This is a genomic window from Rhodococcus wratislaviensis (assembly GCF_900455735.1).
GTDB classification, from domain to species: domain Bacteria; phylum Actinomycetota; class Actinomycetes; order Mycobacteriales; family Mycobacteriaceae; genus Rhodococcus_F; species Rhodococcus_F wratislaviensis.
The window spans coordinates 803,323-1,034,008 of the sequence record NZ_UAUI01000001.1 but is presented as its reverse complement, the minus strand read 5'-3'; the positions used below and the strand labels follow the sequence as shown (position 1 = coordinate 1,034,008).

At 66.5% G+C, this 230,686-nt stretch carries 209 protein-coding genes, 1 tRNA gene and 10 pseudogenes (2 of these 220 running past the window's edge); 120 read left to right on the top strand and 100 right to left on the bottom strand.

Annotated elements, in window-relative coordinates:
- From DTA22_RS04735 to DTA22_RS04715, 5 genes are all read right to left on the bottom strand, one after another.
- A protein-coding gene (locus DTA22_RS04735; protein WP_112298625.1) for a saccharopine dehydrogenase family protein crosses the window boundary here: on the bottom strand, positions 1–810 show its 5' portion. The gene continues 435 nt to the left of window position 1, outside the view; 810 of the gene's 1,245 nt are visible here — the first part of the coding sequence; it begins with the start codon at positions 808–810; the stop codon falls past the left edge of the window.
- A 35-nt stretch (positions 811–845) separates the two neighbouring features.
- A complete protein-coding gene (locus DTA22_RS04730) occupies positions 846–1,253 on the bottom strand; it encodes a DUF2784 domain-containing protein (RefSeq protein WP_112298624.1) in 408 nt (135 codons plus the stop codon).
- 77 nt (positions 1,254–1,330) lie between these two features.
- Entirely contained in the window at positions 1,331–1,747 is a 417-nt protein-coding gene (locus tag DTA22_RS04725) for a universal stress protein (protein ID WP_005243098.1), read from the bottom strand.
- Positions 1,748–1,852: 105 nt separating this feature from the next.
- The gene (locus tag DTA22_RS04720; protein WP_112298623.1) at positions 1,853–3,307 is read right to left on the bottom strand and encodes an SDR family oxidoreductase; all 1,455 of its coding nucleotides are present in this window, start codon (positions 3,305–3,307) and stop codon (positions 1,853–1,855) included.
- Positions 3,308–3,379: 72 nt separating this feature from the next.
- A tRNA-Leu gene (locus tag DTA22_RS04715) sits at positions 3,380–3,465 on the bottom strand.
- 111 nt (positions 3,466–3,576) lie between these two features.
- Here DTA22_RS04715 and DTA22_RS04710 point away from each other — a divergent pair.
- A complete protein-coding gene (locus tag DTA22_RS04710) occupies positions 3,577–4,929 on the top strand; it encodes a M20/M25/M40 family metallo-hydrolase (protein WP_112298622.1) in 1,353 nt (450 codons plus the stop codon).
- Between the two features lie 34 nt (positions 4,930–4,963).
- A complete protein-coding gene (locus DTA22_RS04705; RefSeq protein WP_005243092.1) occupies positions 4,964–5,494 on the top strand; it encodes a YbhB/YbcL family Raf kinase inhibitor-like protein in 531 nt (176 codons plus the stop codon).
- A gap of 76 nt (positions 5,495–5,570) precedes the next feature.
- On the opposite strand, the gene DTA22_RS04700 is transcribed toward DTA22_RS04705, so the two are convergent.
- Genes DTA22_RS04700 through DTA22_RS04690 form a run of 3 tightly spaced genes read right to left on the bottom strand, consistent with a single transcriptional unit; the run spans position 5,571 to position 7,902 of the window.
- Positions 5,571–6,641 carry a quinone-dependent dihydroorotate dehydrogenase gene (locus DTA22_RS04700; RefSeq protein WP_112298621.1) on the bottom strand — a complete coding sequence of 357 codons (1,071 nt, stop codon included), beginning with the start codon at positions 6,639–6,641 and terminating at the stop codon, positions 5,571–5,573.
- Positions 6,642–6,651: 10 nt separating this feature from the next.
- The gene (locus DTA22_RS04695) at positions 6,652–6,891 is read right to left on the bottom strand and encodes a DUF5703 family protein (RefSeq protein ID WP_005243088.1); all 240 of its coding nucleotides are present in this window, start codon (positions 6,889–6,891) and stop codon (positions 6,652–6,654) included.
- Positions 6,892–7,902 (bottom strand): NHL repeat-containing protein, encoded by a 1,011-nt coding sequence (locus DTA22_RS04690; RefSeq protein WP_037229439.1) that lies wholly within the window; start codon positions 7,900–7,902, stop codon positions 6,892–6,894.
- Positions 7,903–8,085: 183 nt separating this feature from the next.
- Here DTA22_RS04690 and DTA22_RS04685 point away from each other — a divergent pair, with 183 nt between their 5' ends.
- Positions 8,086–8,442 (top strand): hypothetical protein, encoded by a 357-nt coding sequence (locus tag DTA22_RS04685; protein ID WP_037229441.1) that lies wholly within the window; start codon positions 8,086–8,088, stop codon positions 8,440–8,442.
- Between the two features lie 10 nt (positions 8,443–8,452).
- On the opposite strand, the gene DTA22_RS04680 is transcribed toward DTA22_RS04685, so the two are convergent.
- The 5 genes from DTA22_RS04680 to DTA22_RS04660 form a co-directional block, all read right to left on the bottom strand.
- Positions 8,453–9,331: a heme ABC transporter ATP-binding protein gene (locus tag DTA22_RS04680; RefSeq protein ID WP_112298883.1), complete on the bottom strand. Its 879-nt coding sequence runs from the start codon at positions 9,329–9,331 to the stop codon at positions 8,453–8,455.
- A complete protein-coding gene (locus DTA22_RS04675; protein WP_112298620.1) occupies positions 9,328–10,401 on the bottom strand; it encodes a FecCD family ABC transporter permease in 1,074 nt (357 codons plus the stop codon). The genes DTA22_RS04680 and DTA22_RS04675 overlap by 4 nt, the downstream gene beginning before the upstream one ends.
- Positions 10,398–11,438 (bottom strand): heme/hemin ABC transporter substrate-binding protein, encoded by a 1,041-nt coding sequence (locus tag DTA22_RS04670; RefSeq protein WP_112298619.1) that lies wholly within the window; start codon positions 11,436–11,438, stop codon positions 10,398–10,400. Before DTA22_RS04670 ends, DTA22_RS04675 begins: the two co-directional genes overlap by 4 nt.
- Complete coding sequence (locus DTA22_RS04665; protein ID WP_037229444.1) at positions 11,435–12,121, bottom strand: biliverdin-producing heme oxygenase; 687 nt, start codon at positions 12,119–12,121, stop codon at positions 11,435–11,437. Before DTA22_RS04665 ends, DTA22_RS04670 begins: the two co-directional genes overlap by 4 nt.
- Before the next feature lie 98 nt (positions 12,122–12,219).
- Positions 12,220–13,149: an aldo/keto reductase gene (locus tag DTA22_RS04660; RefSeq protein ID WP_037229445.1), complete on the bottom strand. Its 930-nt coding sequence runs from the start codon at positions 13,147–13,149 to the stop codon at positions 12,220–12,222.
- Between the two features lie 236 nt (positions 13,150–13,385).
- Between DTA22_RS04660 and DTA22_RS04655 the strand changes: the two genes are divergently transcribed.
- The 5 genes from DTA22_RS04655 (at position 13,386) to mshC (ending at position 17,795) form a co-directional block, all read left to right on the top strand.
- Positions 13,386–14,231 carry an undecaprenyl-diphosphate phosphatase gene (locus DTA22_RS04655; RefSeq protein ID WP_112298618.1) on the top strand — a complete coding sequence of 282 codons (846 nt, stop codon included), beginning with the start codon at positions 13,386–13,388 and terminating at the stop codon, positions 14,229–14,231.
- A 40-nt stretch (positions 14,232–14,271) separates the two neighbouring features.
- Positions 14,272–14,970, top strand: a complete 699-nt coding sequence (locus tag DTA22_RS04650) for a histidine phosphatase family protein (protein ID WP_011594100.1) — start codon at positions 14,272–14,274, stop codon at positions 14,968–14,970.
- Positions 14,971–15,074: 104 nt separating this feature from the next.
- Positions 15,075–15,668, top strand: coding sequence for a DUF3090 domain-containing protein (locus DTA22_RS04645; RefSeq protein WP_005243068.1), 594 nt, complete (start codon positions 15,075–15,077; stop codon positions 15,666–15,668).
- Between the two features lie 3 nt (positions 15,669–15,671).
- The gene (locus DTA22_RS04640; RefSeq protein WP_037229449.1) at positions 15,672–16,475 is read left to right on the top strand and encodes an SCO1664 family protein; all 804 of its coding nucleotides are present in this window, start codon (positions 15,672–15,674) and stop codon (positions 16,473–16,475) included.
- 72 nt (positions 16,476–16,547) lie between these two features.
- A complete protein-coding gene (gene mshC / locus DTA22_RS04635; RefSeq protein ID WP_112298617.1) occupies positions 16,548–17,795 on the top strand; it encodes a cysteine--1-D-myo-inosityl 2-amino-2-deoxy-alpha-D-glucopyranoside ligase in 1,248 nt (415 codons plus the stop codon).
- Positions 17,796–17,834: 39 nt separating this feature from the next.
- Here mshC and DTA22_RS04630 read toward each other — a convergent pair whose 3' ends face one another.
- From DTA22_RS04630 to DTA22_RS04605, 6 genes are all read right to left on the bottom strand, one after another.
- Positions 17,835–21,992, bottom strand: a complete 4,158-nt coding sequence (locus DTA22_RS04630) for a TIGR02680 family protein (protein ID WP_112298616.1) — start codon at positions 21,990–21,992, stop codon at positions 17,835–17,837.
- Complete coding sequence (locus DTA22_RS04625; RefSeq protein WP_037229456.1) at positions 21,989–23,383, bottom strand: TIGR02678 family protein; 1,395 nt, start codon at positions 23,381–23,383, stop codon at positions 21,989–21,991. Before DTA22_RS04625 ends, DTA22_RS04630 begins: the two co-directional genes overlap by 4 nt.
- Positions 23,380–24,831 carry a TIGR02677 family protein gene (locus DTA22_RS04620; RefSeq protein ID WP_112298615.1) on the bottom strand — a complete coding sequence of 484 codons (1,452 nt, stop codon included), beginning with the start codon at positions 24,829–24,831 and terminating at the stop codon, positions 23,380–23,382. The genes DTA22_RS04625 and DTA22_RS04620 overlap by 4 nt, the downstream gene beginning before the upstream one ends.
- A gap of 301 nt (positions 24,832–25,132) precedes the next feature.
- Positions 25,133–26,296, bottom strand: a complete 1,164-nt coding sequence (locus tag DTA22_RS04615; RefSeq protein WP_112298614.1) for a hypothetical protein — start codon at positions 26,294–26,296, stop codon at positions 25,133–25,135.
- A gap of 181 nt (positions 26,297–26,477) precedes the next feature.
- Positions 26,478–27,599, bottom strand: a complete 1,122-nt coding sequence (locus tag DTA22_RS04610) for a helix-turn-helix domain-containing protein (RefSeq protein WP_112298613.1) — start codon at positions 27,597–27,599, stop codon at positions 26,478–26,480.
- A gap of 172 nt (positions 27,600–27,771) precedes the next feature.
- Positions 27,772–28,623, bottom strand: coding sequence for a class I SAM-dependent methyltransferase (locus DTA22_RS04605; RefSeq protein ID WP_112298612.1), 852 nt, complete (start codon positions 28,621–28,623; stop codon positions 27,772–27,774).
- A 47-nt stretch (positions 28,624–28,670) separates the two neighbouring features.
- Here DTA22_RS04605 and DTA22_RS04600 point away from each other — a divergent pair, with 47 nt between their 5' ends.
- Positions 28,671–29,252: a helix-turn-helix domain-containing protein gene (locus DTA22_RS04600; protein WP_112298611.1), complete on the top strand. Its 582-nt coding sequence runs from the start codon at positions 28,671–28,673 to the stop codon at positions 29,250–29,252.
- An 11-nt stretch (positions 29,253–29,263) separates the two neighbouring features.
- The gene (locus DTA22_RS04595) at positions 29,264–29,476 is read left to right on the top strand and encodes a helix-hairpin-helix domain-containing protein (RefSeq protein ID WP_112298610.1); all 213 of its coding nucleotides are present in this window, start codon (positions 29,264–29,266) and stop codon (positions 29,474–29,476) included.
- Positions 29,477–29,492: 16 nt separating this feature from the next.
- Here DTA22_RS04595 and DTA22_RS04590 read toward each other — a convergent pair whose 3' ends face one another.
- Positions 29,493–30,293, bottom strand: coding sequence for a helix-turn-helix domain-containing protein (locus DTA22_RS04590; protein ID WP_037229474.1), 801 nt, complete (start codon positions 30,291–30,293; stop codon positions 29,493–29,495).
- 65 nt (positions 30,294–30,358) lie between these two features.
- Here DTA22_RS04590 and DTA22_RS04585 point away from each other — a divergent pair, with 65 nt between their 5' ends.
- Entirely contained in the window at positions 30,359–30,799 is a 441-nt protein-coding gene (locus tag DTA22_RS04585; protein ID WP_112298609.1) for a DUF3224 domain-containing protein, read from the top strand.
- A 14-nt stretch (positions 30,800–30,813) separates the two neighbouring features.
- On the opposite strand, the gene DTA22_RS04580 is transcribed toward DTA22_RS04585, so the two are convergent.
- The 6 genes from DTA22_RS04580 to DTA22_RS04555 all read right to left on the bottom strand — a co-directional run bounded on the left by DTA22_RS04580 (position 30,814) and on the right by DTA22_RS04555 (position 38,782).
- A complete protein-coding gene (locus DTA22_RS04580; RefSeq protein WP_112298608.1) occupies positions 30,814–31,392 on the bottom strand; it encodes a carboxymuconolactone decarboxylase family protein in 579 nt (192 codons plus the stop codon).
- Between the two features lie 80 nt (positions 31,393–31,472).
- Positions 31,473–33,659, bottom strand: a complete 2,187-nt coding sequence (locus tag DTA22_RS04575) for an acyltransferase family protein (protein WP_112298607.1) — start codon at positions 33,657–33,659, stop codon at positions 31,473–31,475.
- Between the two features lie 124 nt (positions 33,660–33,783).
- Complete coding sequence (locus DTA22_RS04570) at positions 33,784–34,110, bottom strand: Rieske (2Fe-2S) protein (RefSeq protein ID WP_112298606.1); 327 nt, start codon at positions 34,108–34,110, stop codon at positions 33,784–33,786.
- On the bottom strand, positions 34,107–36,602 hold the full coding sequence (gene nirB, locus DTA22_RS04565; protein WP_112298605.1) for a nitrite reductase large subunit NirB: 2,496 nt from the start codon (positions 36,600–36,602) through the stop codon (positions 34,107–34,109). Before nirB ends, DTA22_RS04570 begins: the two co-directional genes overlap by 4 nt.
- Positions 36,603–36,692: 90 nt before the next feature.
- On the bottom strand, positions 36,693–37,844 hold the full coding sequence (locus tag DTA22_RS04560) for an MFS transporter (protein WP_037229491.1): 1,152 nt from the start codon (positions 37,842–37,844) through the stop codon (positions 36,693–36,695).
- Positions 37,841–38,782 (bottom strand): PAC2 family protein, encoded by a 942-nt coding sequence (locus tag DTA22_RS04555; protein ID WP_112298604.1) that lies wholly within the window; start codon positions 38,780–38,782, stop codon positions 37,841–37,843. The genes DTA22_RS04560 and DTA22_RS04555 overlap by 4 nt, the downstream gene beginning before the upstream one ends.
- Positions 38,783–38,833: 51 nt before the next feature.
- On the opposite strand from DTA22_RS04555, the gene metH reads away from it, so the two are divergent.
- Genes metH through hisG form a run of 6 tightly spaced genes read left to right on the top strand, consistent with a single transcriptional unit; the run spans position 38,834 to position 46,062 of the window.
- Positions 38,834–42,403: a methionine synthase gene (gene metH / locus DTA22_RS04550; protein WP_037229494.1), complete on the top strand. Its 3,570-nt coding sequence runs from the start codon at positions 38,834–38,836 to the stop codon at positions 42,401–42,403.
- A complete protein-coding gene (locus DTA22_RS04545; RefSeq protein ID WP_112298603.1) occupies positions 42,396–43,088 on the top strand; it encodes an HAD family hydrolase in 693 nt (230 codons plus the stop codon). The genes metH and DTA22_RS04545 overlap by 8 nt, the downstream gene beginning before the upstream one ends.
- Before the next feature lie 15 nt (positions 43,089–43,103).
- Positions 43,104–43,961, top strand: coding sequence for an oxygen-dependent tRNA uridine(34) hydroxylase TrhO (gene trhO / locus DTA22_RS04540; RefSeq protein WP_037229497.1), 858 nt, complete (start codon positions 43,104–43,106; stop codon positions 43,959–43,961).
- Position 43,962: 1 nt separating this feature from the next.
- Positions 43,963–44,856 (top strand): pseudouridine synthase, encoded by an 894-nt coding sequence (locus DTA22_RS04535; RefSeq protein ID WP_112298602.1) that lies wholly within the window; start codon positions 43,963–43,965, stop codon positions 44,854–44,856.
- Between the two features lie 25 nt (positions 44,857–44,881).
- Positions 44,882–45,163, top strand: a complete 282-nt coding sequence (locus DTA22_RS04530; RefSeq protein ID WP_009473527.1) for a phosphoribosyl-ATP diphosphatase — start codon at positions 44,882–44,884, stop codon at positions 45,161–45,163.
- Between the two features lie 47 nt (positions 45,164–45,210).
- A complete protein-coding gene (gene hisG, locus DTA22_RS04525; protein ID WP_037229511.1) occupies positions 45,211–46,062 on the top strand; it encodes an ATP phosphoribosyltransferase in 852 nt (283 codons plus the stop codon).
- A gap of 37 nt (positions 46,063–46,099) precedes the next feature.
- Here the strand turns inward: hisG and DTA22_RS04520 are convergent, their stop codons facing one another.
- Both DTA22_RS04520 and DTA22_RS04515 read right to left on the bottom strand, forming a co-directional pair.
- A complete protein-coding gene (locus DTA22_RS04520; RefSeq protein WP_112298601.1) occupies positions 46,100–46,936 on the bottom strand; it encodes a thioesterase family protein in 837 nt (278 codons plus the stop codon).
- Entirely contained in the window at positions 46,933–47,838 is a 906-nt protein-coding gene (locus tag DTA22_RS04515) for a RecB family exonuclease (RefSeq protein WP_112298600.1), read from the bottom strand. The genes DTA22_RS04520 and DTA22_RS04515 overlap by 4 nt, the downstream gene beginning before the upstream one ends.
- A 94-nt stretch (positions 47,839–47,932) precedes the next feature.
- Between DTA22_RS04515 and DTA22_RS04510 the strand changes: the two genes are divergently transcribed.
- Positions 47,933–48,787, top strand: a complete 855-nt coding sequence (locus DTA22_RS04510; RefSeq protein ID WP_009473523.1) for a tRNA (adenine-N1)-methyltransferase — start codon at positions 47,933–47,935, stop codon at positions 48,785–48,787.
- 48 nt (positions 48,788–48,835) lie between these two features.
- On the opposite strand, the gene DTA22_RS04505 is transcribed toward DTA22_RS04510, so the two are convergent.
- Positions 48,836–49,339 carry a hypothetical protein gene (locus tag DTA22_RS04505; RefSeq protein WP_037229516.1) on the bottom strand — a complete coding sequence of 168 codons (504 nt, stop codon included), beginning with the start codon at positions 49,337–49,339 and terminating at the stop codon, positions 48,836–48,838.
- 183 nt (positions 49,340–49,522) lie between these two features.
- Here DTA22_RS04505 and arc point away from each other — a divergent pair, with 183 nt between their 5' ends.
- Positions 49,523–51,298: a proteasome ATPase gene (gene arc, locus DTA22_RS04500; RefSeq protein ID WP_037229518.1), complete on the top strand. Its 1,776-nt coding sequence runs from the start codon at positions 49,523–49,525 to the stop codon at positions 51,296–51,298.
- Positions 51,299–51,364: 66 nt separating this feature from the next.
- Here arc and DTA22_RS04495 read toward each other — a convergent pair whose 3' ends face one another.
- Complete coding sequence (locus DTA22_RS04495) at positions 51,365–51,913, bottom strand: NUDIX domain-containing protein (protein WP_037229520.1); 549 nt, start codon at positions 51,911–51,913, stop codon at positions 51,365–51,367.
- Between the two features lie 82 nt (positions 51,914–51,995).
- On the opposite strand from DTA22_RS04495, the gene DTA22_RS04490 reads away from it, so the two are divergent.
- The 5 genes from DTA22_RS04490 (at position 51,996) to prcA (ending at position 55,969) form a co-directional block, all read left to right on the top strand.
- Entirely contained in the window at positions 51,996–52,373 is a 378-nt protein-coding gene (locus DTA22_RS04490; RefSeq protein ID WP_112298599.1) for a nitroreductase family deazaflavin-dependent oxidoreductase, read from the top strand.
- Positions 52,374–52,447: 74 nt separating this feature from the next.
- Positions 52,448–53,947: a depupylase/deamidase Dop gene (dop, locus tag DTA22_RS04485; protein ID WP_007299057.1), complete on the top strand. Its 1,500-nt coding sequence runs from the start codon at positions 52,448–52,450 to the stop codon at positions 53,945–53,947.
- Positions 53,948–54,117: 170 nt separating this feature from the next.
- Entirely contained in the window at positions 54,118–54,312 is a 195-nt protein-coding gene (locus DTA22_RS04480) for a ubiquitin-like protein Pup (RefSeq protein WP_007299058.1), read from the top strand.
- Positions 54,309–55,193, top strand: coding sequence for a proteasome subunit beta (prcB, locus tag DTA22_RS04475; protein ID WP_037229527.1), 885 nt, complete (start codon positions 54,309–54,311; stop codon positions 55,191–55,193). Before DTA22_RS04480 ends, prcB begins: the two co-directional genes overlap by 4 nt.
- The gene (gene prcA, locus DTA22_RS04470) at positions 55,190–55,969 is read left to right on the top strand and encodes a proteasome subunit alpha (RefSeq protein WP_037229529.1); all 780 of its coding nucleotides are present in this window, start codon (positions 55,190–55,192) and stop codon (positions 55,967–55,969) included. The genes prcB and prcA overlap by 4 nt, the downstream gene beginning before the upstream one ends.
- On the opposite strand, the gene DTA22_RS04465 is transcribed toward prcA, so the two are convergent.
- On the bottom strand, positions 55,960–57,426 hold the full coding sequence (locus DTA22_RS04465) for a phosphatase PAP2 family protein (protein WP_112298598.1): 1,467 nt from the start codon (positions 57,424–57,426) through the stop codon (positions 55,960–55,962). The genes prcA and DTA22_RS04465 overlap by 10 nt on opposite strands.
- 73 nt (positions 57,427–57,499) lie before the next feature.
- Between DTA22_RS04465 and pafA the strand changes: the two genes are divergently transcribed.
- The 8 genes from pafA to DTA22_RS04425 all read left to right on the top strand — a co-directional run bounded on the left by pafA (position 57,500) and on the right by DTA22_RS04425 (position 66,942).
- Positions 57,500–58,858 (top strand): Pup--protein ligase, encoded by a 1,359-nt coding sequence (gene pafA / locus DTA22_RS04460; protein WP_012687833.1) that lies wholly within the window; start codon positions 57,500–57,502, stop codon positions 58,856–58,858.
- A 47-nt stretch (positions 58,859–58,905) separates the two neighbouring features.
- Positions 58,906–59,898, top strand: a complete 993-nt coding sequence (locus DTA22_RS04455) for a helix-turn-helix transcriptional regulator (protein WP_112298597.1) — start codon at positions 58,906–58,908, stop codon at positions 59,896–59,898.
- Entirely contained in the window at positions 59,895–60,875 is a 981-nt protein-coding gene (locus DTA22_RS04450; protein ID WP_037229535.1) for a helix-turn-helix transcriptional regulator, read from the top strand. Before DTA22_RS04455 ends, DTA22_RS04450 begins: the two co-directional genes overlap by 4 nt.
- A complete protein-coding gene (locus tag DTA22_RS04445) occupies positions 60,872–61,897 on the top strand; it encodes a 2-dehydropantoate 2-reductase (protein WP_112298596.1) in 1,026 nt (341 codons plus the stop codon). Before DTA22_RS04450 ends, DTA22_RS04445 begins: the two co-directional genes overlap by 4 nt.
- 111 nt (positions 61,898–62,008) lie before the next feature.
- On the top strand, positions 62,009–62,284 hold the full coding sequence (gene tatA, locus DTA22_RS04440; protein ID WP_005242971.1) for a Sec-independent protein translocase subunit TatA: 276 nt from the start codon (positions 62,009–62,011) through the stop codon (positions 62,282–62,284).
- Between the two features lie 71 nt (positions 62,285–62,355).
- Positions 62,356–63,396: a twin-arginine translocase subunit TatC gene (gene tatC / locus DTA22_RS04435; RefSeq protein WP_037229539.1), complete on the top strand. Its 1,041-nt coding sequence runs from the start codon at positions 62,356–62,358 to the stop codon at positions 63,394–63,396.
- 18 nt (positions 63,397–63,414) lie between these two features.
- Positions 63,415–66,150 carry a DEAD/DEAH box helicase gene (locus DTA22_RS04430; protein WP_037229718.1) on the top strand — a complete coding sequence of 912 codons (2,736 nt, stop codon included), beginning with the start codon at positions 63,415–63,417 and terminating at the stop codon, positions 66,148–66,150.
- A 102-nt stretch (positions 66,151–66,252) separates the two neighbouring features.
- On the top strand, positions 66,253–66,942 hold the full coding sequence (locus DTA22_RS04425) for a DUF4333 domain-containing protein (RefSeq protein WP_112298595.1): 690 nt from the start codon (positions 66,253–66,255) through the stop codon (positions 66,940–66,942).
- Positions 66,943–66,958: 16 nt separating this feature from the next.
- Here the strand turns inward: DTA22_RS04425 and DTA22_RS04420 are convergent, their stop codons facing one another.
- Positions 66,959–67,915, bottom strand: a complete 957-nt coding sequence (locus tag DTA22_RS04420) for a 5'-3' exonuclease (RefSeq protein WP_037229541.1) — start codon at positions 67,913–67,915, stop codon at positions 66,959–66,961.
- 36 nt (positions 67,916–67,951) lie between these two features.
- On the opposite strand from DTA22_RS04420, the gene DTA22_RS04415 reads away from it, so the two are divergent.
- Complete coding sequence (locus DTA22_RS04415) at positions 67,952–69,091, top strand: M24 family metallopeptidase (RefSeq protein ID WP_016880747.1); 1,140 nt, start codon at positions 67,952–67,954, stop codon at positions 69,089–69,091.
- Between the two features lie 118 nt (positions 69,092–69,209).
- Positions 69,210–69,968, top strand: a complete 759-nt coding sequence (locus DTA22_RS04410; protein ID WP_037229544.1) for a polyprenol monophosphomannose synthase — start codon at positions 69,210–69,212, stop codon at positions 69,966–69,968.
- Here the strand turns inward: DTA22_RS04410 and DTA22_RS04405 are convergent.
- Entirely contained in the window at positions 69,928–70,341 is a 414-nt protein-coding gene (locus DTA22_RS04405; protein ID WP_037229546.1) for a TIGR03618 family F420-dependent PPOX class oxidoreductase, read from the bottom strand. The two genes, DTA22_RS04410 and DTA22_RS04405, sit on opposite strands and share 41 nt — an antisense overlap.
- 30 nt (positions 70,342–70,371) lie before the next feature.
- Between DTA22_RS04405 and DTA22_RS04400 the strand changes: the two genes are divergently transcribed.
- The 4 genes from DTA22_RS04400 to DTA22_RS04385 are packed head-to-tail and all read left to right on the top strand — an operon-like array spanning position 70,372 to position 73,872.
- Positions 70,372–71,148 carry an SDR family NAD(P)-dependent oxidoreductase gene (locus DTA22_RS04400; protein ID WP_112298594.1) on the top strand — a complete coding sequence of 259 codons (777 nt, stop codon included), beginning with the start codon at positions 70,372–70,374 and terminating at the stop codon, positions 71,146–71,148.
- Complete coding sequence (gene cbiE, locus DTA22_RS04395) at positions 71,145–72,380, top strand: precorrin-6y C5,15-methyltransferase (decarboxylating) subunit CbiE (protein ID WP_112298593.1); 1,236 nt, start codon at positions 71,145–71,147, stop codon at positions 72,378–72,380. The genes DTA22_RS04400 and cbiE overlap by 4 nt, the downstream gene beginning before the upstream one ends.
- On the top strand, positions 72,377–73,126 hold the full coding sequence (gene cobM / locus DTA22_RS04390) for a precorrin-4 C(11)-methyltransferase (RefSeq protein ID WP_037229548.1): 750 nt from the start codon (positions 72,377–72,379) through the stop codon (positions 73,124–73,126). The genes cbiE and cobM overlap by 4 nt, the downstream gene beginning before the upstream one ends.
- Before the next feature lie 2 nt (positions 73,127–73,128).
- Positions 73,129–73,872, top strand: a complete 744-nt coding sequence (locus DTA22_RS04385) for a cobalt-precorrin-6A reductase (RefSeq protein ID WP_112298592.1) — start codon at positions 73,129–73,131, stop codon at positions 73,870–73,872.
- 21 nt (positions 73,873–73,893) lie between these two features.
- Here the strand turns inward: DTA22_RS04385 and DTA22_RS04380 are convergent, their stop codons facing one another.
- From DTA22_RS04380 to DTA22_RS04340, 9 genes are all read right to left on the bottom strand, one after another.
- Entirely contained in the window at positions 73,894–74,331 is a 438-nt protein-coding gene (locus tag DTA22_RS04380) for a cupin domain-containing protein (protein ID WP_112298591.1), read from the bottom strand.
- A 138-nt stretch (positions 74,332–74,469) separates the two neighbouring features.
- Positions 74,470–76,212, bottom strand: coding sequence for a flavin-containing monooxygenase (locus tag DTA22_RS04375; protein ID WP_112298590.1), 1,743 nt, complete (start codon positions 76,210–76,212; stop codon positions 74,470–74,472).
- 29 nt (positions 76,213–76,241) lie between these two features.
- On the bottom strand, positions 76,242–77,303 hold the full coding sequence (locus DTA22_RS04370; RefSeq protein ID WP_037229553.1) for an SDR family oxidoreductase: 1,062 nt from the start codon (positions 77,301–77,303) through the stop codon (positions 76,242–76,244).
- The gene (locus tag DTA22_RS04365; RefSeq protein WP_112298589.1) at positions 77,300–78,802 is read right to left on the bottom strand and encodes an NAD-dependent succinate-semialdehyde dehydrogenase; all 1,503 of its coding nucleotides are present in this window, start codon (positions 78,800–78,802) and stop codon (positions 77,300–77,302) included. The genes DTA22_RS04370 and DTA22_RS04365 overlap by 4 nt, the downstream gene beginning before the upstream one ends.
- A 19-nt stretch (positions 78,803–78,821) precedes the next feature.
- Positions 78,822–79,841, bottom strand: coding sequence for an ABC transporter permease (locus DTA22_RS04360; protein WP_112298588.1), 1,020 nt, complete (start codon positions 79,839–79,841; stop codon positions 78,822–78,824).
- Positions 79,838–81,373 carry a sugar ABC transporter ATP-binding protein gene (locus tag DTA22_RS04355; protein WP_112298587.1) on the bottom strand — a complete coding sequence of 512 codons (1,536 nt, stop codon included), beginning with the start codon at positions 81,371–81,373 and terminating at the stop codon, positions 79,838–79,840. The genes DTA22_RS04360 and DTA22_RS04355 overlap by 4 nt, the downstream gene beginning before the upstream one ends.
- Before the next feature lie 3 nt (positions 81,374–81,376).
- Positions 81,377–82,285 (bottom strand): substrate-binding domain-containing protein, encoded by a 909-nt coding sequence (locus DTA22_RS04350; RefSeq protein WP_245973474.1) that lies wholly within the window; start codon positions 82,283–82,285, stop codon positions 81,377–81,379.
- 91 nt (positions 82,286–82,376) lie between these two features.
- Positions 82,377–83,213 (bottom strand): SDR family NAD(P)-dependent oxidoreductase, encoded by an 837-nt coding sequence (locus DTA22_RS04345; protein WP_235214714.1) that lies wholly within the window; start codon positions 83,211–83,213, stop codon positions 82,377–82,379.
- 75 nt (positions 83,214–83,288) lie between these two features.
- Positions 83,289–84,080, bottom strand: coding sequence for an IclR family transcriptional regulator (locus tag DTA22_RS04340; protein WP_037229560.1), 792 nt, complete (start codon positions 84,078–84,080; stop codon positions 83,289–83,291).
- Between the two features lie 91 nt (positions 84,081–84,171).
- Between DTA22_RS04340 and DTA22_RS04335 the strand changes: the two genes are divergently transcribed.
- From DTA22_RS04335 to DTA22_RS04325, 3 genes are all read left to right on the top strand, one after another.
- The gene (locus tag DTA22_RS04335; protein ID WP_052032992.1) at positions 84,172–85,035 is read left to right on the top strand and encodes a transketolase; all 864 of its coding nucleotides are present in this window, start codon (positions 84,172–84,174) and stop codon (positions 85,033–85,035) included.
- A complete protein-coding gene (locus DTA22_RS04330; protein WP_112298585.1) occupies positions 85,032–86,021 on the top strand; it encodes a transketolase family protein in 990 nt (329 codons plus the stop codon). The genes DTA22_RS04335 and DTA22_RS04330 overlap by 4 nt, the downstream gene beginning before the upstream one ends.
- Before the next feature lie 213 nt (positions 86,022–86,234).
- Entirely contained in the window at positions 86,235–86,975 is a 741-nt protein-coding gene (locus DTA22_RS04325) for a lipoate--protein ligase family protein (protein WP_112298584.1), read from the top strand.
- Positions 86,976–87,035: 60 nt separating this feature from the next.
- On the opposite strand, the gene pyk is transcribed toward DTA22_RS04325, so the two are convergent.
- The 5 genes and pseudogenes from pyk to DTA22_RS04305 form a co-directional block, all read right to left on the bottom strand.
- On the bottom strand, positions 87,036–88,505 hold the full coding sequence (pyk, locus tag DTA22_RS04320) for a pyruvate kinase (RefSeq protein WP_174233755.1): 1,470 nt from the start codon (positions 88,503–88,505) through the stop codon (positions 87,036–87,038).
- A 141-nt stretch (positions 88,506–88,646) separates the two neighbouring features.
- A pseudogene (locus DTA22_RS37115) lies at positions 88,647–88,715 on the bottom strand (WhiB family transcriptional regulator); the annotation flags it as partial.
- 57 nt (positions 88,716–88,772) lie between these two features.
- Positions 88,773–89,906, bottom strand: coding sequence for a glycerate kinase (locus DTA22_RS04315; protein ID WP_112298582.1), 1,134 nt, complete (start codon positions 89,904–89,906; stop codon positions 88,773–88,775).
- Positions 89,907–89,950: 44 nt separating this feature from the next.
- Positions 89,951–91,264, bottom strand: coding sequence for a 2-hydroxycarboxylate transporter family protein (locus tag DTA22_RS04310; protein WP_112298581.1), 1,314 nt, complete (start codon positions 91,262–91,264; stop codon positions 89,951–89,953).
- A gap of 217 nt (positions 91,265–91,481) precedes the next feature.
- Positions 91,482–92,585, bottom strand: coding sequence for a tartrate dehydrogenase (locus tag DTA22_RS04305; protein ID WP_112298580.1), 1,104 nt, complete (start codon positions 92,583–92,585; stop codon positions 91,482–91,484).
- Between the two features lie 181 nt (positions 92,586–92,766).
- Between DTA22_RS04305 and DTA22_RS04300 the strand changes: the two genes are divergently transcribed.
- The 4 genes from DTA22_RS04300 to DTA22_RS04285 all read left to right on the top strand — a co-directional run bounded on the left by DTA22_RS04300 (position 92,767) and on the right by DTA22_RS04285 (position 97,144).
- Positions 92,767–93,675 (top strand): LysR family transcriptional regulator, encoded by a 909-nt coding sequence (locus tag DTA22_RS04300; RefSeq protein WP_037229570.1) that lies wholly within the window; start codon positions 92,767–92,769, stop codon positions 93,673–93,675.
- A 358-nt stretch (positions 93,676–94,033) separates the two neighbouring features.
- On the top strand, positions 94,034–95,023 hold the full coding sequence (locus DTA22_RS04295) for an NAD(P)H-dependent flavin oxidoreductase (RefSeq protein ID WP_037229729.1): 990 nt from the start codon (positions 94,034–94,036) through the stop codon (positions 95,021–95,023).
- 58 nt (positions 95,024–95,081) lie between these two features.
- Positions 95,082–96,455, top strand: a complete 1,374-nt coding sequence (locus tag DTA22_RS04290; RefSeq protein WP_112298579.1) for an MFS transporter — start codon at positions 95,082–95,084, stop codon at positions 96,453–96,455.
- A complete protein-coding gene (locus tag DTA22_RS04285; protein WP_112298882.1) occupies positions 96,452–97,144 on the top strand; it encodes a pyridoxamine 5'-phosphate oxidase family protein in 693 nt (230 codons plus the stop codon). Before DTA22_RS04290 ends, DTA22_RS04285 begins: the two co-directional genes overlap by 4 nt.
- Here DTA22_RS04285 and DTA22_RS04280 read toward each other — a convergent pair.
- Entirely contained in the window at positions 97,132–98,001 is an 870-nt protein-coding gene (locus tag DTA22_RS04280) for a LysR family transcriptional regulator (RefSeq protein WP_037229576.1), read from the bottom strand. The two genes, DTA22_RS04285 and DTA22_RS04280, sit on opposite strands and share 13 nt — an antisense overlap.
- A 105-nt stretch (positions 98,002–98,106) precedes the next feature.
- On the opposite strand from DTA22_RS04280, the gene DTA22_RS04275 reads away from it, so the two are divergent.
- Complete coding sequence (locus tag DTA22_RS04275) at positions 98,107–99,135, top strand: nitronate monooxygenase (RefSeq protein ID WP_112298881.1); 1,029 nt, start codon at positions 98,107–98,109, stop codon at positions 99,133–99,135.
- A 5-nt stretch (positions 99,136–99,140) separates the two neighbouring features.
- A complete protein-coding gene (locus DTA22_RS04270) occupies positions 99,141–100,040 on the top strand; it encodes a LysR family transcriptional regulator (RefSeq protein ID WP_112298578.1) in 900 nt (299 codons plus the stop codon).
- A 352-nt stretch (positions 100,041–100,392) separates the two neighbouring features.
- Here the strand turns inward: DTA22_RS04270 and DTA22_RS04265 are convergent, their stop codons facing one another.
- Positions 100,393–101,007 (bottom strand): TetR/AcrR family transcriptional regulator, encoded by a 615-nt coding sequence (locus DTA22_RS04265; protein ID WP_112298577.1) that lies wholly within the window; start codon positions 101,005–101,007, stop codon positions 100,393–100,395.
- A 150-nt stretch (positions 101,008–101,157) separates the two neighbouring features.
- Between DTA22_RS04265 and DTA22_RS04260 the strand changes: the two genes are divergently transcribed.
- From DTA22_RS04260 to DTA22_RS04240, 5 genes are read left to right on the top strand one after another with little or no spacing between them, the layout of a single operon-like run.
- A complete protein-coding gene (locus tag DTA22_RS04260) occupies positions 101,158–102,375 on the top strand; it encodes an acetyl-CoA C-acetyltransferase (RefSeq protein WP_112298576.1) in 1,218 nt (405 codons plus the stop codon).
- 21 nt (positions 102,376–102,396) lie between these two features.
- The gene (locus DTA22_RS04255) at positions 102,397–103,128 is read left to right on the top strand and encodes an SDR family oxidoreductase (protein WP_037229584.1); all 732 of its coding nucleotides are present in this window, start codon (positions 102,397–102,399) and stop codon (positions 103,126–103,128) included.
- Between the two features lie 25 nt (positions 103,129–103,153).
- A complete protein-coding gene (locus tag DTA22_RS04250; protein ID WP_112298575.1) occupies positions 103,154–104,950 on the top strand; it encodes an acyl-CoA dehydrogenase in 1,797 nt (598 codons plus the stop codon).
- Between the two features lie 19 nt (positions 104,951–104,969).
- Positions 104,970–105,731 (top strand): SDR family NAD(P)-dependent oxidoreductase, encoded by a 762-nt coding sequence (locus DTA22_RS04245; protein ID WP_112298574.1) that lies wholly within the window; start codon positions 104,970–104,972, stop codon positions 105,729–105,731.
- Positions 105,732–105,790: 59 nt separating this feature from the next.
- The gene (locus tag DTA22_RS04240; protein WP_037229592.1) at positions 105,791–106,249 is read left to right on the top strand and encodes a MaoC family dehydratase; all 459 of its coding nucleotides are present in this window, start codon (positions 105,791–105,793) and stop codon (positions 106,247–106,249) included.
- A gap of 636 nt (positions 106,250–106,885) precedes the next feature.
- Here the strand turns inward: DTA22_RS04240 and DTA22_RS04230 are convergent.
- Positions 106,886–108,538 carry a PucR family transcriptional regulator gene (locus DTA22_RS04230; RefSeq protein ID WP_112298573.1) on the bottom strand — a complete coding sequence of 551 codons (1,653 nt, stop codon included), beginning with the start codon at positions 108,536–108,538 and terminating at the stop codon, positions 106,886–106,888.
- Between the two features lie 226 nt (positions 108,539–108,764).
- Here DTA22_RS04230 and DTA22_RS04225 point away from each other — a divergent pair, with 226 nt between their 5' ends.
- The 6 genes from DTA22_RS04225 (at position 108,765) to DTA22_RS04200 (ending at position 114,496) form a co-directional block, all read left to right on the top strand.
- Positions 108,765–109,955: an alpha-hydroxy acid oxidase gene (locus tag DTA22_RS04225; RefSeq protein ID WP_112298572.1), complete on the top strand. Its 1,191-nt coding sequence runs from the start codon at positions 108,765–108,767 to the stop codon at positions 109,953–109,955.
- Positions 109,952–110,875, top strand: a complete 924-nt coding sequence (locus DTA22_RS04220; protein ID WP_112298571.1) for a transporter substrate-binding domain-containing protein — start codon at positions 109,952–109,954, stop codon at positions 110,873–110,875. Before DTA22_RS04225 ends, DTA22_RS04220 begins: the two co-directional genes overlap by 4 nt.
- An 11-nt stretch (positions 110,876–110,886) precedes the next feature.
- Positions 110,887–111,822 carry an amino acid ABC transporter permease gene (locus DTA22_RS04215; protein WP_037229602.1) on the top strand — a complete coding sequence of 312 codons (936 nt, stop codon included), beginning with the start codon at positions 110,887–110,889 and terminating at the stop codon, positions 111,820–111,822.
- Positions 111,819–112,583 (top strand): amino acid ABC transporter ATP-binding protein, encoded by a 765-nt coding sequence (locus DTA22_RS04210; RefSeq protein ID WP_112298570.1) that lies wholly within the window; start codon positions 111,819–111,821, stop codon positions 112,581–112,583. Before DTA22_RS04215 ends, DTA22_RS04210 begins: the two co-directional genes overlap by 4 nt.
- 58 nt (positions 112,584–112,641) lie before the next feature.
- Positions 112,642–113,040 carry a RidA family protein gene (locus tag DTA22_RS04205; RefSeq protein ID WP_112298569.1) on the top strand — a complete coding sequence of 133 codons (399 nt, stop codon included), beginning with the start codon at positions 112,642–112,644 and terminating at the stop codon, positions 113,038–113,040.
- Positions 113,041–113,254: 214 nt separating this feature from the next.
- Complete coding sequence (locus DTA22_RS04200) at positions 113,255–114,496, top strand: reverse transcriptase family protein (protein WP_112298568.1); 1,242 nt, start codon at positions 113,255–113,257, stop codon at positions 114,494–114,496.
- 48 nt (positions 114,497–114,544) lie between these two features.
- On the opposite strand, the gene pxpA is transcribed toward DTA22_RS04200, so the two are convergent.
- Both pxpA and DTA22_RS04190 read right to left on the bottom strand, forming a co-directional pair.
- Complete coding sequence (gene pxpA, locus DTA22_RS04195) at positions 114,545–115,276, bottom strand: 5-oxoprolinase subunit PxpA (protein ID WP_112298567.1); 732 nt, start codon at positions 115,274–115,276, stop codon at positions 114,545–114,547.
- Entirely contained in the window at positions 115,276–116,784 is a 1,509-nt protein-coding gene (locus DTA22_RS04190) for an amidase (RefSeq protein WP_112298566.1), read from the bottom strand. The genes pxpA and DTA22_RS04190 overlap by 1 nt, the downstream gene beginning before the upstream one ends.
- Positions 116,785–116,948: 164 nt before the next feature.
- Here DTA22_RS04190 and DTA22_RS04185 point away from each other — a divergent pair, with 164 nt between their 5' ends.
- From DTA22_RS04185 to DTA22_RS04150, 7 genes and pseudogenes are all read left to right on the top strand, one after another.
- On the top strand, positions 116,949–117,719 hold the full coding sequence (locus tag DTA22_RS04185) for a FadR/GntR family transcriptional regulator (protein ID WP_037229614.1): 771 nt from the start codon (positions 116,949–116,951) through the stop codon (positions 117,717–117,719).
- 328 nt (positions 117,720–118,047) lie between these two features.
- Positions 118,048–118,833 (top strand): helix-turn-helix domain-containing protein, encoded by a 786-nt coding sequence (locus tag DTA22_RS04175; protein ID WP_037229616.1) that lies wholly within the window; start codon positions 118,048–118,050, stop codon positions 118,831–118,833.
- Positions 118,824–119,165, top strand: a complete 342-nt coding sequence (locus DTA22_RS04170; RefSeq protein ID WP_037229618.1) for an MmcQ/YjbR family DNA-binding protein — start codon at positions 118,824–118,826, stop codon at positions 119,163–119,165. The genes DTA22_RS04175 and DTA22_RS04170 overlap by 10 nt, the downstream gene beginning before the upstream one ends.
- A gap of 175 nt (positions 119,166–119,340) precedes the next feature.
- Positions 119,341–119,472 (top strand): annotated as a pseudogene (locus DTA22_RS37110) (hypothetical protein); the annotation flags it as partial.
- Positions 119,473–119,929: 457 nt separating this feature from the next.
- The gene (locus DTA22_RS04155; protein ID WP_112298564.1) at positions 119,930–120,670 is read left to right on the top strand and encodes an alpha/beta hydrolase; all 741 of its coding nucleotides are present in this window, start codon (positions 119,930–119,932) and stop codon (positions 120,668–120,670) included.
- A 47-nt stretch (positions 120,671–120,717) separates the two neighbouring features.
- A complete protein-coding gene (locus tag DTA22_RS36020; protein WP_160118491.1) occupies positions 120,718–120,879 on the top strand; it encodes a hypothetical protein in 162 nt (53 codons plus the stop codon).
- Between the two features lie 208 nt (positions 120,880–121,087).
- Positions 121,088–121,528, top strand: a complete 441-nt coding sequence (locus tag DTA22_RS04150; protein WP_146777752.1) for a hypothetical protein — start codon at positions 121,088–121,090, stop codon at positions 121,526–121,528.
- A gap of 88 nt (positions 121,529–121,616) precedes the next feature.
- Here the strand turns inward: DTA22_RS04150 and DTA22_RS04145 are convergent, their stop codons facing one another.
- Complete coding sequence (locus DTA22_RS04145; protein ID WP_112298562.1) at positions 121,617–122,261, bottom strand: dihydrofolate reductase family protein; 645 nt, start codon at positions 122,259–122,261, stop codon at positions 121,617–121,619.
- 214 nt (positions 122,262–122,475) lie between these two features.
- Between DTA22_RS04145 and DTA22_RS04140 the strand changes: the two genes are divergently transcribed.
- Both DTA22_RS04140 and DTA22_RS04135 read left to right on the top strand, forming a co-directional pair.
- Positions 122,476–122,922, top strand: a complete 447-nt coding sequence (locus DTA22_RS04140) for a YciI family protein (protein ID WP_112298561.1) — start codon at positions 122,476–122,478, stop codon at positions 122,920–122,922.
- A 67-nt stretch (positions 122,923–122,989) separates the two neighbouring features.
- The gene (locus DTA22_RS04135; protein ID WP_147307747.1) at positions 122,990–123,370 is read left to right on the top strand and encodes a hypothetical protein; all 381 of its coding nucleotides are present in this window, start codon (positions 122,990–122,992) and stop codon (positions 123,368–123,370) included.
- 174 nt (positions 123,371–123,544) lie between these two features.
- Here DTA22_RS04135 and DTA22_RS04130 read toward each other — a convergent pair whose 3' ends face one another.
- Positions 123,545–124,507: a class I SAM-dependent methyltransferase gene (locus tag DTA22_RS04130; protein WP_112298560.1), complete on the bottom strand. Its 963-nt coding sequence runs from the start codon at positions 124,505–124,507 to the stop codon at positions 123,545–123,547.
- An 803-nt stretch (positions 124,508–125,310) separates the two neighbouring features.
- Here DTA22_RS04130 and DTA22_RS04125 point away from each other — a divergent pair.
- Positions 125,311–125,814: a DinB family protein gene (locus DTA22_RS04125; protein WP_112298559.1), complete on the top strand. Its 504-nt coding sequence runs from the start codon at positions 125,311–125,313 to the stop codon at positions 125,812–125,814.
- A 219-nt stretch (positions 125,815–126,033) separates the two neighbouring features.
- Here DTA22_RS04125 and DTA22_RS04120 read toward each other — a convergent pair whose 3' ends face one another.
- The 3 genes from DTA22_RS04120 to DTA22_RS04105 form a co-directional block, all read right to left on the bottom strand.
- Positions 126,034–126,306: a hypothetical protein gene (locus DTA22_RS04120; protein ID WP_037229638.1), complete on the bottom strand. Its 273-nt coding sequence runs from the start codon at positions 126,304–126,306 to the stop codon at positions 126,034–126,036.
- A gap of 260 nt (positions 126,307–126,566) precedes the next feature.
- A complete protein-coding gene (locus DTA22_RS04115; protein WP_112298558.1) occupies positions 126,567–127,691 on the bottom strand; it encodes an anti-sigma-D factor RsdA in 1,125 nt (374 codons plus the stop codon).
- Positions 127,692–128,263: 572 nt separating this feature from the next.
- A complete protein-coding gene (locus DTA22_RS04105) occupies positions 128,264–129,466 on the bottom strand; it encodes an NAD(P)/FAD-dependent oxidoreductase (protein WP_112298557.1) in 1,203 nt (400 codons plus the stop codon).
- An 82-nt stretch (positions 129,467–129,548) separates the two neighbouring features.
- Here DTA22_RS04105 and DTA22_RS04100 point away from each other — a divergent pair, with 82 nt between their 5' ends.
- A complete protein-coding gene (locus DTA22_RS04100) occupies positions 129,549–130,187 on the top strand; it encodes a TetR/AcrR family transcriptional regulator (RefSeq protein WP_037229647.1) in 639 nt (212 codons plus the stop codon).
- A complete protein-coding gene (locus DTA22_RS04095) occupies positions 130,184–131,218 on the top strand; it encodes an LLM class flavin-dependent oxidoreductase (protein WP_037229650.1) in 1,035 nt (344 codons plus the stop codon). Before DTA22_RS04100 ends, DTA22_RS04095 begins: the two co-directional genes overlap by 4 nt.
- An 89-nt stretch (positions 131,219–131,307) precedes the next feature.
- Here DTA22_RS04095 and DTA22_RS04090 read toward each other — a convergent pair whose 3' ends face one another.
- The 3 genes from DTA22_RS04090 to DTA22_RS04080 all read right to left on the bottom strand — a co-directional run bounded on the left by DTA22_RS04090 (position 131,308) and on the right by DTA22_RS04080 (position 134,649).
- Positions 131,308–131,943 (bottom strand): cysteine hydrolase family protein, encoded by a 636-nt coding sequence (locus DTA22_RS04090; RefSeq protein ID WP_037229652.1) that lies wholly within the window; start codon positions 131,941–131,943, stop codon positions 131,308–131,310.
- Positions 131,944–131,999: 56 nt separating this feature from the next.
- Positions 132,000–133,526: a permease gene (locus DTA22_RS04085; protein WP_112298556.1), complete on the bottom strand. Its 1,527-nt coding sequence runs from the start codon at positions 133,524–133,526 to the stop codon at positions 132,000–132,002.
- Between the two features lie 376 nt (positions 133,527–133,902).
- Positions 133,903–134,649 (bottom strand): SDR family oxidoreductase, encoded by a 747-nt coding sequence (locus DTA22_RS04080; protein WP_112298555.1) that lies wholly within the window; start codon positions 134,647–134,649, stop codon positions 133,903–133,905.
- 169 nt (positions 134,650–134,818) lie between these two features.
- Between DTA22_RS04080 and DTA22_RS04075 the strand changes: the two genes are divergently transcribed.
- Together DTA22_RS04075 and DTA22_RS04070 are read left to right on the top strand one after the other, a co-directional pair.
- Positions 134,819–135,667: an NADPH-dependent oxidoreductase gene (locus tag DTA22_RS04075; RefSeq protein WP_112298554.1), complete on the top strand. Its 849-nt coding sequence runs from the start codon at positions 134,819–134,821 to the stop codon at positions 135,665–135,667.
- A gap of 157 nt (positions 135,668–135,824) precedes the next feature.
- Complete coding sequence (locus DTA22_RS04070) at positions 135,825–136,643, top strand: alpha/beta fold hydrolase (protein WP_112298553.1); 819 nt, start codon at positions 135,825–135,827, stop codon at positions 136,641–136,643.
- A 261-nt stretch (positions 136,644–136,904) separates the two neighbouring features.
- Here the strand turns inward: DTA22_RS04070 and DTA22_RS04065 are convergent, their stop codons facing one another.
- Both DTA22_RS04065 and DTA22_RS04060 read right to left on the bottom strand, forming a co-directional pair.
- Positions 136,905–137,546, bottom strand: a complete 642-nt coding sequence (locus DTA22_RS04065; protein WP_037229659.1) for a TetR/AcrR family transcriptional regulator — start codon at positions 137,544–137,546, stop codon at positions 136,905–136,907.
- Positions 137,547–137,642: 96 nt separating this feature from the next.
- Positions 137,643–138,803: an MFS transporter gene (locus tag DTA22_RS04060; protein ID WP_112298552.1), complete on the bottom strand. Its 1,161-nt coding sequence runs from the start codon at positions 138,801–138,803 to the stop codon at positions 137,643–137,645.
- A 180-nt stretch (positions 138,804–138,983) separates the two neighbouring features.
- On the opposite strand from DTA22_RS04060, the gene DTA22_RS04055 reads away from it, so the two are divergent.
- Entirely contained in the window at positions 138,984–139,496 is a 513-nt protein-coding gene (locus DTA22_RS04055) for a DUF4863 family protein (RefSeq protein ID WP_112298551.1), read from the top strand.
- Positions 139,496–140,275 (top strand): nitroreductase, encoded by a 780-nt coding sequence (locus DTA22_RS04050; RefSeq protein WP_245973476.1) that lies wholly within the window; start codon positions 139,496–139,498, stop codon positions 140,273–140,275. Before DTA22_RS04055 ends, DTA22_RS04050 begins: the two co-directional genes overlap by 1 nt.
- Before the next feature lie 157 nt (positions 140,276–140,432).
- On the opposite strand, the gene DTA22_RS04045 is transcribed toward DTA22_RS04050, so the two are convergent.
- Complete coding sequence (locus DTA22_RS04045; RefSeq protein WP_112298878.1) at positions 140,433–140,942, bottom strand: DoxX family protein; 510 nt, start codon at positions 140,940–140,942, stop codon at positions 140,433–140,435.
- A 307-nt stretch (positions 140,943–141,249) separates the two neighbouring features.
- Between DTA22_RS04045 and DTA22_RS04040 the strand changes: the two genes are divergently transcribed.
- Positions 141,250–142,623 (top strand): MFS transporter, encoded by a 1,374-nt coding sequence (locus DTA22_RS04040; RefSeq protein WP_174233737.1) that lies wholly within the window; start codon positions 141,250–141,252, stop codon positions 142,621–142,623.
- Positions 142,624–142,638: 15 nt separating this feature from the next.
- Here the strand turns inward: DTA22_RS04040 and DTA22_RS04035 are convergent, their stop codons facing one another.
- The gene (locus DTA22_RS04035; protein ID WP_160118490.1) at positions 142,639–144,150 is read right to left on the bottom strand and encodes an FAD-dependent monooxygenase; all 1,512 of its coding nucleotides are present in this window, start codon (positions 144,148–144,150) and stop codon (positions 142,639–142,641) included.
- A 150-nt stretch (positions 144,151–144,300) separates the two neighbouring features.
- Here DTA22_RS04035 and DTA22_RS04030 point away from each other — a divergent pair, with 150 nt between their 5' ends.
- From DTA22_RS04030 to DTA22_RS03990, 8 genes are all read left to right on the top strand, one after another.
- Positions 144,301–144,918 carry a TetR/AcrR family transcriptional regulator gene (locus DTA22_RS04030; RefSeq protein WP_112298549.1) on the top strand — a complete coding sequence of 206 codons (618 nt, stop codon included), beginning with the start codon at positions 144,301–144,303 and terminating at the stop codon, positions 144,916–144,918.
- 729 nt (positions 144,919–145,647) lie between these two features.
- Positions 145,648–146,880, top strand: coding sequence for a DUF6745 domain-containing protein (locus DTA22_RS04020; protein WP_112298547.1), 1,233 nt, complete (start codon positions 145,648–145,650; stop codon positions 146,878–146,880).
- Between the two features lie 42 nt (positions 146,881–146,922).
- On the top strand, positions 146,923–147,378 hold the full coding sequence (locus DTA22_RS04015) for a hypothetical protein (protein WP_112298546.1): 456 nt from the start codon (positions 146,923–146,925) through the stop codon (positions 147,376–147,378).
- Between the two features lie 117 nt (positions 147,379–147,495).
- Entirely contained in the window at positions 147,496–147,804 is a 309-nt protein-coding gene (locus DTA22_RS36660; RefSeq protein ID WP_322789933.1) for an acyl-CoA dehydrogenase family protein, read from the top strand.
- Between the two features lie 76 nt (positions 147,805–147,880).
- Positions 147,881–148,675, top strand: coding sequence for a TauD/TfdA dioxygenase family protein (locus DTA22_RS04005; RefSeq protein WP_112298545.1), 795 nt, complete (start codon positions 147,881–147,883; stop codon positions 148,673–148,675).
- Between the two features lie 266 nt (positions 148,676–148,941).
- Entirely contained in the window at positions 148,942–149,739 is a 798-nt protein-coding gene (locus DTA22_RS04000; RefSeq protein WP_112298544.1) for a TauD/TfdA dioxygenase family protein, read from the top strand.
- Between the two features lie 29 nt (positions 149,740–149,768).
- Positions 149,769–150,557 (top strand): ABC transporter ATP-binding protein, encoded by a 789-nt coding sequence (locus tag DTA22_RS03995; RefSeq protein WP_112298876.1) that lies wholly within the window; start codon positions 149,769–149,771, stop codon positions 150,555–150,557.
- A 1-nt stretch (position 150,558) separates the two neighbouring features.
- Positions 150,559–151,422, top strand: coding sequence for an ABC transporter permease (locus tag DTA22_RS03990; RefSeq protein ID WP_052032986.1), 864 nt, complete (start codon positions 150,559–150,561; stop codon positions 151,420–151,422).
- A 181-nt stretch (positions 151,423–151,603) separates the two neighbouring features.
- Here the strand turns inward: DTA22_RS03990 and DTA22_RS03985 are convergent, their stop codons facing one another.
- From DTA22_RS03985 to DTA22_RS03970, 4 genes are read right to left on the bottom strand one after another with little or no spacing between them, the layout of a single operon-like run.
- Positions 151,604–153,229, bottom strand: coding sequence for a 3-(methylthio)propionyl-CoA ligase (locus DTA22_RS03985; protein WP_037229682.1), 1,626 nt, complete (start codon positions 153,227–153,229; stop codon positions 151,604–151,606).
- On the bottom strand, positions 153,214–153,621 hold the full coding sequence (locus DTA22_RS03980) for a hypothetical protein (RefSeq protein ID WP_052032987.1): 408 nt from the start codon (positions 153,619–153,621) through the stop codon (positions 153,214–153,216). The genes DTA22_RS03985 and DTA22_RS03980 overlap by 16 nt, the downstream gene beginning before the upstream one ends.
- The gene (locus DTA22_RS03975) at positions 153,618–154,073 is read right to left on the bottom strand and encodes a hypothetical protein (RefSeq protein WP_037229686.1); all 456 of its coding nucleotides are present in this window, start codon (positions 154,071–154,073) and stop codon (positions 153,618–153,620) included. The genes DTA22_RS03980 and DTA22_RS03975 overlap by 4 nt, the downstream gene beginning before the upstream one ends.
- Positions 154,070–155,071 carry a quinone oxidoreductase family protein gene (locus tag DTA22_RS03970; RefSeq protein WP_112298543.1) on the bottom strand — a complete coding sequence of 334 codons (1,002 nt, stop codon included), beginning with the start codon at positions 155,069–155,071 and terminating at the stop codon, positions 154,070–154,072. The genes DTA22_RS03975 and DTA22_RS03970 overlap by 4 nt, the downstream gene beginning before the upstream one ends.
- Positions 155,072–155,178: 107 nt before the next feature.
- On the opposite strand from DTA22_RS03970, the gene DTA22_RS03965 reads away from it, so the two are divergent.
- The 4 genes from DTA22_RS03965 to DTA22_RS36650 all read left to right on the top strand — a co-directional run bounded on the left by DTA22_RS03965 (position 155,179) and on the right by DTA22_RS36650 (position 158,376).
- Positions 155,179–156,108 carry an amidohydrolase family protein gene (locus tag DTA22_RS03965; RefSeq protein ID WP_128638244.1) on the top strand — a complete coding sequence of 310 codons (930 nt, stop codon included), beginning with the start codon at positions 155,179–155,181 and terminating at the stop codon, positions 156,106–156,108.
- Positions 156,105–157,115 (top strand): NADP-dependent oxidoreductase, encoded by a 1,011-nt coding sequence (locus tag DTA22_RS03960; protein WP_218027702.1) that lies wholly within the window; start codon positions 156,105–156,107, stop codon positions 157,113–157,115. The genes DTA22_RS03965 and DTA22_RS03960 overlap by 4 nt, the downstream gene beginning before the upstream one ends.
- 289 nt (positions 157,116–157,404) lie before the next feature.
- Complete coding sequence (locus DTA22_RS36655; protein ID WP_052032989.1) at positions 157,405–157,638, top strand: helix-turn-helix domain-containing protein; 234 nt, start codon at positions 157,405–157,407, stop codon at positions 157,636–157,638.
- Positions 157,639–157,728: 90 nt separating this feature from the next.
- Positions 157,729–158,376 (top strand): LysR substrate-binding domain-containing protein, encoded by a 648-nt coding sequence (locus DTA22_RS36650; RefSeq protein ID WP_322789932.1) that lies wholly within the window; start codon positions 157,729–157,731, stop codon positions 158,374–158,376.
- Here DTA22_RS36650 and DTA22_RS03950 read toward each other — a convergent pair.
- Positions 158,371–159,159 carry a GntR family transcriptional regulator gene (locus DTA22_RS03950; protein ID WP_112298541.1) on the bottom strand — a complete coding sequence of 263 codons (789 nt, stop codon included), beginning with the start codon at positions 159,157–159,159 and terminating at the stop codon, positions 158,371–158,373. The two genes, DTA22_RS36650 and DTA22_RS03950, sit on opposite strands and share 6 nt — an antisense overlap.
- A gap of 190 nt (positions 159,160–159,349) precedes the next feature.
- Positions 159,350–160,354 (bottom strand): ABC transporter substrate-binding protein, encoded by a 1,005-nt coding sequence (locus DTA22_RS03945; RefSeq protein WP_112298540.1) that lies wholly within the window; start codon positions 160,352–160,354, stop codon positions 159,350–159,352.
- A gap of 200 nt (positions 160,355–160,554) precedes the next feature.
- Between DTA22_RS03945 and DTA22_RS36645 the strand changes: the two genes are divergently transcribed.
- On the top strand, positions 160,555–160,905 hold the full coding sequence (locus tag DTA22_RS36645) for a recombinase family protein (protein WP_235214265.1): 351 nt from the start codon (positions 160,555–160,557) through the stop codon (positions 160,903–160,905).
- Positions 160,906–161,362: 457 nt separating this feature from the next.
- Here the strand turns inward: DTA22_RS36645 and DTA22_RS03935 are convergent, their stop codons facing one another.
- Complete coding sequence (locus DTA22_RS03935) at positions 161,363–162,067, bottom strand: GntR family transcriptional regulator (protein WP_052032991.1); 705 nt, start codon at positions 162,065–162,067, stop codon at positions 161,363–161,365.
- Between the two features lie 113 nt (positions 162,068–162,180).
- On the opposite strand from DTA22_RS03935, the gene DTA22_RS03930 reads away from it, so the two are divergent.
- The 4 genes and pseudogenes from DTA22_RS03930 to DTA22_RS36640 all read left to right on the top strand — a co-directional run.
- Positions 162,181–165,555, top strand: coding sequence for a molybdopterin-dependent oxidoreductase (locus DTA22_RS03930; protein ID WP_037229696.1), 3,375 nt, complete (start codon positions 162,181–162,183; stop codon positions 165,553–165,555).
- 21 nt (positions 165,556–165,576) lie between these two features.
- Positions 165,577–166,515, top strand: a complete 939-nt coding sequence (gene lhpI / locus DTA22_RS03925; protein ID WP_037229698.1) for a bifunctional Delta(1)-pyrroline-2-carboxylate/Delta(1)-piperideine-2-carboxylate reductase — start codon at positions 165,577–165,579, stop codon at positions 166,513–166,515.
- Between the two features lie 28 nt (positions 166,516–166,543).
- On the top strand, positions 166,544–168,010 hold the full coding sequence (locus DTA22_RS03920) for a short-chain fatty acid transporter (RefSeq protein WP_167344023.1): 1,467 nt from the start codon (positions 166,544–166,546) through the stop codon (positions 168,008–168,010).
- A gap of 128 nt (positions 168,011–168,138) precedes the next feature.
- A pseudogene (locus DTA22_RS36640) lies at positions 168,139–168,888 on the top strand (transposase); the annotation flags it as partial.
- Positions 168,889–169,052: 164 nt separating this feature from the next.
- Here DTA22_RS36640 and DTA22_RS03915 read toward each other — a convergent pair.
- Positions 169,053–170,450, bottom strand: coding sequence for an IS1380 family transposase (locus DTA22_RS03915; protein ID WP_037229702.1), 1,398 nt, complete (start codon positions 170,448–170,450; stop codon positions 169,053–169,055).
- A 140-nt stretch (positions 170,451–170,590) separates the two neighbouring features.
- On the opposite strand from DTA22_RS03915, the pseudogene DTA22_RS36635 reads away from it, so the two are divergent.
- Positions 170,591–171,285: pseudogene (locus tag DTA22_RS36635) on the top strand (transposase); the annotation flags it as partial.
- An 849-nt stretch (positions 171,286–172,134) separates the two neighbouring features.
- On the opposite strand, the gene DTA22_RS03905 reads toward DTA22_RS36635, so the two are convergent.
- Both DTA22_RS03905 and pruA read right to left on the bottom strand, forming a co-directional pair.
- Positions 172,135–173,118 (bottom strand): proline dehydrogenase family protein, encoded by a 984-nt coding sequence (locus DTA22_RS03905; RefSeq protein ID WP_112298539.1) that lies wholly within the window; start codon positions 173,116–173,118, stop codon positions 172,135–172,137.
- Complete coding sequence (gene pruA, locus DTA22_RS03900; RefSeq protein ID WP_112298538.1) at positions 173,118–174,755, bottom strand: L-glutamate gamma-semialdehyde dehydrogenase; 1,638 nt, start codon at positions 174,753–174,755, stop codon at positions 173,118–173,120. The genes DTA22_RS03905 and pruA overlap by 1 nt, the downstream gene beginning before the upstream one ends.
- Positions 174,756–174,918: 163 nt before the next feature.
- Here pruA and DTA22_RS03895 point away from each other — a divergent pair, with 163 nt between their 5' ends.
- From DTA22_RS03895 to DTA22_RS03840, 12 genes and pseudogenes are all read left to right on the top strand, one after another.
- Positions 174,919–176,622: a PucR family transcriptional regulator gene (locus tag DTA22_RS03895; RefSeq protein ID WP_176582584.1), complete on the top strand. Its 1,704-nt coding sequence runs from the start codon at positions 174,919–174,921 to the stop codon at positions 176,620–176,622.
- A 164-nt stretch (positions 176,623–176,786) separates the two neighbouring features.
- A complete protein-coding gene (locus tag DTA22_RS03890; RefSeq protein WP_112298537.1) occupies positions 176,787–181,592 on the top strand; it encodes an NAD-glutamate dehydrogenase in 4,806 nt (1,601 codons plus the stop codon).
- A gap of 195 nt (positions 181,593–181,787) precedes the next feature.
- Positions 181,788–182,033, top strand: a pseudogene (locus tag DTA22_RS03885) (acyl-CoA thioesterase); the annotation flags it as partial.
- Between the two features lie 196 nt (positions 182,034–182,229).
- On the top strand, positions 182,230–182,442 hold the full coding sequence (locus DTA22_RS03880; RefSeq protein ID WP_037241359.1) for a hypothetical protein: 213 nt from the start codon (positions 182,230–182,232) through the stop codon (positions 182,440–182,442).
- A 320-nt stretch (positions 182,443–182,762) separates the two neighbouring features.
- Positions 182,763–183,959, top strand: a complete 1,197-nt coding sequence (locus DTA22_RS03875) for an ATP-binding protein (RefSeq protein ID WP_052033658.1) — start codon at positions 182,763–182,765, stop codon at positions 183,957–183,959.
- Between the two features lie 63 nt (positions 183,960–184,022).
- Positions 184,023–184,715, top strand: a complete 693-nt coding sequence (locus DTA22_RS03870) for a GntR family transcriptional regulator (RefSeq protein WP_112298536.1) — start codon at positions 184,023–184,025, stop codon at positions 184,713–184,715.
- On the top strand, positions 184,715–185,509 hold the full coding sequence (locus DTA22_RS03865) for a LamB/YcsF family protein (protein ID WP_112298535.1): 795 nt from the start codon (positions 184,715–184,717) through the stop codon (positions 185,507–185,509). Before DTA22_RS03870 ends, DTA22_RS03865 begins: the two co-directional genes overlap by 1 nt.
- Positions 185,502–186,137, top strand: a complete 636-nt coding sequence (locus DTA22_RS03860; RefSeq protein ID WP_112298873.1) for a 5-oxoprolinase subunit B family protein — start codon at positions 185,502–185,504, stop codon at positions 186,135–186,137. The genes DTA22_RS03865 and DTA22_RS03860 overlap by 8 nt, the downstream gene beginning before the upstream one ends.
- Positions 186,138–187,064 (top strand): 5-oxoprolinase subunit C family protein, encoded by a 927-nt coding sequence (locus DTA22_RS03855; RefSeq protein ID WP_112298534.1) that lies wholly within the window; start codon positions 186,138–186,140, stop codon positions 187,062–187,064. It abuts the gene before it with no gap.
- Between the two features lie 61 nt (positions 187,065–187,125).
- On the top strand, positions 187,126–187,578 hold the full coding sequence (locus tag DTA22_RS03850; RefSeq protein WP_112298533.1) for a VOC family protein: 453 nt from the start codon (positions 187,126–187,128) through the stop codon (positions 187,576–187,578).
- A gap of 140 nt (positions 187,579–187,718) precedes the next feature.
- Positions 187,719–189,038 carry an MFS transporter gene (locus tag DTA22_RS03845; protein WP_112298532.1) on the top strand — a complete coding sequence of 440 codons (1,320 nt, stop codon included), beginning with the start codon at positions 187,719–187,721 and terminating at the stop codon, positions 189,036–189,038.
- The gene (locus tag DTA22_RS03840) at positions 189,035–189,526 is read left to right on the top strand and encodes a putative hydro-lyase (RefSeq protein WP_112298531.1); all 492 of its coding nucleotides are present in this window, start codon (positions 189,035–189,037) and stop codon (positions 189,524–189,526) included. Before DTA22_RS03845 ends, DTA22_RS03840 begins: the two co-directional genes overlap by 4 nt.
- Before the next feature lie 332 nt (positions 189,527–189,858).
- On the opposite strand, the gene DTA22_RS03835 is transcribed toward DTA22_RS03840, so the two are convergent.
- The 4 genes from DTA22_RS03835 to DTA22_RS03820 all read right to left on the bottom strand — a co-directional run bounded on the left by DTA22_RS03835 (position 189,859) and on the right by DTA22_RS03820 (position 194,703).
- Complete coding sequence (locus DTA22_RS03835) at positions 189,859–190,347, bottom strand: RidA family protein (RefSeq protein WP_037241344.1); 489 nt, start codon at positions 190,345–190,347, stop codon at positions 189,859–189,861.
- A gap of 70 nt (positions 190,348–190,417) precedes the next feature.
- Entirely contained in the window at positions 190,418–191,794 is a 1,377-nt protein-coding gene (locus tag DTA22_RS03830) for an FAD-binding oxidoreductase (RefSeq protein WP_037241342.1), read from the bottom strand.
- The gene (locus DTA22_RS03825; RefSeq protein WP_112298530.1) at positions 191,791–193,377 is read right to left on the bottom strand and encodes an N-acyl-D-amino-acid deacylase family protein; all 1,587 of its coding nucleotides are present in this window, start codon (positions 193,375–193,377) and stop codon (positions 191,791–191,793) included. Before DTA22_RS03825 ends, DTA22_RS03830 begins: the two co-directional genes overlap by 4 nt.
- Before the next feature lie 12 nt (positions 193,378–193,389).
- Positions 193,390–194,703 carry a Na+/H+ antiporter NhaC family protein gene (locus tag DTA22_RS03820; RefSeq protein ID WP_245973479.1) on the bottom strand — a complete coding sequence of 438 codons (1,314 nt, stop codon included), beginning with the start codon at positions 194,701–194,703 and terminating at the stop codon, positions 193,390–193,392.
- A 299-nt stretch (positions 194,704–195,002) separates the two neighbouring features.
- Between DTA22_RS03820 and DTA22_RS03815 the strand changes: the two genes are divergently transcribed.
- A complete protein-coding gene (locus tag DTA22_RS03815; RefSeq protein WP_037241336.1) occupies positions 195,003–195,893 on the top strand; it encodes a LysR family transcriptional regulator in 891 nt (296 codons plus the stop codon).
- A gap of 66 nt (positions 195,894–195,959) precedes the next feature.
- Here the strand turns inward: DTA22_RS03815 and DTA22_RS03810 are convergent, their stop codons facing one another.
- Positions 195,960–196,241 (bottom strand): LysR substrate-binding domain-containing protein, encoded by a 282-nt coding sequence (locus DTA22_RS03810; RefSeq protein WP_255221753.1) that lies wholly within the window; start codon positions 196,239–196,241, stop codon positions 195,960–195,962.
- Positions 196,242–196,394: 153 nt separating this feature from the next.
- On the opposite strand from DTA22_RS03810, the gene DTA22_RS03805 reads away from it, so the two are divergent.
- Both DTA22_RS03805 and DTA22_RS03800 read left to right on the top strand, forming a co-directional pair.
- Positions 196,395–196,901, top strand: coding sequence for a hypothetical protein (locus DTA22_RS03805; RefSeq protein WP_037241331.1), 507 nt, complete (start codon positions 196,395–196,397; stop codon positions 196,899–196,901).
- Between the two features lie 772 nt (positions 196,902–197,673).
- On the top strand, positions 197,674–198,213 hold the full coding sequence (locus DTA22_RS03800; protein ID WP_112298529.1) for a hypothetical protein: 540 nt from the start codon (positions 197,674–197,676) through the stop codon (positions 198,211–198,213).
- Positions 198,214–198,295: 82 nt separating this feature from the next.
- Here DTA22_RS03800 and DTA22_RS03795 read toward each other — a convergent pair whose 3' ends face one another.
- The 7 genes and pseudogenes from DTA22_RS03795 to DTA22_RS03760 form a co-directional block, all read right to left on the bottom strand.
- Entirely contained in the window at positions 198,296–199,585 is a 1,290-nt protein-coding gene (locus DTA22_RS03795) for an IS110 family RNA-guided transposase (RefSeq protein WP_037245972.1), read from the bottom strand.
- 335 nt (positions 199,586–199,920) lie between these two features.
- On the bottom strand, positions 199,921–200,949 hold the full coding sequence (locus DTA22_RS03790; protein ID WP_037241007.1) for a glutamate ABC transporter substrate-binding protein: 1,029 nt from the start codon (positions 200,947–200,949) through the stop codon (positions 199,921–199,923).
- Complete coding sequence (locus DTA22_RS03785; protein WP_037241010.1) at positions 200,949–202,295, bottom strand: hypothetical protein; 1,347 nt, start codon at positions 202,293–202,295, stop codon at positions 200,949–200,951. Before DTA22_RS03785 ends, DTA22_RS03790 begins: the two co-directional genes overlap by 1 nt.
- Positions 202,296–202,619: 324 nt before the next feature.
- Complete coding sequence (locus DTA22_RS03780) at positions 202,620–202,910, bottom strand: hypothetical protein (protein WP_052033632.1); 291 nt, start codon at positions 202,908–202,910, stop codon at positions 202,620–202,622.
- A 147-nt stretch (positions 202,911–203,057) separates the two neighbouring features.
- Positions 203,058–203,771, bottom strand: a complete 714-nt coding sequence (locus tag DTA22_RS03775) for a hypothetical protein (protein ID WP_112298528.1) — start codon at positions 203,769–203,771, stop codon at positions 203,058–203,060.
- A gap of 320 nt (positions 203,772–204,091) precedes the next feature.
- Positions 204,092–204,226, bottom strand: a pseudogene (locus DTA22_RS37245) (YciI family protein); the annotation flags it as partial.
- Positions 204,227–204,907: 681 nt separating this feature from the next.
- Complete coding sequence (locus DTA22_RS03760) at positions 204,908–205,918, bottom strand: NADP-dependent oxidoreductase (protein ID WP_112298526.1); 1,011 nt, start codon at positions 205,916–205,918, stop codon at positions 204,908–204,910.
- A gap of 235 nt (positions 205,919–206,153) precedes the next feature.
- On the opposite strand from DTA22_RS03760, the gene DTA22_RS03755 reads away from it, so the two are divergent.
- The 8 genes and pseudogenes from DTA22_RS03755 to DTA22_RS03725 all read left to right on the top strand — a co-directional run bounded on the left by DTA22_RS03755 (position 206,154) and on the right by DTA22_RS03725 (position 212,382).
- Positions 206,154–207,122: a polysaccharide deacetylase family protein gene (locus DTA22_RS03755; protein WP_037241020.1), complete on the top strand. Its 969-nt coding sequence runs from the start codon at positions 206,154–206,156 to the stop codon at positions 207,120–207,122.
- 44 nt (positions 207,123–207,166) lie between these two features.
- Positions 207,167–208,687, top strand: a complete 1,521-nt coding sequence (locus DTA22_RS03750; RefSeq protein ID WP_112298525.1) for a long-chain-fatty-acid--CoA ligase — start codon at positions 207,167–207,169, stop codon at positions 208,685–208,687.
- Between the two features lie 86 nt (positions 208,688–208,773).
- Positions 208,774–209,727: a helix-turn-helix transcriptional regulator gene (locus tag DTA22_RS03745; RefSeq protein WP_245973482.1), complete on the top strand. Its 954-nt coding sequence runs from the start codon at positions 208,774–208,776 to the stop codon at positions 209,725–209,727.
- Positions 209,728–209,863: 136 nt separating this feature from the next.
- On the top strand, positions 209,864–210,700 hold the full coding sequence (locus DTA22_RS03740; RefSeq protein ID WP_112298524.1) for an SDR family oxidoreductase: 837 nt from the start codon (positions 209,864–209,866) through the stop codon (positions 210,698–210,700).
- A 58-nt stretch (positions 210,701–210,758) separates the two neighbouring features.
- Positions 210,759–210,935: pseudogene (locus DTA22_RS03735) on the top strand (thiolase family protein); the annotation flags it as partial.
- Positions 210,921–211,093 (top strand): annotated as a pseudogene (locus DTA22_RS36200) (acetyl-CoA C-acyltransferase); the annotation flags it as partial. The pseudogenes DTA22_RS03735 and DTA22_RS36200, both read left to right, overlap by 15 nt.
- A 63-nt stretch (positions 211,094–211,156) precedes the next feature.
- Positions 211,157–211,930 (top strand): 3-oxoacyl-ACP reductase FabG, encoded by a 774-nt coding sequence (gene fabG, locus DTA22_RS03730; protein WP_112298523.1) that lies wholly within the window; start codon positions 211,157–211,159, stop codon positions 211,928–211,930.
- Positions 211,927–212,382: a MaoC family dehydratase gene (locus DTA22_RS03725; RefSeq protein WP_112298522.1), complete on the top strand. Its 456-nt coding sequence runs from the start codon at positions 211,927–211,929 to the stop codon at positions 212,380–212,382. The genes fabG and DTA22_RS03725 overlap by 4 nt, the downstream gene beginning before the upstream one ends.
- Positions 212,383–212,975: 593 nt before the next feature.
- Here DTA22_RS03725 and DTA22_RS37105 read toward each other — a convergent pair.
- Positions 212,976–213,117: pseudogene (locus tag DTA22_RS37105) on the bottom strand (helix-turn-helix domain-containing protein); the annotation flags it as partial.
- Between the two features lie 208 nt (positions 213,118–213,325).
- A complete protein-coding gene (locus DTA22_RS03715; RefSeq protein ID WP_037241038.1) occupies positions 213,326–214,213 on the bottom strand; it encodes a LysR family transcriptional regulator in 888 nt (295 codons plus the stop codon).
- 187 nt (positions 214,214–214,400) lie between these two features.
- On the opposite strand from DTA22_RS03715, the gene DTA22_RS03710 reads away from it, so the two are divergent.
- Positions 214,401–214,934 carry a 2,4'-dihydroxyacetophenone dioxygenase family protein gene (locus DTA22_RS03710; protein WP_037241042.1) on the top strand — a complete coding sequence of 178 codons (534 nt, stop codon included), beginning with the start codon at positions 214,401–214,403 and terminating at the stop codon, positions 214,932–214,934.
- On the top strand, positions 214,931–215,467 hold the full coding sequence (locus DTA22_RS03705; protein ID WP_037241044.1) for a VOC family protein: 537 nt from the start codon (positions 214,931–214,933) through the stop codon (positions 215,465–215,467). The genes DTA22_RS03710 and DTA22_RS03705 overlap by 4 nt, the downstream gene beginning before the upstream one ends.
- 437 nt (positions 215,468–215,904) lie before the next feature.
- On the opposite strand, the pseudogene DTA22_RS03700 reads toward DTA22_RS03705, so the two are convergent.
- Positions 215,905–216,294: pseudogene (locus tag DTA22_RS03700) on the bottom strand (ATP-binding cassette domain-containing protein); the annotation flags it as partial.
- On the opposite strand from DTA22_RS03700, the gene DTA22_RS03695 reads away from it, so the two are divergent.
- Positions 216,294–217,022 carry an ABC transporter permease gene (locus tag DTA22_RS03695; protein WP_245973485.1) on the top strand — a complete coding sequence of 243 codons (729 nt, stop codon included), beginning with the start codon at positions 216,294–216,296 and terminating at the stop codon, positions 217,020–217,022. The pseudogene DTA22_RS03700 and the gene DTA22_RS03695 sit on opposite strands and share 1 nt — an antisense overlap.
- A 321-nt stretch (positions 217,023–217,343) precedes the next feature.
- The gene (locus DTA22_RS03690; RefSeq protein WP_235214266.1) at positions 217,344–217,967 is read left to right on the top strand and encodes a GntR family transcriptional regulator; all 624 of its coding nucleotides are present in this window, start codon (positions 217,344–217,346) and stop codon (positions 217,965–217,967) included.
- Positions 217,968–218,334: 367 nt separating this feature from the next.
- Here the strand turns inward: DTA22_RS03690 and DTA22_RS03685 are convergent, their stop codons facing one another.
- From DTA22_RS03685 to DTA22_RS03640, 11 genes are all read right to left on the bottom strand, one after another.
- Positions 218,335–219,597 (bottom strand): ATP-binding protein, encoded by a 1,263-nt coding sequence (locus DTA22_RS03685; protein WP_037240328.1) that lies wholly within the window; start codon positions 219,595–219,597, stop codon positions 218,335–218,337.
- A gap of 1,008 nt (positions 219,598–220,605) precedes the next feature.
- Positions 220,606–221,733 carry a pyridoxal-phosphate dependent enzyme gene (locus DTA22_RS03680; protein WP_245973486.1) on the bottom strand — a complete coding sequence of 376 codons (1,128 nt, stop codon included), beginning with the start codon at positions 221,731–221,733 and terminating at the stop codon, positions 220,606–220,608.
- A 104-nt stretch (positions 221,734–221,837) separates the two neighbouring features.
- Positions 221,838–223,046 carry a M24 family metallopeptidase gene (locus DTA22_RS03675; protein ID WP_112298520.1) on the bottom strand — a complete coding sequence of 403 codons (1,209 nt, stop codon included), beginning with the start codon at positions 223,044–223,046 and terminating at the stop codon, positions 221,838–221,840.
- Between the two features lie 34 nt (positions 223,047–223,080).
- On the bottom strand, positions 223,081–223,818 hold the full coding sequence (locus DTA22_RS03670) for an MFS transporter (protein ID WP_112298519.1): 738 nt from the start codon (positions 223,816–223,818) through the stop codon (positions 223,081–223,083).
- Complete coding sequence (locus DTA22_RS03665) at positions 223,815–224,405, bottom strand: MFS transporter (RefSeq protein ID WP_160118489.1); 591 nt, start codon at positions 224,403–224,405, stop codon at positions 223,815–223,817. The genes DTA22_RS03670 and DTA22_RS03665 overlap by 4 nt, the downstream gene beginning before the upstream one ends.
- 807 nt (positions 224,406–225,212) lie before the next feature.
- Positions 225,213–225,383 carry a hypothetical protein gene (locus DTA22_RS36015; RefSeq protein ID WP_160118488.1) on the bottom strand — a complete coding sequence of 57 codons (171 nt, stop codon included), beginning with the start codon at positions 225,381–225,383 and terminating at the stop codon, positions 225,213–225,215.
- Positions 225,384–225,898: 515 nt separating this feature from the next.
- Positions 225,899–227,695, bottom strand: a complete 1,797-nt coding sequence (locus DTA22_RS03660) for an acetolactate synthase large subunit (RefSeq protein ID WP_245973534.1) — start codon at positions 227,693–227,695, stop codon at positions 225,899–225,901.
- A 443-nt stretch (positions 227,696–228,138) separates the two neighbouring features.
- Complete coding sequence (locus DTA22_RS03655) at positions 228,139–228,489, bottom strand: hypothetical protein (protein WP_245973487.1); 351 nt, start codon at positions 228,487–228,489, stop codon at positions 228,139–228,141.
- 93 nt (positions 228,490–228,582) lie between these two features.
- Positions 228,583–228,882, bottom strand: a complete 300-nt coding sequence (locus DTA22_RS03650) for a hypothetical protein (protein WP_112298516.1) — start codon at positions 228,880–228,882, stop codon at positions 228,583–228,585.
- Positions 228,879–230,042, bottom strand: coding sequence for a 2-oxo acid dehydrogenase subunit E2 (locus DTA22_RS03645; RefSeq protein ID WP_037240314.1), 1,164 nt, complete (start codon positions 230,040–230,042; stop codon positions 228,879–228,881). Before DTA22_RS03645 ends, DTA22_RS03650 begins: the two co-directional genes overlap by 4 nt.
- Before the next feature lie 18 nt (positions 230,043–230,060).
- Positions 230,061–230,686: the 3' portion of a transketolase-like TK C-terminal-containing protein gene (locus DTA22_RS03640; RefSeq protein ID WP_255309398.1), read on the bottom strand. 1,558 nt of this gene lie beyond the right edge of the window; the window shows 626 of its 2,184 coding nt (coding positions 1,559–2,184); its start codon lies beyond the right edge, outside the window — the gene reads right to left on this strand; its stop codon occupies positions 230,061–230,063.

Here is a 230,686-nt window from a genome sequence, read left to right as displayed (position 1 = left end):
CCGACCGTAGGCCCAGTCGCGGAGCGCGTTGCTGCGCCGCACGACCCGGGTGTTGTAGGGCCCCATGAAGAAGGGCGCCTTCCACCCCTTCAGACCGGGTGCGATGTCCTCGCCGTTGACCACGCTCATGTCGGACTGCTTGCCGAGGTCCGGTTCCTTCGAGCGGTCGGGGCTCAGCGAGTACGGCGAAGCCGCGAGATGCCGCGACGCCGGATTCTTCTTCGACACGTCCACCTGCGTGCGCAGCGAATCGATCGTGCCGCCGCTGACGCCGCCGCGCACGGACGTGACCACCAGGGTGGTGTCGGTGAGTTCGCCGGCGCCGTCCTCCCGGACCTTCTCGTGGAGGACGTGCACCCCGAGGTCGGACGGAATGGAGTCGAACCCGCAGGAGTGGACGATCCGGGCGCCGGTCTCGCGGGCCCGGTCGTGGTTGGCGTCGATGCTCTCGCGGGCGAACAGCACCTCACCGGTGAGGTCGACGTAGTCGGTGCCCTCCTCGGCGCAGGCCGCTGCGAGGGCGTGTCCGTACTTGGCATAGGGGCCGACCGTCGTCGCGACCACGCGGGTGCGTCCCGCGAGGGCTGCGAGCGACGCGGCGTCGTCGGAGTTCGCGACGATGAGGGGCCACTGCGCCGCCCGCGGTCCGAGTGCGGACCGCACCGCTTCGAGCTTGGCGGCTGTGCGCCCCGCGAGCGCGATCCGCACGCCGTCCGGGGCGTGCTGTGCGAGATAGTCGGCGAGAAGTTTGCCGACGAAGCCGGTGGCCCCGTAGACGACGAGATCCAATTCACGTGCGCTGTCTGTCATGACACGACCCTACTCGGCGGTAGGGAAGGACGAGCTCAGACTCCGGTACCGCCGGGGTGGGTCGGAGCGAGGGGTACCCGGGTGCGAACCCGCAGGACGACGTAGCCGACCCACGAGGTGACGATGCCGAGCGCGACGAGAGTTTGCATCGCTCCCGCGGCGGATTCCGGGTAGACGACACCGGTGAGGTAGTGGGAGATGAACCCGGACGAGGGGAGCGGGTCCTGCCCGGCGCGGACCCGGGCCCAGCTCTCCACGTGTGTCAGCGGGCAGTCGATGCCGACCAGCAGGCCAGTGAATCCCCAGGCCACCGCAGCGAGGTGGAGTGCGATCGTGCGAGGCCAGCGCCAGGCGAGGAACCCGCCACAGGCGACGTAGAGGATGAAGATCAAGTGCGCGACGGCGGTGGCGTCGGCGACGACCTCGTAGAAGACGCTCCCCATCGATGCACCCCTGACATCCGAAGTTCCCCCATACGCCATCGTAAGCGTCGCTCGGCCGGGTCCGCCGGGTAACGGGCTCAGGCGGTGCCGCGCACGTCTTCCTTGACCACCAGGATCGGAATGTCGACCTCGAGGAGGAGGCGCTGCAGCCATCGTTCCAGGAGGAACTTGCCGATCGGGGACATGCGCCGGGTCCCCACGACCAGCAGATCCGCACCGCTGCTGTCGACCAGCGCGCGCAGCGCGCTCACCTGATCGCCGTCGTGTTCGTTGGTGCGCAGTTCCCACGACGACTCGCCGACTCCGCCGCTCTCGAGCGTCGCCTGGATCTCGGCGCGGAGGGCGGAGCGGTCGGACTCGGCGTCCTGCCCGGGGTCGTCGTCGAGGACGTGGAGGACGAGCAGCTGTTCCCGTCGTTGCACAGCCTCGCGGGCGGCGTGGACGATGGCCGCCCGGCCTTCCGGGCTGTCTCGGTGGACAACGGCTATCGCCATGAAGCGCCTCCATTTTCAGGTATCGGTACGACCCCTATTATCCCCGCGCCGGAGAGTGCTCCGGCTGTGTCGATGCTCTCGTAGGTGGATCCGAGCGGTGCTCGATCACCAGGGTGAGGGCTCGTAGTCCTTCAGGAAGCAGCCGTGCAGATCGACGCCCTGCTCGCCCTGGACGATGGGGTCGTAGACGCGGGCGGCGCCGTCGACGAGGTCGAGGGGGGCGTGGAAACCCTCGTCGGCCAGGCGCATCTTGGTGTAATGCGGCCGCTCGTCGGTGATCCACCCGGTATCCACCGCGGTCATGAGGATGCCGTCGTCGAGCATCTCCTTGGCGCTGGTGCGGGTGAGCATGTTCAGTGCGGCCTTCGCCATGTTGGTGTGCGGATGCCCCGGACCCTTGTAGGCGCGGCTGAACTGGCCCTCCATCGCGGAGACGTTCACCACGTATTTGCGGCGGGCGCCTGCCGCCGCCATCGCGGGCCGCAGCCGGGACACGAGGATGAACGGGGCGACCGAGTTGCACAACTGCACCTCGAGCAGCTCGATCGGGTCGACTTCCTCGACCGTCTGGACCCAGCTGTTCGTGTGCGCGAGGTCGGGCAGGAGTCCGCCGGCGTCGATCGCCAGACCCTGGTCGATGCGATCGGGGGATGCCGACTTCGCGACCAGTGCGAGTGAGCTCACCGCGTCGGGGGACAGTGCGGCGCCCGCCATCGCGGACACGTCGGACAGCGAACCGGCGAGTGCTGCCGGGTGGGCGTCGCTCGTCTTGCCGAACGTCAGGACGTCGGGCAGGTCGCCGGAGGGAAGGGCGCCGGACTCGGCATCCGCGAGCGCGCTGTAGGCGCCGGGGGAGCGTCGCACCGTCTGCGCGGCGTTGTTGATCAGGATGTCCAGCGGGCCCTGTGCGGCAACGGAGTCGGCCAGCGCGACGACCTGCGCCGGGTCGCGCAGATCGATGCCGACGACGCGCAGCCGGTGAATCCACTCGCTGCTGTCCTCCATGGCCTTGAACCGGCGGATGGCGTCGTTGGGGAAACGCGTCGTGATCGTGGTGTGGGCTCCGTCGCGGAGCAACCGCAGGGCGATGTACATCCCGATCTTGGCGCGACCACCGGTCAGCAGCGCCCGGCGGCCGGTGAGGTCGGCGCGTGCGTCCCGCTTGGCGCGGCTCTTTGCCGCGCAGTCGGGGCACAGCTGGTGGTAGAACGCGTCGACCCGGGTGTAGCGCTGCTTGCAGATGTAGCACGGGCGGGGCCGGATCAGGGTGCCCGCGGACGCGCCGTCGGCGTTCGACGTGAGCGGGATGCCCGCGGTCTCGTCGTCGATCCGATCGGGGGAACCCGTCGCGGTCGCGGCGACGACCTGACGGTCGGCCTCGGAGACGGCGTCGCGGGCCGCGATCCGCCTGCGCTTCTTCAACTTCTTGAAGAGGTGACCGACAGCGCGCTGGACCGTGACGGAATCGGGATCCGCATCGTCGAGTTCCGCCGCCTGATCGAGAACCTTCAGGCAGATCTCGAGATCCGCCGGATCGATCGTCGTCGTTGTTTCACCCATCGAACTTCGCCCTCTCACGAAGAAGGCCCCGGTTCGATGAACCGGGGCCTTTTCGTCTGTCTCAACTCAGAGTGTCCGAGGGGGGACTTGAACCCCCACGTCCGTTAATAGGACACTAGCACCTCAAGCTAGCGCGTCTGCCATTCCGCCACTCGGACTTGCTTGCCCCCATTTCCTGGGTGCTGCAAAAGATTAACCGATGAACCGCCACGGCCCAAATCGCCCCTCTCACCTGAGCGTTTCCGCTGCTGCGGTGGTAGGAAAGTGGAGTGCCAACTACACAGGAAACCCCAGGCCAGGGTCGCGCCGAAGCCGAAGTCGTGGATCTCGTCAGTTCACTGATCCGCTTCGACACGTCCAACACCGGAGAGCTCGCCACGACGAAGGGCGAACGCGAGTGTGCGGAGTGGGTGGCGGCCCAGCTGCAGGAAGTGGGCTACGAGACCGAGTACGTGGAGTCGGGTGCACCGGGCCGCGGCAACGTGTTCGCGCGGCTGAAAGGCTCGAACCCCGACCGCGGCGCCCTCATGCTGCACGGCCACCTCGACGTCGTTCCCGCCGAGCCGGCCGACTGGCGCGTCCACCCGTTCTCCGGAGCCGTCGAGGACGGTTACGTGTGGGGACGCGGTGCCGTCGACATGAAGGACATGGTCGGGATGATCCTGGCGGTCGCCCGCCAGTTCAAGGCCGAGGGAATCGTTCCTCCCCGCGACCTCGTGTTCGCCTTCGTCGCCGACGAGGAGGCCGGTGGCAAGTACGGCTGCCAGTGGCTGGTCGAGAATCGTCCCGATCTGTTCGAGGGTGTGACGGAAGCTGTCGGCGAGGTCGGCGGCTTCTCCCTGACCGTTCCCCGACCGGACGGCACCGACCGCAGGCTCTATCTCGTCGAGACCGCGGAGAAGGGTCTCGGATGGATGCGGCTGACGGCCAAGGGCCGGGCCGGGCACGGTTCGTTCCTGCACACCGACAACGCCGTCACCATCCTGGCGCAGGCGGTCGCCCGGCTGGGTGCGCACACGTTCCCGTTGGTCATCCCCGATTCGGTGGCCGAATTCCTCGAAGCGGCGGGTGAGGAGACCGGACTCGACCTCGACCCGAAGTCGCCCGACCTCGACGGCACCCTCGCGAAACTCGGCACCATCGCCAACATCATCGGCGCCACCCTCCGGGACACCGCGAACCCGACCATGCTCTCGGCCGGTTACAAGGCCAACGTCATCCCGCAGACCGCGGAGGCCGTCGTCGACTGCCGGATCCTGCCCGGCAGGCAGGCCGAGTTCGAGGCGACTGTCGACGAGCTGATCGGACCGGACGTCCAGCGCGAATGGATCACGAAACTCGACTCCTACGAGACGACGTTCGACGGACATCTCGTAGACGCCATGAACGACGCGATCCTCGCGCACGATCCCGGTGCCCGGACGGTGCCCTACATGCTGTCGGGTGGAACCGACGCCAAGGCGTTCGCGAAGCTCGGCATCCGGTGCTTCGGGTTCGCTCCGCTGCAGCTGCCCCCCGACCTGGATTTCAGCGCGCTGTTCCACGGTGTCGACGAACGGGTACCGGTCGACGCACTACTGTTCGGTACACGCGTGCTGGAACATTTTCTGCTCCACAGCTGATCCGAGAACCGATACGCGACAAGAGAGGAACCGCATGTCACACGACCCGTACGAGGCCCTTCCCGACCTGCCGAGTTTCGAGCTGACCTCCACCGACGTCACCGACGGGCAGCCGCTGAACAAGGAACAGGTCAGCGGAATCTTCGGCGCCGGCGGCTACGACAACTCACCGCAGCTGTCGTGGTCGGGGTTCCCCGCCGAGACCAAGAGCTTCGCGGTGACGGTGTACGACCCCGACGCGCCGACGGCGTCCGGATTCTGGCACTGGGCGGTCGCCAACATTCCGGCCGACACGACCACGCTGGTGAGCGGGGCAGGCGACGACGACGGAACCGGGCTCCCGAGCGGTGCGATCACGCTGAAGAACGACGCCGGACTGCGTCGCTTCCTCGGCGCGGCCCCGCCGGAAGGACACGGGCCGCACCGCTACATCTTCGTGGTCCACGCGCTCGACGTGGAGACCCTCGACGGGGTCACCGCCGACTCGACGCCGGCGTTCCTGGGTTTCAACCTGTTCTCGCATGCGATCGCTCGCGCGAAGATCCAGGGAACGTACGAGCAGTAGCTCGATAGCTCCGGAAGACACGAGTGGCCGGCGAATCCTCGGGATTCGCCGGCCACCGGTCTGTGTGCGGTCCGTGTCAGCGCACGGCGCCTGCGCCGACCGCATCGGCGACGGAGGAGTAGCCGGCCGCGCGCACCTTCCGGGCCAGCCCCTTGTGGATGCGGCGCGCCCAGAACGGCCCGCCGTAGATGAAGCCGGTGTAACCCTGCACGAGGGACGCCCCGGCCAGGATCCGTTCCCACGCCTGGTCGACCGTCTCGATGCCGCCGACGGAGATCAGCACCAGGCGATCACCTACCCGCGCGTGCAGGCGGCGGAGGACCTCGAGGGATCGTTCGGCGACCGGAGGACCCGACAACCCGCCCGCGCCGATCGCCGCCACTTCGTCGTCCGGGGTGTTCAGCCCGTCCCGGCGGATGGTCGTGTTGGTCGCGACGATGCCGGCCAGACCGAGTTCGAGCGCGAGATCCGCGACCGCGTCGACGTCGTCATCGGACAGGTCGGGGGCGATCTTCACCAGAACCGGGACGGTCACGCAGTCGAGAACCGCACGCAGGAGAGGCCGGAGAGACTCGACGGCCTGCAGGTCCCGCAGTCCCGGGGTGTTCGGTGAGCTGACGTTGACCACCATGAAATCGGCCAGCGGGCCGAGCAGTTGCGCGCTCGCCGTGTAATCGGCCGGGGCGTCCGCGGCGTCGACGATCTTGGTCTTGCCGATGTTCGCGCCGATCGGGACACCGGCCCGGCGCTGACGGAGATGGTTGGCGGCATTGCCTGCGCCGTGATTGTTGAAACCCATCCGGTTGATCAGGGCGCGGTCCGCGGGCAGCCGGAACAGGCGGGGAGCCGGGTTTCCGGGCTGCGCCTGGGCAGTGACGGTGCCCACCTCGGCGAACCCGAAGCCGAGGGGACCCCACGCGTCGACGCCGGTCGCATCCTTGTCGAATCCGGCGGCCAGTCCGAGCGGCGCCGGGAAGTCGAGTCCGAACACGGTGTTCCGCAGTGCCGGATCGTCCACGACGAGAACCTTGCCGACGAGCTGACGCAGCGGCGAGAACCGCGTGACCAGGCGCATCGCAGCGAAGGCCAGGTGATGAATCCGCTCCGGAGGAACGCGGAACATCACCTGTAACAGCAGGTGGTACAAGGAGGTCTCCCTAGATTGCGGGGTCGGGGACATGGTGAGCGGTTTTCCTTCGTTTGAGCAGCACACGGCGGCTTCCGTCGGAGTACAGGCGGACTCGGGACAGCTCCCAGCCACCGAACTCCGCCTGGATGGCCAACCTCATCGAGGCGCTGATGCGGGTGACGTCGGGTGGCAGCCGAAGCGGCACGTACTCGAAGTCCTCGGATTCGATCTCCCACCCGGAGGGGAGTCGACGTGAATGCGATGCCATCTACGAACTCCTCGTCGGGATCTGCTGCAGGCCGTCTCCCGTCGCGGAACCGATCAGGAGGTCACCGTTCACGGTATCCACAGTGACAGAGTTCGGCTGCCGGACGGTGGGATACCGTGCCGTTTCCACGCCCACTCCACTCGACAGGTCGAATCCGACCACTTCGTTGGTCTCGGTCAGCGTGACCCACGCCCGGTCGGCGGTGTCGTCGTAGGCGACGGCGTACGGCGCGAGCCCGGCGGGGAACCGTTGGCGGAGCATCAGTGTGTCGGTGGTGTAGGCGAGCAGTTCGTCGCCGGTGGTGTCGGTGACGAGGATCCGCCCGTAGTGGTCGGTCGTGAGTTGTGTGGCGCCTTCACCGGCGCGCAGCGCGACACCGAGCGCGGAACCGGGGACGTCGATGGCGGTCACGGACGTCTGACCACGGTCGAGAGCGGTGAGCGAGTCGCCGACGACGGCAAGCCCGTCGACGGACGTGAGTCCGCCGATCACCTGTGACTCGTTCGTCTCGGTGTTCACGATGTGAATCTCGCCATTGCCCAGGCCCATCGCCAGCCGCCCGTCGGGCAGTGGGGCGACCGACCGGACGTCACCGCCGGCCGGTACGAACGTCACCTCGCCCGTGCGCAGGTCCAGGCGTCCTACCTGCGTGTTCATCGCGAGTAACGCCACACCGCCGGGGGCGAGGGCGACCTGGGCGACGGTGTCGTCCAGCGGAACCACCCGCGGAACCGCCGTGAAATCCCCGGCCGGGAACAGCAGGATCTGGTTGCCTCCGCCTCCCAGGACGACTGTCGTGCGGGTCTCGGGGTCGAATGTGGTGGACTCGATCGGCAGGCCGACAGGGTGAACGACACCGGCGGGCGTGATGTTCTGGGCCGGGGACTGCGCGGCACTCGCGGGGGCGATCGTGATCGCCTGATCCTCGTCGGAGTTCGACGAACAGCCGGTGACCAGTAGAAATGCCACTCCGATACACGAGGCGACGACGCGCGCTCCCGGTCTACCCATGTGCTGCTCCTCGGGTTCTCTCATCGACCTACACCTGCACAACTGCCTACAAGCATCCCTGATCCGCGAAACGCCCACGAATGCGGTCGGTGCCCAGCGGGTGCCGAGGCGATACCGTGAGAAACATCGACCCCGCGCCCGGCGGTCTTCCGACCGCCGGCCCAGGTCATCGAGGAGAAGACCGTGGAAACACCCGAAACACCGACGTTCACCGTCGAAGACATCTCGGTCGGACCGCACGCACACGGCTTCGGCCGGACCGCAGAAGGTAACTCCTACGCATTCCGGGTGCGCAAGAGCACCATGCACGTCGAGGTCTACCGCGCCGACGTGGAAACCGAGGTCCCTGCTCCGGACGACATCGTGGCGTCGGCGCGGCGCTCGGTCCGGGAGATCGACCTGACCGATGAACGCAGCATCGTCGCCGTCGTGCGAGATGCCGTGTCCGACCCCGATTCGCAGGGGGCAGGGCCGCCGGAGGACGGGATCACCGTGCGGGCGGTCCTCAGCCGTCTCGGGGCGGTCATCGACGGACTGTGACCGCGGCGGTCTAACGCCGATCGCGGCGGGGGAGGACGAGGGTCGCGCCGGTCACCGGGTGCTCGATGACCTCCACGGGGTGCCCGTACACCCGAGTCAGCAGGTCCTCGGACAGGACGTCTGCGGGAGGCCCGTCGGCGGCGACGCGGCCCTGCTCGAGGACCACGATCCGGTCCGCGTACGCGGCGGCGAGCGCGAGGTCGTGGAGGACGACCACCACCGCGGTGCCCTGCTCCGCGCGGGAGCGGGCGAGACGCATCACGGTCTCCTGGTGCCCGAGGTCGAGGGCGGCAGTGGGTTCGTCGAGCAGGATCGTCTCGGTGCGCTGCGCCAGCACCCGCGCCAGAGCCACCCGGGCACGTTCGCCGCCCGACAACGCGGTGAACGGCCGGTCGGCGAACGCCACGACGTCGCAGATCTGCATGGCCTCGGCGATGGCGGCGGCGTCGTCGTCGGAGCGGGGCGTGCGTGCCCACGGGGACCGGCCCATCGTGATGACCTGACGTGCGGTGAACGAGAACCCGACCGTGTTCTGCTGGGGGAGGACCGCCCGGCGCTGGGCCATCTCGAGCGCCGTCCACTCGCCGAGGTCCCGGTCGTCGAGGTGCACGCTGCCCGCGTGCACATCCTGATCGCCCGACAGCGCCGCGAGGAGCGTCGACTTGCCCGCCCCGTTCGGGCCGACGAGAACGAGGACCTCGCCGATCCGCACGTCCACGGACACGTCGTCGAGCACGGGCCTGCCACCCCGGGTGACCGCGATCCCGTGCGCCCGCAGCGTCACGGACCCGGACGGGCGCGGCGGGGGCACCGGGTCGGTCCGCCGGAACAGGCTCTGCTCGATCGCCTCGCCGACTCGGGTGCGGAGCGGGTGGAATGCCGGACTCATGCCCACCCACCCTGACTGGCCCGGGTGCGACGCAGCAACCAGAAGAAGAACGGCCCGCCGACGAGGGCCGTCAGCATGCCCAGCGGGAGGTCCGCGTTCGCCACGAGCGACCGGGCGCCCAGGTCGGCGAGGAGCAGCACGAGCGAGCCGCACAGCGCGCTCGCCGGGATCAGGGCCCGGTGACCCGGCCCGACGGCGATGCGCATCAGGTGCGGGACCACCAGTCCGACGAAGAGGATGATGCCGGTGAACGCCACGCTGGACGAGACGAGCAGGGCGACGATCAGCACCGCGATCTGACGCAGCCGCTCGACGTCGAGGCCGAGGTGCCGGGCCGCGCTCTCGCCGAGGGACAGCAGGTCGAGTTTCCCGGCGATCATCGTCGTGGCGGCGATCCCGGCGACGGTCATCGGTGCCACCACCGCGACCGCGTTCCAGGTGGCCCCGTTGAGGCTGCCCAGTTGCCAGAAGACGATCTGATCCCGCGCCGCGGGGGACGCGACGAACGTGAAGAAGGCGATGAGGCCGCCGGCGAACGCGTTGACCGCCACACCGGTGAGGACGAGGGTGACCACCTCGGTGCGGCCCTCGTGCCGGGCGAGGACGTAGACGGCGACGGTGGTGATCAGTCCGGCGACGAATGCGGCCGCGGCCACCGTCCACCCGGCCGCGAACGCGCCGCCGACCACGATCGCGGCGCTGGCGCCGACCGCGGCACCGGCCGACACCCCGATGACACCGGGTTCGGCGAGCGGGTTCGCGAACACACCCTGCAGCAGCGCACCCGCGCATCCGAGCGCCGCCCCGACCAGGATGGCGAGGACCACCCGAGGGAACCGGACCTCCCACAGCGTCACCTCGCCGCTGGGGTGCGCGGGCATCGGACCGAGATCCAGTCCGATGCGGTGCAGGATGCTGCCGAGAACCTCTCCGGGGCCGGTCGGCACCTGTCCGATGCAGGCCGAGAAGACGGCGGCGACGGCAAGGGCGATCAGCAGACCGCCGAGGACGGCACCGGTTCGAGTGCGTGAGGAAGGCTTACCCGGAGCGTGGAGGTCTTCGACGGTCATGGATTGTCGGTCGGGTAGACGGCGTCGGCCAACGCGCCGAGAACACGGCCCGTGTTGGGGCCGAAGCTGAGCAGCACCCCGTCCTGCATGTCGACGACGCGCTGGTTCCGGCCCGCCGGGGTCTGCGCCACCCCGGGGATCTTCTCGAGCCCCTCGATGCCGCCGATCGATTCCAGCCCGCCCGTCATCATCAGGAGGACGTCGGGAGCGGCGGCGATCAGGGCCTCGCTGGTGATCGGCGCGAACTGCTGCGTGATCCCCGATGCGGTGCCGGCGTCGACGGCGCCGAGAGCGTCGATCAGCGAGTCGGCGCCCGAGCCCGGGCCGCCCATCATGGTGATCGCGGTGCCCCGCAGATAGAGGAATGCGATCTTCAGGGGATCGTCGCCCCGGGGGGCGCGGCTCCGGGCGGCCGCGATCTCACTCTCGGTGCGGGCCGCGAGTTCGCGGCCCTGCTCGGGCACGCCGAGCGCATTCGCCACCGCCGTGATCTGATCGGGCACGCCCTCGAGGGTCCGCGTCGGATCGAAGAAGACGACCGGAATGCCGGCGGCCCGCAGCTGATCCTGCACGGCCTGCGGTCCGATGCTGGTGTCGGTGAGGATCACCGTCGGCGCCAGGTCGAGGATGGCCTCGGCGTTGAGGGACTGCCCGCCCGGTGTCACCACCGGCACGTCCTGTGCGGCCGGGAACTCGGAGGCGATGTCCCGGCCGACCACGTTGTCGCCGAGTCCGAGCGCGAAGACCGTCTCGGTGAGCGTTCCGTAGCGGTCCGCGGTCACGATCCGGCTCGCGTCCGTGATCGTCACGTCCGCCCCGTCGAAGCTGCGGACCGTGACGGGCAGCGCGGGTGTGGCGGGGGACGCGAGAGGTTCGGGATTCAGATCGTCGAGGACCGCCGTGCGCGCACCGCCGGTGCCGCCGGTGCTGTCACCGGTGCCGGCACTGCATGCCGACACCCCCACCGCAGACACGAGAAGCAGGACGAGAACGGCGAACAGCGACCTGTCCGTGCGGGTCCGGAACACCGATCTCATCGTGCGAGGTACCGGTCGATGTCCGCTTCGAGGGCGGCGAACAGGTCGCCGTTGAGACGGTAGGCGAGGTTGACCTCGTCGATCACCCGTTGCTGGTCCTCCGGAGACAGGGGCGCGGCGTCGAGTTTCGCGCGGTAGGTGTCCTTGAACACCTTCGGTTTCGGGATCTCGTCGAAGATGTAGAACTGCAGGCCGTCGGTGGTGTATCCGTAGGCACGCTCGAGCATGCGCCGGATGATCTGCCCACCGGACAGGTCTCCCATGTACCGGATGTAGTGGTGCGCAACGAAACCGGCGGGCCACTCGTACGCCACCTCGCGCAGCCGCTCCACGTAGCGGGTGGTGGCGGGCAGCGCGGACACCGTCTCGCGCCACGACGGCCCGCGCAGGAACTCGAGATCCGCTTCCAGCGACGGAACCCGCAGCAGTTCGTCGTGGAGAAACGGCGACGCGACGGGGCTGCCGGTGTGGGTGCGCCCCGCGTCCTCGAGTTCGCGGTAGACGAGGTACGTCTGCGCGAGCAGTTCGGCGTAGCCGTCCGAGGTGAGTTCACCGGCGAGGAGGGCCCCGACGAAGCGGGACTGCTCGGTCTCCCGGTGAGCGGCGTCCGTGCCTGTCTTGATGCGCTCGGCGAAGCCGACGGCTCGGCGATCGGCCGCGTCGGCCTCGTTCAGCGTGGTCATGGACTCTCCTGCAGATCTAACGGCGTCGGCCGGTGGGCACCAGGTTAGCCTGCCCTGCACGTGAACTGCAGGTGCACGTCTGCCGGCTCCTGCACACGCTAGGCGCTGACGTCGTCGAGCGCCGCTGCGATCGCGGCGGGTAACTCCAGTTCCTCGGCGACGAGCACACCGGTGAGCTGTGCGATGTCCCTGGCCCCGACGACCGCGCTCGCGACACCCGGACGGTCGCGCGCCCACGCGAGCGCGACGGCCAGCGGGGACGTGCCGAGCCCGTCGGCCGCGGTCACGACCGCGTCGACCACCCGGACGGAGGAGTCGGTGAGGTAACTCTGGACGTCCTGCGCGTGCGCGTCGTCGGCGCCGCGTGAATCGACGGGAATGCCGTTTCGGTATTTGCCGGTCAGGACCCCGCGGGCGAGCGGGACGGCAGCGAAAACACCGATGCCGTGATGCCCCGCCGCCGGAACGAGCTCTTCCTCGACGCCCCGGGCGAGCAGCGAGTACTCCACCTGGGTGGCGACGAGCGTGGTGCCCCGGGACGCGCCCGCCGCGGTGGCCAGCTGCCACCCGAGGTAACCCCGCGCCCCGACGTACCGGACCCGGCCGCTCGCCACCGCGAAATCGAGTGTGGCGGCGACCTCGTCGACGGGCGTGAACGGATCCCAGGTGGCGACCTGCCACATGTCCAGGTAGTCGGTGCCGAGCTCGCGCAGGGTGGCGTCGAGCTGGGCGACGAGACCCCGTCGCGAGCAGTCGATCCGCGACGGACCCGACGGATTGATCCCGGAACTCGAGCTCAGGACGAGTTCCGTTCGCGGCACCACGTCGTCGAGCAGTTCCGCCAGGATCCGCTGCGCCACACCGTCGCCGTACGCGGGCGAGGTGTCGACGAGCGTTCCGCCCGCATCGACGAACGCCGCGATCTGCGCCGCGGCCTCGTCGCCGTCGGTGTCCCGACCCCAGGTGAGCGTGCCCAGGCCGAGACGTGACACTCGTAACCCGCTTGCTCCGACCGATCTCTGTTCCATAACCGCCTGCGTCTCGTACCGTAGCTGCAACCCGGGCTTCGCCCCCGAAGATGCTGGTGCCCCCCGGGACCGGCCACCACAGGTGCAGAGTAGTGGGGTATTGCGTGGCAGTGGGTCCTGCCACGCCGGATTCTGCCGGAGGTCGCCCTCCCCGGTACCGTGGCGCCGGTGAATTACGAACGCGACATGGGAAATTGGCGTCAGAGCGGCACATTCGACCTCGGGACCGGTGAGTGATGGGCGAGGCGATGTCCTGGCTCCAGGCGATTGTCCTCGGTGCGGTCCAGGGATTGACCGAGTTCCTGCCGATCTCCTCGTCCGGCCATCTCCGGATCGTGTCGGAGATCTTCTTCGGTGACGACGCCGGTGCGTCCTTCACCGCCGTCACCCAGCTCGGCACCGAAGCCGCCGTGCTCATCTACTTCGCCCGCGACATCGGACGGATCATTTCCGCGTGGTTCCGGGGACTGTTTCACCCCGAGCATCGCGGTGACCTCGATTACCGGATGGGCTGGTATGTGATCATCGGCACGATTCCGGTGGGTGTGCTCGGCTTCCTGTTCAAGGACCAGATCCGCACCGGTGCCCGCAACCTGTGGCTGATCGCCACCATGCTGATCGTGTTCGCGTTGGTCATCGCGGCGGCCGAGTACTACGGGCGGAAGGTGCGTCCCGTCGAGGACCTGCGCGCCAAGGACGGCATCATCATGGGTTCGGCGCAGGCGCTCGCCCTGATCCCGGGCGTCTCGCGATCGGGCGGCACGATCAGCGCCGGTCTCTTCCTCGGACTCACCCGCGAAGCCGCGGCGCGCTACTCCTTCCTCCTCGCCATCCCCGCGGTCGTCGCGTCCGGGCTGTTCAGCCTGCCGGACGCGTTCGAACCGGCCGGGGAAGGTCTCAACGCGAGCGGCCCGCAGCTCCTCGTCGCAACCGTGATCGCGTTCGCCATCGGCTACGCGTCGATCGCGTGGCTGCTGCGGTTCGTCGTCGACCACTCGATGTACTGGTTCGTCGGCTACCGCATCATCCTCGGCGTCGTCGTCCTGTCGCTTCTCGCGACCGGCGTCGTGTCGGCCACCTGAGATCGGGCGGCCGGAGAGTGCACGACACTAGGCTGGGCCAATGACAGTTGTGCTGCTGCGCCACGGGCGGTCGACCTCGAACACTGCACACACGCTTGCCGGCCGGTCACCGGGAGTCGAACTCGACGACCGCGGCCGCGAGCAGGCGCAGGCCATCGTGTCCCGGCTCGCGGACGTGGCGATCGAGGAGATCGTGCATTCGCCGCTCGTGCGGTGCGAGCAGACCGTGGAGCCGCTCGCCCGGGCACGCGGCCTGACCCCCGTGGTGGAGCATCGGCTCGTCGAGGTCGACTACGGCGAATGGACGGGTCGCGAGCTGAAGGTCCTGCTCGAGGAACCGCTGTGGAAGATCGTGCAGCAGCACGCGTCCGCCGCCGTGTTCCCGGGAGGAGAGGGGCTCGCGCAAGTCCAGGCCCGGGCCGTCGCCGCGGTCCGCGAGCACGACGCGCGGCTCGCGGAACTGCACGGCCGGGACGTCGTATGGGTGGCGTGCTCGCACGGTGACGTCATCAAGTCGGTCCTCGCGGACGCCCTCGGCGCGCACCTCGACGGTTTCCAGCGGATCGTCGCCGAGCCGGCCTCGATCAGCGTCGTCCGGTACACCTCCACCCGTCCGTACGTGCTGAAGATGAACGACACCGGGGCCGATCTGTCCGGAGTGAACACGCCACCCGTCTCCGGAGACGGAGCGCGGGCCGAAGTATCCGGATCGGTGCCCGGCGGGGAGGTCCGCCTGTGACGATTGACGGATAATGAACGCAACATGCTGCGAGGAACAGTCCGAGACGGAACAACGAGTGGGCAGCGCCGCAGTAGGGCCCGGCTCCAGCTGAAGGAGGTGCAATGTCACGCGCAATTCACGTATTCCGCACTCCTGACCGATTCATTGCCGGGACGGTGGGTGAGCCCGGCGACAGGTCGTTCTATCTCCAGGCCGTACACGAGGCGCGAGTGATCAGCGTCCTGCTGGAGAAACAGCAGGTGCAGGTACTGGCCGACCGGATGGGGCTCCTCCTCGAGGAAGTGCACCGACGGTTCGGGACGGAGGTTCCGCCGGAGGGGGCCGAACTCGACGACGCGAGCCCCCTCGTCACCCCGATCGACGCCGAGTTCCGGGTGGGCACGATGGGCCTGGGCTGGGACGCGGACGCCGGAGCCGTCGTGGTGGAACTGCTCGCCGTCAGCGAGACGGAGTTCGACGAGTCCGTCGTTCTCGACGACTCCGAGGACGGACCGGACGCCGTGCGCGTCTTCCTCACCCCGTTGCAGGCGCGGGACTTCTCGTTGCGGTCCGAACGGGTCATCGCCGCCGGGCGCGCGCCGTGCCCGCTGTGCGGTGAGCCACTGGCCCCGGAGGGGCACATCTGCATCCGAACCAACGGGTACCGCCGCGGCCAGAGCTTCGGCCTCACCCCGGAGATGGACGAGGAGGACTGACGGTTGCCTGCCGAGGAGTCCGATCCTCTGGAGTCCGGCGAGCTGACCCTCATCGGCCAGATCACCCACGCCAGTAACGCCACCCTGGTGTGCGACGCGGTCGAGGGTGAGAACACCGTCCGCTGCGTGTACAAGCCGGTCCGCGGGGAGCGTCCGTTGTGGGACTTCCCGGACGGCACGCTCGCCGGACGTGAATACGCGTCGTATCTAGTGTCCGAGCAGCTCGGGTGGGGTGTGATTCCCCGCACTCTCCTGCGGGACGGCCCGTTCGGCCCGGGGATGGTGCAGCGGTGGGTCGACACCCCTGACCGGCACGCCGACGACACCGGTGGTCTCGACCTGGTCGACATCTGCGCTCCCGACGCCGTCCCCGAGGGGTGGTTCGAAATCCTGCGCGCCACCGACATGGACGGCGAACCGGTCGCGCTCATCCACGCCGACGATCCGCGGCTGCAGCGGATGGCGGTCCTCGACGTGCTGATCAACAACGCCGACCGCAAAGGCGGCCACGCGCTCGAGGGGCTCGACGGTTCCGTCTACGGCGTCGACCACGGCATCTGCCTGCACACGGAGAACAAACTACGGACCGTGTTGTGGGGGTGGGCCGGGACGGAGGTGCCGGGTGCCCTCGTCGTCGACATCGCCGAACTGATCTCCTCGCTCGAGGGCGAGTTCGGTGCGCGACTGGGCGAGCACATCACGTCCGGCGAGGTCGCCGCGCTGTACGAGCGTGCCGTGGACCTCCTCGCGGCGCCGGTGATGCCCCGGCCGAACGGTCACCGGCCGATTCCGTGGCCCGCGTTCTGACGGAACCGTTCGGCGCCCTGGGGGCGGCGGCTCCCTCCGAGGCGGAAATGCGGGTCCACTAGGCTCGCTGTCATGCAGTCTTGGTCCGAAACCGCTGTCCCGTCCGTTCCAGGCCAGGGGCCTCCGCTGCGGTTGTTCGACACCGCTGACCGGCAGGTACGTCCCGTCACTCCCGGGCGCACGGCCACGATGTACGTGTGCGGTATCACCCCCTACGACGCCACCCACCTCGGTCACGCGGCCACGTATCTGACGTTCGATCTGGTGAACCGGATCTGGCGTGACGCCGGCCACGACGTGCACTACGTCCAGAACGTCACCGACGTCGACGACCCGCTGTTCGAGCGCGCCAACCGCGACGGGGAGGACTGGGTGGTCCTCGGCATGCGCGAGACGGCGCTGTTCCGCGAAGACATGGAAGCCCTCCGGGTGCTGCCCCCGCGCGACTACATCGGCGCGGTGGAGTCGATCGGCGAAGTGATCGAGATGGTCGAGAAGTTCGTCGCGTCCGGCGCCGCCTACGTCGTCGACGACCCCGAATTCCCCGACGTGTACTTCCGCGCCAACGCGACGGAGCAGTTCGGGTACGAGTCCGGCTACGACCGCGAGACGATGGACAAGTTCTTCGCCGAACGCGGCGGCGACCCCGACCGCCCCGGCAAGGAGGATCCCCTCGACGCCCTGGTGTGGCGTGCGGTCCGCCCGGGCGAGCCGTCCTGGCCGTCGCCGTTCGGCCCCGGGCGTCCCGGCTGGCACATCGAGTGTTCGGCCATCGCCCTCAACCGCATCGGTTCGGGTTTCGACGTGCAGGGCGGCGGCAGCGACCTGATCTTCCCGCACCACGAGTACTCCGCGGCGCACGCCGAGTCGGCCACGGGCGACCGTCGCTTCGCCCGCCACTACGTGCACACCGGCATGATCGGTCTCGACGGCGAGAAGATGTCGAAGAGCCGCGGCAACCTCGTGTTCGTGTCGAAGCTGCGCGGCGAGGGTGTCGACCCGGCCGCCATCCGCCTCGGACTGCTGTCCGGGCACTACCGGCAGGACCGTCCGTGGACCGAGCAGGTTCTCGCCGACGCCCACACCCGGCTGACACTGTGGAAGGACGCCGCGGCACTCGAATCCGCGCAGTCGGCGACCGACACGATCTCCCGGCTGCGCCAGCATCTCGCGGACGATCTCGACACCCCGAAGGCGCTCGACGCCCTCGACGGCTGGGCCCGTCGCGCCCTCGACAACGGCGGCTCGGACACGAACGCGCCGAGCGAATTCGCTGCCGCCGTGGACGCCCTCCTCGGTGTGCGCCTTCGGCGCCCGTGAGTACTTGTTAACCGCCCGCGGTTAACAAGTACTCACGGGTCAGGCGAACTCGAGAGCACCCTCCGCGGGCCTCGGGACCCGCCTGCGGAGGGGCGAACCGAGCGCCTGCGCCAGGTCGGTGCCGTCGTGTTCGGCGAGTAGTTCGCCATCCGACCACACGAGCAGCGTGGCGCTGACGCTCTGCTCGGCCGTCGAGTGCGCCAGATCGTAGTGCGCGCACCCCGGCACGCCGCCGTACGTGATCCACAGGTCGAACCCGGTCATGAACAGGTCGAGGTCGAATTGCACGCTGAGGCCGAGCAGTTCGGCCCGGCCGTTGTCGTCGACGCCGGCGAACGCCTCGTCCAGCGCCAGCAGTCGCGGTGCATGGGGGTCGGCCGAATCGAGCATGACGTGCGCTGCGGCGAACAACGGCAGGTGCAGCGAGACGGACTGCTCGCCGCCGGAGAGGGCGCTGTGCCGGGCGACGGTCAGCCGGTCTTCGTTGCCGGTGCCGCTGATGAGGGTGAACGAGAACACCCGCCACCGCCGGTAGTCGAGGGCGGACGCCAGGATCTCCGGGTACGAACGCTCCGGATGGGCGGCGCGGGCAGTCCTGATCTGGTGAGCGAAGTGGGCGCGCATCGTGGCGAGCTCGTCCGGCCCCAGCGCCGAGGTGTCGCGCTCGAGCAGTTTGGAGATCGCCTTCGCGCTGTCGTCGAGGTTGTCGGCGAGCACCCAGTGGACGCCGATGGTGTTGCCGGACGACATCCGGCGCTCCCGCATCTCGGTGCCCATCCGGGCGATGAGTTCGCGGGCGTCGACGGTCCGTTCGTGGATCTGCTGTGCGAGACCCGTGAGCAGCGCGTCCTCCAGGATGCGACGCTCGGATTCGGTGAGCAGCAATTCCTGATCGGAGCGCGCGGACGCGATGCGGGCGGCGAACTCGCCGATCGACGAGTACCCCTCGTCGTCCTGCACCTGCACCACGGTCACGCCGTCCGGGGCGTCCCACTGCAACCGGTAGTCCTGGCCGGCGGCCGCCAACTGTGCGTCGAAGTCCTGCAGCGCGGTGGTGAGCGCGGTGCGCGTCGACTTGCGCGCCGAGTCGCTGACCCGCACCGATTCGGTGGCGCCGTCCAGTGCGCGGAACAGCGCGTCCACTTCGGGCGGCAGGATCGGGGTGTCGTCTTCGGTGTTCTGGATGCGATACACCAGCTGTTCGGCACTCATCCACGCCGCGGAGCTCGCCGGCCAGGTGTGGCCGCCGTCGACGCCGAGGAGTTCGAGTAGGTCGCGCCGGGCATACGGCGCGAGGCGGGCGGCGTCGGCGTGCGTTTCCGTGAGCGCCAGCCGGAGCGTCTGGACGGCCGTGTTGTACGCGCCCTCGGCTTTGCCGATGGCTTCACCCGCGTCCTTGTCCGCCTTGCGGGCGTCGCGCTGCTCCTTCTTGCACGCCTCGATCCGCGTGTGCGCCTCCTCGAGCTGCCGGTCCAACTGCTCGGCCCCCGCTCCCAGCGTGTCGCGCAGCGTCTCGAGGCGTTGGATCTGTTGCGCGAGAACCTCTTCGGCGATGGCAGCTTCTTCCGCGAACTCCTCCGCGCTGCCGCGCGCCTCGTGCAGTCGGTCCTCGGACTCGCGGGTGTGCTCCACCTCCTTGGCGTGTTCGCGCCTGCACCGCTGCACCATCTCGCCCTGCTTCTCGAAGTGCCGGACGGCCGCGGCGAGCGAGTCGATCTCGCGGGCGACGTGGGGAGTCCGGTGCGTGGACGCAGTGGCTCGGAGCTGCTTCTCCTTCGCGGACAGGTCGGCGATGGCCTGGTCGAGTTCGCGACCGACCGTTGTCGCCGTGTCGGAGCGGCTGCGGAGTGCGCCTGCGGATTCGGTGACCTTCTTCAGCGCCGTGAGGATCGATCCCGTGCGGGTCAGGGCCTGCGCCGCCGCGGTGGTCCGCGACAGCAGCGACGCCGCCGCATCCGCGGACGCCCGGGCTTCGTCGAGCGTCGCCCGGGTTTCCTCGAGGGTGCTGTCGAGTTCGGCGATACGGGCAGCGCGCCTGCGGGCCCGTGCGGTGGTCCCGATGTACTCGGCGTCCGATTTCGTGTGGCGTCCCCGCTGGATTCCCTGCCGGTACGCGCCGTCTTCGGCGACACCCACCGGTCCTTCGGACAGGTCGAGGGATTCGAGGGCGATGGATTCGAGGATCCCGCGTACGCGATTGTCGGGAACACCCGTGTCCTGCTCGACCTCGAGAACGTCCGCGAGGGTCGTGCCGCCGGGCCGATCCTCGGCCGGAAGGGCCACGAGGAATTGTTCGGATTCGACGTCGGGGAGCGCGTCGTCGACGGTCACCCAGCCGTCGAGGAGGTTCGCCGCCTGCAGTGCGGCCTCGATTCCCGCCGCCGCGGCGGCGTCGACACTGTCGGCGAATCGGACCAGCCGCCACAGCGGCGCACCGGTCAGCCGGGAGCGGGCGTCGTGCCGGGCGGCCGAGAGTGGTGGGGCGTCGTCGTGCTCGGATTCGATGGCGGCGCGTGCCGATTCGTGTTCGGCGATCGCCTCCTCGGCGGAGGTGGCGTCGCGGTCGTACTGCTGCCGGCGCAGCCGGAGCGCGTCGACGGCGTCCGTGGTCTGTTCGGTCAGCGTCTCCGTCAGGGTCGCGGCGTCGTCGTCGCCGATCCGGGCGAGGGCGGCGTCCAGGGCCTCGAACAGTGAAGCGGGCGCGTCGATCTCGGCGTAGAGGGACGACTGTTCCGTCCACCAGGATCGGAGTTCGGTGGCGCAGCGGCTGCGGGCCGATTCGACCGCGGTCTCGGCTTCGAGAACGGCCACCGTCGCGGTGTCGAGCTGCTCCTGGCCGCGGCGTGCCGCTTCGTCGGCTCTGGTCCGTTCGGTGGCCGCCCTCTCGACGGTGGCGAGCGCTGCCCGGACCGCGCGGATGTCGCCGTCGCGTTCCTCGGTGTGCCCGCGCAGCGCCGCGGTCAGTTGGTCGGTCCGCGCATTCTCGGGCAGTGCGGTCCAGGTGATTCCCGCGTCCTCGGCGGCGAGGTGAAGTTCGTCTTCGGCGTGGGTGAGCGCCTCGACGGTGCGGGCGACGGCGTCGCCGGCCTTGTCGTGCTCCTCGGCTCGCTGTTCGAGGGTCGCCTTGGCCTTGCGTGCCTTCTCGGCCTGCAGTTCGGTCGATTTCTCGAGCGTCGAGACGGCCTGCGCGAGGTCGTCGAGCTGCGTCCGTCCCTCGTAGGCCGTCGACCGCTTCAGTGCGTCGAGGGTTGCATTGGCCTGGTCGAGTGCGCGTTCGGCGGCGGTGAAGCGGTCCTCGGCGGCCGCCCGGCTCTCCTGGCTGCGGGCCCGGTCGGCGGCCGCCCTGTGGAGGGCGGCGATGCCGGACCGCACGGCCTCGAGACGGGTCGCGAGGTGGTCGACGTCCGTACGCGCCTGCTGGCGAAGGTATTTCGCGTACACGCCGACGAAGCTTTGCGCCGCCTGGTCCGCCGCGGCCAGCCCCTCGAGCGCCCGGCCGACCTCCTCCATGTCGCTGAACGAGCGGGCGGCCTCGAGGACCAGTTGCTCGTCGAGTGGTCGGAGACCGTCGGTGAGTGCCTGCGACAGTCCCTTGGGGTCGAGGTTCTTCGCGAGCTGGGGCCGCCGGAGTGTGAGGATGAGGTTGATCAGCTGGTCGTACCGCTGGACGCCGAGCCCGAACATTCGGGCGTCGATGGCGGTGCGGTAGTCGAGCGGCCGGTCGGTGATGGAGTCGGTGCCGATCTGCTCGCCCAGTTGCTTCTTCGTGAGCGGACGGTCGTCGGTGCCGAGCAGGGAGAAGTCGACGCCGACGCGACCGTCGGCGACGAAGTACCAGCGTGTGACCTTGTCGTTGGTGCGGGTGGCGCGCATGCCGATGCCCACGGTGACGGCCTCGGGGTCGTCCTTCGCGCCGCGGCAGAACTCCATCCAGACGTACGAGTACGCGCTCTCCTGCCCGCGGTACAGGAGGTTCGATTTCATGGTGCGTTCCTCGCCGGCGAACGGATTGAGCCGCCGGGGTTCGATCCGGCCGTCGAAGACGAACGGGAACAGCACTTCGAGGGCCTTCGTCTTGCCGGAGCCGTTGGGACCGCGGAGAACGAGGCGACCGTCGGCGAAGGAGAACTCCTGATCGCGGTAGTCCCAGAGGTTGATGATTCCGGCGCGGGTGGGCCGGAAACGCGCACTCGTCATGCTGTGACTTCCTCGCTGTCGTTCGCTGAGCTCTGGAACAGGTCGATCTCGGGTGTGCGGTCGCGGATCGTGACCACCACACCCCGGTAGCGGGCGAGTGCCGGGAGTGCGAGCACACCACCCGGCACGGCCGCGGTGAGGCGTAGCCGCTCGAGCAGCGCCAGCGCCGCCCGTCCCAGACCGTCCGGGTCCGCCTGCCACCCGGCGGCGAATGTGCGCCCGAACCGTTCGGTCAGTGTCCGGACGGTGCCGGTGATCCACTCGTCCTCGACGAGGGGGAACAGCCGGTCCGCGGGGGCGGGGTCTGCGGGTTCGAACCCGTCGTTGCCGGCGAGGCTGTCGAAGATCCCGGACTGCGGAATGGCGCTGTCGACCTGTTCGATCAGGTCGTCGATCCGGCCCTGCGGCAGCGGCATCCGGGCCGTCTCCGGGGCGTCCGGGTCCAGTACGCGATCGGCGATCTCTCCGGCGAGCAGGAGCGCGACCTGCGCGACCGTTCCCGTCCCGGGGAACCGGACGTCGGACAGACGTCCGGAGGAGTCGATCATCGCGACACCCTCTTCACGCCGCTCCGCGACCAGTCCGGTGAGCAACTCGACGTCGGCCGCGGTGCGGGGGAGCGCGAGTTGGACCAGCTCGTGATCGTCCAGGTCGGCGGCGTAGACCACGGGCCGTTCGACGAGAGCACGCCGGACCCGCCGCGCGGTCTCCTTCACGTCGACCGGCCGGGTTGTCCCGAAATCCGAGGTGTCGTCCTCGGTCACCGCGTCCGCGCCGGCGAGCAGTCCGCGGATGGACCGGAGGTGCTGCAGTGCGCGCGGCGGCCGGAACAGGGCGATGACGACGGACCTGTCGATGTCGTACAGCGCTTCTCCCGCATCTGGATTGGCGGCCCAGCCGCCCGCGTCACCGTCGGCGAGGGCGATCGCGCCGCGGGCGGCGAGCCAGCCGACGGCGTCGACGAACGCGTCCCGGTCGGACGCGCGTTCCGTGGACAGATCCACACCGTCGACCTGTGCGGCGTCGGCGGCCACGTGATCGGCGAGTTCGGACAGGGTGATCTGGTTTCCGGCGCGGCCGAGTGCGGCCAGCGCCAACGCGAGATAGGCGTAGCGGTACCGGTCGAACGTGCGGTCGGTGGCCGTCTTGGCCGGCGTCCCGGCGTCGAGCCGGTCGCTCACCGTGAACAGCCGGGCGGTCGTCTCGGTGACTTCGAGTCGGTACCCGAAGAGCGTCATCAGATCGTCGCGTAGTTCGGTGGCCCACCGGCGGAGCAGGGGGAGTGCGATGCGATCCGGATAGGTCTGTGTCACCAGGTGATTCGACAGAATGACGCGGGCGGCGCGCTGATACGAATCGAGGGCGAGCGGCGAGATCTCCCGTGCCTTCACCGAACGCTCACCTGCAGTCCGTCGAGGTGCAGGCGTCCGCGGGCGGTGCGCACCACCGTCGATTCGCTGTGTGGGCTGAGGGTGAGCTTCACGCCGTTCTCCGATCCTGTGCTGCTGTTCACGCGGCCGCTGACCGGAACCCGCGCCGTCAGCGCGGCGTTGAGCAGACTCAGCAGCACGTCGGTTTCGGCCTCGTCGAGCTCCCGCTCGTAGACCCCGCCCCGGGCCAGCGACTGGGCGGCGGCGGCGCGAAGTCGTTGTGCGGTCAGCTGTTCCTCCCGCAGGCGGCGCACGCTGCCCTCGTTGCGCTGTACCCGCGCGGGCAGGCCGGGCGACGGGGGACGTCCGGTCTCGGCCAGCGTGCGGGAGATCTCCACGGGCTGGGCCTCCCACCACGACCGTGTGTCGGGAATGATGTCGGCGTCCGGATGCACCATCGAGAGGTGGCGCGGACGGCCGAGATCGAACACGGCCTGGAACAGCGCATGCGCGGCGTCCTCGGTCGGAGTTGCGGCGAACCAGCCTGCGAGGTGGCGCAATTGGCTCTCTCTGCTGACACCACCTTTGCGGGTCTCGGTGACGCGGCGCAGCAGCGACAGGACGGCGGCGATGGCACTCATCGTGCCCTCGCGCAGGCGCTCCGACTCGCTGAGACCCGCCTCGCTCCCGACGAACCAATGCGTCAGCCCCGCCCACCGCGCGCGCCAATCGGCTTCGCGCTCTTCGATGCCGAGGAACACTCGCTCGTCGCTGGCGGCGGCCCGCGTCACCATCGTCTCGACGCCGGTGTCTTCCACGAGCGCGATCGCCGCCGCGAGTTTCGGTGCATAGCGCGAGAGGTCGGAGCTGAATTCGCGCATGTGTGTGAGGAGAGCGTCCTTGTGGGACATGAACGTCTCGGGGGTGATCTCCGTGGTGCGGACGAGATCGCCCAGGGTCAGGTAGAACTGGGCGGCGCGTCCGGCCATGTCCGACAGCGTCGCATCGAGACGGTTGAGTTTCCGGTACACGAGGTCGTTGTCGGCCGCGCGGTTGGCGGCGGCCAGGTCGTTCATGTCGGCGAGGAGGTCGGGCAGCGCCAGCCGGGACAGCGACGCGTCGTCGAGCCGGGCCGCCAGTGCGTCCTCGACGGCTCGGAACACCTGGTAGCCGGCCTGGCTGAACTGATAGACGAAGTGCCGGTTCCGGTATTCGGCCAGCGTCGCGGCGCGTGTTCCGTCGTAGCTGCGTTCGAGCACCTCCCAGACGTGGAGTTGCTCGAGTAGGGGAGTGATGTCTCCGGCGCCGAGTTGTCCGGCCGGATCGTCGCCGGCGAGGCCGTTCAGAATGCGGGCGACGTCGCCGGCGTGGAGCAGGACGACGTAGTTGGCGCGGGCATGGTCGAAGGCCCGCAGCACCCACAGGTACTCCGCGCGCTTCTCGGCAGTGGTGAACGCGAACAGTTTCAACCGGTCGTCCCGGAGTGGGGGTGGAACCGCCGGGCGCGCTGCACGCAGCCCCGAGGGGGACCGACCTGGATCGCTGCCTGATTCACTCACCGTGACAGGTTATGCGGTCGCGTAGCCGTCGAGCGAACGCCGTGCCGACCTGCGTCATCAACGCCGATATCTGAATCGGACCATGACGGAATGCGATAATTAACCGAATTTACGTGGTTGGCTCGGTTCGAACCACCCAGCGCCGCCGGGGTTCCATCGTCACCATTCGCCCCTTCCTCACACCGCTGCACCGATGAAGGAAGGCGGGCATTCAGAGGATGAACAGCACGAAGACGATCGCCACCAGCACGAGAGCCAGCCCGACCGCTGCGGCGACGAGCCAGGACGCCCGGGACGTCGAGTCGGCGGTGGATTCGTCCCCGGACTGCGCGACTGCGCGAGGTTCCGGCGGTGTCGCGACCGCCGTTCCGCCCGACACGCGAGCGGGGGACGCGCCCACCGCCGCGGCCGACGCGGGGTTGTGCGTGCGCGTCGCCGGCCGGCTCGCGACCGTGGAGGTCGAGGGCACCGGCTCGCCGACGACGGCATCGATCACCTCGGTGACGTCGTACGACGGCGGTAGGCCGATCGGGGTGACCCTGTGCGTGGTGGGGTTGAACCCGGCGGCGCGGATGGCGGCACCGAGCGCTGCGGTCTGCTCGGGGCCCGGGCCGACGACACACCGCACACCGAACTTCTCACCGACCGTGGTAGCGAACCCGTGAATGGCCGCGGAGTCCCTCGCGATCAGGCCGTCGCCCGTCACGACCACGGCATCGAGGTTGCCGGGGAGCCAGCCGAATGCACCGAGCGCGGTGGCGATCTGGGCCGTGGGGGAACCCCCCGACGAGAAGCGGAACGCCTTGCCTGCCTCGACGCCCGAGCGGATCAGCGCGACGGTCGCGCCGGTGTCGTCGACGTGATAGATGCCGACCAGCTGCCCGGGACGCTCCGCGATCTCGGATTCGAACCAGGCCGCGGCGGCTTCGGCGTCCGAGACGAGGGACAGGTAGGACATGTCGGCGTAGTCCAGGGCGTCGCGCAGCGCCGCGACGGCGGCCGAGTCCCAGCGGGTGGGGTAGGTGGCCATGATGTCGGGGGCGCCGCCCGTCCGGCCGCCGTGGTCGGGGAGAGGTTCGCACTCCCGGAGCAGGCACCGCATCGCGCCCGCGACCAGGTCCTCGGCGCGATACCGCGATCCGTCGCCTACCGCGACACCGGCCGGGTCGCCGACGCGGGGAAGGAACCCCGACACGGTGTGGGTGTCGCCGATCGTGTGCGGCGCCGATCCGCCGAGAATTGCGGTGCCGTCCGGGCACATGTGGAGGACGGTGTCCCGGACGATGACGACCGGATCCGGGGATCCTGGATCGTTCGACGCCACCACCGCGGTGGACACGACACTGCCGATCCTGAGCCCGACTCCCATGGACATGCACGTACCCCTATTCGTTTTGCGAACGGATTGCGACTTCCGTCAGGCCCGTTCCGACTCACTCGGTGAGGCCACAAGATGTACATCCTGCTACCCGAGCGCGCTTGTGCGCGCCATCACGCGCGGCGTGGCGTAGTCGTATTGCGCACACTCGGGCATTTTCGCCCCCGGCGAGTGATCGTCAGGTAACCGTCGGTGCGCCGAGGGCTGTTCTCCACTCGGGCGCGTTCTCGGTCATCCAGTCGAGGAGGTGCTCCGCCTCCTGCGGATGACGACCGGTGCCGGCGAGTAGATCCGCGAAGGCTTGCGCGGGGGCGACCAGGCGGACGTTGTCGCGGAAGAGGGTGCGCTCGAAGACCGCAGCCGATCGGGGAGTGGCGACGAGGACGTTGGCGCCCTGATCGACGGGGCGTAGCTCGAGCGCGCCTGCCAGCGCCTCGCCGTGGTCGGCGTAGATCTGGACCTGATGCGCCGGCGCGTATTCGACGAACGCCGCTGCTGCGAGTGACCCGGTCACCGCATAGAGGTGGCCGGAGACCTTCGCGAGTTTCGCGACGAACGACTGCACTCCCTCGGGTGCGAAGTAGCCGACGGTGGGGCAATCCTTGAAACTGGAGTCGCTGCTCCAGGCGCGCAGCATCTGCTGCCACCGGACGCTGGTGATGGGCCCGCGGGGGAGTCGCTCGAGCAGATCGCGTTCCTCCAGGGTTTCGACCACCCGATACGTCGCGCCGGTGGACGCTCCGGACAGCCGGACGAGTTCGGGGACCGTCAGCTGACCCGAGTGATCGGCGAGGGCACGCACGACCCGGGCGGCCGGATCGCCGGTCAGTTGGGCGGCCGGACGACCGGGGCCACGCCACGGGTCGGCGTCCGCGCCGCGGTCGCGCACCCAGATCGCGGGCCGGTCCGCGGCAAGTGAGGTGTTGCCGGTCGCGTCGGCGTAGGAGAGACCCCTGGCGTCGAGTTGACGGCGAACGGGTTCGGAAAGGTAACGGGCGCAGACGAATCCTCGATCGGACCCGGACAGTCCGTCGGCGAAGCGGGCGGCGTCGCCGGCGAGAACCCCTCGGGCGGGGATGACGGAGAAGGACGCCACCTCGCCGTTGGGCGCGCCGACCAGTAGTCGTTCCGGCGCGTCGGCGAGGGAGCGGGACTTTCCGGACGTCAAGGTCCAGCCGTGGGGGAGTGCGGCCTGGAGGGTGGCGATCGCCCGGCGGTAGAGATCGATGTCGCGTTCCGGCTTCGGAAACGGCACCTTCGGCTCGCTACCTGCGAATTCGGCGTTCTCCTGATTCGGCACGTCGCCAGTGTACTCAGTCGGTCCGAGACGGAACCGTAAAATAGACCGAATAATCGTGGTCGGCTCCCAGCGCCATCGAGTAGCCCGATCCCATCGCCACTCACCACCGCCACGTGAACCGGTCCCCGAACGCCGTGACGGCGTGGGGAAGTTCCACTCCGTCACGGCAGGTTCAGGGACGCCGGGCCGTCCAGACGGTCCGGCTGCCCCGCACCGTCAGGTCCCCGCGGTGCAGGACGCTGTCGGGGTTGTCCACCGCGAGAAGGCGATCGAGCGTGTCGCGGTCGTCGGTGGCCAGTTGCCCGTCGAGCGCGGAGCGAATGCGGCGCAGGAAAGTCTGTGCGTAGCGTCCGGTGCTCGGCGGGGCCGGGGTTGCCTCGCTGGAGACACTGCGCTCCTCGACGTCCACGAAACCGGCCCGTTCCACGTGCGTCCGCCAGTTCGGGTGGGAGTTCCAGTCCAACCGCGCCAAGGCCTCGTGGCAGCGCGACTCCAGGCCCGGGCGGCCCAGACCGAGGTCGTCCGGCAGGAGACGCGGCAGCGCGTCCATTTCGACGACCACCAGCACGCCGTCGGTGTTCAGCGCGCCGTACATGTCGCGGAGTACTCGGTCCGGGTCGGCGACCTCGTGCAACGAGGAGGCTGCCCACACGACGTCCGCCGCCTCGACTGCGGGCCAGCCGGCATCCAGATCGGCGTGCAGGACGCTCAACCGGTCGGCGACGCCTTGCACGTGTGCGGCCGTACGGATGCGTTCGAGCATCATTTCCGACCTGTCGATCGCGATCACCTCGGCCGAGGGAAACCGTCGAGTCAGGGCCAGGCTTCCGACTCCCGTGCCCGCGCCGACGTCGACGACCCGGCGCGGGGTCGTGCGGGTCCGCTGCCCGGCCCACTCGGCCACCGGGTCCAGGTAGGCGCCGAAGACCTCTGCGTCCAGGTCCAGTAGATCCGCCAGCGCTGCCTCGTGGTCCCGGGTGTGCCCGCCGTGGTGATGGGCGTGGTGATGGGAATGCTGTGTCATGGCTCCAGGCTAGCCATGACCTGCGCTATGCGCATACACTCTTGCGTATGAAGCAAGAAGTCGGGTTGGACAGTGTGATCCGTCAACGGATCCGCGGCCTTCGGCTGGCCCGCGGCTGGTCCCTGGACGTGCTCGCTGCGCGCTGCTTCCTCAGTCCGTCCACCCTGAGCCGCATCGAAACGGGTCACCGCCGGATTGCCCTCGACCAACTGGTCCCGATTGCACGCGCCCTCGGCACCACGATCGATCAACTCGTCGAGTCCGTCGAGGACGAGGATGTGGTGATCCGGCCGCAGCCCGAGCACACGCGAGGCCTGACGATCTGGCTCCTGTCTCGCGAACGCGCACTCCACGGCGCGACCGTGGCGAAGATGCGCATCACCCCCGATCGGCCCGCGGGCCCGGAGCACGTGAGTGTGCACCCCGGCCACGAGTGGTTCACGGTGCTCTCGGGGACGGCCCGCCTGCAGCTCGGTGAGCGAACCATCCTGATCGAAGCCGGTGCCGCAGCGGAGTTCTCGACCATGGTCCCGCACTCCATCGGCGCCCACGACGGTCCCGTGGAGATCCTCACGATCTTCGATCACGACGGGGAGCGTGCCCACCTGCACGCCGACCACAACGAGTAGAAAGGGCGGACATGTCCTCTTCCGACACCGCAGACCCGACGGAGTTTCCGGCGAGCATGGGGAAGGTCTCCCGGCGTGAGCTCGCATCCCACGGCTATACGCGCTTCGATCATCTGACGACGGTCACCGCCAAGGAACTGTTGAAGATCCACGGCGTCGGACCGAAGGCGATCCGAATCCTCGAAGAGGAACTCGCGGAGCGGGGGCTCGGTTTCGCCAAGTGAACCGAACCCGGCCGCGCTACAACAGGCCGTGCGTGCGCTGATAGGTGGCCGGTGGTGTCCCGACCACGTGAGTGAAGACACGGGTCAGGTGAGCCTGGTCGCTGAACCCCAGTTCGTAGGCGAGCGCCGACCAGTCGATCCTCTCGCCCGAGTGCGCGGCGCCGGCGGCGTCGAGGATACGAAATCGCTGGATCACCCACTTCGGGCCGATACCGACGTACTCGGTGAACAGCCGTTGCAGGGTGCGCAGACTGCAGCCGGCATGTGCGGCGAGCTGGTCTGCCCGGACGATGTCGCGGTTGCTCTGGGCGTCGCCCACCAGGTCTGTGATCTCCCGTCCCGTGGGATCCGGAACGGGATCGGTGCGGAGAAGGTATCGCTCGAAGGCGTCGATCATTTCCGCGCTGTCCGTGCCTGCGAGGATCCGCTCCGCGACCGGGCGATCGTCACCGGCGAGCAGGTGCCGTCCGGGCTGGATGGTTCCCGAGATCGCGCCGACGCTGCCCTTCAGCAGAGGCCGGAACCCTCCGGCGTGGAAGGCGGCTCCCAGCACGTGGCCGTTCCCGGTCAGCGTTCGGTAGAACGGCGACCGGGAGATCCCGTGCACGAGCAACTGTCCGTCCTCGGCAGCGACATGAACGCGGGGCTGGGGCACCACCTGCTGTCGATGGGGCTTCGGCACCGACCACCTCACCAGCCAGTGGTAGTCGACGAACTCGGCCAAAGCCTCTCGGGGAGCGACCCGTTCGACCTCGAACCCCGGTGCGGCGGCCGTCGGGCGGACGATCGCCTCGGGATGTCCTGGCACAGTCGACATTCGCTCATCCTAGTGTCGCGAATGTTCAAGAACGCCACGCTGCCTCGTACCTAGAGTCACGTGTCATGAGCTACTCACACATTGCACGAGGCAAGTTCTCCATCGCCTCGTGGTCGGAATCGGTGATCGTCGACATCGACGGCGAGGGTACGACCGCCGGCGACGCCTACTACCCCACTCGCGGTGCCAACCGAGCGACCGTCGCGTACTCGTACTCCGGGGACATCGAGGGAACGAGCACCGTGGTCTACCTGATCGCATACAAGGCCGATGCCGCGCCGGTGCTCGGTTTCGAGCGTTTCGAGGGCTCGATCGGCGGGCACGACGGGACGTGCGTATTCCAGCACATCGGCAGCCAGGACCAGGGTTCGGTGTCAGCCCGGATCGAGGTGGTACCGGGTATGGGCACCGGCGGTTTGATCGACCTACGTGGCGGCGCGGACCTGTCCATCGCGGGACCCGGCGACAGCGGTTACGAATTCGTCCTGTCGTACGACGTCGGCTGACAGTTCCACGTCGCTCATGTCGTCGAGGGTGCGGCGAGCGGCTTCAGGCCACACGCCGTCGCGAAGCCCTGTGATTCGATGCCGAACGCGGTGTTGGTGCGGGTCACGAGATTTGCCAGCGCGATGAACGCGGTCAGTTCCACCAGCGCGGCCGGGCCGAGCGGCTCGAGCAGCCGGGCCGACAGTTCGTCGGTGACCGTCGGCGGGGTCTGGGTCATCGCTTCGGCGTACTCGAGCACGTCCCGCTCCAACGGTGTGAACACGTCCGACTGGCGCCAGCGGGGTACCTCGCGTGCCTTGGTCAGATCGAGTCCCTCGTTGTGGGCCTGGAAATAGCCGAAGTCCAGGCAGAAACTACAGCCGACCAGGCTCGCGACCGCCATGTGCGCGAACGACTTCAGGTTCTGGTCACACTGATCCCACTTCTGAGCCCGGCGGCCGACGCTGAAGCTGAAGTTCAGCACCTTTCGGTTGTGCCACGCGACCTCGACGGGCTCGGCCACGTCGCCGAGCATCTTGCGGGACATCCGCTTGACGATCGCGCCGTAGATGCCGGTCAGCTCGGCCTTCGGGATCCGGGTATTGCCGGCCATGATTCCTCCTCCGGTGGTGTGCTCTCGGCATGAGACACCGGCCACGAGCGGAATGTGACACCCGCACCGAATTTAGCCGCTCAGCCCGGTGCGAGTGCGTGGTCGGCCAGCGCGGCGACGACAGGTGAGAGTGCCTGGGCGTGTTCGAGGGTCAGGTGGTTGTCGTCGCGGTACACGAGGTCGTTGCCGACGATGACGGGGCAGCGCTCGGTGGTGCAGAACAGGGAGGTGAGGTCGGCGTACCGCCCGCCGCCTGCCGCGGTGGCCGCCGCCTCGGCCGCGACGCCGGCGTCGTTCACCGCGACCGGTCGCGGCGGCGAGCAGGCAGTCGCGTCGTCCAGGTGGGCGGAGAGGCAGGTGGGCACGGTCGACTGCGGATCCGGGATCGGCCCGAGGACGAGGACGGCCGAGCCCGTGGCCCGGAGTTCCGTGACCAGCCTGGTCAGGCTGTCGAGCCAGGCCTGGCCGTACACGGTGAAACCGAAATCGGCGCCGTACCGCCGGGACATGCTCAGCACGACCAACCGGGGCCGCTCGGCCCGCAGTCTGTCGACGACCTCGCCGCGCCATTCCTCGCATTCGGTGTATTCCCGGCCGAGGTAGGGGCTGGTGAGGGGGAGGTCGAGAAGCGGACAGGTGACCTTGCCCATCGTCTCGAGCCGCCAATGATTCTGCTCGGCGGCCGATTCGAAAGCCGGGGCCCACATCGCGGCATGCGAATCGCCGACCAGCGCCACCGTCGTCGGAGACGCGACGTCCCCCGACGCGCACTCGTCCTGCCCCACCTCGAGCCACGACCGCACGCAGCCGTTGACGAACACCTCCGGCTTGTCGGCAGGCGCGTCGGCGAGCGGTGGAGACAGATTCGACGGGACCGCCTGCAGCCCTGCCGATTCCCCGACAGCCGCCTGTACCTGCGCGGTCATGTCGTGCACCGCCGCGTCACGCGGATCGACTGTGGGAGGCGCCGATTCGGCCGGTGCAGAGACGGTGAGGGCTGTGGCCGCGGCTCCGTGTCCGACCGGAACCGGCCGCGCGATCAGCAGCACCAGTGCCGCACACACTGCGATGGCGGTGACGGCGCCGCCGAGCACGAGGCTGCGCGAGGCCGAGCGGCGCAACGGAGCAGCGAAGCGGACGGGATTCTCGACCAGGACCAGTGTCAGTCCGGCCAGACCCGCGGACACCATGACCATCGCCAGACGATCGGTCAGGTCCAGCGAGCGGCCGAGCACGATCGGCGCGAGCAGCAGCACCGGCCAGTGCCACAGGTACCAGGAATAGGACACCCGCCCGACCGCCCGCATCGGCGGCAGCGACAGGCTCCGCCCGACCCCCAGCCGGGGTGCGGCACATCCCGCTCCGATCACCAGCACCGTGCCGACGACCGGAACCAGCGCGGCGGTGCCGGGGTAGGGCGTCGTCTCACCGAGTCGAAAGCAAGCGACGACGATCAGTCCGAAACCCGCCCATCCCGCCGCGGCGGCGACCACCGACGGCAGCCGCTGCCAATGCCGAACGGACAGGGCGACCAACCCACCCGCGGCCAGTTCCCAGGCGCGGGTGGGCAACGAGAAGAACGCCCACGGCGGCAGCGTCCGGGTCCAGTCGAGCGAGACCGCGAACGACACTGCCGCGACCACGGCGAGAACGATCAGGTACGGCGTCGTCGACGGTGGGTTGTCCGCGTCGAGGCGCCGTGCCCTGCGCCGGACGAGCCACGCGACCCCGATGATCAGCGCAGGCCACAGCAGGTAGAACTGCTCTTCCACACCGAGCGACCAGTAGTGCTGGAACGGTGACGGGGGCGTGTCGGCGGCCAGATAGTCGGTGCCGTGCAGGGCGAACCGGTAGTTGCCGACGTAGAGCGCACTGGCGATCCCGTCACCGAGGACCGCGCGGGCCTGCAGAGGGGGCAGGAGCAGGGCCGCGCCGATGGCAGTGGCCACCAGCACGATGCACCCGGCGGGCAGCAGCCGGCGGGCCCGCGCGCCGTAGAACTCGGCCAGCCGGACACGGCCGGTGGTCGCGACGCTCCGCCACAGCAGCCCGGTGATGAGAAACCCCGAGACGACGAAGAAGATGTCGACGCCGGCGAACCCACCGCCGATTCCGGGGACGCCCGCGTGGAAGAGGACCACGGCCAGCACCGCGACGGCCCGTAAACCCTCGATGTCGGCGCGGAATACGGTGTCGGCCGACCGGCCGCCGATCTGTGGACGGCTACCGGATCGGCGCCGTCGTTCCGGGCTCGCGACGGTATTCACTCGACCAGCGATCTGTCCATGCGACGCGCCCCTTCAGCTGCAGCATTGAGCTCATGATGACAGCGGTGCCTAGACTTTCCCGAAAGGCACGCCGTATCGGGTCAGAGCGCTGGTGAGTGGCCACTCAGACGCGCACGACGACCGACCCTTCGCGAACCGATGCGGTGTAGGTGCGGACCGAGCTCACACCCTCGGATGCGCAGGCGCCCGTGTCGAAGGCGAACGAGTACTGGTGGAGCGGGCACATCACGCCGGTGGCGTCGATCTGACCGTCGGCGAGCGGACCGCCCTTGTGCGGGCACACCGCGTCCATCGCCCGAACGGTGCCGTCCGACAACAGGAATACGGCCACCTGACGGTTCTGCACGACATATGTCCGGCCCTCGCCCGGTGTCAGGTCGCTGACCGGACCCACAGCGACCTCGGAGGGGCCCTCGATCAGGGCGGTCATCGGACCGGCACCTGAGGGAGCGGCAGCAGCGGGAGCGACGGAGCGAACTGTGCAGGCGATTTCGGTGCGCTGCGCTCCTTCCACGGATCCCGGTAACCGTCCACCGCCGTCTGGATCCGCTCGTCCAACCCCGTCACGATGTCCTCCTCGTCTCGGACCAGCAGCGCCCGAAGATGTTCGAGTCCCACCCGCGGGACGAAGTCGTACGTGCGTTCGAGCCATTTCGCGTTCTCGCGGTAGTACTGGATGAACCGTCCGCCGAGTTCCACCACGGCGTCCGGTGATTCGACCGTTGCCAGCAGATCACCCTTCCGGATGTGCGCTCCGGCGGCGCCGCCGACGTAGATTTCCCATCGGCCGTCGCCGACCGCGACCACACCGAAGTCCTTGCACAGGGCCTCCGAGCAGTTGCGTGGGCACCCGGCGACCGCGAGTTTCAGCTTCGCGGGCGTCTCCAGGCCCTGGAACCGTTCCTCGAGCGCGATGCCGAGGCTCGTCGAATCGCCGAGACCATAGCGGCAGAAATCGGTTCCGACGCACGTCTTCACCGTGCGCATGCTCTTGCCGTAGGCGAACCCGGACGGCATGTCGAGGTCCCCCCACACCTTGGGGAGGTCCTCCTTCTTGATGCCGAGCAGGTCGATGCGCTGCCCGCCGGTGACCTTCACGAGCGGCACGCCGTACTTGTCCGCCACGTCGGCGATCTTGCGGAGTTGCTCCGGCGTCGTGACGCCGCCCTTCATCTGCGGAACCACCGAGAACGTGCCGTCGCGCTGGATGTTGGCGTGTACGCGGTCGTTGATGAACAGCGCGCCGCGCTCGTCCACCCAGTCTGGACCCCAGATCGTGCGAAGCAGCGAGGCCAGGGGCATCTTCGCGGACGCGTCCTCCTTCGCGTCCGTCGCGAGTTCGGCGAACACCTGGGACACGGCCCGGAGGTCGCGTTCCCGGATGGTCGCGATGAGTTCGGGCTTCGCCATCGGGATGCAGGGCACATACCAGTCGGCGGAGGGGTCGGCCTCGAGTTCGCCACCTGCGGCGCAGGCCACGATGTCGGCGACGAGTCCCTTGCACGACCCGCAGCCCTTGCCTGCCCGGGTCTGGGCGCAGACGTCGGTGAGTGTCTTGGCGCCGGAATGGACGCACGCGACCAGATCGCCCTTGCTCACGCCGTTGCAGTTGCACACCTGCAAGTCGTCGGGGAGGTCGGCGACACTCGTTGCGGCGCTCGGGGCTCCGACGTCGAAGAGCATGCTGATCCGCTCCTCGGGCAGCGGCACCTTGCCGTCGAACGCCTGAGTGAGGAAACCCGCCTTGCTGATGTCGCCCATCAGGGTGGCGCCGATCAGCTTTCCGTCGCGGACGACGAGGCTCTTGTACGTGCCGCTGCGCGGTTCGTAGTACTGGACGAATTCGTCGTCCGCCGTCTCGGGTCCCTTGACGCCCATCGCGGCCACGTCGACACCGGCGACCTTCAGTTGGGTGGTGGTGCGTGAACCGACGTACGCCGCTTCGGGATTCGAGCCGGTAAGGACGTCGGCGAGGATGACCGACTGTTCCCACACCGGGGCGACGAGGCCGTAGGTCTCCCCGCGGTGCTGTGCGCACTCGCCGACGGCGTATACGGAACCCTCGTCCTCGCAGCGCATCTGGTCGTCCACCACGACGCCGCGTTCGACCACCAGCCCGGCGGCACGCGCGAGTTCGGTGTTGGGCCGGATTCCGGCGGTGACGACGACCATGTCGGCGTCCAGGGTCGAGCCGTCGACGAACGACACCCCGGTCACGAGGCCCGCCTCGTCGCGCAGCACGGCGGTGGTCCGCATCGAGGTGTGGACGCCGACGCCGAGCTTCTCGATCTCGGCGCGCAGGACGCTGCCGCCGCGTTCGTCGAGCTGCTGGTTCATCAGGTGCCCGGGGGAGTGCACGACGTTGACGGTGAGACCCTGTGTGCGCAGCCCGTACGCGGCCTCCAAGCCGAGCAGGCCGCCGCCGATCACCACCGCGGACACGTCGTCGCGGGCCTGCGCCATCTGCAGCATGCCGTTGGTGTCGGCGATGTTCCGGAATCCGAACACCCCGCGGGCCAGGCGCCCGTCGTGCTCCCGCAACCCGTCCATGTTGGGGAAGAACGTGTTGCTTCCCGTGGCGATGATGAGCACGTCGTAGTCGACGACGCGGCCGCTCTCACACGTGACCGTCTTCGCGAACCGGTCGAGTGCGACCGCGCGATCGCCGGCGTGGAGTTTGACGCCGTTCGCGGTGTACCAGCCCATGGGGTTGAGGATCAGGTCCTCGTCGTCGACGGCCGCCTCCCCGGACAGCACGTGCGAGAGCATGATCCGGTTGTAGTTGCCGTAGGGCTCGTCGCCGATCATGGTGATCTCGAAACGCTCGCCGCCGCCACGGTTCAGGATCTCCTCGACGGTGCGTGCGCCGGCCATACCGTTGCCGACGACCAGCAGCTTGCTCGAACTCGGAGTGTTGGCCATGCGTCGAGGCTCCGCCCCGGGAGTGTCGTAACGGCTGCGCGCACGTTACGTGGGAATCAGGAACACCTCACAGCCCTCCCGGAAGTCATGTCAGGCAGGTGCGCGGTCGCGGGGCATGAGCAGCGGGGCCAGCACGGCGAGGAGCAGTGCGGGCAGCAGGAAACCGGCCGCGGGCGACACCGAATACACCGGGGTGAGGGTGATCGGGGCGAGCGCGTTGCCCATGAATCGCAGCGCCTGCACGACGGACACCGCGCCACCCCGGTTCGGGCCCGGCGAACCGAGCACGGCGGCGTTGACACCGACCAGGATGAACTGACCGGCGATTCCGGCCGCGAACCACGCCACGGCCACGACCGCGAGGAGGGACACGGTCCCGGCGGCTGCAACGAGAATCGCCCCGCCGAGCGCACCGATCAGGACCGCAGACCGCGCCCCGATCTTGTCGATGACACCGCCGACGAGGCGTGCGGTGAGGATGCCGGCCACGCCGAACCCGGTGAGCAGCAGCCCGCGCTGGGTCGGGCTGAGCCCGAAGACGTCCTCGGCGCGGAACGCGACCAGGAAGCTCAGCCCACCGAGCGCGCCCCAGCCGAGGAGTGCGACCACCCCGATCCTCAGCACCGACGGGGTGAGGGCGTCGCGCAGTCGCGGGCGCGGCGCCCCCGGTTCGGCGGGAGGGCTGTCGGGAACGCCGACCAGCCCCAGCACCGCGGCCACGAGGGCGATGACGAGGAACGCGAGCCTCCAGTCGACCTCCGCCGCGAGACCGCCGACGAGCGGCGCGCTCGACTGTCCCGCGGCCTGGAAGGCACCGAAGATCCCCAGGGCCCGGCCGAGATGCTTCTTCGGCGTCGAGGCGGCGAGCGCCGCCAGCAGCAGCGGCGTCGTGAACGAGTTCGAACACCCCTGGAGCACGCGGGCGCCGAGGAAGAGCGGCAGCGTCGGCGCCGCGAAACAGGCGAGCGACGACAGCAGGTAGACGCCGTACGCGATCCGCACGGTCCGCATCTGCCCCCACCGGGCGCCCAGCGTGCCCGACACCAGCATCAGCAACGCGAACGGCAGCAGATACGCCGTCAGCGAACCGGCCGCCGCAGACGCACTCACGCCGAGGTCGTCACCGATCTCGGGAAGGATCGAGGCGACGACCCCGCCGCCGAACGGACCGAGGAAACCGCCGGCGTAGAGCGCCGTGCGCTGGAGCGAGGAACGAAGCGACTCGGATGAGTTCTTCGTCACAGCCCGAAGCTGCCGGGCCCACGCCTGCGGAGGTACCGCTCGAACTCGGCCGCGAGCGCGTCACCGTCGATCTTCGAGATGGCGTCGGAAATGTCGGTCTCGGCGTCGCCGCGCTCCTCGAGTGAGCGGACGTACTCGCCGATCTCCTCGTCGTCCGCGGTCATCTCGGTGACGGCTTCCTGCCAATCGTCGGCCTGGGACGGGAGTTCCCCGAGGGGCACCTCGATGTCCAGGACATCCTCGACGCGTTGCAGCAGCGCCACCGTGGCCTTGGGATTCGGCGGCTGGGACACGTAGTGGGGCACGGCCGCCCAGAACGACACGGCGGGAACACCTGCCCGGACACACGCGTCCTGCAGCACCCCGGTGATTCCGGTCGGCCCCTCGTAGCGGGTCTGTTCGAGCTTGAACCGCTCGGCGGCCTCGCTGCTGTATGCGCTGCCCGTCACCGGGACCGGCCGCGTGTGCGGGGTGTCCGCGAGCAGCGCGCCGAGGATCACCACGGTGTTGATCTGCAGCTGATCGACCAGTTCGAGGAGGTCCTCGCAGAAGCTCCGCCAGCGCATGTTCGGTTCGATCCCGCGCAGCAGAACCACGTCGCGGTCGCTGCCGGGAGGCGAGCACACCGACAGGCGGGTGGCGGGCCACACGATCTCCCGGGTGACACCGTCGACCTGCCGGACCGTGGGTCGATTGACCTGGTAGTCGTAGTATTCCTCGGAGTCCAGCTCGGCGAGCGGCTGGGCGTCCCAGGTCAACTCGAGGTGCTCGACGGCTCCGCTCGCGGCGTCGCCGGCGTCGTTCCAGCCCTCGAAGGCGGCGACGAGGACAGGGTCACGAAGTACGGGCACGCCACTGTCCGTCGCACCGGCATCCGCGGTGTCGGGGGTGTCGTCGGCGCGGCCCGCAGGCGTGACGGGGAACTCACTGGAACTCACCCACCCAGCCTACGGCCAGCATTGGTTCGCGCGCCCACTAGTCTGGACGGCATGTCTGCGCCATTTCACTCTGCCCTGCTCGATGCGTTGAACCAGCGCGTTGTCATCGGCGACGGAGCCATGGGCACCATGTTGCAGGCCGCGGACCTCACGCTCGACGACTTCCTCGGGCTCGAAGGCTGCAACGAAATCCTCAACGACACCCGCCCTGACGTGCTGAAAGACATCCACCGCGCGTACTTCGAGGCCGGGGCGGACGCCGTCGAGACCAACACGTTCGGGTGCAACCTACCCAACCTCGCCGATTACGACATTTCGGACCGTATCCGGGAACTGGCCGAGAAGGGCACCCGGCTGGCGCGTGACGTGGCCGACGAGATGGGGCCTGGACGCGACGGCATGGGCCGCTTCGTCCTCGGCTCGATGGGGCCCGGAACCAAGTTGCCGACGCTGGGCCACGCGCCGTTCGCGGTCCTCCGCGACGCCTACGCGGAGGCGGCGATGGGCATGATCGACGGGGGAGCGGACGCGATCCTCGTCGAGACCTGCCAGGACCTGCTGCAGGTGAAGGCGGCCATCCTCGGCAGTCAGCGGGCGATGGAGACGCTGGGGTCGCGGCTGCCGATCATCACTCACGTGACGGTCGAGACCACCGGCACGATGCTCCTCGGCAGCGAGATCGGCGCCGCGCTGACCGCGCTCGAGCCGCTCGGTATCGACATGATCGGACTCAACTGCGCGACCGGTCCCGCCGAGATGAGCGAACATCTCCGCCACCTGTCCAAGTACAGCTCCCTTCCGGTGTCGGTGATGCCCAACGCCGGATTGCCGCAGCTCGGCCCGAACGGCGCCGAGTACCCGCTCACCGCGGAGGAGCTCGCCGAGGCGCTCAGCGGTTTCGTCACCGAGTTCGGTCTCGGTCTGGTCGGCGGCTGCTGCGGCACCACGCCGGAGCACATCCGGCAGGTGGCCGAAGCGGTTCGCCTGGTCGAGAAGGCCGAGCGGAACCCGGTGCACGAGTCGGGGACGTCCTCGCTGTACACGGCGGTGCCGTTCCAGCAGGACGCCAGCATCCTGATGATCGGTGAACGCACGAACACCAACGGCTCCAAGGCATTTCGTGAGGCGATGATCGCCGAGGACTACCAGAAGTGCCTCGACATCGCGAAGGACCAGACCCGCGACGGCGCCCACATGCTCGACCTCAACGTCGACTACGTCGGACGCGACGGTGCCGTCGACATGGCCGCCCTCGCAAGCCGGTTCGCGACGTCGTCGACGCTGCCGATCATGCTCGACTCCACCGAGCCCGCGGTCCTGCAGGCCGGCCTCGAGCACCTCGGCGGCCGGTGCGCCGTGAACTCCGTCAACTACGAGGACGGCGACGGACCGGACTCCCGGTTCCAGAAGATCATGCGGCTCGTCACGGAGCACGGCGCCGCCGTCGTCGCGCTGACCATCGACGAGGAGGGCCAGGCGCGTACGGCGGAGCACAAGGTCCGCATCGCCGAGCGCCTGCTCGAAGACCTCACCGTGAACTGGGGTCTCGACGAGTCCGACATCATCATCGACGCGCTGACGTTCCCGATCTCCACCGGTCAGGAAGAGGTCCGCCGCGACGGCATCGAGACGATCGAGGCGATCCGCGAGCTGAAGAAGCTGCATCCGCGGGTGCACTTCACCCTCGGCGTGTCCAACATCTCGTTCGGTCTCAACCCGGCGGCCCGGCAGGTCCTGAACTCGGTGTTCCTGCACGAGTGCACCGAGGCCGGCCTGGACACGGCCATCGTGCACGCGTCGAAGATCTTGCCGATGGCGCGGATCCCCGACGAACAACGGGAAACGGCCCTCGACCTGGTGTATGACCGCCGCCGCGAGGGCTACGACCCGCTGCAGAAGCTGATGGAACTGTTCGAGGGCGTCTCCGCGGCGTCGGCGCGCGAATCCCGCGCCCAGGAACTGGCGGCGCTGCCGCTGTTCGAGCGGCTGGAACGCCGCATCGTCGACGGTGAACGCAACGGCCTCGACGACGACCTCACCGCGGCGATGGAGGAGAAGCCGCCGCTCGCGATCATCAACGAGACGCTGCTGTCCGGCATGAAGACCGTCGGCGAACTCTTCGGGTCCGGGCAGATGCAGTTGCCGTTCGTGCTGCAGTCCGCCGAGGTGATGAAGGCGGCCGTGGCATACCTCGAACCGCACATGGAGGCCACCGACGAGGACGGCAAGGGCCGTATTGTCATCGCCACCGTGAAGGGCGACGTCCACGACATCGGCAAGAACCTCGTCGACATCATCCTGAGCAACAACGGGTACGACGTGGTGAACCTGGGCATCAAGCAGCCGATCGCGACGATCCTCGACGCGGCGATCGAGCAGAAGGCCGACGTCATCGGCATGTCCGGGCTGCTGGTGAAGTCGACCGTGGTGATGAAGGACAACCTGCAGGAACTCAACGCCAAGGGTGTCGCGGAGAAGTTCCCCGTCCTCCTCGGCGGTGCCGCACTGACCCGGTCGTATGTGGAGAACGATCTGGCCGAGGTGTACGAGGGCGACGTCAGCTACGCGCGCGACGCGTTCGAGGGCCTGCACCGGATGGACGAGATCATGGCCGTCAAGCGTGGCGGCGGACCCGACCCGGACAGCCCGGAAGCGATCGCGGCCCGCGAGAAGGCGGCCGAACGGAAGGCACGGCACGAGCGGTCCAAGCGGATCGCGGAGAAGCGCAAGGCCGCCGAGACCCCGATCGAGGTGCCGGAGCGATCCGACGTGGCCACCGACATCGTGGTGCCGAGCCCGCCGTTCTGGGGCAACCGGATCGTCAAGGGTGTCTCGCTGTCGGACTACTCGGGACTGCTGGACGAGCGTGCCCTGTTCCTCGGGCAGTGGGGTCTGCGCGGGCAGCGTTCCGGCGACGGTCCCACGTACGAGGAACTGGTGGAGACGGAGGGTCGCCCCCGCCTGCGATACTGGCTCGACCGGCTGAGCACCGAGGGAATCCTCGCGCACGCCGCCGTCGTGTACGGCTACTTCCCCGCGGTGTCGGAGGGCGACGACGTGGTCGTGCTCACCGACCCGACACCCGACGCGGAGGAGCGCTTCCGGTTCACGTTCCCGCGCCAGCACCGCGACCGTTTCCTGTGTGTCGCCGACTTCGTCCGGTCCCGCACCGAGGCGAAGGAGACCGGTCAGGTCGACGTGTTCCCGATGCAGCTCGTCACGATGGGGCAGCCCATCGCGGACTTCGCGAACGAGTTGTTCGCCGCCAACGCGTACCGCGACTACCTCGAGGTGCACGGTATCGGCGTGCAGCTGACGGAATCGCTGGCCGAGTACTGGCATCAACGGGTCCGCGAGGAACTCGTGCTGCCCGGCGGTCACAACGTGGCCGAGCAGGACCCGTCCGAGGTGTCCGGGTTCTTCGACCTCGCCTACCGAGGTGCCCGGTACTCCTTCGGGTACGGCGCCTGCCCCAACCTGGAGGACCGCGCGAAGATGGTCGCCCTGCTCGAACCCGAACGGATCGGTGTGAAATTGTCGGAGGAACTGCAGTTGCATCCCGAGCAGTCCACGGATGCGTTCGTGCTGCACCACCCCGAAGCGAAGTACTTCAATGTCTGAGGCAGTCGACGGTCTCGCAGGTGTTCTGTGGGACATGGACGGAACGCTGCTCGATTCCGAGAAGATGTGGGACGTCGCTGTCCGCGAGCTGTCGCTGCACCTCGGCGGGCCGATGACCGAGGAGACGCGGCTGAAGACGATCGGCGCGTCCAGCACCAACGCCCTCGGCGTCATCTTCGACGCCCTCGGGCTCGACCGGGATCCGGCGGCGCTCGCCGAGGCCAAGGAATGGATGTTCACCCGCGTCGAGGAATTGTTCGGCGACGGGATCCCGTGGCGACCGGGCGCCCACGACGCACTGCGGACCGTCCGGACGCACGGCCTGAGGTCCGCGCTGGTGACCAACACCGAGCGCCGGCTCACCGAGCGGGCGCTCGAGACGCTCGGCAGGCACCACTTCGACCACTCGGTGTGCGGCGACGAGGTGCCGGCGGGCAAACCGCATCCGGACCCGTACCTGCGGGGCGCGGAACTGCTGGGTCTGGATCCGTCGCAGTGCCTCGCCATCGAGGACTCGCCCACCGGTGCGGCGTCCGCGCAGGCCGCGGGGTGCGTCGTCCTGATCGTCCCGTGCGAGATCGCGGTGGCCGACGGCCCGGGGCGGGTGTTCCGGGACAGTCTCGTGGGTCTCACCGGTTCCGACCTGGTCGAGGTGTGGGCGCAGCGGAGTGGCGTCCGTCTCTAGGTAGTCTGGTTTCCCGTGGCTGTCCCGAAAATCGTGCTGTTCTACGTGTTCACTCCGCTCGCCGACCCGGAGGCGATACGGCTGTGGCAGTACACACTCGCCGAGGCGAACAACCTGACCGGCCGGATCCTCGTCTCCGAGCACGGCATCAACGCGACGGTCGGTGGTGACATCCACGACGTCAAGCGGTACGTGAAGGGGACGCGCAGCTATGCCCCGTTCAAGGACGCCGACATCAAGTGGTCCGACGGGCTCGGTGACGACTTCCCGCGGCTGAGCGTCAAGGTGCGGTCGGAGATCGTGACGTTCGGTGCGCCGGGCGAGCTGAAGGTGGACGCGGACGGCGTCGTCGGCGGCGGCACCCACCTCGCGCCCGAAGAGCTGCACCGACTGGTCGAGGGTCGCGGTGACGATGTCGTCTTCTTCGACGGGCGCAACGGTTTCGAGGCGGAGATCGGCCGATTCCGGGACGCCGTCGTGCCCGACGTGGCGACCACGCGCGAGTTCGTGCACGAACTCGACAGCGGCAAGTACGACCATCTGAAGGACAAGGCCGTCGTCACCTACTGCACCGGGGGAGTGCGGTGCGAGGTCCTGTCGTCGCTGATGCGCTCGCGCGGTTTCGGCGAGGTCTACCAACTGGACGGCGGCATCGTCCGCTACGGCGAGGAGTTCGGCGACACGGGCCTGTGGGAGGGGTCGCTGTACGTCTTCGACAAGCGGATGAACATCGAGTTCAGCGACCAGGCCAAGACGCTGGGACGTTGCACCCGGTGTGGCGGCCCGACGTCCCGGTACGAGAATCTGCCGGACGACCGGGGCCGCGAACTCGCGCTCGTGTGCGCCGAGTGCACCGAGAATCGGGTGGGCTGACGTGGCCGGGGCGCCGCTGCCGGTCCGCGACGGTCTCGGTCCCGATCGCATCCGGATGCCGGCAGGCCACGGCGCGAAGACGGTCGCCGAGTTCCTGGTCGAGACGTACCCGGACGAGCGGGCGCACTGGCTGTCGCTGATCGACGGCGGGGAAGTCGTCGACGAACACGGCCGGGTGGTGGACCGCGGAACCCGTTATGCCCCGACCCGTTTCGTGTACTTCTATCGCGACCCCGCACCCGAGATCCCGGTTCCGTTCGAGATCGACGTCCTCCACCGCGACGACCACCTCGTGGTGATCGACAAGCCCCATTTCCTCGCGACCATTCCGCGGGGCGCGCACATCACCGAGACGGCGGTGGTGCGGCTGCGGAGGGCGCTCGACCTGCCCGACCTCACGCCGGCACACCGGCTCGACCGGATGACGGCCGGTGTCCTGGTGTTCCTGATCAGGCGGGAAGACCGCCGGGCGTATCAGGAACTGTTCGTCTCCCAGCAGGTCACCAAGGAATACGAGGCCGTCGCCGACCACGACCCCGCGCTTGCCTTTCCGCGGACCATCCGCAGCCGCATCGTCAAGGAACACGGAATCATGACGGCGACGGAGGAACCGGGGGAACCGAACAGCGAGACCGTCGTCGACCTGATCGAGACCCGGGAGGGCCGCGCGCGGTACCGGCTGCTACCGAAGACCGGCCGGACACATCAACTGCGGTTGCACATGTCGTCGCTGGGGCTGCCGATCGAGGGCGACAACTATTACCCGGACTTCCGCCGATCCGAGCCCGGCGACTTCTCGACCCCGCTGCGGTTGCTGGCGCGGGCCATCGAGTTCACCGATCCCCGTTCGGGCGAGGTCCGCCGGTTCGAGAGTCGCCGCACACTCGGGTGGTGACCGGTTCGGAGAGGTCCGCGGCGGCGTGAAACAATGGGTCCTCGTGAAGACCTTCGAATCCCTGTTCGCCGAGCTGACCGAGCGTGCCGCTACCCGCCCCGAGGGGTCCGGCACCGTTGCCGCCTTGGACGCCGGCGTCCATTCGCAGGGAAAGAAGATCCTCGAAGAGGCGGGTGAGGTGTGGATCGCCGCCGAGCACGAGAGCGACGAGGCGCTCGCCGAAGAGATCTCTCAGCTGCTGTACTGGACGCAGGTGCTGATGGTGGGTAAGGGCCTGAAGCTCGAGGACGTCTACCGACATCTGTGATCGGTGATCGAGACTCCTCCACCCGCTCCCGAAAGGAACCCTCAGCCATGCTGCGCGTCGCAGTCCCCAACAAGGGCTCGCTGTCCGAGTCCGCCGCCGAAATCCTCAGCGAGGCCGGCTACCGCCGTCGCACCGACTCCCGCGACCTGACCGTCCTCGACCCGTCCAACCAGGTCGAATTCTTCTTCCTTCGCCCCAAGGACATCGCGATCTACGTCGGATCCGGTGAACTCGATCTCGGCATCACCGGCCGCGACCTCGCCCGGGACTCGGGTGCTCCGGTCTCCGAGCGGCTGTCGCTCGGCTTCGGCCGCTCCACATTCCGGTACGCCGCCCCCGCGGGCAAGGACTGGTCGGTCGAGGACCTCGCCGGGCTCCGGATCGCCACGTCCTACCCCAACCTGGTGCGCGACGACCTGTCCGCACGTGGGATCGAGGCCTCGGTCATCCGCCTCGACGGCGCCGTGGAGATCTCGATCCAGCTCGGCGTCGCCGACGCCATCGCCGACGTCGTCGGCTCCGGCCGCACGCTGCGCCAGCACAACCTGATCGCGTTCGGCGACACCCTGTGCGACTCCGAGGGTGTCCTCATCGAGCGCGCCGGTTCGCCCGCCGACGATTCCGCGCGCAACCAGCTGGTCGAGCGGGTGCGCGGCATCGTGTTCGCGCAGCAGAACCTGATGCTCGACTACGACTGCCCCAAGACGATCCTCGACGACGCGTTGAAGATCACCCCGGGCCTGGAGTCGCCGACGCTGTCGCCGCTCGCCGACGAGAACTGGGTCGCGGTCCGGGCGATGGTGCCGATCAAGGGCCACAACGGAGTCATGGACGAACTCGCGGACCTCGGTGCCAAGGCCATCCTCGCGTCCAACATCCGGTCCTGCCGCGCACTCTGATCCCGTTCCACCGCAACACGGTCCGCGCTCGCTCCGATCAGGGGCGGGCGCGGACCTGTACGGTCTGGGCGATCCGGCCGACGGCGCCGGTCTCGTCGTAGAGCACGCCCGCACACATTCCCACTCCGTCGGGTCCGATGGAGGTTTCGGAGCTGACCCCCACCCAGTCGCCCTCGGGGACCCGGAAGATGTGCACGGTGAGGTCGGTGTTGAGGAACGTCCAGTCCGCCGGGTCGAGTTTCGATCCCACACCGTTGGCGATGTCCGCGATGGAGAACAGTCGCTCCAGCGGCGTCAGGGTCTCGCCGAGAACCAGTGTGGGCCGCGGCTTCGCCCACAGCTTGCCCGGGCCCTCGCATCCCATCTCGGCGATCCACCGCCAGTCGAGGGTCGTCAGGTAGCCCGAATTCCAGGCTTCGCTGAACTTGCCGTCCCGGCCGGTGGACCGCGGTTCGAGTGGCGGGTCGACGACGTGGACGGCGTCGCTGGTGTCGACGGTCTCCATCCGCCAGGCCGAGCCCCGCGCCACGGCACGGGGCCGGTCGCCGACGGTCCACAATTCGGCGACCACGAGCTCCACCCGGCGTCCCGGTCGCTGCACCCAGGACCGGACCTCGAGCTCGGCGATGGGGATGGGACCGAGGATCTCGACCACGACCCGGGTGAGACGCACGTCGTCGCGTGGGGCGCAGCGCTCGAGTGCTCGCACGAGCAGCGCGGACGGGGGAGCGCCGTGCTGCATCGTCTCGGCCCACACGCTGATCGTCAGATCCGTGCTGTCGAACCGCTCGACGGTGATCTTCCGGTCCGAGTCCACGTCCGGCGCACTCAGTGCTTCCGAACCGAGTGGTACGTAATAGGACTCGGAACTCATTCGACAATCTCCTCGAAACCCGGTGCGTCTTCGGCGGGCCCCTCCGGCCATCCCGGGTAGGGAGGCGGCGTTCCGCCGAACGAGGGGCACAGGGACTTATGATCACACCAGTCGCAGAGCCGGCTCGGCTTGGGTCGGAAATCGCCGGTGACCCCAGCCGCCAGGATGGCCTTCCAGATCGCCGACAGCGTGCGCTCGAACCGCAGCAGTTCGTCCTCGTCGGGTGCGTAGGTGAGGACCGTGCCCGACGCGAGGTACAGCAGCCGCAACTGCGCGGGGACGATGCCGCGGGTGCGGAGCAGGACCAGCGCGTAGAACTTCATCTGGAACAGCGCCTTGGACTCGGACATCTCGCGGGGCGCGCGGCCGGTCTTGTAGTCGACCACCCGCACCTCACCGGTGGGGGCGACGTCGATGCGGTCGACGAATCCGCGCAGCAGCACCCCGTCGGCGAGTTCGGTCTCGACGCGCTGTTCGCACGATTCGGCCTCGAACCGGGTGGGATCCTCCAGCTCGTAATAGGCGGTGACGAGGGAACGCGCCTCGTCGAGGAAGGTGTCGCGCTCCTCCTCGGGGACCAGGTCGATCAGGTCGGGGGCCTCGGCGAGAATGCGCTCCCAGGACGGGAGGATCAGATCGGCCGCCTTCTGCGGGACGCGTTCGGCCGCGGGCAGCCCGAACAGGGTCTCCAGTGCGGCGTGCACGACCGTGCCCTTCACCTGCGCGCGTGACGGCGCCTCGGGAAGCCGGTCGACGGCGCGGAAACGGTAGAGGAGCGGGCACTGCTTGAAGTCGCCGGCGCGGGACGGCGACAGGGCGGGGCGCCTGCGGGTGGTCGAAGTGTCGCCGGGCTGTGACGGGGAACCCTTTGTGACGGGGGCTGGCGACTCTGAGATGCTCACACCTGGCAGGGTAGGCCCCCGGTCCGACAGTCGAGTCGGGGCGCGGTGTGGGCGTCGGACGGCGCCGGACGAACAGGCTGAGGAGTCGGTGACGATGGTGGGACGCGAAACGCGACCGAGCGGACCGTTTCGGGTGGGCGATCGCGTCCAGTTGACGGACGCGAAAGGCCGGCACTACACGGTCAACCTGGAGGCCGGCAAGGAGTTCCACACCCACCGCGGCGGCATCCTGCACGACGATCTGATCGGCACCGACGAGGGCAGCGTGGTCAAGTCGACCAACGGCACCCCGTACCTCGCGCTGCGACCGCTGCTCGTCGACTACATCCTGTCGATGCCCCGCGGGGCGCAGGTCATCTACCCGAAGGACGCCGCGCAGATCGTGCACGAGGGCGACGTCTTCCCGGGCGCCCGCGTGCTCGAGGCCGGTGCCGGGTCGGGCGCGCTGACGTGCTCACTGCTGCGGGCGGTCGGTCCGGAAGGCCGGGTCATCTCGTACGAGGTGCGCGACGACCACGCCGAACACGCGGTCCGGAACGTCGAGACCTTCTTCGGGGAACGCCCCGAGAACTGGGATCTGACCATCGCCGACGTCGCCGAGTTCGACGCCGACGCGGCGGGCGGTCAGGTCGACCGGGTGGTCCTCGACATGCTGGCCCCCTGGGACGCGCTGCCCGCGGTGTCCAAGGCGCTGGTTCCCGGCGGTGTGCTCATCGTCTACGTCGCCACTGTGACGCAGCTCTCGAAGGTGGTCGAGGCGATGCGCGAGCAGGAGTGCTGGACCGAGCCGCGGTCCTGGGAATCGATCGTTCGCGGGTGGCACGTCGTCGGGCTCGCCGTGCGCCCGGAACACCGGATGCAGGGCCACACCGCGTTCCTGGTGAGCGCCCGGCGTCTCGCCGAGGGAACCGTCACCCCCAAGCCGCAGCGCCGCTCGGGCAAGGGCTGAGACACGCCTTCGGCGGCGCCCGGAGAGGGCGCCGCCGAAGGAGGAAAACTAGCTGCAGCCGGCGCGTGCCATGCCCAGCAGGGTGCACGTGCTCTCGTCCGACACCTTCCAGGTGCCGTCGACGTTCTCCCACGTCCACGCGGTCGGAGCGGCCGTGCCGTGCGGGCTGACGATCGCGACGTTCGCCGTCGCGGTATCGCCCTCTACCTGCACATCCGTGACCGTGAAGGACACCGGGTAGTTGGCCATCGCCGCCGTCATGGCCTCCAGATTCGGGCGGCGTTCGTCGCCGTCGACGACCACGGCGGTCTTCTCGTCGACCGGTCGGGCAGGATCCACGAGCAGCTGGAGTGTGCCGAGCAGTTCCTCCGACGTGGGGGCCGCAACCGCCTCGGCTGCCGCCGACGATGTGGCCGCGGACGTCGTCGCCGCGGCGTCGGAAGCGTCGTCGGACGAGCAGGCCGACATCCCCAGCGCGAGAACCACCGCGCCGACGGCAACCGCGGACCTACCGATGAAGGATGTGCCGTTCACGGGCTTGCGGATTATCACGACGAACCCTTTCGTTACACAGGACAGAGAGGCAACTGCTTGACAAGTAGGTAAGGCTAACATGAGAGGTTCGGTGGCCCAGGGTGTCGTGTATGCCGATTCGCAATCGGCAGAATCCGTGTCACGGCGCAGAATTCGGGCAGTGCCGGTAGCGTTGATAGATCTCATTGGGAGGAGACGCACATGAGCTCGACAGAGAACCCCGATTCGGTTGCGGCCGCACGAGAGCTCGAGGCGTTGCGCGCAGAGGCGTCGGCACTGCGCAGGCAGCTCGCGGAGTCGCCGGAACAGCTTCGTGAGATGGAATCGCGAGTGGACTCGCTGTCCATCCGGAACACCAAGTTGATGGACACCCTCAAGGAGGCCCGTCAGCAGCTCATCGCCCTTCGAGAAGAAGTCGATCGCCTCGGCCAGCCGCCGAGCGGGTACGGCGTGCTGCTCGGAGTGCACGACGATCAGACCGTGGACGTGTTCACCTCCGGGCGCAAGATGCGGTTGACCTGCTCCCCGAACGTCGACGCCGAGATCCTCAAGCTCGGCCAGACCGTGCGCCTCAACGAGGCACTCACGATCGTGGAGGCCGGCAACTTCGAGCGTGTGGGTGAGATCAGCACGCTGCGCGAGGTCCTCGACGACGGTCAGCGCGCCCTCGTGGTCGGGCACGCCGACGAGGAACGGATCGTCTGGCTGGCCGAACCCCTCGCCACCGTGTACGCGGACAGCGAGAGGGAGTCGATCGCGTACGACGCGGAATCGCCCACCCGCAAGCTTCGGCCGGGCGACTCCCTCCTCGTCGACACCAAGGCCGGGTACGCGTTCGAGCGGATCCCCAAGGCCGAGGTCGAGGATCTGGTCCTCGAAGAGGTTCCCGACGTGCACTACGACGACATCGGCGGCCTCGGACGGCAGATCGAGCAGATCCGCGACGCCGTCGAGTTGCCGTTCCTCCACAAGGACCTGTTCCACGAATACGAGCTGCGGCCACCGAAGGGTGTGCTCCTCTACGGTCCGCCCGGGTGCGGGAAGACGCTCATCGCCAAGGCGGTCGCCAACTCGCTCGCGAAGAAGATCGCGGAGGCCCGGGGGCAGGACAGCAAGGAAGCCAAGTCCTACTTCCTCAACATCAAGGGCCCCGAGCTGCTGAACAAGTTCGTCGGCGAGACCGAGCGGCACATCCGGCTGATCTTCCAGCGGGCCCGGGAGAAGGCGTCCGAGGGCACCCCGGTGATCGTGTTCTTCGACGAGATGGATTCGATCTTCCGTACCCGCGGATCGGGCGTCTCCTCCGACGTCGAGACGACCGTCGTGCCGCAGCTGCTCAGTGAGATCGACGGTGTCGAGGGACTCGAGAACGTCATCGTGATCGGCGCGTCCAACCGCGAGGACATGATCGACCCCGCGATCCTGCGTCCCGGCCGCCTCGACGTGAAGATCAAGATCGAACGCCCCGACGCGGAGTCGGCACAGGACATCTTCTCGAAGTACCTCGTCGAGACGCTGCCGGTGCACAGCGACGACATCGCGGAGTTCGGCGGCGACCGCACGGCCTGCATCCGGGTGATGATCGAACGGGTCGTCGACCGCATGTACGCCGAGAGCGAGGAGAACCGTTTCCTCGAGGTCACGTACGCCAACGGCGACAAGGAGGTCCTGTACTTCAAGGACTTCAACTCGGGCGCGATGATCCAGAACATCGTCGACCGCGCCAAGAAGTACGCGATCAAGTCGGTGCTCGACACCGGTGCCCCGGGCCTGCGGGTCCAGCACCTGTTCGACTCCATCGTCGACGAGTTCTCGGAGAACGAGGACCTGCCGAACACCACCAATCCCGACGACTGGGCCCGGATCTCGGGCAAGAAGGGTGAGCGGATCGTGTACATCCGCACACTGGTCACCGGCAAGAACGCGAGCGCGAGCCGCGCCATCGACACCGAATCCAACACGGGCCAGTACCTGTAAGCCGTCCGGCACCACCTGCGCGGCGGGAACCCGAACCCGGTTCCCGCCGCGCAGGTGTGCTGTGTGTCAGCGGTCCCGTGTGACGAGGTAGTCCTCGAGGAGTGCCCGGGTGTCCGGTACGAACGGCCACTGCGGGTCGTGCAGGTGCGTCACCAGTTCGTGGGGCGTCCACCACCAGCCCGACGCGATCTCGCTGGCCTGATGGACGATCGGCCCGTCCCAGTGCGTCTCGTAGGCGTACAGGTGGCAGCGCAGCCGCAGACCCTGCCAGTGCCCGTCCCACGCCACCGTCGCGATGGGGGTGAGGCCCACTCCGGTGATGCCCAGTTCCTCCGCCAGCTCCCGGCTCGCGGCCTCCTCCGGGGTTTCCCCGGGATCGACCACCCCGCCCGCCAGGCAGTCGTGATGTCCGGCGAACACCGTCTTCGTGTCCGCGCGTCGGTGCACGTAGAGGCGCTTCCCGTCGCCGGATCGGACGAGGACGCCGGCACTCGCATGCCACAACCCCTCGGCGTAGACGCGGGAACGCTCGGCGGACCCCACCGGTCGTCCCGCACTGTCGAACACCGCCACCACTTCGTCCGTGCCGGGTGGGGTGTTCGGTGCGGAATCCATGTGTCGATCCTGCCAGCACCCCGGCGGACGTCGGTACTGTCGAGGTCGGTTGCTCGTTCCGGTGCCGAAGGGGTGAGAGTGCATGGCGTTGCCGCGTTCGGTCGCCCGATTCAACCGGGTCGCCACCAATCAGGTGAGCCGTCACGTGGCGACGATCCTGCCCGGGTTCGCGATGGTCGAGCACCGGGGCCGCAGGTCGGGCAAGGCGTATCGCACACCCGTCAACGTGTTCGTCGTGGACGGCCGCTACCGGTTCGCGCTGACGTACGGTGCGCACAGCGACTGGGTGCGAAACGTGGTGGCGGCGGGCGGATGCACCATCGTGACGCGCCGCCGGACGGTGCACCTGACGGACCCGAGAGTCGTCACCGACAGCACCCACTCCTGGGCTCCCGCCGGGGTCCGGACGGTGCTCCGGGCGATCTCGGCGGACCAGTACCTGGAGTGCTCGCCGGACTAGTCGCCGGACGCGGACGGCTCGCGCGGCAGGAGTGTGCCGCCGGGTGATGTGGGTGATCGCATAGGCTCGGCAGCATGCAGCGGATCATCGGTGTCGAAGTCGAGTACGGAATCTCCTCACCCAGCGAGCCTTCGGCCAATCCGATCTTGACGTCCACCCAGGCGGTGCTGGCCTACGCGGCGGCAGCGGGAGTGCCGCGCGCCAAGCGCACCCGATGGGATTACGAGGTGGAATCCCCGCTGCGCGATGCCCGCGGATTCGACCTGGGCCGGCTGAGCGGCCCGGCGCCGGTGATCGACGCCGACGAGGTCGGCGCGGCCAACATGATCCTCACCAACGGCGCCCGGCTCTACGTCGATCACGCGCACCCCGAGTACTCGGCCCCGGAGGTCACCGACCCCCTGGACGCCGTGATCTGGGACAAGGCCGGCGAACGGGTGATGGAGGCGGCCGCCCGGCACGCCTCGAGCGTCCCCGGCGCCCCGCGACTGCAGCTGTACAAGAACAACGTGGACGGCAAGGGCGCGTCGTACGGCACCCACGAGAATTACCTGATGTCCCGGGCCACGCCGTTCTCCGCGGTGATCAACGGGCTGACCCCGTTCTTCGCGTCCCGTCAGGTGATCTGCGGGTCGGGCCGGGTGGGCATCGGCCAGTCCGGTGACGAGGCCGGCTTCCAGCTGTCCCAGCGGGCCGACTACATCGAGGTGGAGGTCGGGCTCGAGACGACACTCAAACGCGGCATCATCAACACTCGCGACGAACCGCACGCGGACGCGGACAAGTACCGGCGTCTGCACGTCATCATCGGCGACGCGAACCTCGCCGAGATGTCGACGTACCTGAAGGTCGGGACGACGGCGCTGGTCCTCGATCTCATCGAGGCCGGTGTCGACCTCACCGACCTGCAACTGGCCCGCCCGGTGACCGCCGTGCACCACATCAGCCACGATCCGACGCTGCGCGCCACGGTCGCGCTGGCCGACGGCCGGGAACTGACCGGGCTTGCGTTGCAGCGGATCTACCTGGACCGAGTCGACAAGTTCATGTCCGCCGAGGGCAACGACGACCCCCGCGTCGCCGATCTGCTGGAGAAGTGGGCGATGGTGCTCGACCTCCTCGAGCGGGACCCGATGGAGTGCGCTCACCTGCTGGACTGGCCGGCCAAGCTGCGGCTGCTCGAGGGTTTCCGGAACCGCGAGGGCCTCAACTGGTCCGCGCCGCGACTGCATCTGGTCGACCTGCAGTACTCGGATGTCCGCCTGGACAAGGGGCTCTACAACCGGCTGGTCGCGCGCGGGTCGATGGAACGGCTCGTCTCGGAGCAGGCGGTGCTCGACGCCGTCGACACCCCGCCCACCGACACCCGCGCCTACTTCCGGGGTGAGTGCCTGCGCAAGTTCGGGGCCGACATCGCGGCCGCGAGCTGGGATTCGGTGATCTTCGACCTCGGTGGCGACTCCCTGGTCCGTATCCCCACGCTCGAGCCGCTGCGGGGCAGCAAGGCGCACGTGGGGGAGTTGCTGGAGTCGGTGGAGACCGCGAAAGAGCTCGTCGACGAACTCACGAACTGACCCGTCGACCGGTCCCGGACGGATCTGCGCCGGAACTCGCCGTCGCGTCGGCACACGTGGGGCGGCGACGCTCGGTAGGGTGAAGGTCCGAGCGGATGATGTAGTCAGACTGCTTGGCAGGACAGGACGCTCGGAAGAAGAGCTCCCTTCACACAAGGAGGTCGGCTGCGATGGCGCAAGAGCAGACCAAACGAACTGGTGGCGGCGACGAGGACGACACCCCGGGTGCTGACGGTGCCGCGGGTCAGGAACGTCGCGAAAAGCTGGCCGAGGACACCGACGACCTGCTCGACGAGATCGACGACGTGCTCGAGGAGAACGCCGAGGACTTCGTCCGGGCCTATGTCCAGAAGGGCGGCCAGTGACGGCGGATCGACCGGCATTGCGGACAGGCGACGGTGAGACGAGGCTCAGTTTCGGTTCGAATCTGAGCTCGTTCACCGAGTATCTGCGTGGTCACGCACCAGAATTGCTGCCGGAGAATCGGATCGGCCATCGATCGCACTCGACACGGGGTGGTGATGGGATGGAGAGCGGTGATCTCGCACCGCACGGAACGACGATCGTGGCGCTCACCTACAAGGGGGGCGTCCTGCTCGCCGGCGACCGGCGCGCGACCCAGGGCAACCTGATCGCCAGCCGGGACGTCGAGAAGGTGTACGTCACCGACGAATATTCGGCGGCCGGCATCGCCGGCACCGCGGGTATCGCCATCGAACTGGTCCGCCTGTTCGCCGTCGAACTCGAGCACTACGAGAAGATCGAGGGCGTTCAGCTGACCTTCGACGGCAAGGCCAACCGCCTGGCGTCGATGGTGCGGGGCAACCTCGGGGCGGCCATGCAGGGTCTCGCGGTCGTCCCGCTGCTCGTCGGCTACGACCTCGACGCGGACGACGAGGCCCACGCGGGCCGGATCGTCTCGTACGACGTCGTCGGCGGCCGGTACGAGGAACGAGCCGGATACCACGCGGTCGGTTCGGGATCGTTGTTCGCGAAGTCGGCACTGAAGAAGATCTACTCGCCGGACAGCGACGAGGAGACCGCCCTGCGGGCGGCCATCGAATCGCTGTACGACGCGGCCGACGACGACTCGGCCACCGGTGGGCCCGACCTGACCCGCGGCATCTACCCGACCGCGGTCACGATCACCCAGGCCGGTGCCGTACACGTGTCCGAGGAGACGACGTCCGAGTTGGCTCGGCGCATCGTCGCCGAGCGCACCGAAGAAGGGGGGTCTGCGCGATGACCATGCCGTATTACGCCTCCGCCGAGCAGATCATGCGGGACCGCTCGGAACTGGCGCGCAAGGGAATTGCCCGGGGACGCAGCGTCGTGGTGCTCACGTTCCGCGACGGCGTGCTGTTCGTCGCCGAGAATCCCTCCACCGCGCTGCACAAGGTCAGCGAGCTGTACGACCGGCTCGGCTTCGCGGCCGTCGGCAAGTACAACGAGTTCGAGAACCTGCGGCGCGCCGGGATCGTCCACGCCGACATGCGCGGCTACTCCTACGACCGCCGTGACGTGACGGGCCGATCGCTGGCCAACGCGTACGCCCAGACCCTGGGCACGATCTTCACCGAACAGCCCAAGCCGTACGAGGTGGAGATCTGCGTCGCGGAGGTCGGGCGCGTGGGCAGCCCGAAGGCTCCCCAGCTGTACCGCATCACCTACGACGGATCCATCGTCGACGAACAGCATTTCGTCGTGATGGGTGGCACGACCGAGCCGATCGCGACCGCCATGCGCGAGTCGTACCGTGCCGACCTCGATCTCGAGGCGGCGGTCGGTATCGCGGTGAACGCGTTGCGTCAGGGCGGTGCCGGGGAAGGCGAGAAGCGGAACGTCGATGTGGCCAGCCTCGAGGTGGCCGTGCTCGACCAGTCCCGTCCTCGCCGCGCGTTCCGGCGGATCACCGGACCCGCGCTCGAACAGCTGATCCCCGCAGCGCCTGCGGCCGCCTCGGAGCCCGCTCCGGAGTCGAAGCCGGACACCGAGACGAAGCCGGCCGACCCTCAGGTCTGAGGCCGGTACACCGCGATACCTTCGGGCACCGTCCGGAAGTCGAACCTCAGGGCGTCGGCGACCACTTCACCGTCGGTGGCCAGCGCGACCGGCGAGCCGTCCACGCGGACGGTGAGCCGGGGCACGAGGGATCGCACGTACACCCGGCTGCTTCCGAGCGTCCCGGTGGCGGCGGCGAACAGCAGCCGCGGCCGGGACGCTGTCCGGTCGGCCCGCACGTACCGGACGTCGAGCAGTCCGCCGGTGATGGCGGGACGCGACATCGGGACCTGATCGGCCGGGGAATACCGACCGTTCCCCACGAACAACATCCAGACCTTCACGGGCCTGCCGTCGATGGTGACGGCGAGCGGTGTTGCCGCGGAGAGAATCCGGATCATCGCCACACACGCCGCGGGCCACTTGCCGTACCGCGGCTGCCACTTCTCCCGCAGTCGCACCGCGTCGGGATAGCCACCGAGACTGGCGGTGTTGAGGAACGGCGCCGGCTCCGCGACGTCGGTGTGGACGACGGCCTGATCGACGAGAACCGCATGTCCGGTCTCGACGGCGTTCGCCGTGTCCGAGATGTCGGCGACGCCGGCGTCCCGCGCGAAGTGATTGAGCGTTCCGCCCGGGAACACCGCCAGCGGCAATGCGTGACGCGCTGCCGCGGACGCGACGGCGACCACGGTCCCGTCGCCACCGCACACTCCGAGGGCGCGGGGCTTCCGGTCGGTCACCCAGGTGTCGAGTTGTTCGGCGAAATCGCGGTCGGTGTCGAGTGCGCGCACGTCGGCCTTGGGGAGAGCGGTCGTGATCTCCTCGCTGGGATCGACACTGTCGGGCCCGGAATCCGGGTTGACCACCACGAGCAGGTCCTCACCGCCCCGAAGTGCCGGTGCGTCGACGGTGGGGCCCAGCTCTGCCGGTTCCTCAGTGCGCACCGCCCACCAGCGGCGGGTGCCCGATGCGACGGCCCCGCCGAGTATCAGCCCGGCGGCGACGTCCGTCGGCCAGTGCACGCCGTTGTGCACACGGGAGTAGGCGACCGCGGCGGCAAGGGGGGCCACGACGGCAGCGGTCGCGGGCGATTCCAGGGCGACACCCGTGGTGAATGCCGCCGCCGACGCCGCATGTCCGGACGGGAACGACGAGGACCGGGGGATCGCCACCCCACGCCGCACGTTCGTCCATACGCGGGCCGGTGGGCGGCGCCGCGGGAACAGCGGCTTGAGGATGCCGTTGGCCAGACCGCTCGCCATCGCGAGGGACAGCAGGCCCCGCACACCACCGCGCCGGGCGCGCCCGCCGACCAGTCCCAGCACCGCCGCCACGAACCACCACAGCAGCCCCTTGTCGGCCGCGCGGCTGAGGAAGCGCATGGCCCGGTCGAGCCCGGACGGGCTCAGATCGGCGCTGCGGTCGAAGACGATCTCGTCGGCCCGGTGGATTCGGTGTAGGTGTCGGTTCACCATCTCAGGGTATGCGCGGTGTGTCGCCGGACGGTTTTAACGCTCCGCCGGGTGATCCGCGTTGTACTGTCGAGGTGTGCAGCGACGAATCATGGGAATTGAGACAGAGTTCGGTGTGACCTGCACCTTCCATGGTCACAGGCGACTGAGCCCGGACGAGGTTGCGCGCTACCTGTTCCGGCGGGTGGTGTCGTGGGGCCGGAGCTCCAACGTGTTTCTCCGGAACGGTGCCCGCCTGTATCTGGACGTCGGCTCGCACCCCGAATACGCGACAGCCGAGTGCGACAACCTCATCCAGTTGGTCAACCACGACCGGGCGGGGGAGCGCGTACTCGAGGAGTTGTTGATCGACGCCGAACAGCGGCTCGCCGAGGAAGGCATCGGCGGCGACATCTACCTGTTCAAGAACAACACGGACTCGGCGGGCAATTCGTACGGCTGCCACGAGAACTTCCTCGTGGCCCGGGCCGGCGAATTCTCCCGGATCTCGGACGTGCTGCTCCCGTTCCTGGTGACGCGGCAGCTGATCTGTGGCGCCGGCAAGGTCCTGCAGACGCCGAAGGCAGCGACGTTCTGCCTGTCGCAGCGCGCGGAGCACATCTGGGAGGGTGTGTCCTCGGCGACCACGCGGTCGCGGCCCATCATCAACACCCGTGACGAGCCGCACGCCGACGCGGAGAAGTACCGCCGCCTGCACGTGATCGTCGGCGACTCGAACATGTCCGAGTCCACCACCATGCTCAAGGTGGGCACCGCCGCGCTCGTCCTCGAGATGATCGAGGCCGGGGTGTCGTTCCGCGACTTCGCGCTCGACAACCCGATCCGCGCCATCCGCGAGGTCAGTCACGACGTCACCGGACGCCGTCCGGTGCGGCTCGCCGGCGGCCGGCAGGCCAGTGCCCTCGACATTCAGCGGGAGTACCACGCGCGCGCGGTGGAACACCTGCAGAACCGGGATCCCGATCCGCAGGTCACGCAGGTGGTCGATCTGTGGGGTCGCATGCTCGACGCGGTCGAGACGCAGGACTTCGCGAAGGTCGACACGGAGATCGACTGGGTGATCAAGCGCAAGCTGTTCCAGCGCTACCAGGACCGGCACGGCTTCGAGCTGGCCGATCCGAAGATCGCGCAGCTGGATCTGGCGTACCACGACATCAAACGCGGTCGCGGCGTGTTCGACGTGCTGCAGCGGAAGGGTCTGGTCAAGCGGATCACCGAGGACGAGACGATCGAGGCGGCCGTGGACACTCCGCCGCAGACCACCCGGGCGAAGCTGCGCGGCGAGTTCATCACCGCCGCGCAGGAGGCCGGACGGGACTTCACGGTCGACTGGGTGCATCTCAAGCTCAACGACCAGGCTCAGCGGACCGTGCTGTGCAAGGACCCGTTCCGGTCGGTCGACGAGCGGGTGGAGCGCCTGATTGCCTCGATGTAGCGGCGCTGTGGGAGTCCGTAACGGGCTCACCCACTAGGCTTCCGGGCGTGCCGACTTCCAAGATCGAGCGGTTGATGAACCTGGTGATCTGTTTGTTGTCCACCAGACAGTTCCTCACCGCCGAGAAGATTCGCGAGAGCGTTGCCGGGTACGCCGACTCCGCGAGCGACGAGGCGTTCAGCCGCATGTTCGAACGCGACAAGAACGAGCTCCGGGATCTCGGTGTTCCGCTCGAGACCGGGCAGGCATCGCGGTTCTCGACGGTCGAGGGCTATCGCATCAACCGCAACGCGTACGAGCTTCCCGACATCGACCTCAGCCAGGAGGAGTCGGCGGCGGTCGCGGTGGCCGTCCAGTTGTGGGAGTCCCCGGAGTTGACGTCCGCGGCCCAGGGGGCACTGCTCAAGCTGCGTGCAGCGGGCGTGCAGGTGGATCCGGATTCGGCGGCAACCCCGATCACGGCGGTCCCCGCCCGCACCCGAGGCTCCGAACCGGCGCTCGGCAAGCTGCTGGCGGCGGTCGATGCCGGCCGCGCCGTGCATTTCCCGCACCGCGGCGCCCTCAACGAGCCGTACACCGAGCGCACCGTCGAACCCTGGGGTGTCGTCACCGCGCACGGCCGGTGGTACCTCGTCGGTCACGACGTCGACAGGAAGGCCGTGCGAACGTTCCGGCTGTCGCGGATCGGCGACGACGTGACGGAGTTCGGACCGTCCGGGGTCGTCCACAAACCGGCGGGCGTCGACCTCCGGGAGATCGTCGACCGGGTCACCGGCTCGGGGGAGGTCACCGGGACCGCCACCGTGTGGGTGGCCGAGGGCCGAGCCCAGGAACTGCGCCGACTGGCGACCACGGCGGAGGAGAAGCGGGTGAACGAGCGCAGCGGCACCGTGCTCGGGATCCCGGTCCGCTCCCGGGACTGGATCGCGCGGCTGGTCGCGGGCCACGGTGCGGACGCCCTGGTCCTCGATCCGCCCGAACTACGCCACGACGTGCTGACCAAGCTGAAGGACGCCGCAGGGGAAGGGGGCACGTCGTGAGCAACAGGCTGTCGTCGAGGCTGTCCCGGCTCCTCAACCTGGTGCCGTACTTCATCGCGAACCCCGGGATGAGCGCGGCCGAGGCCGCCGCCGAATTGGGCGTCACCACCACCCAGCTGATGTCCGACCTCAACCAGTTGTGGGTGTGCGGCCTGCCCGGCTACGGTCCCGGCGACCTCATCGACCTCTCGTTCTCCGAGGAGAGCATCGAGGTGACGTTCTCGGCGGGCATCGACCGCCCGCTGCGGTTGACGTCCACAGAAGCGACCGCCCTGCTGATTGCCCTGCGTTCGCTGGTGGAGATGCCGGGCATGGTCGATCCGTCCGCGGCGCACAGCGCCATCGCCAAGATCGAGGACGCCGCGGGCACCGCGGCGGCCCGCGCGGCGGTGACGCCGGCGTCGGAGCGGGATGCGGTGGAGGACGTCGCGGAAGATCCCATCGCCGCCGCGGTGCGGTCCGCGCTCCATCATCGGCGCGCACTCCACCTGACGTACTACTCGGCGTCCCGGGACCGGGTCACCGAGCGCACCGTGGATCCGGTGCGGATCGTGCTGGTCGACAACCACAGTTATCTGCAGGCGTGGTGCCGGCAGGCCGAGGGGGTCCGGCTGTTCCGGCTCGACCGGATCGACGCCGCCACCGAGCTGGACGAGCCGTCCACACCGCCGGCGCAGGCCCTCGTGCGGGATTCCAACCTGGAATTGTTCAGCGGCGACGCGTCCCTTCCCCAGGCCCGGTTGCACATCGGCGCCGACTGCGTGTGGGTGCTCGACTACTACCCGATGGATGTCCGGGCGGTTGCCGCGGACGGCTCGGTCGAGGCGAGCATGAGCTACGGGGCGCTCGAGTGGATGGCCCGGCTCGTGCTCGGTTTCGGCGCCGGGATCACGGTCCTCGAACCGGCCGAACTGGTCGACGAGGTGCGCCGCCGGGCCGTGGAGGCGCTGTCGGCCTACGACGCCGTCGAGGCATGAACGGCGACGGACGTCCGCTGCGGATCAGCGTCTTCGGCGCGGGCAGCATCGGATGCTATCTCGGGGGCCGGCTCGCCGCGGCCGGCGCCGAGGTGACCCTGATCGGCCGGGAGCGCGTCGGCGCGGAGATCCGCGAACACGGGTTGCGGCTGACGGACCTGCACGGAGTGGACATCCGGGTCGGTGCCTCCGGGATCGGCTTCGCCACCGGCCCCGCGTCGGCGGCCACGGCCGACCTCGTCGTCGTCTCGGTGAAATCGGCGGGGACACCGGACGCGGGTGCCGCGCTGGCATCCGCGATCGGTTCCGACACGGTTGTGGTCAGTGCGCAGAACGGGCTGGGCAATGCAGACACCCTGCGTGCGGCATTGCCGGAGCAGGTCGTCCTCGCGGCAATGGTCCCGTTCAACGTGGTGCACCGCGGCGGCGGGCACTTCCACCAGAGTTCCGAGGGCGACCTCGAGATCGAGCAGCATCCGGCGGTGCGCGCATTCGAGCGGGTATTCGACGACGCCGGGTTGCCGCTACACGCACGTGCGGACTTCCGCTCGGTGCAGTGGGCGAAGCTGCTGCTCAACCTGAACAACGCGGTCAACGCCCTGTCCGGCCTGCCGCTCCGCGAGGAGTTGTCGCAGCGGTCGTTCCGGCGCGCGGTCGCCCTGGCGCAGCGGGAAGCGCTCGCTCTCCTGACCGCCCGCGGCATCGCTGTCGCCAAGCTCACACCGCTGCCGCCGCAGTGGATTCCCCGGCTGCTGACCGTCCCGGACGCGGTGTTCCGGGTGGCGGGCAGCCGGATGCTGGCCATCGACCCGCACGCACGATCCTCGATGTGGGACGACCTCGAAGCGGGCCGGCGGACCGAAGTGGACTGGATCAGCGGGGAGATCGTGCGGCTGGCCGCGGCGTCGGGCAGGGCCGCGCCGGTGAACGCGAGGCTGGTCGAACTGGTCCGCGAGGCCGAGGCGGGCGGGAACCGGCACTGGTCCGGGGACGCCCTGCTCGCCGATCTGCGCTCACAGTGAGCACTCAGGAAAGCGACAGGTAAACGGCAGCGCAACTAGCCGGTTTCGGCCGGACCGGTGCCGTGTATGTCCGGTAGCATCAGGGTCACCTGATCTTTTGGAGGTTTCATCATGGGAGCCATGAGCCCCTGGCACTGGGCCATCGTCGCGTTGGTCGTCATCATCCTGTTCGGTTCCAAGAAGCTGCCCGACGCGGCTCGTGGACTCGGCCGTTCGCTCCGCATCTTCAAGAGCGAGGTCAAGGAGATGCAGAACGACAACAGCACGCCGGCGCCCACCGCGCAGCAGAGCGCGCCCGCCGAGCTGCCCGTGGCGGACACCACCGCCGCACCGGTCACCCCTCCGGCGCCGGTGCAGCCGCAACACACCGAGCCCAAGTCGGCGTAGCCCGAGCCGCCTGACAACCGGGGTGACTCTTCACCCCGGTTGCCTGCTGACCAAGACTAGGGCGAACAACAGTGCGAATTCCGTTCGATCCGCGCACCAGCAAGCGGAGGACCAATCCCGACGGCACCATGTCGTTGGTCGATCACCTCTACGAGCTGCGGACGCGACTGCTCCTGTCGGTGCTGGCCATCCTGGTCACCACCGCGGTGGGCTTCTACTGGTACTCCCACCAGATTCTCGGGATCGAGAGCCTCGGTGAGCTCCTGCAGGGGCCGTACTGCTCGCTGCCGGCGTCGAGCCGCGCCGACCTGACCAGCGACGGGTCGTGCCGCCTCCTCGCGACCGGACCGTTCGAGCAGTTCATGCTCCGCTTCAAGGTCGCGCTCACGGCGGGCATCGTCCTCGCCTGCCCCATCTGGCTGTATCAGCTGTGGGCGTTCATCACCCCCGGCCTCTACGCGAAGGAGCGCCGCTACGCGATCGGCTTCGTGGTGTCCGGCGCGGTGCTGTTCATCGCGGGCGCCGTCCTCGCCTACGTGGTCGTCGCGAAGGCCCTGCACTTCCTGCTGACGATCGGCGACAACGTCCAGATCACCGCACTCGGCGGCGCGGAATACTTCGGGTTCATCATCAACCTGCTGATCATCTTCGGAGTCAGCTTCGAGATCCCGCTGCTCATCGTCGCCCTGAACTTCGTCGGCATCCTGCCCTACGCGAAGCTCAAGGCGTGGCGCCGCGGCCTGATCTTCGCCCTGTTCGTGTTCGCCGCGATCGCCACCCCCGGGCAGGACCCGTTCTCGATGCTCGCCCTCGCGTTCGCGTTGACCCTGCTGTTCGAGGTCGCCGTGCAGATCGCCCGCATCAACGACCGCCGCAAGGCCCGTCGCACGGAGCAGGAGTGGGGTGCTCTCGACGACGACGAGGCGTCGACGATCGCCGCGCCCTCGGACCTGAACGAGGCGTTCGACGTTGCCGCCACACCGGTCCCCGAGCCGGCGGGCCGATTCCGGAGGTCACGCAAGTCCGGGAAGTCCGGCCGCGCGAACAAGACCGACGACGCGAGCACGACCGGCAGCAACACACCGGGTCAGGACTTCTCCGACACCCTGTGACAATCTGACGGGGTGGCAGTGACAACAGGTGACACGACCGGCGGCACCGAACTCGATGTGTTCTCGGCGCAGCTCGGCTTCGTGCTCGACCCCTTCCAGATCAACGCCTGCCGCGCGCTCGAGGGCGGCCACGGCGTACTCGTCTGCGCCCCGACCGGTGCGGGAAAGACCGTGGTCGGCGAATTCGCCGTGCACCTGGCGCTCACGTCCGGGCGCAAGTGCTTCTACACCACACCCATCAAGGCGCTGAGCAATCAGAAGTACGCGGAGCTGGTGCGGCGGTACGGCAAGGACACCGTCGGGCTGCTGACCGGAGATTCGAGCATCAACTCGGACGCCCCGGTGGTCGTCATGACCACCGAGGTGCTGCGGAACATGCTGTACGCCGACTCCCCGGCGCTGCGCGGGTTGTCCCACGTCGTCATGGACGAGGTGCACTTCCTGGCGGACCGGTTCCGTGGGGCCGTGTGGGAAGAGGTGATCCTGCACCTGTCCGAGGACGTCCGCCTCGTCAGCCTGTCGGCGACCGTCAGCAACGCCGAGGAGTTCGGTGCGTGGATGGAAACGGTGCGCGGCGACACCACTGTCGTGGTCGACGAGAACCGCCCGATCCCGCTGTGGCAGCACATCATGGTCGGGAAGCGGCTGTTCGACCTGTTCGACACGAGGGCGCGCAGCGGGGACGCCCGCAAGGATCTGGTGGTCGACCAGGATCTGGTCCGTCACGTCAAACAGCGGCAGGCCCTCGAGCGGGCCGACTCGTGGGAGTCGCGGGGTAGGGGACGCCGAGGCGGCGGCCGCGGGTTCTCCAGCGACTTCCGGCCGCTGCCCCGACCGGAAGTGATCTCCCGTCTCGACGACGAGGGGCTTCTCCCGGCGATCACGTTCATCTTCAGCCGTGCCGGGTGCGACGCCGCGCTGGCACAGTGCCTGCGGTCCCGCCTCGATCTGACGACGCCCGAGCAGGTCGCCGAGATCCGGACCATCATCGACGCCCACACCGCGGAACTGCCGAAGGCAGATCTGGAGGTCCTCGGGTACTGGGAATGGCGCAAGGCGCTCGAACGGGGCCTCGCCGCGCACCACGCGGGGATGCTGCCCGCGTTCCGGCAGACCGTCGAGGAACTGTTCGTCAAGGGATTGGTCCGGGCCGTGTTCGCCACCGAGACGCTGGCGCTCGGCATCAACATGCCCGCCCGCACGGTCGTCCTCGAACGCCTCGTCAAGTACAACGGCGAGGCGCACGCCGAACTCACCCCCGGGGAGTACACGCAGCTCACCGGCCGGGCCGGACGTCGCGGCATCGACATCGAGGGGCACGCGGTGGTCCTGTGGCAGCCCGGGGTGGAACCCGTGGACGTCGCCGGGCTGGCCTCCACCCGCACGTTCCCGCTCCGCAGCTCGTTCCGTCCCGGCTACAACATGACCATCAACCTGGTCGATCGCATGGGCGCGGCGGAATCACGGGCCCTGCTCGAGCGGTCGTTCGCCCAGTTCCAGGCGGACCGGTCCGTGGTCGGCCTGACGCGGGGGATCGAACGCAACGAGGCCGCGCTCACCACGCTCCGCGAACGGCTGGGCGGCGAGGACGGCGAGTACTTCGAGTACGCGCGCCTGCGGGAAGAGCTGAGCAGCCGGGAGCGGTCACTCGAACGGGCAGGCCGGACCGAACGCCGGGACGCCGCGGTCGCCTCGCTCGTCGCATTGCGGCGTGGCGACGTGATCGCCATCCCCGTGGGACGGCACTCCGGTCTGGCCGTGGTGCTGGAACCGGACCGGGACCCCACGGATCCGAAGCCGCTGATCCTCACCGAGGCGAAGTGGGCGGGCCGGGTGTCGGCCGGCGACTTCCCGGAGCCCGCACGGTCTTTGGGATCGATGCGGTTGCCGCGGCGCTTCGACCACCACACCGCCCGGGTACGACGCGATCTGGCATCGGCGTTGCGCAGCACCGGAATCGTCGCGCCGGGTCGCCGGAAGCGTAAGAAGTCGGGTGCAGCCACCGACGACGCCGAGATCGCGCGGCTGCGGCGCGCCATCCGGCAGCACCCGTGCCACAGTTGGCCGGACCGCGAGCAGCTCAGCCGGATCGGTGAGCGCTACAACCGGCTGGCCCGCGAGACCGAGACGATGCGGCAGAAGGCGGCTGCCACGACGAACTCGTTGGCGCGCACGTTCGATCGCATCCTGTCGCTGCTCGCCGAGCGCGACTACATCTCGCCGGGCGAACACCCCGACGCCACCGAACACGGCACCCGGCTGAGTCGAATCTATTGCGAGAGCGACCTCTTGGTGGCCGAGTGCCTCCGGCAGGGTGTGTGGAAGGGTCTCGGGCCCGCGGAGCTCGCCGCCGTCGTGTCCGCCGTGATCTTCGAATCGCGCCGTGAAGGGGACACCGTCGAAAGCGGCGGTCCGGGAGCGCTGCGGCACGCCCTCGACGAGACCGTGCGGGTGTGGCGGGAGCTGCGGGCGGACGAGATCCGGCACAAACTGCCCCCCACCCGTGAGCCGGACCTCGGCTTCGCTGCCGCGATCTTCCACTGGGCGAGCGACAATTCGCTCGTCGAGGCGCTGATCGCGGCAGGAGATCAGGGGCGTGCGCTGTCTGCAGGCGACTTCGTGCGGTGGTGCAGGCAGGTGATCGACCTGCTCGAACAGGTCCGGTCGACGTCCCCCGATCCGGAGGTCGGCAAGGCCGCAGGTCGTGCGGTCGCGGCGATCCGCCGCGGTGTCGTCGCCGTGGATGCTGCGTGATCCGACGCCGTGTGGTTGGATTCGCACGCTGTCCGAAGGCCCGAATCCGATGGTGGGGCGTTACGGTAGGTACAAAACTTGACACGTGAGCGGGAGGCGACGATGAGCGGCCCTTACGGACCGAACGACCCGAACGGGCAATGGGCCCAGGGACAGCAACCGGGCCAGGGAAACCCTGACCAGACCGGCGGCCAGTACGGGGCGCCGCAGTACGGTCAGCAGCCGCCCGCCCAGCCGTGGGGACAGCCGGGACCGGGTCAGCCTCAGCAGCCCGGGCAGCCGCAGTGGGGTCAGCACCCCCAGCAGCCCGGGCAGCCGCAGTGGGGTCAGCAGCCGCAACCCGGTCAGCTCGGACAGCCGGGTCCGGGACAGTGGGGGCAGCAGCCCGGGCAGCCGCAGTGGGGTCAGCAACCGGGCCAGCCGCAGCAGTGGGGCCCGACCCAGGGCCAGCAGCAGTGGGGGCAGCCGCCGTCGTCGGGGAAGTCGAAGCTGCCGTTGATCATCGGCGGTGTGGTGGCACTGCTGGTGATCGTGGGTATCGCCCTGGTGCTCGCGTTCACGGTGTTCGGCACGGACACCCTCGACCAGAAGGCGGCCGAGGACGGTGTCGAGCGCATCGTCACCGATTCGTACGGCGCCGAGAACGTGTCCGGTGTCACCTGCCCCGCGGATCAGGAAGTGAAGAAGGGCAACAGCTTCACGTGCAGTCTCACCGTGGACGGCGAGAAGAAGCAGGTCACTCTCACCTTCACCGACGACAAGGGCACGTACGAGGTGAGCCGCCCGAGCTAGGCGGCTCACCCGGCCGTCACGGAACCCGTGCGGCGGCCACCTTTTTCAGCGCCGCCGTGAGGCGGCCGACGGAATTCTCGATTCCGAGTTCCTCCGCCAGCCTGCCGAGCCGGTCCGTATCGACCGGTTCGGCAGGCAGCGTGTCTTCGCGGGACAGTTCGACATCCGCGTCCCGTACCACCCGCACCACCGGCAGTGCCGCGTCGAGATAGTCCGCTGCGGCGGCGAATTTCGCGCGCGCACCCTTCGCCATGTCGGATTCGGGATCGACTGCGGCGGCCCGCAGGGCGGCGAGCGATCCGTACTGCATGATCAGGCTCGACGCGGTCTTCTCGCCGATTCCCTTCACTCCCGGCAGCCCGTCGGACGAGTCGCCGCGCAGCAGGGCGAGTTCGGCGTAGGCCTCGCCTGCCCGGTCGGCGGGCACCCCGTACTTGGCTGCCACCTCTTCCGGCCCGAGCAGTTCGGCCTTCGCGAGGCCGCGCACCACGTACAGCACCCGCACCGGCACCGGGTCGTCCGTGACGACCTGCAGGAGGTCGCGGTCCCCGGTGACGACGATGGTCGTGTCGCGGGTCTCGGTGGCGGCCAGGGTGCCGAGCACGTCGTCGGCTTCGAGGCCTTCGGCACCGGCGGTCGCGATTCCGGTGGCGGCCAGGACATCCAGGATCATCGGGACCTGCGGCGACAGGGTGTCGGGTACCTCTTCCTCCGCCCCGCCCGTGTCCTCGGCGACCCGGTGCGCCTTGTAGGTGGGCACCGCCTCGACGCGGAACGCGGGCCGCCAGTCGAGGTCGAGGCACACCGCGAGCCGCGACGGCTGGTGCTTGGTGATCAGTGCGGCCACCATGTCGGTGAACCCGCGCACCGCGTTGACGGATCGACCGTCGGGTGAGGTGATCGAGTCGGGTAGCGCGTAGTACGCGCGAAACCACAGGCTGGCACCGTCGAGGAGAAGCAGAGGCCCTGTCATGACCCTCATCCTGCCAAACCGGTTTAGCCTGAAGCCATGAGTTCCCTCGGCGCATCGACTTCACGCTTCCCGACCACCATCTATGCCGACCGGATCGCCCGCGCAGGCGCACTGGCCCGCGACGCCGGACTCGACGGCCTCCTCATCACGCCCGGACCCGATCTGCGGTATCTGCTGGGTTCGCGCGCGGAGTCGTTCGAACGGCTCACCTGCCTGGTGATTCCCGCGAACGGTGACACCGCGTCCGTGGTCGTGCCGCGGCTCGAACTGGCGTCGCTCACCGAGTCGGCCGCGTCCGAACTCGGTCTGACGATCCGCGACTGGGTCGACGGGGTGGACCCGTACGCGTTGGTGTCGGGACTGCTGCCGTCGCCTGCCCGGACCGCCGTCACCGATGCGATGCCTGCGCTGCACCTGATTCCGCTTTCGGAGGCGCTCGGTGCGCTACCGGTCCTGGCCACCGGGGTGCTGCGGGAGCTGCGGATGGTCAAGGACGACGCGGAGATCGACGCGTTGCGCCGGGCCGGTCAGGCCATCGACCGGGTCCATGCCCGCATGGGGGAGTTCCTGAAGGTCGGCCGCACCGAGGCCGAGGTGGCGGCGGATATCACCGCCGCGATCCTCGCGGAGGGGCACACCGAGGCGGCGTTCGTCATCGTCGGCTCGGGACCACACGGCGCCGACCCGCACCATGAGGTGTCCGAACGGGTCGTCGAATCGGGTGACGTCGTGGTCATCGACATCGGCGGACCCGTCGAACCCGGCTACAACTCCGACTCCACCCGCACGTACAGCATGGGTGAGCCCGATCCGGGTGTGGCCGCCAAGTTCGCGGTACTCGAGGAGGCGCAGGCGGCGGCCGTCGACCTGGTGCGTCCCGGCGTCACCGCCGAGGCGGTCGACGCGGCCGCCCGCGACCTGTTGGCCGCGCAGGGCCTGGCCGAGGTGTTCGTGCACCGGACCGGGCACGGAATCGGGTTGTCGGTGCACGAGGAGCCGTACATCGTGTCGGGTAACGCGATCGAACTGGCCGAGGGCATGGCGTTCAGCGTGGAGCCGGGCATCTACTTCCGCGGGGAGTGGGGTGCGCGGATCGAGGACATCGTCATCGTGACCGCCGACGGCTGTGAGCCGGTCAACACCCGGCCGCACGGGCTGACGGTTCTTCCCGGCTGAGGACCGGGAGCGTGCGGGGGCGGTGCGGCGCGGGTAGTAACATCTCCCATTTGTTCACGACCGCACTCGCCGCTGCACGTCTGCGGGGAGTCGGGATCACAGATCACGCGAAGGTGTCATGGAAAGCGTCGCCCCGAAGGTAACCGTCGTCGTACCGACCTACAACGAACGCGACAACCTGCCCAAGATCGTCGAGCTTCTCGCGGCGTTGGATGTTCCGAACCTGCATGTGCTGGTCGTCGACGACAACTCGCCGGACGGCACCGGTGAGGTCGCCGACACGCTCGCGCAGAGCGGTCCGATCCCGGTCGGGGTCCTGCACCGGACCGTGAAGGACGGCCTCGGACGGGCCTACGTCGCCGGGATGACCCGGGCGCTGGCCGAGGGTGCGGACATCGTGATCCAGATGGACGCCGACCTGTCGCATCCCACCGAGGCCATTCCGCGGATGGTGGAGACCCTGGCGACGACGGACGCGGCCGTCGTGCTCGGCTCCCGCTACGTCGCCGGCGGCGCGGTCGCCAGCGACTGGCCCTGGCATCGCAAGGCGCTGTCGGCGTGGGCGAACTTCTATGTCAACGCGATCCTGCGGTTGCGCGTCAAGGACGCCACCGCCGGGTTCAAGGCGTGGCACGCGGACACCCTGCGGGCCATCGACGTCGACGGTGTGCAGAGCAACGGGTACGCGTTCCAGGTGGAGATGAATTACCGCACGGTGCAGCGAGGCATGACCATCGCCGAGGTCCCGATCCGGTTCGAGGAGCGCACCGACGGCGTGTCCAAGATGAGTCTCGCCGTGCAGATCGAGTCCGCACTGGTCCCGTGGAAGCTGCGGTTCAGTGGTGACGCAGCGCAGCCGAGCCGAGTACGCGGCTGACGGCGATCTCCACGACCACACGGGTCGGGTTCACCCGGGGCTGGCGATACCTGGCCGCGTAGCGGGCGACGGCGTCGGCGACGGACTCGGGGTCGGTCAGTACCCGGGCGGGGCCCTCCAGGGTCATCCAGCGCGGTCCGTCCACCTGGCTCACCGCGCCGTATCCTCCGCGTTCGGCGTTGAGGGCCTTCTGCGAGGAGCCGTTGGTGATGACCCGCGCCAGCCCGTGCTCCTGATCCCACGTGAAGCCGACGGCGACGACGTGCGGGGTGCCGTTCTTGCGGAGCGTGGTGAGCGTTCCGAGGTGGTATTCGCCGAGGAAGGCGAGCGCCGCGTCGGTCAGGCGGATCGGAGTGGTGGGGGTGCGGTCCATGCCCCGACGGTAATCCAGGACACTGGACGGGTGAGCCTGGGATCGAAGAAGAACAGCGGCAAGCCCGGCGACGACGGGGCGGTACTCCTCCTCGGTGGTCGCAGCGAGATCGGCCTCGAGATCGCCTCCCGGCTCGCGCCCGGCCGCACGATCGTCCTCGCGGCCCGCCGCAGCACCGAACTCACCGCCGAACGGCAGGCCCTGCTCGGCGCGGGCGCGTCCTCGGTGGACTGCGTGGAATTCGACGCCGACGACCTCGACAGCCACGAGAAGCTGCTGCGGTCCGTGGTGGAAACGCACGGCCCGCTGTCGGTGGCGGTGCTGGCGTTCGGCATTCTCGGCGATCAGGCGCGCGCTGAGCGGGACGCACGGCACGCCGTTGCGGTGGTCCACACCGACTACGTCGCGCAGGTCGGTGTGCTCACGCATCTCGCCACCCTGCTCCGGGAACAGGGGTCGGGACGGATCGTGGTGTTCTCGTCCGTCGCGGGCGTGCGCGTGCGCCGCGCCAACTACGTGTACGGGTCGGCGAAAGCGGGCCTGGACGGGTTCGCCTCCGGTCTCGGTGACGCCCTCCACGGCAGCGGTGTCTCCCTCCTGCTCGTCCGGTCCGGTTTCGTGATCGGCCGGATGACCGAGGGGATGTCGCCGGCGCCGATGTCGAGCACACCGGCACAGGTCGCGGACGCGGTCGTGCGGGGCCTGCACCGCGGTGCGAGCCGAGTGTGGGTGCCGGGACGGTTGCGCCCGGTGTTCTTCGTCATGAGGTTGCTGCCGCAGGCGGTCTGGCGCCGGATGCCGCGATGATCGACCCGATCGTCGTCGTCGGGATCGGTGCCGACGGGTGGGACGGTCTGTCGCCGTCCGCGCGTCGCGAGATCCAGGCCGCCGACGTCGTGATGGGGTCCGGGCGTCAGCTGGCCCTGATCCCCGAGTCGCCGGCACTGCGGGTGGCCTGGCCGTCGCCGCTCGTCCCCGCGCTGCCGGGCCTGTTCGAACAGCACCACGGCCGGCGGGTGTGCGTCCTGGCCAGCGGAGACCCGATGTTCCACGGCATCGGCGTCACTCTCGTCGACCTGCTCGGCGCGGAGCGGGTGCGGGTGATCTCGCACCCGTCCTCGGCCACCCTGGCGTGTGCCCGGCTGGGCTGGGCGGCGCACGAGACACAAGTGGTCAGTCTCGTGAACCGGCCCGTGGACACCCTCCTGCCCGCACTCGGAGAGCACGCGCGACTGCTCGTGCTGAGCCGCGACGAGCACACCCCCGCCGCCGTCGCCGAACTCCTGACGCAACACGGGTTCGGACCGTCGCGGCTCAGCGTGCTCGGCGAACTGGGCGGACCCGACGAGTCGAGGCTCGACGGCACGGCGTCGGCATGGTCACACGAGCCGGGGGCACGGCTGAACGTGATCGCGATCGACTGCCGCGCCGACTCCGGCACCCTCCGGCTGACCCGGATGCCAGGACTGCCCGACGTCGCGTTCACGGGCGACGGGCAGATGACCAAACACGAGATCCGCGCCCTGACGTTGTGTGCCCTCGCACCTGCGGTGGGGGAGTTGTTGTGGGACGTGGGAGGCGGGTCCGGCACCGTCGCGATCGAATGGATGCGTACCCACCCCCTCTGCCGGGCAGTGACTTTCGAGCGCAGCGCGGCACGCGTCGGCCAGATCGAGTCGAACGCGGCCGGGCTCGGGGTGCCGTCTCTCGAAGTGTTCGGTGACGCACCCGCAGCGTTCGAGGACGTGCCACCCGAACTGTCCACGCCGGACGCGATCTTCGTCGGCGGTGGCGTCACGCAGGACGGTCTGCTCGAGGAGTGCTGGTCGCGGCTCCGGGTCGGCGGCCGCATGGTGACCAACGCGGTGACGGCGGAATCGGAAGCACTTCTGCTGCAGTGGTTTTCGAAATGCGGTGGGCAGCTCCGCAAGTTTCAGGTGTACCGCGGTGAGCCGCTCGGCGGGTTCACCGCGTGGCGGCCGCAACTGCCGGTGGCGCAGTGGTCGGTGACAAAGCAGTCGAAAGGTGATGCGGCATGACGGTGTACTTCATCGGGGCAGGTCCCGGCGCGGCCGACCTGGTCACGGTCCGCGCGCAGCGGATCATCGCGGCGAGCCCCGTCTGCCTGTATGCGGGCAGCCTGGTCCCGCAGGAACTCCTGGCGGAATGCCCCGAGGGTGCGCGGGTGATCGACACGGCGCGACTGAGTCTCGACGAGATCGTCGCCCTGCTGATCGAGGCGGACGCGGCCGGTCAGGACGTCGCCCGCCTGCATTCGGGTGACCCGTCGATCTTCAGTGCCGTCGCCGAACAGGTGCGCCGGCTCGAGGCCGCAGGCGTCGCGTACACCGTGGTGCCCGGGGTGCCGGCGTTCACCGCCGCGGCGGCGTCGCTGGGGCGGGAGTTGACCGTTCCCGGTGTCTCGCAGTCGATCGTGCTGACCCGGGTGTCCACGCTGTCCACCGCGATGCCGGAGGGAGAGGACCTGCGTTCCCTCGGCCGCAGCGGTGCCACGATGGTGGTGCACCTGGGCGCGCACCGGATCGATCAGATCGCCCTGGAACTCGCCGAGAACTACGGTCGCGACTGTCCCGCCGCGGTTGTCGCGTTCGCGTCGCGTCCCGACGAGATCGTGCTCCGCGGCACCCTGGCCACGATCGCCGAGCAGGTGAAGGCGGCGGGCGTCACGAAGACCGCCGTGGTGATCGTCGGTAAAGTGCTTGCTGCCGAGGGGTTTCCGGACAGTTACCTGTATTCCGCCACCCGCGAGCGCACCACCCACTGAGCGTGGCACGGATCCTGATCCTCGGCGGCACCGGGGAGGCCCGGGCGCTCGCCGCCGCACTCGCGGACGTTCCGGGCGTCGACGCGGTGTCCTCTCTCGCCGGCCGGGTCCGCGATCCTCGCATGCCCGTCGGTGACGTGCGGATCGGCGGATTCGGGGGAGCGGACGGACTCGACGAGTGGCTGCGCGCACATCCCGTCGACGCGATCGTGGACGCGACGCACCCGTTCGCGGCGCAGATCACGAGCAACGCCGCCGACGCCGCGCACCGTCGCGGGATACCGCTCGTCGTGCTGCGGCGCCCCGAATGGTGTCCGCGCCCCGGCGAACGCTGGCACCGCGCCACCGACCTCGCCGACGCGGCCGCCCTGCTTCCCGACCTGGGAACGAGAGTCTTCCTCACCATCGGCAGGCAGGGTGTCGGCGCGTTCGCCGGCCTGCGGGCACTGTGGTTCCTCATCCGCGCGATCGATCCACCGGACGTGGCGATGCCGCCGCAGTCGACGCTGCTCCTCGCCCGCGGGCCGTTCGCGGTGCCCGACGAGATAGCGCTGATGCGTGAGCACCGCATCGACGCCCTGGTCACCAAGAACAGCGGCGGCGGTCAGACCGACGCGAAGCTCGACGCCGCCCGTGATCTGGGCGTTCCGGTCCTGATGATCCGTCGTCCACCGTTGCCGTCGGGGACGGCAACGGTGGACGACGTCGAGGGAGCGCTCGAGTGGATCGACTCGGTCATCCGATGAGGAGACGGGCACGGTGACCTGTCAGCAGGCGGGCGCCGGCGCGTCCTCGGACAGGGGCTTGCCCTCCGGTTCGGTGTAGAACGCGAGCAGCACCAGCGGTTCGGTCCCCAGATTCGAGCCCTCGTGGACGTGATCGCTTCCGTGGTCCTCGGTGATCGCCTGACCGGCCGTCGTCACCGCTTTCGTGCAGTCCTGCAGGGTGCGGGACAGCACACCGGATTCGACGAACGCATACACCGGACCGTCGTGGTAGTGCCATCCCGTCGTGCCGCCGGGGGCGATCTCGATGCGCCGCAACGTGAGATCCGTGCCCGCCGAGCTGCCCGCGACCGCCGGAACCGTGGTCTCGAACAGGATCTGCGCGGTCACACCCGAAGACGGCGTCGCCTGGGCGGGGGAAGCGGCCAGTACCGCGGCTACGGCACAGGACAAGACGACCACACTCGATCTGAGGAGCATCGTGACGACCTCTCGGCGCGCTGGCCCCGCACACGGCGCGCAGGCATCCAGGGGAGTGCATTCGGCGTGTCCAGGGTAGGGCTCCGGAGGGAGCGGCCGCGGGGATATCCGCGAAACCGGCGCCCGGGCCGGTCGGATTCAGCCGTTGTCGAGGTCGGTGCGGATCTGCATGGCCAGGACCTTGGAGTAGATCCGGCAGAGCTGGAAGTTGCCGGAGGAGAACCACAGTCCGGGTTGTGCGGTCCGCTTCCACGTGTTGCGGACCTCGCCCTCGTCGTCGTATCCCCAGATGGGGCCGACCGCGTCGGCGATCTCGTCGCCCAGCAGCGCGCGTACACCCTCTTGCTGGGTCTGGTATCCGGTCGCCAGGATGACGGCGTCGGCCTCGACGACGTCGCCGTTGGTCAGACTCAGACCGTCGGCGACGAACCCGGCCGTGTCGGCGTACTGGACCAGCCCGACCTGCCCGGAGATCAGCAGATCCGAACAGCCGACGTTGAGGTAGTAGCCGCCACCACGGCGCATGAACTTCATCTGCTGGCCGGTGTCCTCTTCGCCGTAGTCGGTTCGGAAACCGATGCGATTGAGGGCGGCGACGAGATCCTTGTCGAGTTCCTTCATCGTTGCGGTGATCATCTGGCTGCCCGTGTAGAGGTCGGGATAGACCGTTGCCATCGAGAGGAGGTCGCAGTCCTCGAGGGTCGGTGCAGTCAGGTACGACGCGTCCGCCGCCGCGGCCGAGGGGTCGACGCTCACGATGGTGGTCGAACTGCGCTGCACCATCGTCACGTCGACACCGTGAGCATGCAGGTCCTGGGCGACGTCGTGGGCACTGTTCCCGGTTCCGATGATGACGACTCGCTGACCCGCGAATTCGCCGGCGTCGTCGTAGTCGCTCGAGTGCAGCGTGCGACCCGCGAACTGGGAAAGTCCGGGTAGCTCCGGGACGTACGGGATGCCGCTGACACCGGTCGCGATCACGACGTGCTTGGGGCGCAGGGTGCGAATGGTGCCGTCGCCGCGACGAACTCGCGCAACCCAGGATCGGGACTGTTCGTCGTAGTCTCCGCCGACGAAGGCGGTGGCACCCCAGAAGTTGATCTCCATGGCCTCGACGTACGCCTCGAACCATCCGGCAAGCTTGTCCTTGGGAACGAACTGCGGCCAGGTTGCGGGGAAGGGCATGTACGGAAGGTCGTTGAGCCACACCGCGTTGTGCAGGGTCAGGGCGTGGTATCGGGTGCGCCAGTTGTCGCCGGGCCGCACATGGGTGTCCACGACCAGGGCGTCGACGTCGAGCTGCCCGAGCCGGGCTGCGAGGGTCAGTCCCGACTGCCCACCGCCGACGATCAGCACGTCGGGGTCGCGGTTCTCGTAGGCTTGCGCGGCGACGCGGCGGTCCAGCCAGTTGGGGCCACCGAACTTGGACGAGTCCGCCTGCCCGACGGGGCGGTGCTCGCCGGTGCGTTCGGGGTGGTCGGCAAGCTGGTCGAGTGTGGTGAAGAGGGAGCGCACGAGCAGACCGCGGTCCGGCACGTCGACCAGCCGCGCAACCCCGACCCCGGACCCGGCGAGGGTGTCGAACTCGAAGATGACCTCCAGGCAGGGGATACCCGCCCGCTCCACCAGACGGGGAGGAGTCCGGTCTTCGGCGATCCGGATGTTCGTCGCCTTCGCGAGTTCCTGGCGGCGGAGCAACTCCGCGGGAATCTCGTCGTTGAACGTGCGCAGATCCCCGGTGAACGCGAGCACGTCGCGCCAGTAGGACTGCGGGGCGAAGACAGCCGTGGGCGCGAGTTCGGCGGTGAGGAACCGGGAGAATCCGTCGAGCCACGCCTGTGCGTCGGTTCGAAGGTCGGTGTCACTGAATGTGGTGGTCATGATGTAGTCCTGTCGAAAGTGTAAAGGGATTACGGAATCAGGCGAAGCCGCTGGAGTTGCTCGAGGTTGGCGACGAAGCTCTCGTGGGTGTCGATGCACGCGGTGAAGCCGGCCCGGCGGATCTTGATGGTGCTCTGCACCATGTCGGACTCCATGGCGAACCATCCGTCGACGAACGGCCAGGCTGCCACCGCGGACAGCGGGAGCGGGCGTAGCTGGTGCCGGGCGACGACGTCGTCCCAGAGTGCAGATTTGTCCGCCATCTGCTCGGCGAGCGTCATCGGCTGTATCGGCGCGACGTCCATGCCGAAGAAGCCGGCGATGTCCGGCCACAGATGCTGCCAGCGGAAGTTGTCGCCGTTGGTGACGTTGAACGTCTCTCCGCGTGCCGTCTCGGCCTCGAGCGCCCAGTGCACCGCGGCGCCCACGACGGCACTGTCCGTCGCCTGGTGTAGCGCCGTCCAGGCCTTCGGGGTGCCGGGGAAGCGCAGCGGCAGACGTTGATGCCGGCACAGGGTTGCGTAGACGCCGACACCGGTCAGCATGTTCATCGGTGATCCGATGCTCACACCCAGCACTGCATCCGGGCGGAGGACGGTCCAGGTGTACCCGTGCTGCTGGGCGTCGGCGAAGAGCAGGTCCTCCTGGTCGTTGTAGAAGATGGGACCGAGGTGGCGGGGGTCGGTTTCCTTGGCCGGGGTCTTGTAGTAGCCGAGGTGCTCGCCGTACGACTTTCCACCGCCGATCAGGACGACGTGCCGGAGGGTGGAGGGTGACCCGCCGACCGCCGCGAGCACGTGCCGAAGCATCGCGAGGTTCGGTGCGACGGTCGCCGCCATCGACTCACGTTCGGTGTATGCCGTGTAGACGATCGTGTCGATGTCGGCACGGCCGGCGAACGCAGCCGAGGTGGCCGCGCCGTCGAGGAGATCGACCTGGATGTGGTCGGCGACTGTCGTCCCGCCCGGCAGCTCGACCGGGCCGCGGCGTGCCACCGTGACCACGTCCCTGCCCTCGTCGGTCAGCGTCCGCACCACTGCGCTGCCGATCACCCCGTGGGCGCCGACGACCAGAGTCTTTCCGGCGCTCATGCCCTGCCTCCGATGCTCGTGGGTGCGGTGCCCGCGCCCAGTGCGACGTACTTCGTCTCGAGGTATTCGTCGAGGCCTTCCGGGCCGCCTTCCCGCCCGTAGCCGGAATGTTTGACACCGCCGAAGGGTGCTGCCGGGTTCGACACCGTTCCCTGGTTGATCGCGACCATTCCGCTGTCGAGTTGTTCGGCGACTCGGATCGCGCGGTCCAGATCGCGCGTGAACACGTAGGCGGCCAGCCCGTACCTGCTCGAGTTGGCGGATTCGAGGACCGCGGTTTCGTCGTCGAAGGAGATGATCGGCGCGACGGGCCCGAAGATCTCGTCCTGGATCAGGAGCGCGTCATCGGGCACATCGGTGAGGACGGTGGGCGCGAAGAAGCAGCCCGGACGGTCGAGGGCGTGCCCGCCCGTCGCGACGCGTGCGCCCTTGGCGACGGCGTCGTCGACCAGCCTCTGCACCTGGCGTCGCTGCTTGTCGTCGATGAGCGGGCCGATGTCGGTGCCGGGGTCCATGCCGGGGCCGATGGTCAGCGCGGAGAAGCGCTCGGCGAGTTCGGCAGCGAACTCGGCGGCGATCGAGGAATGGACGTACAGGCGGTTGGCGCTGGTGCAGGCTTCCCCGTTGTTGCGCAGTTTCGCCTGTATCGCGGCGTCCACTGCCGGGCCGACGTCGGCGTCGTCGAAGACGATGAACGGGGCGTTGCCGCCGAGTTCGAGCGACACGCGCAGCAATTGGTCGGCCGACTGCCGGACCAGTGACTGTCCTACCTCGGTCGAGCCGGTGAACGAAATCTTCCGCAGCCGTGGATCATTCATTGCCGCGGCCACGATTCGGGTGGAATCACTGCTGGGCACGATGTTGACCACTCCGGCGGGAACACCGGCTTCCTCGAGGATCGACGCCGTCGCGAGCATGCTCAGCGGAGTCTGCTTCGCGGGTTTGACGATGCAGGTGCAGCCCGCCGCCAGCGCGGGGCCGATCTTGCGGGTGCCCATCGCGAGGGGGAAGTTCCACGGTGTGACGAACAGGCACGGACCGACGGGCTGGGCCATCGTGACGATCCGGCCGACCCCCGACTCGGTGACGGTGTAGCGGCCGCTGATGCGCACAGCTTCCTCGGAGTACCAGCGCAGGTATTCGGCTGCGTACGTCACCTCGGCCCGGGCCTGAGCGTACGGCTTGCCCATCTCGAGCGTGGTCAGGGTGGCGAGATGGTCGGACCGCTCGAGCATGAGCGTGTAGGCGCGGCGCAGGATGTCCGAGCGCACCCGGGGAGCGGTGCGCGCCCAGTCCCGTTGGGCGGCCGCGGCGGCGTCGAGAGCGGCGGCCATGTCGGCGAGCCCGCCGTCGGCGATCTCGGCGATCACATCGCCGGTGGCGGGGTTCTCCACCGCAATGGTTTGTCCCGTTCCGGGTGATACCCACCTGCCTCCGATGAACAGATCGGTGGGCACCTTTGCCAGTGCGGCATCGGGTTTCATGGTTTCGTACGTCATGGTTTCCTTTGATCGTGTGTCAAGCATGCTGCGTCCCCGAGGACTTGATGCGCAGCCGGTCCAGCGCCACCGCGAGCACGATGACCGCGCCCTGGATGATCTGCTGGTAGAACGTCGAGACGTCGAGCAGCGTCATACCGTTGACGAGGACGCCGATGATCGCCGCACCCACCAAGGTGCCGATCAGTGAGCCTCGCCCACCCATCAGTGACGTTCCGCCGAGGACCACGGCGGCGATCGCCGACAATTCGTATCCGGCGCCGAGGTCCGGCACCGCGCTCTGCAGACGGGCCGACGCGATGATTCCGCCCACGGCGGCGCAGATGCCGGAGATCACGTACACGGTGGTGAGCACCCGCCGGACCGGGATCCCGGCCAGCCGTGCGGCTTCGGCGTTGCCGCCGACTGCGCGAACCCAGCGTCCGAAGACGGTGCGATTGAGCAGATACCACCCGCCCGCGAAGACCGCGGCCATGACGAGCACCGGAATCGGCACACCGAGAATCGAGCCGTGGCCGAGGACGGCGTAGCCGAGGTCCGTCGAGAACAGGGTCTTGCCGTCGGTACCGACGTACGTCACTCCGCGCAGGTACGTCAGCGCGGCAAGGGTGACGATGAACGACGCCAGCCCGAGTCCGGCCACCAACACACCGTTGATCAAGCCGATGACCAGGCCGGCGGCCAGCGCACCGAGCAGGGCGACCGGGGCGGGGGCGCCGTTGATGGAGAGGGCGACGGCGACGAACGCGGTCACGCCGACCGCCGAACCGACGGACAGGTCGATGCCTCCGGTCATGATGACGAAGGTCAGTCCCGCACCGAGTATGGCGGTCACGGAGATCTGCCGGGCGACGTCGAAAAGGTTGTCGACCGACAGGAAATACGGTGCGACCGCGGAGAACACGGCGATCAGCACGATGAGTGCGAGCGCCACGCCGAGCCGATCGGCGAGTGCGGTGACGTGGTGTCGGATGCCGTTCGACCGCGGGGAGCGGTGCGGCGCCGCCGGCAGGGTGGGGGAGGGAAGTCGGGTGGTCATGAGATTACCTCGGTGAGCGATGGAGGGGCAGTCGCGCTTCCGGTGGCGTGCCGGATGATGTCTTCCTCGGTCATGGAGTCGCCGGAGAGCTCGGCGACGATCCCGCCTTCGCGCATGACGAGGATGCGGTCGGAGAGTCCGATGACCTCCGGAAGTTCAGAGGAGATCAACAGTATTGCAACGCCTTTCGATGCGACCTCGTTGATGAGCGCGTAGATGTCGGCCTTGGCTCCGATGTCGACGCCGCGGGTGGGTTCGTCGAGGATGAGTACCGACGGTTGCTTGGCCAGACAGCGTGCGAGCAGGACCTTCTGCTGATTGCCGCCGGAGAGGTCCCCGACGCGCTGGTCGACGCCGGTGGTTTTGACGCGCATCTGCTCGGTGTACCGAGTGGCCGCGCGTTCCAATGCTGCCGGCGAGGTCCGGCCGAAGCGGTGGCGGCCGAACGCCGTACCGAGGCAGACGTTGTCGGCGATCGACATGTCGAGGAACAGGCCCTGTTCCTTACGGCTCTCCGGGAGCATCACGATCCCGGCTGCCGCGGTCGAGCGGGGGTTGCCGAGGTCGACGTGTTGGTCGCCGACCTCGACCCGGCCGGCCGCGGCTTTGTCGACGCCTGCTACCAGGCGGCACAGTTCGCTTCGGCCGGCGCCGACGATGCCGGCCAATCCGACGACCTCTCCCGCGCGGACCTCGAGGGAGCAGGGTTGCACTCGGTCGGAGGAGAGGTCGCTGACCTGGAGTCGGACGTCGGTGCGTGCCGTGGGTCGCCGGTGCTGATACATCGCCTCGACCGGCCTGCCCACCATCGAGGTGACGATCCGGTCCGGGGTCATCTCCGCTCGGGCCATCGTGTCGGCGACGACACCGTCGCGGAGGACGGTGACGTGATCGGCGATGCGGTCGATTTCCGCCATCCGGTGACTGATGTACAACATGGCCAGACCGTGCGCCTTGAGTTCGGCGACCAGGCGGAGCAGGTTGTCGGCCTCGTCTTGAGAGAGTGCGGCAGTCGGCTCGTCGAGAACGAGGATCCGTGGCTCTTCGGACAGGGCGCGGGCGATCTCGACCAACTGTTGCTGCCCCGTACTGAGTTCGGCCACATAGGTTTCGGGACGGATGGTCGACCCCACCCGGGCCAGGGCGGCGACCGCGAGTCGGCGGGCGGCACCGCGGTCCAATCGACCCAGGCGCCGCCGCGGCTCCCGGCCGAGCACCATGTTCTCGGCGACGGTGAGTTCGGGAACCACGCTCAGCTCTTGATGGATGACCGTGAGTCCGTGTGCGCGTGCGTCGCCGGGGCCGGTGAAGTGCGCTGGGTTGCCGGCGACGTGGATCGTTCCCGAGTCCGGTTGGTGAATTCCGGTCAGCACCTTGATCAGGGTCGATTTGCCTGCACCGTTCTCACCGGCGAGGACGGACACCGATCCGGACTGCAAGGACAATGACACCCCGCGCAGGACAGAGTTGCCGTTGAAGGACTTCGTGATCCCTTCGAGTCGCGCGGCGGGGACCTTCGTGAGCGTACCCATGGTTCATCCCCAGGTCTTGTAGGCGGTGATGGTGTCCGCGGTGACGAGGACGGTGGGAATCAATGTCGGTGCGCTGTCGACCTTCTCGCCGGCGGCGAGACGAACAGCGGTGTCGAGTCCCGAGCGGCCGAGCTGGGCGGGGTCCTGCCCCGAGGTGGCGATGATGGAACTCTTGCCGAGGAGGTCGGTCAGTTGTTTCGCGCCGTCCACTCCGACGACCTTCACGTCGGTGCCCTTCTGCTGTGCAGCGAGGGAGATTCCGATCGCGGTGGGATCGTTGACGCCGAAGAAGCCGTCCACGTCGGGGTTCGCGGTGAGGATGGTGCTCGCGACGTTCATGGCCTTGTCACGGGTGAGATCTGCGCGCTGAGTAGCGACGACCTCGATGCCCGGGTGGGCGTCGAACGCTTCCCGGCATCCCTGCATGCGGTCCGCGATCGCCGATACCGCGGCCCCGTCGACGATGGCCACCTTGCCGGAGCCGCCGAGTTGCTCGACGAGATACGTGCACGCTTCGCGGCCGGCCTGGACGTTGTCGCTGGTCACGGTCGCGTCGGCACCGACCGCAGTGACATCGACGGCGACGACGGGGATGTTCGCCTGCGTCGCCCGGAGCAAGGCGGGACCGATGCCGTCGGAATCGACGGCGTCGACGATGATCGAGTCGACCTTCTGCCGGATGAACGTATCGATCTGGTCGCTTTGCACGGCGACGTCGGCATTGGCATACTGAACGGACACTTCCACGCTCTTCTCGGTGGCGGCCGCTTCGATCGCCTGGCCTTCCGCGAGGAAGAAGGGGTTCGACGCCGCGTTGAGGGTGACGCCGATCGTGGTCTTGCCGTCGTCTCCGGCACCCGCGCCGGACGTGCACGCTGTCATGGTGCCGGCCGCGATCAGCGCGGTGCCCACTGCAGCGACTATCTTCGACGGCGTTTTCGCACGCGGGCAGGTTCTATCGTGAACTGACATCAGGCTGTTCCTTCTTGCTGGTCTGGATCGGTCAGACGACGGGCGTGACGCCGCCGTCGATGCAGAAATTCGCCCCCGACACGAAACTTGCGCGGGTGGACGCGAGATAGACGACGATTCCCGCCACCTCGTCCACGGTTCCCAGCCGGCCCACCGGGATCTTGTTCAATTCAACGTATTTGGCGAGCGCAGTCTCTTTGTCGACGCCGAACTCGGCCGCCAGTGAATCGGCGATACCGCCGGGCCGGTCGTAGATCGGAGATCGGATGAACGCCGGCGACACGACGTTCGACCGGATGCCGTCGGGGGTGAACTCCGCGGCGAGGACTTTCGAGAGCATCAGAATTGCAGCTTTGGAGACGCTGTAGTCGGGCAACCGGGGATTGGGCATCCGGGCCGCTTCCGATGCGATGTGGACGAGGGCGCCGTCGCCGTGCCGGCGCATCGCTGTGATCGCGGCACGGGACGCCCGGACGTAGCCCATCAGGTTGAGGTCCAGCGTGAGGGCCCAGTCTTCGTCGGATGTCGTCAGGAAGCTGTCGCGTACCGGCGCGACGCCGGCGTTGTTGACCAGGACGTCGACGCGTCCGAACTCGTGGAGCGCGAAGTCGATCATCGTCTGCGCGCCGGACGGATCGAGGAGGTCGACCTGCGTCAGGCGTAGGTGCTCGGAATCGTGGGGCAGGTCCGAGGTGGTGACGTCGAGATCGGCGCCGACCACCTTGGCCCCCGCCGCGAGCACGTGTCGAACACAGGCCCCGCCGATGCCGCCCCCTGCACCGGTGATCACGACCACGCGGTCGTGGAGCTCGCCGCTCATGTCCTTGCCTTCCTGCTGGTGAGTCGTACCACGGACTGTGGTGCTCACCACTGTCTCACTTCACGGACGACATGTCTAGTAGGCGAGACAAACTAAGCGGGGAGGCGCGAGTAGGGCGCGGCGTTACCCGAAGTTCGCGACCTTCCGGCCGGCGAGATCCACGCCGAGGGCACGAGAAATCTCCTGTCCACCGCTGATCACCTCCGCCTTCCAGCGGTCGCCGTCGGCTCCGAGGATGGATTCACGGACGCCGCTGATCGACAGTGCCGCCCGGACCCGGCCCTGGTAGTCGATGATCGGGACGCCGATCGCCGCCACGCCGACCGTCACGTCCTGGTCGCTGATCGCGATCCCCTCTTCGCGGGTGCGCCGCAGCAGTGCACGCAGTTCGGACGGCTCGGCGGGGGTGGAGGGGGTCAGCCGTGTCAGTGGGGTGTTGCGGGCGATGTAGGCCTCCCACTCGCTTTCGTCCCGGAAGGCCAGGATGGCGCGGGAGGCGGCGCCGGTATGCATGGGCAGGGACCCGCCCAGGCGCAGGGCCAGCGACTGCACGCGTTTGCCGTCGAGGCGTTCGATGCACACTGCCTGGTCACCGCGGGGGACGCAGAGGAACACCGTCTCGCCGGTGAGTGCGTGCAGGCGTTCCATGACCGGCTGTGCGAATTGGCGTTCGTCGAACCGTTCGACCACCGCCGAGCCGAGCGACACCAGCTTGAATCCGAGGCGGAACTTGCCGCGCCGCGATCCCGCCTCCACGAGGTCTTCCTCCTGCAGGCTCGCCAGCAGGCGATACATCGAGCTGCGCGGCTCGTTGATCGCTTCCGCGATTTCGGTGGCAGTTGCCTCCCCCTTGGCCAGGAAGTCGAGCAACTCCGAGACCTTGCGTACCAACATCAAACTTCCGTCATTTGCCATGCGTTCAGATTATCGCTCAGCGGACAAACAGTCCATCAAATAGTTTTACTGCTCTATGGACAAGGCGTCCGACAGTTGGTACTTTTCGTCCATGCTGACACCAACCCCACCGGTCACCGACCACGACGACGACCTCGTCGACCTGATCTCCGAACGCGCGCTGTTCGCACGCCTCGAAACGGTCCGCCTCATCTCCATCGCCAAGACCGGCCATTACGCCTCCGGCTTCTCCTGTGCCGAGATCCTCGCGACCCTGTACTACGGCGTCATGCGGCTTCGGAAGGGTGAGCCGGATTGGCCCGACCGAGACCGCTTCCTGTTCGGCAAGGGCCACGCCGCGGCGACGCTCTATCCGCTCCTGGCGGATTGGGGGTTCTTCGACCCGGCCGAGCTCGACGAGTACACCCGCCTCGGCAACGCCTTCGGCGACCACCCCGACATGACCCGGATCCCCGGCATCGATTTCAGCAGCGGATCGCTCGGGCACGCCCTGTCGACCGGCACCGGAATCGCTCTCGGCACCCGCCTGCAGGGCCGCCCCTCCAACGTCTTCGTCCTCCTCGGCGACGGCGAACTGCACGAAGGTCAGATCTGGGAAGCCGCGCTCAGTGCGGCCCACCACGACGTCTCGAACCTGATCGCGATCGTCGACCGCAACGACCACTCCCTCGACGGCCGCATCGACACCGTGACCAACATCGAGCCGCTCGGCGACAAATGGCGCGCCTTCGGATGGGACGCGCACGAGGTCGACGGACACGACGTCCGCGCACTGCTCGCGACCTTCCGCGCGATCGTCGAGGACCCCGAACGAACACGCCCGGCCGTGATCATCGCGAACACCGTCAAGGGCAAGGGCATCTCCTACATGGAATCCGAATTCGGCTGGCATCTCGGCTGGCTGGCAGAACAAGACGAAATCAACGCGATCGAAGAACTGAGGAACAACCGATGAGCGTCGCACCCGGCCTGCAGGCCGAGTCCTGGCACCTGCTTACCCTGATCGAGCGGGCCCCCGGCTTCCACATACTCGCCGACACATTGGCCGATCTGGTCGACGAGGGGCATCCCATCGTCGCCGGAACCGCCGATCTCAAGTATTCGAACGGTCTGGTCGCGTTCCAGGAGCGTCACCCCGACCGATACGTTCAGTTCGGCATCTCCGAACAGCACATGGTCTCCACCGCAGCGGGACTCGCCACCACGGGGCTCCAGCCGTACGTCGCCACCTTCGCGTCGTTCATGGCCTACCTGGCCTGCGAGCAGATCCGCACCGACATCGCGTACACCAAGCAGCCGGTCCGGCTCATCGGCCATCACGCCGGCATCACGCTCGGCTTCTACGGCACCTCGCACCACGCCACCGAGGACCTCGCCATCACCCGCAGCATCCCCGGGCTCACGGTCATCGCCCCCGCCGACACCGCTCAGCTCGGGTCCGCGCTCCGTGCCGCCGTCGATCATCCCGCACCGATCTATTTCCGGATCGGCCGTGGTCAGGACCCGGACGTCTACGCCGACGGCACTCACCCCTTCACCATCGGCACCGCCATCGAACACGGCGCCGGCACCGACCTGACAATCATCGCCACGGGGTCGATGGTGCATCCCGCGCTCGCGGCGGCGCGGGCACTGAACGCCGGTGGCATCGCCACGGGTGTCGTCGACATGCACACCGTCAAGCCCCTCGACACCGAAGCCGTCGCCCGCGCCGCGCAGCGGTCCCGCATCGTCCTGACCGTGGAGGAACACAATGTCATCGGTGGTCTCGGGGGCGCGGTCGCGGAGGTCGTCGCCGAGCACGGGTACGGCACACGTGTCGTCCGGCACGGTGTGAAGGACGAATACGCGCTGATCGGACCGCCGACCCACCTGTACCGGCACTACAAGCTCGACGCCGCAGGTATCGAGGAGGTTGCGCGAACCGCCGTAGGGGCGTAAATCCGCACACGGCAGCACCATTTCCCGCGGTCCGTTCTGCCGGGCGGGGCGACGCGACTCCCGGCCCGGCCATTCCGCCCGCGCCGGGGGTCGCGCGCAGCTGCGCGGCGAAGCGGGTGCTCGTGTCGTCCCGCTCGGCGACACTGGAGTGACGTGCCGGTTGCGGCAATGACGTCGTGGCAGTGTGTTGCGGAACGGAGTGACGGGAACGGTATGACGATCAGGCAGTTGCTGACCACGCACTTTCCGGACGATCCCGTGATGGACGCGGCGCTCGCCACGGCACTTCTGCGTCGCACCGCGCGAGAGCCGAATGCCCCTGCGCTGGTGCGCATCTACAGTCCCGCGCGAACGCTGTCGTTCGGGCGGCTGGACGCTGTTCGAGCGCAGTTTCCGGCCGCCACCGCGGTGGCGCGGCAACACGGATTCACCCCCGTCGTCCGCGGCGCCGGAGGTCGGGCGGCGGCCTACCACGAGCAGAGCCTCGTCGTGGAGATGATCTCCCGGGACGCCGAGGGCATGGTCGGGGCCCGCCCGCGCTTCCAGCGCATCACCCCGAGGCTCGTCGCGGTGCTGAGGAAGCTCGGTGTCGATGCGCGCATCGGACCGGTGCCTGGTGAGTATTGCCCCGGTGATTGGACGGTGAACGGCGCAGGCCGCGTCAAGCTGGCAGGAACCGCGCAGCGAATAGTCGCCGGGGCGTGGCTCTTCGGTTTCGAACTGGTGGTGTCCGATCCCGACCCCGTGCGGGCGGTGCTCACCGATGTCAATGCCGCCCTCGAGCTGGAGTTCGACCCCGGCACGGCGGCGTCCCTGACGGACCTGAACCCGGACGTCACCCTCGAACAGGTCCGGGCCGCGATCCTCGCCGAACTCGGCGTGGTCCACGAACGGACCGCTGACCCCGACCTCCTGGAGGAGGCAGCGAATCTGCGCGACGCACATGTGGCGTGAGGCGTCACCGCGTCGGGTGTGCGGGCCTGGGAACGGAATGTGACGGATAGCACGGTCGTGTCAGTTCATGAGGTCGTCTTCGCCGATCCGGTGGACGTGGATGAGGTTGGTGGATCCGACGGTGTGCGGGGGTGAGCCGGCGACGATGACGACGAGGTCGCCGCGCCGGTAGCGGCCCAGTCGGAGGAGGGCGGTGTCGACCTGGCGGATCATTTCGTCGGTCGATTCGACCGGGTCGACGAGGAAGGTTTCGGTGCCCCAGGTGAGGGCGAGTTCGTGGCGCACCTGGGGTACCGGGGTGAACGCCAGCAGCGGTAGCGGGGTGTGGAGCCGGGCGAGACGTCGCACGGTGTCCCCGGACTGGGTGAACGCCACGAGCGCGGTGGCGTTCAGCCGCTCGCCGATGTCGCGGGCGGCGAACGAGATCACGCCGCCGTGGGTTCGCGGGATGTGTGTCAGGGCGGGAACGGTGGTGGATTCGTGTTCGACGGCGGAGAGGATCCGCGCCATCGTCGCGACCGTCTCGATCGGGTGGGCGCCGACGGAGGTTTCCCCGGAGAGCATCACCGCGTCCGCGCCGTCGAGGACCGCGTTGGCCACGTCCGACGCCTCCGCCCGGGTGGGCCGGGAATTGTCGATCATCGACTCGAGCATCTGCGTCGCCACGATCACCGGTCGGGCGTTCTCCCGGGCGATCTGCACGATCCGCTTCTGCATCAACGGCACCCGCTCGAGGGGGACCTCGACCCCGAGGTCGCCGCGCGCGACCATGACCGCGTCGAAGGCGCGCACGATCGCCTCGATGTCGTCGACGGCCTCGGGTTTTTCGATCTTCGCGATCACCGGCACCCGCCGGCCGATCCGGTCCATCACCTCGTGGACGCGGTCGATGTCGGTGGGGGCGCGCACGAACGACAGGGCGATCAGGTCCACCCCGAGGCGCAGGGCGAATTCGAGGTCGTCGATGTCCTTGTCGGACAGGGCGGGAACGGAGACGTTCATTCCGGGCAGGCACACGCCCTTGTTGTTGCTGATCGGGCCGCCCTCGGTCACCCGGCACACCACGTCGTTGTCGTCGACGTCGATGACGGTCAGCGCGATCTTGCCGTCGTCGACCAGGAGGCGGTCACCGGGCCGCGCGTCCTCGGCGAGCTGGCGGTAGGTGGTCGAGACCCGGTCGTGGGTGCCCTCGCACTCCTCGACGGTGATCCGGACCTGTTCCCCGGCCGCCCACACCGCCGCGCCGTCGGCGAAGCGGCCGAGGCGGATCTTCGGTCCCTGCAGGTCCGCGAGGATTCCCACGGCCCGGCCGGTGCTGCCGGCCGCGGCGCGGACGCGCCGGTAGTTGGCCTCGTGGTCGGTGTGGTCGCCGTGGCTGAAATTCAGGCGGGCGATGTCCATCCCGGTTTCGACGAGGGCGTGGGTGCGTTCGTCGGTGGCGGTGGCAGGGCCGAGCGTGCAGACGATCTTCGCCCTGCGCGGAGACAGCAGTGAAGCCGAGTCGACCTCGGCAGCGAGTGACGAGTGGATGTCGGTGAGAGTCACAAGGATCCTTCGTTGTGCACAGTGGGGGTACGAGCGGCGGTGGGCCACTTCGATGGCGTCAGCGGGTCGACCCGACCGGTGGAACGGCGACCTTGCCGAGGTGGCCGGGTGCAGGGCGCGTTCCTTGGCGGTCATCCCACCCCAGACTCCGTAGGGTTCGCCGGCCGCGAGGGCGTGCTTGCGGCAGTGCGTGAGGACGGGGCAGCGGACGGGATGAGGGCAGCTGGTATCGCGGGTCGTTCACGGCGTCGCTCATACGGCGGTAGGTGCGGCGACGGCAGTGGTGGAGCGGCCGATTCGCCTGCCGATGCGGGTGAGGATTTTGCCGGTCAGCTCCGGGTCGGCGGCGGTGTTGCGGTCGGTGTAGTCGCCGAGGGCATGGATGTACTCGAAACCAGCCGGTGCCCAACGGTTCCGGGAGAGCGTGTTGCGGCCGGCGACGGCGATCACCGGGACCGGGTGGGCGCGGCGGGCCAGGACGGTGAGAAGTTTGCCGTGTTCGGTCTGCTCGTCGATGCTGCCCTCGCCGGTGATCACCAGGTCGGCGCTGGGGAGGTGTCCGTCGAAGTCGAGCAGTTCGAGGAAGAACTCGGCGCCGGAGACCATCCGGGCCCCGAGCAGCAGGGCAGCGAAGCCGAGGCCACCGGCGGCACCGGCCCCGGCCGCATCCGCCAGACACCGTGCGTGCGGGTAGCCGCTGCGGGTGAACGCCTCCACGAGGGTGCGCAGGCCGGCGTCGAGGAACTGCAGGTCGGCTTCGGTGGCGCCCTTCTGCAGACCGTAGACGGCGGCGGCACCGTGCGGTCCGGTCAGCGGGTTGGTGACGTCTCCGGCGATCACGATCTCGATGCCGGACAGGTTCACCGTTTGGTAGGCGTCGACCGTGTGGACCTGGTGCAGGGTCCGCCCGCAGGCCCGCAGCTGACGGCCGTCGGCGTCGGCGAAGGTGAATCCCAGCGCGGCGAGCATGCCCATCCCACCGTCGGTGCTGGCGGACCCGCCCAGGGCCAGCACCAGCCGGGTGGGGTGGTGGCGCAGTGCCTGACCGATGGCTTGCCCCATCCCGAGGCTGGAGGCGTCGAGCGGAGCGCGGCGGCCGCCCGGGAGAGTGGCCAGGCCGCAGGTGTCGGCGACCTCGACCACGACTGTGCCGTCGTGGACGGCGATCCGGCCGTAGTGCGGGGTTCCTGTTGCCCCGGCCACGGTCACCGGGTGTGGCGTGAAGCCGGCGGCCAAGGCGGCGTCGATGCTGCCGTCGCCGCCGTCGGCGAGCGGAAGTCGGTCGCTGTCGACGCCCGCCTCCGCCAGTCCCTCGGCGAGACGGTCGGCGACCTGCGACGCGGACAGGCTTCCCTTGAACTTGTCGGGAGCAACCAGAACCCTCACGGCTGTCTTCTTTCCTGCTGGTAGTGGACCGAGGACCTCGGGAGTCAGCCGAGGATCCGGATGAGAGAGGCGGCGGAGATGACGGTGGTGACACCGCCGAGTCGGGTGGAAATCTGCGCGAAGGGCATGAGGTTCATGCGGTTGGACGCCGACAGGATCGCGACGTCGCCGGTGCCGCCGAGGCCGCTGTGGCAGACGGTCACCAAAGACGCGTCGACCGGGTACATGCCGATCGCCTTGCCGACATAGAACCCGACCAGCACCATCGAGAGCACCACGGCGGTGCAGGTGATCACGTATCCGATGGAGACGACATCGATGACATTGGCCAGCGGCACGTAGAGCATGCCGAGACCGATCATGACGGGATAGATGAAGTATCCGGAGATGATCTTGTAGACGCCGCGGGCGCTGTCCTCGACGCTCTGCGGGAAGACGTTGAACAGCTTGCAGATCACCGAGATGAGGATGACGAGCACCGGTGCCGGCAGGTGGACGAAATGTTCGAGCATGGTGCCCAGGACGAACAGGCTGCAGATCGTCAGCACACCCATGGCGTAGTTGGGTGAGGTGCTCGTCTCCCGATCGGCGGAGTCGTCGGACGGGGCGAGCAGGTCGTCGGTGTCGCCGGTCTTGACCAGCTGCCCGCCGCCGTCGAGGTGGGGTTTGCGGTCGCCGATCCGGCGCAGGACGCCGGCGCTGATAATGGCGACGATGTTGCCAATGATCGCGGCGGGGATGAGCTGCGAGATGTAGGTGGACGATTCGCCGCCCATCGCCGAGGCGTATGCCGCCGAGAGCGGGATGACTCCCTCGCCGATTCCGCCGCCGAGGATGGGGACGACGATGAAGAACAATGCGCGGTGGAAGTCGTAGCCGAAGAGCATGGCAACGCCGATGCCGACGGAGACGGCGACGACGGTGCCGATGAACAGCGGCGGGAAGATCTTGACCAGGCCGCCGATCATGACCTTGCGGCTCATGCCCAGGATGCTGCCGACCACCAGGGTGCAGATGACGAAGTAGAGGAAGTTCGCTTCCTTCATCAGCGAGTGCACGGCGTCGAGGGTGTTGTCGTTGAAGACCCCGAAGTAGACCAGGATGGACGGGGTCATCAGGCAGACGAGGGCGCCGCCGCCGATCTTGGAGATGATCGGGAGCCGATTTCCCAACGGTCCGAGCAGCATTCCCAATCCGACGATGACCGCGAGGCCGCCGATCATGTTCTTGGGAATGGAGTTGAACAGGCCTGCGACCATCACGATGGCGGTCAGGGCGATGGGAATGATCAGTGGCACGCCGTCGAGACGGGGACGGCGGAAGGATGAAGCAAGGCGTGGTCGAGTCTCGATGCTCATGGGATTCCCGTTCGGGGGGTGTGGCGGCCTCGCTAGCCGCAAGTGGAAGGAGCGGAGGCGTCACGCTCGATGAAGCTGCGCATCAATGCGCGAACCGCCGGATATCGGCGACGAGCCGGGAGGAGGTGAGGTCCTCCACGACGAAGAATTCGGTGGGCCGGGTGCCGACCGGTGACCGATCGGCCGGGTCGACACCCGGCAGGAGGTGCTGATTTCTCTAGGATCGCACCAACGCCATGCTGGTGTTGGTTTCGAACTGGCGGCGCACTGCCTCGCCGAGAGTCTTGGTGGTGGCCGTGCCGCCCATGTCAGGGGTGAGCGTGTCGCCGCCGACTGCGAGGACGTCCTCGACTGCGGTCATGACGGCGGCGGCGGCCTCGGTCTCGCCGAGGTGTTCGAGCATCATGCTCGCGCTCCAGATCTGCCCGATCGGGTTGGCGATGCCCTTGCCCGCGATGTCGGGGGCCGACCCGTGGACCGGCTCGAACAGACTCGGGAACTTGCGCTCCGGGTTGATGTTTCCGCTCGGGGCCACGCCGATGGTGCCGGTGCAGGCCGGGCCGAGATCGGACAGGATGTCACCGAACAGGTTGCTGGCGACGACGACGTCGAACCAGTCCGGGTGCAGAACGAAGTTCGCGGTGAGGATGTCGATGTGGTACTTGTCCACCGCGACATCGGCGAAGTTCTGGGCCATCGCTTCGACGCGCTGATCCCAGTACGGCATCGAGATCGAGATGCCGTTGCTCTTCGTCGCCGAGGTCAGATGCTTCTTCGGCCGGGACTGGGCGAGATCGAAGGCGTACTTCAGGATTCGGTCGACACCGGTTCGCGTCATCACCGTTTCCTGGATGACGGTTTCGCGGTCGGTGCCCTCGAAGATCTTGCCGCCGATGCTCGAGTATTCGCCCTCGGTGTTCTCCCGCACGACGTAGAAGTCGACGTCACCGGGTTCGCGGCCGGCGAGCGGGCTGGTGATGCCGGGGAGAAGTTTGACCGGGCGCAGGCTCACGTACTGGTCGAAGTGGCGGCGGAACTGCAGCAGGCTTCCCCACAGGCTGATGTGGTCGGGGACCACGTCCGGCCAGCCGACCGCGCCGAAGAAGATCGAATCGAAACGATTGAGCTGGTCGAACCAGCCGTCGGGCAACATCGTGCCCGTCTTGGTGTAGTAGTCGGCGCTGGCGTAGTCGAACTGCTCGTAGTCGAGTTGGAAGTCGAATGCCGACGCCGCGGCCTCGAGGATCCGCAGCCCCTCGGGGACGACCTCCGTGCCGATTCCGTCTCCGGGAATGACTGCTATCCGATGCGTTGCGCCCATGATGCGTGTGCTCCTTGCTGGGGTGAGAATGTCTGGCTTGCGGCGTAATTCGCGGAAGACGGAGTGACCGGACTACGCGATGCCATCTACTGTGGGACTGATCACAGCCTATAAGGCAACAATCGGCCTGGAAAGCCGCAAATGAGCAAGACAGTTTTTCCAAATAGGAAAGAATGGGACCATGTCCAGTGATGCATCAGCGGAAGACGTCCTGTTCTTCGACGTGGTTGCGCGGTCGTCGAGCTTGACCGAAGCGGCCCGCGAGTTCGGCGTGTCGGTCTCGTCGGTGAGCAAACGACTGAGTCGGATCGAGAAACGGCTGAACGTGCGGTTGATCCAGCGCACGACGCGCCGCCTCACCCTCACCCCTGAGGGGGAGCGTTATGCGGCGGGGGCCGCGGGCATCGCGGCGGAGTTGACGGAGCTCGAGGAATCGATCTCCGAGCAGCATGCCGAACTCGTCGGCCGGGTGCGGGTGCATGCCACCTTGGGGTTGGGCCGGGCGCACATAGCCCCGCTGGTCGGTCAGTTTCTCGACGAACATCCGCGGGTGCAGATCGAACTCGATCTCTCGCCGCTCCCGCTCAACATCGCCGGGACCACCTTCGACATCGGCATCCGAGTCGGCTCGTTGCAGGATTCGAGGTTGACCGCCAAACGCCTGAGCCGGAACCGCCGAGTGGTGTGTGCCTCCCCGGAGTATCTCGAACGGCACGGAACTCCCACACAGCCCAAGGACCTCGAACACCACAACTGCATCGTGCTGCGAGAGAACGAAGGCGACTACGCATTGTGGCGGTTCGGGGAGGCCAACGACGAGATCGCCATCCGGGTGGCCGGGAACCTGTTGTGCAACGACGGGGACGTCACAACCCGCTGGTGCGTGGAAGGGCACGGTGTGATCATGCGCTCGATGTGGCACGTCGCTCCGCTTCTTCGTGAAGGGGCGCTCGTCCAGGTGTTGTCGGACTTCCCCACCCCCGCCGCCGACATCAATGCGCTGTACTCCGCCACGTCGCACGTGCCCCGTCGTATCCGCGCACTCGTCGACCATCTCGCCGCCGGACTGGGCGACCGGATCGAGCAGTGACACACCCCGTCGGTGAGCGGCTCGGGAAGAGGATTCACGACGAGTCCGCGTTTCTCGCCGACACGATATGGGCGACGGCAGGATCGGGGAAAGGAGGGGGAACGACCATGAGAATCGATGGTCGTGTTCGCCGTCGCACGGCTAACGAACAAGATCGCGCAGATTCTTTGCAGAACAGTCAATTTCACGTGTCCTGCGGGGCGCGCGCGAGCGTTCTGTTCCGGAGAACGCAGGTATCGGTACAAACTGTTGGACCACTGTTCCGCCCGGTTCTAGCGTTGTCGCATAGCCATCCGGTGTGACGTGCGGCACGTGGGAACCACTGCGACACGTCGGAGAATTCGTGGAGGAGTCCAGCGTGAGCTTGCAGAACCGTTTCACCGAGAAATTCGGAATCGAGCATCCCATCGTCCTTGCCCCGATGGATTACGTCTCCGATGGGCGATTGGCTTCTGCGGTGGCCGAGGCAGGTGGGCTGGGATTGATCGGCGGCGGGTACGGCGACGAGTCCTGGCTGCGCGATCAGTTCGACCGCGTGACGACCGACGCGGTCGGCTGTGGCTTCATCACCTGGTCCATGGCGCAGCAACTGCAACTCCTCGAGAAGGCGATCGGCTACCGGCCGGCGGCCCTCTTCCTCTCGTTCAGCGACCCGGCACCGCATGCGCCTGCGATTCGTGCGGCGGGAATCCCGCTGATCTGCCAGGTGCACGATCTCGAGCAAGCGCGCCGCGCGGTGGCGGTAGGTGCGAGCGTCATCGCTGCGCAAGGAGGAGAAGCAGGCGGCCACGGAACAGGAACCCGATCGACGTTCACCCTGGTACCGGAGATCGCCGACCTTCTCCAGCGGGAGGCACCGGATGTGATGCTGCTGGCGGCCGGTGGAATCGGTGACGGCCGAGGCCTGGCGGCCGCCCTCGCGCTCGGAGCGGACGGTGCCCTCGTCGGGACCAGGTTCTGGGCGGCCGAGGAGGCGGCGATTCCCCGTGCCGCCCAGCACCGTGCGCTACGGGCGAGTGGGGACGACACGATCAGGCAAAGAGCCTTCGACATCGTGCGTGAGAAGCCCTGGCCGAGTCGGTACACGGGCCGAGTCCTGCACAACGACTTCATTCGCCGATGGCACGGCGACGAGTCCGGCCTCCGGGGCGTGCTTCAGGAGAAGCAGGAGCAATTCCGGGCAGCGGTGAAGGCCGAGGACTACGACGTCGCGAATCTGATCGTCGGTGAGGTCGTCGGGCAGATCGATCGTGTCGACACCGTCGCGTCGATCATCGATGACATGGTCGGCTCCGCCGCCGCCATCCTGGGCCGCACTTCGCACCAGCTGGCGGCGCTCGGCTCCTAGCGCCGTATCGGTGCGACCTCGCAAACCCTCACCCCGCGCGTCCCCAGAAGGATTCCCCATGACCAGCCAGTCCGTGTCACCACCTGCTCTCGCGAGCGGTGTCGCGAAGAGCAGTCTTCGCAAGATCATCACCGCGTCGAGCGTCGGAACGTTGATCGAATGGTACGACTTCTACATCTACGGGAGCCTCGCGGTCGTGTTCTCCGGGATGTTCTTTCCCGAAGGAAACGGAACCGCAGCACTTCTCGTCACGATTGCCGCCTTCGGCACGGGCTTCGTCGTACGCCCCATCGGTGCCGTGGTGTTCGGCAGAATGGGAGATCGCGTCGGACGTAAGAAGACGTTCATGACGACGTTGCTCATCATGGGCGGCGCCACCACGATGCTCGGACTGATGCCCACCTATGACCACATCGGGATTCTGGCGCCGATACTGCTGGTGACGTTGCGGCTGCTGCAGGGTCTCGCGATCGGCGGAGAGTACGGGGGCGCAGTCGTCTACATCGCGGAGAATTCGCCGGCGAAGAAACGCGGAGCCCTCACCAGTGTTCTCCAGACCGCCGCGACCGGTGGTCTGCTCCTGTCGATCGGCGTCATCGTGCTCTGCCGGGTCGGGTTGGGCGAGCAGGCATTCAATTCGTGGGGCTGGCGGATTCCGTTCCTTCTGTCCGCGGTCCTGGTGCTGTTCTCACTGAAGATCCGCATGAAGATGCACGAATCACCGGTGTTCGAGGAGATGCGGCGGAGCGGAAAACTCTCGCGGTCACCGATCAAGGATGCGGTCGCGCACGGGCCGGCCCTCGCGTTGCTGCTCGTCGTGCTCTTCGGAGTCACGGCCGGGCTGGGAGTTGCCTGGTACACCAGCCAGTTCTACACGCTCTACTTCCTGCAGACGATCTTGAAGATCGACTTCCTCACCGCGAACGTCTCCGTCGGAATCGCCCTGGTTATCGCGACACCGTTCTTCGTCATCTTCGGCAAGATGTCCGACAGGTATGGACGGCCTCGGATCATTCTGTGCGGCTTGGTGCTTTCGGCGGTCGGCTACCTCCCGCTGTTCCTGTGGATCCGGGATGCCGCGGTCCACGGCCACCATATCCAGATGGTCGTGCCTCTGACGATTCAGGTCGTCTTCGTCACCATGGTCTACGGGCCCACTGCGGCATTCCTGTCCGAACTGTTCCCGCCACAGATCCGCTACACGGGACTGTCGCTGGCGTACCACATCGGGACCGGCGTGTTCGGTGGCTTCACTCCTCTGGTGGCGCTCTCGCTCAACTCGGCGACCGGGAACGTCCTCGCCGGGCTGATCTACCCCATCGCGGTAACCACGGTCACGGCAGTGGTGTTCGTGCTGACGTTGCGGCGTGGAGTGGACAGCCCGATAGTCCGGCGGGCGTGGAAGCACATCGATTCCGAGTGCTCGTCATGAGACACCCGACCCGGTACGGCGCGATCGCGTTCACTGCTCCGGTGGCCGAGCGGCAGAAGGCGACGGGGAGCATCAACTGGTACGGGCGCATGCGGGCGCAGGAGGACGACCCCGGCCTGCCCGACGAACTGGACACCCGCGTCACTGCACTGATCCGAGCCACCGATTCGTTCTTCATCGCGACTGTGACGCCCTCCGGGTGGCCCTATATCCAGCACCGCGGCGGCCCGCCCGGCTTCGTGCACGTGCCGAATCCGACGACGATTGCGCTGGCGGACTATTCGGGGAATCAGCAGTTCGTCACGGTCGGCAACCTCGACGAGAACGACCGAGTGGCCCTCTTCTTCATCGACTACCCCACCCGCAGCAGAGTCAAGGTCTACGGACGAGCCGAGGTCGTCGAGCGTGCCGACGATCCGGATCTCATCGCACGGCTTCTCACCACACCGGACGGGGTCGGTAGGGCAGGATGCGATCGTGCGTTCGTCGTCCACGTCGAGGCCCTCGACCGGAACTGCACGAAGAACATCCCCCCGAAGTACGGCGAGGCGCGGATGCAGGAATCGCTCACGTGGGCCCGCAAGGGTTTACAGGAAGAGATCGAACTGTTGCGATCCCGCAATGCAGAACTGGAACGGGAGATCACCCGGCTCCGCCTGCACAACGACGACGACGGTCAGCCGTGGTGACCGGCGGTGCCACCGCCGGGTGGGGGAGAGTGCCGGATCGCGGCGTCCCGCAGCACCCGCAGCAGCGGTGTCACCCGGTTGCGGCGGTACACGAACCTCACGATCGCGGGCGGCGCACCGACCAACGGGATGAACTGGACATTCCGATGGGTTACCCGCCTCCGGGCAACTTCGGGAACCGTGCCGACACCGCGATCGGCGGCGATCAACTCGAGCCACTCGTCGAAGTTCGAGCACGTCACCACCGGACCGTCGTGGTTCGGCCACAGATCTTCGGATGTGGTGCCGCTGAGGGTATTGATGACCAGAGGAAGCGTTCCGAACTCGGCCCAGTCGATCGAATCGCGGGTCGCGAGAGGCGACGCGGTCGAGACCGCCGCAATCCGCTGCTCCTCGAACAACGGGTGCTGCACGAACTCGTCGCCGGGAACATCCCGGCGGATGACGGCGGCGTCCACGGTGGCGTTGTTCAGTGCGGCGACGGGGTCGTCGTAGCGACGCGGAACGACGGTGGCGCGGGAGTTCTTCTCGACGTCGTCGATCACCTGCTGCGCCCACGGATCGGGGAGGAGCCAACTGAAGCCGAGGACGAGGGATCGGTTGGTGTACAGCGCAACCGCGGAATCGAGATCGCCGAGAATGACGCGCACCTTCTCGACGAATCCGGCACCGTCCTCGGTGAGGGCGAGTGCCCGCGAGGTCCGGTCGAACAATCGAACGCCGAGCGAGGTCTCGAGCTGCTGCACCGTTCGAGTCAGCGCCGGCTGGGTGATGTGGAGCTCGTTCGCCGCGGCGGTGAACGAGCCTGCCTCGGCGACGGCAACGGCCGCCCGCAGATGCCGCAGTTCGATGGACATAACTCCCAAGCATAGATCCAGCCGAATAGGCATTTCCGCTCCGCAAAGCGGCGGTGCACGATGAGGAACGGAAAGACCACGCACACATCGACCGAAAGGATCCCGGTGTTCGATCTCGACGACGGCCTCCGAATTCCCATCATCGGGGCGCCCATGGCAGGAGGGCCGAGCACGCCCGAGCTCGTCGCCGCGGTCTCGTCCGCCGGTGGCCTCGGCTTCCTTGCGGCCGGGTACAAGACAGTCGACGCGGTTCGACGGGAGGTCGACGCGGTCCGCGCGCTGACGAGCGCACCGTTCGGACTCAATCTTTTCGTCCCCGGCCGCCCTCTGGCCGATCGCGCAGCGGTGGAGGCCTACCGGGAGCGGCTGCAGCCGCTCGCCGAACGCCGGCAGGTGGTGCTGCCGGAGATCGTCGACTTCGACGACGACGCATTCGACGCCAAGGTCGACCTCGCGGTCGAGCGTGCCGTTCCCGTGGTGTCGTTCACCTTCGGCCTTCCGCCGCGGGAGGTCGTCGATCGGTTACACGACGCCGGCAGCGCGGTGGTGGCCACGGTGTCCGACGTCGACGAGGCGGTCTCGGCCGCTCGCTTGGGCGTCGACGCGATATGCCTACAAGGAGTCGACGCGGGCGGGCACCGAGCGACGCTCGACCCCGACGCCGAGCCGGACCCACGTTCGACGAGGGAATTGGTCGAGGCGGCCCGCTCGGCAGTCGACCTTCCCCTCATCGCGGCGGGCGGGATAGCGACCGGAACAGATGTTGCGACGACACTCGCGGCCGGTGCCACCGCCGTCCAGATCGGCACCGCTCTGCTCGACGCCGACGAGGCCGGGACCAAACCCGCACACCGGGCCGCGTTGCACGACGCCCGATTCACCGACACCGTCGTCACTCGCGCGTTCTCCGGTCGTCCCGCGCGTGGCCTGGTCAATGACTTCATCACCGACTTCGATGCGTATGCGGTGGCGGCATATCCGCAGGTACACCTGCTGACCACTGGGCTGCGAGCCGCAGCCGCCGCCAGCGGCGACCCGCACGGCCTCGCCCTGTGGGCCGGCATCGGCTATCGCAGTGCTCGTTCGGCCCCCGCAGGGGAGATCGTTCGGGACCTGTGGAGTGAAACACGGTAATTCCCATGGACATCGGCGATCTGAACTTCTTCCTGGCCGTGGCCCGCGCCGGCGGAATTTCTCGGGCATCGAAGGAACTTCTGACGGTTCAGTCGAACATCAGCTCACGGATCCGCGCGCTCGAAGACGAACTCGGAGTGGCACTGTTCCGCCGTCATGCCCGTGGGGTGACCCTGACGAACTCCGGCGAACGTCTGCTGCCGTACGCCGAACAAATCACTCAGCTCGTGCGGGAAGTGACGCAGGTCGTCAGCGACGATCGCGATCCGGCTGGAGGACTGGCGATCGGCTCCATGGAGACCACTGCGGGATTGCGGCTGCCCGGTGTGCTGGCCTCCTTCAGCGAAGAGTGCCCGCGAGTCGACTTCACCTTGGCGACCGACACCACCGACGCGCTGACCACCCAGGTGATCGAGCATCGACTCGACGGTGCTTTCGTCTGCGGCCCGGTGCGGCATCCGGACCTGGTCTCCGAGCAGGTCTTCGTCGAGCAGCTCGTGCTGGTGAGCGGCGTTCGCATGGCAGACCTGGACTCGATACCGGCCGACGGCGGGCGGCACAAAGTTCTCGTCCTCCGGGCCGGCTGCGCCTACCGGGCCCGCCTGGAGCGGCTCTTCGAACAGCACGGAGTGCCGGGCCCGGCGGTCCTCGAGTTCGGAACTCTCGAGGGCATCCTCGGATGTGCGGCCGCGGGGATGGGCGTGACCTTGCTGCCACTGGGTGTGGTGACCACGTCGCCGTTGGCGGCGGCCTTGAAGGTACATCACCTCGCGCCGGCCGACGCGCGCGCGGAAACCCTGTTCATCCGACGCAAGGACGCCACCGTGACCCCCGCCATGTCGCGTTTCCTGTTCCACACCCACGCGTCCAGCCGCCCGGCGTCCCTGAAATCCGTGGCCCGCTAGCGCGGCTTGCGGGCCACCAATCACGGCACCGGCGGATCTGCACACGCCCGAGAAAGGGCGATTCGCAGGCCGCCTAGTTTGTGACTACCCGGTTGCAGCCTGGACCAATGCGGCTGCGAGGGCATCTGGCTGGGTCAACTGCGACTCATGGCTACCGGGGGTGAATGTCTCGCCGTCGCTGGGAATTCCAACTCGCTGTTCCACTTCTGCTCCTCAGGAGACTGATCCAAATCGTTGGCTCGACGTTAGATCTCCTGCGGGCAGGTGGAGTGTCTCAGTTCTGCGGCTCCCGACGGACCTTGGGTCCGGATTGGGCGGGGGAGGATTGGGTGGCCTCCGTAATTCCCGTGCATCACACGCCTTGCGCACCCACCATCCGCAAGGACAGCTCCACATACCGCTCAGCGAGAATCGTCGGGTCGGAGTGCGTGTTCGAGGGGAACCATCGGCTTACGTCGACGCCGAGTGAGGTGATGGCGAGGGTGGCGGCTTCGGTGTCGATCGTTCGGAAATCGCCACACGCATCGCCTGCTTCGATGATGTGCGTGAAGACTTTCGACGTCGATCGTCGGATCGCCGCGATTGCTTGGAAGTGTTCGGGTGAGAGCGATCGCAGCTCGTGTTGCACTACCCGCGCAAGGGAATGGTTGCGTGCGTGCCACTCCACATAGGCAGCGACGGTGGAAGTGAGCCTGTCGACCGGCAGTGCGGTGGGTTGATCGGCTTTTGTGATCGCCGAAAGCGCCGAATAGTGCCCTTCCAGGCTGATCGCGAAGAGCAGCGATTCTTTGGTCTTGTAGTGCGGGTACACGGCTCCGGGACTGAGGTCCAGACTCGCGGCGATTTCCCGAGTGGTGGTCGCCCCGTATCCCTTGGCGGCGAAGACCTCGATGGCCGCTGCTCGTATACGCGCGGCGGCCTTGGATGTACCCACCTCGCTGGCGACGTCAGGCGCTGATGCACTCACCGCACTGCCTCTCAATCGGTAGGGGTTGACAGGTATCTATCGACGCCGCCAGTATATGCGAGCGCATAGAAAATAAGCACATGCTTAGAACTGAGGGGCTGCAGGTCCGCACCGACTGCCGTCCACCACGTCAATCGGTAGGAGTTACTCATGCCCGAGGCCGTCATCGTCTCCATCGCCCGTTCCCCGATCGGTCGCGCCATGAAGGGATCGCTCAAGGGCATGCGCCCCGACGACCTCGCCGCGCAGATGGTCCAGGCGGCACTCGACAAGGTGCCCGCACTCGACCCCACCGACATCAACGACCTCATCCTGGGCTGCGGCCTGCCCGGCGGCGAGCAGGGCTTCAACATGGGCCGCAACGTCGCGGTCCAGCTCGGCTACGACTTCATCCCCGGCACCACCATCACCCGGTACTGTTCGTCGTCGCTGCAGACCACCCGCATGGCTCTGCACGCGATCAAGGCCGGTGAGGGCGACGTCTTCATCTCCGCCGGCGTCGAGACCGTCTCCCGGTTCACCGCGGGCAACTCCGACTCGCTGCCCGACACCCAGAATCCGCTGTACGCCGACGCGCAGACCCGCACCGAGAAGCTCGCCCAGGGCGGCCAGCAGTGGGTCGACCCGCGGCAGGAGGGGCTGGTCCCCGACACCTACATCGCGATGGGCCAGACCGCCGAGAACGTCGCGCAGATCACCGGCATCACCCGCGAAGAGCAGGACCGGTGGGCGGTGCGCTCACAGAACCGCGCCGAGGAGGCCATCGGCAACGGTTTCTTCGAGCGGGAGATCACCCCGGTGACCCTGCCCGACGGCACCGTCGTGACGAAGGACGACGGCCCCCGCGCCGGCACCACCTACGAGGCCGTCAGCCAGCTGAAGCCGGTGTTCCGTCCGGACGGCACCGTCACCGCCGGCAACGCGTGCCCGCTCAACGACGGCGCCGCCGCCCTGGTGATCATGTCCGACACCAAGGCCACCGAGCTGGGGCTGACCCCGCTGGCCCGGATCGTGTCCACCGGGGTGTCCGGTTTGTCGCCGGAGATCATGGGCCTCGGCCCGATCGAGGCGTCCAAGCGGGCCCTGGCCATCGCGGGCCTGGGCATCTCCGACATCGACCTCGTCGAGATCAACGAGGCATTCGCGGTGCAGGTGATCGGCTCCGCGCGGGAGCTGAACATCGACGAGGACAAGCTGAACGTCTCCGGCGGTGCCATCGCCCTCGGCCACCCCTTCGGCATGACCGGTGCCCGCATCACCGCGACCCTGCTGAACAACCTGACCACCCACGACAAGCAGTTCGGCCTCGAAACCATGTGCGTCGGAGGCGGACAGGGCATGGCCATGGTCCTCGAACGCCTCAACTGACAACAAAGACAGGAAACCTCGATGGGCAACATCACCTACGATTTCACCGGCAAATCGGTCATCGTCACCGGCGCCGCCCGCGGCATCGGCCAGGCACTCGCACGCCACTTCGCCGACGCCAAGGCGACCGTGTTCATGGTGGACTTCGACAAGGACGAACTCGACAAGTCCGCCCGTGAGGTCGGCGCGGTCGGCATCCCCGCCGACGTCAGCAGCACCAACGACGTCGAGAAGGTCATCTCCACCGTGATCGCCGAAACCGGGCGGATCGATGTCCTGGTCAACAATGCCGGCATCCTGCGGGACAAGGTGCTGTGGAAGCTGACCGACGACGACTGGGACCAGGTCCTGAATGTCCACGCCGGCGGGACGTTCCGCTTCACCCGGGCCTGCGTGCCGCACTTCCGGAAGCAGGAATTCGGCCGGGTCGTCAACATCACCTCCTACACCGGACTGCACGGCAACCGGGGCCAGGCCAACTACGCCACCGCCAAGGCCGGGATCATCGGGTTCACCAAGACCGCGGCGAAAGAACTGGCCGCATTCGGTGTCACCGTCAACGCGATCTCGCCGAACGCCGCCACGCGGATGACGGCCTCGATTCCTGAGGAGAAGATCGCCGAGCTCACCGGCCCCATTTCGCGGTTCGCCGACCCGTCCGAGATGGCCGACGCCATCTGCTTCCTCGCTTCCGAGGAAGCCGGCTACATCACTGGCGTCGTCCTTCCGGTCGACGGCGGTGTCTCCATCTGACGCCACTTTCTGAACGGATGAACCCATGACCGACGTACTCTCCCGGCGCGACATCGACTTCCTGCTCTACGAATGGCTCGACGTCGTCTCGCTGACCTCCCGCAAACGCTTCGCCGAACACTCGAAGGACACCTTCGACGCCGTCCTCGACCTCAGTGCGGACATCGCGCACAAGCACTTCGCCACGCACAACAAGAAGGCCGACGCGAACGAGCCGACCATGCGACCGGACGGCACCGTCGACATGATCGACGAGGTCAAGACGGCGCTCGACGCCTACGCGGCCTCGGGCCTGATCGCCGGATCTTTCGACGAGAGCGTCGGGGGCATGCAACTGCCCGCCACGGTGGCGCGGGCGGCGATGGCCTGGTTCCAGGCCGCCAACGCCGGCACCGCCGCCTACCCGTTCCTGACCGCCGCCAACGCCAACCTGATCGCGACCTACGGCACCGAACAGCAGATCGACGACTACGTCCGTCCGATGCTCGAGGGCCGCTGGTTCGGCACGATGTGCCTGTCGGAACCCCAGGCAGGGTCGTCGCTGGCGGACATCACCACCCGGGCGGTGCCGCAGGACGACGGCAGCTACCGGTTGACCGGAACCAAGATGTGGATCTCGGGAGGCGACCACGAGCTCACCGAGAACATCGTGCACCTGGTGCTGGCGAAAATCCCGGGCGGCGGTCCCGGGGTCAAGGGCATTTCGTTGTTCATCGTCCCGAAGTTCCTTCCCGGCGCCGACGGCGCGGTCGGCGAGCGCAACGACGTCACGCTGATGGGCCTCAACCACAAGATGGGCAACCGGGGCACCACCAACACCCTGCTCGCGTTCGGTGACGGAACGCATTCCCCAGCAGGGCAATCCGGCGCTGTCGGGTTCCTCGTGGGGCGGGAACACCGGGGCCTGTCGTATATGTTCCACATGATGAACGAGGCCCGGATCGGTGTCGGTTTCCTCGCGATCTCCCTCGGCTACGTCGGCTACCAGAAGTCGCTCGAGTACGCGAAGGTGCGAACCCAGGGCCGCCCCCTCGGCGCCAAGGACCCGTCCTCGCAGCCGGTTCCGATCATCGAACACGCCGATGTCCGCCGCATGCTGCTGGCGCAGAAGTCCTACGTCGAAGGCGCTCTCGCGCTCGGCCTCTACTGCTCACGCCTGGTCGACGAGCAGGACACCGCCGAGGACACGGCGACGGCCGAGGAAGCAACATTGCTCCTCGACGTCCTCACCCCGATCGCGAAGAGCTGGCCGTCGCAATGGTGCCTCGAAGCCAACAGCCTCGCCATCCAGGTCCACGGCGGGTACGGCTACACCCGCGACTACGACGTCGAACAGTACTACCGCGACAACCGGTTGAATCCGATCCACGAAGGCACGCACGGCGTTCAAGGACTGGACCTGTTGGGTCGCAAGGTCACCATGCAAGACGGTGCCGGACTCTCACTGCTCGGATCGAAGGTCACCGCGACCATCGAACGCGGTCGTGTGATCGGCGGCGACACCGCCCGCTACGCGGCCGAACTCGATGCCGTGTGGAATCGGACCGTCGAGGTCACCGCGACACTGTGGTCTGCGGGCGACGCGACGACGTCGTTGGCGAACTCGTCGGTGTACCTGGAGGCGGTCGGGCACACGGTGATCGCGTGGATGTGGCTCGAGCAGCTCACCGCAGCCGACGGCAAAGAAGGCGACTTCTACGACGGCAAGCGCCACGCCGCCCGCTACTTCTACCGCCATGAGCTGCCCAAGGTCACACCGCAACTCGACCTGCTGGCAAGCCTGGACCGGACCACCCTCGACATGAACCCCAGCTGGTTCTGAACCCCAGGAGACATTGCGCATGAGTGTGCTCGACAAATTCCGTCTCGACGGCCGCGTCGCCATCGTCACCGGCGCGTCGTCCGGCCTCGGCGTCGCGTTCGCCAAGGCCTTCGCCGAGGCCGGCGCGGACGTCGTGCTCGCGGCCAGGCGCGTCGACAAGCTGCATGACACGGCCGCGATGGTTCGGGCCAGCGGACGCGGCGCTCTCGCTGTGGCAACGGACATCGCCGACCCGGATCAATGCACGGCGATGGTCGACGCGGCGATGGCGGAGTTCGGCCGCGTCGATGTTCTCGTCAACAACGCCGGAATCGCGACCGCCTTCCCGGCCACCCGCGAGACCCCCGATCAGTTCCGGTCGGTCATCGACATCAACCTGGCCGGCTCGTACTGGGCCGCCCAGGCGTGTGGCAGGGTGATGCAACCGGGCAGCTCCATCGTCAACATTGCCAGCATCCTCGGACTCACCACCGCCGGCCTGCCCCAGGCCGCATACAGTGCCAGCAAGGCCGGCATCGTCGGTCTGACCCGGGACCTCGCCCAACAATGGGGTGCACGCAAGGGAATTCGCGTCAACGCGATCGCCCCGGGCTTCTTCGCCTCCGAGATGACCGACCAGTATCACGACGGCTACCTCGACGGTCTGGCGTCCCGGATGGTTCTCGGGCGGACGGGTGAGCCGGCGGAACTTGCCGCGACCCTCGTCTGGCTGGCTTCGGATGCCGCGGGTTACGTCACCGGACAGACTCTCGCGGTCGACGGCGGCGTCACCATCACCTGATCGTTCCGTCGACCCCGTTACCATCCGCCGATCTCTTCACTCTCCGAGAGCAGGTAATCATGCCCACCACAGTCGAGGACGTCGACGGCCTCCACGGCCTTCTCGGACACCAACTCCAATGCAGTGAGTGGTTCGACATCACCCAGGACCGGGTGAATACCTTCGCCGACGCCACCGACGACCATCAATGGATCCACGTGGACGTCGAGCGCGCGAATACCGAAAGCCCCTACGGCGGGCCCATCGCCCACGGTTACCTCACGCTGTCGTTACTCAGTGCCATGTTCCTGCAGGTCCTCACCGTTCGGCAGGCGTCGATGGCAGTGAACTACGGTCTGAACAAGGTCAGGTTTCCGGCACCAGTTCCTGTCGGATCCAAGGTCCGACTGAGCGCGGAGCTGATTACCGTCGAAGACATCGCCGGCGGCATCCAGATCGTTGTCCGAGCAATAGTGCATTGCACCGCGGTGGACAAGCCCGTGTGCGTGGCAGAACCTGTCTTTCGATTTTACCGATGACCGCTCAATCCGATTGATAACAGTAGATTTCTCGATGGCAGTGAGTTTCTCAACGATGGACAGTCGACTTTTCGGTGAACCAGCATGACCGGACGATCTGGCGTGGCCGACGCCCCAGAATCACCTTTGCTCGACCGGCCTCATCGTCGTTTGATGTGGCACGCAACATGCGGGTCGCGGCAGGGGCCTGTCAGCCGCCTATTGGGAGGCCGCGCTGTCGCAGAACGGGCCGCGTCGTTCCGGCGGCTGCAGTCGCGGCCGCGGTACTGACCGTCCGGTTTCGTCAGCGAGCCATTGTCGGATGAGCAGGGTGATCGGAAAGCAGGTATGTGCACGCGTACTTCGGCCGATGTGGTCACGACGAGTAGCGGCCATGCTGGCTTCCACGTCGCCGGCGCGCGGCACGGTGAAGAGCACACGGAGATCGTCATGGTGAGTCAACGCAGAGGCCGAAGATTTCAACCACTTCACGCGATTCGCGCGAGTGTAGGTGGCGCGGCCTGTCTCGCCGGCCTCGTCATCGGCGCCATGGCGCTGACGATTCTCGCGTTCCCGGCGCCCGGGGTGCAGGCCGAAACGGTCACGTCCCAGAGCGGGTACAGCGCGGGGGAGCGGACCCACCCCGGATGCGCCCCCTCACCTGAGATCTGCAGAAACGAGTCGGAGCCACAGCCATAGACGCGTGGTCGGATTGTCGAAGTCGATACCGAACTCCTCGGCGACGCGGGTGATCCGGTACCGAATGGTATTGCCGTGGACATGCATTCGGTCGGCCGCTGTGGACACGCTCGCGTTCGAATCGAAGTAGGCACGCAAAGTGATCAGGAAGTCGGTGTGATGGGCGGCGTCATATGCCCGGATCGCATCGATGACGTCGAACCTGCCGAGATGCTTCTCGGCTATGTACGTGCCGATCTCCAGCAGGTTGAGCTCGGTCCAATAGTCTTCGAACACTGCCGCTGCCGGGGGGTGCAGAGTCGGATTCTCTCTCGTGACCGACTGTTGGTGCATCAGGTACTGCAATGTCCGCACCGCCTCGGTCCGGGATCGGGGTAGCTCGCCGATCTGCTCGGCGATACCGCCCACTGCGGCGACAACGGGATGCGCGCTGATCGTCGTCGCATAGGAGCCGATGTCACGAATCACCCGACGGTGGGCTGCACGGGGAGACTCGCCTGCACAGGGCAGCAACGCATACACGACCGAGTCGATCAGGGCACTGTATGCACTGCGGAACTGGACGTTGCACGTGACGGTCACGAGTTGAAGTAGCCGATGCTGCTCACGCATGGCGTCGAGGCTGCCGGTGTTCGGGTGGGTGAGAGCGAAGGCCGCAATGGCGAATCCATCGGTGAACTCGAGTCCGAGTTGGGCGGCAGCGAACGAGGCCTGGGCCGGATCGTCCATCAACGTCCGCATCAGGTCGGCGTTGCGGCGCTCGGTGAAGTCGGAAGCGGACCGGGCGTGAAGCATGTGGAGACCGGCCAGTGGCGCCAGCCTGTCGAGCGCATCGAGAGCCGATTGGCGGCGTTCACCTCCGGGATCGATGATCCAGATCGATCCGAGCAGTTCCCCGCCCGCCCGGACCGCCAGTGCCAGCCGGTCCCGTATCCCGCTCGGCGACTGCACGAACAGTGCGTCGGTGGAGGCGTAGACGACCTTGAAATCGGCGTCGAGGGCCGGGGGCGTCCGCTCCTGCAGGGTCAGAGTCGTCTCTCGCCGAAGGTCGTCGATCGGCTGGCCCGGCACTGTGGAGTATCCGAGGATGCGGCCCGAAGGATCGACGATGCTGGCGGCCCCATTGGCTATCGAGGCAACGGCGTTGGCGAAGGCGAACAGATCGCCCAAACGCACGCCCGATACCGAATCGACCGCAGCGCCCGCGACCGCTGTTCGTGCCATCGCAATCAGCCGTGTCCAATCCGCGTCGTCTCCGACGACGAGCACCGGAACGTCGTGACGGCTGGACGCGGCCCGCAGCTCCTCGATGGGCGTTCCTCGTGCTTTGACGATCACGGCGGCGGCCTCGCCGTCGGCGGCGTGGACGAGTACTCGCTCGAATCCCACCGATCCGCACGACACCCCCATCGCAAGGACGACTGCGTTCCTGACGTTCGCCTGATCGTCGAGTGCGTCGTAGAGCTGCACGTCGGCGACGGGGCGGCGGAGGTTCTCTGCCGTCGGATTCGCGTGCAGTAGATCTTCTTGCACGAGGTCGGTCCAGGCCGACAGCGCGATCGGCACAGGTGTCGCGTCGCCGTGCCTCGACAACTCCTCCGAGGGGTCCATTGGAATATCTTACAAGCAAAGAATCCGAGCTTGGAAACTCCTCCATATCAACTAGGTGAGGTCTGGATCACTATTGGTTCACCCCACGCACCGGGTGTCAGCACCATTTCGAGGAGCCCCCATGAAACTCAGAGATATCAAGTCGTTAGTGAATGTCGAGGGCCCCGCTCGGTCCGTGTCACAACGGCTCGCACGGCGATGCCACAGCATCGAAGACGTACGCAAGATGGCCGCCGCACGTCTCCCGCTGAGCATCCTCGACTACATCGAGGGCGGCGGGGAAGACGAAGCGTCGGTCCGCCGCAATCGTGCCTCGTTCGACGACTGGTCCTTCGTGCCACGGTGGGGTGCGGTGGAGAACCTCGACTTGGCGTCGACACTCCTGGGCGAGCCGGTATCCATGCCGTTGATGCTCTCTCCCACCGGGGGAACTCGGCTCTTTCACCCGGAGGGCGAACTCGGTGCGGCGCGTGCTGCTCTCGCCGCGAATGTCCCATATGGTCTGGCACACCTGAGTACGACGCCGATGGAACTGGTCAGCGCGCAGACCCCGGGCCTTCGTCGCTGGTTCAACATCGAACCGATGGCGGACAAGGGCATGCTCCAGGCGATGCTCGACCGGACAGCGGACGCGGGATACGAGGCCTTACTGGTCAACGTCGATTGCCGAGCGATCGGCCATCGCGAACGCGACTACCGCAACGGCTTCACGGCACCTCCGTCCCTGAAGCCGCGGACGGTCATCGAAGGGGCACTACATCCCGCGTGGGCGTGGGGGTTTCTGCGCAACGACGCGATCGCCTTCCCCAATCTCGACGGGACCATCGCGGAAGGGCCGCTGGCGAGCACGCCGGATATGTGGCGAACCCTGCTGTCGGGTTCCTACGAGCCCACCGACTGGGACACCCTCTGCGACCTACGCTCCCGATGGAGCGGTCCGATCGTCCTCAAGGGGTGCGTCAGCGCCGACGACGCGGCGATCGCCGCTGACATCGGGATCGACGCCATCCAGGTCAGCAACCACGGCGGCAGGCAACTCGATCACATGGCCTCCCCGATGGACGTTCTGCCGGAGATCGTCGACCGCGTGAACGGTCGGGTCGAGATCATCGTCGACGGTGGCATTCGCCGCGGCTCGGACGTGATCAAGGCTCTGGCGCTGGGGGCGAATGCGTGTGCGATCGGACGCCCGTACCTCTACGGCCTCGCGGCGGCGGGTGAGGAGGGTGTCGCGCACGTGCTGCGGATCTTCGCGGAGGAGATGACCCGGACGATGATGCTGCTGGGGGTCTCGAGCATCAAGGAACTGCAGGACAACGGACCGTCGCTCGTGCGCAACCGCCACGCCGCCTTCGCCGCCTCGACGAACGCGTACACCGGAACGCAGACCGCGCGGAAGCAGAAGTCCTCGTCATGACAAGTCGTGCCGGAGGCTACTCTCACCGATTCCTGTGTGCCGGCGCACTCGCCGCCCTTCTCCTCTCCACGGCCGGTTGCGGTCGGCTCGAGGAATTTGCGGACCCACCGGCCTCGGCTCCCGTCGAGGGCGACAGTACGCCCGCGCTCGCGGTGAACGACGCGGCCGTCGCATTGCTGCCCGACACGGTGGCAGCACGCCGCACACTGCGGGTGGCGATCCCGACGAATGAACCGCCCACCCAGTTCTATTCGGAGGGCACCCGGTACATGACGGGGACGAACCCCGATATCGCGAGACTCATCGGGAAGGCCCTGAACCTCGACGTCGACATCAAGGTCGTCAATTTCGACTCCATCATTCCCGGCATCGCAGCCGGACGCTACGACATGACGGTGTCCTCGATGACGCCCACCACCAAGCGGATGGCGGCAATGGATTTCGTCGACTACATGCAGATGGGAAACGCCATCGTCGTCGCGAAGGGAGGGGAGCCCGTCACGAAGGACACACTCTGCGGCAGGAAGGTCGGCGTCCTGACGGGCTCGTATCAGCTCACCGTCACCATTCCGGCGTATGAGCAAGAGTGCGTGGCCGCCGGTAAGCCTCCGATCCAGACCGGCCAGTTCCAGGACACGCGGCAGGCGATTTCTGCGCTGACCAGCGGCCGGCAAGACGCCGTCCTGGCAGATTCCCCGATTCTCTCGTACGCCACGGCGAACAATCCCGACCTCGAGTTGTCGGACACCTTCGATTACGCCCCCGTCGCCGTGGGCGTGACCAAGGAACCCGCACTCGTCGACGCCGTGTCCGCGGCACTGGACTCCGTCATCGCCAGCGATGCGTACAGGGAAGTGCTCGGAAAATACGGTTCGGAGTCCGCGATGATCACTCGAGCTCGCGTCAACGCGGCTCAATAAGGAGACCTACCATGCAACAATTGGCCTCGCGAGACGCCTTCCCTCCTCCGTCCGCGGTATCGGCGTCCCCGGACACGTCCATCCCGGTTGTGCCGCTCAAACATCCTGTGCGACAGACGTTCGGACTGGCACTGCTCATCGTCGCCGTGGCAGTGACGTGGAACGTCGCGACGAACGACCGATTTCATTGGAATGTCGTGTCGTCCTATCTCTTTGCCCCGGAGATACTTCGAGGCGTCGTTCTGACGATCATCTTGACAATCGTCTCGATGACCGCCGGTATTTCGCTCGGAACGCTCCTTGCCGTCATGCGACTGTCGGACAACCCGATCGTCAATTCGATCGCGCGGGGCTACATATGGTTCTTCCGGGGAACCCCGCTCCTCGTTCAGCTGATCTTTTGGTACAACATCGCAGCCCTTTATCCCACCATCTCGATCGGAATCCCGTTCGGGGGACCCGAGTTCATGGTCGGTTCCGTCAACACGCTGATCACGCCACTCGGGGCTGCTCTCCTCGGGCTGTCTCTGAACGAAGCGGCCTACATGGCAGAGATCATCCGCGGTGGCATCGGATCGGTGGACAACGGCCAGTACGACGCGGCTCAGGCGCTGGGAATGAACAGGCCTCAGCTGATGCGCCGCATCATTCTTCCCCAGGCCATGCGTGTGGTGCTTCCCCCGACGGGGAACCAGGTGATCTCGATGCTGAAAGGGACAACCCTCGTCAGCGTTCTGGCGATCTCCGATCTGCTGTACTCCGCGCAGATCATCTATTCGATGAACTACCAGACGATCCCGCTGCTCATCGTCGCGAGCCTCTGGTATCTCCTGATGACCACCATCCTGAGCTTCTTCCAGGACAAGCTCGAGAAACACTACGCGCGCGGATTCACCGCGTCGGTAGCCCCCACACGCCGTCGATTTGCATTGGGAAGGGCGAAATGAACACCGTCATGGTGAAAGCACAGGGCGTCCGGAAGCGCTTCGGTACCACCGAGATCCTCAAGGGCATCGACCTCAGCGTCGAGCGCGGATCGGTGACATGCCTCATCGGACCGTCCGGGTCCGGGAAGACAACCTTCCTGCGCTGCATCAATCACCTCGAGAAGGTGGATGCGGGACGCCTGTACGTGGACCAGCAATTGATCGGCTACACGGAACGCAATGGCCGGCTTCACGAAATGAAACCACGGCAGACGGCACGGTCTCGGCTGAATGCCGGCATGGTGTTTCAGCGCTTCAACCTGTTTCCACATATGACGGTTCTCGAGAACATCGTCGAAGCCCCGATTCACGTTCTCGGCAGATCCCGCGCCGAGGTGACAGCCGAGGCGCACGTGCTCCTCGATCGTGTCGGACTGGGGAACCGAGGTCAGGCATACCCGCGGGAGCTCTCAGGGGGACAGCAACAGCGGATTGCGATTGCCCGGGCACTGGCGATGAAGCCCAAGTTGCTGCTCTTCGACGAACCGACCTCAGCGCTCGACCCGGAACTCGTCGGTGAGGTACTGGACGTGATGAAGTCCCTTGCGGAAGCGGGGATGACCATGGTCGTGGTGACCCACGAGCTGGGGTTTGCCCGCGAGGTCAGCGATCAGATCGTCTTCATGGACCAGGGGGTCGTCGTCGAGGCGGGCCCGCCGTCCGAGGTTCTCGGGAATCCGCAACAGGAGAGAACCCGCGCGTTCCTCTCGAAGGTCCTCTGAACAGCTCACCCGCCCGCCCGACATCGAGAACAACGAACACTCAGGACTGAGGAAACCCATGAACAGGCAACACGTCAGCACCGAGCACGCACCCCGCCCTGCAGGGCACTACTCCCAGGCGATCATTGCCGATGGGGTCCTCTACACGGCAGGCCAGACTCCCCACCACCCGAACACCTGGGAACTCGTCGGCACCACCATCGAAGAACAAACGGAACAGGCGATGCGCAACCTCGCGGCCGTACTCGACTCGTGCGGCTCGGACTTCTCGCATGTGGTCAAAGCCACCGTCCACCTGCAGAATCCAGCGCGAGACTTCACCGGTTTCAACGAGACCTATCAGAAGTTCGTCTCGCACCCGTACCCGGCGCGCACCACCGTCGGATCGCATCTCGGCGACTTCCTGGTCGAAATCGACGTCGTCGCTCTGTGCCCAGAGAAAACCCAGTCCCGATAGGGCCCCGCACGGCAGAGATCATGTGGCATTCTCACGAGGTGCGACGGTGCGGAGGTGAGAGTGGTGCGGCCGGTGTTCCGGCCGCGACCACGTCAGGGGCAACCCCTGGCTCGACAGTGTTCATCGGAGACACCGTCCGACGCGCGACCGTATGCTCCGCGTGCCGGGGCGCGCCGCAGACGACAGATATCGGTCACCTCGCACCGTCGCACACATGACAGCCGGCCGGGCCTTGCAGCCTGAAATCGCTCGTCGCCTCGCCTCGGCGGCGACCGCCGGGGCCTGGACCAGAGCCGGCCTCGTGCTCCGCTTCGAGGAAACCGGTGTGCCGGATGCCGGCCGGATCGCGACACGGCTCCACGACCTGATGCCCACCCCGCCGATCGACGGAGTCGACAGCGTCTATCGATTGCTGTCCGAGCTCCCGCAGATCGAGCAACCGGAGACGGTCGTCGAGGTGTCCGGCAGTGACTGGAAGTTCGACGTCCCGCGGTGGTCGCGCACGGCGGCGGTCGCCGAGGCGGTCGGTCTCACCCCCGCCGAACTCGACTGGTTCGCAGATCCCGGCGGATGGCTGCGCACGAAAGCCACTCCGCTGCAGCACTACCGTTATCGGATCCGTCCGGACAACCGCCTGCTCGAGGCGCCCAAGGAACGCCTTCGAGAGGTGCAGCGCCGGATTCTGCGCTCTGTACTCGACCGCGTCCCTCCCCACGTCGCGGCGCACGGATTCGTCCGAGGCCGCAGCGTCCACACCTTCGCCGCTCCCCATGCAGGACACGAGGTCGTGGTGCGCATGGACCTCCGCGCCTTCTTTCCTACGGTTTCCCGGACTCGGGTGAGGGCGGTCTTCGATGCCCTCGGCTACCCGACCCGGGTGTCACGAGTGCTGGCTGGGCTCTGCACCACGTCCACCCCGCCCGGTATCCTCGCGCAGCTTCCCTTCGATGCGGCGAGTCGGCTCCGGGGTGCGCACCTTCCGCAGGGGGCACCGACCTCGCCGGCGCTCGCCAATCTCGTCGCACACCGGCTCGACCGGAGACTGACCGGACTCGCGAGAACACATCGCGCCGGTTACACGAGGTATGCCGACGACCTCGCGTTCTCCGGCACGGAACTGGCGGCGGACCGGCTGATCCACGCCGTCGGCCGCATCGTTGCGGACGAAGGCTTCTCGGTACACCCCGGCAAGACCCGGATCATGCGGGCACACCGATGCCAGCACCTGGCGGGGCTGGTGGTCAATACCCGTCCGCAGGCGGCGCGAGCCGACTACGACGACCTGCGAGCGCTGCTCTTCAATTGCGCTCGCTACGGACCCGATTCGCAGAATCGTGACGGCAGATCACATTTCCGTGAATACGTCTACGGACGCATCGCCTGGGTCGGGGAATCCAACGTGAGCAGGAAGCGGTCGCTGCACACACTGGCCGACCGGGTCGACTGGGCGGGGTGAGGCTCGCACTAACTGTGCCGCCCGCACGGTGCGTTCCGAGGGGAGCGCTCAGGTATTGCCTGCGTGCTGGTCGACCATCGTGCGGAGTCGCGCCGCGACGTCCGGTGCGTTGTGCAGGTCGGAGTGGATACAGAGTGATTCGACGGTGACGTCGATCTCGGTGCCGTGGATCGATATCGTCTTGCCGTCGACGAGTGCCCGGCGTGCTTTGGCTTCGATGTGGACGAGATCATGGGGGGCGGCGGTCCGGTTGACGATGATGGTGCCGTCGTCGTTGTAGTCGAGATCGACGTAGAACTCGGCGACGAATTCCACACCGCGGCGGTCGGCCACGCGCTGATGGGCGGTGTGGGGGAGGCCGAGGATCGGGACACCGTACTGTTCGGCGACATCACAGGCGGATTCCATCAACTCTTCGCTGCGCGAGAGCATCCCGTAGAGGGCGCCGTGCGGTTTGATGTGATGTAACGGTGCGCCTACGGCGTCGAGAAATGCAGTCAGGGCACCCACTTGGTAGCGGATCAGATCCCGGATCTCGTCCGCGGTCAGCATCATTTCTCGACGCCCGAAACCCACCGGGTCGGGTAGCCCCGGGTGAGCGCCGACAGTGACATCCGCGTCGAGGGCGGCGGTGACCGTGTGCGCGATGGTGCTCGGGTCTCCGGAGTGCATGCCGCAGGCGACGTTGATGGTGTCGACGTAGTCGAGCAGGGCGGTGTCGTTGCCGAAGGTGTGAATGCCGAAGGCTTCGCCCATGTCCGAGTTGAGGGTGATGGACATCAGGCGTCCGTTCCCGTGGGAACATCCAGGGAGGGTGCCCTGCGCGCACCGACGGCGAGTTCGACGCCGCGGGCGACCTGGAGCAGTGTCGTTTCTTCGAAGCGGGTGGACATGATCTCCAGACCGACCGGGAGTCCGTCTGCCGTGAATCCGGCAGGGACGGAGACTGCGGGAAAGTGCAGTTGGGAAGCGATGACGGTGTTCGTCGGATAGGTCAGGCAGGTCCAGCGGCCGCCGAGCACGTCGTCGTGCGTGGGCGCCGGGAGTTTCACGTCGGGAAAGACGATGGCGTCGAGGGCGCGTTCGACGAACAGCGCGGTGGCGATTCGCGCGAACTCTTCGCGTGCGAGGACGCGGTCGAGATAGTCGGGATCGGATTTGGGGTCCGCGGGGCCGTCGGTGATGCCTTCGAACAGGTCGAGATTCGGGTCGTACGTGCCGTTTCGGCGAACCTCGTCGACACCGGCGATTCCGATATCGGGGTTTTCGGCGAAGAAACGGTTCATGTCGTTGCGGGACCGGGTGAAGTAGAGCGAGGTGAACGAGACGTAGTGGTCGAGCTTCGGGATCTCGACGTCGACCAGTTCGGCACCGGCGGCGTCCAACTCCGCGAGTGCGTTGTCGATGACCTCGTTGACGGCTGATCCGGCCGAATCATTCGCGTCGCCGAATGCGCTGCGCAGGACGCCGATCCGCTTGCCTGCCACAGTCGCGCCCTTGATGTTCTCGGCGAAGGAACCGGAGTGGCGGTGATGGCGAGCCACCGTGGTGAAATCGTCGGTGGGGTCGTAGCCGACCAGGACGTCGAGGAGTTTGGCGGCGTCGGTCACGGTTCGGGTCATCGGGCCAGCAGTGTCTTGCGGTACCACCAGGGGCGACATGCCGTTGCGGCTGATCATGCCGGGTGTGACGCGGAAGCCGACGAGGTTGCAGAACGAGGCGGGGAGACGGATCGAGCCGCCGGTGTCCTCTCCGATACCGACGAGGGCGAGATTTGCCGCGATGGCTGCTCCGGAACCGCTGCTGGATCCGCCCGGATCCCGGGTCAGGTCGTAGGGGTTCTTGGTGACCCCGGAGACGGAGGAGGTCGAGAACCATGAAGTGGCGAAGTCGGGCATCGTCGTCTTGCCGAGGATGATCGCGCCGGCGGCCTTGAGCTTCTTGATCGCGGTTGCGTCCTCGGTTGGCACGTAGTTCGCGGCGTTCTTGTTGCCGAAGGTAGTGCGCATCCCTGCGGTCGCGGCCTGATCCTTCACCAGGACGGGCACTCCGTGGAGGGGCCCTGCCAGCTCCCCGGTCAGAGCGAAGGAGCGGTCGAGCACGTCGGCGTCGTCGAGGGCTGTGTCGGACACGGTGATGACCGAGTTCAGTCGAGGCCCGTCCTGGTCGAGAGCCGCGATGCGGTCGAGGTACGCCTGGACGACGTCGCGCGTCGTTGCGGTGCCGTTGCGATAGGCCTGCTGAACGCTGTCGATGGTGGCTTCTTGGATATCCCAATCGAGGCTCATCTGTGGTCACTTCCGTGGTGCCCGGCGCGCGGGCCGGGGCGGCGGTTGGGTTGTTTGTCGAGGTGTGTGGGCGGGATTTCGGTCAACGTTCAATGTTGGACATTGAACGTTGGGCGTTACTGTAATGCAGAGCACAACATCAGGCAACGGAGAGGTGTCCCGCAATGGATCGAGCGTTCAGGCCGAAGGCGCTGACCCGTAAGGACGCCTCGGGGCAGATCGCGAGGCAGCTCAGGTCGGCGATCGCCGACGGCGTCTGGGTCCCGGGGGAGCGGCTGCCCACTGAACTCGATCTCGCGGACACGTTCGACGTGTCGCGCAACACCGCCCGCGAGGCCCTCAAACTGCTGACCGCGACCGGTTTGCTCACATCGGTCCGCGGCGGCGTCGGAGGCGGCACCTATGTGGCCGTCCCGGACTCGGACGACATCGCCGAGTTGCTCGGCGATGCCATCCGCCTCTGGTTCCGCGCCGGCGACGTCACCGTGCACGACGTGGACGAAGCGCGCCGGGTGCTGGAGGAATTCAGTGTCGCGATGGCGGCGCAGCGCCACACCGAAGGAGACCTCGAGGCCATTTGGAGGCCGGTGCTGGCGTCGCGAGATTTCGAGATGGACATCGAGGAGTGGCTCGGCCTGGACCTGGAATTTCACACCGCGATCACCCGGGCGGCGCACAACCCGATCCTGGAGTTGGCGATGACCTCGGTGCACCTGATCCGCCCGGTGACCAACCGTGTCTTCGTCGATCGATTGGATCGACGCCTGGTGATGGAACAGCACGAGGGCATGTATCAGGCGATCGCCACCGGCGACCCGGTAAAGGCCCGTGAGGCATTCGCGACTCACATCGGCTACCTCGATTCGGTGCGCAGCGAGGTGCTGCGCGACCTGAACACCGACGACGTCCGGATCTCCGACATCCCGGGTGTGTAAGGGGCAACCGCTTTCTCGGCAGCGTGTCTGACGGCCCGCTCGGTCAGCCGCGACCGATGTACGGCATCCCGGTGGCCATGATCGTCATCATCGGCACGGTGGCGTCCAACGAGTTCTGTACTCGACCGCGTCCCTCCTCACGTCGCCGCGCGTTCCAATTCACTTCATGCCAGCCGGGGACGTGGCGTTGCCGAGCCAAGAGACTTTGGTCGTTCTCTTACGCTTCAGGACGGGTGTTGGCGTGCTGGCTACAGCCGAAGCCCGACAGTGAGCAACTCCCTGGAAGGAATGGCATCGATCCCCCGGGGTGAGCGAGGATTGATTGGTGATGACGCGGTTCCCCAGTGAGTTCCGGCGCTGGCGCACGGCCCGCCGGATGAGCCAGCTCGATCTCGCGCTTCGGGCGGGCACCACCCAGCGGCACGTGAGCTTCATCGAACAGGGCCGCTCCCGCCCGGGGCGGGGCATGGTGTTGCGCCTGGCGGAGTCGATGGAGCTCACGCTACGGGAGCGCAACGAGCTGCTCCTCGCTGCCGGCTTCGCCCCGGCATTCCCGGAGTCATCGCTCGACGACGAGGCGCTGCGCCCGGTTCGTCAGGCGCTGGAAACGATTCTCGACGGTCATCTCCCGTACCCGGCGATGGTCGTGCGGCCGCACGGCATCCTCGTCACCGCCAACCGGGCGTTCGAGGTGTTTTACGAAGGCGTCGACCCCGCGTTGCTCGCACCACCGGTCAACGTGTTCCGCCTGGCCCTGCACCCCGAAGGGAACGCGCCCCGGGTGCGCAACCTGCCGGAGTGGGGCAGGCACATCACCGAGCACCTGCGGGCTCAGCTGGCGCAGAGCCCCGACCCGGCGTTGGAGGCGCTGCTCACCGAACTCGAGTCCTACCTTCCGCCGCTGCCCGAGGAGGCCGACGTCCTCGGCTTCGCGGTGCCGCTGGAGCTGGGCTCGGCCGATGGCGACCTCCGGCTGATCACGACGCTCACGTCGTTCGCGACCGCCGCCGACGTGACGCTCGCCGAGCTGCACCTCGAGGCGTTCCTGCCCGCTGACCACGGCACCGCCGAGGTGCTGCGCCGCCGATGGGGTGAGGATCGACGATGGGGGTGACGATCGACGATGCCCGGGCGATCGCCGGCACGTTGCCTCGTTCCTACGAGGCGCTCGTACGCGACGAGGTGAGGTTCCGGGTGGGACGCATGGTCTACGCGGCGTTCTACCAGGACGACACGATCATGGGCTTCGGCTTCCCTAGGGAAGAGCGAGAGGCGCTGGTGGCCTCGGAGCCCGATAAGTTCCTGATGCCCCGCGCCTCCGACATGCGGTTCCGGTGGGTCTGCGTACGGCTCGATGCCCTCGACGTCGAGGAGCTGCGAGAGCTACTCGTCGACGCGTGGCGCATGTGCGTGCCGAAGAAGGTGGCCGCCGCCTACGAGGGTTGACTGATGCCCATGCTCCGAATGACATGGCCGACGTCGGGTCGTCCCGAATGGGAGAGCGCAGTTCTCCCAGCGACGGCGGCGAAAGGTTTCTTCGGCACGCTGATGTGTCAGCAGTGCCGGGTGCCGAGGGTGCCGGTCACCGACAGGCTAGCTAGTTACGTTGTGGTGCAGATGGATCGATGCCCGCGGGAAGAGTGTCTCACCGGCCGATCTCGAGGACTTCCTGCGCGCCCACCCCTCGTCAGCCAGTGCATGGTGGTCGGCGATGCACGCCCATGCATCGGCGCCCTGATCACCCTCGATCCCGATCCCTACCAAGCTGGAAGGACCGACACGGCGTCCCGCCCGCCACGCCACTGCCGGAGTTACTCCGCAATCGCGACCTGATCGCCCAAATCGATACCGCGGTCGCCGAAACCAACGAGAAGGTCTCCAGGGCAGAGCAAATCAAAGAATACCGAATCCTCGACGCCGAGTGGACGCAGAAAAGCCATCGATCAAGCGCGAGGTCGTCCTCGAGCAACACGACGGACATCGAGTCCATCTACTCCCGATAGCGGGGGTGGTCGGCGGGCCCGGAGCGTCCGCAAAAACCTGTTGGCGGACCACGGCGGCCACTGCTACTTTTCTGGAGGCCGTGCGAGAGAACGAGGAGGTGGTACCCGTGAACGCAGTATCGACATGGGTGCTCCCCTTCGGGGTCACGGTCGGGCGATGGGTCGCCCGGGAGCGCCGTTGACGAAGCACTCCCGAAAGGCACGACAATGCAATTCACTTCCGAACAACGCCTCGGCGACGGTGTCCTCGAGCGCGAATTCACTCTCGGCGAGATCCCCGGCATCCTGTGGACGCCTGGATCCGCATCTGCACCACCCGCACCGGCGCCGCTGATCCTGGTCGGCCACCCCGGCGGACTGCACAAGATGTACCCCCGACTTGTGGCCCGGGCCCGGGGCGCCGCGGCGGAGGGCTTCGCCGCGGCCACCATCGAGCTCCCCGGGAGCGGCGACCGGCCCCGTTCCGCCGCCGCCGAACAGGCCCGCGCCGACCTGCACCGGGCGCTGGAGGCCGGCGAGTCGGTCGACGACGGGATCATCGACCGGCTCGTCCTCCCGCTGGTCGAGACGGCGGTCCCGGAATGGCGGGCCGCCTTGGACGCCCTCCTTTCGCTGCCCGAGATCGGCGGCCCGGTGGGGTACTCGGGAGGGGTGATCGCTGTCGGCATCCGGCTGGCGGTGGTCGAGCCGCGCGTCTCGGCCGCCCTGCTGTTCGCCGGGAGTTTCGTGCCCCGCACCATGTTCGAGGAGGCCCGGCAGGTCACCATTCCGCTGCAGGTCCTGCTGCAGTGGGACGACGAAGGAAACGACCGGCAACTGGCCCTGGACCTGTTCGACGCTTTCGGCTCCAAGGAGAAGACGCTGCACGCCAATATGGGCGGGCACACCGGCGTTCCGCAGTTCGAGGGGGACGCCGGGAACCGGTTCTTCGCCCGGCACCTGAAGTGATGCCGGCCCGTCAGGCCGGCAGCAGACGATAGGAGCTGCCGGCCAGGATGCCGCTCGTCGAGGACAGGTCCCGGCTCTCCTCGCTGGTGAGTGCGCGCGCGGCACGCTTTAGTCAGCAGTCGCGCGCGGCGTACTACAAAGCCATCGGGCTGGCGGGCAACACCGCCGAGACCGCCTACCTGACCCGCCGCCGCGACCAACTGCGGTAGCGCTCACGGATCCGCTTCCGGGAACCGCTCGAACTGTTCAAGGTTCCGACGACTCGTGTCGGTCTTCGTTCGACGAGTGGATTCGTTCCCCGGATAAGCTCGTAAAGAGTTGCGAGCCCGATCGCCAACGACGATGACGATGACGAAGGATTCATTGGTGAGGTGCGGCAAGCCAGGATGGGGATCGGGGTCGGCGAGTCTCGTGGTAGTGGCGGCCCTTGCGATGACCGCGTGCGGCGACGGGCTGGGCACTCATTCGATTGACGAGGATGCTGCCCGTGATGCATTGAAGAGCCGTGGAGTGGAGATCCCGTCCACGTTCAGATTCGGTCAGATGTACGAATCGCAGGTCTTTTCGGGTGCGAACTCATACCTGGGTCGCTACGACGGGCCCCAGACCGTCTTCGTGAATTCGGCCCAACTGTCCGCCGCCAACTCGACGTTTCCACCCCTGCAACCAATCCAGTGCACCGATCCGGCAGTCGCCACGCTCGAGTGGGGAATCCTAGGATTCTCTTGTACCAAGGAGATGCAACTACTCGCTAGTGAGAACCCAGCGAACAGCGAGTTCCCCACCGACAAAGTCACACTGCTTCTGACCAGCGACGGCACCCGCGCCCACCTTTTCGTCAGCGCAGAAGGGCACTGACCACACACGGGATCGGTGACACAAAGCTGTACTCGACGTGAATTCCCGTCATGAACCTCACCGATCCCGACTGGCCAAAGAACCGGATTCAGTCGTGCCGGATTTTGTTCCAGAGCTGATGGATAAGCCCGCTGGGGGAAGCGACGGTCTCGACTGTGAAGCGGTCTTCGATGCCGTCCAAGCCCTCCCAGAGGGATATGCCGCGTCCGAGGGTGATGGGCACGATCACCAGGTGCATGAAGTCGATCAAGTCGGCTTGCAGAAACTGCCGCACAGTCGAGGGACCTCCGCCGATCCGGATGTCGTGACCGTTCGCAGCTTCCTGGGCCATGCGCAGCACCTCACGGGGTGGCGCGTCCACGAAGTGGAAGCTGGTTCCGTTGGGAAAGTCGATGCTGGGGTGTGGGTGGTGGCTCATGACGAACACTGGTGTCTGAAATGGCGGTTCGTCGCCCCACCAGCCTCGCCACCCGTCGTCGGGCCAATCGCCGGTCTGGGGGCCGAACTTGCGACGGCCCATGATCTCTGCGCCGATGCCTTGGCTCCACAGGCTGGTCAGGGCGCGGTCCAGGGTGACGGGGGCGTCTACCCGGTCGACCCCGTGGATGACGCGTCCGTCGAACCGATCGAATAGCCGTTCGGCACCGCCGATCGGGGCGTCGAACGTCACGAACTCGCCGGCGGCGTAGCCGTCGAGGGAGATGTTCATGTTGTGGATCCGGGTGCGGGGCATGGGCGACTCCTTCAAAGATCGAATGGACCAGATATACCTAAACAGACCGGCGGAGACGGCCGAACTCATCGCGGATCATTGAAAATAGTGTTCTGTTGGGCGATCGTCTATCGATCGTTCCGCCGTGGGCGGCGCCTGCGATCCTGGACTCCGAGGCGGGGGCGCTGAATGCCCTTCTGACGGCGATAGGGGCGGGATGATGGCGAGGTAGCGGATCGCCCGCCAACACCCGGGTGTATCCGAGACACGTCGCGAGGGTGATCGGGGTCAACACCGGCATTACCGTGGCGCGCCGGCATCGGTCAACGACGTGCCGATGGCGCAGTGGGCGCCGGAGGAGATCTCGGCCCATATGCAGTACATGAATGACTTCGCCGCTCGGCTCGAGGGCACCGGCGAGTTCGTCGACAGTCAGGCACTTTCCGCGGAGGGCACGTTCGTCCGGTACGACGGCGAGGGGCGGCCGCCGGTGACCGATGGCCCGTTCGCGGAGACCAAGGACGTGATCGCCGGTTGGATGGTGATCGACGTCGACACCTACGAGCGGGCACTCGAGCTGGCCGGCGAATTGTCCGCAGCTCCGGGTGCGGGTGGCACGCCAATCCACGAGTGGCTGGAGTTGCGCCCGTTCCTGGGTGAATGTGCGACCGTGACGGAGTGACGGACGGTGGGCGAGGCCCTGCTGCGGACCCCTGACCCCGATCGAGGCCGTGCGCGGGGTGCTGCGGATGATGGATCGGGTGGACGAGGTGACAGATGCGGGGTCGGCGAGGGGTTGGCGGATTTCGCTAGGGGTGTGCGCGGGTCTGCTGCTGGGGTTCTTCTGTTATCTGCCTGCGGTGATTTTGTGGCAGCACTACGGCAATGTTCCGCAGCCGCGGGTGTATCCGCACGGCTCGTTCACCTCGTTCGGGTCGGATCCGCCGCCGGCCGGGTACTGGGTGAGTTGGGCGGGTCCGGCGGTGCTGGTGGTGGCGTGCGGGTTGATGACGGTTCCGTGGCGGCCCGCCCGGCAGTTCGCGGTGCCGTTGGTGTGCGCGTTCGCGCCGATGGCGGCGTTGGTGGCGTGGTTCTTCATCGGAATGGAGCTGTTCTTCACCCCCGACTAATCCTGTTATCGGGGTTGTTCGGTGTCGAGGGGGTCGGTGATGAGGTGGGCGGGGCCTGGGGTGGCTTGTGGGCGAGTTCGTGTTGAAGGTCCTGCGCATCTCGCTGACGCTGAGTGGCGCGAGGTCGGAAACGATCGAGGTGCCGTGCCGGTGGTAGTGGGGTCAGGTACTTACCTAGCTGCCGACATCATCGTTCGCCAGGGGTGGGCGTCTCGCCCAGTCCGGTGATGACGGCCTCTGGTCTCCGGGTCGGTTGACATGATGCTTGACCCACCGCGCCTCTCGGTGGTCCCAGTAGCGGGTGCGATCCTGTGAGTGGGCGCGACCATTGGACGGTGACGCGGGCGCAGCTGTGCCCGTCGCGGTTTTCCTGGGTGATTCTGTGTTGGCGCAGAGAGAACCACCGGCTGTCCCGTGTCCGATGGCAGGGCTTCGGTGAGGCAGCCTGTGCGCCCGCAGAACCACGTCGTGGGTGTGGTGTGCACCCGCGCCGCCACTGATCGAACGCTCCCGCACCTCGTTCACGTCGATGTGCCAGCTGTCATCGAGTAGCGCCGCCACATCACCGGGGGAGACCCAGTCGTCGGGATCGAAGCCGTGCTCGCGCGCCGTATCCGCGTTGTGGACGTCGTGGTGCACAACGAGCAAAATGCCGCCCGGTGCGACGGCGGAGACCAGCGTGCGTTCGGCGGCACGGTCGGCGCTACTGCGCAGGGCGGGGTATTGAGCTGAGACCAGGTCGAAACCGCCCGCGGGCAAATCGGCATCGAGCAGTCCGCTCAGCACCCAGGTGATGTCCACGTCTTCCCCGTCGGCGTGGGCCCCGGCCCGGTCGAGGGCGACTCGAGAAACGTCCAGCGCGGTCACGGCCCATCCCTGGCGGGCGAGCCAGAGCGCGTCGGTGCCTTCGCCGCAACCGACGTCCAGGGCCCGTCCCGGCCGTGCGCCGGTCATCTCCTCGACAAGTGCGCCGTTGGCTTCTCCGCTCCACACGCGATCCCGCTCGCTGTAGCGCGCATCCCACTCGTCCGCCTCGTTTGATGTCGTCGTGACTTCGCTGTCTTCGCCCGCTTCTTCCATATCAACACAGTGCAGTAACACCGACGGTTTCGGCGAGAGTTCTTGCCGTATCGGCAAGCATGCCGCTGCTCGGAGCAGGGCGGTGGGCCGACTTGTGGTTCTGGATTGCGTTCTACTGCGATCCTGACGTGGACAATGTCATGCGGGTTGGTGCCTGCTCGATGTCGAGATAGTCATCGACAAGAAAGTGCCATTCATTCCGGCGGGGGTTGCTGTGGGATCACGGCGGTCTGCGTACCGATCAGGGTGTGTCATTGTCAATCTGAGAGCCATCGATGGGTCGAATTGTATTGCCCATCAAGATGTCTCAACTGGATGGGCCTATCGGGTGGTGGTTTCCGGTGGAGGTGCGGATTGGCAAGTTCGTGTGGTGCGGGCTTGGTCGGTGGCGGTGCGGCGCCGGCCGATCGCGGCGGTGAATGCTGATTCGGGGGTTTTCACCCGGTGACCGGTGTCCCTTCCGCTTCCACCGGCACGGACCCGCTCATTGCGGCCGTCCCATGGCGAGCGTTTCGGACGGTCGGCGTGTGCTCGCTCGAATGGGCCTCGCCCGCACACGGGCCGTCGCGGGATCTCTCGTGTCCAGCGGACTGATGTTCTTCGGCTACCGCCCAGTGTGCGATAAGCTGTGTTGAGCAGCAGGTCCTCTGACGGCCTGGGTGCGGTGTCGACGTCGGCCCTTCTTGCGGCACTCCCGAGCGCACAGTCCCTGACGGCAAGCGCATCACATGCTCTTACGCTTTCTCGGCGCCGGGCGCTTCGCTTCTCTCCCGAAATGGATTGCCGTCTTGCGTAACCCAGCCCGACCGATACATTGCGTGCTCCTTGACCAACCACATGACAGGATGGTGTGAAAGCGCATGTACACCAACATAATTGCTTCCGGCGCGGAGCGGTCGATCATCGAGGACACACTCGACCGGAACCGTGAGGCACTGATCGAGACGGTGCGAGGCCTCTCTGATACCGACGCTCGCCGACGACTCGTCGCATCGCTGACGACACCGATCTCGTTGATCAAGCATGCCGCCGCCGCTGAACGGATCTGGTTCCAACGGTTCTGGGCGGGGCTCGACGAATCCGAATGCGATGGCTATTCGCGCCGCGACGAGGGTACGTTCGCCGTCGCCGACGACGAGTCGCTGGCAGATGTCATCGCTGAGTTCGAGCGAGCAAGCCAACGATCACGTGAGATCGCGTCCCGCTTCGATCTCGATGATCACAAGGACAGTCCCCGCGAGGGAAACGTCAGCATGCGATGGACACTGCTTCTGATGATCCAGGAGTTCGCCAGACATGCAGGTCACGGCGACATCCTTCGCGAACAGATCGACAATCCTATACTGCGACAGCCGAACTCGTGACCAGTCTCGGTACCTGACGCATGTCACTCGCAGAAGGGTGCGCTACCGAAACAGTCGCGTGCGAGGAGCTACCGTCGCCGATTGCAGCAGCAGCCACGACTGGTGCGGCACGGCTCGTGCGCCGACGGCCGTGTACGGCGGGTGCACCGCACCACCAGCAGCCACGAGCTGGCCTGGGACGGGTCCGGTACCGCCCGGGGACACCGCCGCAGGCCGCGGTCATTCGCGCGTTTTCAACCGTGAGGTGTGTCGCTTCGCTACATCGAGGTCGGCGTCAGCGATTCCGAGCGTGTCCTGAGCGGCGCGGAGGGCGTCGACGGCGCTCTCCAACGCCTCCGGTGCCGTGGTCGGGTCGCCGAGTGCGTCCACGTCGAGCGCGTTCGCATCGAGGTCTGCGAAGGTACGCTCGAGGTCGAGGAGGGTTCGACGTAGGACGTGCAGCGCATCCCGGACCTTGGTTACCTGCTCGTCGAGGTCAGCGGGCGTGCTCACACGATCACATCCCAGCGCGCCACGGCGGCGGTGGTGAGGTGCGGCCGCACGTCGGCCAGACGGCGGACCTGCTGCTGTACGCCGGCTATCGGTTGGTCGAGGTCGGTCATGCGATCACTCCATCTGTTGTGAATGACTCAGCCGTGTCGTGCAGGGCGGCCCGCTCGATAGCACTTCGGTAAGAAACGCGGTCGTGGCGACAGCTCTGCCCGGGGACGATGACACGTCCCGAGGCCTTCGCCGATACGGCCGCCGACTTCTCAGCTGGTCGGGACTGGCGGCGGCAGCGGTGCCGAAGAAGGCTCCGGCGGCGGCTGCTGGGTCGGTGGTTGCGGGGTCGGGTTGTCCGGCGGCGTAGGCGGGGGTGGTTGCGGGGTCGGGTTGTCCGGCGGCGGAGGTGGGGGCGGTTGCGGGGTCGGGTTGTCCGGCGGCGTAGGCGGGGGTGGTTGTGTGGTCGGGTTGTCGGACGGGACAGGCAGGGGCGGCTGCGGAGGCGGGACCATCGTGATGGTGGGCTCAGGGCTGGTGGACGGCAACGTCTCGGGCGGAAGCGTGAGCGTCGTCGTGGGTAGCGGCGGCAGTGAAGTGGGCGGCAGTCCCGGAATCTGCAGATCCGTCGGCAGGGTTCCCGGCAACTGCTCGACTCCCGGCGCCGTCGTGGAGCCGGGTGTGGCCGGCAACTCGGTGGTCTGGGTCGGCGTGTCGGTGGTGGTGGTACCGGGCGTCGTCGTCGCAGGCGGCGTGGTGGGGGCGATCTTCTCGACCTCCGCGGCGAGCTTCGCACGCCACGCGTCGAGTTCGGTGCGCATGTCGGCGTCACGTACCCCGCCGGCACGGTCGGCGGCGCCCTCGAGCAGGTTCTTCGCCGCCTCCGCGTCGCCCGCGGCGATCAGCCGCTCGGCCTCCTGCAGCTGCGACGTGGTGTCGATCTGCGCGACGGTCGAATCGGCCTGCTGGCTGAACACGACCGACTTGACGCTCCACAGCGGATCGCCGGGTGCGGCGTTGTACGAGAAGATGGTGGCGCCACCCATGACGACTGCGATCGCGGCGGCAGCGCCTGCGATCGGTCGCAACAAGCGGAGCTTGCCGCGGGCGGCGCTGCGTGCGGATCGGGCGTCCGAGGCGTCGATCGCCGCGATCACGTCGTCGAGCAGCGGCCCGGTCGGCATCGGCGTCGCCACGATGTCGGCGCGCCAATTGGTCAGCAGAAGCGCGAGCTGGTCCTGCTCCGGCGAATCCGTTTCGACGGGACCGCCGGCGGCGATCGCGTCGATCAAAGCGTCGTCGCGGCGCACTGCCGCGACGTCCACCGGTGCGTCGTCTCCTGGGAGATCGGCATCGGGATTGCCGTTGCGCTTGATGCCCCTAGCCAAACTTCTCACCTGCCCTCGTCACTCGCGATGGCTCGTGTCGAGCCACGCGGACAACTCCCGTGGCACTACCCCATCTCCCGGTGCTTCTCCGGCGGCGTGCTCAGCAGTCCGTTCATTTGCCTGCTCGCTTCCGAGTCCAGCGCCCGCAGTTCGGGTCCGTCATCGTTGACTATGACATCTAGTACGTCGGTGACGGGCTCCGACTTGTTACCGCATGTCAGAGAAGAGCGACAAGAAATCGGGGCCCTCCGTGTCGGTTGTGGGTTCGTCGGTGTCGTCCGCACACCGTCGGTTGCCGCACGACCACACCCGTCCTCTTTGGGCCGACCCCGGCGCACTCGGGCGGTCCTGAGGCCCTGGGCCGGGGTCGACGTTTTGCAGGGTCGTCTTCGGGTGGACGATCCTCCTGGTTGGATTATTCCACCGGTGGCCGGTATTCGGCGAGGCTCAGCAGTTGTCGCGTTCACGATCTCGGTGGTGAGGATCTCCTGGCGGAGGGCTTCGAGTTGCCGGATGTGGTTGCGTATCTTCATGTCCGGGTTTGACGTGCCGGCCGTCGACCACGTGAGAAGGAATGCGCGCTACGCGTTGGCTTGTGCGAGTACCGACGCGATGCGCGGCGCAGAGTAGACGTCTCGAATGGGCACCGACCCGCCGAGGACGCCGAAGATCCGTTCGACTACCTCCGGTTGGGTCGCAGCCGCTCTGTAGAACGCCGTGAGTCCGTTCGAGAGCGGCGCGAGGCGGGCCGTGTTGAGCGCAAGTTCGAAGCCGTTGGCGGTGAGCTGGTCGCGCTGACGTGGGTAGTCGCCGAGTGCGTCGTCGACGGGACGGCCGGCGCGCGCGCTGTGGATGGCCTCCGCGAGCAGGTCGGCGCTGAGGAATGCATCGGCGATGCCCATCCCCGTGGAGGGGTCTTTGTGGTGGCCGGCATCGCCGAGCAGCGCCCATCCCGGTCCGACCGATGTTCGGTACTGGTTGGGTAGGTAGGCGGTACCGACGAAACGTTGTTCGCGGTGGCCGGAGGCGACCGTGTCACGCAGACCTGGCACCAGATCGAGGGCGGCATGAAAGCTTCGGTCGAGGTCTGTGCGGACGCGTGCAAATTCCCGGCGGGGCCAACCGACGTAGATGCAGGTGAGTCCGTCGTTGGTGGGCCAGACCAGGATCAGCTGGCCGGTTCGGGCGTGGAACGACGCGCGTACATCGCCGAGGCCACTCCAATAGGAGTAGTACACGCACGTCAGCGGCGGATGGTGGTTGTAGACACGAGCCGCGACTCGTCGCGCGACGGTCGAGTGCAGACCATCGGCCCCGACGACCAGCGGTGCCCGCAGCGACAACGAGCCGCCGGCGCCTCGGCGACGGCCGCGCACGCCCGATGCCCGACCATCCGCCCACACCACGTCGTCGACGACGACGCCGTCGATGAGTTCGGCGCCCGCCTCGACGGCCGCCTCGACCAGCACCGTGTCGAGGACGGTCCGCCGCGGGCAGTACACGGCCGTCTGCCCCTCGACACCAGGTCCGATACCCGACATTTGCACGGGGCCGACGTCGAAGGTGATCTGCTCGATCGGTGCGCAGCCGCGGGCGTGCAACCGATCGAGCAACCCCCAATCCCGCAATCGGAACGCGGCACGTTGCCACAGGAAATGGGTGGACATGGTGTCGCTGGGAAACGACGCTCGATCGACCACCGCGACACGGTGCCCACCGCGTGCCAGAAGCATCGCCAACGACGCGCCTGCGCACCGGGCGCCCACCACGATCACGTCGAACATCGGACCTTCTCCTTCGGGCCTGTCTGAATGGCCGTCTGAAACAAAGATAGCACGATCGTTCGTACTGTACTAGGATGAGTTCATGGCACAGAAGCGGAACACGACCCCAGGGGCCAAGACGCGGGAGACCGTGCTGCACGCGGCCGCCGACGTCGCATCGATCGATGGTCTGGACGGACTCACCATCGGGCATCTCGCGAGCCTGACCGGGATGAGCAAGAGTGGGCTGTTCGCCCACTTCGGGTCGAAGCAAGACCTCCAACTGGCCACCATCGAGGTCGCGCGCCAGCGTTACGTGCGCGAGGTGGTCACACCGGCGCTCGGGTCGGGTCCGGGCATGCAACGCCTCACCGCACTCTGTGAGTCGTTCCTGTCGTATGTCGAACGGGGAGTCTTCCCGGGGGGATGCTTCTTCGCCGCCGCGATGGCCGAGTTCGACGGCAAGACGCCCGGCCCGGTGCGTGACGCCGTTGCCGAGTGTCAGCGCCAGTGGATGGGGACCCTCGCGCAGGCGGCACGCGAGGCACAGCAATCCGGTGAGTTGTGCACCGACACCGATCCGGACCAGCTCGCGTTCGAGCTGGAAGGCACACTGCTGGCGGCCAACTCGTATTTCCATCTCTTCGCCGACACGCGTTATCTCGACCGCGCCCGCCTCGCGGTGCGTGCACGCCTGGCGAGTGGAGAATCGACACCAGAACGGACGGCAACCCGCGCATGAGCACCCACACAACCGACGACGTCGCCGCCGGCGTCAGCGCTACCCGGCGCGGCCTCGGCATCTGCGTGACCCCACTGGAAACGCGCCGTGACGTGATACTGCACGTCGCCCGCCGCGCCGAAGATCTCGGCTATGACGGGTTCTTCCTCGCCGAAGGGTGGAGCCAGGATGCCGCCGTCCTGCTCACCGAAATCGCCACCAGGACGGAGCGGATCACCATCGGTACCGGTGTGCTCAGCGTCTGGGGCCGCACAGCCGGAACCCTCGCGATGCTCGCCGCCAGCCTCGACCAGGTCTCACGCGGCCGTTTCGTCCTCGGCTTGGGGGCAAGCAGTCCACAGCTCGTCGAAGGACTGCACGACCAATCGTTCACCGCGCCGGTGGCGAAGCTGCGCGCGGTTACCGCACAGGTCCGTCGACTGCTCGACGGCGAGCGGGTCCTCCCGACGGCGACCCACGACCACCGGCCCCTGCGGCTGGGTGTCGCCGCGCGCACCGGCCTGCCGATCTACCTCGCCGGACTCGGCAACAAATCCATCCAGCTCGCCGGCGAACTGGCGGACGGCTGGACGCCCTTCTTGGTCCCGCGGTCGTGGCTGCCCCGCGGAATCGACCTGCTCCAGCAGGCGGGCGCCCGATCCGGACGCACCACACGCCCCTTGGTGTGTCCGGCAGTTCCCACCGCCGTCGCGGCCGATCAGGCAACGGCCCGCGAGATCGCGTCCTGGTGGATCGCGTTCTACCTCACCAGCATGGGCTCGCTCTACCGCCGCTCGCTGAGCGAACGGGGATACCACCACCCGGTCGAGGCCGTGCTCGCCGGCAACCCGACCCACGACACCACCGACGTGCCGGCCGCAGCCCATGTTCTGCTCGACGAGCTCACCGTCTGGGGCACACCCGACACGGCTCACGACCACCTCCAGCACTGGTACACCTCGGGCGCCGAGATGCCGATCCTCACCCTCCCGCCCCACCGCACCGTCGCCGAACTCGACTACATGCTCGACACCATGCGCCCACACCCCTGACGTTCCGCGGGACCGGGAACGACGTAGTTCCAGGCTCGCCCCGCAGATCGGTCAGGGCTGGATTTTCCGGCCGGCGCTGCTTCGGCTGTTCACAATCCTGGGAGTGTGGTCCAGAACGTCTCGAGTTTCTCGGCGGTGATCACGGTGCCGAAGTTCTGTGCGACGACGGACACCGAAGCGTCGTGGGCTGTTCGGCTGTAGGTGGCTGCGCAGTCTTCGACGAGTGAGACCCAGTATTCGTGAAACAGTGCGCTACGCAGACTCGACTCGACACACACCTCGGTGGCGACGCCGGTGAAGAGCAGGGAGTCGATGCCGAGGGAACGCAGGGTGAGATCGAGGTTGGTGCCGACGAATGCGCTGAACCGGTTCTTCGTGATCACCACGTCGCCGTCCTGCGGAGCGACGGCGTAATAGTCTGCCCCGGATGTTCCCGTGCGGCAGGTAATTCCGGTGCGTGCCGCGTCCGGTCCCTCGCCGACGCGGCCGAGCCACTGGGGTGTATCGGTGGTTTCGTCGTGCAGGGTACGGACGAAGATCACCCGGACCCCGGCCGTGCGCGCGGACGAGACGAGGTGGTCCAGTCGCGGAGCCATCGCCACCGGGGCGGTCACGTCGAAGCCCTTCCGTGCCAGCGACCCGTCGGGGGAACAGAAATCGTTCTGCATGTCGATGACGATCAGTGCGCACCGGGCGGGGTCGTAGCGGAACGGGACCGAGCTCATTCGTAGTGTCCTTCCATGTCAGGGGTTGTACGGAAACCGTGTTCGGCGATCATCCGCTACCAGATGATGACGGCAGCTCCGGTGGCCAGGAGCAGTCCGGCCATCACCGGGACGACGAGGTGGCGGACCAGTTCGGCAACCGGTATCCGGCAGAATCCGGCGACCACCACCAGCGACGACCAGATCACGAGAGTCCCCCCGCCTGTCCACGTGGCGCCGTTCTGGGCGATGGCCGCCAAGGTCGCGGTGTCCATCCCGGATTGCGGGGCCAGTGCGGCAGCCAGTCCGCCGGTGAGGGGTAGGCCGGCCCACCCGGAACCGTCGAGACCGACCGCCATACCGATGAAGAGCATGCTGAGTGCGACGAAAACGCCGTTGTCGGGGATGTACGGCTGCACCCGTTCCACGGTGTCGAAGAGGAAGGCCGGACCGGTGGTGTCGTCGTCGAGGCCGAGAATGGCGCCCGAATAATCGGGAATGCCGATGTACACGAAACCTGCGACGGGAAGGATGATTCCCATTGCCTTGAAGGCGTACGACAGACCATCGATGAAGTGGGTGGCGCAGAATTCCAGAGCCTCGGAGCGTCGTGAGGTGACGGTCACGAGCGTCATCAGGATGATCGCCGTGCCTCCCACCAGGGACGCGCCGCCACCGTCCTCCCAGGGGACGACGTCGGTGAAGCGACCGACCAACATGTAGGCCAGGACGGCGAGGAATGCGGCGGGCACGCCGATCGCCCACGCACGGGTCAGTGTCGGGCGATCCGTGATTCTCGTTCCGTCGTCCTCGAAGCCGGGCAGTTCTTCGTCGAGCACGTCCGTCACGGTGGGTGAGACCTCGACGTCCGGGCCCGGTGCGAAGCCGGCAGACCTGCCACCGGGGGTGCCACCGACACCACCGGGGGGATGCACGGTTCCACCGATCGGCTCGGTCCCCGGAACTGCCTCCGTACGCATCCTGCGGCGGACGGTCAGGAAGTAGGCGAGCACCGCCGCGGTGATACCGACGATCAATGAGATCACCAGGGCACGGTCGGCGATGTCGTCGGCGGGGACGCCTGCGCCGCTCGCGGAAATCGAGGGTGCCAGACCGATCACGTAGTCGGAGGCGATCGACATCCCCTGGCCGGAGATCGCGAGAACCACCGCGGCTCCGAGCGGTGGCAGACCCACCTTGATCGCGGCAGGAAGTAGGACGGCACCGATCAGGGCCAGTGCCGGGGTCGGCCAGAAGAACAGCGAGAGAAGATAGGTGAAGACGAACAGCACGATGTATGCGACGCGGCCATTGACCATCCACCGGCTGATGGGGCGCACCATCACCTCATCGGAACCGATCGCCCGCATCGCCGCGAGCATCGAGGTGACCGCGGCGATGACGATGAAGATCTCGAACAGCGCGGTGCCGGAAGTGATGGTGGCCCGGAATACCGACATGATGGCATTCGGGACGCTGCCGCTGTATGCAAGTGCCGTGGCGAATGTCGCGAGTACCGCGGGGATCATGACGTTCTTGCGTAGCGCCATGGCCACGATCAGAGAAGCAAGGCCGACTAAGAACACGATCTGCGCAGCGCCCACGTGCGACTCCTTGTATCGAACTACTTGCGGCGAGTACCTCGGAAATGTGCGGGTGAGGACGCCCGAGTAACGACCTTGTCGGTCACGACGCGGGGCGCCGCAGCCCGGTTGTCGTATGATCCTGGTCTTCCTTCGATGTGTCGTCAACGTCAAAGTGACTATGCGAGAGCCTATTCGATGTGCAAGGTGCGCAGAAGATGACAACGGTGTTTCGGCTTCGGCCGGTCGTGTGAACGATTACAGTATTTCGCGGCCGCGTGGCCCGGGACGCCGGAGGCCGGTGTCGACGAGGTGGGAGAGGCGGCGCTGCTGCTCGTCGACACCGAGCTGGGCGAGCCGGTCGTAGACGGGGCTCTTGAAGCCCCGGCCCGTTCGGTCAGCCGCGACCGATGTACGGCATCCCGGTGGCCATGATCGTCATCGTCGGGACGGTGACGTCCAACGGGAGTTCTACCAATCGGGTTACCGCGTCCGCGACGTACCGCGGATCGAACGTGGGTTCCGCTCGCAACGATCCGTCCGGTTGACGGGCGGATTGGCCGATGCCGGCCGTCATTGCGGTTGCCGCGTTCCCGATGTCGATCTGGGTGCAGCAGATGTCGTGGTCACGCCCGTCGAGCGCGATCGACTTGGTCAATCCCGACACACCGTGTTTGGTTGCCGTGTAAGCGACGCTCGCGGGTCGTGGTGTGTGGGCGGACAGTGAACCGTTGTTGATGATGCGTCCGCCGCGCGGTGTCTGCGTCTTCATCATTCGCACCGCCTCGCGCGAGCAGAGGAAGACTCCTGTCAGATTTGTGGCGACTGTGCGGTCCCAGTCTTCGGGTTCGATTTCGTCCACCGCGCCGGAGGGGCCGAATGTGCCCGCATTGTTGACGAGTACATCGAGGCGGCCGAATCGTTCGGCCACGGCGGCGAAGAGGCTGTGCACCGACTGTGGTGACGAGACGTCGGCCGGTACCACGACTGCGTGTTCGTGACCGTGCGCTGTCTCGTCCAACGTCTCCCGCACCCGTCCTGCCAGCACCACGTGATGTCCGGCATCGAGCAGTCCGGTCGCCATGGACCGGCCAATTCCCGAGCCGGCACCCGTCACCACGATGACCCGTTCCGTCACATCCACTCCTTGTTCGCGTGCATCACATGGTTCCCGACCAGGTGTCGGCAACCCTTCGAATTGTCGCCGACCGGCGGCCGTCGGTGCGGCTGTTCGCGCGTTCCGTTCGCGGTTGTCGACGCGACCGCGGGGGATCCCAGGAATCACGGTGCGCCTAACACTGGAGCGGGAGACGGTGGTCGGCTTTCCTGTCCGGGTGACCATCGCAGATATCGCACCCCGCACGGCGCTGCAGCAGCGCTACTGGGACCCCGCCCTCACCGAACCCGCGCAGTGGAATCCGGTCCTGGAAGTCCTGCACTCGCACCGGTCGGTCCGCCGCTACCTACCCGATCCGCTGGCCGACGAGACGCTCGACGTCCTCGTCTCGGCTGCGCAGTCGGCCGCCACATCGTCGAACCTCCAGGCGTGGAGTGTCGTCGCGGTTCGCGACCCCGACAGCAAGGCTCGCCTGGCCGCACTCGCGGGCGGCCAGGCCCACATCGTCGAGGCCCCCGTCCTGCTGGTCTGGCTCGCCGACTTCGCCCGCGTCCGTCAGCTCGCCGACGACCGCGGCGCGCCGATCGAGGGAGCCGACTACCTCGAGAGCAGCTATATCGGGTTCATCGATGCCGCCCTGGCGGCGCAGAACGCCGTGACCGCGGCGGAGTCGCTCGGGCTGGGAACGGTGTTCATCGGGGCGCTGCGGAACAAGCCCGAGGAGGTCGCGGCGGAACTCGGTCTGCCGCCCCATGTGTTCGCGGTGTTCGGGCTCGTCGTCGGACATCCGCATCCGGACGCCGACGCCCAGATCAAACCGCGCCTGCCCCAAGCGGCGGTGCTGCACCACGAGAAGTACGATCTGCCCGCTCAGCGAGACCACGTCGACGCCTACGAGGGGCGGATCGCCGCCTTCTACTCGGCGCAGCAGCTCGAACATTCCTGGATCGAAAGGGTTCTGGACCGACTCGCCTCCGCGGCGCGGCTGAACGGGCGGGATCGCCTGAAGGAATCGCTCATCCGTCTCGGGTTCCCACTTCGCTAGCGGCGTGTCGCAGCCGCCGGTACCAGGTGGCTTCCGGAAGGCGGAACCCGGTGGGTGGCTCTGCGGCCACCCACCGGGAGTCGCGCCGTGGGGCCCTTGACTTCGCGGGCAATTCCACTACAACTGGGACCAGGGAGCGGATCCGGTAAGGGACGCCGTGGACAGTTTGTGGCTCGGTGACGTCGAACTGACCTATCAGCTGCGCGAACGCGGTGAGCGTGTCGTGCTCGTGCATGCCAGTGCCTTCGTCTCGTGGTACGACCCACTGGTCGAGCAGCTGACGGGGTATTCGACCCTGCGGTATCGGCGGCGTCTCCCCGAATCCGCCAGTGGGGGATACCGGCCGCTCACGGTCGCCGAAGATGCCGGATCCTGCGTCAGGCTGATGGATCATGTCGGCTGGGACGCGGCCCACGTCGTGGGTCACTCCTACGGTGCGCTTGTCGCGCTCCAGTTGGCGATGGAGAATCCCGAGCGCGTCGCCTCGGTGGCACTGCTCGAACCCGCAGTCCGGGGGATCCCCAGCTCGGAGCAGGTCACTGCTGCGCTGCAGCCGGTCATCGCTGCGTACAGAGCAGGTGACAAGGCCGCCGCGGTGGACGGGTTCCTGCGCCATGTGTGCGGCGACGGCTATCGTGTCGTGCTGGATCGGGTGATTCCACACGCCTTCGACGAGGCGCTCGACGAAGCTGACTTGTTCTTCCACGCTGAGATGCCGGCCGTGCAGCAGTGGAGTTTTGGAGCAGGGGAGGCCGGGCGCATCACGCGGCCGGTGCTCAATGTGCTCGGCGCCGAGAGCGCCCCGCGGTTCGTCGAAGGAAGCGACCTCGTGCAGTCCTGGTTCCCGCGGGCCGAGCGACTCTCCGTGCCGGAGGCCGGGCACCTTCTGATGGTGCAGAATCCCACGGCATTGGCGCGGGGCCTGAAGGACTTCTTCTCACGCCATCCGGTCTGTGCGGAATCGCCGGAAGAATGATGGCTACAGATCCGGGGGAGTCCCCGGACCGATGCCGGGGACTCCTGTCCAGGGCGATCAGGACTTCAGGCTGGACCGTGTGGACCCCTTTCTGTTGCGGACACACGACGACAGCAAACGTTCTGGTGCTGCCCGATGAGTGATCTCCAACAGAGGGGCGGGCCCTCTCCCCACCTCGGGTGGGATACCCAAATCATCACCCGGACCTGGTGCTTCGTCACTTCGGAAACGGCTGCCGGGCGGCGCCAAGCCTTCCGCGCCCTAGGATGCGGCGATGCCGGACCAGATGGTCGAAGCGACTCTGTGGGCGAGATCTGCGGTGTCGGTGTCCCCGCGGAGGAAGGCTGCGTAGTAGGCGCCGAAGCACAACGTTGCAACGGTGTGGGTATCGACGTCGGCGCGAACCGCCTTGCGGTCGCGCAGATTCTCCAGGACACGCTCGACCAGATTCACTCGCGGTTCGACCGCGTGCTCGCGCACTATCTCGAGCAGTGCTGGTGTCCGTAGCTTCTCGCCCATGAAATTGCCCATCAGGACCATCGCATCCGGATTGAAATAGCACGGGTCGACCCTGCGGACAGCTTCGACGAAGGCGTCGAATGGTGGCAACTTTTCGAGTTCGAGACCCGGGTACGACGCTCGCTGAGCGCGGAATCCGTAGTCCAGGGCGTCCACGACGAGCTCGAACTTGCCGGGCCATCGACGGTAGATGGTGGGCCGGGTGACTCCTGCGTCGGAAGCGATGTCTCCCATGGACATTTGCGAGTACCCGTCCAATACCAGGCGTCGTCGTGTCGCTTCGATGATCGCGTCGTCCAGGGCCGGATCACGAGGTCTGCCACCCCGCGAGCTCGTTGCATCCGTGGTGTCCGATGGAGCCGTCCCAGCCGACTTCTCAGCCATCGTTCACCCCTTGTCGAGTTTGGTTACGGGCGGTGATTGTAACTTTTTCCGGTGCCGGCTGCACGTAGCGGTGCGTCGGCGGCGCCCACCGGCGAGTCACGCACTCGAGGGCGCGTCCGCTCGATTGCGGCGGAAGGCGAGTCCGACGAAGGCGGTGGTAGCGAGCGATGCCACCAGGCCCGCATAGATCCTCGTGGTTGCGATGAAGCCGAGGCGGTCGATGAGAGATCCCGCAACCAGGGAGGGAATGCAATTGGCGAGGTAGGCGACCGTATAGACACTCGACAGGAGTGCGGCTCTCTCGTGAGGTTGCACAAGGGGCATGACAGTGCGGATCGCGCTCTGAAATCCTGCTCCGAAGCCCACGCCTGCGATGGCCGTTCCGGTCAGAATCGCAATTGCGGAGGATTTTTCGGAGCCGTAGAGCGTTGTGGCGACTCCGGCGACGAGGGTCCCGGCGCCCACGAGCAGGATCGTCCGTGGCCCGACAGCGCGTAGCACGAAGATGGACGCAGCCCCGGTTCCGGTCAGCGTCGCCACCATCGCGGCGCCGACCATCGACGTATGTACGTGCAACGCGTTGTGGGCGAGCGACGGGCCGAGGGAGAGGTAGAAGCCGGCGAGAGCCCACACCGCGACAACGTACGGAACGGTGAGAAGGAACGCCCCGACTGCGGGCCCCGGAACTGTCACCCGCGGTCGAATCGACACGGGGCGGTTGCGTCGGCGCGGCGCGGTTTCCGGGATCGTCAGTGCCGCTGCGATTTCCACCACGAACACGACGAGGAGAACGAGATAGACGGTACTGGTGGGCCGGGGGAAGTGCTCGCTCACAGTACTCGAGAAGAGTGCTCCCACTGCGAGTCCGATCGGGTGGGCACTGCTGTTGATCCGGGCGCCATGGCCTGGGGAGGCTTCGAGGTCGACAAGCGCAGAACCCAGTGCGCTGATTGCGGCGCCGGTCGCGAAGCCCTGCACAATCCGCGCAACGAGAAGTAACTCCAGGCCGGTTGCGCCGGCAAAGATCGCCATGGATGCTATTTCGAGCATGAGCGCGGCGACGATGACGGGGCGCCGGCCGATCTGATCGGAAAGCGAACCGACGGTCAGCAGGGCCAACAGCAGGCTGACGGCGTACACGCCGAACGCGAGTGTGGATTGCGACGTGGAGAGCGCCCATCTCTGCTGGTAGATCGCGTAGAGCGGGGTTGGAACTGCGGAGGCGCCGACCAGTGTGGCAGTGATCGCAGCGACCATGGTGAAGGCCGCGGCGTGAGACCGTGGGCGGACTTCTCGAGGAGGGGTTCTCCACGAGGGCGAGTGAGGCATGCGATGTCTTCCGATGCAGTTACGTTACAGATGTTGACTGTAACGTAATTACGTCCTACTGTGCGAGTAGCCGCAAGAGTGGTGTGAGTCTCATTCGTAGGAGTCAAGATGAATCCCAGCCAAGCCCTGATCGAGCGCAGTATTCCGTTCCTCGAAGAGGTGAAGAACCGCACTGCCGGCGGCGAGCTGGAAGACTGGCTCAACAGCACGTACGGCCCCGGAACCGCTCTGTACGACGACCTTGCGCAGATGATCACGGACGGCGTCGAAGAAGGGTGGGCCGCGAACGTCGAAGTCGACGGGCCGCGCTATCGGCGGAGTCGCATCGCCGAACCGAGCGACGTCCTCAACTACTTCAGCGTTACCGCGGTCTATATGGACAGCGTGCCCCGCTACCGCGGCCAGTACCACCAGCATCCCTACGGTGAACTGAATCTCGTCGTACCGCTCGATCCGGGCGCCGAACTTGCCGGACCGCGCGGCTGGCAGGGCGCGGGTTGGACTGCGCCGGGTCCTGGCAGTCATCACTATCCGGAGGTCAGGGGAGGAGCGTTGATCGCGCTGTTCTATCTCCCTGCAGGACGGATCTCGTACGACATCACCCCGGCCACGGTCGGCTGATGTTGGAAGAGGTCCAGTGTTTCATGAACGAAACGACCACCCCCGCATCAGAGGTGCTCCCGGAGTCGAACAACGCAGCGAGGCAACTGACGGTCGAGCAGGCTCTGCTGAGCAGGCGGAGCGTTCGAGCCTTCTCGGCGACGCCGGTTCCGCGCTCGGTCGTCGAACGGCTCCTGGAACTGGCAGCGCGCTCAGCGAGCAATTCGAACTGCCAGCCATGGCAGGTTCACGTAGTCACGGGCTCGGTCAAGGCCCGCCTCACGGCGGCCCTGCTGGCCGCCCATGACACGGATGGTCGGGTGCGAACCCGGGAGTACGACTACCAGCCGAAGCCTGACGAGTGGCCGGAGCCCTTCCATACGCGGCGCCGACAGTTCGGTGAAGGCCTCTACGGGGGCGCGCTCGGCATCGCGCCGACGGATGCGGAGGCGCGGTTGGCGCACCACCGTCGCAATTACGACTTCTTCGGCGCGCCGGTAGGTCTCATCGTGACCGTGAGTCGTCACCCATTGGCCGGCGCTCTCGTCGATGCCGGTCTCTTTCTGCAGGCTTTGATTCTCGCCGCTCGCGGCATCGGACTGGACACCTGCCCACAGGCGTCCTTCATCGACTTCTATCCGGTGTTGCGGCAGCAGCTCGACATCCCGGAGGACCACATCATTGTCTGCGGCCTGGCTCTGGGCTACGCGGACCGCCAACACAAATTGAACGGTCACAGCACCAGCCGGGAGCCGGTGACGTCCTTCGCCAGGTTCTACGGCGACGACGGCGCGCCATAGTCCGGCAGTTCTCTACCCGCTCGCCCATCTCGGGCGAGCGGGTAGTTTCGCGTATCCGGGATACTTCTCCCCACGGTTCCGGCGGCGCCGGGGGAGTGGACTCGGGAATGGCAGGACCCGCAACGCTTTCGCGTGCGGGTCCCGGGTCGGTGCCGAACTATGCGGCTTCGGCGTTCGCCGGCCGATAGAACAGAACCAGCTGGCCGATCCCACCGACGGCGCCGACGCCTACTGCAACGACGAGTCCGGTCCATCCATCGAGCGGATTACTGCCGAACATCAAATGTTCGACGCTGAACTCTCCGGCGCCCAGAACGGCGATGCACACGGCAGTCACCGCGAGGATGAATGTGTATTCCCAGCCCGAGCCCATGATGTAGAAACCGTTGGGGCGGTGCACTGTCCAGGCGGCGACGAGCATGAGTGCCACGAAAGCTGCGGCGGCGACCGAAGTGAACAGGCCGAGGGCGAGGGCGGCCCCGGCCAGGATCTCGGTCCCTGCCGCCACGCGAACGTGGAAGGCGCCGGGCCGCATCCCCAGTCTCTCGAACCATGTGGCGTTTCCTGACAGACGGCCGCCGAGGAAGATCTTGTGGCAACCGTGAGCGGCCATGGTGCCACCGAGGCTGACTCGTAGCACCGATAGCGCGAAATCGAATGAACTCATCGACGGCGATCCGATAAGTGCCGCTTGCACATTCACGTGCTCTCCTTGGGGTTGACCAGCCAGTGGGACCTGACCGGGGGTTCGGTGATTGCCCTCCACTCCGTGGTGGAGAAGTGCTGGAACGGCCTGGATGGGCCGTCGCAGTGGGTAGAGCGTAGACACAGAGGATAGGTTACAGCTATTGACTGTAACGCAATCCACTTCTATGGTCTTCGTCATCGGGCAACGAGGCGGTCCCGTTCTCGGACACCACGGGGACGCGATGCCTACCCCGAACCGGACTCGCCCCAACGCGAAAGAAGTCGTAATGGACTCGGAACTCTCCCGCTCCCCAGTGCGCCCTGCCCACGGGATTCTCGTCAGTGATGTCATCGACAGACGACCCGTCGGCCGCTTCCACTACCTCCTGCTTGCCCTTGCCGGAGCCGTCATGTTCCTCGACGGCTTCGACACCCAGGCGATCAGCTTCGTCGCGCCGGCGATAGCCCGGGAATGGGGTCTACCCCTCGCATCGCTCGGCCCGATCTTCTCCGCGGCGATCGTGGGATTGATGGTCGGATACCTGGTTTTGTCACCCTTGGCGAATCGGTATGGACACCGACGCACCGTCATCGCGTGCACCGCACTGTTCGGCATCCTCACCCTGCTCTGCGCTCTCACGACCGGCCCGATTCAGCTGATCACCCTGCGTTTCCTGACCGGTGCCGGGCTGGGCGCAGCCATCCCCAGCCTTGTCGCTCTGACCAGCGAATTCGCCCCCGTCCGGCGACGGTCGTCCTTCGTGATGTTCATCTACTGTTGGTTCGCACTCGGCTTCGTAGCCGCGGGAATCGTCTCCGGCATCGTCATCCCACACTGGGGCTGGCGCGCGATGTTCGTCATCGGAGGCATCGTGCCATTGGTGCTACTCGTTCTTCTGCTGCGTTACTTCCCCGATTCGCCCCGCTACCTTCTGATGCGCGGCGCCTCCGCCCGTGCACACGCCACCCTCCGCCGCATCGAACCCGGCTTGCCTGCGGATGCGGTCATTCGGGCCGACTACTCGAGTGTCGAGGAACCCGATCGTGGGAGGGTTCAGGTGGTCGTCGATCTGGTACGCGGCAGGTGGTTCCTGAGCACCCTCCTGCTGTGGACTGCATTCGCGGCAAATCTGGCGGCCTTCTACGCAATTCAAAGTTGGCTTCCGACGATCGTCGGCTCGCTGGGAGCGTCTTCACGCGTCGTGATCGCCTCGACCGTCTTGACCACGATCGGCGGGATTCTGGCAGCAATCGTCATCGGTCCCGCGATGGACAAGACCAACCCGTTCCGCACTCTGGGCATTGTCTATCTCGGTGGTGCGGCCTTTGTCGCCGCGCTGGGGTTGGTCATCGGCGGCGGCAGCACTTGGGCACTTCTCGGAACTGCATTCCTGACGGGAACGTGTGTGACCGGCGGGCAGATGAGCGTCATCGCCCTCGCAACTGTGCTGTATCCACCCGGAATGCGGTCCACCGGAGTCGGCTGGGCCCTCGGGATCGGACGGCTCGGTGGAATCGCCGGCCCGTTGATCGTCGGGTCTGCACTCGGCGCCGGCTTTCTTCCACGCGACGTCTTCTTCGCCATGGCGGTGGTTCTGGTTGTCGCCAGTATCAGCGTCCTGATGCTCGAACGTCGCTCTCGCACCCAACGACGTGCATGAGCTCGAATCTTCCACTCAACGGGCGTAGGCGCCTTCCGCGAGTCGATCCGCTGTCTCGGGTGGCGTCGGCAAGGCCCGGATCGCGTCGCGCAGTACCGCGGCCGGTTCGGTGCCTGACGGCCACCATCCGGCAGGCGCCCCGTCCGGGCGCGCCAGGAGTGCCCCGCCGCGGGGGATGCCCATTCCGCGAGCGGTGATGGCGTCGAGGTCGTGGACGACGAGCGGAGGCCCGGGAATGGAACTCGCAGCGCGTTGCCAGGCTGCGCTCGGGCCGTTCGTGAACATTGTCAGCCCGGGTCCGAGTAGGTCGAGGGTGGACGCAGCGTCGGCCCGGGAGCGCACCCAGACGTGCGGGATTCGGCCGCCGAGGTCCGCGGGCAGTTCTTGTGCGGCGAGTCGGGCCCCGCCGTGCGGATCGGCCGATCGGGCCACGTTGTGCGCGGCAACCGGTCGACGCTCGGCCTCGTAGGTGTCCAGCAGTTGCGGTCCGGTCCAGCCGCGGAGCACCCAGGCGAGTTTCCACCCGAGGTCGTAGGCGCTCTGGATGGCGGTGTTCATGCCGGTGCCCCCGCGTGGGGTGATCTGGTGTGCGGCGTCGCCGACGAGAAACGCGGCACCCTCCCGCCAGCGGTCGGCGAGCTGCGCGGCGAAGGTGAACGTCCCGATGCGTTCGATCCGCGGAGCCAGGTCGGCACGTCCGCTGCCGAGCCGGATGAGGCGGGCGGACTGCTCCTTCGTCAGACTTGGCGAGGGCTCCTGCGCGAGTTCGTGTTCCACGCCATAGACCCATCGGTCACCGCGACCGGCGGGGACGAAGACTCCGGCGGCTTCCGGGTGGGTGACGGCGTAGATGCAGTAGCGGCGGTCGCCGAGCAGTTCCCACAGCGGGGCGCGGAACTCGGTCCCGACTGCCTGGGACAGACGCCCCGGCCCACGCATCACGATCCCGAGGGCGTCGCGCACCGTGCTGCGCGCGCCGTCCGCCGCGACGAGGTAGCGGGCGTGGACGATGCGGGTTTCGTGGGTTTCGACGTCGCGCAACGTCACCTGGACGTCATCGGTTCGGCCGTCCAGGCCGACCACTTCGGTGCCCATCTCCACCCGCGCGGTGCCGAACGAGCGCAGGTGGTCCAGCAACACGGGTTCGAGGTGATCTTGTGGAACCGAGGCAGGGGCGGTCGGGCTGAGGACCGCGCTCTGCTCCCGGGTCGGGAAGCTGGTCAGGTGAGTGTCGCCGGCCGCGGTGAGTGTAGGACCGACCCATTGCTTCCATTCGACCTCGACCCCGCCCGCCCGGATCTCCTGCTCCAGCCCCCAGGAACGCAACAGCTCCATCGTGCGGGTGCTGACCGAGGCCGCCCTCGGCAGCCCCGACTGGGTGGCACGTCGCTCCACGACCATGACCTCGATCCCGTGCCGAGCCAGCGTGATTGCCGTGGTCAAACCCGCCGGACCCGTTCCGACCACGAGTACAGGCGTGGACGCCGGGGGTGCCGGCGGACGGGTGGATGTGGTCGGGCTGTTCACGACGTCAGCTCCTTGGTCGGAAGGCTGGGTTGTCTCGGTGTCCGGGGAGGGCAGCGGGCTCTTCTCGATTTCGCCGGACAAGATGTCTTTTGATTAATAGCGTGAACTTCACAAGACGATGTGTCAAGTGAAAATGTTAGAGTGACGGCTGTGGCCACCAGGAAGTATGAGCAGCGCCTGCGCGCGGAGGCGGCAGAGGAAACGCGCCGCAACATCCTCGACGCGGTCTATGACCGGCTGCGCCGAGCACCGTCCACACCGGTGAGTGTCGAGCAGGTTGCCCGCACGGCGGGGGTCTCCCGGTCCACCGTCTACCTCGTCTTCGGTTCACGAGCGGGGCTGTTCGACGCAGTCACCACCGACCTGTGGTGGCACCGGGCAGGGTTTCAGGCGGTGGTGGATGCGGTGGAGCACCCGGACGCGCGGGAGCACCTGCGCGGCGGAATCGACTCCGGTGTCCGGGTGTTCGCGGCCCACCGCGACGTCTTCCGGGCGCTGTTCTCGATGGCCCAACTCGACGCGGATGCCGTCGGCGGGGCCATCGCGCGGATCGAGGAGAACCGGGCCGGCGGGATGGCCCACCTCGCCCACCGACTGGCCGAGCAGGATGTCCTGCGGCCGGAGATCACCGTCGACGAAGCCGCAGACCTGCTCTGGCTGTTGGCGAGCTTCGACAGCTTCGACCAGCTCTACACGGGGCGGAATCTCCCCGTTGACGACGTCTCCCGGACCCTGATCGCAACCGCCGAACGCACCCTCTGCCGGTGACCGGTCGGCCTCGTAGGCCCAGGTCCGTGCGCGGGCACGTTCACGCCGGGTCGGTGTTTCTCCGGGGTTGGCGGCGCCGGTGAAACCGTGCGCGCTGGAGATCGAGGAGTGTTGCGCTCTCGGCATCTACTCGCCGGTGTCGACGGGCGATTCCGACCCGGACGGCAGTCGTGTGTCGGTGCAGTGCTGCTGCACGGCCGTGTGCGTTCTCGTCCTCGAGGAGGTAACCGGCCGCTCGGTCGCATCGAATGAGCAACTGTTCGTAGGCGAGGCGCGCTGGTGCCTGTTCGTCGAGTTGCCTGATCGCGATGTGCTCCACGAATTGCAAAGGCATACGGAGTAATTGGTAATTGATTCGCAAAAGTGTCATCGGCACGCCGCTCAGTGTTGTCACGATCGGGGATGTTCGCGCTCGTGGAGGAAACGTGCGGAGGGTTTTGTGCCGATGCGCCGACCACGCTGCGGGTCTGCCGGACTGAAACGACCAGGGCTGGCATCGTCTTGGCTGGTTCGAAGTCCAGTTCGGCGTCCTCGAGCAGGTTCTGAGCTCGTTGGATGCGTGAGTAGTGACGGAGTATCATTCGGCGATCCGGTGGTCGGTGTCATCGCTGGGCGTGCTCACTGCGACTCTGTCATGTGCGGGGTCAGTCGCGGGCCTTGCGCGCGCCGCGTCCTCGTGTCACGCTCTAGAACTATGACTACCGGAAAGGCGGACACCGCCACCGTCGCGTGAGCGCCGCACCGTTTCGCTCGGTGGATCGATCCCGAGCGCAATTTACCGAGAACACCGATGTCTCCTCCGACTTCATTCTCGCCGTCGAGGCCGTGCGTGATGTATGGCTCGGGCACGGGCTGTGCGCACGCCCCTCCGATCGCGTCACGGCAGAATCAGCTGTCGCGCAACTGTATCGGAAGTCAGGATTACGAATACCGGAGTTCGTGTGGGTTTCGTCTCCCGTCGCCGGATCGGACCTCATCGTCGCCGAAGGCTTGTCACCGCCGATGTCGTTCGATGGCAACGGAATCCATTGCGCTTCCGCCCGTATCGCAGCCATGCTCTCGGAATCACGCAGACGCATGGACGCACGAATCGAGCGCAGGAGATCCGACTGGCCGAACGAGCGCCGGGCGGTCGAGGCCGCACGGGTGAAGCCGCCCGAGGATGCTGCCCGCGTCGGCATCAGCCCCGATAGGATTATCCGAGCAACCGTCTGGGATTCGCTTCACACCACGCTTTTCGACGGAGTCGCCGCTGCGATACGGGCACTTCTGACCCCTGCTGTCCTCGGTGTCACCTGGTACGGACAACAAGAAGCCCACCGGGTCGCCTACTACGACACGTACCGTCGATTCGGCCTCGCGAAATTCCACTCCCACGACGACGCGCTACTCGACGCCAACATCGCGCTGACTGGCGCAACCGGATGGTGGTGGGCGTTCGACAACGTATGTGTCATGGCAGAACGACCCACCACCCTTCATACCGAACCCATACCGGGCCGTGTGCACAACGAACACCGGCTGCACCACGCGGATGCCCCTGCACTCGAATTCCAAGACGGCCGCACAGTGTTCGTTCAGCACGGGACCATCGTCCCGGGCTGGGTCGTTCGCGACCCGACTGCCGAACGCATCGCACGCGAACGCAACGTCGAGATCCGCCGATGCGCCATTGAACGCCTCGGATGGGACACCTACATCGATGCGGCCGGACTCACGCTGGTCGACCAAGCCGACGATCCCGGCAACGCCGGTCGCACTTTGCGGCTCTACGCGACACCGGACGGCTGGGGGCGCAGTGGCCGTATCCTGCTCGCAGTCAACGGTTCTTCCGAACGCGACGGACATCGGCGGCAGTACGGGCTTCATGTTCCCAGATGGATCTCATCGGCGCTGGACGCCGCAGGCTGGACCTACGGCCTCGGCGGAGTCGACTACGCCCGCCTCGTTCGTCGCACCTGAACAAGACCGAAACCTGAATCCCTGAAATCGAAGGTGACTCGCATGAATGCACCCATGACCTTGTCCACTCTCACTGCCCTCACCGGCCTCGATGTGTTCGACTATCTCGACCAGGAGGTGTCCATACCGGTCGTCGACGGTCTGCAGGCCCAGGGCGATCTCATCGTGATCCCGTATGCGCTTGTCGCCGGCATCGTCACGTCCACCGCGTGGACGCGGACGGAGAACGTGCCGCTCTCAGGAGTGGAGTTGCTGCGTAGCGCTGCGGGCGGGAACCCACACAGCCTCGTCGCTGACGAAGGGGTTTGCACGTGGTCGACGCCGGTGAACGACCCCCGGCGTCTCGCGCTCGGTATCCTCGACACCCGAGTGACTGCGTACCTTATCCACCCCGAGCACGGAGCCACCGGCATCGCCCCCGGCCGGTATGTCATCGGGCGGCAGCGCGAACAAGGCATCGGACGATTCGCCGAAGGGGCGCGGTTGGTCGCCGACTAACGTTCGGGACCTCGTCCGACGTAATCGGATCCGTACCCGCAAGGGCGAAGGCGCACGCAACTACCGTCAAGGTCGCCTCACGACGGTCTCGGCCGGGCTGCTGAGGATCCGGATGCCGTGATCGCCGCCTCCGTCGCCGAGGCGTACTGCAGCGACGTCGCAGTCAGGGTGGCCGAGGAGGCGGTTCAGCTGCATGGCTGCGTCGGGATGACCGGAACACCTGGCTCATCTGTGTCTCAAACCGCGCGAGAGTGGTCGGATTGCCCTGGCCGCAGCCGGGAGTCACCGCGCGGCAATCGAGCCGGTGGACCTCCTCCCGGCCTGACCGGCGTAGACGCAAGCTGGCTCCTACGGGCAAAGGAATGGTCACGAAGTCCTTGTCGAACAACGAGGCGTGTGATTACTATTGTCGACACTAATAATTGATCGTCCTTCGCAAGACGGGCGCTGAAGGTTCCGGCTCTCTGGTCTGGCGTAGTGCTAAGTAACAGGAGGAATCGCAATGGCTCTCAAGATCACCCCGCTGACGGGGTCGATTGGCGCCAGCGTCGAGGGCGTCCGCCTCGACGAACTGGATGACGCCAGCTTCGCAGCAATCCATGAGGCGTTCCTGGAGTACCTCATGCTCGTCTTCCGCGATCAGCACATCAAGCCGGCCACGCATGTCGAGTTCGCCCGTCGCTGGGGCGACCCGGTGGTCACGGCGATGTTGACGCCGCTGGACGGTCAACCAGAGATCGTGCAGATCACCAACATCCCGAAGGAGACGTCGGCGACCGAGGCGTGGCACTACGACGCCCCGTTCACGGAGGTCCCGCCGAAGATCTCGATCCTGGCTGGGGTCACGATCCCGCACGGTGGCGACACTATGTGGTCCAACCAGTATCAGGCCTTCGAGCGGCTATCGCCGGACATGCAGGTGTGGTTGACCGGGCTCAAGGTCCGCTTCCGCGGCTCCAAGCTCGGCAAGATGCTGAGCGTCGACGAGCAGGACATCCCCGAGGCCGTGCACCCGCTGGTGCGGACCCACCCGGAGACCGGGCGCAAGGCGCTGTACATCACGCACACCGAGAACCTGCTGCGGGTCGAGGGATGGACGCGCGAGGAGAGCCTGCCGCTGCTCGAGTACCTCTACAACCATTCGATCGGGCCCGATAACCTTTACCGCCACATGTGGCGCGAGGGTGATGTCGTGATGTGGGACAACCGCTGCACGATGCACTACGCCGTGCACGACTACGGCAACCAGGACCGCGCCCTCAATCGGGTGACATTGAAGGGTGAAGTCCCGGTCTGACTAGAGCGCTCCGGGGGTCACAGGCAAACGGCCTGGCGTCAGTGCAACGACCGCAAATCAATAGGATGCCAGCGTCTTTCAGCGTCGGGTGTCGGCCGCAAGCCGATGCCCGACGCTGTCGCATGCCCGGACTCGGCGCATTGTGATTCGGTTTAAGAATTATGTCGACAAGAATAATTCACCCTGTTAGGTTGAGTGACGCGGCCCACATACCCGAAGGGCAGTCGGCGGAGCCACCCCGCCCGAAGCAACGTAGGAGACCAGGGATGACCATTCACTTCAGCCCCTTGACCGGGGCCATCGGAGCCTCCGTCGAGGGCATCCGGATCGATGTGCCGCTCTCGCAGGATGTCTTCGAGCAGCTTCACGCGGCGTTCCTCGAGCGCACCTTGCTGGTCTTTCGCGGCCAGCACATAGACCCGGCGAGCCAGTTGCACTTCGCGAAACTCTGGGGGGACCCGGTGGTGACCGCAATGCTGAAGCCGCTCGACGGGCACCCCGAGATCGTCCAGATCAAGGACATCCCCAAGGCGACATCGTCGACGGAGGCGTGGCATTACGACGCGCCCTTCACGGCGGTCCCGCCCAAGATCTCGATCCTCTCCGCCGTGGTCGTCCCCGCCGGCGGCGACACGATGTGGTCGAACCAGTACCTTGCCTACGAGACCCTTTCTCCCGCAATGCAGGAGACCATCGACGGCCTCCGCGTCCGGTTCCGCGGCTCCAAGCTCGGCAAGATGCTCAACGTCGACGAGCAGGACATCCCGGAGGCCGTGCACCCGCTCGTGCGTACGCACCCCGAGTCTGGTCGCAAGGCCCTCTACGTCTCGCACCTGGAGAACCTGCTCCGCATCGAGGGCTGGACGCGCGAGGAGAGCGTGCCGCTCCTGAGGTACCTCTACGAGCACTCGATCACCCCCGACAACACCTACCGTCACGTCTGGACCCCCGGTGACGTGGTGATGTGGGACAACCGCTGCACCATGCACTACGCCGTGCACGACTATGGCGAGCAGGAGCGCGTCCTGAACCGCGTCACTCTGCATGGCGAGGTCCCGCAATGACTGGCGTTGACACCGGACAGGAGCTGTTCATGGACTTTCAGATTCGCTTCTCGGGGGTCTCCCACCGGTACGGCGCCAACAGCGAGGTGCGCGCCACCGATGACGTCGACCTCGACATCAAGCAGGGCGAGTTCGTGGCGCTCATCGGGCCCTCCGGCTGTGGCAAGACCACGCTGCTGAACATGGTGGCCGGTCTGGTCTGCCCGTCGGACGGCCAGGTCCTGCTGGACGGCCGCTCGATCGGAACGTCGGTGCCCGACGGGCTGGGCTACATGATGGCGCGCGACGCGCTGATGCCCTGGCGCACGGCTCAGAAGAACGTCGAGTTCTCCCTGGAGCCCCTCGGCCTTTCGCGCAGCGAACGTGCAGACCGGGCCGCTGCCGCCCTCGAGCAGGTGCGCCTGGCAGGTTTCGAGCACCACTACCCGAGCCAGCTGTCACAGGGCATGAAACAACGCGTCGCCATCGCTCGCACGTTGGTGGCCGAACCGAAGATCGTGCTCATGGACGAGCCGTTCGCGGCCCTGGACGCCCAGACGCGCGTGCTGCTCCACGAGCAGTTCCTCGAGCTGTGGGAGGCGACGAGGTCCACGGTCATCTTGGTGACGCACGACCTCAACGAAGCAATCCTGCTTGCTGACCGCGTCGTGATCATGAGCGCCCGCCCGGGTCGCATCAAGCGCGATATCCATGTGGATCTCCCGAGGCCTCGCGACATCGAGAGGCTCCAGGTCTCCACCGAGTACCAGGCCATTTACGGCCAGCTCTGGGACTCCCTCCGCGAGGAGTTCCAACTCGACGCAGCACGGAGGAGCTGACATGATCCGCACCGCAACACTCAGCGAGAACAAGCTCACCGCAACAACACTCAGCGAGAACAAGGGCAGCGCAACACTCACCGAGAACAAGTCGGGAACCGGTCGGATGAGTAGCATCCGCCTGCTGGGTGCTCGGCTCGTGTTCGGGGGCGCGCTCCTCGGCATCTGGGAGCTCGTCACCCGCAGCGGTTGGGTCGACCGGGACTTCCTGCCCGAGCCGACGGCCATCGCCTCCTGGCTGGGGGAGGCGCTGAGCGACGGCAGCATCTATCGCAATGCGATCGCTACAGGCATGGCGATGTTCCTGGCCTTCGTCATCGGTTCGGCGTCCGGCATCCTGGTGGGCGTCCTCTTCGGCCAGTTCCAGCGCGTTGCCGCTGTCGTCTCGCCGTTCATCTACTTCCTGAACGCCCTGCCACGCGTTGCCCTGGCACCGCTGCTGATCCTCTACCTCGGCATCTCCATCTGGTCGAAGGTGTCCCTGGGCGTGAGCATCGTGTTCTTCGTGCTTCTGCTCAACACCGTGGCGGGCCTGCGCTCGGTCGATCCCGACCATGTCAAGCTGGCGAAGTTGAACCGCTTCTCTGCACGCCAGGTGTTCTGGAAAGTCTCGTTGCCGACGGCGGTCCCGACGATCTTCGCCGGCCTGAAGCTGTCGGCGGTCTACTCTCTGCTCGGCGTCGTGGTCAGCGAGATGGTGGCGTCGACCAGCGGTCTCGGACAGCTGATCATCTACAACACCAACACGTTCAACATCGCCGGCGTCTACGGCACATTGTTCATCCTGGCCATGCTCGCTTTGATCCTGACGTCGTGCATGGACATCGCGGAGCGCAAACTCCTGTCGTGGCAGAGGTTCTCGTAGCCGAGCGCGTGGCTGGTCCACACCGGCCATCGGAGTGCTCGGCGTAGTGCTCCATCGAATCCGTCCCCTGTCGACAGAAGGGGGCGGATTCGTGTTTTCGGGGCGTGCTTGGCGGGTACGAAGAAGCCGGCCCGGTCCTCTCGGGACCGGGCCGGCTCATGCTGTCGTGATCGGGGAATCCTCAGACGACAGCGGCTGGTGCAGTGTCGAAGTGGCCGGCGAACCGATCGCGCAGGGCCTGCTTGAGGACCTTTCCGGTTGTGCCGAGAGGGAGGGAGTCGACGAAGACGACGTCGTCGGGCGTCCACCACTTGGCGATCTTGTCGGCGTACCACGCGATCAGCTCCTCGCGCGAGGGCGCAGCCCCGCCCCTGGGCACGACGACCAGGAGCGGTCGTTCGTCCCACTTGGGGTGACGGATCCCGATACAGGCTGCCTCGGCGACGTCCGGGTGCTCCATCGCGATGTTCTCCAGGTCGATGGAGCCGATCCACTCGCCGCCGGACTTGATGACGTCCTTCGAACGGTCAGTGATCTGCATGAACCCGTCGGGGTCGATGGAGGCGATGTCTCCGGTGGGGAACCAGCCGTCGATCAGGGGGCTCTCGTTGCGACCGAAGTACTCGTCGAGCACCCAGTGTCCGCGGGTCATCAGATGACCGGAGATCTGGCCGTCCCAGGGAAGTTCGACACCCTCGTCGTCGGTGATCTTGAGGTCGATGCCGAAGACGCAGCGGCCTTGCTTCGCCTTGATGTGTAGGCGATCCCCATCGGGCAGATCGAGCTGGTGTTTCTTCAGCACCGAGGCAGTGCCAAACGGGCTGGTCTCGGTCATACCCCAACCATGGATCACCTCGACGCCGGTCTCCTCCAGGTCCCGCAGCATCTGGGGTGGGCACGCGGCGCCGCCGACGATCGCGCGCAGGAGTGACCCCAGGCCTGAGCCGGCCTTCGCGCAGTGCTGGAGCAGCCCCTGCCACACGGTCGGGACGCCGGCGCATAGCGTGACGCCCTCGTTCTCGATGAGCTCGTGCAGGGAGGCGCCGTCGAGATCCGCACCGGGGAAGACCACCTTGGCGCCCACCATGCAGGCGCCGTACGGCATGCCCCAGGCGTTGACGTGGAACATCGGAACCACCGGCATGACCACGTCGCTGGCCGAGAGGCCGAGTGAGTCCGGGAGCGCGACCCCGAAGGTGTGCAGGACCGTGGAGCGGTGGCTGTAAAGCACGCCCTTGGGATCTCCCGTCGTGCCGCTGGTGTAGCACAGCGACGACGCGCTCAGCTCGTCGAAGGCCGGCCAGGTCCAGTCGCCGTCGTGCTGCGCCAGGAGGTCCTCGTAGCATCGCCAGTCCGGTACGTCGGGCATGTGCGCCCGGTCGGTCATCACCACGAACTCGCGCACCGACGTCAGCCGTGGCGCGATGGACTGTACGAGGTCGACGAACGTGAGGTCGAAGACGAGTACGTCGTCCTCGGCGTTCTCGATGATCCAAACGATCTGGTCTTCGTGGAGCCGTGGGTTGACCGTGTGTAGCACGGCGCCCGAGCCGGAGACGCCGAAGTAGAGCTCGAGGTGTCGGTGGCCGTTCCAGGCGAGCGTGGCAACGCGGTCTCCGTGCTGCAGGCCGAGGCCGTCGAGTGCCTGGGCCGTTTGCCGGGAACGCTGGGCCATGTCGCGGAAGGTGTACCGGTGGATGTCGCCCTCGATCCGGCGGGACACGATCTCCTGCCTGCCGTGGTGGCGTTCGGCGTGGACGAGCAGGGACGAGATCAGGAGCGGTTGCTGCATCATCTGGCCGAGCATGATGTTCCTTCCGGTTGGGGGGCTATGTCGATCACGGTGTGCGCCCGGGCGGCAATCTTGCGGAGCAGCTCGAGCGCCAGGTCGCCGGCCTCGGGGCCGCCGTCGACGTCGCCGCGGACGTGGAGCGGCCGCAGCTCTTCGATTTCGTTCAGGGCGTCGATCAGGTCGCGCTCCGCGAGGCTGTACTTCCGCAGCGTGTTCACGATCAGCATGGATGTGTGGACGATGTCCTCGGCCTCGTCGCTGACGCCACGTCGGTGGAGCACGAGGTTCGCCCAGTGGGTGCCGGCGAGCATGGCGGCCTCGATCTTCACTTCCCAGTCCGCGGGGCCGCACTTCGCGGCCGCGCGTCCGATCTGCTCTGCGAGCTGGCGGTGGCGTTCGGGGGTCATCGCCGTCGCCGCTCAGTGAGTGCCTCGAGAATGGAGGTGACCGAGGCCAGGCTGTTGACGCACTCGGTGACGATCTCCGCGGTCGGCTCGCGGTATCCGCGCAGGCACGGGTCCCGGTGCTGCTCCAGGGTGTGGAGGGCCGCCTCCATGTCGACGAGCTCTTGGGGCAACGGCCCGGGGATGGCCGGCCAGCCGACGTGGCTCACGTCGCCCGGACCCCGCAGCTCCCTGGCGTACGTCCCGTCCTCCTGGGGCACCACGTGGACGCCGGGAATGGTCGAGAACACGGTCTCCTCACGGGTGACGCCGGTGAGGTGCAGCGACGCGTTGTACGCCGTGGTCCCTGCCGTCAGGCTCGTCCAGTACCAGAGACCGAAGTCGTCGATCGGGTCCAGGCGCGTGAGCAGGTCGGTCATGCGCCGGAACTTGTCGAGGTGCGACGTGATCTTCATTTGCCCGCCTCCTCGTCGAGAAGGTCCTTGGCGACGACGATCACAATCTTCCCGACGTGCGCATCGGTGGCCATGTACTCGTGGGCGTCCGCGACGGCCTCCAGGGGGAAGGTGCGATCCACGGGCATCGACAGCTCTCCCTGCGCCAGCTTGGGAAGCAGATCGCGACCGCAGGCCTCGATGCAGGCGAAGTGCTCTTCCTCGGTGCGGGTTTGGAACGTCACGCCGATCAGGTGCAGGCGCTTGAACCACAGGGTCTCGAGGTCGAGGTGGGCCGAGCTCGAGCCGAGGCGGCCGATGTTGACCAGGCGACCCTTGACGGCCAGGCACGAGAGGTTCACCTCGAGGTCGGTGCCTCCGACCGAGTCGATGACGATGTCGACGCCTCGGCCGTCGGTCACCTGCCTGACGACCTCGGCCTGGTCGTCGCGGCCCACCACGATCACGTGGTCGGCACCGAGCTCCAGCAGGCGTTGGGCCTTGGCGGGGGAGCGGGTTGTGGCTATGACGGTGGCTCCTGCGAGCGACTTCGCGATCCGCATCGCGGCCAGGGCGATGCCGCTGGCGGCCGCGTTGACGAGCACGGTCTCGCCCTGTGCCAGGCGGCCGTTCGTGACCAGGGCGTCGTGCGCGGTGATGAAGACATTGGGGAAGGTGGCGGCGTCGATCCAGGGCAGCCCTTCCGGCATCCGCATCAGTGCGCGATCGGCGGCGACCACTAGCTCCGCCTGGCCTCCGGTGCCGTGGCCGAGGACCTTGTCGCCGGCCACCCACTGGTCCACCCCCTCACCGACGGCGTCCACGACCCCGACGAACTCGACCCCGATCCCGCGGGGCGCGCCGGACTGGGCCTTGGCGACCATCTTGAGCTCGCCGCGGTTGACGCCGCTGGCGAAGACGCGCACGAGCACTTCGCCGGGGCCGGGGATCGGATCCGGGACTGGTTCAACGCTGAGGCTTCCGCCGGATGGGCTGGGGACAATTCGCGCCGCAAGCATCTTCTCTCCTCTGGCTAAGGTTAGTGTCGACAATAACAGAATATCGGCGTAGGTTCCCAGGCGGCACCAACTGATCCCCACAGATCACTCAACTGAGGAGACTCGACATGAATGTCCCCCTTCAGGCCCGGATGTCCAGGCTCAACGGCCGCATCATCGACTTCCGGCTCCGCCCGCCGACGGGCCCGTACCGCAACTTCTTCACCCCCACGGTGGTCGGCTCGGTGAACCGGATCCTCGGCAACCCCGTGCCGCGCTCGTACACGATCAGCACCGACCCGTTCCCGCGCTCCGAGGAACGCGCCCTGGCCGCCATGGTCGACGAGATGGACAGTGCCGGGGTCCGCGTCGGTGTCGCCAACGGCCGCCACTCGGTCAACCGGCCCGTGCCCGTCCACATCGAGGACGCCGACCTAGGTGAGCTGTCGCAGCGCACCGGGGGCCGCATCCTCGGTCTCTCCGGCATCGACTTCGACAAGCCCACCGAGGAAATCATCGCCGGCCTCGACACCGCGATGAAGGAGCACGGTCTCGTCGGGGTGTGCATGGAGCCCGGTCTCGCACGTGAACCCATGTACGCCGACGACGAGCGCATCTTCCCGATCTACGAGAAGATCGACGAGCTCGGTGTGCCGCTGCTGTTCATGAGCGGCCCGCTGGCCGGACCCGACATCAGCCACACCGACCCGGTGCGATTCGACCGCGTCGCCCGCAGGCACCCGAGCATGCCGGTCGTGCTCGGCCACGGCTGCTTCCCATACGTCACCGAGACCATCGCGCTCGCATTCAAGAGCGAGGCAACGGGCGTCCACAACGTCTTCCTCTCGCCGGACGTCTACATGTTCGCGCCCGGTGGGGAGCACTACACAGACGCTCTCAACTGGCTCCCGAACCGGTTCATCTATGCCTCCGCGTACTCGTTCAACGGCATCGAGGAGTCGGTCACGGAGACACTCAAGCTCGACATCGACGACGACGCCCTGGATGCCTACATGCACCGCAACGCCGAGGCCCTCCTGCCGAAGTTGGGCTCATGATGTCGCGGGCCAACACGCGGGTCGTCATGCGCCGACACCCGAACGGGATGGTGACCGAGGCCGACTTCGCGATCGAGCACGGCACCGCACCCGAGCCGGCGGAGGGCCAGGCGCTCGTGCAGGTCAAGTACCTGTCGCTGGACCCGTACATGCGGCCGATGATGGACCCGGTGCGGTCGTACGTGCCGCACCTGAACCCAGGACAGCTGATGCCCGGTGCCACGATCGCCGAGGTCGTCGAGACCCGCGACCCCGGGCTGCCCGTGGGTACGACGGTCGCCTGCGCGCTGGGTTGGCAGGAGTACGGCCTAGTCTCCGCGGCCGACGTACGCATCGTCGACCCCCAGGCCGGCCCGATCTCCGCGGCGCTGAGCGTCCTCGGGATGCCCGGCGTGACCGCGCACTACGGCCTGCTCGAGCTCACGGAGCCGAAGGCGGGAGAGACGGTGGTCGTCACCGCGGCCTCCGGTGCCGTCGGTAGCGTCGTGGGTCAGCTGGCGAAGCTGAAGGGCGCTCGCGTCGTCGGCATCGCCGGAGGTCCCGAGAAGTGTGCCTACGTGGTCGGCGAGCTGGGCTTCGACTCCTGCATCGACTACAGGTCCGCGACCTTCGAGGAGCAGTTGGCCGAAGCGACGCCCGACTACGTCGACGTGCTCTTCGAGAACGTGGGCGGCCCGATCTTCGATGCCGTGCTCGGGCGGGTCAACGACCACGCGCGGGTCGCGCTGTGCGGGAACATCAGCCAGTACAACGCCGACGAGCCGTACGGCCTCAAGGGCGTCCGGCAGCTGTTGATGCATCGGGTCACCGTCCACGCGTTCGTCATCGCAGACCACCGGGGCTACTGGCCCCGGGCGCTCCCGGAGCTCTCCGGCTGGCTGGCCGACGGCTCGATCCGTTACCGCGAAGACGTCGCCTCCGGCCTGGTGGACGCCCCCAAGGCATTCATCGGGATGCTCACCGGCCTCAACTTCGGCAAACAGCTGGTCGAGGTCTCGGCCGACTGACGGTCCAATGCCGAGGCAGCGCCCATGGCCGTCCATGGTCAGCCGGGCGTTGCCTGGGCAACCGATCTCGCCTCCTCCGTCTCGAGGACAAGGAGGGGTGTAGATGTTCCTCTTCGAGCACCTCCTGCCGGATAAACCACCACCGAGTCGAACTCGATGTGGTCCTCGGCCGTATTCGGAGCCACCGATTTCCCTCAGGCCTCTAGCAATTCGCTATGGGTATCGACGTGTGTGAGGCGCGATCATGTCTGAAAGAGTGCGTCCGGTAATCGATCTCGAACCTCTCCGCATGCTCGTCTTGGTCGCCGATCTCGGCAGCATCTCGGCCGCTGCCCGCGCCGAACAGATCAGTCAGCCGTCGGCGAGCAGGCGAATCAAGGTATTGGAAGGGCAGCTGGGGCTGGAACTCATCGATCGCCGAAGCCATGGCGCCGAGCTGACCACGCACCGCCAGATGGTCACCGACTGGTCTCGCGGCGTCGTGGACTCCGCGGATACGTTGGTGATCGGAGCCAGGGCCTGACATCACGGGCTACCGACAACGTGAGTATCGCGGCGAGTCTGACTGTGGCGGAGTATCTCGTCCCGACCTGGCTGGCCGAGTTCCGTCGACGTGGAGATTGGCCGCGAGTGCAGCTGCGCGTTGCCAACTCGCAAGGTCTATCTCGCGGCACTGCGTGCGCGCGAGAGAGACCTGGGATTCATCGAATCACCCGACGTTCCCAGCGATCTGCGAAGCCTTCCGGTTGCTCACGATCGACTTGTGCTGGTTGTCTCACTGCACTCGAATACAGCGGTCAAGGTGGCGGTCGGCGCGGGTGAGTACGCCGCCGTGCTGAGCGAGTTGACCGTGCGGCAGGAACCGCGTGACGGACGGTTGATCGCGGTCCCGCCGGCCGGTCTCGACCTGACCCGATCGCTGCATGCCATTCGGCGAAGTGGCACCCGCATACGCGGCTCCCTCGGCGACTTCCTCACGCTGGCAGCGCACCATCCCCAGGCTCGGAACCGCCGTCGCCGTCGTCGGGGTCATCGGACAGGCCCAGGTCGCGATCTTCGCCGCCGCGCTCTTCGCTATGGGCACCGACGTACATATCGAGGAGATCTGCTTCAACTCCGGGGAGCGATCGTCCTCTCGCTCATCTCCGCCCTCGGCATTGCCGCGATATCCCTGGTCGGAGTCACTATCCTTATGTGTGGCCGGGCGGCTGGCTGCGCCCACCCGCTCCGTCACTCCCGCCCGAGCCCGTTGCCGCTATGAGGTAGTGGGCCCGCTGGCGACGGAGGCCCGGTGAGCCTCGAGGGCGCGCACCGACAAGTCGCGGATCTCCGTGATCCTTCCGGACGCGATCTCGATCACGCGATCGTCGTCACGGTCGGCGACGGCCTCGTGCAAGGCCTCCCAGGTCTCCACCATGTGGGGCGCGGCGCTGGGGTTCGCCGCGAGACCCAGGCGCACGTAGCGCAGCGTCCGCAGCGAGATGGACTTGAGCATGTCGACCAGGAGACGGTTGCTCGCGAGATCTGCGATGGCGTAGTTGAGCAGGAAGGTGGCAACGACGTAGTCATTGATCGACTGCTCAGAGGCAGCGCGCAGCGTGGGCACGTGGGCGGCGAACACCTTTTCGAGGTCGGCCGGTCGTTCGTCCATGAGATTTTTGAGGAGCACGGAGAACAGCGTGCTGCGGACGAAGAAGATGTCTCGCAACTCAGCCGCGTCCGGCTCGGTGACCAGGGCACCTCGACGTGGCTGGAACTCGATCAGACGATCGCGCTCCAGGATGCGAAGGGCCTCGCGGACCGGTGCCCGGCTGACGTTGAGCACGGCGCTGATGTCCTGCTCCAGCAGGCGTTGTCCGGCGTGAAGTAGGTCGAGGGTGATGACGCCCGCGAGCTTTGCCGCGATCTGCTCGGGCAGCGATGCCGCGACCGGGGCGGAGTTGCTGTTGCGGAGAACAGCTTGTTCCACTGCCAGCATCAGCGAGTCCTGGGGAAGCAGCAGAGGCGAGAGGTCGGGAGTGTCCGGGGTTTTTGGTCGACTCATGATGCTCCTGGCGTGATGGATGGTTCGGCAGATCGGACGGTGGGGACTCGGGTCGCTCCAGCGCTCAGGGGAACTTCGAGATGTCATCGTAATGCGCCCTCTCGCCGGACTGTGGCAGCCCGGGACACGCGCGATCCCCGGGCCGGTAGAACCGGCCCGGGGAAATCGCGCGCGACGGCGTTCGTGGTGGCTACCTCGGTTCGATCAGCGCGGTGGCCTCGTCGTACGAGACCTTCTCGGTCAGCAACTTGCCCTTCAGCAGGATCGCGACGAGCTCGTCGAATCCGCCCTGGTCGAAGCTAAGGCCGTACTCACCGATGAGGTTTCCCTCGCCGGGGTTGTAACGCTCGGCCGTTGCCTCGGCGTCGTCGGGACTGAGGCCGTACACCTGGGTGAGGAGCGCGTCGAAGTCCTCGATGTTCGACTCGGACTGCGCCCATGTGATCGCCTCCTCGGCCGCCCTGAGGTACTTCGCAACCTTCTCCTCCTGCGCCTCGGAGATGCCGCGTTTGGTCACGTAGGCGGCCTCGGGAAGGTTCTTCAGCGCGGGGATGTCCAGGGTCGAGATCACCGGATCGCCATCGCCGGCGACCTGTAGCTCCGCGGCGGTGACCGGGTTCGCCATCAGGAGGTCGACCTGGCCCGACTTGAGGGCACCGCGCGAGGTGGGCCCGACGCCGACGCTGAGGAAGTCGAGGTTGCCGGGCGCGACACCTGCTTCGTTGAACATGCCCTCCGCCATCACTTGGGCGTAGCTGGCCGTCGCCGAGATGCCGACGCGTCCCTCGGCCAGGGCCTGGAGGTTGTCGGGGTAGGACAGGCTCGTGGAGCTGTCGGCGAATCCCTTGCGACGTACGAGTTCGAAGCCGTAGCTGCGTACGGTGCCCGCGACGATCTGCACCTTCTCGGTCGCTGCCAGCACGTTGCTGGTCGGGGCCCACGTCACGTCGACGCTCTCGGAGAGCAGCAGGTTGACGAGGCCGGGACCGCTGTCGGTGTTGACGAACTGAACGTTCAGTCCGGCGTCCTCGAAGATCCCGCGCTCCTTGGCGATCATGTCTGGCAGGCTGGCCGCGCTGCCAGCGATGTAGCCGATGCGCAGCGTGTTGGAGCTGGCGCTGTCCCGGCCACCGCACGCGGTGAGCAATGACAGGCCGAGCGCGGCCACGGTGAGCAATGCGGTTCGAGATCTCACGGGTTTCTCTCTTTCGTCCGGTGCGGGCCAAGACTTCGATCACGAGGGGAATTCTCTCGACCATAAACCCAAATATTCTTGTCGACAAGAACCTTGACGGTCTCGTTTGTTCGGGGTCTACTAAGCAATCGCTTATTCGCACCTGCGCCGCCAGAAACAGCGGTCGCTCAGGTGCGGTCACCCACCCCGACGTTTCTGACATGTCGCTACCGGTTCTGGTGAGCACTCGGCTGGACCGGCTCGGTCGGTCGATGCTGCACATGATCTCGCTCGGCGCCGACCTGCGTGGGCGCGGCATCGGCCTGAAGGTGCTCGAGCAGGGGATCGACACTGCCACCGCCGAGGGCAGCGCCATGTTCGGGATGCTGTCGGTCCTGGCCGAGTTCCAGCGCGAGCTAAACGGCGCCAATACTCGCGACGGGTTCGCCGCCGCCCGGGCCCGCGGCCGCAAGGGTGGCCGACCCTCGAAGCTCAGCCCCGGCCAGATCGAACTCGCTCAACGCCGTACGACGCAGGCGATCACACCGTCGCGCAGATCGCCGACATGCTGAAAGTGCCGCGCACCAAGGTCTATGGGCATCTGAACAAGCGAAGGGTGGACATCGCACCGGTCACGCAGGAGATCACCGTAGTCGCGCCTACGTCTCGCACGTGCCCGACCTGCGGATACGAGCCGACCACTCGTGCACCAACGTGCCGACCTCGCGGTGACCTGGCTCCACGCCGATGCCGACCACCGCGGAACGGTCATCGGATGCTCTCGGCAAGGAGTACCACCTCAATGCACCGTGGTTCACTCCTGCGCGGTGGCTGACGGGCAACGGAGTCGACCTCTAGCGAGTGACACTGTGAAGCGGCTCGGCCGAAGCCGCGGTCAGTATTCTCTACGCGGTGGACAGCTAGAAGTGCTCGGGGACAAGACTCGTCGTCGCCGTATTTGCGGGGTTATTGTGCGCCGACGTTCAAGTTGACGCATGTCGCACGAGGGGGCAGGTCGGCTCGAGGGTTTCACACGGCGGGGGAGTGTCGACTTGAAGTGTCCTTCGTCGGGGGCTCGCCGGCGCCTGCCCAATCCGAACGTACGTGGCGGAGGTGCGCACGAATCAGCGTGTCCAGTCCACTCGTATTCTTGGCTCGGATAGCTGCAACAATTTCGTGGTGCTCGCTGGCAGAGTCGGCGAGCACTCCGCGTTCTGCCAGGTCATCCAGTCCGTACAGACGCGTTTGGTCGCGCAGTGCGGCGACGGTGGCGACGAGGCGTTTGTTCCCGCAGAGCGTGAGGAGGCTCAGGTGGAAGCGGCGGTCCGCGTCGAGGAAGGTGACGACTTCGCCATCGCGTGCCGCAGCTTCGATGTCGTGGGCGAGTGATTCGAGCTGAGCGATGTCGTCGACGGTGGCGTTCTCCGCCGCTTCGAGTGTTGCGGGGACCTCTAGGAGCATCCGCATCTGGTACACCTCGTCGAGGTCCTGGTCGCTCATGGGAACGACGCGGTAGCCGCGATTGCGCACCGGTTCCATCAGTCCCTGGTTGACCAGGGTGAGTAGAGCTTCGCGTACTGGGCTGCTCGACACGCCTAAACGTGTGGCCAGTGCTGCTGCCGAGTACATGTCACCCGGTCGGATCTCGCCGGATACCAGCGCCTGCCGAACGATTTCGAGTACTCGGTCGCGCAGTGTGGTGGATCTCAGCGGTCCGATTTCGGGGTCAGCCATTCGTCACCTCCTCTTCACGTTTTCCTTGACTTTACTGGTGTGACATAGCACTCTATTCCTACCACGCAGCCGGTAGGCGGTAACCGGTTACCGGTTGGAACGGAGGAGTAGCAGTGTCAGAGGTACGGGGTTACTGCACGTTGTGTCGTTCCCGGTGCGGGGCCGTCTACAAGATCGACGACGGCGCCATGACTGGCGTCCGACCGGACTCGGCTCACCCGACTGGCGCCGCGATGTGTCCCAAGGGGCGCGCGGCTCCAGAGATCGTGCACAACCCGCAGAGATTGACGCGGCCTCTGCGTCGCACCAGTCCGAAGTCCGACCCCAATCCACAGTGGGAGGAGATCGCTTGGGACGAGGCGATGAGTGAGATCGCGGCCAAACTGGGGCAGTTCCGCGACGAGAACGGACCCGAGTCCGTGGCCTTCGCCGTGACCTCACCCAGCGGAACTCCGATGTCCGATTCGATCGACTGGGTCGAGCGTTTCATCCGCCTCTTCGGCAGCCCCAACACCTGCTACTCGACGGAAATCTGCAACTGGCACAAAGATTGGGCTCACGCCTTCACTTTCGGTACCAGCCTGCCCACTGCCGACTGGGCAGCAACAGATCTTGCCATCCTGTGGGGCCACAACCCAGCCAAGTCATGGCTGGCGCAGTCCGCTGCCCTGGCCGACACCCGAAGCAAGGGCACGGCTGTAGCGGTGATCGACCCTCGCCGTTCGACGAGTGCGATGCAGGCTGATCACTGGCTGCGGGTCCTGCCCGGAACGGACGCGGCCCTGGCCCTGGGGATCGCCGGCCTTCTGATCGACCGCAATGGGCACGACGGTGCGTTTCTGCGCGCATGGAGTAATGGACCGCTGCTTGTCCGCACGGATACGGGGCGGTTCCTGCTCGCCGACGATTTGGCACCGGGCCTGGACGGCTATGTGGTGTGGGACGAGCAGGCAGGAAGGCCGGTGCCCTATGACACCCGCTTCGCCGCTGCTCACGCCGACCGGTTCGCTCTTTTCGGCAGACGCCCGATCTCGACGTTGGCCGGTGACGTCGAATGTGTTCCGGCGTTCGAGCGGTACGCCGCGGCATGTCGGTCATGGTCGCTCGAGCGCACCTGCGCCACTACCGGCGTAGACGAGAAGGCGCTCCTGTCGTTCGTCGACGCACTCGCCCAGGCGCAGTCGGTCGCCTATCACGCTTGGTCCGGTGTAGGTCAGCACACCAACGCGACACAAACCGAACGGGCGATCGCGAGCCTGTATGCGCTCACCGGAAGCTTCGACGCGCCAGGCGGGAATGTCATCTTGCCCAAGCATCCGGTCAACGCCGTAACCGGGGTCGATCAATGCGATCCCGGTCAGCGCGCGAAGGCGCTCGGACTCGATCAGCACCCGCTCGGCCCCCCGGCACAAGGATGGGTCTCCGGTCGCGAGTTGTGTAACGCCATCCTCACCGGTCGGCCGTACCCGCTGCGCGCGTTGGTGGGATTCGGCGCCAACCTCGTGGTCACGCAGCCCGATCCTCGTCGGACGGCTGCGGCACTGCAGAGCCTGGAGTTCTTCGTTCACGTGGACCTCTTCCTCAATCCCACCGCTCAATATGCCGACATCGTTCTGCCGGTGAACACCCCGTGGGAGCACGAAGCGGTCAAGGTCGGATGGGAAATCAGCGAACGCGCGCAGGAGCACATTCAGCTGCGTCCGCAGATGCTCGAACCCCTCGGCGAATCCCGATCCGATACCGAAGTGATCTTCGACCTCGCTCAACGACTGGGCATGGGCGACCAGTTCTTCGGTGGCGACATCGTCTCGGCGTGGAACTATCAGCTCGCCCCCCTCGGTCTCACCGTGGAAGAACTCCGCCGCCACCCTGGCGGGATCGATCTCCCATTACACACTCGATACCGCAAGTACGCCTCCCCGGACGCCGACGGCGGTGTGACAGGCTTCGCCACGCCTACGCGTCGCGCCGAGGTCTACTCGGAGCGTCTGGCCGAACACGGATACTGTCCAGTGCCCGAACATCCAGTGCAATCACAAGATTCCCGATATCCACTCATCATGACCTGCGCCAAGAACGGCTACTTCTGTCACAGTCAACACCGCGGAATCTCTTCACTGCGCAAGCGATCGCCGGACCCCACTGTCGACATCAGCGCGGAGTTGGCAGCTGGACGCGGAATCGAGGAGGGCCAATGGGTGGTCTTGTCCACCCGTAACTCAGAGGTCCGTATGCGCGCCCGCCTCGACTCGTCGCTGCACCCACGTGTCGTCGTCGCCGAGTACGGGTGGTGGCAAGAAGGCACGGATCTCGGCTTGCCAGGCTTCGACCCGGTCGCCACGCGAGGTAGTAACTACAACCTTCTTATCGACGACGAGCAGAACGACCCGATCAGCGGCTCGGTACCGATGCGTTCGGCCTGCTGCGACATCAGACCAGAACCCACTGAGACATGGACGGGAACCGTGCCCTTCGTCGTCACGGCAACACATACCGAAAGTAACGAGGTGCGCGCCCTGACGTTACAACCATCGGACGGGCGGCCTCTCCCAGACTTTCTACCGGGACAACACATCACGGTGTCACATCCGCTGATGGACGGTGAAGCCGCGTTGTCCCGAAGCTACTCATTGACCGGGCCGGCCACCGCCACCGACCGTAAGGCGTACACGCTCGCGATCCGGCACGTCGTTGGTGGGCAGTTTTCCGGGTTTATCCACCAGCAACTTCAGACCGGGACCACCGTCAACGTCTCTGCTCCATCCGGTCTGTTCGTCATCCCCACCGCGATCGCGCAACCAGTGGTACTGATCGCAGCGGGGATCGGCATCACCCCGTTCCTCAGCTATCTCGAGACCCTGGCCGGCTGCGCATTTGACCACTCACCGGAAGTGGTGCTGCACTATGGCAGCCGCAATCGAGATAGCCACGTCTTCGCGGATCGAATTCGTGCACTGCAGCAACGAATTCCAAATCTGCGAGTCATCAACCATTACAGTCGGCCCGACTCGGACGAAAGCGAAGGCACGCACTACGACGTCCGAGGCCGAGTTCGTGCCGAGCACATCGACGCTGATCTGATCCGTCGGAGAGCACGATTCTATTTCTGCGGACCCGAAGAGATGCTCCAAGATCTCATCGACGGTCTCGTCGACCGCGGAGTCCCCAAATTCGACATCTTCGCCGAAAAGTTTCACTCGGCACCCGCCGAGGTCACCATTTCCGATGACGCTCAGGCCACCATCCGATTCGCGCGATCCGGAAAAGAACTGACCTGGCGTAGATCCGACGGCACGCTACTTGAATTCGCCGAACGAGAGGGCGTCGCGCTCCCCAGCGGATGCCGCCTCGGCCAATGCGAGAGCTGCGCGATCAGCGTGCTCTCCGGCCAGGTCGCCCACTTGGTCAAGACGAACGACGACCTCGCCACCGACCAGTGCCTCACCTGCCAAGCAATGCCCTTATCCGACCTCACCCTCGATGCTTGACGACAATCAGGAGACTGCAACATGTTGACGATCAACGCCGAAGACACTGCGACCCTGCTGGCATTCGACGACCTCATACCTGCACTCCGTGAAGGGTTCATCCGCGGCGCCTCCACGCCGAATCGACACCATCACACCCTCGACGAAGCCACGGACGCATCCCTTCTGGTCATGCCGTCCTGGGACGAGAAATACCTCGGTGTGAAACTGGTCGACGTCTTCCCCAGTAACACGGAGTCTGGTCGCCCCGCCTTATCGTCCGCCTTCATCCTCGCCAGTTCCACCACCGGAGAGCATCTGGCCGTGATCGATGGCAACGAACTGACACGCCGACGCACGGTCGCCACATCCGCCTTGGCCGCCTCATACCTCGCACGCCGAAGCAGCACTACCCACCTGATCGTCGGTGCCGGCCACGTCGGAAGTCTCGCGGCCGAGGCTTACCTCAGCGTATTCGACATCCAGACGGTGCTCATTTACGACCAATTCGCCCCGAACGCTGAGCGCCTCGTAGGTAACCTGCGCCAGAAAGGTATACACGCCAACACAGTCAACAACCTCGCATCCGCGGTGGCCGGCGCCGACATCATCACCTGCGCCACCCTCGCCACCGAACCGATCATCCGAGGACAGTGGCTCCAGCCAGGGGCCCACCTCGACCTCATCGGTAGCTTCCGCCCCAACATGCGCGAATCCGACGACCAGTGCATCATCCGCAGCAACGTGTACGTCGACACCCCTGTCGCACTCGAGGAATCCGGCGACCTCACCCAACCGATCGCCGCTGGAATCCTCGACGCCGAAGTCAATCCCGGCACCCTTTCGCAGCTGTGCCGGGACGAAGTACACGGCCGTCAGGACAACAACCAGATCACCTTGTTCAAGGCTGTCGGCAGCGGCCTGGCAGACCTCACATCCGCCGCATTCGTCTACGACGCGGCACTGCATCCCGTCTCCTGAACTCGACCCACCGTCAACGGAGCCCCACATGAGCAAAATCATGGCTGACGAGTCCATTCCACTTGCATCACAGACCAATACAGAGGAACCACAGCTAGGTCTTCTGGCGCGCTTCGCTACTCGCTCGTCGAATTTTTCGGAGCGTTGGTTCCCCAGCACACTTGTGTTCGCCCTGCTGACGGTGACTGCCGTTGCGATAGCCGCGATGGGTATCGGAGCCACCCCTGCCGTCGTCGCAAGGACCTTCGGCAACGGATTTTGGGACCTCATCCCCTTCACCATGCAAATGGCGATGGTTGCCATCGGCGGCTACGTCGTCGCGACCTCGGGGCCGGTGGCCCGATTCACCACCCGTATCGCGCTGATCCCCAAGACCGGGCGTGGAGCCATCGTCATGGTGGCCTTCGTCAGCCTGGTCTCGGCGCTCTTCAACTGGGGATTCAGCCTGATCTTCAGCGCTCTGCTGGTCCGGCGACTTGCCGAGCGCGCAGGCCTGAGAATGGACTACCGCGCCGCCGGTGCAGCGGCCTATCTGGGACTAGGCGGCAGTTGGGCGCTCGGACTGAGTTCATCGGCCGCCCAGCTTCAGGCAAACCCCGCCAGCATCCCACCCACTCTCCTCCCCATCACAGGTGTCATCTCCTTCCGAGAGACCATCTTCTCCTGGCAATCACTGCTGCTCGCGGCGATCATCATCGCTGTATGCATGATTGTCGCGCATCGCTCGGCTCCCCGCGGATCAGTCGTCCGCACCGCGAGTGACCTGGGAATCGATCCCCACGACCCGATCGAGGACCACCAGCCCCGCAGCCGCCCGGGCGAGTGGCTCGAGTACAGTCCGCTGCTGACCCTGGTCGTGGTCGCCCTGACCGCGGGTTGGGCGATCCAAGAGTTCGCAGCGAAAGATCCGATCGTCGCAATCTCCGGGCTCAACACCTACAACCTGCTCTTCCTCACCCTCGGAATGCTCCTGCACTGGCGCCCACGGCTGTTCGTCGCTGCGGTAGCCAAGGCCGTGCCGGCCACAGCCGGTGTACTGATCCAGTTTCCGTTCTACGCCGCCATCGCCGCGATCATGACCAAAGCAGCAGACAGCGACGGCAACACGGTCTCGCACTATTTGGCATCCGCCTTCACCAGCGTCGGCTCACCGGTCCTATTTCCCGCACTGCTCGGCATCTACTCGGTCGTCCTGGGGTTCCTCGTCCCATCCGGCGGGGGCAAGTGGATCATCGAAGCACCCTACGTCATGCAGGCGGCGAACGATCTACACGTCAACCTCGGCTGGACTGTGCAGATCTACAACGCCGCAGAGGTCCTCCCCAACCTCGTCAATCCCTTCTGGATGCTCCCGCTGCTCGGAGTGCTAGGACTCAAAGCGCGCGACATCGTCGGTTTCACCTTCCTCTATCTGCTTGCCCTCGCCCCAGTCATTCTCGGGCTTCTGACCCTCCTGTCGTTGACGCTTCCCTATCATCCGCCGATCCAGCCATGAGCCGTCGTGCCCGGGATCTCGCGCTTCGGGTCTCTGAGTTCCCGGGCAACGGCGTCTCCTGCACTGTTGCGGGGACAACCTCATGCGCCTCGCCCATGCCTTCCCGCGCGGAGCGGGGTTGGTGTTCGATGGAGTCAGGTTGTCATTCAGACGCAGAATCGGCGGCGCTGTCGGCTTACTGCACGCCAGGCGAGCCGGTCGGTCTCGACGACGTCGACATCTGGGTGGGGTGGCGGCTGGACTTGGTCGCGAAGGCCCGCCTCGGTTGTAACCCCATCTATCCGGACCGGGTTTACGTTCCGTCGTGGGTTACGCGGGTGGCGACGGCACAGGTGGTGGCGACGCTGCGGATCCTGGCGTACCAGGGGGGCGCGATCACGGCACTGCGGTTCGATTTGACCCGGCCACCAGGGTTTTGGCGACGGCGACTGAACCAGTTGACTTCTGTCGCTGCTTCGTCCGGGGCGTGCGACGTCAGCTCGCCGCCCGCGCCTGCCGCGGCGGTGGGGGACCGGCCAGCCGGTTGCGGATCACCGAGGTAGAGGTACCACCGCGGATGGCGGTGATGGCCGAACTATCGGCCGCCGATCGGCACCTCGCGCAGATCACGGTGGCAGGCCGTGAGCTGGTGCTGACGATGAAGTTTGCCCACCGGGCCCGACCCCGGCAGACGACCTGGAATCGGCCACCGTCGCGGTCGGGTCGACCGGTCCCGGTCCACGCTCGGCGGCGCAGCCATCGCCGCCGAACACCCTGAAGGGCTGTTGTCGGACTATCGGGGCTTTACCTACGACGACCGCCACGGAATCAATCTAGCCCGCCTACTGGCCGAGGGGATGCTGCACCGGTTGATACGACTGGCCGCCACCGTCCCGCCCGTGGCCTGCGCACGGCTAAGCCCGGATCCACCGATGTGGTGCGGGTCGGGTGATGGGTTCGGTTGTGGCCATTGATGGGCTGTCGGGGTGTGGGTGATCGCCCGACCTGTGTGTCGGATTGTTCCACTGGGTTTTTCGGGTCGGGCCGGAGGCGGCGGGACGGACTAGATGGCCTGCGGTTTTCGTCGCTGCGTGGATGCGAACAGTCGTGACCATTCGTTTTCCCAGGGCCACCGCTGTGGGAGATGCAGGGTCAACGTTCGGGCCGAGGACGCGATCCGGGCCGGGACAGATATCAGGGTCCTGCGGATGGTGGCGGTGGTCGCCTTGGCCAGCCGTGCGCCGGTGATGGCGGCGGCGCGGGTGAGATTGAACGCCATCACCGCCAGTACCAGCCAGGCACTGTTGGCGGCGAACCGTCCCGAGGGCAGGTGCGCGAGCGCGGAATTCTTCAGGTCGGCGTGGACCTGCTCGATGATCGCGTGCCCGCGGTGAACCTTGTCGGCGGTCACCGTGTCCAGCATCGCCGGGTCGGTAGTGGTGAAGAACGCGTGGAACCGCCAGGTATCGAACAAGGCGCTCTGCCCGTCCCCGGCCTGGGGATTGAGGTCAGGGATGCGGCGCACCACCAACCGTCCCGGTGTCCGTTCGGACGCGAGTCGAGTGAAGGCGGTGAAGTCGATCTCGGCGACCTCGGCCCGGGAGATCCACCGGCCGCTCGGTTCGTCGTAGACGGCGTCGGTGTCCTCGATCGGTGTCCACGCCGTCTCGTCGATGGCGGCGATGGCAGCTTTCACCTTCGCCGTCATCCGCACGGTGACCGACACATCCACCCCGGCCCGGATCGCCGCGGACACCATCTTGTGCCCGTAGAACGCCGAATCGGCCCGCACCAGCACCCCGCCCGGTGTGTGCGGGTGCAGGCGGCGGACGGTAGCGACGGCGTCGGTGACCATCCGTGCTGCCCCGCGCGGGGATCCGGCTCCGCCGCGGCGCAGGCGTTGGCCGACGATCACCGGTGCCCGCCCGTCGGTGGTGGCGGTGGCGATCAGCGCGTTCAACCCCCGGACCCCCGTATATCCGTAGCCCGAACCCTGCTTGGCGTGCCCGTGCACCGGGACGATGGTGTCGTCGAGGTCGACGAGGATCCGCCCACCGACTTCGGGCCCATCGACCAGCGGTGTTCGTTCGGCCAGGCCACACAGGAAACGGGTGGCGACGGCGTCGAGTTGGCGGACGTGCCCGAAGGAGAACGTCCGCAGGAAGGAGCCCAGCGTCGACGGGGCGTACGGGTGGTCGAATACCGTGGGCATGGCGCCGTGCCGCAGCAGCGCCATGTCGTCGATGCTGTCGGCGCCGGCGACCATGCCCGCTACCAGTGCGGTCACCTTCCGGCCCGCGTGTGCGCCCTTGTCGGTGGGCAGCGTCAGATGCTCGTCTGCCAGGTCATCGAGGCCGCAGTCCTGAGCCAACCCCAGGACCGGGATCAGTCCGGCCTCGGCGAGGAGATTGCGGTCGTCGAACGCCGAGGCCGTCACCGGGTGGGTGTGGGATAGTTGCACCCTAGAGATGCCCTTCGTGTCGATCGAACTGGTTCTGTGAGAAGTCCAATTCTTTCAGCACGCAAGGGCATCTCGCCGTTTCGACTCACCTACCCCGACACCGCATCGGTGGATCCGGGCTAAGAGAAGATCGCAGTCCAGACAGCCACCGCACCGTGGTGGGTCAAGAGGGGGACGACTAACCGGGACCTGGCGTTCCACTTCGCCCGCCAGGTCACCGACTACGCCAGCGCCGCGCGCGGATATGTTCACGGTCGACTGCTTCACCACCGTCGAGACCCGCGGACACGGACGGGTCAACAACAACCTGGCCGCGCCGTCCGCTCGCCGCCAAGCCGTCGCAGCCCTAGCTCATGCCGCCGCTGGTATCGGCATCGCGCTGTTCGCAGTGCCCACCCGAGGATCGTCCGCTTTATGTTCGGGCTGCGACGATCCGATCGCACGCCCCCGCGGCTACCATCACGCGTGGTGTCCACGCTGGGGGTCGGCGGCAACCGAGACCGTGTGGCCGGAATCAACCTGGCCACACGCGCGCTGCTCGGCAGAAACAAGGTCACCCGTCGGCATGGGGAGTGGTACGCGGTCTGGGTGGCCGAGCATGCGCCGGTGCGCAAGTGCCGCGACAAGAACGGCACGACACCGCGATACGGACGGGTCCGCCGTGGTCTGCCCACCGTGACACAGCGGATAGGGGTGAATCCGAAACAGCATATTCGTACGCCAATCCGGTGGTACGGGACACGGTCAATCCCACACCACCGCAAGGTGATGCGGGTAGCCGTGACATACGTACATCCCCAAGGCCGCCACTCCAGTGGCAGATAGTAGGAGATCAGCGTCAACGCTAGGACGAAATTGGTTCGGCACGCCGTCGCTGAGGCGCTCATTTGTACCGGCGGGGTGCCAGTTTGATGTGCCGGTGCGACATGCCTACTCCCTGTAAGCCGTGTGGAATCGCAGTCAGTAGGTTGCGCAGAAACCGATGTGGGTGAGTACGCCGATCCCGGAGGCGTGAGCGGCATTTGTGGGCGAGCTGGTGGAGGACCGGGGCGGGAACGCCCGCGGCTATGCCAATTCGCTGATTGAGCTGTGACAGCAGGTGCTGGAAGTACTCCCATGGGAGAGGCCGAACTCGACGAGGATCTCTTCTCGGGACCCGCGCCCCCGGTGCCGCAGTTCTGGGCGAAGGTGACCGGGTAGTTGGTGTTGTAAACCTCGTGTGCATCGTTTGAGATGTATCCCGTTCAGTACCTACGGCAAAGATCGGGTGAGCGTAAAGATCGTTATGCCGGAGCAAACGTCGCTGTGGATGCGTTGCTGACGCGGTGGTGTATCGCTGTTGGCGACCTCGGTGCGAGGATGATGAGGGACCGGTGGAGGTCGATTGGGAACACAGACAAGGCAGTTGACGACCGCCGCCAACTTGAACGCAGAGGGCCCACGTCAGGCGTTCATGCACGGTAGTCAGCTACTGGTGGTGCCGTGTGGGCGCCTGTACCACGCGGCGTACGGATGCTGTGAGTGCGGAGCAGCATCGATTCGCATACGACGCCACCAGACGAGTCGTTGCCAAATCCGAGTCACCGCATGCATTTAGATGCCTGCGTTCGCCGACATGAAGCTTGTCAGCTTCATGTCGGCGGGATCATCAATCGTGGTTGTCCCGAAACGAGATTCTCGGGGCCTAGTTCGTCGAGACCAGTGACCGAAGGAAGAACGCCAGGTTGGCGGGGCGTTCGGCGAGGCGGCGCATGAAGTAGCCGTACCACTGTTCACCGTAGGGCAGGTAGACCCGCAGATGCTGCTGCTCGCCGACGAGGCGGAGCTGTTCGGCATCGCGGATGCCGTAGAGCATCTGCAGTTCGAATTCGTCGGCGGTGCGGCCCTTCGCTTCGGCGAAGTGCAGAGCCGCGCTGATCATGGCCGGATCGTGGGAGGCGACCATCGGGTAGCCCTGGCCGTTCATCAGGATCCGCAGGCACCGCAGGTATGCGTCGTCGACCGCGGGCTTGCCTTGGTAGGCAACAGATGCGGGTTCCTTGTACGCGCCCTTGCACAGCCGGATTCGCGATCCGGGGCCGGACAGGTCCCGGCAGTCGGCCTCGGTGCGCTTGAGGTAGGCCTGCAGCACGGTGCCGAGGGACGGGAAGTCCTGACGTAGTTCCCGCACGATCGACAGGGTCGAGTCGGTGGTGCTGTGGTCCTCGGCGTCGACGGTCACCCACGCGCCGGCTTCGTCGGCGGCGGTGCAGATCTTGTGGGCGTTCTCGAGTGCGACCTTGTGTCCGTCCTGTGGCAGGAACTGCCCCAGCGCCGAGAGCTTGAGCGACACCTCCACATTGCGCACTCGGGAGGGCGGGAAGGCCGCCTTGTCCTTCTCGCCGTTCTGTGTGAACTGGGACAGTGCAGACAGAAGGGTGAGGTAATGCGAGACGGTGTTGTTGGCCTGCCCGAGATCGGTGGTGTCCTCGCCGAGATAGTCGATGCTGATGTAGCGGCCGGAGTCGAGGATATCGGTGGTGGCGGCCACCGCCTGATTCTCGGTTTCGCCGGCGACGAACCGGTCGACCAGGTTGCGGGTCACCGGGATCTTGGTGACGGTCCGTTCCATGCGAGGGGAGCGGGCGGCGGCGAGCAGGGCGGGCCGGAGCAGATCGGAGGGTGCCATCAGATGTCCTGGTGGGGGTAGTGGTGGTTGGTGGCTGGGACGAATGTTTCCTTGATGGTGCGGGCGGAGGCCCAGCGCAGGAGGTTCTGCGGGGAGCCGGCCTTGTCGTTGGTGCCCGACGCGCGGGCTCCTCCGAAGGGTTGCTGTCCGACGACGGCGCCGGTGGGTTTGTCGTTGATGTAGAAGTTGCCGGCGGCGAATCGCAGGTCGTCGGTGGCCTGGGCGATTGCGGTGCGGTCGTCGGCGATGATCGACCCGGTCAGCGCGTAGGCGGACCCCGTGTCGACCAGGTCGAGGGCCTTCTCGAACGATCCGGCGGCGGAGTCGTCGTAGACGTGGACGGACAGGATCGGTCCGAAGTATTCGGTGCGGAAGGCCTCGTCGGTGGGGTCGTCACCGAGCAGGACGGTGGGGTCGACGAAGTAGCCGATGCTGTCGTCGACGTGGCCGCCGGCGGCGATGGTCAGGCTGGGGGTGGCCTTGGCGCGGGCGATGGCGTCGGCGTTGCGGTCGAAGGCTCGCTGGTCGATGACGGCGCCACCGAAGTTCGAGAAGTCGGTGACATCGCCGTATTTCAGCGTCGACGCCTTCTCGATGAAGTCGTTGCCCATCTTCGCCCACACGGACTTCGGGACGAACGCGCGGGAGGCCGCGGAGCACTTCTGGCCCTGGTAGTCGAACGCGCCGCGGAGCAGGGCGGTGGTGAGGGTGTCGGGGTTCGCGGAGCTGTGGGCGAGGACGAAGTCCTTTCCGCCGGTTTCGCCGACCAGTCGCGGGTAGCTGTTGTAGTTCGAGATGTTGTTGCCGACCTGGCGCCACAGGTGCTGGAAGGTGGCGGTGGACCCGGTGAAGTGGATTCCGGCCAGGCGCGGGTCGGCGAGAACGATGTCGGAGACGGCGGCGCCGGCGCCGTTGACGAGGTTGATCACGCCGGGCGGCAGGCCTGCGGCCTCGAGCAGCTTCATCGTCCAGTACGCGGCGACGGCCTGGGTCTGCGACGGCTTCCACACCACGGTGTTGCCCATCAGGGCGGGTGCGGTGGGCAGGTTGCCGGCGATGGCGGTGAAGTTGAACGGGGTGATGGCGTAGACGAAGCCCTCGAGGGAGCGGTATTCGAGCTTGTTCCACACGCCGGGGGAGGAGATCGGCTGGTCGGCGAGGATCTGCCGGGCGAACTGGACGTTGAAGCGCCAGAAGTCGATCAGTTCGCACGGGGTGTCGATCTCGGCCTGGTACGCGGTCTTGGACTGGCCGAGCATCGTTGCGGCGGAGAGGGTTTCACGCCACGGTCCGGACAGCAGGTCGGCCGCGCGCAGGAACACCGCGGCGCGGTCCTCGAACGACAGTGCCCGCCAGCCCGGGGCGGCGGCGGTGGCGGCGGTGACGGCGTCCTGGATGTCCTGGGCGCCGGCATTGGTGAAGGTGCCCAGGACCGCGGCGTGCCGGTGCGGTTGCACGACGTCGATCGCGGGGCCGTTGCCGCGCCGGTGCGCACCGCCGATGACGTTGTGGATCTCGGTGGGATTCGAACCCAGCTCGGCCAGCTTCGCCTGCAGGCGGGCACGCTCGGCGCTGCCCGGTGCGAAGGAGCCCACCGGCTCGTTGATCGGCTGGGGGGTGGTGGTGACGGCGTCCATGGAACCTCCTACGGGGGTGTGGCGGCGAAGGGACCGCCGCTCGAACTAGACGTAGTCAACACCGGACCAGGGCTCAGATAATGAGCCAGGAGGACAAACTTTTACTGCTGAAGTTGTACTCTTGGCCAAGACGCTTTCTGAGTTCCCAATTGGAGACCTGCCCGTGACCGCTGACGATCGAACACTCCCGAACGATCTCGCCGTAACCGCCGAATCAACCGAAACCATCACGCTGCGTGAGCTTCTCCGTGCTCTCGACACCGCCGTCGTCGAACTCGTCGACGCCCCGGCAGGTGACGACGTCGTCGTCTCCTCGGTGGCGCTCGTCGATAGTACGGACCTGGCGGTCGAGATCGAATCGCAATCTCCGATGCCGGACCTCTTCCTCCACGTCGGAGTCGGCAAATCTGAGGCGGTGCGTTGGTTCGACCAGGTCGCACAGCGCGCTCCCGCACACCGACCGCGCGCGGTGATGTCGAAGATGGCGACCGAATCCCGCGGGCTGAAGACCGCCGCCCACCGTGCCGGTGTCGCGCTGGTTGCCGTGCACCCGAAAGCTCGATGGGACCAAGTATTCCCGCTGGTGCAGCGCATGCTCGACCGCTCCCGTCGGCAGCAGGCCCGGCTGGGGGACCCGGATCTGCTGGCCACCGACACCGACCTGTTCGGACTCGCCCAGATCGTGGCCCAGAACTCTGGTGGCATGGTGTCGATTGAGGACGCGCAATCGCGCGTGCTGGCGTATTCGGCGTCCGACGAAGCAGCGGACGAGTTGCGGACGTTGTCGATCCTCGGCCGGGAGGGGCCGCGAGATTATCTGCGTGTGCTGCAGAAATGGGGGGTGTTCGACAGGCTCCGTGAAAGCGACGAGGTGGTCGACGTGCCCGCGCACGAGGAACTCGCCACCAAGCGGCGATTGGCGGTCAGCATCCGGCAGTCCTCCGAAGATGGTTCGGCCGCACCACGGTTGCTCGGATCGATCTGGGTTCAGCAGGGGGACACACCATTCACCGCGGATGCGGCCGACGTGCTGCGGGGAGCGTCGGCGATCGCCGCGCGCATCATCTCCCGAACCCTCAACGCCCCGTCCACCGAAGCACTGTTGATTCAACGGCTGTTCGGCGCGCGCGGTGGAGGAGTGGACGTCCCGTCCGTGGCGAATGCCCTGAACCTGCCAATCACCGGACCGGCCGCAGTCGTCGGATTCGCGCCGACCGCCACGGAGGCCGCAGCGCCGATCGGCGAATTCGCCGCTTCGGGGAACATGCTCCGCCTGCATGCGAGCTCGTTCAGCCGTGAGTCGGTGGCCACCGTCATCGGCGATCGCGCGTATGTACTACTGCCGAGCTACAAATCGGCAAGCAGTGTGGCGGCGTGGACCCGGCAACTCGTAGACCAATTCGAAGCGAAGCGGTCGATCGTCCTGCGTGCCGCAATCGCCGTCCCGGTGCCGGACCTGGGGCAGGTCGCCGGTGCTCGGAGCGAGGTGGACCGAGTCCTGGACGGCACTGCCGCGACCTTCCCGGAGGGGCGAGTGACCACGCTCGCAGAATCTCGTACTCCGGTCCTTCTCGGGGAGATCCTCGACCTCGTCGGCCGGCATCCCGAACTGCGCGACCCACGCCTGGATGCACTGATCGACTACGACAGCACGCACGCATCGAATCTCTGTGAGAGTGCGGAAGTGTACCTCGCCGACCACGGCGACGTCCGTGCCGCCGCGACCGCACTCCAGGTGCATCCGAACACTCTGCGCTATCGGATCCGTAGGGTCGAAGAGATCGTCGGCATCGACCTGCAGGATGCCTCCGACCGGATGCTGTTCGAATTACAGCTTGCCCTGCACCGCCGAACAGAAATCGGGTAACGCCTGTTCCCGGCGTTTGGTCGGCCAACCAAAGTCTGTCAACATTTTTCGGACGCTGGGCCGAATACTTCGCAGTGCGCTGCAGGTTTACTGACTGTCACAGTAGTGGCAACGAGGCCACGCGCGAGGAACCTGACAGAGGGAATGGTGAGCTCACAGTGAGCATGTCGACAGATTCCGAGGAACTGAAGGCTTCGATACTTGGCACAGCGCACCTCGATATTTTCGACAGTCTGCGATCGGTCTTCTTCCGTCATATCACGCAGGACGACACCGCGGCCGTAGACGCCACCGTGCGTCAGCACCTTGACCTCGCCGCACGGCGCACGGAAGCCAATGATCTGGTGGCGTACCTACCGGCCGATCGCGAGGCACACACAGGTCCGGCACTGCTGGTGATCACCGACGACAGGCCGCTGCTGGTGGACGCATTGACCGCCGGTGTCGAGTCGGCCGGGGCCACAATCGCTCACCTGCTGCATCCGGTCATCTCCGTGGTCCGAGGTCCGGACGGTGCCCTCATCGACCTCTCTGTCGGTGCCAGCCCCCCTGCAGAGACCATCGTCGAATCGTGGATTCGGATCGAATTCGCAACACCGCCTTCGGACTCGATCCGCGAGAACATGATGGAATCCGTTTGGCACCTGCTGCTTACCCTCCGTCAGATCAACACCGATTCGCCGGTCATGCATGCTCAGCAGCGCGATCTCGCCGACACTCTGGAAAAGGCCAGCGTTGCGGGTGAATCAAGCTGGAGCGAGGACGAACTCGTCGATGCAGCGGCGCTGCTGCGCTGGCTGGGCGACGGGAACTTCACCCTTCTCGGATACCACTATCGCGGCGACGATCCACGGGAGGATCGTCGCCCCTCCGCTCTCGGGACGTATCGCGCCGACGCTGGCGATCCGCGGACCCCAGCGGCGCCGGTGGCGGACGGGCCCGTGTCACTGACTGTGGCACAGGGGCCGAAGTTCCTTAAGGGACGGCGTGGTATGCCTTCGCACCTGGTCGTCGTAACCGAGACAGATGGCGACGCCGTCGTCGGCGAGCACCATTTCCTGGGACTGTTCACCGTCACCGCTCTACACGAGAATGTCCTCGACATCCCGGTACTCGCTCGGCGGGCGCGAACGGTCATCGCGCGTGCCGGGTATCGACTCGAGTCGCATTCCGGACAGAGTCTGCTCGAGATCATTCAGGACTATCCCAGACCGGAACTCTTCTCCATCGACACCGACGCTCTTCTCCGCACCGTCGTTTCGGTCCTCGCTGCCGCGTCTCGCGAACAGTTGTTGCTCTTGTTGCGCCCGCGCGCCGGGAACCGACAGATGTCCGCCTTGGTGTATCTGCCCCGCGACCGATACACCACCCGAGCCCGGATTGCCATGCGAGATGTCCTGCGCGACGAGTTCCCCGGTTCGAATATCGATTCCACCGTGCGCGTCACCGAAAGCAGGCTGGCACTTGTGCACTTCACCGTCGATCTCGCGCCGGACGGCACCAGCGACCTGGCTAGCGACTGGGCAGCCGTTCAGAATCGAGTGCAGCGCAGTCTGACCGCCGTCACCCGCACCTGGGACGACGATCTGCGTGATCTGTTGCGGGTTGAGGGCCCGGCGCGGGCGGCGCTCGGCGACGACTATGCCCACCGCTTCCCGGAGTCCTACAAGCAGGACTTTGATGGGCCTCGGGCGGTCGCCGACATCACCAGACTCGAGGCGCTCGACGCCCACGGCGTCGACGTCAATCTCTACTCCCGGTCCATTGGAGAGCAGACGGAACTGCGCTTCACCCTCTACATTGCCGGGGAACGCATCTCCCTGAGCGAGGTGCTCCCGATCTTGCACAGCCTCGGGGTAGACGTCCTCGACGAGCGGCCCTACCCTCTCGTCCGGCTCGATGGGACAGCGACGTGGATCTACGACTTCGGGCTGCACAACGACCAGACGTTGACCGATCTGGCCAGCATGCACCCCCGCGCCGGAGCGCTCGGTCCACGGTTCTGTGACACCGTCGTCGCTGCATGGTGCGGTGCCGCCGAAGTCGACCAGTTCAACACTCTCGTGTCCCGCGCCGGCCTTAGCTGGGTCGAAGCAGCCGTGCTGCGTGCGTACGCGAAGTATCTGCGGCAAGTGGGGTTTCCGTACAGCACCGAGCGCATCGCCACGGTCCTAACTCAGCATCCGGTGACCACCGGTAAACTTGTGCAGCTGTTTGACGCTCAGTTCAACCCGGATCATGCCGACCCGGTGGTCGCAGCCGCCCTTGCCGGCCAGATTGGCTCCGCAATCGACGACGTCGTGGGCCTCGAGGCCGACCGGATCCTGCGTGCGTACCTCGACCTGCTGCAGGCAACGACGCGTACTAACTACTACCGGCGCACCACCCCAGACACCCGCCGATCGAGTGCCCTGGCGCTCAAGTTCGATCCCCGGGGGCTCAGTCAACTACCGCAGCCACGACCCCGGTTCGAGGTATTCGTCTATTCGCCGCGCGTGGAAGGCGTGCACCTGCGCTACGGCGCCGTCGCCCGCGGAGGGCTACGGTGGTCCGACCGCTCCGAAGACTTCCGCACCGAGATCCTCGGTCTGGTCAAGGCCCAAGCGGTCAAGAATGCGCTCATCGTCCCGGTCGGCGCCAAGGGCGGATTCGTGGTCAAGAGGCCGCCACAGTCGACGGGAGACGCGGCCCTTGACCGCGAGGCCTTCCGGGCGGCCGGTGTCGACTGCTACCGCTCCTTCATCGGAGCACTGCTCGATGTCACCGACAATGTCGATCCGGAGACCGGTGTAACCGTGCCCCCTACTGACGTCGTCCGCCGAGACGAGGATGATCCGTACCTCGTGGTCGCCGCGGACAAGGGCACCGCGACCTTCTCCGACGAGGCCAACGCCGTCGCCGCCGACTACCGGTTTTGGCTCGGCGACGCCTTCGCATCCGGCGGGTCGATCGGTTATGACCACAAGGCGATGGGCATCACCGCCAAGGGGGCATGGGAGAGCGTTAGACGGCACTTTCGGGAGATCGGGATCGACACCCAAAGAGAAGATTTCACGGTCGCCGGGATCGGTGACATGAGCGGAGACGTCTTCGGCAACGGCATGCTCCTCAGCGAGCACATCAGACTCGTCGCCGCGTTCGACCACCGGCACATCTTCATCGATCCAAACCCCGACGCCGCGACCTCATACAAGGAACGGCGCCGGTTGTTCGATCAACCGCGCTCCTCCTGGGCCGACTACGACCAGGCTTTGATCAGCGACGGCGGTGGTGTCTTCGAACGCACCGCCAAGTCGATTCCCATTTCCGCACCGATGCGTGACGCCTTGGGTCTTCCCGCGGACGTGCAGCGGTTGCCGCCGCACGAGCTGGTCACCGCCGTCCTGCGTGCCCCGGTGGATCTGCTCTGGAACGGTGGCATCGGCACCTATGTCAAGGCTGGCGCGGAGACGCATCTCGAGGTTGGCGACAAGTCCAACGATGCGGTCCGGGTCGATGCCGACCGGGTGCGGGCGCAGGTTATCGGCGAAGGCGGCAACCTCGGCGTGACCGCACGGGGACGAATCGAGTTTGCCCTCCACGGGGGCCGGATCAACACCGACGCGCTCGACAATTCGGCCGGTGTGGACTGCTCCGATCATGAGGTCAACATCAAGATCCTCCTCGACGGGCTGGTGTCGGTCGGCCGTCTCACCACCGCGGAACGCACCACCCTGTTGCAGGAGATGACCGGTGACGTCGAAACCCTGGTGCTCGCCGACAACATTGCCCAGAACGACTTGCTGGGCACGAGTCGGGCCACCGCGGCGGCCCGGTTGCGTGTTCACGCCCGGCAGATCCGGGCGCTGGCCGTCGAACGTGACCTCGACCGCGGGCTAGAGGCACTGCCGGACGACACCGAACTGGACCGCCGGGCCCGCCAGGGCCTGGGACTGACGTCCCCGGAACTGGCCACCCTCACTGCTCATGTGAAGCTGACACTCAAGACGGACTTGCTGGCCAGCGATCTACTTGGCGGGGATGTGTTCACCGACCGACTGCTCGCCTACTTCCCGGCCCGGCTTCGGCAGGACTACCCGGATGCGATCGCGGGACACCGGTTGCGCCGCGAGATCATCGCTACCGTCGTGACCAACGAGGTCGTCGACACCGGCGGGATCTCGTATGTGTTCCGGCTCTGTGAGGACACCGGCGCCTCCAGCGTGGACGCTGTCCGTGCTTTCGCGGCGGCCAGCGCGATCATCGATCTTCCTGTACTGATCGGTCAGATCCGCACGCACGCAACGAATACCGCGGTGTCCGATGCCATGATGGCCGAGATGCGACGGTTGCTCGATCGGCTGTCGCGATGGTTGCTCAACCACCGGCCGCAGCCGATCGCGATCGGCGCCGAGATCGCACGATACGGCGCCGTGGCGCAGCTGATGCCGATGGTGCCGAACTGGCTGCAGGGTCCGGACGTGGAGGTCGTGCGGACCCGGACCGAAAAGCTGGTCGCCCTGGGAGCCGATCGGCACCACGCCACCGCGGTGTTCAGCCTGCTGCACGGGTTCTGCGCGATGGACATGATCGACATCGCCGATCTCGAAGGCCGAGACCTCGGCGAGGTCGCCGAGCTGTACTACACGCTCAACGCGCACCTGGGCCTCGACCATCTGCTTACCGCGATCTCTGGCCTCGACGACACAGACCGGTGGAATGCCCTGGCCCGGCTCGCCCTGCGCGACGACGTGTACGGCTCGATGCGACTGCTGTGTCTCGACGTCCTATCTGGGTCGGCGGCAACTGAGACCGCGTTCGAGAAGATTGCGGACTGGGAACGCATCAACACCTCGCGACTGGGGCGTGCTTGCGCTATCTTGAACGAAATTTTCGCCTCCGGGCCCACGGAACTGGCGACCTTATCCGTCGCGGCCCGACAGGTGCGGACCATGGTCGGCCGCGCGCGCATCGGGCACTCGACAATATGACGCCGTCGAACGTGTCCCCACGTCTTTCCGTCCGATCTGGTTCCAGGATCGACGAGTACAGCCGGCAACACACCGTAGATCTCTCTTCGGACGGCCGTCTGCACGTCCTCGATGCCGCCCGGTTGGTAGCCAGAACGTACGAGCGGGCCCTCTGGACTCTGCTCATCGAACCAGTCGAACCCGGAGAACGTAATCATGACGTCAAATGACGCACCGTCCGCCCGGCCGGCATCGCTCACGATGACGGTGCTTATGACTCCCGATATGGCGAATTTCTCGGGCAATGTTCACGGCGGAAATCTGCTCAAGCTCCTTGACCAAGTGGCCTACAGCTGCGCGAGTCGGTACGCAGGAAGCTATGCGGTGACATTCTCGGTGGACCGCGGTCTGTTCCGCGACGCCATCTATCGGGAATTTGTCACCTTCTCAGCGTCGGTGAACTGCCCGACACCCGTCCGGGTGGTTCAGCGCAGAGGGTTCTCCAGCCTGCTGTTCCATCCCACGACCTAGGGGCAAGGCAGTCTTCCGACGCGGCGTCGCCGGCAACCCATCGCACCTGAAAATGTAGTGGGCGGTAGGAAGAATCGGGTAGATGGTTACTCGACGCTGTGCTGACGATATGCGAGATCCTTGTTTGGTGGCTACAGGACCAAATCGCCGCGAGAGCGCGATGGATCGGTTGCCGCTCGCGTATTCGACCGCGTTGCGCTTGCGGGATGCCGGACTGTCCGACGACGCGATCGCTAGGCGCGTCGGTGTCGAACCCGAGGCTGTCGGCCCCATGCTGCGGGTGGCCGAGGCGAAGCTGGCCAGCGTGGGCTACGACGACGCCGATGGCGGTACGCGCTAGGTTTCAATCCTCCGCCGACGTGCGGACGACTGACTGAGCGTTTGCCCCGAGGTAGCGAGTACGGGCACGGAGGTTTGCTCTGCTCGGTCCATCAAAATTCCGCGCCACGCGACTACCATCAAAACCGTTCGGTTTGTTGACAACCGTGAGGTGGTTCGCTCGAGCGCGCCGTATTAGTCGAACAGACGACTGGAATACTTCCGCCCTTACTGGGCGGCTGATGGTTACCGGTCAATCGCCGTGTGGGGAGACATGAGACGTCGTGTCATCGCGTCTGGACGCGGCCGGAGGGGCCGGCCGTGACATGTGAGTGGCCCCTGATGGGGCGTGCGGAGGAACTGGGGCTGATCTCCGACGCGCTCGTAGGAGAGGACGGCGTCAAAGGCTTCGTGATCGCCGGTGCGGCTGGCGTGGGGAAGACTCGGCTGGCGAGGGAGGCCCTCGCCGTCGCCGCGTCGCGTGGAATGCAAACGCAGTGGGTGGCTGCGACCCAGTCTGCGCAGCCGGTACCCCTTGGCGCATTCAGTGACGTCGTAAGCCATTTCGGTCCCGATCCTGGGCTTCGGGTGCGTGAGGTGATCGCCGCGTTGGCCCCGCGACATGGTGCAAGTCCACCAGTGGTGCTTGGAGTCGATGATGCACATCTCCTCGACGACCTGTCGGCGCTCGTCGTTCACCAGCTCCTACTCCGGCAAGTGATGCGCGTCGTGATCACCGTTCGAAGTGGGGAACTCGCCCCTGACGCAGTGACGTCGGTTTGGAAGGACAGGCTCGCCGAGCGGCTCGACCTCCAATCTCTGTCCCTCGACGAAACAACCATCCTCCTCGAGGCGGTATTAGGTGGGCAGCTGGATTCCCGCAGTGTTCGCAGGCTCTGGACGCTGTCCCGCGGGAATGCCCTGTATCTGCGGCAGCTGGTCGACGAGGAGATCGCATCCGAAAGGCTTGAAAACATTGCAGGCGTCTGGATCTGGAGTGGCGAGCCGATCATCTCGGCCAGCCTCGCCGACCTGGTGGCCGCGCGTATGGGGCGTCTTTCGCCGAAGCTCGTCGATGTCGTAGATTCGCTGGCCCTTTGTGAGCCCCTCGATTCTGATGTTCTTTCCCGGGTGACGCAGCGCATCGCGGTCGAGGAGGCAGAGACGCAAGGGCTCATTACTCTCGCAACGGAGGACGGCAGCAGTCGGACAGTCCGACTAGCCCATCCGTTATTCGGTGAAGTTCGACGTGCCGGCTGCGGCACGCTCCGCAAGGCCCGTATCCGTGGACAGATTGCGAGCGAACTAGCTGGACACCGCTGTGCGGATATGCGAGAGGTCGTACACCGCGCAATTCTGACACTCGACTCAGACCTGGCACCCAACCCCACCTCGGGCGTTCTTGCGGACCCAACCGCGGGAACTGGCGGCGGGCCACACCAGACGTCGAGTCCGTCGCCAGGATTGCGAGACCAGTGCGCTGCGCGGTGGGCGAGGAAACCGGTCAGGCGAGTGTTACGCGGTGATTCGTTCTTGTAAACAACGTGCGTTTTGGCTCTGCAGGGCTGGACGGCACTGTTGGATCCAGTGTATACAGTGAATATGTCGCCTACATCACAAGAGTTCGGGTCTCCAGAAGGGGACCTGACGTCCCGGCTCCGGACCTCGATCGTCGAGGGCATTTACCCCCCTGGGCATCGACTGGTGCAGGAGGAACTGGCCGATCGGTTCGGAGTGTCCCGGATCCCGCTGCGCGAGGCTATCCGAACCCTTGCGGGGGAGGGTCTGCTGCGATCGGTCCCCGGTCGCGGCACGTTCGTCACCGCGCTCGATCTCGATGAGATCGACGAAATCTACGACCTTCGCCGCCTCGTCGAGCCGAGCTTCGCCGAGCACGTCACCGAGCGGGTGTCACGGAGAGACATCAGCCGATTCGAGGCGATGGCCGAACAGATGGATCAGGTGGCCGAGACCGGGGCCGATGTGTGGTCGCGCACGAATCTGGTGTTCCACCTTGACATGTACCGGCTGTCGCGCCTGCCGATGCGCTACGAGATCATCGCGCAGATGTATCACCGGCTCGAGCCGTATTCCCGCTACTACGTTCACGGGACGTGTGCCTACGACCGGGTGCAGGACGAGCACAAGGCCATGGTCCAAGCCCTCGCCGACGGCAACTCCGAAGAACTGGCGCGCCAGATCGTCTTGCACATCGACGGCGGGCAGACCGGTCTGCACCGCGCGTGGGAAAACTCGGCCGAGGACATGCGTACCTACTGGGCGGAGCGCACCTGATGGGCTCTCGGACGGTCTCGATCAATACCGATATCGGCGAGGGATTCGGGGTGTGGGGGGTCGGCGACGAGGCGCCACTGATGGACCAGGTCACCGCCGCGAACATCGCATGCGGGTTCCACGCGGGCGATCCCGACATCCTGCGCCGAACCTGTGAAATGGCTGCTGCACGCGGCGTTTCGGTGGGTGCGCAGGTGTCGTATCGAGATCTGGTCGGTTTCGGTCGTCGCTTCATCGATGTCCCCACACTTACCCTGGTCAACGACATCGTCTACCAGATCGGTGCCCTGCAGGCTTTCGCCCGGATCGCCGGGACATTCGTGTCTTACGTCAAGGCGCACGGCGCGCTCTACAACACCGCTGCACGGCATCAGGGACAGGCAAGCGCGATCGTGGAAGCGATCGGACTGCTCGATGCGGGACTTCCCGTTCTCTGCCAATACGACACGGTGCTGTGGAAAACAGCCCTCGATGCCGGATTAACGCCGCATGCCGAGGTTTTCATCGATCGGTCGTACACCGATGACGGTCTGCTCGTGCCGCGGTCGCATCCGGATGCGCTCATCGTCGACCCCTCGGAGGCTGCGACACGCGCCGTGCACATGGTCGAGACCGGGTCGGTCGACTCGGTAGCTGCCCGGTCCGTCACGGTGGTTCCAGACGATGCCGCGACGATTGCGATGTGTATCCACAGTGACACCCCGGGTGCGGTCGACATTGCTCGGCAGACCCGGTCGATGCTCGAGCAGAATGGCCAGACGCTGGTTCCGATCGGTGGTGGGCGCCATGGCTGAGGCCAGCAACCTTCTCCGGGCCGGCGATCGCGCCTGGATCGTCGACATCGCCCCAGACCGCATCGCCGCACTCGCCGCCGCCGCGCGGGCGCAGACGTGGTCGGCACTGGTGGAGGACGTCGTTCCCGCCGCGCGCTCCATCATGTTCCGCGCCCATACATCGTCCGATATGGGACTTCTCGCCGACAACGTTCGCAATCTGCTTGCAACGACCGATACCGAAGCATCGGCTGCATCCCCCGAGCGGGCACCGCTGGTCATTCCGGTGCGATACGACGGGGACGACCTCGCGGAGGTGGCTAGCACGCTGGGGATGACCGTGGAGGCAGTTGTCGAGGCGCACACCTCCGCCGTGCATCGCGTCGGCTTTTTCGGCTTCGCACCGGGTTTCGCGTATATCGACGGTCTGCCCGAGTTGCTCAAGTTGGCCCGGCGAACCTCGCCGCGCCCTCGCGTCGGGGCCGGCCTCGTCGCGATCGCGGGCACGCAGACCGTCGTCTATCCGGGTGGAACCCCGGGCGGGTGGCACCTGATCGGATCGACATCCGAGGTGCTGTGGGACATCAACGCGGCAACTCCCAGCCGACTGTCCGTGGGGGACCGGGTGCGCTTCGAGGCGGTGGAATAGATGACGACCACGCTCGCCGACCCTGTCCGTCTCCTCTCAGACACAGTGGATCCCGCACGGGTGACCGTTCTCGACGCGGGTCTGAGCACGACGCTTCAGGATCTGGGCCGGCCCGGATTCGCCCACCTCGGGGTCACCGTGTCCGGTGCCGCTGACCGCACGAGTCTTACGCTGGCGAACCGCCTCGTCGGCAATGCGGACGGCGCAACCGCGTTCGAGAACACGTTCGGTGGGCTCGCAATCACGGTGTCCACCGATCGGTACGTTGCTGTCACCGGCGCCACCGTCGACATCCACATCGACGGCCGCGCCCCGACCGAAGGGCGGCGGACACTTCTGCGGGCAGGGCAGGTTCTGACCCTGGGCCGGCCTGTCACAGGGCTGCGTGCGTACCTTGCGGTCGAAGGTGGAATCGAGACGGAAAAAGTGTTCGGCTCCGCGGCAACCGACTGCCTGTCCGGACTCGGCCCCGCGAGAGTACGAACCGGGTCGGAGTTCACGCTTGGATCAGCAATTCACATACCGCCCCATAATGTTCCGCTCGAACTGACGCCGCCGCGCCTTCCCGTCGGAGCAGTCGAAGTATCCTTCCGCTGGGGTCCACGCGAAACCATCTTCACCGCACGAGATCGGGCAGCACTGACCGCCACACCCTGGACCGTGAGCGCGGACTGCGACCGCGTCGGCGCGCGGCTGACAGGTCCACCCCTGAGCATCGGGTCGGTGGATCTCCCGTCCGAGGGCATGGCCCTCGGAGCAATCCAGATCCCACCCTCCGGTGAACCGATCGTGTTCCTCGCCGACCATCCCGTGACCGGCGGATACCCGGTCATCGGGGTGGTCACCGAACGCGATGTCGACCTCCTGGCTCAGGCAGCGCCCGGCACCCGGATCCGATTCACACCGCTCCGAAACGAAGATCACTGACCCACACCGGCAAGTCCGACCCCCGTCCCGAGTTCAAAAAATAGAAAGAAGGAAGACACCCATGACCGCCCAGCTGACCACCCTCGTTCCGTTCCACCTCGCCATCCCCGTCGACGACATCGACGCCGCCCGCAACTTCTACGGCGGCGTGCTCGGTTTCAGCGAAGGACGGTCCGATACCAAATGGATCGACTGGAACTTCCGGGGGCACCAGGTCGTCACCCATCAGGTCGGCGACGGACCCAGCACGACACCCCGCGACGGGGTCGCCGGGACCAACCCGGTCGACGGCCACGACGTCCCGGTGCCCCACTTCGGCCTGGTTCTATCGGTCGACGAGTTCAAGGTCCTCGCCGACAAGCTCACCTCCGTCGGCACGAAGTTCGTGATCGAACCCTACGTCCGATTCGAGGGCGAACCGGGCGAACAGTGGACCATGTTCTTCCTCGACCCCGCGGGAAACGCGCTCGAGTTCAAGGCATTCGCTGACTTGAACCAGCTGTTCGCGGTCTGAACCCGCGAACACGGTCATCGGCAGGACGGCCATCCTGCCGATGACCACTTCGGCACCCCAGCGCCGCGGTGCCACGTTCTCCGACCCTCGATCGAGGGTCCTCCCCGCAGCACCTCAGTCACCTCTTCGTTGGAGTCGCCATGACCACCGTACCTGCCTCCATGCCCCACACGGGCGATCACGTACCCGCGCCACCTCGTATGCAACCTCGCCGGGCGGCGGTCGCCGCCGCGGCCGGCACTGCCGTCGAGTACTACGAGTTCGGCGTGTACGGCTATCTCGCCGTCATCATCGGCCCGCTGTTCTTTCCCAACGACAACCCGACGGCCTCACTCCTCGCCACCCTGGCAGTTTTCGGTAGCGCCTTCATCATGCGACCGCTCGGTGGCATCGTCCTCGGACGCCTCGGCGACCGGATCGGACGCAAACCGGTACTCGTCACCACCATCGTCGGCATGGGAACGGCGACCGCGGCGGTCGGCCTCCTACCCACCGCCGGTTCGATCGGCATCGCCGCCCCCATCGCACTGCTTCTCGTACGACTGGCGCAGGGCTTCTTCGCCGGCGGTGAAGTCACAGGATCGGCGACCTACCTGTCAGAGTCCGCCCCGGTCGGCCGCCGCGGCTTCTTCGGCGCCTTCACCCCGGTCGGCGTCGCCCTCGGAGGAGGAACCGCTGCTCTGGTAGCAGGCATCACCACCACAGCACTTACCGACGATCAACTCCGCGACTTCGGTTGGCGCATACCGTTTCTTCTGGCACTGCCCCTGATCGCCGTCACGTTGGTTGCGCGCAGCAAACTCGAAGACTCGCACGCCTTCGTCGCCGCAACCCAGCAGCACGCTCCCGCGAAGTCCCCGCTCGTCGAGGTTCTCACCGAACACACCGCCGCAGTATTCAAGGTCATCTACCTCTCGATCGGATCCAACGCCGGTTACTGGGTCGGCCTGATTTTCATGAACATCTACCTGACCACCTACCTCGGGTACCCGAAGTCGAACACCTTCTGGATCATGGGCGCCATCAGCTTCTTTGTCGCCACCCTGATGCCCTTCTTCGGCGGACTCTCCGACCGGGTCGGCCGCAAGAAGGTCATCACGATCGGATTCCTCGGCTACGCGATCTTGGTGCTACCCACCATGATCGTGATGGACAAGGGCAGCTTCGCCCTCGCGGTCGGTGCGATGGTGGTGCTCGCACTGCCGATGCCGATCGTGCAATCGGTGACCTACCCGACCTACGCCGAACTGTTCCCCACCCGAGTCCGCTACACCGGGCTGTCGATCGCCTTCAACATCGGAACCATCATCGGCGGTGGTCTCACCCCATACCTGGCCACCTACCTCATCTCCCGCACCGACAACCTCCTGGCTCCCGGATTCCTGCTGATGGGCGCCGCCGTCCTCGCCCTGATCACACTTCGCACCGTGCGCGAATCGTCGAAGGAGGCACTGCAATGACGGTGCCGGTACCAGCTCATCCGCGGGACCTGCGCCGACTCGTCGCAGCAGGGGAGTGGACCGCACCGACGGCCGGCATCCTCGACGACTACCAGCAGGCCAATCTCCTCGTCGTACCGTCCGCCGCCGCCGACGACTTCGCGGAATACTGCCGCCGCAACCCCGAGGTCTGCCCACTCCTCGCACGGACAGCTCCAGGCAACCCGGAACTGACCTACGACAACTGCACAGTCGACATCCGCACCATGCTCCCGCGGTACCGCGTCTGGCAGCACGACACACTCGTGGCCGAACCCACCGACCTGATCGCATATTGGCGGGACGACGCGGTCGCGTTTGCGTTGGGCTGCAGCCACACCTCGCCCCCATACGGCGCCCACATGCTGGCGAAACCTATGAGGCGCTCGGCCTCGATGTCGGGATGGATCCGGTTGCGTGTGGCTTCCATCCAACCGGCGCGGCGCCTCTGGCGCCATTGGCGATATTGACGGGTGGTCACGGGATCTTCACCTCTGATCGGACTTAGGACAGGCCCTCGTCCCAAGCCGGGCATTCGACTTTCCGCAGCTGACGGGTGTGAAGTGCTCCGAGCAAGGAAGTTTCGATGAGCGGCGCTCTGAGGGCGTAGGGCGCTCCGTCGCCCCACCGGTAGGCGGTAGATCGAAGGATGATCGATGTCAGTGCCATGCCGACCGGTGGGGGTGGGGTCACCGAGTCGGCTGGCCCGTCATGGGATGCCGACTTCGGGAGAAGGTGTCGGGGATCTCTAGACACCGGGTTGGCCGCTGTTGTGAGCGGGCCATGCTGTGTGAGCTAGTGCTCAGGACTCGCCGTCGAGCTCGAAAATGAACTCGACCTCGACGGCGGAGCCGCGGGGGAGTTCGGCGACACCGACCGCGGAGCGAGCATGCCTGCCGGCCTCGCCGAAGACCTCGATCAGAAGGTCGGAGGCTCCATTGATGACTTGGGGTTGCTGTGAGAATCCGTCTGCGGAGGCGACGAATCCTACGACCTTGACCACCTTCACGATGCGGTCGAGACCGACGAGAGCATTGACGGCCGCCAGTCCGTTGACGGCGCAGAGGCGAGCGGCCGCGGCTGCCTCGTCGACCGTGACGTCCTTGCCGAGTTTGCCGGTGGCGGTCGTGCGACCGTCAACCAGTGGGAGTTGGCCAGAGGTGTACACGTATCGTCCGCTTCGGGTGGCGGGAAGGTAGGCCGCGGCGGGGATCGCCACCGGCGGGAGTTCGATGCCCAGAATTGCGAGCTGCTCGCTCCATCGGCCGGTGTGGACAGTGGTGTTCGACATGTGTGAGGTCACCTTGTGCAGTCATGGCGCTGCAAAGCGTTCGCAGCGCGGCGGATTGTGTGTTCTGTGTTCAGCGGATGGGCAGGATGTGGGGGTTGAGCAGCCCGGCCGGGTCGATCGCGGCGCGTATCGACTTCATCAGGTTGATGTCCTCGGGCGATCGTCCGAGTGCGAGCCAGGGGGCCTTAGCGCGGCCGACGCCGTGTTCGGCACTGATGCTTCCGCCGTGCTGTGTCACGTGGCGGAGGACGAAATCGGTCACGCGCTCACGCTCAGTTTCCTTGACGTCGAGCAGGTTGACGTGCAGGTTGCCGTCGCCGACATGGCCGAAGCAGATCGCCCGGACGTCCGGGAAGTTCTCCGCCAGAGCGGGGGTCAAGGTGGTGAGGAACTGCTCGACCTCACGGAGGGGAGTCGAGAGGTCGAGCTTGACCGGCGGGGTGGAGGACTCGGCGCTGATGGATTCGGTGTGGCTCTCTCGGTATCGCCACAGCTTGGGTGCGGGCCCTTCCTCGACTGCGGCGTCGAGCACCGATTCGCCGGCCTGCTCGAGGACGTCGAGGAGCAGGGCCTGGGTGTCACGCTGACCCGACACCTCGGCCAGGAGCAGGAACGGCGAGTCGACATCCAGCGGGGCGCGCAGATCGTGGTGGCGACGGACCAGGTCGATACCGGGCCGTGTCATCAACTCGGCGGCTTCGAGGGTCAGTCCCGCCCGCTCGAGGCGGTCGACGAGCTGCAGTGCGTCCGAGACGGTGGTCACGGCCACGAGAGAGACCTGTGTCCGTGGTGCGGGGATGACGAGCCGCATCAGGACGCGGGTGATCACGGCGAGGGTTCCCTCGGCGCCGGCCAGCAGGCCGGGGAGGTCGTAGCCGACGTTGTCCTTGACCAGTTCCTTCCAGCGGGTTACGACGCGCCCGTCGGACAGAACTGCCTCGATCCCGAGGAGTTGCCTTCGGGTGTTTCCGTTCTTGATCATCCGGATTCCGCCGGCGTTGGTGGAGACGATTCCGCCCAGGGTGGCCGAATCACGGGAGGCGAGATCGACACCCAGGTCCAGGCCGTGTTGCCGCGCTGCCTCCTGTGCTTGTGCCACGATCACGCCGGCACCGGCGGCGAGGGTGCGATCGACCACATCCACCCGCTCGATCGTGGTGAGCCGCCGGGTACTCAGGACGATCTCGCCGTCCATCGGAATGGAACCTCCGACGAGGCCGGTGTTCCCGCCCTGGGGGACGACCCGGAGTCCGTGTCGGTGGCAGGCGGTGAGGACGGCGGATACCTCCGCCGTCGAGCCCGGGCGGACCACCGCTTCGGTGTGTCCGCTCCAGTGCCCGGTCCAGTCGGTGACGTACCCGGCCGTGACGTCCGGATCGGTGAGAACGTTGGCCGGGCCGACGATCTCGGCCAGCTCGCTGACGATGGACAGGGTCGTGGAGGTCATGCGGGTTTCCTCTTTTCTACGAGCCGTCCGGCGTGGCGTCCGGTGAATTCACCGTCGAGAATGGCTGGAGTGCCGTTGACGAGGACGGATCGAACACCCTGTGCCAACTGCCACGGATCGGTGAACGTGGAGGTGTCGGTGACGGCGTCGGGATCGAGTACCGCCACATCGGCGATGGCACCGGGACGGAGGACGCCGCGGTCGCCGACTCCGATCCGGGAGGCGGGCAGCGAGGTCATCTTCCGGACCGCCTCCTCGATGGTCAGGACCCCGCCCTCGCGGACGTAGCGGTGCAACACCCGCGCGAAGGTTCCGAAACTGCGGGGATGGGGACGGCCCTCACCCGACGCGGCGAGCATCCAGCCGTCGCTGGCCACCGACACCCAGGGATGGGCGAGAACGGTGCACACATCGTCGTCGCTCATCGCGTGATTGATCATGGGGACCGCGCCCTTGTTCGCGGCCAGCAGGTCGAGGGCTGCCTCCGCCGCATCGGTGCCGCGGTCCTGCCCGATCTTGGAGATCGACCATCCGATGTAGCGGTCGAAGTCGCCGGGGAGAAGGTCGGCGATGACGACGCCGTCCGGGTCGACGTCCCGGCCGAACCGGGCCCGCAGGGCCTCGGCGAGGCGGAGGCGTTGCTTCGGGTCTGCGAGGTGTTCGAGCAGTGCGGGCCGTCCCCCGTCGAGGGCCCATTGCGGCAGCCGCGTGGCCAGATCGGTGCTGGAGGCGGTGTAGGGGTAGACATCGGTGGTGACATTTACACCGCGGTCGCGCGCCGCGTCGATCACGTCGAGCGCGTGGCGAACCGATCCCCAGTTCTCCTGTCCCATCGCTTTCAGGTGGGAGATCTCGAGCCGGGCGCCGGCCTGCTCGGCGACGGTGATCGCTTCTTCCACCGCCGCAACGAGTTCCGACGTCTCGTTGCGCACGTGGGTGGAGTAGAGCAGGTCGGCAGCGGCCGCCGCCCGGACCAGGGTGAAGAGTTCGCTGGTGTCGGCGAACAGTCCCGGCATGTAGATCAGGCCGGTGGAGAAGCCGACGACACCCGGCTGCTGGGCCGAGTCGGTGATGATTGCACACATCTCGTCGAGTTCGGCCGGTGTCGGCGGGCGGTCGTCCTCACCCATCACCGCGACACGCAGGGGGTTGTGGCCGAGTTGGAGGCCCACGTTGACGGCGGGCTTCGCGGACATCACCTCGGCACCGAATCCGGCCGCGTCCGACCAGTTCCAGCTCAAGGGCATCTCGCCTCGGAATCCGATGGAACGCCGTGCCTGCTCCTGGTTTCGGATCGGGAAAGGTGAGTGGCCACAGTTTCCGGTGATGATCGTGGTAACGCCCTGGGCGAGCTGGGTCGGTGCCGCCGGGTCGAGGGGGACGCTGAAGTCGGCGTGGGAGTGCAGGTCGATGAATCCCGGTGTCACGACGCATCCTGTGGCGTCGATGACGGTCCGAGCCGGGTAGGTGCCTGCGCCGATTTCGACGATTCTGTCGGAGACCACGGCGAGGTCGGCTCGGCGTGCCGGCGTCCCGGTGCCGTCGATGACGAGTCCGCCGCTGATGACGATGTCGTAGGACATGTTCGTTGCTTCCTATCGGGTCTCGATGAACATGATGATCGTGTACATGACGCTCGCCGGGATCAGCAGGGCCCATCCGGTGATCAGCATGTTCTTGAGGCTGAACGATCGGGACAGACCCATCGCACCCATCATGTTCGCGTTCGGGAACGGACCGTAGGTATCGGCCTTCGAGGCCCACAGCAGCACGATGATCCAGGAGCTCACACTGACACCGATCGTTGCGGCCATGTCTCCGAAGATCTGGTTCAGCAGGACGACCTCGGCCGCGGCGGCGCCGGGAACACCAACCCAGCCGAACAGGGCGATCGCAATGGCGAACGGGAACGGGCCCAGGTTCTGGAACGAGTCTCCGTAGGAGGCGACAACGATGCTGAACGGATCGATGAGGTCGATCGTCACGAACATCACGGCGAGCAACCAGAACAGCAGGAAGATGTGGATAAGTGCGCCCGCGCCCCGGTAGATGGCCTTGCCGGTTTCCTCCGCTGTCAGTCCGCCGGCGAGGCCGGTGAGGATGGCGATGACGGGTAGGGCGAGCAGGGGAAAGGTGATACCGGCCGAGGTGACGGCCGCGTACACGATGGAGGTGAGCAGTCCCACCAGAAACACTGCGGTGGCGCGACGTTGGTGCGGTGCGTCCTCTTCGTCGAGGCCCAGGTCGTGTTCGTTGTAGAAGTCGTCGTCATGGCAGGTCCTGCGCTGCATCCACGGCACGACGACCAGGCCCATCACCAGCGACAGAACCGCCAGTGGACCGCCGCCGACCAGCAGGTACTGCAGGTAGCCGACCTCCGCGGCGCTCATGATGGCAACGTTGGACCCGGCGAACGGGGCGATCGCCAACCCGGCGCAGCCTCCGATGAAGATCATCGACGCCGTCGCCGACCGGGTGAAGCCCTTCTTCGCGGCCATCGGCAGCAGCAGCGGTGCGGCGACCGCGAGAGCTCCGGCGAGGGTGCCGAGCGCGGCCACGAGGATCAGGCACGAGACCATCGTGCCCAGGATGAACGCGAGCTGACTCTTGTCACCGGCCACTCTCATGACCGACCGCACGATCTGACCGGCCACCCCGGTCACGCGCATGACCTCGGCGAGGCCGGCTCCGAGCATGATGATCAGACCGATCATCGTCACCTGATCGCCGATCGATTCACCGAGAATGTCGGCGGCCCCGGTGGGCGCGGGGAGCAGGATCAGCATCGCCGACGCAACGGACACCACGGTCGCGACCATGACGTCCATGCCGAAAATCGCCAGGGCGCCGTAGATGCCGATCGGGAGCAGGCCCCACAGGGTCGCTCCGTCGACGACTGTGCCGAGCACAAGCGACAGGACAAGACTTCCTATCGCGACGGTGTTCAGTATTCGCTGCTTCGTACACATACCTGTAGATGCTGACGGGTCAGCGGGGGGGAGCTGCTCGTCCCTCTGCTCTGGAGCGCTGAGCGGTTTTGTCACGTCGAACCCTCGGATCGGTCGGTGGGGGCTGATGGCCACCCACGTGTGGTGGGAGAGTGACTGGCGTCACTGGTAGTTACTTGGCGTCAAGCCTTGCCTCTGGCGGGTCGTCCTGTCCAAGTCCTAGAGTCGATCCTCCAATCTCATATCGATATAATCGCTGGATGAACCTGCAACGCGCCCACTATTTTGTTACCGTGGCGAAACAAATGAGCTTTACTCGGGCGGCCGAGGAGCTCCATGTTGCGCAGTCGGCGTTGAGTCGTCAGGTCAAGCTGTTCGAGCACGAACTCGGAGTGGAACTGCTCGATCGCGCCGGGCCGCGGTTCGCCCTCACCGCCGCCGGCGAGGTCGCCGTCGCCGAGACCGAGGTGCTGCTCACGCTCGTGGAGCGATCGGTCGGCAGGATCCGCGCGGCCGCCGCGGGGACAGGCGGCGAACTCCGGATCGCACACACTCGTTCGTGGGCGGGCGGGAACATCGCCCGCGCGGTCGAGCGGTTCCGGGTTCGGTATCCGGGCACCACGATCATCGAGCACCGCGGCTTCACCGCCAGGAACATCGAACTCGCGGCCGCCGGCGACATCGACGTGGCCATCGTCCGGCCACCGATTTACGAATCAGGTTTGGCAGTAAAAATATTGGACCAGGAGGCGTTGCTCGTCGCGGTACCGGCAGATCACCGGTTCACCGCGGACAGCCGGATCGACCCGGCAGAACTCGCGGATGAACCCGTGGTCTTCTGGCCACGGATCAACGGTCCCGGCATGCACGACGCCATCGTGCGGCAACTGTGGCCGCACCGGCCGCCGAACGTGGTCCGCAACGAAGCCGACGACGAGCAGGTTCTGCACGCCGTCGCGGCCGGCGTCGGTATCGCACCGATGCCGGCCGGCCGCGCCACCGCCTTCCGCGTGCCCGGTGTCGAACTGCGGGAGGTCGCGGGGGAACCCCGGTACCTGGAGGTGGCCGCCGCCTACCGTTCCGACAATCCCAACATCGCGCTGCGGCAGTTCCTCGAAGTCGCCGAAGAGTTGGATTTGCCCACCGGCTGAGTGCGCGAGCATCGCCGCCAACATCTCCATCCTGGAGACGACCGCCGATCGGGGAGGGCGAAGCTACTATTGCGGGCCCGGCGCCGCGGCAGACTGCGTCCCGTCAGAGGCGAGACTTACATCCGCGACGTCGAGCCCCGACCCGTCCGGTCGGTGCTCGGCCACCCAGTCGCGGAACGCGTCGGTCGCAAACGAGAGCGACCGATCCCGGCGTTGCACGAGATAGATCACCCGCTCGAGTCCTGGCCAGGCGAGTTTCCGTGCGACGAGCCATTTGCTGTCGAAGTGGCGCAGTGCGAGCGCGGGGACGATGCTCACCCCGAGGCCCGCTTGCACCATCCCGGCCACCGTGGCTGGGATGCGATCAGCTCTTCGCCGTAGGCGCTAGGAGAGCCGCCCTTCATTCCGTGAATTCTCCCTTACCGGAGGAAGATTCCGGCCCCAACTAGTCCGGTGCAGTGGGAAGATCGTCGCGGATTCTCTTGCGCCCAAGGAGGCACCATGAAGTCTGATCTTGGCATCCGCAGTTCCCTTCGCATCCTTGCTCGTTCGCTCCCCATGGCAGCCCTTATTCTCCTGCCCAGCGCCGCAGCTGCCCTACCTGCACAGGCAGAGCCGGCGGCGGTCACCGAAGACACCTTCACTGATACCTCCGACCGTGTCGGACCCGCCTCGTACTGCTCGGATGGGCCGCTGTACAACCTCACCGAGACTTTTAACTTCTCGGTGCGCACTGTCGACACGAGTGCAGGCGTTCAGCGCCTCAACTTCCGGTTCACGGTGCTGGTGACAGGGACTCCCGTCGATCCGGGCTTGCCCACCGTTACCGCAACCGGAGCCAGCGGTGGGGGGCTCACCAGCGGCCCAGCCGAATCCAACTCTAGTCAGCTACTGATCAAATGGTCGTTCTCCGACGGCACTCAGCTGACCGAGCGATCCCTGTTTCACTACACCTTTGCCAACGGCGATTTCACAAACTTCCGAGTGACCTGCAACAGCGTCCCGTAATCAAAGGCCGAGCAGTGGTCGGTGGCGCGCTGAACAGCTTGGTCTAGCCGGTATAGGGTTGGCCAAAACGGACCCTGGTGACCGCAAAACGCCGTTGAGCCCGTTTCGCCTCCTAAACCAGACTGGTTAGCTTGCTGCCCTCGCGATTTCAGCGGCCTGTGTTGCCGCTTCGCTGGTAACGGCGCTCCCACGGTCAGCGATAGTTGATGCAGGTCGGGAGGACCAGGAGTACGTCATTACAGGCATGGGCACCGGGACAGAACCCGCTGACGGTCTCGCGCCCGTCGCGCACCCTAGGTGACGACGTGTACATCCACCGTCCCGATCCGAAACTTGCGGAAGGGGTGTGCGATGGACTGGAACTACTTCATCCATCCGGATATCTACCAGTGGATCTACTGGCTGGGCAGCATGGGTCTGTTGTGGTGGGCATGACCGAGATGCATTCCCTCCTGCCGTGCCGCGCCTGACGTTTCCCAGCTCGAACGCTCAGTAGGCTACGAGATCGTGCACCTCTGCTACGTAGACGACTCAGGTGACTCCAATGCTGGAGTCACCTATACAGCGCTGCTGATTCCGGATCGGGAATGGTCGCCGCTGCTCAGCCGCTGGCTGCTCGCCCGAAAGAGCATCCAGGAGCGGTTTCAGATCGCGAAGAAGACAGAGCTGCACGCAGTGAATCTCATGGCCGGCCGCGGGTACTCTCTCGGCTCCGGGAGAAGAGCCCGTTCGCAGGGTTCCGAAGCATCAGCGCAACACCATTTACCGCGACATGACCCTCGCAATCCCGGGCGCGGGAATCCGCGTGATGACTGTCGCGAAGAAAGGGGCGAACCCAACCGGTACCTATGAGCATCTTCTGGCCGAGCTCCAGCAATGGGCTGAGGAGGAGGACACCTACATCTTCCTGATGTACGACGGCAAGGAGTTGGGTCGGAGCAACAGCGTTGAGGATGAAGACATCATCCTGCGGAATCATGCGGCGCTGAGGGATCTCCACCGTGAGTTGTTGTCGGCGTGTCTGGGCCCTTCCTCTGTAAGCCCGTCAGTTCAAGAGCGACATAATCGAACAACCAAACCGGCCGCCGTCGAGGCATTCACCGCCGAGATCGACAGCGGTGACATCGGCGTCGACGTCGGACGGTTCGCGATAGCCTCAGCCGGTGCTGAACCGACGAACGCCATGAGAATCTGGGCCTATCTGACCGACATCGTGCGGTCACCGAATACGGTCAGCAGGCCGCGTTCACGAGTCCTCACGGCATCCCGCCGCTGCCGGCAGAGCAATGATGTCCTGGCCGGGCTCGACTGACCCGAAAATAGGATGGTGAGTGGGCAGGCCGAAGGCACCGGGCGGAGCCGGGTTATGGTGTTCTGCCGCAAGAAGTTTGGGGTCAGGCGACGGTGTCGGTGATGACGGCTTTGCCGTCGCGGATGGCGATGTGCTGGCCGGTGAGTGTCTGGAGTTGGGTGGCGAGGTCGCGGGCGCGGCGGTGTTTGTTGATCCGGGATTCGTAGTATCCGGGCCCGAGGTCGCAGAATTTGGCGTCTGGGTCGGAGAGCAGGTGGTAGATGACGGTGAGTATCGAGTTGCCGGTGGCGACGATCGCCTTCTGCTTGCCGCGGCGGCGCGCGAGGCGCCGATAGCGGGTGCCGAGGAAGGTGTCGGCGCGGGAGTTGGCGAACGCGATGCGCCCAAGGGTTCCGGCCAGCCAGGGGTTGCCCTTGCCGCGGCCCTTGCTCGTGGACTTGCCGGCCGACTGGTGGGTCTGCGGGCAGAACTTCGCCCACGACACCAGATGTGCGGCGGACGGGAATCGGGTCATGTCGACCCCGGTCTCGGCGATCAACTCGGCGGCGGCAACGGTGTTCACGCCGACGATGTCAGCGAGGCGGGTTGCCTGTCGGGAGAAAGGGCTGATCGCGTCCTCGATCAGCGCGTCGAGTGCGGCGATCTGGTCGCCGATCCGGTCACTGTTGTCGAGCATCATCGTCAGAATCGTCGCGTGGTGGTCGGTGAAGAATCCGCGCAGCGCCTCTTCGAGCTGGTCGGTCTTCTTCCGCGCACCGCTCTTGGCCAGTCGGGCCAGTGTCCGCGGATCGCGCTCTCCGGCGATGAGGGCGTGCATCATCGACCGTCCGGATGCGCCGTGCAGGTCCGAGAGCACCGACGAGATCTTGATCTGGGCATCCTCGAGCAGCTTCTCGACCCGTTGCTGCTCGCGGGTGCGGTCCTGCACCAGGGCACGGCGGTAGCGGGTGAGGTCACGTAGCCGGCGGATCTCGGGCGGCTGCACCAGCGATGGCCGGCACATGCCACGTTCGGCCACCTTCGCCAGCCATACCGCGTCGGCCCGGTCGGTCTTCGCCCTGCCCGGCACGTTCTTCACCTCGCGGGCGTTGACCAGCCAGCAATCGAAGCCCTCGGCTTCGAGAAGGTAGTACACGCCCTTCCAGTAGGTGCTGGTGGATTCCATCACCACCCGCTGCACGTGCCAGTGCCGCAACCAGGCCACCATCGCCAGCAGCTGTGCGGTGGTCGTGCCGTAACCGCGCAGCTCCTGCATTCGCCTACCGAGCCGCTGCGGGTGCGGCACCCGCACACACGCCTCAAGAACGGCTTTGCCGAGATCCAGCGCCGCGACCCGCTCCACGAGCAATTCGACATCGTCGACCTCATCCATGACGAAACTCCTTCCCACCGAACCGATTGCATGAACACGGTCGCCCGCGGGAGCCGAACAGGGAAAGGTAAGAGTCGGACCCTCGTGCTCGTGGCAACAATGCGCAGCCCCACGATCGGCTCCCCGGATCAAACTGTTATTCGGGCTCACCGGCGCCAAGAAAAGATCGACCTCGGCGAGCGACCGCACCCGATTTTCCCGCATGCGCGGGCGTCCCCGGAAGGGACCACACAACTGTTATGCGGACCGTTCCCGTTTTCAGTGGCGCGGGAGGCTCGGGCGCGGACTGCAATTCTGTGTCAGCGACGGACACTTGGTTCAACTGGCGTGTCTTCTCAGTCGCGGTAGATGGCCGGGGGTGGGCCCGCGACCGGTCCGAGCCCGGTGGCCAGCCACCGATTGTAGATGCGCATCCAGGTGCCGTCGGCGCGGATACGGTCGAGGGTGCCGTTGACGAACTGCACCAGGTCGCCCCGGTCCTTGTTGACTCCTATTCCGGCGTGTTCGGTTTCGAGTGGTGGCCCGACGATCTGCAGTTCCGGGTCCTGGGCGGTGAATCCGGCCAGTAGTGTGTCGGAGGTGCTGGCGGCGTCGGCTTGCGCTTTTTGCAGGGTGACGAGACAGTCGTCCCAGTCGGGGACGGCGATGATCGTAGCCTGCGGCGCGACCCGTTGGACGGTGGCAAGCGAGGTGGTGGCGATGAAGCTGCAGACCCGTTTTCCGGCGAGGTCCGCCGGTCCGGTGATGTCGGATCCTTTCGGGACCAGCAGGCGCTGGTAGCTGCGCAGGTATTCGGTGGAGAACCCGATCCGTTGTGCGCGTTCGCAGGTGATGGAGGTGGAGTGGACGACGACGTCGACGTCGTTGTTCTCGAGTGCGGTGAACCTGCCGGCGGAGGTGAGCAGCCGGAATTCGATCTTCGCCGGATCGCCGAAGATGTCGTGGGCGATCTCGCGGGCGATGTCGACGTCGAAACCCTGCAGGGTGCCGGTGTCCGGGTCTCGGAAGCTGAGCAGATTGGTGTTCTGATCGATACCGACGATCAACCGTCCGCGGGCGGCGATCTCGGCGAGCGAGCCGCCGAGCGGCATCTGCCCGGGTGTCGGTTGTGGGCCGGGACGCAAACTGGCCAGGGCACCGCACGATTCGGGTGGGGGTGGTTCCGCAGACGCGGTGCCCAGGGGTTCGATGATCTGTGCACCGCCGGACATCGGTCGGGTGTAGGTGCCGACGGTGATCGGACTGAGCGGGTCGGGTGCCGCGCATGCGGTCAGGACGGTGGCGGCGATGGCCGAGACACCGATGGTGATGCGGTGCCGGGTGGCCGAGCGCGTGGGTGGGGTGGAAAGCGTCATCCGGGTCATCAGTGGTACTCGTTCAGTCTCGGCCAGATACCCCCGCCGACGGCGAATCCGCCGAGAACACCGAAAACAATGCTACCGGCGGTCAGCATCGACATCGACCGATACGCATCCGTCACCGCGTCGACCTCGTCGTCTCGAAGCCGGTCGATCGCGCCGCGCAGGGATTGGTCGAGCGCGGCGAACCATGCCATCGACGCCGCAGGGTCGGATCCGACGGCGATTGCCGCGGCGGCGGGGTAGTCACCGCGTTCGAGGGCAGCGTCGATGTCCTGATGGGCGGCACGCCACCCGTCGAGGGTGGTCACGGCGTTGCCGATCTGGTCCGTGGCAGCATGGCCGTGCGAGTCGGCCAGCTGCCGGCCGAGTTCTTTTGTGAGCGCCTCCGTGCGCCGGGCGTAGTCGACGGCGAACCGGGTGTCCGATCCGCGTTGCACTATCGCGAGGGTTTCGTCGGCGCGGGCCTGCTGCGCCAGGATGCGAGCGCGGGCGACACCATCGAGAGGTTCGGTCCCGTCGAGTCTCGCGCGGTCGCTCGCCGTCGACGAGACCACGCTCGCCGCGGCCAGCCAGACCAGTAGACCGGTCATCAGCACGGTGGCGGCGGCCAGGCCGGGGTTGAATCGGCGTTTGTTCTTCCGCCGCAGGTACAGCTGGGCGAGGGTGAGGGCGAGGAGGACGACCGCGATCACGGTGAGGGCTGTTGCGGGGAGTTGGGCAATGTGGGTCTGGGTGTCGGTGACCGCCTGGGATTGGTGGACGTAGAGCCGTTCGGCCATCGGGAGGATGGTGTCCTGCATGAGGGTGGAGGCGTCGGACAGGTACGCCACCGCGACCGGGTTGCCGCCCCGGTCGTTGGCCTGCGCGGTCGCGACGAGGTTGGAGTATTCGGTGAGATTGCGCACGATGTCCGACAGCAGCGACAGGGATTCGGTGTCCTGTGACGAGACGCCGTTGGCCGCGGTGACCAGCGCAGTCGACGCCTCGCCGATCGCCTGGGTGTACTGCTGCCGGACGGCGGTCGTGTCGGAGCCACTGGAGAGGAAGGACGTGGTGGCGTCGGCGTCGGCGATCGACAACGCGCTGTAGAGGTTCTGTGCGGCGTTCGCCAGCGGTTCGGTGTGGATGCGGAGGGTCTCGACGCGCTGTTGTCGGGCTGCGACCGCAGCCGAGGTGATCACGCCCGCGGCGAGCACCGCGGCAACGAGCGCGATCCCCAGCACGGACAACCGTCCCGGTGTGGACGCGAGAAACTCCATCCACGGGCGGCGGCCAGCCTCGGGCTCAACGAGCAGACCCTCATCGAGGAGGGGGGATTCGGTGACGACGCGGTCACCCCGGTGAAACATCCGGGCCTCCTACACCGTCTTCGCCGATGCCGATGAGCAGCACCGATCCGTGCCGGTAGCTGAGTTCAGTGTGCACTGGCGGTGTCGCATCTGGCATCTCGTCTGCGTACGCAAGGCACGTGTGGTGGCCTCGGTGTAGTGCACGTGCCGCGGGTTTTGCGGAGGGGTATCGAGTTTTCCATTCGTGTGCCCATCCTGTGCCGCCGACTCGTCGGACCAACGTGCTCGGCGGGACCGCCGAGCACTTCATCACAGTCGCCGATCCGCGTGACGACTGGTGCACCCGTCAGGATCTGCTCGACTGGGGTTACAGCGATGCCGGGATCACCCGTTCTTCGGACCGGAAACCGAAGGACCGCAAGCAATCACCGGGTGGACCTGGAGGTCTTGGCCGACCGCTGAGAGGTGCGGGCCGTGGAGTGCGGCGGTGGTGAGGGTTCGGGTGACGGTGAGGGCGGTCAGGGTGCGGCCGGCCACGGCGGACGCAGGAACGATCCTCGCGATCGAAGGGTCCAAGGGCAGGTCCCGGCAGATGGTTTCGGCGATCGCCCCGTCCGGGCTGTCGGCGATGTAGAGGTAGGCGTAGCTGCGGCCCGAGGGAGTCGAACCGGCCACCGGCGAGCTCGTCCTGTTGCGCGGTCGGGTTGGGGGAGTGCGGGGCGCGGTGGCTGCTGTGCACCCACCACACCACTGTTCCGGCGGTGAGCACGGTCTTATGCGCCGGCCGGAGTAACCCTGCGGCCGGTGGTTCGATGTTCGGCATCAGTCGGGCAGCACCGCGGCGGCGAGCCGCTCGAGTTTCTTGCTGGCTGCGGGGTCGGGGTCGGCGGCGAGGTCGGCCGGGGTCTGCCCCTCGGGTAGGCGGGTGGAGGGGGTCAGCCACCACGACGCCACCCCCCAGGGGTCGGCGGCCGCGCCGAGGGCCGTGTTGACGGCGGCGACGGTGTCGCGGACCGAGGCGGTGGCCTCGTCGAACTGGAACGCCGGGTACCGGTAGCTGTTGCCGACGGGCAGGGCGACGACCTTGCCAGTGGTGCGGAGCCTCGAGGCGAAGGTGCGATCTGATGCGGGCCGGTGCAGGACGGCGGCGACCTGGCTGGCGGTGAGCATCGGGTGGTCGAGGATGTGCCGGCGGGCGGCCTGCTCGATTTCGGCCTGGGCGATGGCGTCGTCGACGAGGTCGGCGCCGATCCGGACGGCCTGGGTGCGGTCGGTCAGGGTCGGTGCCATCGCTAGCAGCGCGGTGACCTGATTGCGGACCAGGTGCATCTCGGGGCGGGCGGCGAGTTCGGAGGCGACGACGTCGATCAGTTCGAGGGTCGACAGGTCCAACAAACGGTGCCGTTCGTCCGGCGATGGCGTGCCCTGCGGGCGGTCGCCGGCGCGGGTGTAGCGGCCGGTCACGGCGTCGCGGCGCAGCCGGTAGCCGGCGAGCTTATGGTGTCGCCGGGGAGAGATCGATCGGTGTGTTGACATGAGCACTCCTTGCTACGTTTGCACCACTGTCCTACACCGTTGCTTCCGTTGCATCGATCGCGATTGTCAGAAGACCGTACCGGGTGGCGTGTACGTCACCGGGGGTGTCATTCCGGGTGTCGACGATGCGTTCCGGGATGATGGCCCCCGGATTCACCCGGACGCCCGGTGGTCGCTTCCTAGCCCGTCCCGGGCGTGCTCGGACCGGAGTCATGGCTGGATCAGATAGCGATCGTTGTGGCTGTTGAGTTCGTCGAGGACCTGGTCGACCGCGGTGGTAGGGATGCGGAAGTCTTCGCCTTCCGACGATCGGAGGCGGGCTCCAGCCGGGCGGCGAAGTCGTTCATGTACTGCACGTGGGCCGAGATCTCCTCCGGCGTCCACTGGTCCATCGGTACGTCGTTGACCGATGCCGGCGCGCCACGGTAATGCTTGAGCAGCAGGTACTTGGCCATCATGTTCTCCTTTGGTGCGGTGCGGCCCATTGTGGGCCGTTTCACTGCGGGGACGAAGCCGCGCGTTCACTGCGGGGACGAAGCCGCGCGCGGGTTCTCGGACATCCCTCGGCGACATTTCCTAGCTCAGTTGTCGGATGCGGGGGAGTACATCGACGAGTTGCTCGAAGAGGGTGGGCCAACCCCGGCGGAGCCAGGTCAGCCGGCCGCAGTCGAGGTGGCCACCGTCGATGAGGTGGGAGAGGCGGTGCTGCTATTCGGGGACACCGAGCTGGGAGGGCCTGGCATAGACGGGATTCACCGGGAGCCGGTGGCGGGCGATGTGGGCCCAGACGTCGGTGATCCAGTTTCAGATCGGCCCGTACGCGATGGTGCCGTCGGCGCGGGTGATGATGCCGTCGGGGCGGCCGTCGCGGGTGTAGAGGTGCCGGCGGGCGGCGGATTCGTCTCCGTGCATACCCCCATAGTTTGCCGGGCCCAGGAGATTGTGAGCGCGTCGGGCGGGCTCGGTGAGCACCCTGTGCAAATCGAGGGGCGTGCCGACGGGGCGGAGTGGTCCCAGTGGCCGGAGTTGGCGAGGACCTGCAGTAGGGGTCGGATACCCGTTGCATGCGTCGGAGGCTGCATCCCGGCCGCGCGGTGACGGGATATGACCTCCGACTGAGGCGGCTTCGGAGCTGGCTACTCAGTTAGGTCGATGATGATCTTGCCTGGTTGACCGTTGGAGAACGAGTCCACGAAGGCGGCCGGCAGCTGCTCGAATCCGGGCAATACCGATTGCACGGCCTCCAACTGTCCGGAACTGAGGAGTTCGCCGAGCGTGGCTTCAACTTCTGCTGCGCGGTCCATGTAGTCGAGCACGACGAATCCTTGTGTGAGGATTCGCTTGGTGAGAAGCTGTCCGAAATTGTCTGGGCCGGAGGGCCGTTCGGTCAGGTTGTAGCCGTCGATCAGGCCACATAACGCGATGTGGGCGTGGTTGTTCAGCCGGGCGATGGATGCGTCGAACATTGGGCCCCCGGAGTTTTCGAAGAGGCGGTCGATGCCGTTCGGTGTTGCCGCCTCGAGCTGGTTCTTCCAATCAGGGGCCTTGCGGTCGACGATGGCGTCGGCGCCCAGTCGGGCCACCATCGCGCACTTCTCGGCGCCGCCCGCGACGCCGACAACCTGTGCGCCCGTCTGCTTCGCGAGCTGGACGGCCACGCTTCCGACTGCGCCAGAGGCGCCGGAGACCAAGACGGTGTGACCTGGTGCCGGCCGCAGGATGTCGCACACTCCGGCCCACGCGGTCAGGCCCGTCATCCCGAGGACGCCAAGGTAGTGCTCCAAGGGAACTTCCTCGCGTGATGCGATCCGGTCCCAGTCAGTGCCGGGCGAGCTGACGACCTGGTGCCGTTGCCAGCCGACGAAGCCACGAACGATGTCGCCTACGGTGAAGTTGCTGTTGCGTGAGGCGGTCACGCGGGCCAGACCGAAAGCGCGAACTGGCTCTCCGAGTGCAACTGGCGGAAGATAACTCGGTCGGTCGTCGAGCCAGCCCCTGATGGCCGGATCGATCGAGATGAAGAGGGTCTCGAGTGCGACGTCGCCAGCCTTGAGTCCAGGCAGAGCGACGTCCTCCACGCGGAAGTCCTCCACGCTCACGTGCCCGCGGGGGCGCTGCGCCAGGACGATTTGTTGTGATGATTTCACGGTGTGCTACTCCTTCGTCACCAACGACGGTAGAAGTCATGACACGGCGAAACTTGGCCCTATGCGCACGGGATTCGAAGAGCGCGCACAGCGCGCATCTCCATGCCGAATACGGTGCGCCTGATGAAAGCAGGTGCGCGCAAACAGCCAAGACGTGATGTCCATCACTTCATAGGGTCGGTGACAAATGGGCTTCGTGCCGAGGGGCCCTCCTGGAAGATTCGGAGTCAACGCAATGAATGACACGCGCGCCGACCGACCTCTCAAGATCGCGGTGACGATCGATGACTTCGTCCTGTGGGACGGCGTTCCCATGCCGGACGACACGACTCCCACGGACATCACGCGGTCTGTGGCGAGAACGCTGAACGACTACGGACTTAAGGGGACTTACGGCTTCTCTCACACGTACCGGATCGAGAACGAGCCTGAGCAAATGGAGGCCTTCGAGGCGTGGGCTGAAGCGGGTCATCACCTGGGTAACCACACTCACCAGCATGCTCCGCTGCGCTGGATGCCCGACGCGGCATTCCGATGCGATTTTGAGACGGCCGAGAAGTACATCGGTCATCTGATCGACGCCGCACCGTCGAAGTACTTCCGGTACCCCATGGACATGTCATCAGGATCCGAACGGCGTCGAGGGGAAGTCGAGAATTACCTCGCAGATCGCGGCTACCGCACTGCCCCGATCACCAGTTGGTTCAGTGATTTCGCGTTCATAATGCCGTACTTCCGCGCGGTGACCCTTGGCGACAAGGACGTGCAGAAGCAGGTACGCGACCTGCACGTGTCGACCGCGGTTGACATGCTCTACCAGCACGCGGACACCGCGCACACCCTGTTCGGTGCCGACGCGCCCCTCATCTGGCTCGTCCACGGCACCACGATCTCTCGCGACACCCTCGCTCCGATCCTCGAGGCATTCCTCGAGCGCGGCGTGGAGTTTGTAACCCTCGATGAGGCGATGAAGCATCCGGTGAACTTCGGGAAGCCGCCGTGTAATGAGAGCTTCACCAACCAGCTACAGAGATTCGCGCTTGCTGCGGGCTTGCCGAAACCTGAACTCGACGTCGAGCGGCTTGCCGAGATCCTGAACCTCGCGCCCATTCCCGGCCTCGACACGATGGCGACTTACGAAGAGCGCATGTTCAAGCCGTTGGCGAAACGGGTGGGAGCTGAGTACGACTGGGATTGGTCCTGAGACGGAAATCCACATTCAAAACGTCATCATCTGAAAGCAGGATCATGCTCAACCTGGCCACCATGCTTGCCGACACTGCTCGACGCACTCCCGGCAGAACCGCTGTGATCGAAGGCGACCGAACCCTCACCTTCGGTGAGATCGATGCGGCTGCGAACAGTGTCGCCCATTTTCTTCTCTCACGGGGGTTGCGCCCAGGCGACCGCGTCGCCCTGACGATCGCGAATGTTGTCGAGTTCCCGATCGTCTACTTCGGCATCCTCAAGGCCGGTGGAGCCGTCGTGCCGCTCAACACGATGCTCAAGCGGGAGGAGGTTGCCTACCACCTCCGCGACTCGGGCGCGGCGGCCTACTTCTGTAGCGTGCCGGGGCTCGACGACGAGGCGTGGCGCGGATTCCAGGACGTTGAATCCTGCGAGCATCTGGTCACCGTTGGTTCCGCATTGCTCGATGAGCCAGGCGTGGGAACAACCTTGGCTGACGCATTGGCCGAACACCCCGCGGAAGACGTCCTGCAGGTGACCGAGGCAACGGACACGGCGGTGGTCCTGTACACGAGCGGGACGACCGGCAAGCCGAAGGGGGCGGAGCTCACCCACGCCAACATGGTCCTCAACGCCATCGGGCATAACCAACTGCTCGACGCCCGAGCCGACGACGTACACCTGGTCACTCTTCCGCTCTTCCACTCGTTCGCGCAGACCGTACAGCTGAACGCCGGCTTCGCAATGGGTGCCACCCTGGTCCTGCTGCCACGATTCGACGCAGCTGAGGCCCTGGCGTTGATGACGCAGCACCAGGTGACGGTCTTCGCCGGTGTCCCGACGATGTACTGGGCTCTGCTCAACAAGGCCGCTGACGGAATAGACGTTGACCTCGCCGGTCTCCTGCGAATCGCGCTGTCCGGCGCAGCTGCCATGCCCGTCGACGTGCTGGAGCGGTTCAGGGATGTATTCGGTGTCGGGATCCGGGAAGGCTACGGACTCTCCGAAACCAGTCCGACCGTCACGTTCAACCCGCTCGACCAACCGAACCGGTCGGGATCGATCGGCAAACCGATCTGGGGAGTAGAGGTAAAGCTCATCGGCGATCACTGGAACGAGGTCCCCGCCGGTGAGCCAGGAGAGCTCGCCGTACGTGGATGCAACGTGATGAAGGGATACCTGGGGCGGCCCGAGGCGACAAAGGAAGTGATCCGCGACGGCTGGTTCCGCACGGGCGATATCGCAACCCGAGACGAGGACGGCTACTACTTCATCGTCGATCGCGCCAAGGACTTGATCGTGCGGGGAGGCTTCAACGTCTATCCGCGCGAGCTCGAAGAGGTGATCATCGCCCATCCAGAGGTCAGCCTCGTGGCCGTCGTCGGAATCCCCGACGCGCGAATCGGTGAGGAAGTGAAAGCCTTCGTCATCCGCGAGCCTGGATCGGAGTTGAAGGAGGAAGACCTGATCGGCTGGTCGCGGGAACGGTTGGCAGCTTACAAGTACCCGCGACTGGTGGAATTCAGGGACACCTTGCCGATGAACGCGACAGGAAAGCTCCTCAAGCGGGCTCTGCGATGATCACGCCGTTGGCGTGGGCGCCGGCGCGCGCTACCGTCGACTGTGGCACGAGTCGCAGTTTCGGCATACCGGTGTGAGAAGGTGCTGTGACCTTGTATTCCGTCGATACGTTGCGCAGCAACGAGCACGACCAGCGCGAGCGCGGTGATTGGTGGCGCGATCAGGTCTCGTCGATCCACTGTCCGATGGCCTTCTCCCTTGCGGACAGCTACCAGGGAACCCTTGAGCATCAACATTCGGACACGTACCAGCTAATTCGCTGGTGGGGAGAAGCAGAAGTACTCACCCGCACGGCAGCCGACATCCGTCGACATCCTCATGGCGCCTACGAACTGCTCCTACCGGTTCGAGGCGAAGTGATCCTCGAGCAGGACCGTCGTGAAGCCACCATCACACCGGCGGTCATGGCTCTCACATCGCTGGACACCGCGACCGATCTGCGCCATGGTGATGACTTCTCCTCTGTTGCATTCGTGATTCCACATGACCGGATTGAGGCACGGGTGCCGACATTGCCGCACGCAGGCACCGTCCTCGATGCGACGTCTGGACTGGGACGCATCGTTGTCGACGTGGTCAGTAGTCTGCGCAGGGAGCGGCACGAGCTCACCGGCAGTCAGTTCGACGCGATCGCCGACCGAATCGTGGACCTCGTGGCGCTCGCCTACAACGCAGACACAGCCGCCCCCTCCGTCGATGTTCAGGAAGCGTTGGTCACCGCCATCCGGCGCTTTGTTCGAGAGAACGCGCACGACCCGAACCTCACAGGAGCCGTGGTCGCGACGCGGCTCGGCTGGTCGCTCCGGCACGTTCAGGCCCAATTGCAGCGGAGTGGGACAACACCGTCGGACCTCATCCGAGAGGAGCGTCTGGCGTTGGCCCGGTTGCGTCTTCAGGACCGTGGCTGGAGCCACCAGAGCGTGACTCAGGTGGCATACTCCTCAGGATTCGGCGACCTCAGCACCTTCAGTAATGCGTACCGGCGGGCCTTCGGCGAGCGCCCGTCCGACACACGTTCTGCGGCATCCGAAAACGACTGAATCAGCAGACTCGCGTGGCGGCTCAGGCTCGACGACCGGGCCCGCCCGCAGGTCTGCTCATGTCCGCTGCGCGCAATGCAAGCGAAGTGCGCTGCCCCCCAAGAGATAACGCCAACCCGGTCCTAGCGTCGATAGCATGAATAGTGCAACCACCTCCGAAGAGCGACCGGCACCCGAGATCCTCTTCTCTGTCGCCGGGAGGACCGCCGTCGTAACCGGTGGCTCACGAGGAATCGGCGCCATGATCGCCCGCGGCCTGGTACTGGGCGGTGCCCACGTTGTCATCACCAGCCGAAAGGAAGAACAGTGCCGCGCGACGGCCGAAGCCATCAATGCCGAGGCAGACGCTGCCGGAACGGCAGGACGCTGCACCCCCGTCGCCAGCGACCTGTCGTCCGCTGAAGGGGTGACCGGTCTGGTCGACTGGCTCGGCGAGCACCTGACAAGCATCGACATCCTGGTGAACAATGCCGGGGCCACCTGGGGTGCCCCACTTGAAGAGTTCCCCCTCATCGGTTGGACGAAGGTGCTCAACACCAACCTTGTCGCTCCGTTCTACCTCATCACGGGAACGCTTCCGCTTCTGCGCAATGCGGCCCGTCCCGACCAACCCGCCCGTGTCATCAACATCGGCAGCGTCGATGCCTTGACTACACCGAGCTGGGAAAACTACTCCTACAGTGCGAGCAAAGCCGGGCTGCACATGGTCACCCGCCATCTAGCCAAGCAACTGGCGTCCGACGGCATCACCGTCAACGCCATCGCCCCCGGCCCGATCTCGACGGACATGCTCGGACACGTCGCGGCGGATCCACAGGTCGAGGCAGAGCTCCTCGAGCGCGTCCCGCTGGGCCGCTACGGACAAACCGACGACCTGATCGGCACGGTCCGGTACCTCGCCTCCCGTGCCGGCTCCTATCTGACCGGCACCATCATTCCGCTCGACGGCGGGATCTCCGGCTGCGCCGGCTGAAAGTGAACCACCACTTGCACCTTCTTCCACACAGCAATCACCGATTGGAGGAACAACCTTGCCTGAAGCTGTCATCGTCGCCACTGCACGTTCGCCGACCGGAAGAGCCATCAAGGGCTCCTTCAAGGACATTCGGCCCGATAACCTCACCGTCCAGATGGTCACGACCGCGTTGGCGAAAGTACCTGCACTCGATCCAAGCGACATCGACGACCTCATGCTCGGTGGCGGCGAACAGCGACTGAACGTCAACGGTGGGGCATCGTCATCGTCCACCCGTTCGGCATGACCGGTGCGCGGATCACCAGCACCCTCATCAACTCACTACAGACGCACGACAAGCACTTCGGCCTCGAAACCATGTGCGTAGGCGAAGGACAGGGCATGCCCTGATCCTCGAACGCTCTCCTGACCCGAAGTTACATCGATCCAATCCTCGAGAGGAACCTCGATCTCGTGAACGCATCACCTCATCCCGAACACCGCCGTACCGCAATTGTCACCGGCGCTGCACGGGGAATCGGCGCCGCCGTCGCGCAGCGGCTCGCAGCAGACGGCCACGCTGTCGCCGTCCTCGACCTCGATGAGGTCGCCGCCCAGTACGTGGTTGACACGATCACCCAGGGCGGAGGCACTGCACTTGCTGTCGGCGCAGATGTCTCCAACGGAACTGGTGTCGAGAAGGCAGTGGATAAGATCACAACGGAGCTCGGAGTGCCGGTCGTTCTGGTCAACAACGCGGGCGTCACCCGCGACAATCTTCTGTTCAAAATGTCTGCCACCGAATGGGATACAGTCATGAACGTCCACTTGCGTGGCTCGTTCCTGATGACGAGAGAGGTCCAGGGACACATGACTCAGGCTGGTTTTGGACGAATCATCAACCTCTCGAGCGTGTCGGCGCTCGGAAACCGTGGTCAAGCGAACTACGCCGCAGCCAAAGCCGGGCTGCAAGGTTTCACCAAAACTCTAGCCCTCGAACTCGGCAAATTCGGCGTTACCGCCAACGCCGTTGCTCCCGGTTTCATCGAGACCGAGATGACAGCCGCGACGGCGGAGCGAATGGGAATGAAATTCGACGATCTCAAGAAGAGGGCGGCCGCCGACATCCCCGTCGCCCGAGTTGGGGTCCCCGACGACATCGCACACACGATCTCATTCCTTGCCAGTGAGGGAGCCGGATTCGTCTCCGGACAGGTTCTCTACGTCGCCGGAGGGCCCAAAGCGTGAAGACACTCAACGGAATCGACGAACTACACGCGGTGGCGAACACCCGGATCGGCTACTCGTCATGGCACACCCTCACCCAGGAGAAAATCGACTCGTTCGCTGACGCGACGGGTGACCACCAGTGGATTCACGTCGATCCCTCACGGGCTGCTGACGGACCGTTCGGCGCCACCATTGCCCACGGACATCTGCTGACTTCGATGATCCCGATGCTCGTATGGGAGGTCTACGCCGTCAACGGCGTCCGAATGGGAATCAACTACGGGTCGAACAAGGTTCGATTCCCAGCACCCGCCCCCGTCGGCTCGCGGATTCGGGCTGCAGTTGACATAGCAAACGTTGAAACCGTTCCCTCGGGCGTCCAGGTTGTCACGGCCGTCACGATTGGACGCGAGAATGCCGACAAGCCGGTTTGTATTGCGGAGATCGTCAGCATCTACGTTCCGAATTAACGTCGCAAACTTGCGAAATCCCCACCGGATAGATTGCACGATGACAGTCGAAGGGGCTGCACCCGCAATGGTTGACATCTGACCTGTGAAATCAGTCTTCATGCGGAAGGGTGCTGCAATGTCGAAGCCGTTCCCCGAATCGTTTCCGCCACGACGGGTCGCCGCAAGCGCGCAGCCCCGCTGAACGAGATCGCGAAAGACTTCGGCACCTCCGAGCCGATCCTGCACAACTGGTCAAAATGGGCCTCGGTGACGAGGAAATGGGGAGTGAGGCTCCGGTGAAGACGTCGCGAGGGAGACTCGTGAGTGGGCGATCAGAGAGGGTCACGAGGTGTCGTCCCGCGGCGGATTTCGGCCGAGCTCGCGCGAGCCTTTCATGACGCTGAGGTAGCGATGCCGGTCGTGTGAGCTGCGACATGCCCTGTTCCAAAGCGTGGCCATCCTGCCGGGGAGGCAATGCAACTTGAGCTTGTCCTGCACCAGCGTCCGCAGCGCACTGTCGCGAGCGAAGATGCTGCGCCGACGACGACGCGTCTGCTCTCGAGCTCGCGAGTGCGCCAGACCGGCGTCGTAATTCCCGTCGTCGCCGGCGCGCATGTTTCGGCGCAATTCCCGTGAGATCGTCGACGGCGCCCGATTCAGGCGGCGAGCGATCTCACGAACACTGCACTGCTGAGCGTGCAGGACAGCGATGCGCTCGCGCTCGAGCAATGACAGGTAGCGTCCGGATCGAGAATCCTCGGGCAGCACATCTCCACCCGATTCTTTTACCAAGAGGGTGTTGCGACGAATACTCGAACCCAAGGCCGGAAAGGGGTCAACTTTCGGGTTCCGTTGACACTCACCATGTCAGACGGTCCCGGACCAGGTGCCTCGTCATCGAGGATCCGACCATGGGACCGTCTGACCGCTCTCCACCCATACCGAATCGCGTCACTCGCCCCTATAGGACGTTCCCTCTGAACTCCATGGCACCGTCGATCAGCGCACGTGTACCCGCGCTCAGGTCGTCCCGCCGTGTACAGAGGCACATCGTCGACCGCGGCGCATCCCTGACCGGCACGAAGACGACGCCCTCATGCGGTCGTGTGGCCTCCACGGCTCTGGTGGTAATCACAATCGCCGCTCCACTCGCCACAACTTCGAGCATCTCGTCCATGGTGCGTACCGACGGGCCGTAAACGACCGGCCGACCACTCGGCCGAGGGTCGCACGCCCACCACCTGACCCATTCGGGGTCGGCGCCGTCCGACCGGACATGCGGTTCGTCGTCGAGATCGCCCAGATCGACGTAGTCGCGGCCCGCGAGCGGATGCCCAACCGGAAGCACCGCCACACGCGCCTCGTCACACAGCACGTCGAGTCGGAGTCCGGACCGGTCCGACATCGGCGGACGGAGGATCGATCCGTCGACCTCACCCGACCGGACCGCGCCTGCCAAATCGGCCCATTGAAGCTCGACCAAGGCCACCTCGAGCCTCGGCTGGCGCTCTCTCACGAGTTCCAGAAAACGACGGGTCTGCCCGACAAGGGAGGCCGCCATGAACCCCAGCCGAACCGGCGGAACCTCCGATGTCGCCGCCTCCACCGCCCGTCGTGCGGTGGCCAGAAAGGCCCGGGCCTCGGGCAGGAACCGGCGCCCGGCCGCCGTCGGCTGCAACGGATGCGCCGATCTGTCGATCAATTCGACGCCCAACTGCTTTTCAAGCCTCTTGATCTGCTGACTCAATGCAGGCGTGCTGATGAAGAGCTTCTCCGATGCGCGACCGAAATGTCCCTCTTCGATCACCGAGACGAAGTATGCGACGAGCCTCGGATTCAGATCGTCCACCTGGTCACCGCGCCTATTCCTGAATCTCTGACCTGCCGCGATAAGCAACAGGTTAACGAAATGAAAACAAGTGTAATGGACATCACATTCGTTACCGAGGAGATTCTAAATCACTCCCGAGGCCACCCGGACCACGGCAGCCACATCACAATTCCGGGCATTCTCCCCACGAAGATTGGATGCGATCATGCGCACTGCAGGCCCCGAGTACTGGATGACCAATCCCGGCATCACCGCAAAGGGAGCACGCAAGGAATTCATCGATCCCGAGCAGATCCCGTGGACCGATTGGCTCATGCCCGGTACCCGTTTCAAGCTCCTCTACTGCAACCTCGTCACCGGATCGTTCACCGTCATCCTGCAGGTCGATGCCGGCAGCGTCGCACCGCCGCACTGGCACATCGGCAACGTGCAGGCGTACATCATCGACGGCGGCTTCTACTACGACGAGGACGACAAGGGCGAGACCGGGATGTACACGTGCGAGGTCGCGGGTGCGGTCCACTCTCCGACGTCGCCGCAGGGCACGACGATGTTCGCCATGGTCGACGGACCGATCGCCGGTTACGGGCCCGAGGGCGAGCTCGGCGCCATCGCGGACGCCCGCCTGCATTACTACATCGCTGCGGCGAACGACGCCGTCGGTCACACCCAGCTCGTCGACTACGCGACCGATCCGTCGGTCGGCATGCACAGCATGGTCCCCGAGGCCGCGAAGTGAAGTGCTCACTGGGGCCGGTCCGGCAGCTCGGCTACGCGGTCACCGACATCGACGCCGAGCTCGATTACTGGACGAACAAGCGTGGCGTCGGCCCGTTCTTCGTCGTCGAGCACATCCCGTTCGAGGACGTGCACTACCTTGGACAGAGCGTCGAGATCGACCTGACGGTCGCGATCGCCTACAGCGGGTCCATGCAGATCGAGCTCATCGAGCAGAACGACGCAGGCCCGTCGCCCTACCGCGACTTCATCGCTGAGCACGGCCCTGGACTGCATCACCTCGCGGTGTTCGCCGACGACTTCGATGACACGGTTCTGCAGGCACAGGCGTCGGGCGAGGCGGCCACCTTCACCGGCAGCATCAGCGGCTTCGGCCGGTTCGTCTACTTCGACACGGCAGGTCAGCACCTCGCCGTCGAGATCGGTGACGTCGGAGGCGGAACCGGCGTGACGGAGATGTTCGCCGCCTTCGAAGAAGCCGCGAAGAGCTGGGACGGCACGGACCCGGTCAGGGTCGTCAACCCGGCAGTCTGATTCGCACTACGTCCGTTTCCCGCACTCGGTCGGAACGGTGGCCGCCAGCCTGGTAGTGAGACACCGGGCTGGCGGTCAGGCGGGAATCGGAGTGAATGTAGAGTATCGGATGAGAACACCTGTCTACTTAAAGGCTTGCGGCGGTCGGACTTTCACCGTGTTCCTACCCAAATATTCCGTGTGGAGAGGGATTCCGGTGAAGTGTTGTGCGTCGAACGCGTGGTGGGCAACGGCAGGGCTGTGTTCGCCAGTTCAGATGGAAAGTGTTGATGAGGCTGATCCCTTGGCCCCGGCGGGCTTGAGGAAACAGCGGCGGTCGAGTGCCGCGAGGGACGGGTTGACGCGCGAAGACATGGAGAGGATGGACCTTTCGGGTGGGATCAGGGGAAGGTGAGCGTGGTGTCGGCGTGCAGGAGTCCGTCGAGCAACTCCTTCTTTCAGGCCGCGAGCCGGCTGTCACCGCGTGATCGTGGCCGCGCCTGCGGGATCGGCAGGTCACGGGTGATGCCCTGCTCGGTGAGCAGCAGGACGCGGTCGGAGAGGACGAGCGCTTCCTCGACGTCGTGGGTGACGAGAAGAACGGTGCGGGGCCGGTCGGCCAGCACCCGCTCGAGCAACTGCTGCATCGCGACCCGGGTGATGGCGTCGAGGGCGCCGAAGGGCTCGTCGAGCAGCAGTACGTCGGGCTGATGTAGCAGTGCGCGGGCCAGGGCGACGCGTTGGCGCTGCCCGCCGGACAATTCGGAGGGCCAGTCCGTCTCCCTGCCGGCGAGGCCGACCGCGTGGAGCAACTCGACCGCCTTGTCGCGCTGGTTTCGGGTGCCGAGTGCTGATCCTCGGCTGGCAGTGGGCGTCGTCGACCGGCGCGATATCCCCGTCGATCCTTCCCCCGCCCAGCACGGTGCTCGCCACCGCGGATCAGCTGTGGACGTCGGGCGAACTGCAGTGGCATCTTCTGGTGAGTGTGCGCTGGATCCTGATCGGGTTCACCCTCGGCGCCTCCCTCGGCCTGCTGCTCGGCTTCCTCGTCGGGCTCTCGAAGATCGCGGAGGGGCTCGTCGACCGCACCCTGCGGATGCTGCGGGCGCTGCCACACCTCGCGCTGGTGCCGCTGCTGATCGCCGCGTTCGGCATCGGGGAACTGCCGAAGATCGTCCCCGTCATGCTCGGCGTGATCTTCCCCGTCTACCTCAACACCGTCGCGGGTATCCGTACCGTGGATCCCAGACTGATCCAGCTGGGCGAGTCATACGGACTCGGCCGCGGCGCCCGGATCCGCGACATCATCGTCCCCGGCGCGATGCCGATGATCCTCACCGGCATCCGATACGCCCTCGGCGTCGCGTGGCTGACCCTGGTGATCGCCGAGACCATCGCCACCAGCGAGGGCATCGGCTTCCTCGCCCAGAACGGCCGCGACATGCTGCGCAACGACCGCATCGTCCTCGCCATTCTTCTGTACGCGATCGCGGGTCTGCTCGCGGACCAGATCACCCGGTTCATCGAGGCCCGGGTGTTGCGCTGGAACCCTCACTACCAAAACGGAAGTCGCTGATGCCCCGCCCTCCCTCGTCGGTCTCGACCTCAACAGCACCGCGGGCCGGCGGCGGCGGCGCGGCGCCGACGGGCGGTCGCCGGGAGGTGAGGTGGCGCCGCGGCGCGGTGCGACCTGGGTGTCAGACATATCGGACGCCCAGGATGGATGGGTGGGTGGTTGTGCATGACTTCTCCTTGTGCCGACGCCGAAGGAGCCTACGAACAACTGCACATAGATGTATGCATCTGTATACACACGGATCAAACCATTTACTCGAACGCCTGCGCTCCGGTAAGGGTTGCGTCATGGCATGTCTTCATGCCGGAGAGAGGACAACCCGTGGAACGAGAGTCATCGGCGTACAAGCAACTACGCGAGCGCATCACCGGGGGCACCTACCGCCCGGGAACGATGCTGGTGCCCGCGACGATCGGCACCGAACTCGGGCTCTCCCGCACACCGGTGCGCGAAGCGATGCAGCGCCTGGACTACGAGGGCCTCGTCGTCCAGGCGCCGCGCGGGTACCGGGTGCGCGAGCGGTCCGCCGAAGAAGTGCTCGAGATCTGCGAGGCCCGTATGGCCCTCGAATCGGCGTTCGCCTACTCCGCGGCCACCCGCCACACCGACCTCGACCTCGCTCGACTCACCCGACCGTTCGACCAGGCCGTCGAAACCCCCGATCCCGTGACAAGCTTGGCTCTACACAACGAATGGCACAGTGCGCTGCGCAGCGCTGCACACAACCAGACGATCGCCGAATTGATGGATCGACTCGACGCCCAGCTTCGGGTGTACGACGCGGAAGAAGCGCAGGCCGAATCGAATCTGCAGCAGATCGAAACCGAGCACCGCGATATCCTGACCGCCGTCCGCTCGGGAAATGCCGAGCAGGAGAGGCTTCTCATGATCGCGCACCAATCCCGCACCCGTGACCTGCGAATCGCCGCGATGGCCAGATGCTGACGGGACCTGGTCGTGCACCTGGGGGCACAGATTCTTCGACCCGGCTGTAATTCGCGGTGCGGTTCGATCGACGCGGATGCGGGCGTCACTGCCTGCCCTCGAAAACCGTCGCCGTGCATGAGCCGTCCGAATGCTCCCGGGGCCGACTTGTCGGTCAACACGACGGCGCAACTGGCGGCCGACACCGGAAGGCCGCCTGAGACGGAATCGAGTGGGGGTGTACTAGTGGCGGACGGGGCACCGAGCGATGACCCGACGACCTCTATCTGCAGGACACGGACCTCGGCGAGCGGAGGGACCGTATCGGCCGCTGCTCAGGACCCGCCCAGCGTTTAGTGCGACATGAGGGTGGCGTCGTATGTCGGGTTCAGGTGCGGGCGTGGTTGTCGATGTCTTCGGTGAATTCGCCCATCATGTCGGGGGTGAGGGTGGGGCGGACGGTGCTGATGACGTCGAGGTAGTCCTGGGTGCTGGCGTGGCAGCGGCCGCCGGAGTCGACACTGCACTCGAAGGTCGCTTGCGCGACGGTCCGTGCCGCGTGGGCGACGTCGGCGGGCGTGTAGCCGTCGGTGGCGGCGACGAGTGCGGATACGTCGACGTCCTCGTTGCCGAGGTAGCGCTCCCACAGGGCGTGCCGGGCGTCTGCGTCGGGTGCGCCGATGGGTAATACGTAGTCGAACCGGCCGTGTCGCAGGAACGCCTCGTCGAGTGCTCGAACGGAGTTGGTGGCGCATACCAGGAGTCGGCCGCCGCGCTCTCGGAAGGTGACGATCGATTTGAGCAATTCGTTGACCACGCCGACGGATGGTGAGCCGGGGTGTCGCCGGGAGGCGACTTCCTCGACCTCATCGATGAAGACGACGACGTGCTGGAGTTCGTCGAGCGAGGCGAATGCGTCACCGATGCCGGCGGCGAGTCCGTTTCCGTTCGTCGCGAGCCGGGAGGGGAACAGTTCGACGAAGGGCCAGCCGAGGCGGCTGGCGATGGCTCGGGCGAAGGTCGTCTTGCCCGTCCCCGGCGGACCGAAGAGCACCACGGCTCGCGGCGCTGTCACGCCGTGGTCGGCGGCGAGCGCGGGTCGCGACAGTGGCAGAACGATGCGGCGTTCGATGAGGGATTTCTCGTCGGTCATGCCCGCTACCTGTTTCCACAGTCCGGCCGGTGGGACTCCGCCGCCGAGGCGGGTGAGGACGGCCGCCGTCTGTGGTGACACGGTTTCGGTCTTTTCGTAGTAGGTGACGCCGCTGCGCGCTCGGAAGCCGGAGTTGGTCAGGGCGGCCGCGCCGGTCTCGCCGTCCGGGAGGAGAGCGGACAGGCGCCGGACTCCTTTGGCGAGGAGGCGGTGCTCGAGTTGCGAGAGCAGGGCGCTGCCGAGTCCGCGGTGGCGCCAGTCGGGGTGGAGGGAGATGCGCACGATCCATGCACGGTCCTCGTCGACTCGGCTGATCGCGGTCCCGACGATGTGTCCGTCGACCAGTGCGACGACGGCGGGGTGGTGGTTCGACAGGCTCGACACGACATCCGACAGTCCGAACAGTGGCGGTTGGTCTGTCGTACTGGAGTCGGTGTCCATGCGGACGACTGCGTCGAGGTCTTCGGGTGCGAAGTCCCGGATACTCCAGGCGTCCATGCAGCGCCTCCTGGACGTGGTGGCGGAAAATTAACAGGATACCCCCGGCGGTGAACCTCTCGACAGGTGTCTCTACATGGTTTCTGTCAAGCAGCTGCAACGGATGGTGCTCGGTAGAACGACCGAACGACGGTAGACCCGGCCGGGCTCTTCAGGGCGGCCAAGGAACGGTGTACCCCTGCGCCCGGGTGGGCCAGTTGGGGGTTGGTTTGCCGCGCAGGACATCTCACCTGGAGGCGGTGTCAGCGGTGGGTACGTGTTGGTTCTGAGCCGCAGCGGTGGCAATCGGTTCGAAGCCGACCTGGGGTCCATCGAACGGTCAGGTGAGCAGCTGTTCCCCGAAAACGGCACCGTCGGCGAGCGTCACCGAGAACCGTCACGCCGGGCCTCATCGTCCTGCTTCCCGCCGTAGCCTCGGACGCATGAAGTGCTGACCCACATCGGATGCCGGGGCACGCGTTGGCTGCAGATCCCCCGGCTCACGTTGCGGCAACCGAATCTAACGCCACGCGTGGGAGGTGAGTGACCGTCCGCATGAGGACGACCATCAAGCGTGAAGGAAGTGGTGGTGATGGTCAAGGCTCCCGCTCGTCGTTCCCCCGTCGCGGCGCGGTGACACCCCGGAGCGCGGTCCGATCGCTCGACAGCGAAATTCCAAAGCGTCTGTCGCGCAGTCGCGTATGTGTTAGCGGCCGTACTTAGTTGCGTCAATGCGCATCTATGACGGTTTAAGATCAAGATGGTCCTTGTCCTGTTCTTGTTCGACTACCCAAGGATCAGCGTTGAGGATCGTGCTGCTCGACGACCAGCACGAGGTGTGGGCTGCGGCGCTGGCGTTTATCGCAGACCGCTCTCAACATGGCCGTGGAGTCGCTTTGGGGCGAGTCACCCCGGGACGATCCTTCGCTCGTTCAAGGTGAAGGACCTGTTCGACCCGGCCGCTGATATGCACAGCGGTCGGGCCGAACATGCGGTCTGTTGCCGCCATTAGTCGTTGTCGGAACTGCCCTACAGGACCGTCCGCAGCGCGGTGATGGTCGGTTCAATCACAGGGATATCAGCCCGCTGGGCACTCGTCTCGGCCGCTGACTTCAGTCCACTCGAGGTGATGACCAGGACGATCTGGTCCTTGCCGCTGAGTGCCCCAGAATCGCGCAGCTGTACAGCCACAGCAAGGCTCATCGCCGACGTGGTCTCGGCATAGATTCCAGTTGTACGGGCGATGAGTGCCTGTGCATCAAGTATTTCGCGGTCGGAAACCGGTCCGGCCGCGGCCCCTTCGGTCCGACGGATCGTCGCGAGCGTCTGGTATGTCCCGACCGGCGTCCCCGCGGAGAACGCGAGCGTCGGTCGCCGCTCGATCTCTGGGACAACGTCCCCGCAGTCGTTGCGGATCCCCCGTGCGTGCGGGCCGAGGGCTTCCGCGGCGATCATGCGTGGCAGGGCGTCGATGTGGCCGACGGCACGGAGTTCTTCGAAGCCACGTGCGATACCTGTCAGCCCATCACCGTACGCGGTGGGCACGATGACCTTCGACGGCGAACCGCCGAGCTGCTCGAACAGTTCGAACGCGATCGATTTGTACCCCTCGATGCCGTATGGTGGCGAGCCGATCGGCGGCCCGGAATAGCCGGAGACCGGAAACCAGCCGAACTCCTCGATCCCCGCACGCATCACGGTCCATCGATCCGGAATGGTCGGCAGCGCAATGACCCGCGCTCCATAGACGCGCATCTGCTCCATCATGAGTACGGAGGCGCTGCGCGCGGCGAGTACCACGCACTCGAGGCCCGCCGCGGCAGCGTACGCCGCTGCAGCGGCTCCGTGGTTTCCGGTGGAGGCAACTACTACTGTTCGTGCCCCCATCTCGACTGCTTTCGTGATGGCGACGGCGGCCAGGCGATCCTTGTATGACGACGTGGGGTTTTGACTCTCATCCTTGAGAATGACCGAGCGCACGCCGAGATGTTTCGCTAGCGCCTCAGATCGGAAAGCGGGCGTGTTCCCCTCACCCAGGCTGACGGGACGAGAAGTGGGTGCGATCGGATAGCCTGCGCGCCAACGGAAGATCCCCGGCTCGTTGGGATCGGCCGACGCTACTGGGTCGTAGTCCAAGAAATTGGTGTGCAGATTCACGGGGACTCCGTCTGCCGCACACGACCGGCAGCCCCCGACCCCGAACTCCTCTGCGACCAGCCCCGCGCAGCGTGGACAGGCCATTTTTCCGGTGTAAGGGCTGGTCACGAGACGACCCGCAGATCGCGGGTGCTGATTGTGAGGCTCTCGCAGCCGTCCTCCGTAATCACCAGGGTGTCTTCGACCATTATGCCGCCCCAGCCGAGCACATAGTAGGGCGTCTCCACGCAGAGTACGTTCCCAACCTCGAGTACGTGGGTTTCGTCGGACGCCACCCGGAAGCCCTCGTAAATCTGCTGGCCGATCCCGTGCCCGGCGTGCTGGCGCCGATACGGCTTGATCACGCCGGCCGCCTCGACGGTCTCGATGGCCTCGTTGAACAGCTGCGCCGCAGGCACTCCCGGTGCGGCGATCTCGATCTCGCGCAACTCGCCGGCGAGGATCGCGGCATAGCGATCACTTTGCAGGGCAGTCGGCTCACCGATGACTGCGGTGCGACCGATATCAGAGCGGTAACCGTCGTAATCGCAGCCGATATCGAAGCGAAGCAGATCTCCCTCTCGAACTACCGCATCGGTCGAGAACTCATCCGCCAGTGCCGACCGGACGCCGGTGGTGAGGGTGATGAACTTTGGGATGGCACCCCCCTCGGACATGGTGCGTGCGACGATCGCGGCCAGTTCGTTCTCAGTAACCCCAGGCCTCGCCGCCTCGATCGCCGCGGTGACCCCATTCTCGGCAAGTCGCGCAGCATGGCGGAGTCGATCGACCTCGCCGGGGAGTTTGATGCTCCGAACGGACTGCAGCCAGCCGCTGGCGTTGCGGAAGGATGCCCCGGGAAGTGCATTCACAAGGGCATCTCTGACCTCGATCGAGCAATCCTCATTGTCGACTCCCACGACACCTGCCGAGGAGATCAGCCGAGCGGCGTAGGCCACTGCGGAGCCGAGTGAGGCCTGCTGGGGCGCCGTCTGCAATGCGGGGTGATCGTCGACGATCGAGTCGAAAAAGAACGTGCCATACGGGATGTAGCGGTCCGGAGCGAAGCCGCCGGCGATTGCGGGCGCCGATTCGGCGGTGCCCCCCACAAGCAGGACCGTGTTCGTCGTGACGATTGCCGCCATCCGCTGGGCCCGGCGGTTGACACCGGGCGCGCTGCGGTAGCCCGTGGCGTACTGAATGTTCTCGAAGCCGCAGCACACGAGGGCATCGAAATCGGACTCGGCGAGTTGCGTCTGCAGCCGCTGCAGGCGTGCGACCGTGATGTCGTCGAACTGGGGGAGGGTCGGGACGGATGCTGTTGCGGTGGTCATACCAATCTCTTTTCTTAGCAATCGTTTAGGAAAATCAATGGACGGCGGCAACCGGCGCTGGCGAGCCCGCTGCCGGCTTTCGCTTAGGCTGGTTGTAGCCGCGAACTGTCGCGACGCAGAAGATGCTGATGCCAACAGCGATCAGGCCGTAAATCGTGATGGCTGTGGACGAGCCGGTCGTGTCGAGCAACATGGCCGCAACGAACGGGGCAATGCCGCCGCCGACGATGCCAGCCAGCTGAAAGCTGAAGGCCATGCCGCTGAACCTGGTCTCCGGCGGGAACAGCGAGGCGAGAAGGCTGGCGTATGGGGCCCAAACTGCCTTGGCGGCAATGCCATTGGTGAATACCGCAGCGGCGATCGCAAGGCCGGGCCGGCCGGTGTTCAGCAGGGGGAAGTACGCTCCGACGCCGATTGCGAGTCCGACCAGGCCGAACAGGGCCAGCTTTCGCACGCCGATGCGGTCGGCGAGCATGCCCATGAGCGGTGTGGTGACGACCGCGAGGCCGGCGGCACACATGGTGGACATCAGAATCACCGAGTCGGACATGAGATTCTGTTCCTTGACATAGATGATGGCGAAGACAGTGACAATGTAGAACGCCACGTCGTTACCGATCCGGCAGCCCATGGAGAGCAGGAACGTCACGGGCTGCTGGCGCAGCACCGCCAGCAGTGGGGTGCGGACCGCCTCGGTCGTCTCCATTCGCTGCTCGAACTCGGGGGTCTCCGTGATTCGCAGTCGCAGCCACATGCCGACGGCGATGATCACGAGGCCGCCGAGGAACGGTACGCGCCAGCCCCACGATATGAACTGCTCGTCGTCGGTGAACGCTTTGGCAAGCCAGAATGCGCCGTTGGCGAGCAGCAGGCCAAGCGGATCGCCCGCCTGTGGGATGCTTCCGAAGAATCCCTTCCGCTTACTCCCCCCTCCTGCTCGACAGCGAGTAGTACCGATCCGCTCCACTCACCGCCGAGCGACAGGCCCTGGACGATGCGACAGACCACGAGCAGCGTGGGCGCCCAGATGCCGACCTGCTCGAAAGTCGGCAGCAGGCCGATACCTCCGGTAGCCGCGCCCATGGCGAGCAGGGTCACGAGAAGCACCTTGCGGCGGCCGATACGGTCGCCGAAGTGACCGGCGATGGCGGCGCCGATCGGGCGTGCCACAAAGCCGACCGCGAAGGTCGCGAAGGCACTCAGCGTGCCCGCAACGGGAGAGCTGTGTGGGAAGAAGATCTGGGGGAATACGAGCGCGGCCGCGAGGCCGAAGATGATGTAATCGTAGAATTCGAGCGTGCTGCCCACCAGGCTCGCTTGCAGCGCGCGGCGCTGGCTTTGGTCCGATTGCGTAGCCACTTTTCCTCTTTCGTCCCTAATCTCGACGCGAGACGTTCGCGTCGTGTGATCGATGTCACGAGTATGGGGAGTACCTGATCGTTCACACAAGGTGAATATTGTGAAGTAATTGCTTCACTTCTTCTTCCGATTCGTGATCCAGTGCTTGACCTGCGGAGACTGTGCCTCCTGCACGCACTAAAGCGGCTCGGGACAGGACCATCGCCGCAGTAGCCGACGCACTCCGCTTGGCCCCGTCCGGCGTCTCGCAGCAACTGAGCCAGGTTGGAGACCACCGGCGTGAAACTGCTCGAGAGAGTGGGCCGCAACGTCCGGCTTACCGCCGAGGGGCAGGTGCTAGTCGGGCACGCCAGGCAGCTGGAACGGCAGGCGCCGACCTCGCGGCCGCCGTGCACGAGCCTGTAGGCACGATCCGGGTCGGCGCATTCCAGACCGTGGCCGAATCCATCGTTCCCGGCGCTGGCGATACTGAGGCACAAACGACCGCGTGTTGAGGTTATCGAGGCGAAGCCAAGCAACGCACTGCCTGCGCTGCTGTCTCGCGACTCAGACCTGTTGATCACCGAGCAGTTCCCTGGCTACCCGTACCCCGTGCCACCCGAGGTGACCCGACTGCCGATCGGGCACGACCCCCTGAATCTCGCTCGGCCGGGGGACAACACCTCGCTCGACCTTGCCACGCACGCTACGACGCATGGGTCATGGAACCTGAAGGCAGCGTGGGCGGACGGTAGGCCATCGCCCGGTGCCGGGAAGCGGCTTCGAAACCGACATTCGCGTCGAGGCGGCCAACCTCTCCATCCATGTTCAGCTGGTGCCGGCGGGGCATGCCAACGCGTTGCTCCCCGGCCTGCTGTGGCGGACACACCGGATGCCGAGCAGCCTCACGATCTTCGCCGACGAGCCCCGCTCGACGTCGATCGCGCTCCGCGTCGGCAGCGACACGCACCCCGCGATCAAGGCCGTCTCGACGGCCATCCAAGGCTCCGCAGCCGCCCTGGCGACCGCGGGCCCATCGCCCCGGAATCCGCCAGGGGCACAGAGTCCTCCATATCGACGGACATCCCTGGTACTCGGTGATCGCTGCTTGAGCCCGGTTGAGATTGACAATTGTGCTGACCATGATCTCGTGAGTCGTTTGCCGACGATGCTTCTTCCGTTCAGACTCAGACACCTTTGAAAGTTGCGCTCGTGCTGCCGTTGTTGGCGCAGTGCGACATACGCTTGCTGGCGACCTCGAGTGGTTTACGGCAAGGTCGAGAAAGATGCAGGAGTAGGTTCCCGACCTCGGCCTTGGGCGGGTCAGGCTGTTCGAAGGTTGTTCCCGTACACCGACCATGCGAACTTGGCGATTCGTCGCCTCTCGCCAGGGTTCATTCGTGTGTCGGTGGTGACGACGGTGCAACTCACAGATCAGGGATTCGACCTTCGGGCGCGATCCGTTTCGTGCTCTCGAATGGGGCCTGCGCAGGTCCCCGGACAATCCCCCCAGATTAGTCTTCCTCGTCGAAGAGGGGGCGGATTCCTTTGGCGGCCATGATGTGGTCGTTGCTGGTGCCGGCGGCGACCATGGGCCAGACCAGGGCGTCGTCGCTGACGATGAAGTCGATGACGACCGGTCTGTCGTTGATGGTTCTGGCCTGGGCGATGACGCGGTCGACGTCTTCTTCGCGTTCGCAGCGCAGGGCGGCGCATCCGAGGGCTTCGGCGAGTGCGACGAAGTCGGGGATCCGGTGTGAATGGGTGGCCAGATCGATACTGGAGTAACGCTCTTCGTAGAACAGGGCTTGGAGTTGTTTGACCATCCCGAGGTTGCCGTTGTTGATCAGCGCCACCTTGATCGGGATGCCCTCGATGGCGGCGGTGGCGAGTTCCTGGTTGGTCATCTGGAAGCATCCGTCGCCGTCGATGGCCCACACTTCGCGGTCGGGGGCGCCGAGTTTCGCGCCGATCGCGGCGGGGACGGCGTATCCCATGGTGCCCAGCCCGCCGGAGTTGAGCCAGGTGCGGGGTTGTTCGAACCCGACGAAGTGCGCGGCCCACATCTGGTGTTGACCGACCCCCGACGCGTAGATGGCGTCCGGTCCTGCTGCTTTTCCGACGGCTTCGATGACGAACTGCGGTGAGAGCATTCCGTTCGCAGGGGTGGTGTAGCTGAGGGGGTATTGGTCGCGGATCCGGTCCAAGACCTCACGCCAGCCGGTCAGGTCCGGTGGGGGTGAGGTCTCGAACCTATGGCGCAGGGTGGTGAGCAGTTCGGTGAGGATGCGGCGGCAGTCACCGACGATCGGGACGTCGGCGTGTCGGTTCTTGCCGATCTCGGCGGGGTCGATGTCGGCGTGGATGACTTTGGCGTGTGGGGCGAACGAGTCGAGGTGGCCGGTGACGCGGTCGTCGAATCGGGCGCCGAGGGCGATCAGCAGGTCACTTCTCTGCATTGCGGCGACAGCGGCGACGGTGCCGTGCATGCCGGGCATGCCGTAATGCAGCGGATGGCTGTCGGGGAAGGCGCCGCGGGCCATGAGGGTGGTCACTACCGGGATTCCGGTGAGTTCGGCGAGGTCGAGGAGTTCGGTGGCGGCGTCGGCTTTGATCACCCCGCCGCCGACATACAGCACGGGCGCGGTCGACGACGTGATGAGTGCGGCGGCGGCTCGGATCTGTTTGGCATGCGGTTTGGTCACCGGCCGGTATCCGGGCAGATTCAACTCTGGTGGCCACGAAAAGCTGGTCTGTGCCTGTAAGACGTCCTTCGGGATGTCGACGAGGACGGCGCCGGGCCGACCGGTGGAGGCGATGTGGAAGGCTTCGGCAATGGTGCGGGGAATGTCTGCCGGGTTGGTCACCAGGTAGTTGTGTTTGGTGATCGGCATCGTGATGCCGCAGATGTCGGCTTCCTGGAACGCGTCGGTGCCGACCAGGTTGGAGTGGACCTGTCCGGTGATGGCGACCACGGGAACGGAGTCCATCTGGGCGTCGGCGAGGGGGGTGACGAGGTTGGTGGCACCGGGCCCGGAGGTGGCCATGCAGACGCCGACCCGGCCGGTGGCTTGTGCGTAGCCGGTGGCGGCGTGGCCGCCGGCCTGTTCGTGCCGGACCAATATGTGTCGCACGCGTGTGGATTCGAGCATCGGGTCGTAGACGGGGAGGATCGCCCCGCCGGGGATGCCGAAGACGTAGTCGACGCCGAGTTCCTCGAGTGTCCGGATCACCGCTTGGGCCCCGGTCACCCGTTCGTGTGATGGGCGGGCAGGACGGTCTTCGGACGGTTGGTCGGCTCGAATCGAGATGACATCGGCGATTGGTGTATTCACTGTGCGGTTCCCTCTGATCTTGTGCTGCACCGTTGTGCCGCGTGAGGTATGTCGTTCGACGGTCGGGGTTCGTCCGCAACGAATCTCAGGAAGATCTGGTCACGTGGTGCGCCGCGCTTCAGCGGGATCTCGACCAAGCGCTGTCATGGCGGACAGTCGGTATATGTGCTCTGCAGAGGTGACGCCGCGCTGAGGCGTGTCAACTGAACCCTCGCCGCCTGTCGGAGTCGATGAGTGTATTCGCTGAAGTCGGTGGCGGAGGCGGCCGTCACGGTTTCCGGTGCAGACCCCCGAGAGGTACCCGGAGGAGCGCGTAGTCGAGAATGTCAGTGTCGTTTTCGCCGTCCACATCTCTTCCTACCAAATTTTCCTGCTCTGATGCCTTCCCCGACTTGGATGAGGCCAGCGCACACCCTCGTTCACCTTCGTTGTTCAGGTGACAGATCGCCGAGGGCATATCGAAAGGGTGGGAACCTGAGCGGTCGCCGGTGGCGCGGGTAGGCGCTCGCCAAAAGGCGCACCTCGTCGTGGGTGCAGCTGGACTCGGGGATGAGCTGCCACAATCGCTCGGTGAACCGGTGCGTGGTCATGCCGAAGTGGACGAGGATTTCGTCCTCGGTGGCGCCCCCGTAGGGGGCCCACATTCTGGCGAACTCGATGAGGCGCGCCCCCTCGTAGTCGGGATGCGTGCGCGGGCGGTGGGCATCGATCCACCTGGCACGCCGCCGCTGACGCCACTGGCGATACTGGTGGTACTGACGAGAGTTCATGGAATTTCACTCGGATATTCGGGCCGGAGAGACTTTCGGAATCGGGACGCGAGAGAGATACGGGAGGCGAGCCGGTGACTCTAGCGGTGACCGTCATTGCTTCTCGCACTGCACAAGGCAGTCGGCTCCGCCGCCGATCCCATACTGCGCGTCGAGCTTTCGTATGCAGAAATCAAGCAGCCGCTTCTGCTCGTCGGGGGAGAGCTGGTGGTCGCGGACGGGACGCAGGGCATCGAGAACCCGACGATAGAATAGCGCCGGACCGATTCCGAAGTGCGGAAAGATGAATTCGTCGCCACCGCCGTAGGGTTCCCATCGGACCGAGAAGGCGAGCAGTTCCCGTTCGTACCCACTCAACGGTTCGCTCTGCAGTTTCGAGTAGGGGGCGGTCACTGTAGGTCCTCGACTGGGAAGCCATTCTCGAGTCGCCGTTTGACCGCTGTCAGGTAGCGTGCGGCGTCGGCGCCGTCGACGATGCGGTGGTCGTACGATAGCGACAGGTAGGCCACCGACCGAACATCGATCCGCAGTTCGCCGCTCTCGCCGCGGGTGGGAACGAGGCGTTCGACCACGGTTCCGATCCCGAGAATCGCTGATTGCGGTTGGTTGACGATAGGGGTGTCGAACAGCGCCCCACGGCTGCCGGTATTGGTGATGGTGAACGTGCCACCGGACAGGTCGTCGGGGCGGATGGCGCCGGTGCGCACACTGTCAGCGGCACCGGCGATCGCCCGGGCGAGTGCGGGGATCCGCAACCCGTTGGCATCGCGGATGACAGGGACCATCAGGCCTTTGTCGCTGTCGACGGCCATGCCAAGGTGCACAGCACCGTGGTAGGTCACCTCGGTGCAGTCGGCGTCGAGCGAGGAGTTGATCACCGGGTGCGCGGTCAGCGCCTCCATGGCCGCCGCCACAAAGAACGGCAGGAACGACAGCTTCATCCCGGTCCGTGTGTGGAAGGCCTCCTTCTCGCGGGTACGCAGGCGGGCGATCGCGGTGATATCGACCTCGACGACCGTGGTCAGTTGCGCCGAGGTCTGCAGCGACTCGATCATCCTCCGCGCGATCGTGCGGCGAATGCGCGGCAGCTTCTCTACCCGATCACCGCTGTCTGCCTGCGGCGCTGCCGCCGGGGACTCCGGTGCCGGCGGCGGAGTGGGTACCGGCGCGGACGGGGTAGCCGGGGCCAGGGCCGCCGGAGCCGGGACCTGGACGGCCGCGGCTGGGGCTGCCGGGGATTCGGGGGCAGGCGCAGGGCTGGGTGCGCTGCTCTGGGCGTGCGCACCCGCGGTGTCGGGCGGCCGTGCACCGAGAACCGCCACCGCCGCGCCGACATCGACTAATGCGTCTTCCGGTGTGAGCACTTCGAGCAGGGTGCCGGCGATCGGGGAGGGGATCTCGGTGTCGACCTTGTCGGTAGCGACTTCGAGCAGGGGTTCGTCGAACTCGACGTACTCGCCGGGGGCTTTGAGCCAGCGGGTGATGGTGGCTTCGGTGATGTTCTCACCGAGCGAGGGCAGCGTCACCGTGGTGCCGGTCTGTGTCGTAGTCATTCGTGGTGTCTCTCTGGGTCAGTCGGCGAGGTTGAGGGCGGCGCGGACGATGCTGTCGGTGTCGATTCCGTGGTAGCGGTAGACGTCGTCGAGGGAGCCGACCTGCCCGAACTTGCTGACCCCGAGCGCGGCCCCGCGCACCTGGTTGATGCCGGTGAGGAACGCCAGGGTGTGCGGGTGCCCGTCGAGGACGGTCACCATCGGTGCCGCCCGCTCCGCCGGGAACACCTGATCGAGAATCCACGACGGGCCGTCGGCCAATCCCCGGCGGGCCTGGACCGCCTGGAACAGTAGTCCGGGGCTGGTGACGCACACGACGTCGGCGGCGATACCCTGCTCGGCCAACCGGTTTGCGGCGGCGAGGGTTTCGGGGATCATCGCGCCCATCCCCACCAACGTGACCGCCGGGTTGTCGGCGTGCCGCAGGGTGTAGGCGCCTGCGACCACCTGCCGGCGGCGACGCTCCCGAGCCGCCGGATCCGACGGTACATTCGCCAGGGTCTGATCGACCGGGCGGGTCGACAGGCGCAGATACGATGACGACCCGTCCGGGCGCCCCAGCCGGGAGATGCTGTCGAGCAGGGCCCACTCGGTGTCGATCGCGAACGCCGGTTCGAAGCTGACGCAGCCGGGTTGCTCGAGTC

Bases quoted from the DNA above. Each gene is read 5' to 3' on its own strand.
- DTA22_RS04730 (WP_112298624.1), bottom strand. From the start codon at position 1,253: ATGGGGAGCGTCTTCTACGAGGTCGTCGCCGACGCCACCGCCGTCGCG.
- DTA22_RS04725 (WP_005243098.1), bottom strand. From the start codon at position 1,747: ATGGCGATAGCCGTTGTCCACCGAGACAGCCCGGAAGGCCGGGCGGCC.
- DTA22_RS04720 (WP_112298623.1), bottom strand. From the start codon at position 3,307: ATGGGTGAAACAACGACGACGATCGATCCGGCGGATCTCGAGATCTGC.
- DTA22_RS04705 (WP_005243092.1), top strand. From the start codon at position 4,964: ATGTCACACGACCCGTACGAGGCCCTTCCCGACCTGCCGAGTTTCGAG.
- DTA22_RS04695 (WP_005243088.1), bottom strand. From the start codon at position 6,891: ATGGCATCGCATTCACGTCGACTCCCCTCCGGGTGGGAGATCGAATCC.
- DTA22_RS04690 (WP_037229439.1), bottom strand. From the start codon at position 7,902: ATGGGTAGACCGGGAGCGCGCGTCGTCGCCTCGTGTATCGGAGTGGCA.
- DTA22_RS04680 (WP_112298883.1), bottom strand. From the start codon at position 9,331: ATGAGTCCGGCATTCCACCCGCTCCGCACCCGAGTCGGCGAGGCGATC.
- DTA22_RS04675 (WP_112298620.1), bottom strand. From the start codon at position 10,401: ATGACCGTCGAAGACCTCCACGCTCCGGGTAAGCCTTCCTCACGCACT.
- DTA22_RS04670 (WP_112298619.1), bottom strand. From the start codon at position 11,438: ATGAGATCGGTGTTCCGGACCCGCACGGACAGGTCGCTGTTCGCCGTT.
- DTA22_RS04665 (WP_037229444.1), bottom strand. From the start codon at position 12,121: ATGACCACGCTGAACGAGGCCGACGCGGCCGATCGCCGAGCCGTCGGC.
- DTA22_RS04660 (WP_037229445.1), bottom strand. From the start codon at position 13,149: ATGGAACAGAGATCGGTCGGAGCAAGCGGGTTACGAGTGTCACGTCTC.
- DTA22_RS04655 (WP_112298618.1), top strand. From the start codon at position 13,386: ATGGGCGAGGCGATGTCCTGGCTCCAGGCGATTGTCCTCGGTGCGGTC.
- DTA22_RS04650 (WP_011594100.1), top strand. From the start codon at position 14,272: ATGACAGTTGTGCTGCTGCGCCACGGGCGGTCGACCTCGAACACTGCA.
- DTA22_RS04645 (WP_005243068.1), top strand. From the start codon at position 15,075: ATGTCACGCGCAATTCACGTATTCCGCACTCCTGACCGATTCATTGCC.
- mshC (WP_112298617.1), top strand. From the start codon at position 16,548: ATGCAGTCTTGGTCCGAAACCGCTGTCCCGTCCGTTCCAGGCCAGGGG.
- DTA22_RS04630 (WP_112298616.1), bottom strand. From the start codon at position 21,992: ATGACGAGTGCGCGTTTCCGGCCCACCCGCGCCGGAATCATCAACCTC.
- DTA22_RS04615 (WP_112298614.1), bottom strand. From the start codon at position 26,296: ATGTCCATGGGAGTCGGGCTCAGGATCGGCAGTGTCGTGTCCACCGCG.
- DTA22_RS04605 (WP_112298612.1), bottom strand. From the start codon at position 28,623: ATGACACAGCATTCCCATCACCACGCCCATCACCACGGCGGGCACACC.
- DTA22_RS04600 (WP_112298611.1), top strand. From the start codon at position 28,671: ATGAAGCAAGAAGTCGGGTTGGACAGTGTGATCCGTCAACGGATCCGC.
- DTA22_RS04595 (WP_112298610.1), top strand. From the start codon at position 29,264: ATGTCCTCTTCCGACACCGCAGACCCGACGGAGTTTCCGGCGAGCATG.
- DTA22_RS04590 (WP_037229474.1), bottom strand. From the start codon at position 30,293: ATGTCGACTGTGCCAGGACATCCCGAGGCGATCGTCCGCCCGACGGCC.
- DTA22_RS04585 (WP_112298609.1), top strand. From the start codon at position 30,359: ATGAGCTACTCACACATTGCACGAGGCAAGTTCTCCATCGCCTCGTGG.
- DTA22_RS04580 (WP_112298608.1), bottom strand. From the start codon at position 31,392: ATGGCCGGCAATACCCGGATCCCGAAGGCCGAGCTGACCGGCATCTAC.
- DTA22_RS04570 (WP_112298606.1), bottom strand. From the start codon at position 34,110: ATGACCGCCCTGATCGAGGGCCCCTCCGAGGTCGCTGTGGGTCCGGTC.
- nirB (WP_112298605.1), bottom strand. From the start codon at position 36,602: ATGGCCAACACTCCGAGTTCGAGCAAGCTGCTGGTCGTCGGCAACGGT.
- metH (WP_037229494.1), top strand. From the start codon at position 38,834: ATGTCTGCGCCATTTCACTCTGCCCTGCTCGATGCGTTGAACCAGCGC.
- DTA22_RS04545 (WP_112298603.1), top strand. From the start codon at position 42,396: ATGTCTGAGGCAGTCGACGGTCTCGCAGGTGTTCTGTGGGACATGGAC.
- hisG (WP_037229511.1), top strand. From the start codon at position 45,211: ATGCTGCGCGTCGCAGTCCCCAACAAGGGCTCGCTGTCCGAGTCCGCC.
- DTA22_RS04520 (WP_112298601.1), bottom strand. From the start codon at position 46,936: ATGAGTTCCGAGTCCTATTACGTACCACTCGGTTCGGAAGCACTGAGT.
- DTA22_RS04510 (WP_009473523.1), top strand. From the start codon at position 47,933: ATGGTGGGACGCGAAACGCGACCGAGCGGACCGTTTCGGGTGGGCGAT.
- arc (WP_037229518.1), top strand. From the start codon at position 49,523: ATGAGCTCGACAGAGAACCCCGATTCGGTTGCGGCCGCACGAGAGCTC.
- DTA22_RS04495 (WP_037229520.1), bottom strand. From the start codon at position 51,913: ATGGATTCCGCACCGAACACCCCACCCGGCACGGACGAAGTGGTGGCG.
- DTA22_RS04490 (WP_112298599.1), top strand. From the start codon at position 51,996: ATGGCGTTGCCGCGTTCGGTCGCCCGATTCAACCGGGTCGCCACCAAT.
- dop (WP_007299057.1), top strand. From the start codon at position 52,448: ATGCAGCGGATCATCGGTGTCGAAGTCGAGTACGGAATCTCCTCACCC.
- DTA22_RS04480 (WP_007299058.1), top strand. From the start codon at position 54,118: ATGGCGCAAGAGCAGACCAAACGAACTGGTGGCGGCGACGAGGACGAC.
- prcA (WP_037229529.1), top strand. From the start codon at position 55,190: ATGACCATGCCGTATTACGCCTCCGCCGAGCAGATCATGCGGGACCGC.
- DTA22_RS04465 (WP_112298598.1), bottom strand. From the start codon at position 57,426: ATGGTGAACCGACACCTACACCGAATCCACCGGGCCGACGAGATCGTC.
- DTA22_RS04445 (WP_112298596.1), top strand. From the start codon at position 60,872: ATGAACGGCGACGGACGTCCGCTGCGGATCAGCGTCTTCGGCGCGGGC.
- tatA (WP_005242971.1), top strand. From the start codon at position 62,009: ATGGGAGCCATGAGCCCCTGGCACTGGGCCATCGTCGCGTTGGTCGTC.
- DTA22_RS04425 (WP_112298595.1), top strand. From the start codon at position 66,253: ATGAGCGGCCCTTACGGACCGAACGACCCGAACGGGCAATGGGCCCAG.
- DTA22_RS04420 (WP_037229541.1), bottom strand. From the start codon at position 67,915: ATGACAGGGCCTCTGCTTCTCCTCGACGGTGCCAGCCTGTGGTTTCGC.
- DTA22_RS04415 (WP_016880747.1), top strand. From the start codon at position 67,952: ATGAGTTCCCTCGGCGCATCGACTTCACGCTTCCCGACCACCATCTAT.
- DTA22_RS04410 (WP_037229544.1), top strand. From the start codon at position 69,210: ATGGAAAGCGTCGCCCCGAAGGTAACCGTCGTCGTACCGACCTACAAC.
- DTA22_RS04405 (WP_037229546.1), bottom strand. From the start codon at position 70,341: ATGGACCGCACCCCCACCACTCCGATCCGCCTGACCGACGCGGCGCTC.
- cbiE (WP_112298593.1), top strand. From the start codon at position 71,145: ATGATCGACCCGATCGTCGTCGTCGGGATCGGTGCCGACGGGTGGGAC.
- cobM (WP_037229548.1), top strand. From the start codon at position 72,377: ATGACGGTGTACTTCATCGGGGCAGGTCCCGGCGCGGCCGACCTGGTC.
- DTA22_RS04380 (WP_112298591.1), bottom strand. From the start codon at position 74,331: ATGCTCCTCAGATCGAGTGTGGTCGTCTTGTCCTGTGCCGTAGCCGCG.
- DTA22_RS04375 (WP_112298590.1), bottom strand. From the start codon at position 76,212: ATGACCACCACATTCAGTGACACCGACCTTCGAACCGACGCACAGGCG.
- DTA22_RS04370 (WP_037229553.1), bottom strand. From the start codon at position 77,303: ATGAGCGCCGGAAAGACTCTGGTCGTCGGCGCCCACGGGGTGATCGGC.
- DTA22_RS04365 (WP_112298589.1), bottom strand. From the start codon at position 78,802: ATGACGTACGAAACCATGAAACCCGATGCCGCACTGGCAAAGGTGCCC.
- DTA22_RS04360 (WP_112298588.1), bottom strand. From the start codon at position 79,841: ATGACCACCCGACTTCCCTCCCCCACCCTGCCGGCGGCGCCGCACCGC.
- DTA22_RS04355 (WP_112298587.1), bottom strand. From the start codon at position 81,373: ATGGGTACGCTCACGAAGGTCCCCGCCGCGCGACTCGAAGGGATCACG.
- DTA22_RS04340 (WP_037229560.1), bottom strand. From the start codon at position 84,080: ATGGCAAATGACGGAAGTTTGATGTTGGTACGCAAGGTCTCGGAGTTG.
- DTA22_RS04335 (WP_052032992.1), top strand. From the start codon at position 84,172: ATGCTGACACCAACCCCACCGGTCACCGACCACGACGACGACCTCGTC.
- DTA22_RS04330 (WP_112298585.1), top strand. From the start codon at position 85,032: ATGAGCGTCGCACCCGGCCTGCAGGCCGAGTCCTGGCACCTGCTTACC.
- DTA22_RS04325 (WP_112298584.1), top strand. From the start codon at position 86,235: ATGACGATCAGGCAGTTGCTGACCACGCACTTTCCGGACGATCCCGTG.
- DTA22_RS04310 (WP_112298581.1), bottom strand. From the start codon at position 91,264: ATGAGCATCGAGACTCGACCACGCCTTGCTTCATCCTTCCGCCGTCCC.
- DTA22_RS04305 (WP_112298580.1), bottom strand. From the start codon at position 92,585: ATGGGCGCAACGCATCGGATAGCAGTCATTCCCGGAGACGGAATCGGC.
- DTA22_RS04300 (WP_037229570.1), top strand. From the start codon at position 92,767: ATGTCCAGTGATGCATCAGCGGAAGACGTCCTGTTCTTCGACGTGGTT.
- DTA22_RS04290 (WP_112298579.1), top strand. From the start codon at position 95,082: ATGACCAGCCAGTCCGTGTCACCACCTGCTCTCGCGAGCGGTGTCGCG.
- DTA22_RS04285 (WP_112298882.1), top strand. From the start codon at position 96,452: ATGAGACACCCGACCCGGTACGGCGCGATCGCGTTCACTGCTCCGGTG.
- DTA22_RS04280 (WP_037229576.1), bottom strand. From the start codon at position 98,001: ATGTCCATCGAACTGCGGCATCTGCGGGCGGCCGTTGCCGTCGCCGAG.
- DTA22_RS04270 (WP_112298578.1), top strand. From the start codon at position 99,141: ATGGACATCGGCGATCTGAACTTCTTCCTGGCCGTGGCCCGCGCCGGC.
- DTA22_RS04260 (WP_112298576.1), top strand. From the start codon at position 101,158: ATGCCCGAGGCCGTCATCGTCTCCATCGCCCGTTCCCCGATCGGTCGC.
- DTA22_RS04255 (WP_037229584.1), top strand. From the start codon at position 102,397: ATGGGCAACATCACCTACGATTTCACCGGCAAATCGGTCATCGTCACC.
- DTA22_RS04250 (WP_112298575.1), top strand. From the start codon at position 103,154: ATGACCGACGTACTCTCCCGGCGCGACATCGACTTCCTGCTCTACGAA.
- DTA22_RS04245 (WP_112298574.1), top strand. From the start codon at position 104,970: ATGAGTGTGCTCGACAAATTCCGTCTCGACGGCCGCGTCGCCATCGTC.
- DTA22_RS04240 (WP_037229592.1), top strand. From the start codon at position 105,791: ATGCCCACCACAGTCGAGGACGTCGACGGCCTCCACGGCCTTCTCGGA.
- DTA22_RS04230 (WP_112298573.1), bottom strand. From the start codon at position 108,538: ATGGACCCCTCGGAGGAGTTGTCGAGGCACGGCGACGCGACACCTGTG.
- DTA22_RS04225 (WP_112298572.1), top strand. From the start codon at position 108,765: ATGGCCGCCGCACGTCTCCCGCTGAGCATCCTCGACTACATCGAGGGC.
- DTA22_RS04220 (WP_112298571.1), top strand. From the start codon at position 109,952: ATGACAAGTCGTGCCGGAGGCTACTCTCACCGATTCCTGTGTGCCGGC.
- DTA22_RS04215 (WP_037229602.1), top strand. From the start codon at position 110,887: ATGCAACAATTGGCCTCGCGAGACGCCTTCCCTCCTCCGTCCGCGGTA.
- DTA22_RS04210 (WP_112298570.1), top strand. From the start codon at position 111,819: ATGAACACCGTCATGGTGAAAGCACAGGGCGTCCGGAAGCGCTTCGGT.
- DTA22_RS04205 (WP_112298569.1), top strand. From the start codon at position 112,642: ATGAACAGGCAACACGTCAGCACCGAGCACGCACCCCGCCCTGCAGGG.
- DTA22_RS04200 (WP_112298568.1), top strand. From the start codon at position 113,255: ATGACAGCCGGCCGGGCCTTGCAGCCTGAAATCGCTCGTCGCCTCGCC.
- pxpA (WP_112298567.1), bottom strand. From the start codon at position 115,276: ATGTCCATCACCCTCAACTCGGACATGGGCGAAGCCTTCGGCATTCAC.
- DTA22_RS04190 (WP_112298566.1), bottom strand. From the start codon at position 116,784: ATGAGCCTCGATTGGGATATCCAAGAAGCCACCATCGACAGCGTTCAG.
- DTA22_RS04185 (WP_037229614.1), top strand. From the start codon at position 116,949: ATGGATCGAGCGTTCAGGCCGAAGGCGCTGACCCGTAAGGACGCCTCG.
- DTA22_RS04175 (WP_037229616.1), top strand. From the start codon at position 118,048: ATGACGCGGTTCCCCAGTGAGTTCCGGCGCTGGCGCACGGCCCGCCGG.
- DTA22_RS04170 (WP_037229618.1), top strand. From the start codon at position 118,824: ATGGGGGTGACGATCGACGATGCCCGGGCGATCGCCGGCACGTTGCCT.
- DTA22_RS04155 (WP_112298564.1), top strand. From the start codon at position 119,930: ATGCAATTCACTTCCGAACAACGCCTCGGCGACGGTGTCCTCGAGCGC.
- DTA22_RS36020 (WP_160118491.1), top strand. From the start codon at position 120,718: ATGCCGCTCGTCGAGGACAGGTCCCGGCTCTCCTCGCTGGTGAGTGCG.
- DTA22_RS04145 (WP_112298562.1), bottom strand. From the start codon at position 122,261: ATGCCCCGCACCCGGATCCACAACATGAACATCTCCCTCGACGGCTAC.
- DTA22_RS04135 (WP_147307747.1), top strand. From the start codon at position 122,990: ATGATGGATCGGGTGGACGAGGTGACAGATGCGGGGTCGGCGAGGGGT.
- DTA22_RS04125 (WP_112298559.1), top strand. From the start codon at position 125,311: ATGTACACCAACATAATTGCTTCCGGCGCGGAGCGGTCGATCATCGAG.
- DTA22_RS04105 (WP_112298557.1), bottom strand. From the start codon at position 129,466: ATGTTCGACGTGATCGTGGTGGGCGCCCGGTGCGCAGGCGCGTCGTTG.
- DTA22_RS04100 (WP_037229647.1), top strand. From the start codon at position 129,549: ATGGCACAGAAGCGGAACACGACCCCAGGGGCCAAGACGCGGGAGACC.
- DTA22_RS04095 (WP_037229650.1), top strand. From the start codon at position 130,184: ATGAGCACCCACACAACCGACGACGTCGCCGCCGGCGTCAGCGCTACC.
- DTA22_RS04090 (WP_037229652.1), bottom strand. From the start codon at position 131,943: ATGAGCTCGGTCCCGTTCCGCTACGACCCCGCCCGGTGCGCACTGATC.
- DTA22_RS04065 (WP_037229659.1), bottom strand. From the start codon at position 137,546: ATGGCTGAGAAGTCGGCTGGGACGGCTCCATCGGACACCACGGATGCA.
- DTA22_RS04060 (WP_112298552.1), bottom strand. From the start codon at position 138,803: ATGGTCGCTGCGATCACTGCCACACTGGTCGGCGCCTCCGCAGTTCCA.
- DTA22_RS04055 (WP_112298551.1), top strand. From the start codon at position 138,984: ATGAATCCCAGCCAAGCCCTGATCGAGCGCAGTATTCCGTTCCTCGAA.
- DTA22_RS04050 (WP_245973476.1), top strand. From the start codon at position 139,496: ATGTTGGAAGAGGTCCAGTGTTTCATGAACGAAACGACCACCCCCGCA.
- DTA22_RS04045 (WP_112298878.1), bottom strand. From the start codon at position 140,942: ATGAGTTCATTCGATTTCGCGCTATCGGTGCTACGAGTCAGCCTCGGT.
- DTA22_RS04040 (WP_174233737.1), top strand. From the start codon at position 141,250: ATGGACTCGGAACTCTCCCGCTCCCCAGTGCGCCCTGCCCACGGGATT.
- DTA22_RS04015 (WP_112298546.1), top strand. From the start codon at position 146,923: ATGAATGCACCCATGACCTTGTCCACTCTCACTGCCCTCACCGGCCTC.
- DTA22_RS04005 (WP_112298545.1), top strand. From the start codon at position 147,881: ATGGCTCTCAAGATCACCCCGCTGACGGGGTCGATTGGCGCCAGCGTC.
- DTA22_RS04000 (WP_112298544.1), top strand. From the start codon at position 148,942: ATGACCATTCACTTCAGCCCCTTGACCGGGGCCATCGGAGCCTCCGTC.
- DTA22_RS03995 (WP_112298876.1), top strand. From the start codon at position 149,769: ATGGACTTTCAGATTCGCTTCTCGGGGGTCTCCCACCGGTACGGCGCC.
- DTA22_RS03990 (WP_052032986.1), top strand. From the start codon at position 150,559: ATGATCCGCACCGCAACACTCAGCGAGAACAAGCTCACCGCAACAACA.
- DTA22_RS03985 (WP_037229682.1), bottom strand. From the start codon at position 153,229: ATGCTCGGCCAGATGATGCAGCAACCGCTCCTGATCTCGTCCCTGCTC.
- DTA22_RS03980 (WP_052032987.1), bottom strand. From the start codon at position 153,621: ATGACCCCCGAACGCCACCGCCAGCTCGCAGAGCAGATCGGACGCGCG.
- DTA22_RS03975 (WP_037229686.1), bottom strand. From the start codon at position 154,073: ATGAAGATCACGTCGCACCTCGACAAGTTCCGGCGCATGACCGACCTG.
- DTA22_RS03970 (WP_112298543.1), bottom strand. From the start codon at position 155,071: ATGCTTGCGGCGCGAATTGTCCCCAGCCCATCCGGCGGAAGCCTCAGC.
- DTA22_RS03965 (WP_128638244.1), top strand. From the start codon at position 155,179: ATGAATGTCCCCCTTCAGGCCCGGATGTCCAGGCTCAACGGCCGCATC.
- DTA22_RS03960 (WP_218027702.1), top strand. From the start codon at position 156,105: ATGATGTCGCGGGCCAACACGCGGGTCGTCATGCGCCGACACCCGAAC.
- DTA22_RS36655 (WP_052032989.1), top strand. From the start codon at position 157,405: ATGCTCGTCTTGGTCGCCGATCTCGGCAGCATCTCGGCCGCTGCCCGC.
- DTA22_RS03950 (WP_112298541.1), bottom strand. From the start codon at position 159,159: ATGAGTCGACCAAAAACCCCGGACACTCCCGACCTCTCGCCTCTGCTG.
- DTA22_RS36645 (WP_235214265.1), top strand. From the start codon at position 160,555: ATGTCGCTACCGGTTCTGGTGAGCACTCGGCTGGACCGGCTCGGTCGG.
- DTA22_RS03935 (WP_052032991.1), bottom strand. From the start codon at position 162,067: ATGGCTGACCCCGAAATCGGACCGCTGAGATCCACCACACTGCGCGAC.
- lhpI (WP_037229698.1), top strand. From the start codon at position 165,577: ATGTTGACGATCAACGCCGAAGACACTGCGACCCTGCTGGCATTCGAC.
- DTA22_RS03920 (WP_167344023.1), top strand. From the start codon at position 166,544: ATGAGCAAAATCATGGCTGACGAGTCCATTCCACTTGCATCACAGACC.
- DTA22_RS03905 (WP_112298539.1), bottom strand. From the start codon at position 173,118: ATGGCACCCTCCGATCTGCTCCGGCCCGCCCTGCTCGCCGCCGCCCGC.
- pruA (WP_112298538.1), bottom strand. From the start codon at position 174,755: ATGGACGCCGTCACCACCACCCCCCAGCCGATCAACGAGCCGGTGGGC.
- DTA22_RS03890 (WP_112298537.1), top strand. From the start codon at position 176,787: ATGTCGACAGATTCCGAGGAACTGAAGGCTTCGATACTTGGCACAGCG.
- DTA22_RS03875 (WP_052033658.1), top strand. From the start codon at position 182,763: ATGGGGCGTGCGGAGGAACTGGGGCTGATCTCCGACGCGCTCGTAGGA.
- DTA22_RS03870 (WP_112298536.1), top strand. From the start codon at position 184,023: ATGTCGCCTACATCACAAGAGTTCGGGTCTCCAGAAGGGGACCTGACG.
- DTA22_RS03865 (WP_112298535.1), top strand. From the start codon at position 184,715: ATGGGCTCTCGGACGGTCTCGATCAATACCGATATCGGCGAGGGATTC.
- DTA22_RS03860 (WP_112298873.1), top strand. From the start codon at position 185,502: ATGGCTGAGGCCAGCAACCTTCTCCGGGCCGGCGATCGCGCCTGGATC.
- DTA22_RS03855 (WP_112298534.1), top strand. From the start codon at position 186,138: ATGACGACCACGCTCGCCGACCCTGTCCGTCTCCTCTCAGACACAGTG.
- DTA22_RS03850 (WP_112298533.1), top strand. From the start codon at position 187,126: ATGACCGCCCAGCTGACCACCCTCGTTCCGTTCCACCTCGCCATCCCC.
- DTA22_RS03845 (WP_112298532.1), top strand. From the start codon at position 187,719: ATGACCACCGTACCTGCCTCCATGCCCCACACGGGCGATCACGTACCC.
- DTA22_RS03840 (WP_112298531.1), top strand. From the start codon at position 189,035: ATGACGGTGCCGGTACCAGCTCATCCGCGGGACCTGCGCCGACTCGTC.
- DTA22_RS03835 (WP_037241344.1), bottom strand. From the start codon at position 190,347: ATGTCGAACACCACTGTCCACACCGGCCGATGGAGCGAGCAGCTCGCA.
- DTA22_RS03830 (WP_037241342.1), bottom strand. From the start codon at position 191,794: ATGACCTCCACGACCCTGTCCATCGTCAGCGAGCTGGCCGAGATCGTC.
- DTA22_RS03825 (WP_112298530.1), bottom strand. From the start codon at position 193,377: ATGTCCTACGACATCGTCATCAGCGGCGGACTCGTCATCGACGGCACC.
- DTA22_RS03815 (WP_037241336.1), top strand. From the start codon at position 195,003: ATGAACCTGCAACGCGCCCACTATTTTGTTACCGTGGCGAAACAAATG.
- DTA22_RS03805 (WP_037241331.1), top strand. From the start codon at position 196,395: ATGAAGTCTGATCTTGGCATCCGCAGTTCCCTTCGCATCCTTGCTCGT.
- DTA22_RS03800 (WP_112298529.1), top strand. From the start codon at position 197,674: ATGACCCTCGCAATCCCGGGCGCGGGAATCCGCGTGATGACTGTCGCG.
- DTA22_RS03795 (WP_037245972.1), bottom strand. From the start codon at position 199,585: ATGGATGAGGTCGACGATGTCGAATTGCTCGTGGAGCGGGTCGCGGCG.
- DTA22_RS03790 (WP_037241007.1), bottom strand. From the start codon at position 200,949: ATGACCCGGATGACGCTTTCCACCCCACCCACGCGCTCGGCCACCCGG.
- DTA22_RS03785 (WP_037241010.1), bottom strand. From the start codon at position 202,295: ATGTTTCACCGGGGTGACCGCGTCGTCACCGAATCCCCCCTCCTCGAT.
- DTA22_RS03775 (WP_112298528.1), bottom strand. From the start codon at position 203,771: ATGTCAACACACCGATCGATCTCTCCCCGGCGACACCATAAGCTCGCC.
- DTA22_RS03755 (WP_037241020.1), top strand. From the start codon at position 206,154: ATGAATGACACGCGCGCCGACCGACCTCTCAAGATCGCGGTGACGATC.
- DTA22_RS03750 (WP_112298525.1), top strand. From the start codon at position 207,167: ATGCTCAACCTGGCCACCATGCTTGCCGACACTGCTCGACGCACTCCC.
- DTA22_RS03740 (WP_112298524.1), top strand. From the start codon at position 209,864: ATGAATAGTGCAACCACCTCCGAAGAGCGACCGGCACCCGAGATCCTC.
- DTA22_RS03710 (WP_037241042.1), top strand. From the start codon at position 214,401: ATGCGCACTGCAGGCCCCGAGTACTGGATGACCAATCCCGGCATCACC.
- DTA22_RS03685 (WP_037240328.1), bottom strand. From the start codon at position 219,597: ATGGACGCCTGGAGTATCCGGGACTTCGCACCCGAAGACCTCGACGCA.
- DTA22_RS03675 (WP_112298520.1), bottom strand. From the start codon at position 223,046: ATGACCACCGCAACAGCATCCGTCCCGACCCTCCCCCAGTTCGACGAC.
- DTA22_RS36015 (WP_160118488.1), bottom strand. From the start codon at position 225,383: ATGGCCGTCGAGACGGCCTTGATCGCGGGGTGCGTGTCGCTGCCGACG.
- DTA22_RS03655 (WP_245973487.1), bottom strand. From the start codon at position 228,489: ATGAACTCTCGTCAGTACCACCAGTATCGCCAGTGGCGTCAGCGGCGG.
- DTA22_RS03645 (WP_037240314.1), bottom strand. From the start codon at position 230,042: ATGACTACGACACAGACCGGCACCACGGTGACGCTGCCCTCGCTCGGT.